We start from the raw sequence: 228,983 nt of genomic DNA on the forward strand, positions 1-228,983 counted from the left end.
CCCATTGGCTGGCCTCTTCGGCAGCCGCTTCCAGTGACAGCTGAGGGCTGGCGATCAGCTCGAACCTGGCCCGTTCCAGGCAGGCATCGCCCGGTTTTACCGTTTCAGATTCAGGGCTGTGTAACCACTCAGTGACTGAGTCGGGTACACTCACCTGATAGCGGTTCAATATGTCTAAAGCATCTTTACTGGTGGTGGGATCAGCCACCGTCGGACCGGAAGCAATCACTGTTGCCTCATCACCGGGTACGTCCGAAATAGCCAGTGTAATCAACTGTGCAGGTGCTACGGCCTTAGCCAGCCTTCCGCCTTTAATGGCAGACAGGTGCTTGCGTACACAGTTCATTTCATCAATGGCCGCTCCTGATTTCAGCAAAGCTTTATTAATTTGCTGCTTTTGCGAAAAGGTGATGCCGGGAGCAGGCAAACTCAGTAAGGCCGAACCGCCACCAGACAAAAGACAGATCACGAGATCGTTCTCGTTGAGCCCGGCAACCAGGTTCAGGATGCGTTCTGCCACTTCACGACCGGCATCATCCGGTACCGGGTGAGAGGCTTCGATCACTTCGATCTTCTGGCATTCTGCGGTGTGACCATAGCGAGTCACGACCAGACCTTCCAATTCACCTTCCCAGACACTTTCCAGTGCTCTGGCCATTGAGGCGGCGGCTTTACCCGCCCCTATTACCACCGCTTTACCTGTTCTGTCTTCAGGTAAATAGTGCTTCAGGGTTTCACCGGGCAGGGCCTGTTTTACTGCACGATTAAACAGTGCAGTCAAAAATGCATGCGTTTCCATTTGCATGTTGCGCTCCACGTCAAGTTAGCTCCCAGTTACGGCAAGCAACAGGGGAAAAAACCCGAAACCGTCACTGTCACCCACATTATTTATCGAACTGGTAGGGCCGGCTAAGCCACCTCTGACAAGCAGCCAGCCCTAATATCCAACCCGCGGTTTCGGGACCACATAACCAAAGGAGACTAAAAATTGTTATGTGACAATAATTATTCAGGATACAGCTGATTACCAGCTGTATACCTGGGGCGGCATCAATGATGCCGCCTGTTCATCAGATTACTGACGGATGCTGTGATTAGCCAGCTCTTCAATCGCACGAATCAATGCTGAGTGATCCCAGCCTTCGCCGCCCAGTTTCACACAGGCGTCAAACAGATTCTGAGCAGACTGGGTATTTGGCAGCGACATGCCCAGTGCTTCAGCGCCGGACAGCGCCAGATTCAGGTCTTTCTGATGCAGCTGAATGCGGAAACCCGGATCAAAGGTGCCTTTCACCATACGCTCACCGTGGACTTCCAGCACTTTAGAGTTGGCAAAGCCACCCATCAGCGCTTCACGAACACGGGCTGGATCGGCACCGGCTTTAGAGGCAAATACCAGGGCTTCAGCAACCGCTTCAATGTTCAGCGCGACGATGATCTGGTTAGCCACTTTACAGATCTGGCCTGCACCGTTATCGCCAACCAGGTTAATATTCTTACCCATGACTTCAAACAGTGGCAATGCTTTTGCGTAGGCTTCTTCACTACCGCCCACCATGATGGTCAGCGCAGCATTAATCGCACCCACTTCACCACCAGAGACAGGCGCATCCAGGTATTCCGCACCGGTTTCTTTCACGCGAGCTGCAATAGTTTTGGTCTCAATAGGCGAGATTGAGCTCATATCGATAACGGTTTGACCGGCCTTCAGCACTTCGGCCACACCATTGTCACTGAACAGGACATCTTCAACCTGAGGGGTATTTGGCACCATCAGGATGATGTATTCAGCCAGTTCCGCCGCGGCTTTTGCCGAGTGGACAACCTGAGCGCCGTTGGCAACCAAATCTGCCGGTGCTGGATTGTAATGGTCAGAAAAGATCAGTTGGTGTCCAGCTTTCTGCAGGTTCTCGGCCATTGGTTTACCCATGATGCCTGTACCGATAAATGCGATAGTCGTCATTATCCTCTCCTTAGATTTGATTAAATTCTTTCAGCCAGCCAAGGCCTTCTGCGGTGGTGGTCTGCGGTTTGTACTCACAGCCGACCCAGCCTTCATAGCCAATTTCATCCAGATGCCTGAACATGAAGTGGTAATTGATCTCACCGGTGCCCGGTTCGTGACGGCCTGGATTGTCAGCCAGCTGCACGTGGCGGATTTGGCCCAGTTCACGACTCAGGGTCGTTGCCAGATCACCTTCCATGATTTGCATGTGGTAGATGTCGTATTGCAGCTCCAGATTGTCACTGCCGACTTTCTCAATAATATCCAGACCTTGCTGAGTGGCATTGAGGAAGAACCCTGGAATATCACGGGTGTTGATCGCTTCGATGATCAGGTTAATACCCGCTTTTTTCAGCTCTGCCGCGGCAAAGCGCAAGTTATCAACAAATGTGGCTTCCGCCTGACCCGGGGTGACGCCGGCAGGTACAATCCCTGCCAGACAGTTCACTTGCGTACAGTTCAGCGCTTTGGCATAGCGGATGGCTTCCGGTACACCGGCACGAAACTCTTCAACACGCTTAGGGTCGACCGCGATACCGCGGTCGCCAGCATCCCAGTCGCCAGCAGGCAGATTGAACAGTACCTGAGTCAGACCATTCTCATCCAGCTTGGCTTTGATAGCATCGCTTTCAAAAGCATACGGGAATAAGTATTCCACCCCGCGAAAGCCCGCCTGTGCGGCGGCCTCAAAACGATCCATGAAAGGTACTTCCGTAAAGAGCATGGATAAGTTTGCTGCTAATTTCGGCATGTCACATTCCTTTTGCTATTCGTGGAATCTTACTGATTGAAGGTGATGGCCGTTGGCGCATCTGCCTGATCTTCTGTCAGTGCTTCAAACTCGTTGATGCCGTCAATTTCGACACCCATCGCGATGTTCGTTACGCGCTCCAGAATCACTTCAACCACAACGGGTACTTTGTGCTTGTTCATCAGAACCTGCGCTTCACGTAAGGCATCGGCGATCTTCTCAGGATCCGTTACGCGAATGGCTTTACAGCCCAGACCTTCAACCACAGCAACGTGGTCAACACCATAACCGTTCAGCTCCGGCGCATTCTGGTTCTCGAACGCCAGCTGTACACAGTAATCAATGTCAAACTGACGCTGTGCCTGACGGATCAGACCCAGGTAAGAGTTATTCACCAGTACGTGGATATACGGCAGGTTAAACTGCGCACCCGCAGCCAGCTCTTCAATCATGAACTGGAAGTCATAGTCACCAGACAGTGCCACAACCGGACGTTGCGGATCGGCTGCACGCACACCCAGCGCGGCCGGAATTGTCCAGCCCAGAGGACCGGCCTGACCACAGTTAATCCAGTGGTTTGGCTTGTACACATGCAGGAACTGAGCAGCGGCAATCTGAGACAGACCAATGGTGCTCACGTAGCAGGTCTCTTCGCCAAACACTTTGTTCATTTCTTCGTAAACACGCATTGGTTTCACTGGCGTTTCAGTGTAGTGCGTCTTACGCAGCATCGTGGCTTTACGCTGCTGACATTCAGAAACCCAGGCGCTGCGGTCGGCCAGCTTACCAGCGGCTTTCATGTCGCGGGCAACCTCAACAATCAGTTCCAGTGCGGCTTTTGCATCCGATACGATACCCAAATCCGGGCAGAATACGCGGCCAATCTGAGTCGGTTCGATATCAATGTGAACAAACTTACGGCCTTTGGTGTACACATCGACAGAACCTGTGTGGCGGTTTGCCCAGCGGTTACCCACACCGAACACGAAGTCGGAAGCCAGCATGTTGGCATTACCGTAACGGTGTGCTGTCTGCAGACCCACCATACCTACCATCAATTCGTGGTTGTCCGGAATTGAACCCCAGCCCATCAGCGTTGGAATCACTGGTACGCCGGTGATTTCAGCGAACTGCTGCAGCAAGTCAGACGCGCCGGCATTAATCACACCGCCACCGGCAACAATCAGTGGTTTCTCGGATTGGTTCAGCATGGTTAATGCTTTTTCAATCTGAGCACGGCTGGCTGTTGGCTTGTACGCTTCCAGAGGTTCATAGCTGTCGATATCGAATTCGATCTCAGCCAGCTGAACATCAATAGGCAGGTCAATCAATACCGGACCCGGACGGCCTGAGCGCATCAGATGGAAAGCCTGCTGGAATGCGCGTGGCACCTGAGCTGGCTCCAGTACTGTGGTTGCCCACTTAGCAACGGGTTTAGCGATACTCTCGATATCAACCGCCTGGAAATCTTCCTTGTGCAGACGAGCACGCGGGGCCTGGCCGGTGATACACAGAATTGGAATGGAGTCAGCTGCTGCTGAATACAATCCTGTGATCATATCTGTACCCGCCGGACCTGAAGTACCGATACAAACACCGATATTGCCGGTATTGGTACGCGTGTAACCTTCAGCCATGTGAGAAGCACCTTCCACATGTCGAGCCAGAATATGATCAATGCCACCCAGTTTTTTCAGTGCAGCATACATTGGGTTAATCGCTGCACCTGGTACACCAAATGCCTGAATAACGCCTTCTTTTTTCAAAACTTCAACGGCGGCTTCAATTGCCTTCATCTTCGCCATACTGCCTCCTGCATAATTGTATACAATGTTGTGTATGATTGTATTCTAGACATACATAATTGATCTTAGCAAGGGGGCTGTTACGATTTAAAACAAACTTAATGTGCCAGAAGCTCACTATCTACTTAAATAACAGTTATTTACCGTCAAAAATGGCGATACATAAAAACAACATCAGATTTACATAGTGATAAAAACCACTTTACCTGATACGCCCATATAGGTTATAGATAATAGGAAAATTATAAAATGTATACAAAACGATAGACCGTTTGTTCTAAGGAGACGCAATTGGATACCCAACCACATCAAGAGGCACAAGCCGATTCCCTACAGCTCGCCGTTGGTTCACTGTCACCCGACTATCAGGCTATCCTGAACGACGATGCCATGGCGTTTCTGACTGCACTTGTCAGTCAGTTTTCAGGCCGTCTGGACGATCTGCTTGCCCGCCGTGAAACACGTCAGCGTGAATTCGACAATGGCAAACTGCCTGGCTTCAGAGCCGACACAGCAGACATCAGAAATGATAAAAGCTGGCGAATTGCTGATATCCCTGCTCCGCTTCAGGATCGCCGGGTGGAAATTACGGGTCCGGTTGATCGCAAGATGGTAATCAATGCGCTGAACTCAGGCGCTAAAGTCTTTATGTGTTGTTTCGAGGATGCCACTGCGCCGAGCTGGGACAACATGGTACAAGGCCAGATCAATCTGCGTGATGCCAACCTGGGCGAGATGCGCTATTTCGACGACAACCGTCAGAAAGAATATGTCCTGAATGATAATCCGGCTCTGCTGATTGCACGTCCTCGTGGCCTGCATCTGCCTGAGCAGCACATTCAGTATCAGGGTAAATCTATCCCTGGCTGCCTGATGGATTTCGGTCTGTATTTCTTCCATAACTACCAGACCCGGGCTGACAAAGGCTTAGGTGTGTACTATTACCTGCCAAAGCTGGAGTCGATGGAAGAAGGCCAGTGGTGGGCCGATGTGTTCCGTTTCACCGAGAACTACTTCGGTACTCAGACAGGCACCATCAAAGCGACCGTGCTGATCGAAACCCTGCCCGCCGTTTTTGAAATGGATGAAATCCTGTACGCCATGCGCGATTACATCGTTGCCATGAACTGCGGCCGCTGGGATTACATCTTCAGTTACATCAAAACTCTCAAGCAGCATAAAGACCGCATTCTGCCTGACCGTCACGATGTGACCATGGCGCAGCCGTTCCTGACGGCATACAGCCAGCTGCTGATTGCTACCTGCCACCAGCGTGGCGCGCTGGCAATGGGCGGTATGTCTGCCTTTATTCCAAGTAAAGATCCTGAAGAAATGAAGCAGGTTCTGGAAAAAGTCATCGAAGACAAAGAGCGCGAGTCCAGCAATGGTCACGACGGTACCTGGGTAGCCCACCCTGGTCTGGTTGATACCGCAATGACAGTGTTTAACCAGCGCCTCGGCGGTAAGCCAAACCAGCTTGATTATCTGCCATCGGCCGCCAACGACATCACAGCCGCCGATCTGCTGGCACCTTGTGAAGGTCACCGTAATGAAGCCGGTGTTCGCAAGAATGTGCGTATCGCTTTGCTGTATATCGAAGCCTGGATCCGCGGGCTTGGCTGCGTGCCAATCCATGGTCTGATGGAAGATGCGGCAACCGCTGAAATCTCGCGCGCCAATATCTGGCAGTGGATACATCACGGTGTGACGCTGGACGATGGTCAGTTATTTACCGCAGAGCTGTTCCGCCACTGGCTGCAACAGGAAGTAGACAGCCTCAAGCTTGAACAGACGGACAACAGCCAGAATCGTCGTTTTGACGATGCGGCCAAACTGTTTGATGAACTGTCGACATCAGACGAATTTGCACCATTCCTGACATTACCAAGCTACCCGCTGTTGGTAGGCTGATTGTCTGCTCAGGGGGATTTCCCAGAGCGGTAGAGACGTTTACTCCCGGTCATCATGTATGAATGACATTTTCGGAGTAAAGCCGCTCACCGAGCATGGATTGGTGGCACATAAACAACATACCCGGCAGTCGGTAAACGGCTGCCGCTCAAAAAGTTAGTCAATTAATTCTTGATCGGAGGGATCACTATGAGCTTAACACTGGACGATGCACTGGTAATTACCAAGGGCGCATTCAGCACTGCCCTGACCAAAGGTGCTGCACCTCTCACTGTGGCTGTTCTCGACAGCGGCGGTAAACTTATTTCTCTGCAACGTCAGGACGGCTCCAGTATGCTCCGCCCTGAAATTGCCATCGCCAAAGCCTGGGGAGCCCTGGCACTGGGCTGCTCTTCCCGTAAACTCGCCATTGATGCCCAGCAGCGTCCGGCGTTCATGTCGGCAGTCAATGTACTGGCCGAAGGCAACCTGCTGCCGGTACCGGGTGGCGTCCTGATCCGCGGCAGCAACAACTGCCTGCTGGGCGCGGTTGGCATCAGCGGTGATTTATCCGAACTCGATGAGCTGTGTGCCATCGCCGGTATCAAAGCGGCAAACCTGGTAGCGGACGAAGTGGAAGTCGTGGAGTAATCATCGATACCCCGTTCACTATGCAAAGGGCCATCATTGATGGCCCTTTTACTGTTCAGGACGGGTCGTACCCGTTACTGATGGCTGCTGTTACTCGTCACTCTTCTTAGTGCATGCCTGTGTTTCAGCTGAAGCGTCGATAAAAGAATCAGGGCCGCGCTCAATGCGGGCTACCCGCCGTGCTGCCCGAAATGGCCGGGATCCCACACGGTACAACACCAGAGACGACAAAATCAGCGCACATCCCAGCGCTTTATTCAAAGTGAATACTTCGTCATACCACAGCACGCTGAGCGTTGCTGTCCACACAGGCTCCAGCAACATGATCAATGCCGCATTCGATGCCGTGATCTGTTTTTGCCCTACCGTTTGCAACACGTAACGTAAACTGGTGGCCAGCAGGGTACTGAGTGCGAACCAGCCCCAGACAGACGCCGGCACTTGCGCAGGTATCTGCTCAACGGTCAATGACATAATCAACGACAGCAAGCCGGTGACAAATAACTGAATGCAGGCCAGTAACAGTATCGGTATCTGCTGGGCGAACCGGCTGTTCACGTTAAAGTGTATCGCCAGCATAAAGGCACAGGCGGCAAACCAGATCTGGCTGTCAGATTGCTGCCAGCCGCCGGACAGCGATAACAGCGCCATGCCAGCCACAGCGACTGGCATAGAAATCCAAAATGACCGCGGCGGTTTCTGCCTGAAGAGCACCCAGGCGACAACCGGCACAAACAGCATCGACAGGCTGGCAATAAATGCCCCTTCCGCTAAGGCTTCCGTATTGGACATGGCATGAATCCAGCACATCATGGCCCCCCCCAGCAGCACGCCCACCAAGGCAGCAAAACTGATTGTCTTGAGCGTTGTGCGCCTTAACGCCGCATAACAAAACGGCAGCAGACACAGTGAAGCGAGCAGAAATCGCATGCCAATAAACAGAAAAGGCGGCAAGCCCTGCAGCGTTTCCTTAGAGAAAATCCACCCGATGGCCGCGAGCATAGTCGTCAGCACCAGAATAGCGCTTGCTTTATAGTTCGGATTCAACAGAAACGCTCCTTTTTAGTGCCACAACAGACAATTACACTCGTGTTGGACACACGGTGACAACCATATCAACACTAAACCGCCATTCAGGCAATGCTTTCTATGGGGAGCTGGCGGGAATGTTTCTTCATGCTGGTGAAACGGAGAGATTGAGCGTCAGGCATAAAAATGGCCATCAGTGTCAGTGATGGCCATTCTTGCAAAAACGAACAATTACCCTACCCGGTGAGCACGTATCCAGGTATGTGCACAATCCCCTTCTTTGTCGTAGCCGATATTCACGGGTTTACCGGTTGCATAGGCTGTCAGACAAAATGCTCAGTTACTGTGGAGTGACCGTAATTGCCTTAGTATCACCGTCAAACGTTATTGTGTAAGTGGCAAAATCAGTAACCTGATAATCGGCCGACGGGTAGGACTCAGACCAGTTGCCGTCGTCAATTTTAAAGCGGGCGGGTGATTCTTCGCCGTTGAAGCTTTGCATGCTTGTATACAGGCCAGTCTGCGGATCAAACTGCATCTCAGTTAAGCTCCAGCCATTCGATGTGCCGCGGAAATACCAGGTTTCACCGCCACCAGATGCGACAGACAGGCAGTCTGAAATATCACGCCAAACACCGTTCTGATAGCAGAGATTTGGATTGGTAGCGTTGAGATCAGCTGTCTGGTTGTTTCCCTGATCACTGAAGATAATATTGAGTGCGCTCAGATTGACGCCAAAATCATGACAGTAGCTGCCTCCTTCCTGCGCCATCAATGCTCCAGGCCAAGTTGCATCGGCGACAGGTTCTGACGCAGACACATTCCAGTAATATAGTGTCGGCTGGCTGAAGTTCTGTGGGTTATCGAAACATACCTTAGTGACAACCGTCTCACCACAATCAGAGGTACATCCCTGTCCCAGTTTCGCACCGACATGAATGGCTGCGGCATCATGTGAAGCGACATCAAAGTGCGCATACCCCAGACTGTCGACCTGAATCGTCGAACCACTACAACTGCCTGACTGGGCATCAAAGTTACCCGCGATAATATTACAGTACTCACCTGGCGGCATGCCCGTCATGAAGCTTTGGCTGATCACTTTAGAATCGTCGCGGTTGATGGCCACAAAGCCTAAGCCACCCCGACCAAAAGCAATCTGGTTATTGCCATCGTCCCACCAGTTGGTGACATGGAATTCGGACGCAGTATGGTTTCGGAAAGCGACCATGTTTGCGATACCACGCCATTTGTGTTCACACACCCAGTCGCCGCCATCAAATCCACAGGCATTGCCGGAATGAACGCCGGTGGAAGGCGGACCTGCGTCAAAGCTATCAAAGTAATATCCCGACATGATTTTGGGATAACCGTAGGGATACGCCAGCGTAAACACATTGCCGAGGAAATACAGATTACCGAAGTCCTGATGGCTGAGCACCTGCTGCGGATTATGACGTTCTTCATCATGGTTTGTGGTAAAAGTGACAGCACTTTCACTGGGCAGCCAGCCACTCCAGGAGCCAATCCCATTCAGATCTTTGATACCACCGTGTTTAAATTTAGGGCCGATAGTGCGTGCAAAATTAAACTCAGTGACATCGCCAATATAAGTGTATTCGCTGGTCTGTACCGGTTCGCCGGCAGCACCAATAACTTCCTGAAAGAGGTATGGATTACCATTGAGCTTATTCTTAATGGCGGCAATGTCAGCAGCCGGAATATGTTTAGCTGCATCAATCCGGAAACCGGCCACCCCCATGCTTATTGCATCATTCATATAATCAGCAATTTTCTGGCGTACATACTCAGACTCAGTCTTCAGATCGTTCAAACCCACCAGGTCACAATTTTGAATTGACCATCGATCGCTGTAATTAATATCGTCTGTACATGTATGAAAATCGTCTGCGCTATAAGGCACTTCGGGAAAATATCTGTCCTGCGCGGCCATATGGTTAATCACAGCATCAACATAAATATCCACACCAGCCGCCTGACAGCGTTGCACCATATCGGCAAACTCGGCGCGGCTGCCACTTCGCCCCTCAAACACGTAGCTCATGGGTTGATAACGCGCCCACCAGGCTGAATTGCTGACACTTTTCTGTGGTGGCGATACCTGAACAGCCGCAAACCCTTTTGGTCCGAGGAAGGTTTCACATTCTGTCGCAATATCATTCCAGCGCCACTCAAATAAATGAACAAAAGCCGTTTTCGGCACTTCCTGCGCCATCGCAGGTGTCGCACTGAGCAGACTACAACTCAGAATAATCGCAGCAGGGATAGGTTTTTTAAATATCATTGTCTTTCCTTCGTATTTGGAGTAGGTACAGTTTCGTTTTCACACACATCACGAAAAAGCTTCAAATACTGTAGAAAAACTGATTACTTTCGCGTTAAAAAATTAATGGTATTGTGAATAGTCTCTATTTTGGTGCAGAGACACTCCGTAACAGCAGTATTTAGATCACAAGATGTATCTCTCGTCTTGTAGATAGCAATAAAACATAAAACCACCCAATGTAAACAGATGAATTAAAATGGAATTTTCAAATTCCAACCCGTACAAAGCGTGATTTAAATCATGGTTTATTTTACATTAATAAAAACACTCACGACTCCCAACTTCCTGACTATATACCAGCAACCGGAAAACTCTCACCAGAGTACCTCCTGAGTACCATTCCAAAATATTTTATTATTCTATCGCCATCCAATACGACATATAAGTTACCAATTATATTTTCCCGTATTACGCCAAAACATCACATAGCTTATTTACCCTCGAAATGTCATGCCGGATAATTAATTTTTCTTATATTTACTAAACCAATTTATTGAACACCCCGCAAAACTAACGGCCACTCACAAGAGGCGTCCAGTTTTCAGCCCAGGTGTGATTCGTGCTTTCCCCCATAGACGCCAAAGATGCAGTCATAAATTCAATAAACACTCTGACTCTGGTGGGTAAATATTCGCGCTTAGGGTAGATGGCAAACACACCATTATCAGGTTGTGGCGGCCTGAAATACGGATACAGGGATACTAAGGTGCCGTTGTTCAAGCCCTGTTTTGCAAGAAAGTGAGGTAATTGAGCAAAGCCCAGACCATCGGCACACATACAGGCCATTGCTTCGCCATCATCAGTGATATGCGTCCGTTCTAATTCATAAGGAACATATTCACCCTGCTCATTCAGCAAAAAGATGGGCTGCAGTTGTTGTGTCTCTTTGATACGAAAACCAATCCAGCTGTGCTGGTGAAAGTCATCGGCACATTGGGGTGTACCCTGGGCCGCTAAATAGTGTGGTGAGGCACAGACGAGAAAGTCCATTGGGCTCAGGCGCCGGGCCACCAGCCGACTGTCCTTTACGTAACCCGTACGCAGCGCGATATCAATATCGTTTTCAATGATATCGGCGTGTAAATCATTAATTTCCAGATCTAGCTTGATGGCTGGGTAACGCTGACAGAATGCCTGCAGCAAGGGACGAAGATAGAGATGGCCGTAACAGACGGCCGAACTGATGCGCAGAGTACCGCTGGGCGAATCATTCAAATGCTTGAGCTCATCTTCGCAGACGGTGAGATCCTGAATCATCTTGCGCACTGTATCGGCATAGCGCTGACCCGCGGCGGTAATTCGCAATTGTCGGGTAGAGCGCTGAAAAAGCGTCAGTCCTAACTGCGCTTCCAGCCGGCTGATTGCCTTACTGACCGTGGATGGATCAGTGCTACAGGCTCGTGCCGCTGCCACAAAACTCTCGCCATCACAGGTGGCTAAGAATATTTCTAATGACCTGAGTTTATCCATTTACTGAGCATCATGAGTTTATCCGTTGGCTGACTATAACAATAAAGATTCATGAATAGTATTCACGACTCAATGGAATTTTGGCCTATTTTTCTTCCCTTTGCTGAATCTTAACATTCAGGCTCCAACAACAAACCCTGTTACGTCAATGAGGCATTATGTTCAGAAAACTATCCGCCAATCATCCACTGGTCTATTTTTTCCTGGCATTTATCACTATGGCCGGACTTTCCTATATTAATTTTCTGCCGGGTGTGGTGAATGCTCTCGCAGGCAGTATTGGTTTTAGCGATGCACAGGCCGGACAGATTGTTGCACTCAATGGCTACGGTGGCCTTTTGGGCAGCACTGTGGCTATTTTCCTGGTGCGCCGAATTTATTGGCAGTCTGCCATATATACGTTTTTAGTAGTGTTAGCTGTTACTGACATAGGGACTCTATGGATTGAAACCTACAGTGTCATGCTTGGCTGGCGCTTTTTAGCCGGTTTTTTCGGTGGGCTTTGTGTCGGTATCGGTTTTTCTGTACTGGCCAGGTTAAGCAATGCAGATCGTGCTTTTGGTACCTTGCTACTGATACAGTTCAGCCTTGGTTCTTTGGTAATTTACCTGCTGCCGGCACTCGAAACACTGCTGAGCGCTTATGCGGTGTTTTATGTCATGGCAGGCTTTGCCCTGTTAAGCCTGATGATGATGCTGTTTCTGCCTTCTCTTGCCAGTGAGCGTACGCCAGCCAAACAATCGGGGCTGTTGTCAGAACTGAATGGAAACGCGGTGTTATTGATGCTGGCTATCACCGCCTTTCAGATTGCCGCCAGCGCCATCTGGACTTATGTCGGGCGCATCGGCCTCGGGGCGGGCATTAGCGCGGATAATGTCAGTCTGTATATCGCAATAACCGGATTACTGGGCTTATTGGGGGCAATGTTACCAGTGATAAGCGGCAATCGTTTTGGTCGTTTGCCTTGGATTGTCGCTGGTGTTGCTTTGTCGAGTATTTCTGCGCTCTTGCTCAGCGTCTCGCCACTCACCCCGCTTCTTTATGCCACTTCAATGACGCTGCTGTTTTTTTCCTGGCCCGCGGTTCAGTCCTATTTGCTAGCGGTAACAGCTGACATGGACAGCACGGGACGTCTTTCAGCACTGGCGGCTGTTGTTTCTTCTGTCGGTTTAGCGACAGGCCCGCTGCTTGCTTCCGGCTTATTAGATAACGGTAACTTTTCGATCATGCTCTATGCCTGCGCTCTGGTCTTTCTCTCATGTCTCTTTCTGTTATTCAAGCCAGTTCAGGCACAGGAAAGAGCAAAAGCCGATGTACTGCCATCTCATTATCAGCCAAACACTAAGGATCCAATATGATTCGCTATCTGTTCAGCAAAATGCTTCTGGCATTCAAAAACCGTTACGATTACGACATTCGTTATCAGCAGGATATTCTGAAAACCGACCTCGGGGCTTTCCTGAAGTTTATGGGATTTCAGACCATGTCTTCTCATTCGGGGAATTTGCCCGCGGGGCCACTGTATGCCGCCAGAATACGCGCCATTATCTGGGACGATTGCGGCCCATGCACACAATTGGCGGTAAATATGGCCCTGGAGGCCAAAATAAGCCCGGATATTGTACAAGCCATTATTAATAAAGACTTCAACAATCTGCCTGACGATATTGCCCTGGTGGTGAAGTTTACTGAATCTGTATTGGCTCATCACCCTGAAGCGGATGACTATCGTGAGAAAATACTGGCTTTGTGGGGCCCTAAAGGGCTGATTACGATTGGTTTTGCCATCAGCACTTATCGGGTTTACCCGGCTCTGAAATACACTTTGGGCTATGGGAAAACCTGTCAGCGAATTCGGATCAACGCATCATCCATCACACCTGAGCGGGACGCGGCATTAACCGGGGAGGTTGAGAATGCAGAGTAAATGGAGCATCAGAATAGCTGTGCTGCTCGGATTGGCAGCATTGAGTAACGGCGTATTGATGACGATCGCCCCTGAACCCTGGTATTGGATGGTGCCGGGGGTGCCGGACCGGGGACCGTTCAATCAGCATTTTCTGCGCGATATTGGCATGAATTACAGCCTGATCGGTGCCGCTTTTATTTGGGGAGCGATTGACACCAGGCATAGCTTGACACTTTGGTTGATGCCAACGGCCTGGTTAGCCGGCCATGCCATTTTCCATGTGTGGGAAGTGCTTGCTGGCATTTGCGGGCCTGAATTTCTGATCATTGATTTCGGCGGTGTTACCCTGCCCGCATTGCTGGCGCTGTGGCTGATTTATACCGGTTATAAGAAACAGGCGCATGAATAGTACAAAGCGTGTTTTTCTCTTACTTAGTCTGAGTATCGCCTTAGGGGCAACACTGGCTATCGTAGCCCTCGAACTCAACGCACAACAACCCAAGACACAACAAGCCATTGAATGGCTGGACAACCCGCGCAGTCTGGCAAGTTTTAGCCTTGAATCTGCGGCCGGTGAGTTTACTAACCAATCGTTAATGGGGCATTGGACCATCGTATTATTTGGCTTTCTCCATTGCCCTGACATCTGCCCAACCAGTCTGGCACAGCTATCCCGGCTCTCTGCTGCCCTGACAGAAAACTCTGGCAAACATGATGTTACTTTTGTTTTTGTGTCTGTTGATCCCGGGCGGGATTCAGTTGCCGAACTCAGCCAATATTTGCAGTACTTTGATACTTCGATTCTTGGTGTAACGGGTAACGAGGTGCAGTTAACGCGTTTTGCAAACAGCCTTGGTGTTCGGTTTGAAGTCTCAGCAAATAAGGAAGACTACAGCGTTGCACATTCCATCAAATTTTCGATTATCGATCCGGCAGGTCTCTTCCGAGGGCGGTTCAGCCCTGAATTCGATACTTCCGGCTTAGCTCGTGACTTGATAGCCAATCTTGAATAGATGTGGGTAATACCAGCCACGCTTACTCACCTTTCATTAGTCAATGTGTCTATATCGACGTCACAATGACCAGCACCGTCGATCAATGTGCATGGCTTTTTATAACATCGAATTTATATACGGTTAGATTGAATAAGGGACTGACCATTCTTAGGCTTATAAAAATAGAATCCTTGCATCAAATCCACACCGGCCTCTTTCACCAGTTCAGCCTGAGCAATGTCTTCAATCCCTTCTGCAACTACAGAGGTTCCTTTTTCATTGCACATGTTCACCAGAAATTTAACATAAGCCCGCACTGAGCTATTCTCTTCCATTTTTTTTATAATGGCTCTGTCCAGCTTAATCTGAGTGAAAGGGATGGAAAAAAAGGTATTGAAAGAAGTATAACCGGAGCCAAAATCATCCAGAGAAATAGTGAAACCGGCCTGATTCATTGCCAGCAGTTGTTGTACTGCAAAAGGGTTCGATTCAAGAACAATAGATTCTGTCACCTCTATCGTCAGGTATTCTGGTTGTAATTCATAATGGCGAACAATATCCAGGAAATGAGCAACAAAGTCTGGCTGCATCAATTGAATAACCGATACATTCACCGACGCCTTAATGACGCTGGTGTGGGCCTCTCTGTATTGATTTAAAAACTCACATGCCAGCACAAGTACATGGTAACCCAGCTCGACAATATCCCCGTTTTCTTCTGCAATACTGATAAATTCAGTTGGCATGATCTCGCCATAACGAACGCTGTTCCAGCGAACCAGAGATTCCACACTCACTATTTTACCTGTAAAAGCACAGACAATAGGCTGAAATAACAAATAAAACTCTTTGTCTGTAATTGCTTTTTTTATCCCGGTTTCTAAAAAAAGATGGCGTTCAATCGATCGTTTCTCATCATCGGCATAAAATGAAATACAGGCATCTTTTTCTGATCCGTGCCGCATGATTAACGTTGATTTATATAACAGTGATTCAGCATCTTCACAAAGGGCATTATCTTCTTTTAACAGATAAACCCCTACATTCAATGCGTGTAATGTCGACTGATGAAAGGAGCGAAAGCGTTGTTCAAACTCAGTAAGCACTGAACCAATTTGTAGTTTCAATACGTTCTCAGAGTACACCCCCTTCTGTAACACTACAAATTCATCGGGCTGAGTTCTGTATACGTTTTGCGAACCAAAGGCTTCTTTCAGACATTCGGCACACAATAAAATGATACTGTTACCCGCCTGGTATCCAAGAACATCCATCATCTGGTTTAACTTGTTTAACCCAAATGTCATGATGGCAGCCTGACTCTTAGCTTCCAACTGCTCTGTCAGGGTTTCAACTAATTTACGCCGATTGTTAAAACCCGTCAGTGAATCGCAATAAGCCAGTTGGTACAGCTTGTCCTCATATTGCTTTTTCTCTGTGATATCTTTATGAGCCCCTACCATATACAGAATATTACCGCTGTCATCGGCATGAATGACACCGACTGCTTCAATCCAGTGGTACTCACCCTGTCGGTTACGCACCCGGTACTGACTGATAAAACGGGTTATTTTCTCTGTGACCTGGGTATTAAGGTTTTGAATAAACTGACTTTTATCCTCAGGATGCATAATGGCAATCCACTCATCCAGTGGCGAGCCATGCAAAGACACAGCGAAATTTTCATAAAAGTGGCTATTGTAAAAATTCACCACATTATCTGGTGTCATTTCCCACAAGCCTTCACTGCCAGCATCAAATATTTCCAACCACCTATGCTGATTATTAACCACTTTGCTGCCGATAATGTCAGATTTCACGATAAACCCAGTAGATTGCCTGTAGAAAAATGAAGCGCGTAATATACCATAAAAGGATAAGTGATTAACACATCAACAATAATGAATAGTTACTCTATACAGAAGAATAGTTGAACCAACCAGCCACTGGTTTAAACTCAGTGTAATCCACTGAAATATTTAACTAAATCAGTATTACAAAGCAAAGTATAACGACACGGGTACTCGGTTTACTCTTAATCATGCTTCTGATCATTCAGAGCATATTCCAATATGCTCTGTGGTAAAACTGCCGTGTTCAGCGACGTTTAATCGGGACTGATTTCCAGCTCGAGCAACTTCTGTCCTACCATGGGCCGATAAAAGTAATAGCCTTGCATTAAATCAACACCTGCTTCTCTGACTAATTCGGCATGAGCACTGTCTTCTATACCTTCCGCGACGACAGAAATTCCTTTTTCACGGCACAGAACAACCAGAAATTTGACATAAGAGTATACGGATGAATCATCAGCCATTTTTTTGACGATGCATCTGTCAAGCTTGAGCTGTGTAAAAGGGATAGAAAAGAAAGTGTTAAATGAGGAATACCCAGAACCGAAATCATCCAGTGAAATTGAAAATCCTAAATCATTAAGTATCAGCAACTGCTCCACAGCAAATGCATTGGTTTCTAATACAGCGGATTCAGTAACTTCAACCGTCAGATAGCTCGGGGATAACTGATACTGATTGACAATTGCCAAAAATCTGCGAACAAAGTCTGCCTGCATCAGTTGGATAACAGAAATATTGACCGATAATTTAAAATCATGCTGGTGCTGTCTGCGATACTCCGCAACATATGAGCACGCTAAATGCAGCACATGATATCCCAATGGAATAATGTCCTGATTAGCTTCCGCAATCCCGATAAACTCACCCGGATTAATTTCACCATAAATGACACTGTGCCAACGGAGCAATGATTCGACACTCTTTATCTTCCCTGTCGTTGCGCAGACTATTGGCTGGAACATTAAATAGAATTCATCATCCTGAATAGATTTCTCTATACCGGTTTCCAGAAAAAGATGCCGCTCAATAGCTCGCTGCTCATCGTCCGCATAAAACGCAATGCGTGAATCATGTTCTTTCCCGTGGCGCATGACCAGCATGGATTTATATAAAATCGATTCCTCATCTTCAGTCGCTGCGGAACCACCGGGCAACTGATAAACCCCGGCATTTAATTTTTGAATAGTGGTATCGTGAATGGCGCGAAATCGCTGATCAAACAATGTGATCGCTTTATTAATAGTGCTGCATAACATCGATTTTTCAGGGCAGTCTTTGAGCATGACGACAAATTCGTCGGAATACGACCGGAAGATCAGATCTGTGTCAGTAAAGACTTCACTGATCGCCTCAGCACACAGCTTTATCAACTGATTGCCAGCCTCAAAACCAAAAACTTCGACAAACTGACTAAACTTCGTCAGCCCAAAAGTAATAATAATGCCCGAGACACCATCGGCCTGAATGACTTTAAGTTGCTCAACCAACCGCCGCCGGTTCCACAAACCAGTCAGAGAATCCCGGTAAGCTAATTGGAATAATTTTTCATCATGCAATTTTTTTTCGGTGATATCTTTATGTGAACCAACCAGATATTGCAATTCGCCATGCTCGTCGGTATTCAGTACACCAACCGCTTCAATCCAGCGGTAATCATTCTGCCGATTCCGAATCCGGTATTGGCTGGTAAAATAGCTGATTTTCTCCGTCACCTGTTGATTCACATTATTTTGGAATTGTTCAATATCATCAGGATGCATAATGGCGATCCACTCATGCATCGGAGAACCATTCAAAGTCACGTCAAAATTTTCATAAAAACGCGTGTTATAAAATTTCACCACATTCCCTGGCGTCAGTTCCCACAGGCCCTCACTGCCCGCATCAAAGACTTCTAACAACCGGTTCCGGTTTACAGCTAAATTGATGTTGATAATGCCTGATTTCACGCCTTGCCCAACTCACTTACCAGATCAAATAATGAGCGCGCAATATACCATATGAGGATATGCTAAAGTACAACGGCAAAGCGAATATGTGCCCCACCTGCCAACATCGAGAAAAAGCACCGCTAAAGACTGACTTTGCTATAGAAGTCAAAATGATAACGTTGTTGATGCACCATTTTACGGAAGGTATGACTTGTCGCACGTTTTCAGAAATGAAACCCGGTGCCTACCTCAATGAAGCTGTTCATTTTTATTTACAGCCCGAAATCGTTTGGCTTTCTTGGCCAATGGTTGCCATCAAAATACTGTGCCAGGTGATCGATCAGCCCCCGCACCGCCGGCAATAAATATTCTCGTGCCGGATAAAGTGCATATACCGACATTGATTTGGGTACCCAATCCGCTAACACCACGGCTAACCTGCCCGCTTGAATATCGTCATTAACCAGATACGTGGGTTGCACAGCAATTCCTGCTCCTTCTATCGCCGCGGCTTTCAATACAGTGGCTTCGTTTGAAATGAACCGGCACGTCACTTCTACCGACTCAGTAACGTTATTTTTCGTCAGGTGCCACACATGCTGCTCGAAACTACGATTGCCAAGACACTGATGATGGCTGAGATCCGCCGGTGTTCGTATGTCAGGCCACTGTGCAAGATAGGAAGGTGACGCCACGATAACAGAGTCGCAACCTGCTATCGGTTTACCGATTAATGACGGATCCGGCGCCATAGCAATACGTATGGCTAAATCAAATCTTTCTGCAATCAGGTCAGTTACCTGATCGCGGACATCAATTTCAACAGAGACCTCAGGGTTGAGCGCTAAAAATGGCTGTATCGCCTTAGCAAGCTGCGCATGAGCGAAAGACATACTGGTCGTTAACCTGATATGGCCGCTGAGCCGATCTGCAGGCTGCAATGTCACCGCAATGTGCTCGGCCTGCTCGACCCAGAGCTTGATTTCTTTCAGGCACTGCTGGCCCGCGGTTGTTAATGCCACTTTGCGGGTTGTGCGCTGTAGCAACCGGGTCTTCATCCATTCCTCCATGGTGGCGATATAGCGGGTCACCATAGAGCGGGACATCTCCAGCCGATCGGCTGTCGTGGTGAAACTTTCAGTTGTTGCGACATCAATAAACACTTTTGCTGCCGTGAGTCTGTCCATTCATTTGTCCGATTTAAGAAACAATGTTGTTGATAATTGATTCTATATCCAATCAAATGAAATCACTATGATGCATGCCATTCCCAATGACATTCGCTGGAGCGAACACATGAAAAAGACATTCTTAATGGCAGCCTCTCTTGTGGCACTTTCTACCGCTACTCTGGCCGAAGCGGCACCGCTTTCAACCCAGGTTTACAACGCTGATGGTAACAGCTTCCATGTTAATGCCACTCTGGTCTATGGCGAGCATGACGCCATGCTGGTCGATACCGGTTTTACCCGTGCCGATGCCATGCGAATCGCCGCTATGGTGCTGGACAGTGGCAAGACACTGAAAACCATTTTTATCAGCCAGGCCGATCCGGATTACTACTTTGGCGCACAAGTGCTCAAAGAGCAGTTTCCTGAAGCGCGCCTGATCACCACGCCTGCAGTGCGTGCGGTGATCAAAGACAAAATGGCGGGCAAACTGGCATTCTGGACCCCAAAAATGGGCGATAACGCACCAGTGAAAACCTTGCTTCCTGACGCGTATGAGCAAACCACTTTAACGGTTGACGGTGAGACTATTGAAATCCGTGACACCAGTGGCGAGCTGGCGCACCGCCCTTACCTGTGGATCCCGTCCAGTAAAACGGTGCTGGGCAATGTTGCCGTATACGGTAACGTTCACCTGTGGATGGCTGACGCACAGACACCTGCTGAACAAACCGCCTGGACACAGCAGCTGGAAGCCATGCAGGCACTGAAGCCGCAAACTGTCATTCCGGGCCACATGAAAGCAGGCACGCCAATGACGGCTGAAAACATCACGTTTGCACTGAACTACCTGAAGGCATTTCAGCAAACCGTCAAAGCCAGTGACAACAGCCAGCAAGTCATCGACACCATGGAGAAGCGCTACCCGGATGCTGGCCTGCCGATGGCCCTGAGTATTGGTGCAAAAGTTCACATGGGAGAGATGAAATGGTAAATACTGGCGTGACAGTCCATTACTTTTACGATCCACTTTGCGGCTGGTGCTTCGGTGCCGGCCCGCTGATTGAACACCTGGCTGAGCGCGATGATATTGAGCTCATACTGCATCCCGGAGGCTTGTTTGACAGCAGAGCACTCGACAAAGCGAGCCGCCAGCACTTTCTCGACAGTGATCAGCGTATCCACGCCCTGAGTGGCGTCATCTTTGGCGATGCCTATCAGACAAAGATGCGACATGCAGAACATGTGGTTCTTGATTCCATAGTGCCGATACGCGCCATTCTGGCAGCCGGACAATGCGGAAAATCAGCGTTAGCGATGCTCAAACGGATCCAGCTCGCCCATTATCAGCAAGGCGAGACAGTGCATGATGAAAAAGTATTAACCGGGCTGGCAGCCGAGATGGGTATTCCGGCTGAGATCTGGCATCAAGCGCTCATCACGGCGGATGAAGGTGCCGTTATTGCCCGCACAGCCAACCTGATGATGCAACATCAGCTGAGAGGCTATCCGTCAATGACGGTTGAGCAGGACGGGCAATTGAAACATATCGCAGTACAGTCATATTTTGGCAAGCCAGCAGAATGGGCGGCCTACTGGGATTCACTGTCCGGCTAACAAGGTGACAACTTTTTGAAGGCACAAAAAAGCCAGCTGAAATGCTGGCTTTTGTCTGTCTTGCACAACCAGGCTGAATACCTCAGCTTGGTGAAATATGGAGGCGCGTCCCGGAGTCGAACCGAGGTACACGGATTTGCAATCCGCTGCATAGCCACTCTGCCAACGCGCCATTTTGTGATACCGCTTCATGTGTTGCGGTGCGGGTGCTAATTTACTGATTTTAAAATTTGAGTCAAACACTAATTGATATTTTGGGTTTAATTGTTCAAATTTTCTCTCAACCAGTTAAAAACTGCACCAAAGTGTTTATGTCACCGATAAAACAAAGGCCGGTCAGTGACCGGCCTTTCATTTTTCGCTTGGCTGGATCTTAATTCACCGACCACTGCGACAGCGAGCGCTTGAAGTCTTCATAGCCGAATTCATTCAGCTTCTGCACGTCGCCATTCGCACGCTGGCAGTAAATCGACGGCATTTTCAGGCCGTTGAACCAGTTCAGTTTCACCATGGTGTAACCGGCACTGTCCAGGATGTGCAGGCGCTGGCCAATTTCCAGCGGCTGATCAAACTGGGTGACACAGAACTGATCACCGGCCAGACACGAGCAACTGCCAATCACGTAACGGTGATCACCACTCTCGCTTGCGCCACGGACCGAAGCAGGTTCGTTATAGATCAAGGTATCCAGACGGTGCGCTTCTGTCGCACTGTCAACGATGGCTGTTTTGAGCTCGTTTTCAACGATATCGACTACAGTCACCACCAGATCGGTGGTTTGAGTAATGATGGCTTCGCCCGGCTCCAGATACAGCTGAACGCCGTGTTTATCAGAAAACGCTTTCAGTGCTGCGGCCAGTTTCTCTACATCGTAGCCCGGCCAGGTGAAGAAGACGCCGCCACCCAGACTCACCCATTTCAGCTGGTCCAGATACGTGCCGAACTGCTCAGAAATGTCATCCAGCAAACGAATAAAGGCATCCACATCTTTGTTTTCACAATTCATGTGGAACATCACACCATCGATAGTGCTGAAAACTTCCGGGTTGATGTGATTGATCTGAACACCCAGGCGAGAGAATTGACGTGCCGGATCGGCCAGATCCTGACCCGCATAACTGACACCAGGGTTAAGGCGCAGGCCCAGTTCAGCCTTGCCTTCCACCAGATGACGGTGCGCTGCCAGTTGATTTTGCGAGTTAAAAATCATTTTATCGCAGATATCCGCGACTTCTTTGACGTCATCTTCGCTGTAACCCACGCTGTAGGCATGCGTTTCGCCACCAAAGGTGTCATAACCCAGCTTCACTTCAAACGGGCCGCTGCTGGTGGTGCCGTCCAGGTACGGTTTGATGATGTCAAACACACCCCAGGTAGAGAAACACTTCAGGGCCAGAACCAGTTTAACGCCGGACAGTTCTTTCAGTTTCTTGGCAATTTCAAGATTGCGGATCAGTTTGCTCTCATCAATCATGAAATACGGGGTTTTTAATTCAGGATGCTGCATATTCTAAGCTTCTATCTAAAGAAGCCGGTGTCGTTTTCAACACCGGCTTGAATATGGTTAACTCAACAGTCGGTGACTTACTTGAGAATATTAATCAGTGGCTGGCGAGGTTCCAGCTCCTGAACATGCCAGTCCAGGCCAATTTTCGGCATAGTTGCCAGGAATGGATCCGGATCCAGCTGCTCCATATTGAACACGCCGGCATCAGCCCATTTACCAGCAAAGAACTGCAATGCCGCAGTAATCGCGGGTACACCTGTGGTGTAAGCAATCGCCTGATGCTCAACATCTTTGTATGCCACTTCATGATCAGCGTTGTTGTAGATAAACACGCTGCGAGACTCGCCACCTTTGGTGCCCTGCACCCAGGTACCGATACAGGTTTTACCTGTGTAACCCGGTGCCAGTGTGGTTGGGTCAGGCAGCAAAGCTTTCAGCACTTTCAGTGGTTCAACAACCGTACCGTCACCCAGAGTGACAGGTTCAGGATTCAACAAACCGATGTCACGCATGCAGTTGAAATAGTTCAGGTAACTGTCACCAAAGCCCATCCAGAATTCGATACGTTTCGCCGGGATGAATTCTTTCATTGAACGCACTTCGTCGTGCGCCATGGAGTACACTTTTTGTGAGCCGACCAGCGGGAAATCAAATTCCATCATGCGGGTGTGACAGCCAACCTGCTTCCACTCGCCGTCTTCCCAGTAGAAAGAGTCGCCCTGAATTTCCAGCATATTGGTTTCAGGATCGAAGTTGGTCGCAAATTTCTTACCGTGATCGCCGGCGTTGACGTCCATCACGTCGATAGAATCAATCTCATCGAACAGGTGCTTCACTGCATAGGCAGCAAAAACGCTGACGACGCCCGGATCAAATCCCGCACCCAGAATACCTGTGATGCCAGCTTGTGCAAATTTGTCACGGAAAGCCCACTGAGGGTCATAGGCTTCTGGCACTTGCTGGCCTTCGCTACAAAGGTCAACCGCCACTGATGTATCCAGATAGGACACTTTCGCCTGATAACAGGCTTCCATGATTGCAACGTTAACCCAAGGAGGACCAGCGTTAATAACAAGATCTGGCTGAACCTCTTTGATCAGTGCCACCAGGGCATCGACATCGTCAGCATCCACGGCACGAGCCTCAAGCTTCTTGCCTGGATCTTTCATATTGTTGCGACCCTTGATGGATTCAATGATCTGTTCGCACTTGTTCACAGTACGCGAAGCGATAGTAATATCACCTAACACATCATTGTTTTGAGCAGCTTTATGGGCAATAACCCAGCCAACACCCCCAGCACCGATTTGTAAAATTGCCATTTAATTCATTCCGTCTTCTTCAGATAAAACATTGGCTTGCTCCAGCCCCACTGGAGCAAGCCACGTCATTCAGTCAACCAGTGAACAAGCAAGCTGGTTAACTTCATTTAGCAGGTTCTCAAAATCTGCCATGGTCAGACATGGGTTGAGAATCGTAAGCTTGAGGGCAATTTTGCCATCAACTACGGTTTCACCCAATACTGCAACACCTTTCACCAGGGCCTCAAAACGCAATTTTTTGTTCAATTGGTCTAAATCAGCCTCGGTATTTCCGACATAACGGAACAGTACTGTCGACAAAGCAGGATCAGCCAGCAGTTCAAATTCTTCTGACTGGTTAATCATGTCTGCAACCTGTTGTGTCTGACCCAGCAGGTGATCATACATGGCACCCAGTGAATGTGTGCCGACAGCTTGCATTGTCATCAGTACTTTCAGTGCATCAAAACGCTTAGTCGTCGCGATAGACTTATCAACCAGGTTAGGCACGACATCGTCTTCGCGGTTCAGGTAATCTGCATGGTGCAGCAGATACTTGAAGTTACTCTTGTCTTTGATGATCACCGCACCACAGCTGATTGGTTGATAAAACAGCTTGTGGAAGTCCACGCTGATCGAATCCGCACGCTCTATGCCATGCAGGCGCGTTTTGTGACGGCTGAGGATAAGCGCACCACCGTAAGCACCGTCGACATGCAGCCACATCTTGTTCTGAGCGGCGATATCAGCCAGACCATCCAGATCATCAATCGCACCGTGGTCGGTTGTACCCGCCGTGCCCACTACCGCAAACGGCAGCAAACCATCACGCTTGAGTTCATCAATACGGGTAACCAGCGATGCCAGTTTGATGGTGCCGTCCGGATGCGTATCCACGGTCTCAACCGCGTGCTCACCCAGGCCCATCAGCGAAGCGGACTTCTGTACAGTGAAGTGCGATTTCTTCGAGCACAGAATGCGCATCTTGCCGGCATACTCAGGCAGACCTTGCTTCTGAATGTTATGACCCGACTGGATATCTGCAAACCGGTCACGTGCCAGCAACAGACCCATCAGGTTACTCTGCGTACCACCGCTGGTGAATACACCATCCGCCTGCTTGTCGTAACCATAGACACCGCACAGCCAGTCGACCACTTTCTGCTCAACAAAGGTGGCAGCCGTTGACTGATCCCATGAATCCATGGATTGATTCAGGGCAGCAATGAATGCTTCAGCCGCTACAGCCGGCACCAGAGGTGGCGTGTGCAGGTGCGCAATGCAGTTAGGGTGCTGAACAATGATTGAGTTTTTGGCAATCAGCTCGCCAGCCTGATCAATCACGGCATCCAACGGCAGTTGCTGATCATTCAATTCAATATTGTTGATCAGGTTTTTCAGCACCTGAGGCTCCATACCTGAGTATGGCGCAGTGGTACTTTCAAATACTTGTTTCAGTACTTTGGTTGTCTGGTTCAGCGCAGCTTCGAACTGATCAGCACCACCTTCACCGGTTTGGATGAAGAAAGAGCGCCATTTGTCGGCATCGCTGGCCGCTGACTTTTCAACCACTTTCGCTGGACCGGCAGTAGCGATAATCGCTTTACTCAGTGCATCCAGCGCAAAATCAATTTGCTCCAGGCTGATGATCAAAGGTGGCAGGAAGCGCAGTACAGAGCCCTGACGACCGCCTTTTTCGATGATCAAACCGCGTTCCAGCGCAGCACGCTGAATTTGCATTGTCAGTTGAGGATCCGCTTCCGGCTCACCGAATTTGTTTTTCTTGCCGCCTTTGACGATCTCAACACCCAACATCAGGCCTTTGCCACGCACTTCGCCGATGCAGTCAACGTAAGTCGCAATGCGCTCCAGACCTTCGCGCAGGTACTGACCCGCCACGCGGGCATGCTCAACCAAGTTGTCACGACGGATAATTTCCAGTGCTTTCGCACCGGTTGCCATCGCCAGCTGATTACCGCGGAAAGTACCTGTGTGTTCACCCGGACGCCAGGTATCAACCGACTTGTCGAAAATCAGCACAGACATAGGCAAACCGCCACCCACAGCTTTCGACAAGCACAGGATGTCTGGGGTAATGCCTGATTCTTCGAACGCGAAATTGAAACCGGTTTTACCGATACCACACTGAATTTCATCAAAAATCAGCAGGATGCCGTGTTCTTTGGTAATACGGCGCAGTTCACGCAGCCAGAATGCCGGGGCAGGAATCACACCGCCCTCACCCTGTACGGGTTCAACAATGATCGCAGCCGGCTTTTGTACGCCACTCTCATCGTCGTTCAGCATACGCTCGAGGTAACGCAGCGTTTGTTTCGCCCCTTCATCACCGCCGATACCAAACGGGCAGCGCAGGCTGTAAGGGAACGGCATGAAGTGGACATCAGCCATCAGACCCTGGCGGCGTGCCTTGGTGTTCAGGTTGCCCATCATGGCCATAGTACCGTTGGTCATACCGTGGTACGCGCCATGGAAGGCCATCATCACGTTGCGGCCAGTGGTTTGCTTGGCCAGCTTGATAGCCGCTTCTACAGCGTCTGCTCCAGACGGGCCACAGAATTGAATGCGGGCATTGGCAGCAAACTCATCCGGCAGGAAGTTCATAACTTCACGGATAAATTTATCTTTTACAGGTGTCGTCATGTCCAGCGTCTGATACGGGATACCCGCATTCAGCTGGTCAATGATTGCTTGGTTAATCTCAGGATGGTTGTAACCCAGGGCCAGAGTACCTGCGCCTGCCAGGCAGTCCAGAAAGACCTGGCCACGACTGTCTTCAACCAATACACCTGTCGCCTTCATAATCGCCAGCGGCAAACGACGCGGATAAGAGCGAACTTCGGACTCATAATGCTCCTGACTGAGCAGTAACTCATCTGGGGTCAGGTCATACAGGTCATGAACTACAGGAACATTGGACGCATGCTTGACATCGTCAAAATCAAACACATTACTCATTGGTTTTTAATCCAAAATAGTGAAGCCCACCAAAGGTGGTACTTTTGAGTATAAAAGACATTGATAAGTCAGTAACTTATCGGTAAAGCGCACTCAGCACACAACTAACAGCCCCAGCGATAAACATCACTGTAGTTTGATAGATAGTCAGCTGAAGACATGGTGATCGGACGATCAAGGCTCAGTAATAATACTGCAATGGGGTAAGACAAAGCTGATTTGGGTTAGAGACGTTAAAGTATTCACAGTTGGGTTCCCTCAATGATGCCCTTGCTTCATTACGCAAGACTGCACTATTAATGCCCTTCTACTGACAGCGCCATCGCTAGCAGTACCTACGGATCGTCAACATGCAATCAGCCTGAGTTCATGATGACGGATGTGTCTCAGATATGTTGCCCCCTGAGATTGCGCGAAAAATAACATATTGCGCTTTTCATTGCCAAGCAGAATTTGCGATTGAATAAAAAAATTCATCTACTTTGTTTCAACACACTGGTTACAAGAGAAAAAGAAAAGCGGCCAGAGCCGCTTTCTATAAAAAGCCAGGTGATTGTTCTGTCACATATTATCGGGATGGAGTAAATCACCCTTTGCGGCTTTCAGATACAGATACATTGACCAGTAAGTCAAAATTGTTGCAATGTAGAGGGCAACAAAACCCACAGTTTCCAACAGCTCGTTGGGATGCCACATCAGCATCACCAGAGCAAACATCTGCGCGGCCGTTTTCACCTTACCCACCCAGGAAACAGAAATGCTGGAACGCTTGCCCAGCTCTGCCATCCACTCGCGCAATGCTGAAATAATGATCTCTCTGCCTATCATGGTAATCGCCGGTATGGTTACCCAGACCGAATGATAATGTTCTGTCACCAGCACCAGCGCCGTTGCTACCATGACTTTATCGGCAACCGGGTCAATAAAAGCACCGAATCTTGAGGTCTGGTTGAGCTTACGGGCCAGGTATCCGTCAAACCAATCTGTGATACCTGCTATGGTGAAGATAAGAGCGGTGGCAAACGGTGACCATTCGTAGGGTAAGTAGAAGGTAATCACGAAGAATGGAATGAGCACCAGCCTGATGAAACTCAGGATATTTGGAATTGTTAAGCGCATATTGTTCGTTCTTATGTTTAACGTATTGTGCCTGCCAACGAAAGCCTTTCCGCTGTAAACAGACCTTAAGGGTGCCGCAAAGCTAGCCGTGTTGCAATGCGTCGTATATTTTTTCGGCCAGAGATCGGCTTATGCCCGGCACTTTTTCGATTTCTTCCCTGCTTGCGCGTTTCAGTTCCTGCAATCCCCCCATGTACTTCAACAATGCCTGTCTGCGTTTCGGCCCAATACCTTCCACATCTTCCAGCGTACTGCGTTTGCGAACTTTTCCACGCTGTGCCCTGTGGCCACTGATAGCATGATCATGACTTTCATCACGAATGTGCTGAATTAAGTGCAGCGCCGGTGAATCGCCAGGCAATGAAAATTCTTCCCCGGTGATCAGCAGCAAAGTTTCCAGCCCGGGTTTCCGGGTCGTGCCCTTCGCCACCCCCACCAGCAGCGGCCTTTTAGGCCAGTCACTGCACAAGGGGTTCACCACCTCATGGGCGCGGGAAAGCTGCCCTTTGCCCCCGTCGATGAAAATAATATCGGGGATCTTATCAGGATCAATCTGTTTACTATACCGACGGTGCAACACTTGTCCCATCGCAGCATAATCATCGCCGCCAGTAATGCCGGTGATGTTAAACCGTCGATATTCAGCCCTGACCGGCCCTTCCTGATTAAACACAACACACGAAGCTACCGTTTTCTCGCCCATCGTATGGCTGATGTCAAAACATTCCATACGGGAAAGTGAATCTAGTCCCAGCAATTCACGCAGTTCTGTCACACGCTGATGAACTGTCATTTTATGGTTGAGTTTACTGGTTAATGCTGTCAGGGCATTGGTTTGCGCCAGTTTCAGGTAGCGGGCACGATAACCCCGGGCCTGTGAACGCAGTTCAACTTTACGGCCGGCGACTTCAGTCAGCGCGGCGGACAGAGCCGTCTGTTCATCGCCCAATGACGCACTGACAAGAATGACGGAAGGAATGGTCCGCCCTTCGGCCTGATTGAAATAGAACTGACTGATAAAGCTGGTGATCACCTCGTTCATATCCGTATCAGCCGGCATACGCGGAAAATAACTGCGGCTGCCCAGCACCTTACCCTGACGGATGAAGAGAGCATGAATACACGCCATGCCTTTATCATGAGCGATACCTATGACATCCAGATCATCGTCGCTGTCCTGACTGACAAATTGCTGCTCCTGAATGCGGCGCAACGCCTGAATCTGATCCCGGTAGCGCGCGGCCTTCTCAAACGCGAGTTGCTGACTGGCCACTTCCATTTTGTCCACCAGCGAAGTGATCACCTGGCGGTCTTTACCCTGTAAGAAAAGACGCACAAAATTGACCTGCTCGGCATACTCTTCATCGCTGACAAGTCCCTTGACACAAGGGCCGAGGCAGCGACCAATCTGATACATCAGACAGGGGCGGCTGCGATTGGCATAGACCGAATCTTCACATTGCCGGATAGGAAAGATTTTCTGAAGCAGGTGCAGGCTCTGACGAACCGCGCCTGAATCCGGATACGGGCCGAAATATTCGCCTTTGCGTTTCTTCGCCCCCCGGTGAACCGCCAGTTTCGGATGCTGCTGGCCGCTCAGAAAAATATAGGGGTAAGATTTATCATCACGCAGCAGCACATTGTATTTGGGCAGGTACTGCTTAATGTAATTATGCTCGAGGATCAGGGCTTCTGTTTCGGTATGCGTAACAGTGACATCGATTTTGCAGATGTTGCGAACCAGCGCCCGGGTCTTTTCACTCGACACCTGAACACGGAAGTAACTCGCCAGCCGTTTTTTCAGATCTTTGGCTTTACCGACATAAATAACGTCACCAGCCTGGTCATACATTCGGTATACACCAGGCTGGTTTGTAACTGATTTCAGGAAACTTTTTGCATCGAAGGTCTCTGACACTACAAGGTCTCTGTGTCTAACATGCCGTGACGAATTGCGAGGTGGGTCAGTTCAACATCCCCATTGATATCCAGTTTATTGAACAAGCGATAACGGTAGCTGTTCACCGTTTTCGGGCTTAAGTTCAATTGCTCAGAAATCTCGGTCACTTTCTGACCTTTGGTAATCATCATCATGATTTGTAATTCACGCTCAGATAAATCCTTAAACGGGTTCTCTGAGTTGGATGCAAACTGGCTCAGCGCCATTTGTTGTGCAATTTCCGGCGAAATATAACGCTGACCACTATTCACCGTTCGAATAGCGTTAACCATTTCATCGGCACCGGCACCTTTTGTCAGGTAGCCACAAGCACCGGCTTGCATCACTTTAGTCGGGAACGGGTTTTCCGTATGGACGGTCAGAACGATAATCTTCACATCCGGATTGAAGCGAAGGATCTTTCGTGTCGCTTCCAGCCCACCAATGCCTGGCATATTCATATCCATCAGGATTATGTCGGCATGCTCGTTTCGACACCACTTGACGGCGTCCTCACCACTGATGGCTTCCCCTACCACTTTAATACCACGGACATCTTCAAGAAGACGTCGGATCCCTGTGCGAACCAGTTCGTGATCATCTACAAGGAATACATTGATCAAGCTGTATCTCCAATATGATTTGGCTCTGCACCCTGCCGGAATTGGCGGGATAACTTTTGCTGATAGTACCCAATTTTGCCTGAACTTGGAATGTTCTCACAGACTGTTTATGTGTAAAAGCACACCATTTAGTCATAGTAAGAAGCCACATTAACGGATGAAAACATCCTGTTTCAGCCTGTTAAGTCAAAAATATACAGGGACAGTAGCCTATGAAGCAGTGCAGAATAATATTCAGTATTACCGGGCTGTTATAATCCACAAAATAAAAAAATGCTACTCCCATATTCATTCATCACATTTATACTCATGCTCTGATTTATCTGTTTCAGCCTCTTTGATGACGAAGGCTATCTTTTCACAGGCTAGTAACATCCGTCCCACTGCAACGACGAAAAAACACACCGCCCGGCAAAGCGGGAACTCTGCACAGTCTAGTCCCTCGCCACAGCTCTGCCTTCACTTCAGTTTAGTTCAGCCCGCTTGTTGGATACGGCATACCACCGTAAAAAAGCTTGTCAGATCACAGAGTCCCTACATTAAAGGCCAATAGCCAGAAAATCATTCTATATTCATACATATCAATAAGTTAATCACATCAACCACGAACAAATCCACGCCTTTCACTCAGCATATTCCACCAATAAATACTAAAATTTACAGATGAAGATCCCGTTTTATTGATGACAGTTATATCAAAACCATGACTTGTAACCTAAATCACAACATTTAGAAACAAATTTGACACAGATGGCATGACCCAACAGTACAAAAATGAAGCAAGATATTGATTAAAAAGAGTTAACTGTATTTTTTCACCCAAACAGGTCTGTCACACAGCGTTAACACAAAAGTTGACTACTGGGTCAAGTATATCCAGAATTGACTTATAGGTCAGATCATGAGCCTGTGAGGAGGTCACTTGATTACTTTTTTGTTAAACCAGGACATTCGGGAAGAAGAGCATGTTTCCCCGAATATGACGGTACTGAACTACCTGCGTACCCATGTAAAGAAAACAGGCACCAAGGAAGGTTGTGGCTCTGGTGACTGCGGTGCCTGCACCGTAGTGCTGGGTGAACTTGTCGATGGAAAGCTGCAATACCGCTCAGTCAATTCTTGCCTGACGTTTGTGTCTTCTCTGCATGGCAAGCAGCTGATTACAGTTGAAGATCTGCAAAATGCCAACAAGCAGCTCCACCCTGTTCAGCAAGCCATGGTCGAGTACCACGGTTCACAGTGTGGTTACTGCACACCTGGCTTTATTATGTCGATGTTTGCGCTGAGCAAAAACAAGCCAGCGGCAGATAAAGAAGATGTGATGGAAGCATTAGCGGGTAACTTATGCCGTTGTACCGGTTACCGCCCTATCGTTGATGCGGCCCTGTCACTGAGCCAGGAAGAACAACTGATGGACCAGTTCGCTGAACTGGAACGCCAGACGGTTGCCAAGCTGTCGAAAATCAATCTGAATAATGCAACGCTGAAATATGAAGGCCAGTACGGCTTCTCACCGACCTCTGGCGATGAACTGGCCAATCTGCTGCTGACGCACCCGGATGCCCGTATGGTTGCCGGTGGTACGGATCTGGCTTTGGAAGTCACTCAGTTCCACCGCCCGATCGATAAGCTGATCAATGTGGGCCTGGTCAGCGATATGAAGATCCTGACCGAGACTGAAAGCAGCATTGAAATTGGTGCAAACCTGCCGATTTCCGACTGTTATGCCACACTGAAAAAGTACTATCCGGATTTCGGGGAACTGCTGCACCGCTTTGCTTCTCTGCAGGTGCGTAACCAGGGCACCATCGGCGGTAACGTCGCGAATGCCTCGCCAATCGGTGACAGTCCGCCACTGCTGATTGCCTTGAATGCACAGATCGTGCTGCGTCGTGGTAACGACCGCCGCACCATGCCGCTGGAAGACTACTTCATCAGTTATAAAGTCACGGCTCAGCAGCCTTCCGAGTTCATCGAGAAGATCATTGTGCCTAAGCCTGTGATTGGCAGCCAGTTCCGTGCGTACAAACTGTCTAAGCGTCTGGACGATGATATTTCCGCCGTCTGTGGTGCATTCACGATTGCGTTGAGCGATGACGGAAAAGTGGCTGATGCCCGTATTGCCTTCGGTGGTATGGCGGCTGTGCCAAAGCGTGCCGCCAACTGCGAAGCCGCACTGGTTGGTCAGAAGTGGAATCTGGAGACGGTCAAGGCCGCAATGGCTGCGCTGTCTGACGATTTTGAGCCGCTGTCTGATTTCCGGGCCAGCAAGGAATATCGTGCATTAACGGCCGCAAACATGCTGCACCGTTTCTATCTCGAACAACAGTCCAACGGCCAAATTGAAACAAGGGTAACTGCTTATGTCTAATCATCACCATAACACATTGAGTCACGATGAAATGGTGGCGAAATTCGCGCAGGATCTGACTTCCGGCGTGGGTAAAAGCGTAAAGCATGACAGCGCTGCCAAACAGGTGACTGGCGAAGCCGTTTACATTGATGACCGGCTGGAATTTCCAAACCAATTGCACGTGTATGCACGTACCAGTACCTACGCGCACGCCAAAATTACCAAGCTGGATGTCAGCCCGTGTTACGCCTTTGAAGGCGTCGCCATCGCCATCACCAGCAAAGATGTACCGGGACAACTGGACATAGGTGCGGTATTGCCGGGCGATCCCCTGCTGGCAGACGGCATTGTTGAATTCTATGGTCAGCCAGTTATTGCGGTTGCCGCCAATGATATGGAAACTGCCCGCAAAGCCGCTCAGGCGGCCATCATCGAATACGAACCACTGGAAGCCGTATTGGATGTTGAAGAGGCTCTGGCCAAGAAACACTTCGTCTCAGGCAGTCACCAGCACAAGCGCGGCGATTCCGAAGGCGCACTGGCGAGTGCGAAGCATGTGCTGGAAGGCGATCTGCATATCGGCGGTCAGGAACACTTCTATCTGGAAACCCAGGTCAGCTCTGTGATGCCAACCGAAGACGGCGGCATGATAGTGTACACCTCTACCCAGAACCCTACTGAAGTGCAAAAACTGGTCGCTGAAGTGCTGGGCGTCCCTATGCACAAAGTGGTGATCGACATGCGCCGCATGGGTGGCGGTTTCGGTGGTAAAGAAACGCAGGCGGCAAGCCCGGCGTGTCTGGCTGCTGTGATTGCGCACCTGACCGGCCGCCCGACCAAAATGCGTCTGCCACGTATGGAAGACATGATCATGACGGGTAAACGCCACCCGTTCTACAACCAGTACAAAGTCGGTTTTGACGATGACGGCCGGATTCACGGCATTGATATCACGGTATCAGGTAACTGTGGTTATTCCCCGGATCTGTCTAACTCTATCGTGGACCGTGCCATGTTCCACTCTGACAACGCCTACTATCTGGGCGATGCCACAGTGACAGGCCACCGTTGTAAAACCAATACAGCGTCGAATACCGCTTACCGTGGTTTCGGTGGTCCGCAGGGCATGATGACCATTGAACACATTATGGATGAAATCGCCCAGCATCTGGGTAAAGATCCGCTGGATGTGCGCAAGGTGAACTATTACGGTCATGAAGATCGCAATGTCACCCACTACTACCAGAAAGTGGAAGACAACTTCATTCATGACATCACCGAGCAGCTGGAAGCCAGCAGTGAGTATAAAGCGCGCCGTAAAGCCATTGCCGAGTACAACAAAACCAGCCCGATTCTGAAGAAAGGTCTGGCACTGACGCCAGTGAAGTTCGGTATTTCCTTTACCGCAACATTCCTGAACCAGGCTGGTGCACTGATTCATATCTACACCGATGGCAGTATTCATCTCAACCACGGTGGTACCGAGATGGGTCAGGGCCTGAATATCAAAGTGGCTCAGGTAGTGGCTGAAGTGTTCCAGGTGGATATCGACCGAATCCAGATCACGGCAACCAATACCGACAAAGTGCCGAATACCTCGCCAACGGCAGCATCATCTGGTGCGGACCTTAACGGTAAAGCGGCGCAGAACGCAGCGTTGACCATCAAACAGCGCCTGATCGACTTTGCCTGCAGCCACTTTAAAGTCACCCCGGAAGAAGTGATCTTTAAAAACGGCCTGGTGCAAATCCGTGAAGAGCTGAAAACTTTTGAAGAAATCATTCAGATGGCTTACTTCAATCAGGTTTCGCTGTCGAGCACAGGGTTCTACCGCACACCTAAGATTTACTACGATCACGAGAAAGCCCGCGGTCGCCCATTCTACTACTACGCCTACGGTGCAGCCTGTGCCGAAGTGGTACTGGATACCCTGACCGGCGAATACAAGATCCTGCGTGCTGACATACTGCATGATGTAGGGGCATCTCTGAACCCGGCGATTGATATCGGCCAGGTTGAAGGTGGCTTTATTCAGGGTGTGGGCTGGCTGACGACAGAAGAGCTGGTGTGGAACGATCAGGGTCGCCTGATGACCAGCGGTCCGGCAAGCTACAAGATCCCGGCGATTGCCGATATGCCGATTGATTTCCGCACTCAGCTGCTGGAAAACCGCAGCAACCCTGAAGACACAGTCTTCAACTCAAAAGCCGTGGGTGAGCCTCCGTTCATGCTGGGTATGTCGGTCTGGAGCGCGATTAAAGATGCCATCCGTTCAGTTGCCGAGCCCGGTACTCTGGTCAAACTGGATACCCCTGCAACACCAGAGCGCGTACTCTGGGCGATCAACGAAGTGCAACCGTCTTCGTCTCAACCTTTCCTGAGTCGCAGGAAGAAAGAAGAGGCCGAGACAGCAACCAGTGAACAAGCCCAGTAAAACAGCCAAAAGTAGTATATGGCGGGCCTTCGGGCTCGCCTGATGAGGAAAGCGCGATGTTTAAAGACAACTGGATTCATGCCCTGGCTGAACTGGATCAACGTGGTGAACCTTGTGTTATGGTCACTGTGCTGGCTGATCGGGGCTCAGTGCCCCGCGATGCCGGTACCAAAATGCTGGTGACCCGTAACGAGATCATCGCCACCATTGGCGGCGGTCACCTGGAGCACAAAGCGATCAAACTGGCACGGGAAATGCTGCTGACCGGAGACAGACACCCGCGGGTTGAGCATTTCAATTTAGGTGCCAGACTCGGTCAGTGCTGCGGTGGCATGGCCACCCTGAGCCTGGAGCCAATTGGCCAGCAACAACACCATCTGGTGCTTTTTGGTGCGGGCCATGTCGCGAAAGCTTTAATCCATATTGTCAGCACATTGCCTTTTCGCGTGACCTGGATCGATCAGCGGGAAAGTGAGTTCCCCGCCGAGCTGCCACTCGGTGTGACCAAGCTGGTGTCTGATGATCCGGTTGGCGATATCCGCGATATGCCTGCCAACAGTTATTATCTGGTGATGACCCATAATCATCAGCTGGATTTTGAACTGGCAAGGGAAATCCTCAACAGAAATGATACTGCATATTTTGGCATGATAGGGTCGCTGACCAAGAGGAAGAAGTTTGATTATCGACTGTCACAACGCGGCTACGATGATGAAACCATACGGCGTATGGTCTGCCCGATTGGCATTGATGCCGTCAAGGGTAAGCATCCGGCAGAAATTGCGGTTTCGGTTGCGGGCGAGCTGATTGCCCACTACCAGGGCGAAACCCTGGCCGATAAACGCGAAGACTCTGCTGCCACAGAGTCCGATGACAGCACCGACAATCAAGTCGCCTGACAGCGATTAACGAAGGATAAATACATGACATTACAACGCACGGCTTATCGCTCAGCGATTTTACACAGCATTGCCGACCCCCAGGAAGTCGGTCTTGATAACAGCTTTGAATTTTTTGAAGACGGTGTTCTGGTGGTTGAGAACGGCCACATTGTGGATGTGGGCCCGGCCGACGAGGTGCTGGCCCGCCACCCGTCCGGTATGACCGTCACACAGTATGAGCACAAGCTGATCACTGCCGGTTTTATTGATACCCATATTCACTATCCGCAAACCGGCATGATCGCCTCTTACGGCGAGCAGTTGCTGGACTGGCTGGAAAACTACACTTTCCCGGAAGAACTGAAGTTCAAAAACCCGGTGTATGCACGCCAGGTCGCCAACATTTTCTTTGATGAGCTGGCCAGCAACGGGACAACCACCGCCCTGGTTTTCGGTACAGTGCATAAAGAATCTGTCGATGTGTTTTTCGAAGAAGCTGAAAAACGCAAACTGCGCATGATTGCCGGTAAAGTCCTGATGGATCGCAACGCGCCGGATTACCTGACAGACACCCCGGAATCCGGTTATCAGGACTCAAAAGCGCTGATCGAAAAATGGCACAACAAAGACCGTTTGCTGTATGCCGTGACACCGCGTTTCGCGCCAACCAGCACACCCGAGCAACTGGCGACTGTCGGTAAACTGCTGGAAGAGTATCCGGATGTGTATATGCACACTCATCTTTCTGAAAACAAGAAAGAAATTGAGTGGGTGCTGGAACTCTTCCCTGAGCGCAACAGTTACTTAGATGTGTACGACCATTACAAACTGCTGAAAAACCGGGCTGTTTTTGCCCACGGTGTACACCTGACCGACTGTGAATGTAAACGTCTGTCTGAAACCGGCTCAGCGATTGCTTTCTGTCCGACCTCTAACCTGTTCCTTGGCTCTGGCTTATTCAACCTGCCGAAAATGGAGCAGCACGGTATTCGTGTTGGTATGGGAACCGATGTTGGTGCCGGCACCAGTTTCTCACTGCTCCAGACCATGAGCGAAGCCTATAAGATTCTACAGTTACAGCAGCAGAAACTGCATCCATTGAAATCCCTGTATCTGTCGACTCTGGGCGGCGCCAAAGCGCTGTACCTGGACGATAAGATCGGTAACCTGAAACCGGGTAAAGAAGCGGATTTCGTGGTACTGGATCTGCACGCTACACCGTTAATGTCTTTCCGCATGCAGCAAGCAAAAACGCTGGAAGAGCAACTCTTTGTGCTGATGAGTCTGGGTGATGACCGCACCGTCAGCAAAACCTTCGTCTATGGCGAAAAAGCCTACGATGCCGAAGGCACAACCGAACCAGAAATGGTAACTAAGAAAAAAGCGAGCTAAAAACTCGCGTCTCCACAATGCGTCTATCCTTGCCCGTCCCGGTATTCACGTCTCTAACACCGCCGCGGACGGGCGTTTTTTTATCTTGCCTGCTTCTGTCTGAATCTAACTCACAGCACCTTATGCGGTCCGAAGCACTCGTAGTGCATCTGCGATTCGCTCACGCCTTTCTCTTTCAGCTGCTTGGCCACATGCTGCATGAAACCTACAGGCCCGCAGAAATAGAAAGTGGTGTTTTGCCAGTCAACAGCCGTATCCAGCTTGCTCAGATCCATGAAACCTTCAAAGTCCGCGGTGACACCCTGTGGCTCGCGATACCAGACATGGCTGCTGACACCCTGTACTGTACTTGCAATTTCTTTTACCTGGCAGCCAAACGCATGCTGACGGTGGTTTTCGGCGGCATGCAACCAGTGAACCGGCGCCTGGTGGCTGTCTTTGATGCTTTCCAGCATCGCCAGCATAGGTGTCAGACCAACGCCTGCCGAAATCAGAGCGACAGGCTGAGTGGCGTCAGAACGGAAGAAAAAGTCACCGGATGGTGCTGCCAGCTGGACTTTATCACCCACCTTCAGGTGTTGGTGAAGATAAGATGACACAGTCCCCAGCGCTTCACGCTTGACCGAAATTCGGTAGGTCTCGCCATTAGGGGCACCGGAAAGGCTGTACTGGCGTATCTCCTGATTGTCAAAACCATCAGGCTTCAGATAAATACCAATGTACTGCCCCGGTTGATACGTTGCGACAGGCTGGTCATCTGTCGGCATAAACACAAAACTGGTAATCACATCGCTTTCGGGTGTTTTTGCCACCAGTTCAAATTCCCGGGTGCCGCGCCAGCCACCGGTTTTTGCCTCATTTTCCTGGTAAATCGCCTCTTCACGGTCAATAAACACAGTAGACAACAAGCCGTATGCTTCAGCCCACGCATCCAGCACCGCCTGGCCCGGTGCGAACAATTCATCAATGGTACCAAGCAAGTGCTCACCCACAATCGCGTACTGCTCAGCCGTGATGTTGAAGCTGGCATGTTTCTGAGCAATTTTCTCCACCACAGGCAACAGCACTTCCAGATTATCGATATTCGCAGCATAGCCGTACACCGCATTGAACAAGGCTTCACGCTGACGGCCGCTGTCCTGGTGCGTCAGATTAAAAATATCTTTCAGCTCAGGGTGATGACGGAACATACGATCATAAAAATGTGCGGTGAGTTTGGGGCCGGTTTCGGCTAAAAGCGGTGCTGTGGATTTAACGATATCAATGGTGTTCTGACTCAGCATAGCAGCTTCCTTTAAAGATGTATTTATAATGCATGTTTTAAAGTTGTATCTTAAATATATCTTTCAGTCAATAAAGGAATTACACTTGCCGCTAGTGTTGAAAGAGGAAAAAATGTGCAACTGACCAACTTTACTGACTACGGATTAAGAGCTTTGATCCTGCTGGGAGCCTTGCCAGACGGGGAACTCACCAGTATCAGCCACGTCAGTGACACGTTCGCTGTGTCCAGAAACCATATGGTGAAAATCATCAACAAACTGGGTCAGCTGGGCTATGTAAAAACCGTTCGCGGAAAAAATGGCGGGATATGCCTGGCGATGCCAGCAAGTGACATCATTGTGGGTCAGGTGGTTCGGGATCTGGAACCGCTGCAAGTGGTGAACTGCGCACCAGAATTCTGCCATATCACCCCAGCCTGCCGTCTGAAATCCTATCTGGCGAAAGCCAAAGACGCCTTTCTGGCAGAATTAGATCAGTGCACAATCACCGATCTGCTGGCAGATAACGATGCGTTATTGATTTTGCTGACCAGGCCGGAATGAAAATTCTGCCCCACGTCGAACAAGTGTGGGGCATCCACATTTTTGGTAAACACTGCTGGCAAATAACAACACTTCCAGCGTTAAGACGCTGAAGGCTCGATCTGAACATATCTGTCAGCGACGGATAGCAACACGTCAGTATGATTAAAAATATCATCAACCCGGTTAATGGGATAACGTGTTTCTTTCCTGTCCTCGTCTAACACGCCCAGATACTTTTGTTTGGCATTAAAATGCAGCCGACAGAGTGGTTTTCTATTATTGTCATCCAATAACACACCGAAATAACTTTGGGTATCACGTGAATGAATACGGGCGACATCTAACTTTTGTCTTAATATTGCTTTAACAACATTAAACCCTTCAATTTCTTCATCTGTTGTAATGATCTTTGGTGTACCCTCACTCTCAAATTCGTCCTCATCTTCATAAGATAAAGTCTCTGCTTGAGATACTTTTGAGTCTGAGCCAATTGCTGACTGTAAACGGGCGTTGATACTGTCGTTGAGGAACTGTTTTAATGCTTTTTGTGTTAATTCCAGAAACTGTGCTTTGACTTTAGACGTTTGTACTCCATCGTAGACTTTCGAGGTGAAAAATTTAACAAAATCTTCTTCCGGTAAGGAAAACTGCTCACCAAGCACTTTCTTAATCTGGCTGAGGTACTTTAATTCTCCCGCCGCATCAACCACAGAATCCACATCAAAAGACGATTTAGTCAGCTTCTTCACTTCAGGGACAATATGCTCATCCAGGTTCTCTAAATCTAAGGTGAGGAAAGGTTTTTCATCCATTTTGTTCGGTGCATCGAGATCGGTAAAGAACTGATATTTAGCACCATTTGTCAAAATGGCAATTCTGGCATTGGTGACTGAAAAATAACGAAAAAGTTGGCCAGCATGTTTAGTCGATAATGTTTCGCCGAATTTTTTACACTCAATAAGAATTTGAACTTCATCTTCTTTCATCAGTGCATAATCGACTTTCTCGCCTTTTTTTGTTGCTGTATCTGCCGTAAACTCGGGAATAACTTCCTGAGGGTTGAACACATCGTACCCTAACACCGAATGCAAAAAAGGCATCACAAGTGCATTTTTTGTCGCCTCTTCAGTTGCCAGTGTTTCTGAAAATTGTTCGACTTTCTTTGCCAGTGTTTGTAACCGTTCAATGAAATCCATGAGCAACTCCTTTTTATAGCTCTTCCGTTCGAACCATAGATGTCACAGACGCACAGCACATAGAAAACTAGCTGAAAAAGTGATCCTGTTATCAGAATGTAGCCTGCTGGTATTTACTCTTTTTTCAATCTCGTCATCTCGATCGTCTGACTAATGGCTAAGTCATGACTTCTGCTGATACAAAAAAAAGCCCCGATACAAAACGTATGGGGCTGGTCACATATTATGGATTGATATGTAAAGGAGATTATCTGCCCTTCTTACCCAGGTTTCAGACTGAGCCACACAACACGCTTGTCCTATCAGATTGCCATCTAGTTTTTGGACTTCGCCTGCTTGTTGCCAAACTGTAACACCGGGTATGTCTGGGCTAACGGACTATAAAGTGGGGGCTTTCGCCCCCGAGGGGATTAAAGATGCGCGCCCTGCTCAACCCAGGTACCGATCAGCTTACGCTCATCATCGGTCATCTGAGTCAGGTTACCCAGCGGCATCACTTTCGTTTGTACCGACTGCGCAACAATGCGGGGTGCATTCACTTTAATTTCTTCCGGTGTATCCAGTATCACACCCGCTGGTGCTGTCGAGAACGCAGCATGAGTCGGTTGCGCTGAATGACACACTGAACAACGCTCCTGAATGACTTCATTCACCTGAGCAAAACTCACTCCGCTGCTGGCAGGCTGAGCCGCTGCTGCTGAGCCGGTTTCCGCCTGAGCTGTCGTTGACTCTGCTTTGGCTTCTGCGGCAGGTGCCGACGCAGCAGGGACAGAGCTCTCACCCATCCGGCTTGCGTAAGGCGAGGTCACAAATGCCAGCGCAATCATGCCCAGCGCGGCTACCGGCACTGTCCAGGCAAACTTCTGGCTGCCATGGCGGGTGTTGAAGTAATGGCGTACCAGGATGCTGAAGACAGCCAGGCCAGCCAGGATCAACCAGTTATATTCTGAGCCATAGGTGCTCGGGAAATGGTTACTGATCATGATGAACAGCACTGGCAACGTCAGGTAGTTGTTATGACGTGAACGCAGCAGACCTTTTGCCGGCAGTACAGGATCCGGTTCGCGGTTCTCTTCAATGGCTTTTACCAGGCCACGCTGAGCCGGCATGATAACGAAGAATACGTTACCGACCATGATAGTACCGATGATCGCGCCGACATGGATGTAAGCACCACGCCCGCTGAACACCTGGCTCAGGCCATAGGCTGCAGCCACTAAGCCGAAGAACAGGATAATACCCAGCAGCATTGGCTTCTTGCCCAGTGCTGAATCACACAGCAGACTGTAAATAATCCAGCCAGCAGCCAGAGAGCCCACACCCAGTGCCACTGAAGCCGTGGCACTCAGACCGGAACCCGGCGCGACCAGATAAATATCCGCATTGAGGTAATACACCACACCCAGCAGCAGTACACCTGTGATCCAAGTGAAATAAGCTTCCCACTTAAACCAGTGCAGGTTTTCAGGCATGCTTGGTGGCGCCAGTTTGTATTTTTCCAGGTGGTAAATACCACCGCCGTGAATGGCCCAGAGGTCACCAGACAAGCCAGTTTTCGGATTGACACGGTTCAGGTTGTTTTCCAACCAGACAAAGTAAAATGAGGCACCAATCCAGGCGATACCTACAATCATGTGAACCCAGCGAATTGCCAGATTCAGCCATTCCGTCATATGTGGATCCATAACGAACTCCTGTTATGTTATGCGAACTTTAATTGCCTTGGGCTTATCAAAGTGCGACGGTTAATGCTTCCTGCTCCAGACTGCTCAGTGATAATTCGATACGAACATCGTCAGAAAAGTACACTTCATCGCAGTTGTTGCCAGGCCCGGCACGATCGACAACCAGAAATTGATCGTCCTTGCGCAGAGCCAGAACCGGGTGGTGCCAGACCCCTTTACCATAATTCACGCCCTGACGTCCGTTACTGTAAAACGCCTTAAGCTGAGCGGGGTCCGGTGTATCCCCTGCCGGGGCCACCAGGATCAGGTACGGATTTCCAAGTAAAGGAATAAAGGCCTGAGATCCCAGAGGATGCCTCTCCATCATGGCTATCTGTAAAGGATAACTCAAAGGCTGGGCTTCAAAGATACTGATGATGGCTGAACCACCTTCTTCCTGCACATCCACATTTGCCATGGCATGGTAACGTCGGGTTGACCCGTTATTGATCATAAAGTAGTCACTTACTTCTTTATCAATAACATCACCAAAAGGGGTAAATGCTTCGCGGGTAAGTGGCTCAATCGTCAGTTGTCTCACTGGTGTACTCATGGTGACTATTCCTGTCCTGATTACATTGTCTGCAGGCGGAATAAAGCGATCTTATTGATCTCTTCCAACGCCTTATCGAACTCAGCCTCAATTTCATTGCCTAATCGCGCCTCGAACGATTCGAGGATTTGATAACGATTGGCCCCTTTCACTGCCATGATGAAGGGAAACTGAAAACGTGCTTTGTAGCTATCGTTATAACGATTGAACTTTTCGAATTCTTCCGGTGAACACTGGCTAATTCCTGCGCCAGCCTGCTCGGCGGTGGACGCTTCGGTCAGTTCACCGTTCACTGCGGCTTTTCCGGCTAAATCCGGGTGCGCATTAATCAGGGCTAACTGTTCTTCTTTGCTGGCTGAAAGCAAAGTGTCTGCCATACGCGCATGCAGGGTGCTGATGTCATCATCAGCCTCATTGATACCATTGTCGTAGACTTTTTCCGCCACCCAGGGGCTGTGCTCATACACATCTGCAAATTGAGAGACAAACTCTTCCCTGCTCATTTGGCTCGGTTGGCAAGACGTAAAACGTGCCATCATTAATACTCCTTCATACTTGGGTGCGGGTGATGTTCGTGCCAGTGCTTGGCAATATCAATTCGGCGGCACAACCAGACCTTCTCATGCTGGCTCACATAATCCAGGAAACGGCGCAGTGCAGCGATGCGTCCGGGACGACCTATCAGGCGACAATGCAAACCCACTGACATCATCTTGGGTGCTGTGGCACCTTCTTCATACAGGGTGTCAAAGGTGTCTTTTAAATAATTGAAGAATTGATCACCTGCATTAAAGCCCTGCACTGTGGCAAAACGCATATCATTGGTATCCAGAGTGTACGGGATCACCAGCTGCGGTTTCGGGCCCTCTTCGTGCCAGTAAGGCAGGTCGTCATCGTAGGCATCAGAGTCGTACATAAAACCGCCCTCTTCCGCGACAATGCGACGGGTATTCGGGCCTGTGCGACCTGTGTACCAACCGTACGGGCGCTCGCCAGTCAGATTTTTGATAATCTCAATTGCTTTCATCATGTGATCGCGTTCTTCAGACTCATCAATGTTCTGATAATCAATCCAGCGATAACCATGACTGCAGATCTCGTGGCCGGCTTCGACAAACGCTTTCGCCACATCCGGATGACGCTCCAGTGCCATGGCGACACCGAACACAGTCAGCGGCACATCGTATTCTTTAAACAAGCGCAGGATGCGCCATACGCCAGCACGGCTGCCGTACTCATAAATCGATTCCATGCTGATATGACGCTGACCCGGAAATGGCTGTGCCGCTGGGATCTCAGACAAAAATGCTTCCGACTCGCTATCACCATGAAGAATGCAACGTTCCCCACCTTCTTCGTAGTTGAGAACAAAAGAGACAGCGACGCGAGCGTCATTTGGCCAACGTGGGTGCGGGGGTACTGCACCATAGCCGATCAGATTGCGTGGATACTCATTACTCACACATGACTCCTTTAATCCTAATTGGTCAACACACTGACCATCTGATAATCAATTTATAACAGTGATTGTATACAATATCCAGATTTTTTGTAAATAAAATGTGCGCAACATTTTTTGTGATTCATCAAAAAAAGTTAACCGCTTGTTATCTCTATATAGCTTACTTTAATATCAATATGTTAGACAACAAGCAGGTACAACAAAGGGTTACATGACTTAACTTCCGGGTTAACATTTCGGTTACACAAGCCTTTACAATCGAAAAAGTTGTGTACATAGTTAAATACAATGTGGCGAACTGATTACGGATCACACATCAGAAGGCATACAATAGGAATGCAAGAAGTAATCCATTTTCTGTACAACTTAAGGAGCGCAACGCGCGAGGTTATCCATGGGAAAACTGACAACTCACGTGCTTGACACAGCCTCAGGCTTACCTGGAGCGGAAATTAAAGTGTCGCTTTACCGTCAAGAAGGCACAAACTTCGTTCTGGTTAAAACCACGCATACCAATTCTGATGGCAGAACTGACCAGCCTTTGCTGGAAGGAAACGAGTTCCAGAGCGGTAAATATGAGCTGGTATTCGAGACTGCCCATTACTTCCGCCAGAGAGGCGTTGAACTGTCTTCAGTTCCCTTTCTGGACGATGTAGTCATCCGTTTCGGTATTGCAGATACAGGCAGCCACTATCATGTGCCACTGCTGGTGTCACCTTACAGCTTCTCCACATACCGGGGCAGCTGATCCACAACGGAACACAAGTAGAACATGAGGGTTCCCTGGCCTGAGGTCAGATGCAGGTCAGGGAACCGCGCAAGAGAGTTTGAAGATTGTATACAATGAGAGCAGGCTAAGTCGTTATCACTTCAAAAAACCACGCAGTCTCCGGCCGTTACCCGGCCGGCAGGGTTTTCAGTAAGTGACGGCCTGGAACATAGAGGGAAGCCCTGTCTGACAGGTGAAGTTGGAAACACTAAAAAACAACCAGCACACATCGTCATTCAGGCAAAAAAAGGAAGCGTCGTCATGAACAACTCTAAAACAGAAACGCTCGGTCGTTCTGAAGCTGGTTCAGCTTCACTGTTAGAGCGTCTGTTTAAACTCAGAGCTCACGGCACCAGCGTGAAAAATGAGATCGTAGGTGGGATTACAACTTTTGCCACCATGGCTTATATCATTTTCGTTAACCCACAGATCATGTCGGCCTCAGGCATGGATGCCGAAGCAGTTTTTGTTGCTACCTGTATTGGTGCTGCAATAGGTACTTTGCTGATGGGCCTGTTTGCGAACTGGCCTGTCGGTCTGGCTCCGGGCATGGGACTGAACGCCTTTTTCTCTTTCACTGTGGTGGGAGAAATGGGCTACAGCTGGCAAGTTGCCTTAGGGGCGGTTTTCATTTCCGGTATCCTTTTCGTTGCGATGAGTTTTTATAAAGTCCGCGAATGGATCATCGAAAGTATCCCTGAAAGCCTGCGTTTTTCCATGACTGCCGGTGTGGGTCTGTTTCTGGGTCTCATTGGCCTGAAAACCGCCGGTATCGTGGTAGACAGCCCAGCGACGCTGGTCAGTCTGGGTGATTTCACCCAGCCTCAGGCGCTTTTAGCTGCAATCTGCTTCCTGATCATTGCCGTACTGAGTGAGCGTAAAGTCTTCGGTGCTGTGCTGATCGGTATGTTCAGTGTCACCCTGATCGGTATTCTGCTGGGTCTGGTGCAATACAACGGCGTGATTTCTACTCCACCGAGCCTGGCTCCGACCCTGTTTGCCATGGACATTGCCGGCGCCCTGAACATCTCAATGATCAGCGTGATCCTGGCTTTCCTGTTTGTGAATATGTTTGATACTGCCGGTACCCTGATGGGTGTGGCCGAGCGGGCAAACCTGAGAAACAAAGAAACCGGGAAAATCGAAGGTCTGAGCAAGGCCCTGAAAGCCGACAGTATTGCCAGCGTAGCCGGTGCTTGTGTGGGCTGTCCGCCTGTCACCAGTTATGTAGAAAGTGCAGCCGGTGTCGCAGCAGGTGGCCGTACCGGACTGTCTGCCATAGTGATCGGTCTGCTGTTTGTCGCGGCAATCTTCTTCTCGCCACTGGCCGGTATGATCCCTGCCTACGCCACTGCCGGTGCGCTGATTTACGTCGCCTTCGTCATGATGAGCAGTATGCAGCATGTCAAATGGAATGATTTTACTGACGCTGCACCTGCCGCCATCACAGCGCTGATGATGCCGCTGACTTTCTCCATCGCCAACGGTATCGCACTGGGTTTCATTACCTACACAGTGCTCAAAGTCGCCACAGGCAAAACCAAAGATGTCTCAATCAGCATGTACATACTGACTGCGATTTTTGTCGCCAAACTGGTGTACCTCTGATCACAAACAGACACATGCAACACCCATAAAAACGAATTATCAAAACAGCGATACTTTAATGCACACCTACCTCTGTCACTATGACAGAGGCAGGTCAATGCATACTTAATGAAATCCAAATTTAATAAAAACATACGTAGTAAAAACATACGTATAAAACCATAGACGCGAACACAACCTATAACCCTACGCAGCCAATTCATCGGATGAATTGTGGAGAACTAACGATGAAACTTCTCTATACGCTAAACCAGAGACCACCACACAGTATCACCCTGCTCTTAGCTATCCAGCATATGCTGGCTTCCATCGGCGGCATCGTCGCTGTGCCATTAATTGTCGGCACCTCTATTGGCCTGCCGACTGAAGAAGTTGTCACCCTGATCAATGCCGCCCTGCTCGCTTCCGGTATTGTCACCATTGCTCAGTGTCTTGGTTTTGGCCCTGTCGGTATCCGTCTCCCCGTTGTCATGGGATCGAGTTTCGGTTTTCTGGGTGTCGCCATCAGCATAGGTAACGCTGACGGTGTCGGCGGTATCATGGGGGCAGCACTTGTCGGCTCTTTCGTGGTCGTGGCAGCCAGCTTCTTCATGGATAAAATCCGCAAACTGTTTCCCAATGTGGTCAGCGGTGTGGTGGTAACCCTTATCGGCCTGACCATTCTGCCCGTTGCCATGAACTGGGTGGGCGATGCGCCTAATACCAGTGAACAGTTCGCCACCATGCCAAAGCTGTTTTTAGCATTTATCTCGCTGGCAATCGTTATCGTAGTGTCTATTTACTGTCGTGGCGCCGTCGCTGCCTCTGCCATTGTTATCGGCCTGGCCGGTGGTTATCTGGTTGCCCTGTCAATGGGTATGGTTGACCTGGAGCAGATCGCTCGCGCAGAGTGGGTGGGCAGCCCGGCCATCATGGAATACGGCATGAGCTTCAGCCTGTCGGCTATCGTCAGCATGAGTCTGGTATACATAGTGGTGATTGCAGAAGCGACAGGGGATTTCATGGCCCTGGCGAACAACTGTAAAGTCAAACTGTCTGGTAACGATCTGAAACGCGGTCTGCTGGGTGATGGCCTGGGCAGCACACTGGCGGCCTTCCTGACCGCAATGCCTCTGGCCTCTTTCAGTCAGAACGTCGGTATCGTGGGTATCACAGGTGTTGCCAGCCGCTACGTCGTGGCAACAACCGGTGCTCTGCTGATCCTGGGTGGCCTGTTCCCTAAACTGGCTGCACTGGCAGTAACCATTCCCAAACCAGTATTAGGCGGTGTCGGCTTCATCATGTTCGGTATGATCGCCTATGCCGGTATCCGCATGCTGATCAAAGCGGCAGACACCAAACGTAATGCACTGGTGATCTGCGTTGGCCTGGCGTCCGGTCTGGCTGTGACTATCGAACCGCGCCTGGTTCAGCACCTGCCACACGATCTGGCGAACCTGTTCCACTCAGGTATTACAACCGGCACCATCGTTACTGTACTGCTGAACCAGATCCTGCCTGAGAACGCCGTCAGCGACAGCATCGAGGAAACCGCAGACGAGGCAGAGAGTGAACTCCCGGTTCAAACCTCTGAAACTGCGGAAAAGAAGCAACACATTGAAACAGCAAAACAATCCTGAACAGAGAGATAAATAACACACTCATATTAACCCGGGGATCTTCATGATCCCCACCCCATAAGACCTTCTCCTCGGCAACGGCAGAGAAGGCTAAGGAAAACAAAATGGTAACCATCTGGCTGAAAAACCCTTTAGCCATTTACACAGGCTCAAGCACAGAATCGGATGCCCGCGGCGGTGTCGTGATTCAAGGCAGTAAAGTGATTGAGCTGGTTCCACTTGGTGCTCAACCAGCCAACAGACCCGATCAGGTGATTGATGCCAGTGAACATGTCATCACCCCCGGTCTGGTCAATGCCCATCACCATTTCTATCAGACGCTTACCCGCGCCTATCCGGATGCACTGAACAAAGAGCTGTTTCACTGGCTCAAAACCTTGTATCCGGTCTGGGCCGGTCTTGATGAAGAAATGATGCAGGTCGCCACTGAGCTGGCATTGGTTGAGCTGATGATGTCCGGCTGTACCACCGCCTCGGATCACCATTATCTGATCCCCCGCGGACTGGAACATGCCATTGATATCCAGGTAGAGACCGCACAAAAACTGGGTATCCGTTCTATTTTTACCCGTGGTTCGATGAGCCTGGGCGAAGACGAAGGCGGCCTGCCGCCCCGTCATACCATCCAGAAAGAAGACACCATACTCGATGACAGCATGCGTCTGATCCGTCAGTACCACCAGCGCGGTGATGGCGCGATGACGCAGATTGCTCTGGCGCCCTGTTCGCCTTTCTCTGTCACCACCGATCTGATGAAAGAAACCGCCCGCCTGGCAGAACGTGAAAATGTCATGGTACACACCCATTTGTGTGAAACCATTGATGAAGAAAACTTCTGTCTGGAGCGTTTCGGTTTGCGCCCGGTTGATTATCTGGAAGAAACCGGCTGGCTGAACCACCGCACCTGGCTGGCACACGGCATTCACTTCAACGAAGAAGAAATTCGCCGTTTAGGGAAAGCCGAAGTCGGCATATGCCACTGCCCGTCATCAAACATGATGCTGGCTTCCGGTATCTGCCGCAACAAAGAGCTGGAAGCGGCAGGCGTGAAAGTGGGCCTGGGCGTTGACGGTTCAGCGTCGAACGATGGCTCTAACCTGGTCAACGAAGTGCGGATGGGCCTGTACATTCAGCGCCTGCGCTACGGTTCGGCTGCCGTCACCCATTTTGATGCTCTGCGCTGGGCAACATCAGGGTCAGCACGCGCGATGGGCCGTGACGATTTCGGCACGCTGGCGGTGGGTAAACAGGCAGACATCGCCATGTTCCGACTGGATGATATCCGCTTCTCAGGTGCACACGACCCACTGGCCGCTCTGGTGCTCTGTGGTGCGCATCAGGCAGACAGAGTCATGGTGGCAGGGCAATGGCGCGTCCATGATGGCAGGGTGATCGGTGTGGATTTACCGGCACTGCTGAGCCGTCATCAGCTGGCCGCAAAACGTCTGGTCGAGCGATTCCAGCAGCGCCGGTAACGAAATCACTCACAACGTCTTTGTTCAGGATAAATAACACCCAAGCGCTTTCGCTCTTTACCTCGTTGGGCGAAAGCGCTTTTTTATTGATTTAAAATCTCTCTGCGACTTGAGGTTTACCGGCTTCAGGCTGATTTTATCTGACAGCCGCGAATCACCAGTTGCGTCAGAAATTCTGCGGCATCGGCAAAATCCTGATCATCCAGCGCTTCTTTTTCCAGTACGTTGCAAATCTGCCAGCTGAAATCGGCATAGGTCTGGGTCGATGCCCAGATAGTAAACATCAGATGCTGCGGCGACACGCGCGCCATCACCCCTTTTTCAATCCAGCGTTCCAGCTTGGCAATGATCATTCTTGACTGCGCCAGCAGCTCGTCGCCGATATCTGACGGCAGATACGGCGCGCCCGACATCACTTCATTGGCAAACACTTTGGAGGCGAAGGGATGATCACGGGAAATGCGCAGTTTGGTCTGAATATAAGAGGTGAGCGCCTGAACCGGATCATCCAGTTGCTCAATCGGGCTGGAGGCTTCCAGCAATGGCTGAGTCACGCTTTCCAGCACCGCACGATAGAGGTTTTCTTTGGTCTTGAAGTAATAATACACGTTCGGCTTAGGGACGTCGGCCAGCTTGGCGATGTCGGCCACTTTGGTTGCCGCAAAACCCTGCTCCGCAAACAGGCGGCCGGCAAACTTGATAATAACTTCCTGATTTTTTTCTCGAATACGTGACATAACCTGATTTCACCCTCCAACCGATGCAACGCCTCATACTAGTCGAACTGACCCGCGAATCAAAGTCTGGCAAAGGTATTTGCCTGATATCTCCGGTGATTTCTCTTTTTTCTGCAGCACCGCAAAATTTTTGCATCCGTTTGCCGCCCCCAATCGTTTACTCAATGAGCACCAACAACAAACAAGGACCAATCATGAATACCAAACTCGTTGTCAGTGTCATTGCGATGAGCCTATCCGGCATCGCCTCTGCATCCAGCCACCGGGAAGCCCCGAACATCACCCGGCTTCCCACTCTGGACTCCACCGACTTTTATGCCTTCAACAGCTATGAAAGCGGCCGGGAGGATTACGTCACCCTTATCGCCAACTACATACCGTTACAAGATGCTTATGGCGGCCCGAATTACTTCGCCATGGATCCTGCCGCCGTTTACAGCATCCACATTGATAACGACGGCGATGCGGTGGAAGATCTGACTTTTCAGTTCAATTTTAAAAATGCACTGCCGAACAACAACATGGGTGTCGCTCTGACTATTGGCAACAGCGGAGAAACCCAATCTGTGGCGGTGCCGTTAAAAGTTGTCGGCAGTATCAGTGATGCCGATCAGAGTGCGGCAAATTTTAGTGAAAGCTACACGCTCAGTCTGGTCAGCGGCCCGCAGCAAAATGGCCAGGCAACCAAGCTGACCAATGTATCAACAGGCCAGACTGAATTTCACAAGCCGCTGGATTTCATCGGTACCAAAACCTTTGGCAGCGAAAGTGGCTATATCAATTACGCCAACCAGTTCATCTATGAGTTTACGATGCCCGGCTGCGCCGCAACAGGTAAAGTCTTTGCCGGTCAGCGCAAAGATCCCTTTGTGGTCAACCTGGGTAAAACTTTCGACCTGGTCAACTATGTGCCTGTTGAAGGCGACAGTGCGCCCGGTGCCGACGATGGCGGCGGCTTTCCTGGCGGGATTACCCAGTCAGCCGACAATGACGATCTGAGGCTCAAAAATGTCACCGAACTGGCTGTTGAAGTCCCCAAAGCCTGCATTACCGGAGATGGCAACGGCACCATAGGCACCTGGACCACCGCCAGTTTGCCACAGGCCAGAATCCTGAATCCGAATGCCACCTTCACCCGGCCGGAAGTCAACGGCGGCGCGCTGACACAGGTATCAAGACTGGGCAACCCGCTGGTCAATGAGCTGGTTATCGGTCTGAAAGACAAAGATACCTTCTCTGCAGCCAAACCTGCCGATGACGCGCAGTTTGCCACCTATGTGACACACCCGAGCCTGCCGGAGCTGCTGAACATTCTGTTTAAAGACGCCGTCAACTCGACTCTGGGCGCCAACCTAGCCACACTGGCCCCCACCCACTTTCCCCGTACCGATCTGGTCACAGCATTCCTGACCGGCTTTCCCGGGGTAAATCAGCTAAAAATGGTCACACCTTCAGAAATGTTACGCCTGAACACGGCCATTCCAGCCAAACCTGTGGCCCAGCAATCGTCTTTCGGTGTTGCGGGTGACGATCTGGCGGGTTTTCCTAACGGCCGCAGACCCGGAGATGACGTGGTAGATATTGCACTGCGTGTTGTCATGGGCCGTTTGTGTTACCCCATCCCGGTTAACGGAACGGATACAGATCTTGGCCTGTGCCAACCCGCAGATGCCAATGTCGGTAACGTCCCCTTTACTGATGGCGCACCGGTCAATGCCACCATGATGGATGACAGTTTCCCCTATCTGGCACCGCCTCTCTCCGGTTCTGGTACTGATATGGTTTCTGAGTAAGGAGCAGCACTATGACTAAGTCTATTCGCACTTCCTTGCTGCTGTCCGCGCTGATACTGGCGGGCTGTAACGGCAGTTCAGATTCCGGTCAGGATTCGTCCGGAGGAACAAATGCGGCACCGGTGGCAATGACGCTGAGCCTGACAACACAAACCGAGACCCCGGTCACCGGCTCGCTGAAGGCCACAGACAAGGATGGTGACGTCCTTAGCTTTGCACTCGGCAATGCGCCGGCCCTGGGTTCAGTCGTCATCACACCCGATGGCACCGTCACCTACACCCCGGCCAGCGGGGTCACAGGTAATGACCAGTTTAGCTACACGGTCAGCGACGGAAACAATCAGCCTGTCAGTGCCCAGGTCTCCGTCACTATTGAGGTCCTTCAGGTCAGTTTTGCCTCGTTCAGCCGAGAGGTCTTCAACGCCCCGGCAAACAGTACGCCGAAAAGCCTGCGCGGACGGGCTGTCAACAATGACGTCAGCAGTGCCAGTTTTTATGACGATCTGCTGATGGAATAACGCGTACCTGCTGTGGCCTGCTCCAGAGGCCACATTTGTGCTGTGTTCGATCGGCCAGGGATGGCCACTTTTTAAGGAAATTGTCCCATGAATACACACTCTTTCCCCGCACTGGTGATCAGCATTGCCGTATTTTGCAGTGTCTCAGTGCTTGCAAAACCTTACCTGCCTGACAATCAGGATGCCGCTTTGCTGGTAGTGCCGGAGCTGGCCGTCAAGTCAGCGACGCTGGAAGACATTCGCACATTAATTGACGAGGCGCAGCGTCCGTCCGGCACTATTGATGGTTTCAGCCTGGCCGATGCCCTGATACAACCGCATCTGACGGCGGCCTCCGCTCCGGAGGCGCTCTACCTCTGGGCCAGGATTCAGCAGCACCAACATGATTTCAGAGGCGCAGAGCTGACGTTAAGGCGTTTACTGGAACAGCAGCCCGATGATGCCAGTGCATTATTGCTGCTGGCCAGCGTGCAAACCATCCAGGGTAAATTCGGCCAAGCCAGACAATCGTGCCTGCAGCTTATTGGCCGCTCTTCGATGCTCGCAGCGGCTGCCTGCGCACTGGACAACAGTTTCCAGCAAGCCAAAACCCGGGAGAACCGCGTCCAGATCTACAGTGAGCTGCAGGACATCGCCGCTCGTTACCCATCGCAACAGCAGGAAGAATCCGTCTGGATCATGCAGATTCTGGCCGGCATGGCACTGGCGCTAGACCGTCCGGAAGAAGCACTCGCTCACCTCAGCCTGCCCGCCGACAGTCAGCGCCCCATCAGCTATCTGAGTTTATGGGCGGATGCTCAACTGGCTCAGGATAACCCTCAGGCTGTACTCACAACACTGGCAGACATTGTCTCCCGTTCAGGAGCAACTGATGACAACCTGCTGCTGAAACTGGCCCTCGCAGAGCAGATGACAGGGGCATTTCAGCACTGGCAGGTTCGCTGCCTGAACCGGATTACCCTGCGCGAGCAACGGCAGGATACCAGCCATGCCGGATTACTGGCGCGCTATTACCTGCTGCTCGGTGATCGTCCTGACAGAGCGCTTTTCTGGGCAAAAATCAACTGGCAGCAAAACCGCCTGTTATCAGACCGGCAATTACTGTTACACGCTGAGCAGGCTTTTAATCAGCAGGCATAACGCTATCAAGGAAGGGCTACCATGCGAACTCTCGTTATCATTTTTGCACTGCTTACAACAGCGTTCTCTGCGCAAGCACACCAGCTAAGCACAGCGTATCTGACTCTGGAGCAAGATAACAACGCCACGCTAAGCGGAAACTGGCAACTCCAACTGTCTGATCTGTACCCTTTGATGGCCGATAAGGGGATCGTTCTGGACACCAATCAGGACGGCAACCTGACCTGGCGTGAAATCACAAACCAGCAGGCCGCTATACAAGCACAATTACTGAACCAACTGACCTTCGAGCAGGGCGGACGCCGTTGCAACATGACAGTCGCTGGCAACATGATGCTGGAATCACACGCTAACCTGCCCTACCTGTGGCTGCCGTTGGCGGTCAATTGCCCGTCGGCTGCCGGACTGAGCCTGTCCTATCAGGCGATGTTCGACATCAACACCGGCCATAAGCTGATTGTAAATATTTCTCAGTCTGAGCAAAGCATCAACAGAATACTGGATACCAGTAACCGCTCACTGGCAGTCAACATGCAATCCTCTGCCATGGGCGAAACGGCCCGTGAATATCTGTATCAGGGAATAGTCCATATCCTGATCGGTACCGACCATATCCTGTTTCTGCTGGCCCTACTCCTGACCTGTGTGCTGTATCGCGATAAACAGCAGTGGAAAGGTATCGACAGCCCTAAATCTATACTGCTCAGCACCACCTGGATTATCACAGCCTTTACCCTCGCGCACTCTATCACGCTGACAGCCACCGCCCTCAACTGGCTGCCGTCGAGTCGCTGGGTGGAGTTCATTATTGCTCTGTCTGTGCTTTTTGCCGCGCTGAACAATATCTTCCCGCTGATCACTAAACTGGGCTGGGTGACCTTCGGCTTTGGTTTACTGCACGGTATGGGATTCGCCTCTGTGCTGGGCGAGCTGGGGCTGCCATCCAGTCATACTTTGCTGGCGGTCGTGGCGTTCAATCTAGGGGTAGAACTCGGACAGTTATCAATACTGCTGATTGCTTTACCTGTGTTAATGCTTGTCAGACATCAATGGCGCTATCAGCGCTGGTTTATGCCCTTAGGCTCAGCCTGCATCGCACTGGTAGCATTGCAATGGTCCATTGAACGCTTTTGATTTTGTGGTGTATATACCAAACCGACATTGTCACACTGGCGAATGTCATTACGGGTGCTAACGTTGAAACAAGCTGATAAATCAGTTTCTTAACGTATTTCTTCATCACAGTACAAGGGCAGATATGGATCAGGACGATCACCTCAAACTCATCAGCGCCACGGCACTGGGCGACAGGCAGGCCTTTGCCAGGCTGTATCAGCAAACCAGCGGCAAATTGCTGGCTGTATGCCTGAAAATGCTGGGTAACCGGGCGCTGGCCGAAGAAGCGATACAAGATGCTTATGTGAAAATCTGGCATAACGCGGCAGATTATCAGCACCACAAAGGCAGTGTCCTGACCTGGATGGTCAGCATTGCCAGATACAGGGCCCTCGACATACTGCGCTACCAAAAAGTCAGGAAAGAAGACGCTTTGACTGGCGAGTCTGCGCCACTGGAAGAAAGCGATGACAGGTTTGCCGATCTTGATGCCGGACATAAGTTAAGCCAGTGTATTAATGAGCTGCCCCAGGAGCACCAACAGGCGATTCATCTGGCTTACTTTAACGGGCTGAGTCATCAGGAAGTGGTGCATTATCTGGATAAACCGCTGGGAACCATCAAAAGCTGGATTCGCCGCGGGTTACAACAACTACAAAGGTGTCTGACGCCATGAACTATAACAACCAGACATTGATCGATATGCTGGCCGCTGAATACGTTCTGGGCACATTACGCGGTCCGGCCCGGCAACGCTTTCAGACCCTGATGATGCAATCAACCCGTATTCGGGAAGCGACCTGGCAGTGGGAACAGCATCTCAACGAGATCAACCAGCAGATTGCTCCCGTCGAGCCCAATGATGCAGTCTGGCAAACGATCAGCCAGCGACTCGGTTTTGATGACAACACAGCCAAAGACACCGGCCGCCATGTGATCAAAAGCAGGCTGTCCCGTTTGTGGCCTGGGCTGACGGGTGTTGCCACCGCGGCATCGCTCTTGCTTGCCGTTCTGCTCTGGCGGGAAAGCCAGATCCCCGAGGCACCCGGACCTGTCCAGCATGTAGCTGTCGTTAAAGGGGAAGATGCCTCGTCATACTGGCTGATAGAAGTACACCCGCGCGATATCACTGTCCGGGCCGGATCGTCGTTCCGGGGACTTGCCGATAAAGATTACGAGCTGTGGGCGGTGGCCGCCAATGAACCGAACCCGGTTTCTCTTGGCCTGTTGCCGAAACAAGGCGAACTGGTGCTGGCGAAAAATACCCGCTTTGACCAGCTGGACATTCAGATGCTGGCGGTTAGTGAAGAACCTCTGGGCGGCTCACCGTCAGGGTTGCCAACCAAGGTACTTTATACCGCCGAATTGGATCGGCTATAGATAGTCGCCACAAGTGACCGTGTCACCTTATGATTTGCTGCACAATATTTGTTGCAAGGCTTGCTGGCCCTGCGCCATGAATCCCGCTTTTGAGCCGATGAAAAGCGGGATCAGGCACTCCTTCAGCGCCTCAAGCCGTTTAGCATGAGGTCCAGCGATTGTTTCGCTTCATTCAATGCCATCACACTGTCTTCACTGCCTGCGATATAACGTGCTGTGTCGAGCAATGCCCCGTTGATCAGCCTGGCAAGCATAACCGGTAGGGCGTGCCTGTGGCGGCCAGTTTTGTTCTGTCGGCCTACGCCGCGGGTTCCTGTATTTCTGGCCTGGCCTTTGGCGCACTGCGCCTGAACCTCACTTTGCCGAAACAGTTGTTACTGGCTTCCATCGCCACTGCGACAGCCACACTCCTGCTGCTGGTGGTGTACGATGTGCTGACGCTATCAGCTTCCGTTTTCGTCGCGGGCATTTTCTTCGCACCCACCATGATTGTGACTATGGGCCTTGTGGAAAAGATTGTGCCTGAGTCAAAGCTTACAGAAGGGTTTACCTGGATGATCACTGGCCTGGGGATAGGCATTGCCGCCGGTGCAGCATTAACTGGCTGGGTGATTGATGAAATGGGGATTCGCGCCGGATTCGCCGTCACTATTGTGGCTGGCGGCGGGGTGCTGCTGGCAAGCGTGTATTGCTACCGTTTACTGCAGCAACGTATGGCGCTGCAAACGGCCTGATCTGTGACATACTCGGGGATATATATCGGGAAAACAGAACAGGCTCATGACCTGAGCCTGTTGTTTTTCCTCTGGCTTTATGACCGGCGTTTGGCCAGGGCGGTATCCAGAAAGCTGACAATCCAGGATACCACCCGCTTGTCGTCCACCGGTTGCGATAACGAGTCGATGCCTTTTTCATAGGCTTCTGCGGCGTAAAGCTGCCGACGGGCTGTCATCAGATCTTTCACATAAGCTTTCGTGAATTCAGGATGTCCCTGTATACCCAGAAAGCAGGTCTTTATCTGGATCATGGCAAAAGGACAAAAATCACTGCCTGCCAGCACTCTGGCCTCAGAAGGTAACTGACTGATCTGATCCTGATGGCTGACCACCAGAGAGACGTTTGACCCGGCACCTTTCATCCAGCCGGCTTTTTTCTTCACCGCATAGCTGTTGACACCGATGCCCCAGCCTCTGCCGGATGTCACCACTTCGCCACCCAGCGCCTTTGCCATCAGCTGATGACCAAAACAGATACCCACCAAAGGCTTGTTCTCTTCATACAGCCTTTCAATGAACGCCATTAAATGTCCGATCCAGACAAAACCGTCATTGGCGCCGAATTGACTGCCCGAAGTGATATATGCATCGCACTCTTCAACATCTTTGGGGTATTCACCGTCAATCACACGGTAGAACACCAGGGTGATTTGTTTTGAATAATCATGAAACAGAGCGGAAAACATGTCCCGATAGTTACCGTGAGCGGCCTGTAGCTCAGGCGCCACATCGTCACACAAGAGCACGCCTAATCGCATTATTGTCTCTCCCTCTCTGTAGCATCGCGAATTAAATGATTTCGAAATACCGGGCAAGCTCCCAGTCCGTGACCTGCTTTCTGAATTCGCGCTCTTCCCACTCGCGTGTCGCGGCAAAATGCTCAACAAATTCCTCTCCCAGCAGGGAGCGGGCTGCGTCTGAGGCTCTGAAACGCTGCGCGGCTTCCCACAAAGTGGCCGGCAGCACCAGTTCGGCAGGTTGCGGCTGCTCATAGGCATTACCTGCCACCGCTTCCAATGGCTGCCATTGATGCATGATGCCGTACAGCCCTGACGCCACAGCCGCCGCCAGTGCCAGGTAGGGGTTGGCATCTGCTGCGCCCAGCCGGTATTCGATACGCTGGGATGTCTCATTCCCCGGTATCACCCTCAGCGCCGACGCATGCCCCATGTCGCATGCGTCGGCGCCCAGAAACCGGGCACCATGCGGGTATAACTGTTGATCGTTGGGGCAATCATGCACAAAAATTCGGGCATCAAACGTTGCTGGCCCGCCAGAAACTGCCGTTGAATTGTGCTCATGCCATGTGTTTGGCTGGCATCAAAAAAAGCGGATTGACCGTTTTTATGCCGGAGGGAAACATGGATGTGACCGCTTTGGCCGGGATAGTCCATTGACCATTTCGCCATGAAGGTCGCCAGCAAATCCCGACGCTGCGCCAGCACTTTCATGTAGGTTTTAAACAGCGCGGCTTTGTCTGCTGCCGCTTCTGCCTGATCAACGGCAATCGCCGCTTCGATCACACCCGGCCCGGTTTCGGAATGAATTCCTTCGATGGGGAAATCCATAGTCTGGCCCATCGCCAGAATGTCGTGATACAGCTCGCTGTAGACCGAGTTGCGGATCATGGAATAGCCAAACCAGTCAGGCGTGACGGTTTGCAGATTGCGAAAGCCTTTTTCCCGCGCAGAATGCGGTGTTTCGCGAAATAAAAAGAATTCATATTCCAACGCGGCCTGAACCTCGAATCCCATCGCCTCCGCTTTTGCCAGCACTCGTCGTAACACCCCGCGCGGGCACACAGCTTCAGCCGTGCCGGTAAATTCAGCAATAAAGAGCAGCATGCCCTCTTCGTCCAGCACATCACGGCAAGTATGCGGCAAGATACGCACGGGGGCATCCGGATACCCGGTGTGCCAGCCGGTGTACCGGGTATTGTCATAGAGCTGATCGCTCACATCCCAGCCCAGCACCACGTCGCAAAAAGAAAACCCCTTCTCCAGCGATGCAAAAAACTTGGCTTTGGACATGTATTTGCCGCGCATGATGCCGTCATTATCAAACAGGCCGACCTTGACATGGGTCAGGCCACGCTCTTCGACAATCGCTTTTGCATCGGCCACAGATTTTACTGCTCGCGCTTCCATCATCAGCCTCACCCCCTTTGCTCAACCCCCAGAGCAGCGCCGTACAACAACTACGGTTCGGCTCTTACATTAAGCTTAGATGCGATTTTGCAACATACTGAGTTTCAGGCAGTTTTGAGAGGATAATCTGAATCAATCCCGGCACCTCGCGCGCTGTCGTCAGGCAGTATTCCGCAGTGCCTCAGCCCAGCCCGATACCTTTCGCCATCAGCACCGCCAGCAAGGGAATCGCAAGCAGCAGTAATAACTCCAGACGGATAAGAATAACAATGACAGGCGGTACCGGAATGGTTTCACGGGTTGTGCGTCTGTGCCGGTAAAAGAAAACGGTCGGAAACACCGATAAGGCGGCGACTATCAGAAACAAGGTCACTTTGGCATGAAAGACCGGATTCGCAGTATAAAAAGCGGCAGGTTTGCCCACCAGAAACCACATTGCCAGCCCGGCCAAAAGCACAACAACGGCTGAAATGCCATAGAGAGCATCCAGCCTTGCCAGACGGTGCATTTCCTCGGCTGTCAGACGGCGCTTGATCAGCATATGCTCGACCACCAGCACGGAGAAGAGTGCAAAAATGCCGATAAAGTGGAAATAGCGAATCACGATTTCGAACATACTGGGTCCTTATTGTGGCAAAGTGCGAAAAGTAAGCTGTGCATTTATGTGGTTAAAAAGTCAGCGATTTTCTGATAAGTAGCGCCACACTGGCCCGGCACTAACGATTCAAGATTAAGGTACGCGTGGATCATGTCATCAAGATGAAAATGTTCGGTATCAACGCCCAGCGCAGACAGTTGCTGCACATAAGCCACGCCTTCATCCCGTAACGGGCAAAATTCAGCTGTGATCATCAGCGTTCGGGGCATGCGGCCACTCTTAGCCATAAACAAAGGGGAAGCGGCCTGCCTGTCCTCGCCATGCTGAAAATACTGATCAAAATACCACTGCATTTTATCCTGCTGGAGAAACAGCCCTTTGCCGTTTGCGGCGACCGAAGGCTGGCTCATGGTGTAATCCAGACTGGGATAAATCAGCACCTGATTGTCTATGCTAACGTCGGGATGATCCTGATAGTCAGCACTCAGAGTGGCCGCCATCGCGCCGCCCCCTGAATCGCCGATCAGTGTCAGTGTCGGTAAATACGCTAACTTCTGCTGCTCAAGCAAAGGCCAGATTTGCTCAATCACAATGCTGGCATCCGATAATCCGTTGGGATAGGGCCACTCAGGTGCCAAACGGTAATCAACCGACACCACAATGTGTTGCGTGGTTTTGGATAGCTTGCGGCAGATAGGATCGTACACAGCCACACTGCCTGCCATGTGGCCGCCGCCGTGCAAAAAAACAATGACAGGCAACGGCCTGTCAGGTGCGGGATGATAAATACGGACAGGAACAGCCTGTGTGTGCTCAGCGACGCAGGTGTCGAGCACTCTGGCGATGTGGGGCGAGTCAGTCACACAAGTCGCCGTCAGGTTCGACAGCCCGTCCCGTATGGCTTCAACAGTGGCAACATAGCCAGATTGCATCAGTTGCGTTAGCCCCTGATGGTAGGCATCCAGCCAGATTTTCAATCCATTATCCAGTTTTACCATGACTTAGCGACTGACTCCTTGTCGTTCAGATTGAGCTGCGGTTGATTAACTTAAGGTATCCAGATACACAGGTTCTGCGTTGCAAAATGCATATCTTGCGTTGCCATTCGCTTTGGCCTGACAAAGTGCCTGGCCGGCTCTGGCTACCATGGCATCGATCATCTGCGCGGGTTTGACAAACTGCGACAGTGCGTTTTCAGCAACCGGCCGGGTTTGCAGATGGCAGATACCGATGCTGGCGGTCAGTTTTTCATCGACCAGTGCAAGATTATCCAGCCCGCTCATTAAGCGGTCGCACACCACCTCAATACCCGCTCTGTCTGTATCGACCAGCCAAATAACAAATTCCTCACCGCCATACCTGGCCACAACATCATAGCTTCTCAGGTTAGCAGTGATCACTTTTGCAAATTCAACCAGCACTTTGTCACCCAGCAAGTGGCCGTAGGTATCGTTCAATCCCTTAAAAGAATCAATATCAATTAACAGTAACGCGGCTTCCTGCTGCTTGCTGCGGCGAAAATGATCGACATACCGTGATAATTTGTCGATAAAAGCATGCCGGTTCATCAGCTGGGTCAGCGGATCAATCGAAGCCATTTCCTTCAGTTTTACATTCAGTTCCCGTAATTGGTTTTCCTGCATTCGCCGTACCAGCTCGACCTCTATCCAGCTCGCCATCAGTTGCAGAGAATCGATATCGATGGCTTTGAATGCGCGGGGATAAGGAGCAGGGCTGGAAAAATTCAGCGTCCCCCAGGTCACTCCGCCCACATGAATAGGAATAGCAATATAGGATTCAAGCCCAAAGTGCCGGTAGGCTGGATGGCTACCCAATATATCGCTGTTACCGACGTGCTCAATAGCAACAACACCGTTTGATTCGCAAGTAACAGCGCAGTACGTCATACCAAATTCAAATGCATTGCCAGGCATAAGAGGCATGTATTCCGGGCAAATACAATGACGTATGGTGTAAGTATCACCTTCCACCTGCGCCAGAATACCGATGTCCAGGTTGAATCGCTCCAGTCCCAGCTGAATGAGCGCATGCATCTGGAAATCAAAGCCTTTATCGTACGACTGCGTAATTTCATGTAAGCGGCGAATCACGTTTTCGCTTTCAGAATATTCAGTGTGCATACATTCCCTTGTTCTGTTCGCTGCATCAGACACAGTGGCTATGGCTCATAACTGGTGACTGATGACTGATAACTAAAGACCAAACCGCACTCAGTCAGAAGATCATATTGTCTGTATAGAAACAGGCGGCCTGCATAAAGACAGATAAGCAATTAATCACACATCAAACATTAATACACCAACGCTGAGCATTTTCTATCAGCCGCATCAGGGTTCATTGTCACTGATATCGTCAAGAATAGCCTTTGCTGACCATTCTGCATGAAGATGTATCGATTTTTAGACCCAGGACATGGAATCCACAAGCCTATGAATACGCTGCCTATACTGAGGAAATAAGGGAGTATAGACACAACAGGCAGGAGGCATTCGTTATTTAATATACAGCCCTTAGATATGGAGTATTCGACAATGCATCGCACAGTCTCTTTTATGCTGTCAGGGTCATCCTTACTGCTCTCCTCTCTGATGTTAGTGGCGTCCGGCGCTTATGCCGCCGATGCTTCATTTTCAGCCGGCAAAAAGCTGGCACTGCTCAGCACCCAGCAACCCATCTACTCGCCACAGGTGAGCATCGAAAAGCGCACAGGGCGCATCACCAGAGAAGAATTAAAAAATGGTGTGATGGACAGCCGCCACTATGTTGACATCGACGACTATCTGGCCAGACAGAACAAAAGCAATGCTGCTGTCCCCCCGGATCGTCATTATGTGGTTAACAGTATTCGGGTTACCCGGCCTTACGGCAGCTGGTATGCTGGCTACGGACAATACCGAACGAATCAGGAAGCCATTAACTGGCTCGGGTTCACCGCCATTCACTTCGAACTGCTAAACCAGCTCGATGAACACCAGCAACGGCGTCATGAACAGGCACAGATAACGGCCACTACATCGCCGGTCGGCCGTGCCGTACAATGGCAGGATGGCACCGCTTCTGGCTCGGTAAAAGCAATGCGGGAAGGCACAACCACCAGTGGCCGCTATTGCAGAGAGTTTCAGCAAATGGTCACAGTGAACGAGACAACAGAAACCGCTGTCGGCACCGCCTGCAAACTGCCGGACGGTACATGGGAAGTGGTCTCTACCGGCTAGCTTAGTGCCATTTTTAATGCGGCTCCGGTGCTGAGCCCGGATAAACGGCCGATACCGCTACTCCAGCATCAGAGCCGCATAATAGGCCAGACAAGCCAGAATACTCATGGCAGATCTGACCGCGTGTAACCTCCCCCAATGCTCCAGCAGCATGTACGTTGAACTGGACTGTTTTTTCAGTGCCGGTGACTGAAGCCGTTTATTCAGCGGCATGATCATCAGATACGTAAAAGGGATCACCGCAGCTATCAGTGCTCCGCCCAACAGCCACAACATTGAACTGCCCAGAGCCGCTGCGGTCACCGCAGACAATGCCGAGCATAAAGCAAGGCTGAGCTGCATTCTGGCGGCACGGCGATAGCTGGGACTGAATTCAGTCGCCGCCAGTTCCGCACCGCACTCCAGTCTGGCGGGGTGCTCGACAAGACTGATATAGCAAGCCGCGCCGCAAAACAGACTGGCACTGAATGCCGCCAGTACGCCAAAGAGTTCCGCGCCGGTCACCGCCAAAGACATCATGGCTTGCGCTATTTTTTCAGCTTAAAGGCAACAATATAGTCCCCAAGCGTTGTACCGATTGAACCATGTCCTCCGGCCACAATCACCACCATCTGCTCGCCCTGACTATTGAGGTAAGTCATAGGTGTTGCTTGTCCACCTGCGGGCAGGCGGGCTTTCCAGATTTCTTCACCGTCGCTGAGATCATATGCACGCAGATAGTTATCGACAGCAGCAGCCATAAAGACAACGCCGCCTTTGGTAATGATCGGCCCGCCTATGCCGGGAACGCCCATTTCGATGGGCAGTGGCAAGGGGGTCAGATCACGGATTGTCCCGTTTCTGTGCTTGTAGACGACTTTACCCTGACTCAGATCAGCACCGGCCACATAGCCCCAGGGAGGTTGCTGACAAGGTACACCCAGCGGCGACAGGAAAGGTTTAAGACTCACGGCGTAGTCGGCGCCTTCGTTGGCATTCACACCGTGTTCACCCACGTTGACCTCACCCAGCGATGCACTGCTGTCTTTCTTAATTAAGGTGGAAGTAAAAGCCAGATAGAGCGGCATACCAAACATTACCTGCCGCTCCGGATCCACGGCTATTCCTCCCCAGTTAAAGACACCAAAATTACCGGGAAAGACGATGGTTCCCTGCTCTGATGGCGGGGTATAGCGGCCTTCATAGCGCAACTGGCGAAACTGAATACGGCAGTAGAGCTGATCAATCAGCGTTGCGCCCCACATGTCTTTCTCTTCCAGCAGCGGCGGATTAAAGTTCAGAGCCGACTCAGGCTGGGTCGGAGAGGCAAAGTCACCATCAATCGTTCCCTGAGGTGCTGCCACTTCGGTAATCGGATGGATGGGCTCGCCGGTCTGCCGGTTCAGTACATAGACATCGCCCTGTTTTGTCGGAACAACCAGTCCGGGCACCAGACCGCTGTCGGTCTGAATATCTAACAGACTGGGTTGGGCGGGGGTATCCATATCCCACAGATCATGATGCACAAACTGCTGTACCCAGGCGGGCTGACCATTATCCAGGCGCAATGCCACAACTGAAGAGGCGTACTTCTCTTCCTCTGGGGTGCGGTACATACCCAGCTGATCCGGAGTGCGGTTGCCCATAGGGATATAAATCAAGCCCAGCGCTTCGTCCGCACTGGCGACAGACCAACTGTTCGGCGAACTGGTCGCATACAGTTTGTCTTTGGCAATCGGCTGGGTATCGGTTGGATTGGCCGAATCCCAGTTCCACTTCAACGCCCCGGTTTTAACATCGTAGGCACGGATAACCCCGGATGGTGAGTTGATGTCATAGTTATCATTGACTGAACCGGCCACAACCACGACCCCTTTTGCCACCACAGGCGGAGACGTGGAATAGTAATAGCCGGATTTGGGGAAAGGCATATTGTGCAGTAAGTCCAGCACCCCGTCCTCAGCAAAGTTTTTACAGCGTGCGCCGGTGGCCGGGTCCAGCGCTATCAGCCTGGCATTTGAGGTTGGTAAAAAGATCTGCGCATCGCAGTCAATACTGGCTAATGTTTCCGCTGCACCGGAGCCGGGCTGCGAAATCATGGCCGGTTCACCCGCCTGAGGCGCGAGATAAGACACCCCGCGACAGGTTTGGTGCTGGCGCTGATTGTCCTCACCGACTTTCGCGTTATACACCCAACGCTGCTGGCCGCTGTCGGCATCCAGAGCCACCAGCCAATTGTGAGGGGTACACAAATACAAGGTATTGCCGATTTTCAGCGGCGTGGCCTCATAAGTAAACTCGCCGATATCCCCTTTTCTTTTCACATCACCGGTTTGGTACTGCCAGGCTTGCTCTAACTGACCCACATTCTGCGGGGTGATAGCCTCCAGCGGCGAGTAACGCTGTCCCAGATTGCTGCGGCCGTAGCTGTACCAATCCCCTTCAGGTACCTGCCCCAGTTTCGGTGTCTGGACAATAGTGGAGGCGTTGAGCTGGCCTTCCAGCTTGTGCGTATCGTTAAACATACTGCCCAGCGTCACCAGTGCGACTAACCACCAGTACGCGGTCAGACGGCTGATTCTGGTACGCCCCATCAGACGGAAAGAAAACAGCAGCGGTATGCCCAATACCAGCAGTAATCCCATCCGGCTGGCCAGTGGCCACCAGTCATAACCTGACTCCCACAATGACCAGATCAGCGATGCCAGCAAAAACAAACCGTACAGGATCTGTGCATTTCCGCGCTTGGTTCTGACTTTGGCAGCAACCAGCAAAAACACCACGCCTGCAATAGCAAAGTACCAGCTGCCGCCCAGAGAGATCAGCCACAGGCCACCCCCAAACAGCACCAGCCCGATAAGGAGATACAGAAATGCGATGAATCCCATGTGCCTCTTCCTTCTTAGTGTTATTCGGCAAATTCAGACGGTGAGCAAAACGGGTCACTGACACGCTGACCGTACCTAAAAAAGCGTAGACTATGTGGAAAAGAAGTACTGAAATTCAATCAGATGTGACCAAGAAAATAGCGGTCAATACTGTCATGCAAAAGCGGTAGCATTCCCGGCCATCACTCTTTATTGAGCTGCAGCCACTCTTGTTGCGTAATTCGGTACAGGCAATGCTCCGCCAGTGCGTGATCACGCGGCAATTTAGGATGCATAAAATTTTGCTGGCAATCAGACATGCCCAGCTTTTGCATCACGCGTCGGGAAGGCTGGTTGGCTAACGTGGTAAACGCATAGACAGCAGGAGCCTGTAACTGCTCAAAAGCATATTTCAAGGCACATTCTGCCGCTTCGGGTGCAAACCCTTTTCCCCAGTGATCAGCAGCCAGTCGCCAGCCAATCTCAATAAACGGAGTGTTTGGTATATCGAGATCCTGGTAATGTAAACCGACAAAGCCAATAAACTGGCCGGTGTCCTTGCGCTCTGCTGCCCAAAATCCCCAGCCATTATCCTCAATCAATGCAGTCGCTTTCTGTGCAAGCTGGGCACTTTCGGCTTCACTCAGGGTCGCAGGAAAATACCGCATTACCTGCGGGTCAGCACACATGGCGGCAAGCGGCACGCTATCACCCTCTTCCCATTGCCGCAGGATGAGCCTTTGAGTCTGCAACTGACAAATGTCTCTCTTTAATTTTTCAATCATCGGGCACCTACCTGTGTTGTGTGGCGATCACAGCCATGTGATCACTTCAGTGAATTCGCGTTCAGCAATTTAGCCATATAAATTTCATCAATATACTTACCATCCACCCGCATGGCGTCTCGCTTGATCCCTTCTTCGTCAAACCCGGCCGCCTTGTACAGATGACGAGCGGGGGCATTGTGCGCCATCACCGTCAGCTCCATCCGGTGAAAAGCATGATGACATGCCCACGTTTCTAAAGATGCCATCAGTTGCCGGCCGACACCCTTACCCTGAGCGCTTTTTCGAATGCCAATGGCGCAGTAAAGAGAGTGCCTGATGCGGTTCATTTTACCGCCCACGCCGACGATAAAGCCGATCACTTCACCAGCCTCGTTTTCAGCAACGAACATCGTTTGCTGACTTGAATCCACGAATTCCGACAACTGCTTTCTTTGCTGCTCTATTGTCAGTTGGCGCTCCCCGGGTTCAAACAGCATGAAAGCCGTCTCTGTATCCAGTAAATGAAACAGTGCCACTAGTCCTTCAGCATCATGCAGCGCAACCTTTCTGATTAGCATGCTTACCCCTGTAATCTATCTTTCGACTGCCCTACTTCAACTGCCTTACTTCAGCCGTTTTTCATCAGCCTGCTATCTTACTACCGCTCTCATTAAACACCAATGCACAGAGCCTGGTTGCATTTAAAATATTCAATATCGCAATACACTCTTTCAATACATGACCTGTTTCAGTTAATGCCATGATCTTTAAGAATTTACTCGTCAATCGATAAGTAATGAGAATCAAACTTTGTGCAGAAGATTAAATTTTTGTCATTTCGACCTGCTTATTTTTTATCCTGAATTAGACTTGTGAGAGCTCGGTCAAAAATCAAACGAAACGTTACATTCATTTTCTCTAAAACAGTGGTATGGATTGCAGTTCTCAGGGAGGAGCAATGAGAAATCAGTTTCTCAAGCTTTTTGTATTATTGGCTGGATTTGCACCGGTAATCGCGAGTGCTTCCCATCAGGATCCATTGATACAACCCTCTGCAGATCATGAATCCTGGCCGACTTCTTCACGGAAAGTGTATTACTGTTTTAATCCTGCCTGGCGTCCGTATGATTACCAAGAGCAAGAGCAGCACAGAGGCATTTTTGCTGATTATCTGCATCTTATTGAGCGTTATCTGGATGTCACTTTCCATCCCTATTTCACGAGCAGTTGGAGTGAGGCCTTAACGGCCCTTCAACTCGGCCACTGCGATTTCATTCCGGCTATCAGCCGAACCCCGGAACGGGAAAAGTACCTGTCGTTTACCTCGCCCTATTACATGATTCACAATGTACTGGTCGCCAAACCCGATAAACCTATGCTGACATCTTTAGATGAATTAGCCGGAGAAGCTATTGCCGGGCCGAAGCACACCGCCGTTATGACCAGATTGCAGGAGACTCACCCGGACATTCAGCAAGTCTATGCTGCTACCCCTTTGCAAGCCATGCAGTTATTAAATACCGACAAAGTATACGCCTTTGTTGCACCTTTAGATTCCCTGATAGAGGAACTGCAAGAAGAAGTATTTCGTAAAAAGATCATTGCCAAACTCGACTTCTCTTTACCTGTTGCTGTAGGAGTCAGGCTGGATAGGCCAGAGTTGCTCACCCTGATGAATCTGGCTGTGCAATCTATTACCCCTGAAGAACATCGTGAGATTTCCAGAAAATGGACGCAGTTCACCCTGATAGAGAGTCATGATTTCACGGATATTTATCGCTGGTCTGCCGTTGCACTGATGGTTATTCTGGTGCTTGGCTTCTGGATAGCCCGATTACGCGGCGAGCTAAAAAAACGCAACCAGACTGAAGCACGACTGAGGCACATGGCCAACCATGATGCGCTGACCAATCTGCCCACCCTTCGCTACGCCCAGGAAAAAATTGACAGCGCCATTCTGCGTTGCCAGCGCAACAATACCAATATGGCTTTAATGTTTGTCGATCTGGACGGATTTAAAGACGTGAATGACACTTTCGGTCATGATGCCGGAGACAAACTGCTGAAAGCCGTATCAATCAGGTTGGTGAACTCACTGAGAGAAACCGATACTGTGGCCAGAATCGGTGGCGATGAGTTTATACTGATACTGGAAAATATCGCGACGACAGATACAGCCACAATGCTGGCAGACAAAATACTCGCCATGTTCAGCCGTCCTTTTATGCTGGCAGGCAACCCGCTCCATCTCAGCGTCAGCATAGGCGTGTCAATGTATCCTTCGCACGGTTCGACGCGCGAGGCACTATTGAAACACGCGGACCAGGCCATGTACTGCGCGAAGAAAAACGGCAAAAATCAGTGCCAGTTAGCATTAGCGCAACAACCGGTTTCCGCGGAAAAAATCTGACCATACTTTGCATCTTCCGCAAGGCTCACAGTAGAAACACCTCATTTATTGATGTAAATCAATGAACCAACAGAATGTAAATGTGATGTGTGTTTAAAAGATAATCATAATGCTATAAAATTCGCGCCGCCGTATTAATGAAACTCATAATAAGTGCGACAAACATAACAATCACAGAGTGACCACCTTTACTTTTCCTTTATTAGTATTCACATGACATTAACCTGTAAAAACTGGTTCCTTATTCGTTTTGTCACTTGTTATAAACATTTTCTGCTGGCCATGTTACTGGGGCTTAGTGTCCTGACGCTTGGCCTGGGCGGCATTTACCTGCATGGCAGAAGCAATCTGGAAGACCTTGTAAAAGAAAAAGCCACCATTGCGAATGCGCTTTTCCAAAACACCATTGATGAAGCCCATGTTGCTATTAATAAAGCCACTCCACTGCTTGGCGCCGCCTGTACACCCGCAACCGCGGCTGAGTTAAAGCGCATTTCAGTGCTCAGCCCTAACATTCGCACCGTCAATTTAGTGAAGGATGATTACATTTACTGCTCATCGCTGTTCAGTAAAGCATTAAAAAGAAATGCGAACACCCGTATTGCTGGCGACTCTCATCTGTTTCTGGCTACGCACAACTATTTCAATCCAAATGAAAAAATTCTGTTCCTCAGTTCAGCAGTCGGTGAAACGTATGTCATTGCGAGTATTGATGTCCAATATATAAAGAAAACACTCAAGACCATTGGACAGAAAATTCCGTTAACAATCACGTTAAATAACCAGCAGCGCGTCACCTACGCCACTTCGTACTCTGAGACAGAAGACGGCACATTAATCGCCCTGAACTCCCGGGATGATGAGTTCACCATTTCATCTCGGATAAGCCAGACAATGTATCTGGATTACATGCTGTCGCATTTGTACATTTCTATGTCTCTGTGTGTCATTATTGCTATTGTCATCAGCATCAATGGCTACCGTCAGCTCAAACGCCCGCGCTCACTGCAGGAGGAATTACGGCGAGCCGTAAAAGAAAACGAGTTTCTGCCTTACCTGCAACCTATTGTCAACCATCAGGGCAGGGTTTGCGGCGCGGAGATATTAATGCGTTGGCACCACCCGAATCAGGGTTTCATCATGCCAGACTTGTTTATCCCTCTGGCGGAGGACACCGGCCTGATTAATGTCATGACCACTCAGGTACTGACCAGCGTGAAATCTTATTTACTTCAGAATCATCAATATCTGCCTGACGGCTTTCACCTGGCCATTAATATCAGCCCCTGTCAGTGTAATGATCTGCTTTTCTATAAAGACTGTCTGAGTTTCATGTCCGCCTTTCCGGAGGGAAAGGTAAAACTGGTCGCTGAACTGACAGAACGAGAGTTCATCAAAGACACAGGGCATGCCGCTCTCCTGTTCGAGAAGCTGCATAATCTGGGGGTTCAGATTGCGCTGGATGATTTTGGCACAGGTCATTCATCGCTGGCCTATATCAACCAGTTCAACATCGACATCATTAAAATTGATAAGAGCTTTACTCACCTGATTGGTTCGGTAGACATGCCGAGCCATATCGTAGATAACGTGGTTGATCTGGCAAACAGACTGAACATTGATGTGGTTGCAGAAGGGGTGGAAAACGCGACACAGGAAACCTACCTCAAACAGCACAACATTCAGTTCTTCCAGGGCTACCTTTACGATAAGCCACTCCCCCCGGCGATCTTCATGCAAAAGATGAAGGAGCAAAGCCACGGCCAGAAACGCTTACAAGCTGCCCCTTCATTTGAAGGCTAGTCGTTCAAACAGGGAGTCTGCTCCCTGTTATCTAGCATCCGGCGAACACATTACACCTTAAAATAGGCCAGGTGCTGGTTAAGTAATTCCGACACTTGCGCCATTGCCTGACTTTCCTGAGCAAGATTCATCGACGATTCTTTCATCACGTTAGCAGACAGATGAATGCTGCTGACATTTTCATTCATTTCATTAGCGACAATCCCTTGCTGTTCCGCCGCGGCCGCTATCAGCACCACTCTGTCGGTAGTCTGATTCAGATCAGACACCATATTTTCGAAGGTGCTCCGGGTTTCCAGTGCAACATCAACACAGCTTGCCGCCTGAAAATGACTCGATTGCATGGTTTTACTTGATTGCTCAGCAATACTGGTCAGTCTGTCGATACTGGCCTTGACCTCTGAGGTAGACTGCTGAGTACGGCTGGCAAGATTTCTGACTTCATCGGCAACCACGGCAAACCCGCGTCCCATCTCACCGGCTCTGGCCGCTTCAATGGCGGCATTCAATGCCAACAGATTGGTCTGCTCCGAGACATCCTGAATCACGTTCACCACAGCATGAATATCTTTAACCCCCTGTAACAACTCATTGACGAAGCTGTCTGCATGGGTGATGTTTTCAGCCACCGACTGAATATTATCGCTGGTGGCTTTCATACTGACACTGCTTTGCTGAGCCTGTTCGGCAACGTGAACTGTGGCCTCAGAGGTACTTTCTGCATTTTGGGCGACATCGTTAATGGTTGCCGACATTTCATTCATCGCCGCCGACAGTTGCTCAAGCTGTACATGCTGAGATTCAACGCTGGTTGCCGTTTCCTCACTGGCACTGGCAATCCGGCCGGCCATTTCACGCGATTGCTCCGCTGACTGACTGGCCACTTTGAGTGCCGCCTGCAGTTTATCCAGCATGCGATCGACTTCGCGCCCCATTTCGCCAATTTCATCCTTACGCTTTTTATTCAGCCTGACTTTCAGATCGCCGTCTGCGATAACATGAATTTTTTCGACCAGCGCAGTGAGCGGTGTGACAATATCATGCGCCAGCAAGTATCCGATCAATGCCAGAATGATCACTGCAACGGCCGCAAAAACCGATGCCTTCATCAGGTTGCTGTAGAAAACATCGTCGATATCCGATACCAGTACGCCCGAGCCGACTATCCAGTCCCACTCAGGAAAATACATCACATAGGATATTTTTTCGTGCAGCCGGCCATCCGGTGCCCGCCAGGTATAATCCAGAAACCCCTGGCCTGTTGCAGAGGCGATATTCGCCATTTCACGCCAGTGATACTTACCAGAGCCATCGCGGATCGTAGAAGCATCAGCACCGTTCAATTCCGGCTTTAACGGGTGGATAATGACTTGTTGCCTTGGATTGGTAATCCAGAAATAGTTATCACCATCATACCTGAGCTGTTCAATGGCCTTCAGAGCCATACTTTTCGCCCGCTCTGCGCCTAAATCCGGTGTCTGAGCGGCAAAAAACGCAATGATACCTTGTGCAGTTTCGACCTGTGCACGCAGTTTATCCTCACGCTCGCTGAATGAAGCGCTGTGCTGCTGCGCCAGATTGTAAATACAGACAGATACAATAATCCCGGCCGCCATTAGCACCAGCAACTGCAGCTTTATTCTTATTGATATATTCCCAAGTTTCACGTGATGTCCCTGCCAAAATAAGCAACAAAGCACGTATTTTGCCGCAGGGAATCCGGGGAAGAGTTATCTGAAATCAAAGAAAGTTGAAACTCTATACCTGACAGAGATTTAACACCATGATATGTGACACACATCATATACAAATCACTCAATGTCCTGTCACTGGCTCAGCAGAAGTCTGTCGAAGAACATAAAGAAGACGGCAGACACAATGACCTCTGTGCCTGCCGGTATCACCCAAGGCAGCGCAAACCCCGGCTACTGAGCCGGGCTGAAACGGGTCGCCTCAAAGCTGTTCAGTAAACGGTGGATCAGGTATGTCACCAGTAAGGTGGCAACTATCGCGAAGAAGATACTGCTGACACGGTAAAGTGCACTGAACACCAGATCATTCCCCGGGGTCAGGTATTGCCCGTACAATATGCCAAGCGTTGTCAGTCCGCCAAAGCCGGCGCCTGAGCCGCTGGATTCCTTGACATGCATATAGCTGAACAACATAGCGCCTATCCACAGCAATGGAATGATCAATACCAGCATCCCGGACCAGTCATACAATAACAACTGCCCTGCCATACCAAAGGCGACCCCCATGATAGTGCCCATCGCCCGTTTACGGGCATAACCCAAAGCGCCGTTCCAGTGCATAGGAAAAAGCAGTAACAAGGTGGTGGCCTGCGCTGACATCGAATCATTGAGATCAAAGATCTGAAAAACCAGAAACGACAGTGTTGCGATACTGGCACCCATCAGCGCTTCATGGCGCATCCGGTGAGAACCTTTCGGCTCACTGGGACGCGCAGGTGGCTGACGAGGTTCTGCGTCGGGGATCAAAAACGTCATCAGGTAAGCAATCACTACCGACAGCACATTGGCCAGCAGGTTGCTGAAGATCAGATCATTCAAATCTGAACTCGGGTAACTGGCAAAGTGCAGCATAATGCTCAGGCTGAGCACGCTGTTCGCCCCGAACAGGAAGAGCGTCCCTTTGGACATACAGGCAAATTTGTACAGAAAAAGCACGAAAGCAATCATGGTCATCATGCCCGGATGCCCGCCGAAGAATCCGCCTAAGATCCCCACTTCCAGTCCGCACACTATCGCTGCAGCCAGCAACTGACGCGCGGCGTGCGCACTCATCACCGGCACCATACCCAGCAGCAACATGGGAGTGACAGTAAAAAAGACCCCGTAGTTCCAACCGAAGATTTTACTGATCGTAAAGCCGAGCGTGGCACCGGTTGCGATTCGCAGGCACTGGCGGAAATCGTTTTCCGACATCGGATGATCCCATAACTTCATGGCACCTCCCGCTTAATAAATGTAATGAAGAGTGCTCAGGAATTTAATCTGAGCGCGAGCCATCCAGGCAAACAGGCCGCTGTCCGGAACCAGCTGTACCGTGGCACGCGCACCGGCGGGTAACTGTTGCGGCGCTTCCCCTTCAATGTTCAGATGAAGGCGCATTCGCTGGGCATCCCGCACCCATCGGTTAGACTCTGTAGGCGTGGCAAGACGGCCATTCGCATCAAACTGGCCGGCACTGACACCCGCATCCAAACTGCTGATGCGTGCGCTAAAGACCTGACCGGGCTGACTGTCGAAAGCAACCAGCGCCTGACTGTCGTTACTGAAATGTCGCAGGCTCTTTTCCCGGAAGTCGGCAATGATATCGACATCCGTTGATACCAGTGCCACCAGCGGATTACCGGCTGCCGCGTAAGCGCCTTGCTCCAGCTGGAGGTTGGTAATCACGCCGTCACGCCTGGCTTCTACACGGGTATAAGACAGATTCAGTTCTGCCTGCTGCAGCTGATTTTTCGCCACACGGATGCTCAGATTTTTATCGCTGATTTCGCCCCGGCTGACTTCCAGCTCTTTTAAGCGCGCTTTCGAGGCAGACAAATTCGCTTTGGCGGCGATGGCAGCACTCTGGGCATCATCGCGCAGCTGCTGTGAGGTCCCGTTGCGATGAAACAGTGTGCTCAGTCGCTGCGCTTCGCGCGTTTTCTGTTGCAAAATAGCTTCATTCGCCGCGACTTCTGCCTTTGCGGCCAGAATAGAGGCATCCAGCTGGCTGTTGTTCTGGATCACTTTTTCCAGATTCAGACGCGCTTGTTCGACGGCCAGCTTATAAGGGGCCGGATCGATAACAAACAGCACATCGCCCTGATGGACAGCCTGATTATTGTGCACATGTATTTCGGTGATCGGGCCGCTCACTCTGGGAGCGACTTTGGTAACAACCCGGGTCGCCATCGCTTGTGGGGTCAGAGGCATGGCCAAGTCGGCCATTAAAAAATAAGCAAATACCAACACAAATGCGAAACAGGCGTATTTAATCCAGCGGGCAAATTTTTGATCAGGTGTCATAGAAGTTTATTTCTCCTTATTCATCGTTATTGTGTTCTGTGCTCAGAGAATCCAGCGCATTGTGGGCAATCTGCTCCAGAATCAGACCCAGTTTCTGTAGTTCCTGGTCGTTAATGTGCGACAGCAGCTGTTTACGCACCTGCATGATGCGCGCTTCCATCTGGGTGAGCAGTTGTCGTCCTTCTTCCGTCAGGCTGACAATCCGGGCGCGTTTATCGCTGTCGCAGCAACGGCGCGTGATCAGCGATTGCGCTTCAAGCTGCTTTAAGGTGCGCATCAGCGAAGCCAGTTCGATTTCCAGCGCTTCTGCCAATGTTTTCTGACTGACGTGATCGCCCAATCGCTGCAGTTTCCACAACGCCGTCCAGCGCGGATGCGTGAGGCCCAACGGGGCCAGTTCGCGGTCTGCCACCATCTTCCATAAGCGGGAAACCCGGCTGAGTTGCTCAGCTAACGGCAGATCGCGAAGAATGTTGATATCTTGAATCATGGTGCCTCACCAAATTACTTAGCCTGCTAAGCAATATAATATAGTTAGCAGGCTAAGTAAATAGTTTGTGAGTTCAATCACACATTTTCTGTACGAGCATTTAGACGCAGCATAAATAGCTGACGCGAAGGCGGGATAATCTCAACAAGCAGCAAGCTAACCATCAGCAATGGTCTGGCTTCAGCCTCAAACTGCCTTGAATAAGGCGCCCGGGGTACCTAATCTAACCAATAACAGTGGCCGTTTGACGAAGAGCAACACCATCGCACAAAGCCCAATCCCATCAACATGCTCCCTTGCCAATAAAGCCATAGTCGAATGTTTTCAATCGCTCAAACAGATGAAAACGAGGGAAAGATCTGATGAAAATTACTTTTCTTGGTGGTACTGAAACGGTGACGGGATCCAAGTTCCTGCTGGAGGCAGGGCGCACCAGTGTGCTGGTCGATTGTGGTCTGTTCCAGGGCTATAAGTGGCTGCGTGAGCGTAACTGGCAGACATTGCCAATGGACACAGAAAAGCTCGACGCGGTTCTGTTAACCCATGCTCATCTCGACCACTCTGGTTATCTGCCTGTGCTGTACAAACACGGCTTCCGCGGACCGGTATTTACGCATCACGCGACCAAAGATCTGTGCCGGATTCTGCTGGCAGACAGCGGCCATATCCACGAGGAGGACGCCAGATATTACAGCAACCACAAACTGGGAAAGCATGAACACCCGGAACCGCTCTACGACAGACAAACCGCTGAAGACTGTATGGCGCTCTTTCAGTCGGTGGATTTTGACGAACCGGTCGACGTCGGGGATATCCGTTTTTATCTGCAACCGGCGGGACATATTCTCGGCGCTGCCAGCATTATTGTCGAAGCAGAAGGAAAGCGCGTGGGTTTCTCCGGCGATGTCGGGCGTTATCACGATGTGCTGATGATGCCTCCCCGGCCGCTGCCTGCACTTGATCTTCTCTTGATGGAGTCCACTTACGGTAATCGCCGGCACGATCCACAGGACCCGTTTGAAGAGCTGGCAGAGATAGTCAACCAGACAGTGATGCATGGCGGCGTATTACTGATTCCTGCATTTGCTGTGGGACGGGCGCAGGCTTTACAACATATGCTGGCCACTTTGATGCAAAAAGAAAAAATCCCCAGAATTCCCGTCTATCTTGATAGCCCGATGGCCATTAAAGTATCGGATATTTTTTGTCAGTACAGTGAACAGCACCGGCTCAATTCAGAGGAATGTCATCGAATGTGTAATGACATCATCTATATCCGGACCGTGGATGAATCGAAGGCGATAGAAAAGCAAGCTTTCCCTCACATCATCATTGCCGGTAGCGGGATGGCAACGGGGGGACGCATTCTGCACCATTTTAAACGCTTGCTCGGCAGCCCCAAAACCACTGTCCTGTTTACCGGTTATCAGGTCGGTGGTACCCGGGGCGCAAAAATGCTGGCAGGCGTTGAGACGGTAAAAATTCATGGCGAATGGATACCGTTGCGTGCCTCGATAAAAATGCTTTCCAGCCTGTCCGGTCATGCGGATTACCTTGAACTGACCCAGTGGTTACAGCAGTCGGCACTGGCAAAAAAAACACCCATTCAGCTCATTCACGGCGACCCCGAAGCCCTCGAAGGACTGCGCGTGCATTTACAGGAACAGACAACATTTACCGTTCATGTGGCAGGTTACTGGAGTATTTTACGCCTGTAGCCGCAAGGTGAGTCCGATGGATAAAAGCCCAGACGAAAAAGCCTCGTCATAACGAGGCTTTCAGAAAACAATGATTGGCAGGTTACTCAGAATGTCAGATTATTGATAATGTCATCGTCAACCTGGTTTGCTAACGTCACTTTTAGCTTAGGCGTTCTTGCCATTTCGCGTTGGATGGCGAAGTTCGCTTCTTTGTTACGCGCCCAGCTGCGACGTGCAATGCCGTTGTTAACATCGAACAGCAACATAGACTTCAGCCTGCGCTCGGCACTTTCACTGCCGTCAAGCAACATGCCGAACCCGCCGTTGATCACTTCACCCCAGCCTACACCGCCACCGTTATGGATAGAGACCCAGGTTGCGCCGCGGAAGCCATCGCCGATCACGTTGTGAATGGCCATGTCTGCTGTAAAGCGGCTGCCATCATAGATGTTCGACGTTTCACGGAATGGTGAATCCGTACCGCTGACGTCGTGGTGGTCGCGGCCCAGTACAACAGGACCAATTTCACCGCGATGGATCGCATCGTTAAACGCTTTGGCAATTTCCATACGGCCTTGTGAATCAGCATACAGAATACGCGCTTGTGAACCGACCACCAGCTTGTTTTGCTTGGCATCTTTGATCCAAGTGATGTTGTCTTGCATCTGCTGCTGAATTTCTTCCGGCGACTCGGCCATAATCTTGCTCAGCACCTCAGCGGCAATCGCATCGGTTCTGTCCAGATCTTCCGGCTTACCTGAAGTACAGACCCAACGGAACGGGCCAAAACCGTAGTCAAAACACATCGGACCCAGAATGTCCTGTACGTAGGACGGGTATTTAAAGTCGATGCCGTTTTCAGCCATCACATCACCACCCGCACGCGACGCTTCAAGCAGGAAAGCATTACCGTAGTCAAAGAAGTAAGTGCCGCGGGCTGTGTGTTTGTTTACCGCATCCGCATGACGCTTCAGTGTGTCTTGTACTTTTACCTTGAACAGCTCTGGCTCTTCACGGATAAGACGGTTCGATTCGTCATAGCTGATGTCAACCGGGTAGTAACCGCCTGACCAAGGGTTGTGCAGCGATGTCTGATCCGAACCCAGGTGGATAAAAATGTCCTTCTCGTAGAAGGTTTCCCACACATCCACCACGTTGCCGATAAAGGCAATCGAGACCACTTCGTCGTTGGCTTGTGCTTCACGAACACGTTCGACTAACGCATCCATATTGTCGATCAGCTCATCCACCCAGCCTTGTTCGTGACGTTTGATCGCCGCTTTCGGGTTCACTTCGGCACATACTGTAATACAGTTAGCGATATTACCGGCTTTGGGTTGTGCGCCGCTCATGCCGCCAAGCCCCGCTGTCAGGAAGATCTTTCCTTTCGGGCTTTGACCTTTTTCAAGCACTTTGCGGAAGGCGTTCATAACAGTAATGGTGGTGCCGTGTACGATGCCCTGCGGACCAATATACATGAACGAACCCGCTGTCATCTGGCCGTATTGCGTCACGCCTAATGCGTTGAACTTTTCCCAGTCATCCGGCTTTGAGTAGTTCGGGATCATCATACCGTTGGTCACCACAACGCGCGGTGCCTCTTCCGACGATGGGAACAGACCCATAGGATGCCCTGAGTACAAATGGAGCGTCTGATCGCTTTCCATCTCACTTAGGTATTTCATGGTCAGCAGGTATTGGGCCCAGTTCTGGAATACCGCACCGTTACCACCGTAAGTGATGAGCTCTTCAGGGTGCTGCGCCACAGCCGGATCCAGGTTGTTGTCGATCATCAGCATGATGGCGGCGGCCTGCTCGCATTTCGCCGGATAGTCTGAAATAGAGCGTGCTTTCAGATCGTAGTTCGGCTTGAAGCGGTACATGTAAATGCGGCCAAAATCTTTCAGTTCCTGAGCAAATTCGGCAGCCAGTTCCTGATGCCATTCTTTCGGGAAGTAACGCAAGGCATTACGAATGGCCAATTGCTTTTCTTCCGGCGTCAGGATGTCTTTGCGTTTGGGCGCACGGTTAACACCGGCCGGATACGGTTTAGCCTCCGGCAATACGCTGGGGATCCCTTGTCGAATTTGTTCTTGAAAATTGAATACAGTGTCCATTCTTACAGGCTCCCTTTAGTTCACTTTAAACGCTTGTGTTTTCACTAATCCGATCATGGCATCGATGTCTGGCTTCAGCAGGCGGTCTTCTTCCAGCTTGGCCACTTTCTCACGAATAATTCGGTAGTTTTCTTCAATCACATCTGAACAGCGATTCGGACGTCTGAATTCAATCGCTTGTGCCGCATACATCAGTTCGATAGCTAAAATCTTTTCCAGGTTACCCAAAATCTGATTCAGCTTTCTGCCCGAGATACTGCCCATAGACACGTGATCTTCCTGACCCATAGAAGTCGGCACGCTGTCAGCAGACGGTGGAAAACAGAGTGATTTGTTTTCCGTGACCAGAGCCGCTGTCACGTATTGCGGGATCATCATGCCCGAGTTCAGGCCACCGGATGCCGTCAACAGACGCGGCAAACCGTGCAAGCCTTCAAGCAGCAGGTAGCAGCGACGGTCTGCAATATTACCCAGTTCCGCGGCAGCAATAGAGGCATAATCCAGCACCATGGCCAGCGGTTGCCCATGGAAACTACCGCCGGAAATGGCTTCTTCGGAGCTGATAACAATCGGGTTATCAGTCACTGAGTTCATTTCAATTTCAGCCAGTTCTTTCAGGTGATTGTAGGCATTGCGCGAAGCACCATGCACCTGCGGAATACAGCGCAGGGAATATGGGTCTTGTACGCGAACACAATCAGCATGCGAGGCCATGTTTTGTGAGTCTTTGAAGAAACGTCTCATCCGGGCGGCGACTTCAATGTTACCGGCAAAGGCACGCGTCAGGTGCAGCTCTTCTCTGAATGGTGAACCACTGCCCTGCATCCCCTCAATACTCATCGCACCGGCAAGATCTGCCAAATCAAGCAGATAGCGCATTTTCGTGAGTGCGGTAATGGCATGAGACAGAATAAACTGTGTGCCGTTGATCAGCGCCAGACCTTCTTTTGCGTGCAGCTCAAGCGGCGCTAAGCCTTTTTCTCGCAGCGCTTGTGCGGCTGGCACTGTGTTGTCGCCCTGCCAGAATTCACCTTCGCCAATGAGGGGTAAGAACAGGTGAGAAAGCGGTGCCAGGTCGCCCGATGCGCCAACAGAGCCTTGCTCCGGCACAACAGGGATCAGATCGTGTTCGAGAAACGCCAGCATACGCTGAACAACTTCCAGACGAATACCTGAGTAACCCTGACTTAAGGCATGTATCTTGGTGATCAGCATCAGTTTTGAGATGGATTTCGCAATCGGCTCACCCACACCAACCGCGTGGGTAATCAGGAGATTTTTTTGTAACAGATGCGTTTCTTCCGGTGAAATTTGGGTATCACACAGCGGGCCGAATCCAGTATTGATGCCGTACACCGCCTTGTCGGAAGCGGCAATGATGTCCACATTACGACGGCTTGCATTGATTTTGTCGAGCGCTTCTTCACAGAGTTCCGCTTTGATACTGCCATCCGCTATGCCGTTGACAATATCCAGATTGAGTTGATCAACACCATATCTAAACATCTTGTTTGTTCTCCTGACTGACTGATATCTCTGTATCAGATTGCTTCTATAAAATAATGTTAGCTTGCCCTGTATGTTTTATAAAAGCATAATGTTCGTAGTTTATTCCGGTTTTATCGAACTAATAACTCACGCTGACAGAGAGCCGCTATGCAGATTCAAGATGTTGATTTACGTATGCTGAGAATATTCGTTGCTATCGTTGAGTGCGGCGGTCTGTCGGCGGCAGAATCGCGCTTAAACATAGGCCGCTCCACCATCAGCTCTCACTTATCCGACCTGGAAGTGCGCCTTGGGATTACGCTTTGCAAACGCGGCCGAAGCGGCTTTGAGGTCACAGAGGCCGGGCGCGTGACCTATCAAGCCTCGCTGGAGTTACTCCAGCAGTGCGAAGCCTTTGCCGCCACAGTGGCGAGTTCTAAAAACGAACTGTCCGGTCGGGTCACGATTGCCATGATCGACACCTTAGTCAACGATCCGCGCTGCCGGGTGGCCCAGGTGATTGCCGGGTTAAAAAGCAGAAGTAATAACTTACAGTTCGACATCAATGTATGCGAAGCGCGCGAAGTAGAAACATCCGTTGTGAATGGGCGCTCGCTGGTGGGAATCGGCGTTAGTCGTCACCCGCTAAGGGGGCTCGACTATTTCCCCCTGCATAATGAAACGAACTATCTGTATTGCGGCAAAGGCCACCCGCTGTTCGACTGCCACCCTTCGGAGATCAACACGCTGTTGCAACAAGCAGAAGTGATCACCAGTAACTATATGCGGGATAAAGAAACCCGCAACGACGCACTGAATTACCAGAACACGGCCATCGCCTATCACGATGAGGGGATTGCTCATTTGATTTTATCCGGTGCATTTATCGGCTACCTGCCCGAGCACTACGCCAACAGCTGGGTCAGCAAGGGACTGATTAAACCTATCTTACCCGAGAAATATACCTACCAAATCCCGGTCATGCTGATCACGTTAAAAAATAATTCAGCGTCGCCCCTGGCCAAAGCACTGATTAAAGAGATTAAGCGTTGTCATAGCCTTGAACCGTCATCCAGTGCCAGTGTTGCCAAGGTTCAGACGAAAAAAAACCGCTGATAGTTCAGCGGTTTCTTCGAATGTGGAGCCAGAACAAGGTATAGAGGGATTTTCAAATCCCGGACAACGCACACTAAAGCTCAATAAAAAAAGCCCCGTCTTTCGACGAGGCTTTCGAATGTGGCGGAGAGATAGGGATTTATCGCTCGCAAGCTCGCGCCCCTTCGGGCGTTGCCTGAAGGCAACGTGGTCTCGCTTCGCTCGGCTGAACCCTTCTAGGCTTCTTCACCCTATCTCATCTTGCCAAGGTTCAGGCGAAAAAAAAACCGCTGATAGTTCAGCGGTTTTTTTGAATGTGGCGGAGAGATAGGGATTTGAACCCTAGATACGCTATTAACGTATGCCGGTTTTCAAGACCGGTGCTTTCAACCACTCAGCCATCTCTCCGTAAGTGGTGCGCATGATACCCAGCCGATCCCATGTTGTAAATACCCCAAAGAATCAAATGCACACTTGATCGCCAATCTGACACATTCCTTTTCGCTTTGGCTGATTTTTCAGCCCTTTAGCTTTCCTGTTGCACAGAAGCCAGTGACTTTTCCTGCGTTTGCACCGTCTTGGGTTTTCGCATCACCAGATAAACCGCCATGGCAGCCAGCATAAAACCGACGGCACTCATCGCATCGAAGGTTTCATTGAATGCCAGCCAGGCTTGCAGCGCTGTCACCGGCGGCACCAGATAAAAGGTTGAGGCAACTTTCGAGGCTTCACCGTGTCTCACCATGTAAAGCAGCAGCCATACGGCTGTCACAGACACCCCGAGTACCAGCCAGGCCAGGGTCAGCGTGAATGTCAGGTTCCATTCCACCTGCATGGTTTCCATCGTCATCATCACAGGTGCGAACAAGAGCGCCGCCATCAGGTATTGGTAAACCGAGCCACCGACCAAATCAACCTGCTGGCAGAAACGCTTTTGATACAGTGTACCGAGCGTAATACCGAGCAAGGCAGTAGCGGCGCACAAATAGGCAGCCACTTTATGATCTTCCTGCTGCCAGCTCATATTGCCCTGCAGCACCAAAGTAATGCCCATCAGCCCCACCAGCAGGCCCAGCCACTGTGAGAATGCCAGCCGCTCCTGCCCCATCCCAACCAACAAGAGTGCCGTCAGTACAGGTTGTAATCCAACCAGTAAGGCGCACAGGCCCGCTGGCATGCCAAGATAAATGCCGTAATAGGTGCCGCCCAGATAGAAACCATGAATCAGCACACCCGCGACCATGCTGTGCAGCCGCGCACGACCTGTCGGAAGCTGCCCGTTAAGTAGGTACAGCAACACCATAAATATCAGAATATTTAATGCCATGCGTATAAAGAGAAACGTTGCAGGTTCCGCATACGGCAGGCCAAAACGGGCGCCAATGAAACCCGTGCTCCACAGCATCACAAATATGAAAGGAATAAACCGAGCCACTGAGACGTCCTTCTGGTGATTATCATGATTTTCCACTACTGTAGAGGGGTACAAAAAAAGTAAAAAGTGACAGTTTTGTGATTTTCATAGGGTACAGATGCCGCAAACACAACACCAAGCACAAACCAGCGAGGCCAAATACCGGCAAGTGATCCGGGAACTGACACTGCGTATGGAGCGCGGTGTGTATCAGCCTGGTGATAAGCTTCCTTCGATTCGCCAGTTAAGTGAACAGCTCACGGTAAGCAAAAACACTGTCATACGTGCTTATCAGGAGCTTGAAGCGACTCAGAAAATTGAAGCGCATCCCCGCTCTGGCTACCGGGTCATCACTGCCGGGCGGACTGCTTCTCTGACGATGCAGGCCCCCGGCTTTGTCGATTTACTGACATTAAGCCGAACCATATTGCAACAGTCCCCGTCATCGTCTTTGCTTCCAACCGGCAGCGCGCACCCGAATACGCAATTTCCCGCCATTACCTCGCTGTATGCTGAAATTGGCCGCCACAGCCGTTACCAGACCCATCTGCCAAGCCATTATTTGCTCCCGCCAGGCGATGAGCAACTAAGAAAGCAACTGGTAACTGTCAATCAGTGGCTGGACATTTCGACCTCGCCCGATGAGATTCTGATCACCCACGGCGCGCAACAGGGGATCAGCATGGCGTTGCAGGTGCTGACCCAATCCGGCGATACCGTCATCGTTGATTCCCCCTGCTATTTCGGCAATCTGCTGTTGCTGGAATCACTGGGCCTGAAAGTGGTCGAGATCCCCTCTCACCCGCAGACCGGGATGGATTTAACGCATCTGTCACTCGCCCTGGCACAGTGGCCCGTCGCGGCGATTCTGATCAACCCGAGCTTCAATAACCCAACCGGCGCTGTGATGCCGCGCCGTGAGCGCGAGCGCTTTCTCAGCATCACCGCGGGTATCCCTGTGATTGAAGATGATGTGTTCGGTGATCTGGGCTACGGCAAACGCCCGCCCGCGCTTTACAGTCTGGATAGCGATAACAGGGTAATTTATTGCAATTCGTTATCTAAAACGCTGGATTCTCGCTTGCGTATTGGCTGGATGCTGGCCGGGCAGTATCAGCCGCTGATTGAAAAACGCCTGCTCGCAAACAACATGGGCAGCCTGAATCTGATGCAGTCAGCGGTGGCTGAGTTTTTAAAGACCGGCAAATACCGCACTCACCTCAATAAAGTCAGGCGCTATTACCAGCGTAATCAACGCGCATTCAGTCAGCGTCTTTGCTCTGCGCTCGACAGCTATCCCTGGATGGCTGGCCGGTATCATTTACACCTGCCCGATGGCAGCTTTCTCTGCTGGCTGACGCTGCCCGAGCAGGCCGACAGTTATCAGCTTTATCAGCAGGCACTGGAGGCTGGGATCAGCCTGTTACCCGGCAATATGTTTTGCACTCAGGATCAGTACCGCCATTGTCTCCGGCTCAGCTATGCTGCATTCGAAGATAATTCGCACTGGAACTCAGGCGTGAAAAAGCTGGCGCAACTCATTGCCGAACATATCAGACCACTGATTGATAACACAGAGTGAGCATCGACTAGGCTTACTGAAAAGATCATTTTATTAAGGAAGATACCATGAGATTCCGACACCTTGCCTTCATCGGTGTGTTGTTAAGCACATTGTCTTTCTCAGTAACATCAGCGCCCGGCATTGTCAGTACCGGCTCCAGTGAAGGCATGGCTTATCAGCTTGAAAAAGTGGCTGACGGCCTGTCAGTGCCGTGGGGAATGACCTTTGTTAACCCAACAACACTGCTCATCACCCTGCGTCAGGGAAAGGCGGTCCTGGTCGATACCCGCTCAGGACAGCAAAGTACCCTGAGTGGCCTGCCAGATATTTATACCCGGGGCCAGGGTGGTTTACTGGATGTCATGCTATCCCCCGATCCCCTGGCAAATGGCTGGATCTATTTTACCTACAGCAAACCGGTCAAAGGCGGCAGCGCCACCACGCTGGCAAGAGCCAAGTTATCCGGCCAGACGCTCACCGACTGGCAGGATTTGCTGGTTTCCCGTCCACACAGTGAGGCCAGCAAACACTATGGCAGCCGGATAGCGTTTGATATGAAAGGCCATGTGTTTTTTTCTGTCGGTGACAGAGGCAATCGCCCGAACGGGCAGGATCTGAGCAATCATGCCGCCTCGATACTACGTTTAAATCTCAATGGCACAGTGCCGAAAGACAATCCCTTTTATGATAAGTCCGGCGCATTGGCAGAGATCTGGAGCTATGGTCACCGCAACCCGCAAGGCATGGCGTTTGATACAAAGACGGACAGGTTATGGGAGATTGAACATGGCCCGCGCGGTGGGGATGAAATCAACCAGATCCTGCCGGGGCGCAATTACGGCTGGCCAGTTACCTCACACGGTAAAGAGTACTGGGGGCCGCTGGATGTCGGTGAATCCAAAGAAAAAGCCGGTATTGAGTCGCCGAAAAAAGTGTATGTCCCCTCCATTGCACCCGGCAGCCTGATGATTTATCAGGGCAGCGCTTTTCCGGCCTGGCAGGGTAATCTGTTTACCGGCGCACTGGTGTTACAGCACCTCAATCGTGTCGCCCTTAATGCGCAGGGAAATCCTGTAAAAGAAGAAAGGCTGTTTGAAGACTTGAATGAAAGAGTTCGCTCACTGGCGCAAAGTGCAGAAGGGATTATCTATTTCGCTACTGACAACGGCAACCTGTACCGCATTGTGCCCAAATGAAACAGCCCCCGCATGATGCGGGGGCTGTCGTTAGTCTGAGTGGATTACAGGTGCTCACCACGACGCAACGCATCAATACGTTTTTCCAGCGGCGGGTGTGTCATGAAAAGTTCAGACAGGGTTTTCTTGCCGTTGATGCCAAACGCCATCATTGAACCTTCCAGGTGAGATTCCTGGCTGACTTTCAGGCGCTCCAGCGCAGCAATCATCTTCTCTTTACCAACCAGATGTGCAGAACCTGCATCAGCTTTGAATTCACGGTGACGGCTGTACCACATGGTAATGATGCTGGCCAGGAAGCCGAACAACAATTCCATGATAGTGGAGACGATGAAGTAGGTGACAAAACTGCCCCCCTCGCCTTCTTCACTGTTGTTGCTGACCCCACTGACAGCACCCGCAATAATACGGGAGACAAAAATCACAAAGGTGTTCACCACCCCCTGCAGCAAGGTCATGGTCACCATATCACCATTGGCAATATGGCTGACTTCGTGTGCCAGCACAGCCTCAGCTTCATCGCGGGTCATGTTGTGTAACAACCCGGTAGACACTGCCACCAAAGAGTCATCACGCTTGGCACCTGTTGCGAACGCATTGATATCGGGTGAATCATACACAGCCACAGTCGGCATACCGATACCGGACTGCTTCGCCTGACGTGCAACGGTTTCCATCAGCCAGTGTTCTGTTTCATTACGCGGGTGTTCAATCACCATACCGCCCACAGACCTGAGTGCCATGGACTTAGACATGAAAAGGGAAATCAAAGAACCGCCAAAACCAAACAGCAACGCCATCACCAGCAGGCCGTTCAAGCTGCCTGGCTGTAAATCAGTCACGGCATAGATAATATTGAGCACAATGCTGAATACCAGCATTACGGCAAGGTTGGTTGCCAGGAACAAGCCAATTCGCTTCATACCTTTCTTTCTCCAACAAAGGTCTGGGTGTCAAATGCTTATGCGCCTTCCTAATGGCAGGCGCATCAATAAGATGGTACTTATAGTATGGTCGTTCAATCTAAAAACAAGCGGAAGCAGTAAATTGTTACTTTTGGTAAGAGATATCCGCTTCTGAGACAAAAATCATGGTTTGCCCGATCATCGGGTCTTAGACTTTGGTCGTATTGTATAAGATGTCGCCATTCTCTATTGTCGTTGCGTATTCGAATTCACAGTATCTAACAAGGAGGCAAGATGGCTGACCAAGAAAACTACCAAGTCGCAATTGATATCCTGCGTTGCCATCTTGGCATGACGGCTGAAGAAGCCTGCGCAGAGCTGGGGATTGACCCAATCGCCACACAGTCAACTGAAGTCATTGAGCAGATGCCTTTACTCAGCGATAACTGATTTCCTTGTAACAAATGCTAGACCCAAAGCCTCCTTTCCGGAGGCTTTGTCATTTCTGCGTCATAATGTCTTTACGACAGTTCTCATTCAGAATGATTATGTGATACTAATCCCAAAAATTATTCTGAACACTGTACAGGTAAATTATGAAAAAGCTCTATTCACCCACTATGGATAGCGCCGCTTCGCGCGAAGGCGTGCGCACTCTGCTCATTCCCGTTGCTATGTTTTTGGCTGTTGCTGTTATCACTGCAATTGCCGCATTCATCATACAAATCGAAGTGCTGCAACTGAGTGGCAGCCTCAGCGAAAATTCCCTGGTCGAGTATACTCAGGAACTCTTTTTACTATTAACCAGCATACTCTTTTCTGCTGTTGCAGTGACAAGAAGCACTCTGAGGGGCTTTGCACTGTTAGCGTCAGCCTTTTTTATGGTGCTGCTGATCCGGGAACTGGACGGGCTGCTTGATCTTATCTGGCACGGCTTCTGGAAGTTCCCGGCAGCTATCGTAGCAGTAACGGGAATGTTCTATGCTTATAAACACCCACAAACGACACAGCCCGCCTTAAGCCGATACAGCCAGCACGCCAGTTTCGGTCTGATGCTGGGCGGTTTAGCCACACTGCTGGTGTTCTCACGCCTGTTTGGCATGGGGGAGATCTGGCAAGCCGCGATGCAGGATAACTATGTACGTGAAATCAAAAACCTGGCTGAAGAAGGCGTTGAACTGCTGGGTTACAGTTTAATTCTGGCCGCGGCAATCTGGTATTGCTTACCTTACTTAGTCAACAAAAAACAGCGTTATTAATATCATGGATATACGACAACGCCGCCTTGCTGGCGGCATTGTCGTGTTATGGGGTCGTGTTATAAAGAAGGGAAGAGATTTAAGTCAAAAGCTCTATATTCAGGTAACCCGTTAAGTCTTGCCTGGCAATACCGGGCAAATAGGGAATTTCACCTAACTTGGGTGCGGGCAAGTAAGCTTCAAGATACCTCAGGTTATCCTCGTAACAATGAATATCCGGATCAACAAGGTTTGCCACCCAGCCCGCCAATATCAGACCATCATTTTGAATCGCTTCCGCGGTCAGCATCGCATGGTTCAGGCAGCCCAGTTTCACGCCCACCACTAATATGACTGCCATTTCTTCCTGCTTGACCCAGTCAGACAGCTTCATTGTGTCGGAAAGAGGAACCCGCCATCCACCGGCACCTTCAACAAACACCACATCATTCTTGCTCTTAAGCTGTGATAAGCCTTCAGACAGCCTGGCAGGATCGATGCTAATGCCTGCCTGCTTGGCAGCAATGTGCGGCGCGATGGGCGGCTCAAACGTATAAGGATTGACTTCTTCATACTGCAATGCCGGCTGCGAAGCAGCTTGCAGAAACAGTGCATCAGAATTGCGCATACCATAAGCGGTCAGCGTACTGCCTGACGCAACCGGTTTAAACCCTGCCGCTCTTTGCCCGGCGCGGACACTGGATTCAATTAAAGTACGGGTAACGACCGTTTTTCCTGCATCGGTATCCGTTCCTGTGACAAAAAATGTATTAGACATTGGTAAATACTCCAAAACCAACCTGATACGTAGCGGGTAACTGACCCGTACTGTCGCGAAAATGCGCATAGGCATTTTCGAGCCGGTTCAGCGTCGTCCGGCCGAACATCCCTTGCCGGCGCTGCTCCGACAAATGCGTCGCACCTATTCCCTTAAGATCCTTCATTAAGCCCAGCGCACTCTCATAATGCATCACCACCGGCATAACCGAGAACTCTGCCGCATTCAGCCCGGCATCGGCCACGGCCTGTGAAAGCCGGGTGACAGAGTCAAACTGATTGACATGTTGCTGTGTATCAACCGATAGCCAGGCGTGCTCAAGTTCAAATAATGTCCCCTCTGCCAGGGTGGTGATCCCAATCACCCCGCCCGGTTTCACTACTCGCTGCAACTCGCGCAACGGAACGGCCAGATCCGAGCACCATTGCAGAGCAAGGCTGGAAAAGGCTGCATCAAAGTGGTTGTCCGGAAATGGCAGCGATTCGGCATCAGCGACACAAAACACGCCTGTGCCATCACAGCGATCTTTGGCCTGCGCCAGCATGGGTTCGGACAGATCAATGGCTGTGGTCTGGTAGCCCATGGCCTGCAGCTGACGGGTGAAATACCCGGTTCCGCACCCGATATCCAGCCAGTGGCTGCCTTGTGGCAGACAGGGTAATGTATCCAGCAATTGGTGCCCCACCTGCCGCTGGAAAGCCGCCGATTGATCATAATGTTTGGCGGCTTTGCCAAAACTGGCGGCAATCGCCTGCTTGTCTGAACCAGACAAGCTCTGATTCTGTGGTCTAACAGCCACTGTCGGACTGATTTCCTGCATCCTGTACCTCTTCAAAAGACGCATTCAACGATGTTGCCAACGCTTTGACTTGTTGCTCTGTATGACTGGCAGACAGGGTAATACGTAATCTGGCCTGATTGACCGGCACGGTCGGCGGGCGGATGGCCGACACCCAGATACCTTTTTCAGCCAGAGCCGCAGACAGGTTGATTGCCAGTTCACTGCTGCCCAGCAATACCGGTTTGATCGGCGTTTCTGTCGCAACCAGACCCACTTCCGGCAGAAGTTCGTCAGCCAGAATATGCCCTAATACCGCCAGTTTCTCCCTGCGCCAGTCTCCGCTCTGGACCAGATCGCAGGCGGTACACAGTGCATGAGCCTGTGCCGGTGGCATCGCCGTCGAGTAGATATAATGCCGCGCAAACTGAATCAGATATTCTGCGACCTCATCGCTGCACAACACCGCCGCGCCCTGCATGCCGAAGGCTTTGCCAAAAGTGACAATGCTGATCTCAGGTGTAATGCCTGCCTGCGCCGCACTGCCCCGGCCGCATTCCCCCAGCACCCCGCAACCATGGGCATCGTCAACCATCAGCCAGCTGTCCGTCTCCCGGCACAGGGCTGAAATCGCCGCTAGCGGCGCCTGATCCCCATCCATGCTGAACACGCCTTCCGTGACCACCAGCGTAGCGGCACAATCGTCAGACCCGGCTTTCAATAATGCATCCAGGGCATTGAGATCGTTGTGCGCAAAGCGGCGCATTGTCGCCGGAGACAAGAGGCCCGCTTCCATCAAAGAGGCATGATTCAGCTTGTCCTGGATCAGCCGGTCTGATTTGCCGAGTAAGGCAAAAAGCACCGCCTGATTGGCACTGAATCCGGTACTGAATAGCAAGGCTCTGTCGTACCCCAGCCAATCCGCCAGCCGGTGCTCCAGCTCTGCATGCGGTGCATGATGCCCGGTCACCAGAGGTGAACCGCCACTGCCTGCGCCATAAACAGACAGCCCCTGCTGCCAGGCCGCAATTAATTCCGGGCACTGAGCCAGTCCCAGATAATCGTTACTGGAGAAATTGATATGCGCTTGCAGTTTGCCAGCAAACTGCACGCAGGATGGCTGCCTGTTGAGTGGCTTTCGCTGACGATACAGTCCCTGAGTCTGTCGCTGACTCAGGGACTGTGATATCCGGGAATTAAACAGAGGCATCGTAGAACAAGTCATCCGCTGCCGGGCGGGCAGCCACACGCTGTGCTACCTGACCAAGCAGTTCATGTTCCTGAACCTCATCCGGCTTAGCGGCTTTTTCCTGGCGGTTAATACCCAGCTTGTTAAACAGCTGCATGTCTTTGTCTTCTTCCGGATTAGGCGTGGTCAGCAGCTTACATCCGTAGAACACAGAGTTAGCACCCGCCATAAAGCACAGTGTCTGAGTTTCTTCACTCATACCCTCACGGCCAGCCGACAGACGAACAGCGGAAGCCGGCATCATAATGCGGGCAACCGCAATAATACGGACAAAGTCCAGCGGATCGACATCATCCACGCTATCGAGCGGGGTCCCTTTGACTTTCACCAGCATATTGATAGGTACGCTTTCCGGGTGTACTGGCAGGTTCGCCAGCTCAACAAGCAGGCCGGCCCGGTCCCGGGCACTTTCGCCCATGCCGATAATGCCGCCGGAGCAAATCTTCATACCGGCATCACGCACATGTGACAGCGTATCCAGGCGATCCTGATAAGTGCGGGTGGTAATGATATTGCCGTAATACTCAGGCGAGGTATCCAGATTGTGGTTATAGTAATCCAGCCCGGCATCGGCCAGCGTGTTGGCCTGATCGCCGGTTATCATGCCCAGCGTCATACAGGTTTCCAGCCCCATAGACTTCACACCGCGTACCATTTCCAGCAGGTACGGCATGTCGCGCTCTTTGGGGTTTTTCCATGCCGCACCCATACAGAAACGTGTCGCACCCGAGCTTTTGGCTTTTTCTGCCGCATCCAGCACCCGCTCAACTTCCATCAGGCGTTCGCGGTCAACGTCGGTGCGGTAATGGGCGCTCTGCGGACAGTACTTACAGTCTTCCGGGCAGGCGCCGGTTTTGATCGACAGCAGGGTACTGACCTGAACCTTGTTGGGTTCATGATACTGACGGTGGACTTGCTGGGCTTCAAACACCAGATCCATGAAGGGTTTTTCAAACAGCGCCTGAACTTCTGCAACGCTCCAATCGTGTCTCACTTCCACGTGTAAACCTCTTTAATTGTTCTTATTACCCGCAACTTGCTCACGATAACCGTAACAATTCCACGGGTTTGAATACTTGCAAGTCTACTTTCAGCAAGTACACTGTCAACCACAAAGAAAATACAGGGTTTACATCTGTGCAAAATATCACCAACAAAACGAACTCCTCCAACCACTTCACGGCTTCACAGGTGGATTTGGACTACGATCGTCAGCATGTCTGGCACCCGTACACCTCCACCATCAACCCGCTTCCCTGCTACCCGGTGACTCATGCTGATGGCGTGACCCTGTATCTGGAAGATGGCCGGGAACTGGTTGACGGTATGTCTTCCTGGTGGTCGGCCATTCACGGTTACAATCACCCGGTACTGAATCAGGCCGCACACGATCAGCTGGGCAGGATGTCGCATGTCATGTTCGGCGGCCTTACCCACCAGCCTGCGGTTGAATTGTGCCGCAAACTGATTGCCATGACGCCTGAGCCTCTGCAGCAGGTCTTCCTGGCAGATTCCGGTTCAGTGTCGGTGGAAGTGGCGTTGAAAATGGCACTTCAGTACTGGCACGCCAAAGGTGAACCGCGGGCGAAATTCCTGACGCTGCGACATGGTTATCATGGTGATACCTTTGCCGCGATGTCGGTCACCGATCCCGACAACTCCATGCACAGCCTGTATAAAGGTTTTCTGCCAGAGCATCTTTTTGCAGATTCACCTGAACTCGGTTTTCATGACACGTGGGATGAGCGTGACATTGCTGACTTCGCCGCCAAACTCAAGAGCAACCATCAGGATATTGCCGCTGTCATCCTGGAACCTGTCGTTCAGGGCGCCGGAGGGATGCGCATCTACCATCCCACCTATCTGCGCCGTGTGCGCGAATTGTGCGACGTCTATGGCGTGCTGCTGATCGTCGATGAGATTGCAACCGGGTTTGGCCGGACAGGCAAACTGTTTGCCTGTGAACATGCCGGTATCAGCCCGGATATCATGTGTGTCGGCAAAGCACTGACCGGCGGTTATATGACCTTAGCGGCCACCCTGACCACCAAGCAGCTGGCCGATACCGTGTGCAGCGGTGCCGCAGGCTGTTTCATGCACGGCCCGACCTTTATGGGCAACCCGCTGGCCTGCGCCGTCGCCAATGCCAGCCTGTCTTTGCTGGAAACGGGAGAATGGCAGCATCAGGTCAGCCGGATCGAAGCACAGCTGGCTGAATTACTGCCCGCGGTGGCGCAATCAGACAAAGTGAAAGCCGTTCGATGGCTCGGGGCGATTGGTGTGGTGGAGTTGTATGAACCTGTGGACATGGTCAAGATACAGCAAAGTTTTGTAGACAATGGTGTCTGGATTCGTCCATTCGGTCGACTTATCTACATCATGCCGCCATTTATTATTAGTAATCAGGAGCTTAATAAACTGGTTTTCGCCATTTTACAATCATTGCACTAATATCGAAAAACAGACAGATCCTCATGTTTGACCAGATATACTCTATGTAAGAGTCATTGTAAGGCCGTCATATACCCCGCACCATTTAGCGGCCTTTTACAAACATGCTGTCAGAAGGCTAAGTATGATGCAGTTACCCCTTTTCCCGCTCAGACTCTATGTGTTGCCGGGAGGCGTCAGCAAACTGAGAATTTTTGAGCCCCGCTATACCCGCCTGGTGACACTGGCGATGTCATCAGGCACTGGTTTTGGCCTGTGTATGAAAGATGGTGATTCGCTGTGTCATTTCGGCACCCGGGTCGAAATCACAGATTTTGAACAATTACCTGACGGATTACTGGGCATCACCATACGGGGTGTAGAAAAATTCGTCATCAACAATCACTGGCAGGAAAAAGACGGGCTGAGATTTGGCGAAGTCAGTACGATAAAAAACTGGACACCCAGCTCCACCCGCTTCATCGACAAGCCCATCGCCAATAGCCTGGAAGCCTTATTTGATGAATATCCCGACTACGCGGCGAATTATCCGGATCCCGATTTTACCGACATGGCCTGGGTCTGCCAGCGCTGGCTGGAAATTCTGCCTTTAGAGACCAACCAAAAACAATGGTTTATGAGCCGGAATGACCATAGGGCCGCGCTGTCTTTCCTGCACAATGTGATAGATGAAGAGCTCAGGCACGACGGTATATAACGCCGCCGTTTAACCCCGCCCCTCACGGGCTAACCGCTGATCGACCATACGGCGATAGACAGCAGACAACACCTGCCTGATACCGGGTAGTCCCATCAACCAGGCCACAGGCCGCAGCCACCAGATTTGTCTGAGCAACAGAATATAAGCATCCATTTCCTTGTGAACCGCCCCGTCGCTGTCCTGAACGTGCAGCTCTCTCAGTGCCTTAGCTGGCACAATGCCCATCGCGGCTAACTCTGCATCTTTGCCGGTAATGTCGTACCATTCCACCAGATGCGGATGCTTACCCAGCCAGGATTCATACCATTTCCGGTCGCGGACACAGGTCGGGCAGGCTCCGTCATAAAACACAGTAATTTTGCTCGTTTTCATGAAGACTCTCCTTTATTGCCGCGGCGCTTACTTTAAGTCTGGCTGAATCGCAGGTCACACACATAAAAAACGCAGCGAACGAGTAGTTTGCTGCGTTTTACCAAAGTTGCATCTGAAAGCGGCTAGCCTTCCTCAATCAGTTTCACCAGCAGGTGACCGTCATACATAGCCTGCTTTACCAGCGCAGCGGCAGGCATGGTCGCCTGAGTATAAAAGCTGGTTTCTTCAATACGCAGGTCCTGATTGTACACAGGTAAAGACTGGCTCTTCACACACTCAAGAATGGCAGGATACAACACCGATTTAGCCTGATTAAACTCCCCGCCAATCAGCACCTTCTCAGGGTTGAACAAATTAACCATAATGGCAATCGCCCGGCCTAAGTGGAAGCCCAGCTCAGTGATCACCTGAAAAGCCAGCGGATCGCCCTGTACCGCGGCCTCGCAAATGGTCTCGATAGTCAGTTCTTTGCCGTACAAAGAAGAGGCTTCACCCAGGGCCAGGCGGGATTTCACCTGCTGCCTGACGGCCTGCAAACTGGCTACCGTTTCCAAACACCCTTTATTACCGCAATAACAGGGAAGCCCATCAGGTTGGATCTGAATATGGCCCAGTTCGCCGATGTTGCCGATCCGGCCCTGCAACACCTTGTTGTCCAGAATGATACCGGCACCCACCCCGTGATGAATGGAGATCAGGATAGAATTCGCCACATCTTTGGCATTGCCGAACAATTGCTCGGCCAGCGCCCAGGAACGGGTATCGTTGCCGATAAATACCGGCAGGCCCGTTGCTTCATGAATGGCCGGTCCCAAAGGTAAATCTTTCACATCATAGTGCGGCATTTGCAGCACCATGCCTTTGTCGGAATTCACCAGACCCGGTAAGGAAACCGCAATGGCGGTAATACGATCCAATTGTTTGGCATGGCGGGCAAAAAAGGATTCAATCTCATCGAGCAGCTTTTGCAACACATCATGTTGCGCCAGCTCTTCGATATCCTGGCGCTCCTCGAACAGGATATCGCCACCCTGCTCATGCAAGGCGATAGTCAGGTAACCACGGCCAAGACGAATGCCTAAAAATTGCCAGCCATCATTATCAGGCACTAAGCCAATAGCCGGACGGCCGCGATTGCCTGATTCCTGAATTTCAGCTTCTTTGATCAGATGCCCGTCAAACAGCTCACGGGTGATTTTGGTAATACTGGCTGGCGCTAACTGGCTCTTTTTCGACAGCTCGATACGGGAAATAGGCCCATACTGATCGATAAGTTTGTAGACGCTTCCGGCATTGTTTCTTTTGATATGATCGATATGACCGGGTTGAGCGACATACATGCTCTGGATCCTCAAAGGTTAACGAATACGCAAGAAGTTGAATTTTTTTACTTTGCGAAGTAATTGTGAAGCCCCTTGTGCCAGGGACGTGAACCCAGTCACGACCAGCCTGTCCCTTTTGGTCTTCGCGTTACCGGGCCGGGCAAACAAGCAGCATGATTGAAAGATATGTGGCTCTAGAGACAATGACGCAGGCTTCTGACATAATACGCGCCCTTTGAGGTTCAGGGTACAAAAACCCCCTTTTCGCGTTAACTTGATTGATTGTTTTGAGGTCAGCCGTGTACAAAATCAATGAAATCTTTGAAACCATCCAGGGTGAAGGTGTTTTCACAGGCGTGCCGGCTATCTTTGTCCGTCTGCAAGTCTGCCCTGTCGGTTGTGCCTGGTGTGACACCAAACAAACCTGGAGCGCTGAGCCTCAGGACGAAGTTAACGTCAGCGCTATGCTTGCCAAACAGGGCGACTCGCCAAGCTGGACGTCCCTGGATGCCGGCGGCATTGTCAACTTATTGATTGAGCAGGGATACACCGCACGTCATGTCGTGATTACCGGTGGCGAACCTTGTCTGTATGACTTACGCCCGCTGACTGAACAGCTGGAAGCCAACGGTTTCCGTTGCCAGATTGAAACCAGTGGCACTTACGAGGTGCTGGCCACAGACAATACCTGGGTGACTGTCTCGCCGAAAATTAACATGAAAGGCAAGCTGCCGGTTCTGCCCGGCGCACTGTCTCGCGCCAATGAAATCAAGCACCCTGTCGGGACGCAAAAGGATATCGACCAGCTAGATGCGTTGTTAGCCGGTGTGCCGCTACAGAGCAATGTCACCATCGCCCTGCAGCCCATCAGCCAGAAAGCCCGAGCCACCGAGCTTTGTATTCAAACCTGCATTGCCCGCAACTGGCGTCTGTCTATCCAGACGCACAAATACCTGTCGATTGCCTGATTAAGCTGACACCTCCGCCTTACCCTGTTTTCGGTCGTCTCAATTCTTAGATGCCGTCTCAACAGTTGAGACGACCGGTCGGGTTTTACATTTCCCTCCCTGCCGCTTACCTATACTCAGCCCAAACACCGAAACCAATCCAGCCGCCAATGTTCGGCCATGAGATTGGTACAACACGTGCTGCATTGAGTATTCAGGGGAAATGTTATGCGCACCTATCTGAGACTTGGTCTGAGCCTGTTTCTGGCTGGCCTGCTTTCTGCGTGCGGTGGCGGCGGAGATGAGGCAGGTATCCAACCTGCTGAGCTGCCACCTGTCAAAACCAAATTTACCGTCACTGTCGACTTGCCTGCCGGGTTGATGACAGCACAGCAAAGAGTAAGCTGGCGTCCTGTCAGCCAGGCTTACGCGGCCACACCGGATCTGTATCAGGACAACTTTGCTGTACTGTTTATCAATCAGCAGGGCAAAGTGATGGGTCAGGGTGACATCACCAGTTTTGCGATGACAGACGGTAACTACAGTATTGAAGCTCAGGTGCCACTGCTGCTGCATGGCGTACTGGTACTGGATCTCAATGACGTGCCGCAATTTGCCATCGGCGATGACTTGCCGACCGATCTCTTCATGACACCGTTAACAGACACCGAGATCGCCCTGTCCCTGAAAACCACCCTCGCCTACCGTGCATTGATAAAACGCGTCGCCACAGACGGTCATTGGGGCATATTCAGTGAAACTGTCAGTGATCCCAGTAATATTGATGTCCGGGATGCCGGCGATTTCATCAATGAGCTGGCTGATGAGCTGAGTGTCACCCTGATCCCCAAACTGGGCCTCAACGGCGTCAGCCTGAGTAATCTGATGTCGCTCACCATAGTCAACGACATCCTTGAAGGCATCATGACCCGCAAATACACTGAGCTGACGGCACAAAAAGACGAGATCGCCACCATCTTCAACTCAGGTTTCTGGCGACTGGCCAGCCACAGCTCAAACACCGGCAGCACCCTTAAAGCTGACATGATGGACTATAACAGCCCGGATACCGCCTCCAATGAAACCCGCCAGATCGACTGGCGCTGGACCAAAAACGGCGACAGCGATATTTCACTGACCGAAGATTTCACCTATCTCAGCGAGCAGGGATTGGTGCAGTTCGACAGCAAAGAAGACGCGATTAAAGGGCAGATCCTGACCGCCAACGGCTGGAAAGATCTGTACGAATATTTCAAGGTACTGATTTCATCCAGCAGCACCGCCAGCATGACGGATGCCGGACTGGAAGAAGCCGATGGCCGCAACATTACTATGCGGGTCAACAGCTATTCGCTGGCCGGCCTGAAAATGCATGACTTTCTTACTACCAAAGAAAACCATTTCATGACCCGCTACGTGCCCGCCGACACCACCTTTGGCGAGGCCGCCAAAGGCTACTATTTCACCTGGAATCCGGTGGCAACCCGTATGCTGCTGTGTAACACACAGGTCGGTGGCGACGAGTGTACTGTGGCGCCCAGAGACAACCCGACCGTTCCTTACACATCCCTTGAAGATATGGTGTCGGTAGCAGGCGCTGGCAGTATTGAGCAGGTTAACGGTTATCACCTGACCGATAACGTGGTGGTGGAATTGGTGCTCAATAACACCCATCAGGCCAACTACTGGGTCAATGTCGGCGGCGATGACTGGATGGTGGTTGAAACCGGTATCTGGGGCGCGGTGTCGACTCTGGGCAAAGAGATGTTCCAGTTCACCGTACCCGATGTCATCAAACAACTGGCCAACCATTACCCCTTTGACACGCCTTATCTGTTTTTGGTCGTCGAACAAGGGGCGGTGCATCAGGGCGAGGCGATTCTGAAAGACACCGACTACCACTTTGCCGGCTTTAATCACGCCGCCAAAGAAGAGATCTATGCGGTGACTTCCCGTGACAATCTGCCTGCTTTTGGTGACTGCAACTTTGGCAATACCTCCCCGGCCACTGAAGATCAGTTCCTCAATTCAGTGACAGAATGTGGCGGCGATGAGCGTTTCGTCACAGACAGCGTCAACAGCCTGGTTGATCAGCATCTGGTGCAAATCTCCACAGACCCGGGCTCACTGGGCGAGCTGGAAACCCTGATCCTGAAAAGCGACAACACCTGGGAGTATTACCTCAATACCGTCTTGCAACCGGGCAGCAGCAACCGCAGCTGGCAGTTAAATGACAACGGCTTTCTGCGCCTGACTGAAAACAGCAATGACACTTTCAGCGATTACCAGTTATGGGCGCTCACCCACAAGAAATACCAGGACCGTCCGATTCTGGCCGTCAAGTATTACAGTCAGACCGACATAGGCGGGGCCAATAACAGCGTGATTGATAACCTGATGACCAAGCAATACGTCCCTGACACTCTGGTTGCCTGCACGGCCAATGATTCTGGCTGGAACAGCGGCAGCCAAATGCCGGTAACGGCACAAACCAAAGCGGCCTTCACCAGCCAGGCAGCCAGTTGTACCGTCAGCTGGGAAGGCAGAACACCGCGTTTCACCCAGAGCATGCTGGCAGGTAAAGCCCTGACGTTCAGCGATGCCTCGCGTCATTTGGTCTTAAATGCGCAGGCCGACAGTCAGAGCGGCTTTAATACCGGTCGTTACAGAGACAGTGACGGCTGTGGTTTTGACATCCCGATCCGCTGGAAACTGGAAGCGGACGGCACTCTGTATTACGAAAATGCCATGTCTCAGGCGCAGATTGATGAAACCTTCAGCAATGGCGCGAAAAAATTCCCGACCGGCAATTTCAAAGAGTGGATAAAAGTCTCGGATACCGACGGCCTGGTATTTACAGTGAAAGGTTTCAATCACTTCACCCGCTGGCAGAGTGCGACACCGGCTCTGGGCGCTGACGACGGCGAGATGTGGAGCGATGTGGTTGCACTGATCCCGGCAGCGAATGTACCAACCTTTACGGTACAGACCCCCACAGAAGCCCCGCTTCCTGACAGCCCGTTCCCCGGCACCATCTTAAGGGACGGACAAACGTGCGATCTAACACCGCCGGCGCCACCCGCGCCTTAGGTTAACAATCACGCTGGCGGCCTGAAAACGGCCGCCAGAATTGCCTCAGCGATTATTTAATCAACACAAAACACGACACAATGTGATTATTTCCCATCAGGTAACGCATCAAGGCTTGATGCTTGTGTCAAGACAGGTAATATTGCTGTTTTGGACAGTAAATTAAGCACAGCACTCAGTCGTGCCTAAACGGAGAATAATGACATCATGACTTACGCGCCTGTTTCAGACGTACTGAGCGGTAAGATTGCGGTAGACAGTGAAATCACTGTACGCGGTTGGATCCGTTCACGTCGGGATTCCAAAGCCGGAATCTCTTTCCTTGCCATCTATGACGGCTCTTGTTTCGACCCGATTCAGGCCGTGGTCCCGAATGCACTGAATAATTACCAGGAAGAAGTCCTGAAGCTGACAACTGGCTGTTCAGTGGAAGTAACGGGTAAAGTGGTTGAATCTCCGGCGCAAGGTCAGGACTTCGAACTGGCAGCGACTGACGTTAAAGTGGTTGGCTGGGTAGATGACCCGGACACCTACCCAATGGCAAAAACACGTCACTCTATTGAATACCTGCGTGAAGTGGCACACCTGCGCCCGCGTACCAACGTGATTGGCGCGGTAGCCCGTGTGCGTAACTGCCTGTCTCAGGCAATCCACCGCTTCTATCACGAGCAGGGTTACTTTTGGGTATCTGCACCGCTGATCACAGCGGCTGACGCCGAAGGTGCCGGTGAAATGTTCCGCGTGTCCACACTGGATCTGGAAAACCTGCCACGCACCGAGCAAGGCCAGGTTGATTTCAACGAAGACTTCTTCGGTAAAGAGACTTTCCTGACCGTTTCCGGCCAGCTGAACGCCGAAGCCTACGCCTGCGCCCTGAGCAAAGTGTACACCTTCGGCCCGACCTTCCGTGCTGAAAACTCCAACACCAGCCGCCACCTGGCTGAGTTCTGGATGGTTGAGCCTGAAGTGGCATTCGCAGATCTGAACGACGTCGCCAAACTGGCGGAAGACATGCTGAAGTATGTCTTCAAAGCCGTGCTGGCAGAGCGCCGCGATGATCTGGAATTCTTCGCACAGCGCATCAACAAAGAGGCAATCACCCGTCTGGAGCAATTTGTTGAGTCTGATTTTGCTCAGGTTGACTACACAGATGCGATTGAAATCCTGAAGGCGTCCAGCCGTCAGTTCGAGTTCGACGTTGAGTGGGGCATCGACCTGTCTTCTGAGCACGAGCGCTATCTGGCAGAAGAGCACTTTAACGCGCCTGTTATCGTGAAGAACTACCCGAAAGACATCAAAGCCTTCTACATGCGTATGAATGATGATGGCAAAACGGTCGCGGCCATGGATGTTCTGGCACCAGGCATTGGTGAAATCATCGGCGGTGCCCAGCGTGAAGAGCGTCTGGAGATTCTCGATCAGCGCATGCGTGCAATGAACATCGACCCGGAAGATATGAACTGGTACCGCGATCTGCGCCGTTACGGCACAGTACCGCATGCTGGTTTCGGCCTGGGCTTTGAGCGTCTGGTTTCTTACGTAACCGGTGTGGCTAACGTCCGCGACGTGATCCCATTCCCACGTACACCGCGTTCCGCGAACTTCTAATCAGTCATTTATTCGGCTGATAGTTCAAACCCTGCCTGCTTTCGCTCGCAGGGTTTTTTCTTGCCTGAACGACCAGACCTTCGCCACTTAAGACAAAATTCACACAAACGCTGGCTGTTATAGCGTGATGATCAACTTTCAATTAAATGTTTATCCAGAATTGACGCACTCCTTATATGGAATTATGTCATCCGATCCATCTGGCTTATCAAGTGCAAATATACTCTGTGGACATAGATAATAATCGCTGATTTCAGCTTTGCTTACTTTTTCTGCCACTAAATTTGCTTTTTTTGAGGAATTTCAAATCTCCGGCATTTGCCCTGTGCAGTTAAATACCCCTCATCTAGAGTTGAGTCAGACGTGTCACATAATTAAAAGAACTGCTAACAGTTCAACAACGCTTGCCATCTATTGCGTTACGAAGAGGGACAATTCATGCGTAAAAATCGCCAGGTCAATGACCGGGAAGTGGTGCTTGATCCTAATGCTCAATTAGTGACAACAACGGATTTACAAGGTGTTATTACCTATGCCAATGACGAATTTGTCGAAGTCAGTGGCTACAGTTTTGACGAGCTCGTCGGACAGCATCACAATATTATTCGCCACCCGGACATGCCCAGAGCGGCCTTTGGTGACTTATGGAGCCACCTGAAAGCAGAAAAACCCTGGCGGGGCATTGTCAAAAACCGCTGCAAAGACGGCAGTTATTACTGGGTAGATGCTTACGTCACCCCGCTGTACCAAAACAATCGGGTTTCTGGCTATCAGTCGGTACGCCGCAAGCCGACTCAGGACATGATCAATACCGCCACCCATATCTATCAACAACTGAACAATGACAAAAATCCTTATGGGTTCCGTCTGTCCAGTTGGGCCAAGCTGGGTCTGTCTGCCCTGCTCACCGTGCTGTGCGTGGCCTTGACGCACTTTTATATCCCTCAGTACGAATTCCTATCCGCTGCTGTTCCATTGATCTTCATTGCGATCCTTTGTCGGGGTGAACTATTTGCTGTACCCCGTTTTTTTCAGCAGTTGTCGAATAACTATGATGCCCTCACCCGCATTGTCTACAGTGGTGATGACCTGATTTCCATTGCCGATTTCCATCTGAAATTACACGATGCCCGGCTGAAAACCGTGCTGGGCCGGGTCGATGATGCGGCGCTGACCATTCGTGAAGTCACTGATGAACTCACCAATGTCACCCTATCCACCCGCGACTCTATCTCCAATCAGGACAAAGATACCCAGCATATCGCCACGTCCATTACCCAAATGTCTGCTGTTGCCACGGAAATTGCGCAAAATACTCAGCTGACGACAGACAAAGTGCTCACCGCGCAACAAAAATGCGCCAACACCACCAAAGTGCTGCAGCTCACGCAAAACAATATCAATGATCTGGCCAAAGACACCGAAAATGCGGCGCAAACCGCCCAGTCACTGGTAAAGGTGTCGGAACAGATTGAAACCATGATGATGGAAATTCAGGGCATTGCAGAGCAAACCAATCTGCTGGCACTGAACGCCGCGATTGAAGCGGCCCGTGCCGGTGAACAAGGGCGGGGTTTTGCGGTCGTGGCCGATGAAGTACGTGCCTTGTCTCAGCGTACCCACGGCGCGACAGAAAATATTCAAACCAGCATTGTTAACATCAATGCCACCCTGAACCAGTGGCAGGCCACCTCTTCCGAGAGTATTGAAAAGACCCGGCAATGTGTCGCCCATACCAATGATACGGCAGCCAGCATTCTGGAAGTGGTGTCCATGGTGGATGAAATTGCTGAAATTTCAACGCAAATTGCCGCAGCAGCAGAGGAACAAGGCACTGTGGCGCAGGAGATCAGTCACAACGTCCATCAGATTTCCACCTCCTCGTCTGAAAACCTTGTGATGATGTCGCGCATGGAACAGGCCGCAAGCCAGATGCGCGAGAAAGTAACGTTTCTGGAAGGCTTGAGTAAATCCTTCGGTTAACCCTTTCCACCTGAAAAAGCAGTGGCATACCCGGCCACTGCCGTGAAACCCCAAGGCCGCGATGCGGCCTTTTTCATTGTTACTATTAAAATGAGCAATATTGTCCAAGCAATCAGTACACGTTTTGTTTAACCTGTCTTTATGCCATAACTCAGGAGGACAGGGATGAAATCGGACAATTGCTTTCAATTTATTACCAGTTCTCATTTAGAGGGCGTTACCCTGCTTCATGCCACAATGAGTGACTTTTCCTATGACAAACACGCTCACGAAGAATATGCCATTGGTGTGACCCTCAAAGGGCGGCAGGATTTCTTTTGCCAGCGGGCTTTTCATAGCAGTCCGCCTGGCGGGGTGCTGATATTTAATCCGGAAGATGTCCATGACGGCTGTTCCGGCGATACTCAGGAACTTGAGTACCGGATGTTATACATACATCCAGAGGTATTTATTCCTCAGTTCAGAGCCTTAGGTGTACGTCAGGGGCAGCTTCCCAGAATCGGCGGCACCTTACTTGACGACATGATTTTGCGTCAGCAGACGCTGATGCTCTCTGCGCTGATGGAAAATCCGGCCACCACCAACATAGAACTGGAATCAGGACTATTTCAGCTTTCACATTCGCTGGTACGCCGAGGCGGGCAGCTGAATGAGCAGCCACCCACGAACCGTACCGACACACTGTTACTGCGGGCGAAAGAGTATATACATGCGCATCTGAACCAGAACATTTCCATCGACGATATTGCCAGCGCGGCCACTATGTCGAAGTACCATTTTATACGGCTGTTTCGCTCTCAGTTTGGGATTACACCCCATCAGTACGTAATTAATTGCCGGATTAACAATGCACGAAAAGCACTGGAGACGGGCGAGTCCGTGATTGATGTCGCAACAGATTGCGGATTTTCTGATATCAGCCATTTAAACCGCCGATTCAAACGCAGTTACGGCATGACACCCAAACAATATCAATTACAAATAACACGCTAACAACTTTCAACTGGATAAAAATATGCTTGAGATCTGGCTATATGCATTTTCAATAATGTATTCACCTGGTCCTGTGAATCTGCTCAGCTTTAATACAGGACTGAATAATAAAACAAATAAGAATACAGGTTTTTTCATGGGCGTGAGTTTCGCCATGTTAATTCTTTTCCTTTCATTGAGCTTTCTCAGTCACTCGGTTGTTCATGAAACCATCATTCCATATATCAGTATTCTGGGCTGTACTTATATGCTTTTTCTGTCCTGGAAATTGTTTACATCAGGACGACAACTGGAAAATACATCCGTTGCCTTGTCGGATCTGAAATTTCGGGATGGGCTGATGCTTCAGTTACTGAACCCGAAAGGTTTTATTGCCTGTTTACCCATTGTAACCATTCAGTTTCCGGCTCAGAATATTTCCGGATTACAAGCGTTGATTTTTTCCATCGCATTATCTGTATTTGCTTTTGGCGCCCCCTTGAGTTATTCACTGACCGGCAGGCTAATAGGTCAACGAGTGAACAGCTCTGCATTTTTCAAAAAGTTCCAACTTTTCATGGCAATATTATTAGCCTATGTAGCGATGAAAATCGCCTACACCCATATTTACATTGATTTATTCAAGCAGTTATAAGTTTACTCACCTTTAAACTACGAACCGGAAAAATAATGAAATTTTACACTAAACTAGCCGTTGTTGTTGCCGAGTTCTTCTGCAAAATTGAAAAGGTCAGTTCTGTGTTTAATGATTGAATTGCAACTATGATACATGAGAGTTATCTCTTTTTTCTTTGATTACGGATTCAGCACCTTTAATCAAAGTGGGTAACTCTCTCCATTTAAAATTGAAGTGTCAGATCTAGTCAGAACTAATACAACTTATGCTTTAGACCAAATACGTGTATTTAAATCCAAAGCATCTATCAGCCCCACTAATAGCTTTAACTCAGAGAAGATATCTTTTACAGTATTAAAATCAGTTGCCGAATCAGATAGCTTAGGTTCAAAATATTTCATATCGCCGTCAGAAACTGAGATAAATAACTTTCCTTCAACAAAAGACAGTGCCAAGTACTTGCCTGTATTTTCACGAAATGCCACAACCCGTTGCATGAAAGCCGGTGTCAGCAGATATCTTGCTTCAACCTGATTGGTGCTATGGACATCGAAATATCGCTCAAACTCTGGATCTTCCAGCCGAACCAAATTGTGGGGCGTACCCACAAAACCCTGTTTGATATTCTCAAGAAACGAATCATCTTTACCTTTGTCAATTGAGACAAAAGTCTGACTATTAAAATGCTTATTACAATCTGCGATGATGACCATGCCTCGGAATCTAGTCTGCATGTATGTTTTTGTTTTTCCACCGGCAGTTCTCCTTTTGACTTTATATTTGGTGTGAATTTCCGACATTTCTATTGCAGTCTGCCCTATTTTCCCACTGATAAAGTCTTCGCCCTCAAACTGACTATATTCACCTGGAGAAAGACCACTTCTGTCATAAACCTCCCGTTCAATACTGCCTGTCGGGTTATACTCAAGCGAATCATCAATACTTTGAATGATACTGGAAATTACTTTCTGCTTATAAACAACGCGATACTCATTCCACTTCATTTGATAAATTAAGCCCAATACAGCCAGGATGATACCAACACACACCATGATGATATTCGGGTCAATATAGGTTCCATAAAGTACAATGGTACCAATGATCACAGCTAATACGCCGAAAAAGACACACATATCCCGTGTGACAACCACATCACAACGCTCTTGTTCAATCACTGCGAGCTGTGGTTGTAAATCCTTTTCAAAGACACTTTTCAGATCATCAATATTCATCGGGCATCCTTATTTGCACGATTCTCAAATAATTCAGCTATATCCGGGAGTTGTGTCTGTGCTTCTGGAATATCAAAAAGAATTCTTTGCGTAAGCCCCATTCTGCGAGCAAAGAGATTAGACGGAAACATTTCAATACCGTTATTCAGATCAGTCACCGCAGCATTGTAAGCACGCCGCGCTGCAGCGATCTGCTCTTCAGTCTCGTTAATGCTTCGTTGTAGTTGGCTGAAATTGTTGCTGGCTTTCAAGTCCGGGTAGGCTTCCACCATGATGTTAAAGCGAGAAAACACCTGATTCAGACGCCGGTCGAATTCAGTTTTTTTTTTCTCCAGTTGCCATATCGCTCTGAAACCTGGTCCGAAGTTCTGTCAGTTCGTTCAGTACTTCTCTTTCATGAGACATGTAAGCTTTGACCGTTTCCACCATATTCGGAAGCAAATCAAAGCGCTTCTTTAACATCACATCAATTGTCGAATCAGCATTATCAACCTGATTCTTACGAGCAATCAGGCCATTGTAAATAGCCACTCCAAGAAAGAGCACAACCACAATGAATCCAACAGCAAACCACATTCCCATCATTATCTTCTCCTAAAATCATGATCAACTGGACAGTTTTTCAGAGTCCCCGACTGGAAAAACGGTTGAGGCCTTGAGGCACAGGAGGGTACAACATGACCGAATGACATTGGCACTGACAAAATGCCTGAAATCACAGTAAAAATGACGGTTTTATTGTCACTGGGCACTAAGTCACAATCCCGCTATCTGTACCCACTGCAACGTTAGGGCGTGCCAGCGTGACTGGCTCTCGTTTCGGTAATCGCTTTTTTCCTTTGCGCCTCATATTGAGCTTGAGTGAGCAGTAAACACGGTAAACTCGCTTGTGGTTCCATAGATATCCCCAGCGTCTGAGAACTTTAAATAACTTGCCAAAACCATAAGCAGGATATCGCTCTACGGCTTCTTGCAGCTTGGCGATGACCTTATCATTTCGGTGAGGGTCTGGTTGATATCGATAGACAGAATCACTGATGCCAACTGCGCGGCAGGCCATTCTGAGGCTGACCCGAAATTGCTGACGAACATACTCCACTAGTTCGCGTTTAACCGCTGGCTTTACAGCTTTTTTTCCAGAATATCTTTCACAATACGGTGCTCCTCAAGGCTGAGGTCAGCGAACATCTGCTTGAGTCGGCGATTTTCATCTTCAAGCTCTTTCAGCCGCTTCACATCGGACGCTTCCATACCACCATATTTCGATTTCCAGTTGTAATAGGTAGCGTCAGAGATACCGTATTCACGACATACTTCGTTGACCTTACGGCTAGCCTCCACTTCCTTCAGGATCTTAACGATCTGTGTTTCTGTGTAGCGTGATTTTTTCATCATGCGCTCTCCGTTTATTTCAGTGTAAACGGAAAAGCTCTAATTACTAGCGACATGTTTTTCGGGGAGGGTTTCATACTGTTATCTCAAAGACGAGGTTAGTCAAGAAATGTTACTAGCGAAGACATTAATTGCTCTAGTAACGAGCAATCAACTAAGTCCTGATAAAAAAGAAAAATTTCAAAATTTTGATGTTTGTCACGGAAGGAGAAATCCTGCCTTTTCCTATCTAACAACTACATTAAAAACAGAGTCTTATGCTACAATTTGATGCGAGATAGTAACGACCTAATTTTGAGGGACATTGTGAAAATACAAATATTAGATGAAAAAAAAGAAGGCAATGCTACTTGTTATTTATGCAAAGCTGAACTTAAAGAATATATTGAATCACTTCCTGAAGATTATAAAGACTGGGATATTCAGCGTGGAATTATAAGTAATTCCTATTTAGACAAAATGATTGACACTGTTCTAGAAGATAAACACATACCTCCAATCGTCTTAATCTCCGACAATTTAAATCTAACAGAACTAACAATTGAAGATTTTAATATATTAGATGGACTTCAAAGAACATATCGATTAAAGGTTATCTTTGACAGTATTTTATTTTTAAAATCAAAATTAGAAGAAGACGATAATTTTATTAACATCCCTCCACTATCTTTATCTCGAAATCATTCGGATGAGATTCAACGCTCAGGTGCATCAGCAAGTGTTATCAGAAGATTAATATCTGAAGTTAAATCTGGCAACACAAGTCTTGATGATATTTTTAAATCATTCCAATGGTTTGAAGTTTGGGTTAACTTAACCAAACCAGAACAAGTTGAAAAGATGATTATATTAAACGCAGGGCATAAGAACGTAAGTATAAAGCATCAAGCTGAAATTATATTTAGTATATTATATCCAGAGTTAAGAAGTGCAACATCAGGAAATTTAGAAATAATTAGAGAAAGAGACATCAATCTTGTCACATTCAGTAAAAAAAGATCCGTAGGCCAATTCCATTTGTCACACTTGGTGTCATCTTTAGCTTCATTGGAACTTTCTAAGCCTGTTACTTTAAATTCCAACTTTATTCAAAAACTACAAAATGACGATATTACTCTTAAAAGCTCTTACATTGAGATAAAGGAGTTATGTAAATTCCTTGCTGATTTTGACATTAAAGTTCAAGAACAATTTGGTGACGAGTCATTGAGATGGCTTGGAAAGGACGTTGTTCTTTCAGGCATTTTTGGTGCTATTGGCAAGCGCGCATCAGAACTTAACCATTCATTAACTGATGAAATGGGATTATCTAGAAAAATTATATTTGATAACATTAAGAACTTAAATATAACCGATTTTGAATCAACACGAAACAATGTTGATTTATCTAAAGTAAATATCGGAGACATCAACAAAAAAGCTGTTTATACCGCTATTTATGATTTCCTTAACACCCCTAAAAATGTAATAAATTGGGGTAAATACTTCAAAGAAGGTTTTAATAATGACTAATTTAGAAACCCTCTACGATCTGACATTAAATTATATCTCGAGCCTAGTTAATGGTGAACATTTTGATACATTAACTAAATCTATCGAAGACGAATCTCGCATAGAAAGTATAATGAAATTTGTTGAAGATCTAAAAACAATAGAAAGCAATCTAACTAAATCTAAGAATGACAATGTAGTTAACCGGAATACATTAGATTATGCAAGAATTATAGCCCACAATAAGGGATACCTTCCTGACGCGACTGAGTATAGTAAAATTATCGCAATTTTAAAGCTTCAATCTCTTTTTTCTCCAGAGATTGAATTTGTTGATGATAATGAAAACATCATTAATTATCATGATTTTGACAGCATTACTGAAATAGATAACATTATATCACTAAACAATTATTACTATTCAGTAGAAAACCAAAGCTTAGACAATGCGCTCATTTTCATTAATTTAAGTGATAAAGAAAAAATACTTGACATTGTTAATAGTGAAAAGCTAACAAATAAATTATTATTTCTAATAATTAACTCAATAACAAATTCAGACTTTGGGAACTTAGAACGAATTATTATATATAAAAAAACGGGTACCCATAATAAAAACAACGTCATCTCAGCATTGAAATTACACATTGTTTCTTCTGGCCAAGCATATCACAATATTAAACGAGCTCCATCTGGTGTTAATGAACAAATCCTCGAAAAAATAACTATTAACAAACCTTATCAACAGTTCAATGACACTTTACTTATCTTAAGCGAATACAATAGTAGAGAAGAGCTGCTAAATAAATATTTAAGTCTATATCATGTCATTGAAAATTTTATGTACAAACTGCCACTTGTAAAACTCAGCCAATTTAAACAGGGAGAAATGTTTTCAATAAGAGACTTCCGAGACATGTATAGCTCTATTGAAGATAAAGAATTACCTTCCCTTACGAATCTGCTCTCTGTAATCTTCCCATATCATAAAGAAAGTGAAAATCTAGAGCTATTAAATTTAAAGGAAAGCCTTAGAAATTTAGTAGAAAGTGGAGATTTAAATGAGGACGAATTTAATAAATCACTAGTTAAACTAGGCATAAAGACCAAAAAGACTCAATATACATATGAAAGCTTGATGGACATGAACGGTGGCGCTCTGACTAGTTTTTTAGAAGTGTATTCAAAAATTGTGTACTCAGTAAGAAACTCAATCGTGCACAATAAAGAGACAGAGTTTCATTTATCCAATGAAAATTTAACACATAGCATGGAGCTTATCATTTCAAAGTTCATCATAAATAACATTGAACCCATGCTGTATAATCTTATATCAGAGCAAAATGAACATGTCTGGTATTCCCATTCTGAAATAAAGCTCTATGCATGAGAAAGTAAGGCGGCTTAACACCGCCTTATCTTTATTCCCAACTAATTGAATATTATCTCCTCCCCATGATCCTTCAAAAGTGGGCTGATTAATACCTACGCCACCTCAGCCTCACGTTCTTCCCGTTCTACCCTACTTTGTAGTGCCAGCATGGCGGCAGTGCGTTGTCCGGTGAGCCAGTCGACCAGTTTCTGCAACACTGTCTGATAGCGTTTGAACCGAGAATAAGTGATCGGCATTGTTTGGCAGAAAACGGCGAAGCGGGTTTCGCAGGTCCAGGCGATACGGCCTTCGTTGCAGGCCGGGCACTTGCGGGTGACTTGCTGCTTGTTGGTCACCTTACTGCTTCCGTTGCACTCCGGGCAAATCTGGCCGAACTGCTGGGTGGCTTCGGCCATTGCAGCCAGGCTCAGCGCATGAATGGCTTTTAGCGAATACACCCCGCGCCACTGTTCCATGGCTTGGGCGGCTTTCTGCCTGGTGATTTGATACAGAGACTTAGCCGACTCCCGATCTGCCATGCGTGCCACAAATATAACATGAAACCCGGCCGGGGATTCATGCCAGCTGATCCCTACAATCGCCAGTTGTTCTTCTACCGTCAGCAGCGCCCTGCCTCCGGTACTGGGGGCATAGTTAATGCCTTTCAGGCCAAACTTGCCTAATAGCTTTTCAATTCTCATGCTGCTGCCTCCAGCTTTTCCCGAAAGTTGATCGTTAAGTCTTCCGCTATCCCGCGCTTAAACCGAATCCGCTGGGTTGTGGGGAAATAGCCAGGCGTGAACAGTACAAACACACTGCCGAAGTTCACGCCTTTCTTTTGGGTTATGCCATCTGTTTTCAGGAAGTTGTAACGCCCGTCTGGCTCGTACACAGCAGCCGCCACACCTTCAATGCCCTGTTGCCACCATCCGGTTAATGGCTCATAGGGCAACAACATCATGCCCGGGTTTCCGGCTCTGGCCTCAGCTGCTGCTTTAGAAACGAACTGCATCTTCATATCAAACGGCGGGTTACACCACCAGTGCGGCTCCCATGCTTGCTGCAAGGCATCGAACCCTACAATTTTGGCGTGCGGGTTAAAGAAGGTATTTCCAAAACCTGTCCCGCGTTTGAAGTAGTTCCCGGCCTTTTCTTCAAGCCATTCCAGCGATGTATAGAACCTGTTAACCTTGGCGGTTTCCGGTTCCGCGCACACATCAAGGTTGAACTCACGGCCATACAGGGCTTTGGCATCCCAAAAGCATTTCCACTGCGTGCCCCAGCGGTTTTTATCGTCCACGGTAGTACGGGACCGAATCAGAATTGCCATTACGCTGCCCTCGCCTGTTCTTCCTGTGCCGCTTCCACACGCAGCCAGATATCCGATTCGCGTACTCGTGGCCGCAGCTGATGGCGTGCCCATGGTGAATACCGGTTCAACAGTTCCAACAACAGATCAACCTTGTCTGATGGCACACCAAAATTCCGCCACTTCACCACATCCAATGACAGCACATTACAGTGCTCGGCTATCAGCTTAATGGCCGGACGGTATTCAATGCCTTCAAACATAGCCACATGCCGAATGGCGGCACGAACGGCCAGCCCACGAAGTGCCAGTAACATTGCTTCTTGCTGCTCGTTCATGCTGCTTTCTCCATGTGTTTGTTGCGGCGGTAGCTGGACCAGTTGAAGCTCAGCCACGCGCCGCCGTCTTCCATAGGACGATCAACGGCTATTGATTGGTCTGAAGGAACTAAAGGAAGACAAACACCCCCACTCTCACAGTCGGAATATGAGCGCATCATTAGTGCATGCTTAAACGAGCAAGACAAGAACTTTTGGCAACTAGCCGTTTACACAGGCATGAGGCATGGCGAGTTGCTGGCACTGGCCTGGGAAGATGTAGACTTAAAAGCTGGCGTCATTCATGTTCGCCGAAACCTGACACTTGAGGGCCGGTTCAAATTACCTAAGACAGTCTCAGGTGAACGTACAATCAACCTGTTAGCGCCAGCAGTTGAAGCGCTGAAAAGGCAACAGGCATTGACCCTGATGTATCCATCAATAGAAATTGATGTATTACAGCGGGAACATGGTAAAATCATCCGCTTTTTTATACGCCCTGTATTTTCACCGCGAGTAACGGCAACAAGAGAGACGAAGGCATACTACTTCCATACCAGTATCCACGATAAATGGACTGGCGTGTGCAGGCGCTCAAAAGTACCGTATCGCAAACCGTATCAAACACGCCATACTTATGCGTGCTGGATGCTATCTGCAGGGGCAAATCCGACATTTATTGCTAAGCAAATGGGGCATTCTAGTGCTAAGGAAATTTATCAAACATATGGCGATTGGGTGAGTGACCACACTGCTGATCAGCTGCAGCTGCTGAACAACACTTACGGCAAGAATGCCCCCTATATGCCCCCAAACAAGAAAGAGCAACAGTAAGCACATGAATTTAAAGAAGATTAACGAATACCCGAAATACTGGGCCGAGTGCTATGGAACAGCGCCGTTTCTGCCGACTACGCGTGAAGAAATGGACGCGTTAGGCTGGGATAGCTGTGACATTATCATTGTGACCGGTGATGCGTATGTCGATCACCCGAGCTTTGGCATGGCGGTGATCGGTCGGGTACTGGAAGCTCAGGGGTTCCGTGTCGGGATTATCGCTCAGCCCGAGTGGAACAATAAAGATGCCTTTATGGCGCTGGGTCAGCCGAACCTGTATTTCGGGATTACAGCCGGCAACATGGACTCGATGATCAACCGTTATACGGCGGATCGCAAGCTGCGCCATGATGATGCCTATACCCCGGACAATGTAGGCGGCAAGCGTCCTGACCGCGCGGTGCTGGTGTATTCGCAGCGTTGCCGTGAAGCCTATAAAGACACCCCGATTGTGCTGGGTGGCATTGAAGCCAGCCTGCGCCGTCTGGCGCATTATGATTACTGGTCTGATAAAGTGCGCCGTTCCGTGCTGTTTGATGCCAAAGCAGACATTCTGCTATTCGGTAATGCCGAGCGGGCACTGGTTGAAGTGTCGCACCGCATTGCCAGCGGCGAAGACATCAGCACCATGACAGATATCGCGGGTACGGCGGTGATCCTGAAAGAAGCGCCTGCCCATTATAAAATTATCGATTCAACGCGCATCGATAAGCCCGGCAAATCTATGGTGATGCCTAATCCGTACGCCACGGAAGAAGTCTGCGAGACCAATAAGTCCAAAGCTGAGGCTGAACCAGTGAAAGCTCAGACGGTGCAGATTCAGCCGTCGCGTCACGACGCCTTTACCAGCGCCGTGCGTTTGCCTTCTTTTGAGAAACTGCGCAACGACCGCATTTTGTACGCCCATGCCAGCCGCGTGATGCACCTGGAAGCGAACCCTTATTCTGCCCGTGCGCTGATCCAGCTGCACGGAGACCGTGAATTATGGGTCAATAAGCCGCCTATCCCGCTCACCACCGAAGAAATGGATTTTGTGTTTGGCCTGTCGTACGCGCGGGTGCCGCACCCTTCTTATGGTAAAGCCAAGATTCCGGCTTATGACATGATCAAGACCAGTGTCAACATCATGCGAGGCTGTTTCGGTGGCTGTTCTTTCTGTTCGATTACCGAGCACGAAGGCCGGATTATTCAGAACCGCTCTCACGAGTCGATTTTGCAGGAGCTGGAAGACATCCGCGACAAAGTGCCCGGCTTTACCGGCACCATTTCCGATTTGGGTGGCCCGACGGCGAACATGTACCGCCTGGGTTGTTCTGATCCGCGTGCCGAGAAGAACTGCCGTCGTCCGTCGTGCATCTTCCCGAAAATCTGTGAGAAGCTGGATACCGACCACAAACACACCATAGATCTGTACCGCAAAGCCCGGGAAGTGAAAGGGATCAAGAAAGTGATGATCGCCTCAGGTGTGCGTTACGATCTGGCTATCGAATCACCGGAATACATTAAAGAGCTGGTGACCCACCATGTGGGTGGTTATCTGAAAATCGCGCCTGAGCATACCGAAAAAGGCACGCTGGATCTGATGATGAAACCGGGAATGGGCACCTATGACCGCTTCAAAGAGCTGTTTGAAAAATACAGCGCTGAAGCCGGCAAGAAGCAATATCTGATCCCGTACTTTATTTCGGCCCATCCGGGTTCAACCGATGACGACATGCTGCATCTGGCATTGTGGCTCAAGAAAAATGATTACCAGTGCGATCAGGTACAGAACTTCTACCCGTCGCCGATGTGTAATGCCACGGCCATGTATCACTCGGAAACGAACCCGCTGAAGCGCGTGAAGTACAAGCAGCGGGAAGATCTGTTTGTGGCCAAAGGCGAGCGTCAGCGTCGTCTGCATAAAGCCTTGCTACGTTACCATGATCCGGCTAACTGGCCTCTGATCCGTGAAGCCTTGATCAGCATGGGTAAAAAACACCTGATCGGCGACCGCGCCGACTGTCTGGTGCCCGCTGAAGGCAGCGACGCAGCCCTGACACCTGCAACCCGTCGCGGTTCAAGCCGTCACGGTGCCAAGCGTTTCGCCACCAAGCACCCGAATCAGCCGGATATCCGTAAAGACGGAACGACACAACGCAAGGGTCCAGGTAAACCGAAAACCCAGGCTGGCAGCAGCGCTCAGGGTAGCGGCAAACCACAAGGCGCTGGCAAACGCCCGTCATCGCCGGGTAAGCCTCAGTCTCGCGGCAAGCCGTCAGCCAAACGTGGCGCACGGGCCTGATACCGAGCCCGAGCCCAGCTGCTTTAAAAAAGATAAAAAAAGGCAAGAGCGATGCTCTTGCCTTTTTCATTTCAGGGGGGAAATAGATGTTATTTAATGCTAGGCAACGACTTTCTCTGCCGTTGCAGCAGTTGATCTATCACTCATGAAGCTCTCATGCAGCGCACAAATTGCGCCGTGATAGTCACTGTCTTTCACCACAAACTGCACGTCAACGTTACGCAGGGAAGCGTGAGCAGCTTTCGGGCTGATATCTTTATCCAGCAGGGTCAATACACCCTGACTCATGGTTTTATTGGTATCGATAGCCGACCCAATCACCGAAATCAGCGCCACCATTTTTCCGGTGATCTTCGCCTTCGGATAACGCTTCTCTGCTTTGGCCAGCACCTTGTTCTGGCTTGATGTACTGCCGTCCAGATAATAAGTCACAGAGTTGGCGTTCATCTCTTTACTGATCAGCTGGACGTTCTCTTCGCGGATGATTTCCATCAGCTCATAGCTGACGTCTTCCACCTGACCGACCATCGCCTGGTCAAACAAATGCAGCGCAAAGACCTTATCCCGGCCGGCAATAATCTCGGCTTTACCCGTATTAGGCTGGTAATGCTGAGAAATTAAGGTGCCCGGATGTTCTGGCTCAAAGGTATTTTTCACCGCCAGCTCAATACCGGCACGACGAAGTCCTGAAGCGGCGTTAGGGTGAATCGCTTCCATGCCCAGGTTGGCCAGCTGGTCAGCAACGTCATAGTTACTTTTTCCAATCGGGCGGACATGCTCAGGGCCAACGATACGGGGGTCGGCGCTGCTCAGGTGATACTCTTTGTGGATCACCGCGCGGCTTGCCTTGCTCAATACCGCCAGACGACTGAATGTCATCTCACTGTAACCGCGATCATAAGTCTTCATCAGACCTTCATCGCAGTAAACATAGCCGGTAACGATTGGCAGTTCTTTGCTCAGATCGATATCTTTGATCGCATCCAGAATCACCGCATCCAGATCGCCCTGGACATTGTTCTCAGCGCCCCAGCCCGACAAATCAACAAAGCGAGAGTTAATACCCACGTTATTCAGCATCAGCGTGGTATTAAAGGCAGAATGCGCTTCACCAATGGAAGACAGAAACTCGCGGATTTGCGGCAGATAACTGGTCAGAGAAAACTGTCCGTACTGACAGGTTTCCAGAATATTCTCGATACAGGTAATAGCGTTAGCAATACGCTCTTTGACAAAATTATCGGCACGGTTACGACAGAACAACTCGGGAAACATAGTGTCGTTAATCAGCAGCATACGCTGCTCCAGTGCTTTCAATTTCTCGCGCCACACATCATTGCGTTCTGCAATGTAGCGGAAGATGCCCGGTTCACCGGTTCGCTTGCATTCCAACAGTGCGTCAGTGATACCGCCATAGGCCGAAACAACAAACATACGTTGATAAGGATTGTCTGGATAGAGCAGGATATTGTCCATTACCGCATCGAACGCAGACATGGAAGTACCGCCAATCTTTTCAACGGTATGAGTCATGGTAACTCCTTTTATTTTCATCAGCTAAGCGGGAGCGCTTAGCCTGATGGTTTTGAAAGGCGGTTTGCACCGCCTTCCGGTAACCCTCAGGTTGATATCGCAAGGAGGGTTAATCACTTGCGTCAATACAGCTGTGATTATTCTGCTGCTGGGTATACACCGTCTTTGTCGTGGACTTCCATGCCCGTCAATGGCGGGTTGAACACACAAGCCATCACCATATCGACACCTTTATTGGCGCGCAGCTGATGTTCATCATGCTTATCCAGGACATACAGGGTGCCTGGCTTGATCTCGTAAGTCTTGCCATCGGCTGTGGTCTGGATTTCCCCTTCACCCGACACGCAATACACAGATTCCAGATGGTTCTTGTAATGAATGTGTGTATCGGTATTGGCAAAGATAGTGGTGATGTGGAACGAAAAGCCCATGTTGTCATCACGCAGCAGCATGCGGACACTTTCCCAGTTACCGTTTTCAGCCACTACCCGGCGTTCGCTGTTCTGGCACTCTTCAAGGGTGCGTACAATCATTCTTATTCTCCTTAAGACGCTTTCTTCATGCTGGATTTTGCAAACTCGGCCACCGCTTTTTCAAAGATGTGCAGGCCTTTTTCCAGTTCCGCTTCACTGATTGTCAGCGGGCAGAAGAACTTCAGCACTTCATCGTTCGGACCGGCGGTTTCGATAATCATGCCGTTTTCAAAACACAGCTTACCGATTGCACCTGCAAATTCACCATCGTGACAGGCAATACCCTGCATCAGACCGCGGCCTTTGATTTTTTCAAATACTGCCGGGTACTGCTTAAGTACTTTTTGTAATGTAACGTTCAGCTGGGCAGCGCGTGCGTTGATGTGCTGCTCAAACTCGTCATTGTGCCAGTAGGCTTCAATAGCAACAGCGGCTGTCACGAACGCGTGATTGTTACCACGGAACGTACCGTTGTGCTCGCCCGGCAACCACTTGTCCAGTTCCGGCTTCAGCAGTACCACTGCCATTGGCAGACCGTAACCACCGATAGATTTAGACAGGGTCACCATATCCGGTTTGATACCGGACGGCTCAAAGCTGAAGAATGTACCGGTACGGCCACAACCTGCCTGAATGTCGTCGACAATCAGCAGAATGTCGTGACGTTTACAGATAGCGCTCAGGCGCTGTAACCATTCGTTGGAAGCCACGTTCAGACCACCCTCACCTTGTACGGTTTCGAGGATGACAGCAGCCGGTTTATCCAGGCCGCTGGAGTTATCAGTCAGCATAGCTTCAAACAGTGCCAGACCGTCCAGGTCAGCGTAACCTTCGTATGGCAGGCGGGTAACGCCGCTCAGTGCCATACCGGCACCACCACGGTGATGCTGGTTACCGGTAGCCGCCAGTGCACCGTAAGACACACCGTGGAAGCCGTTCGTGAAGGCAACGATGTTCTGGCGTCCTTTTACTTTACGCGCCAGTTTCAGTGCCGCTTCAACGGCGTTAGTACCGGTTGGGCCAGTAAACTGTACTTTGTAGTCCAGACCGCGAGGGGTCAGGATGTAATTCTTCAGGTTTTCAAGAAATGTCGCTTTTGCTTCGGAATGCATATCCAAACCGTGCGTCAGGCCATCTTGATCGATGTAATCCATCAGTGCTTTTTTCAGCACCGGGTTATTATGGCCATAGTTCAACGCACCAGCGCCTGCCAGGAAATCCAGGTAACGCTCACCTTCGCTGGTGTTCAACCAGCAACCCTTTGCGGATGAGAACACCACCGGGAAGTTTTTGGCGTAACATTGAACATTTGATTCCTGCGCATTAAAGATATTCATGACTTATCCTGTTTTGTCGTGATTTATTGTTTAAGTGGAATGCGATAGAGATATTCCGAGTCGTGTTCACCGTCGAAATGCTTCTCTTCGTCAAGGAACAGCGAGACTTCACCTAAGTTACCGTTCGCCTGATCCACCTTCTTAAACAACGCCCAAGAGGCTTTATTGAGGCGGGTGATGGTCGTTTCGATACAGCGAATATCGCTGAGATCATCACGCGCCAGCAGTTGTTGAATCATCTTGAAAGCGAGCCCTTTACCACGCGCCTTCTCGCCGACAGCAACCTGCCATATAAACAGAGTGTTTTCCTTTTCAGGGACTCTGTAAGCCGAGACAAACCCTGCCATCTCACCGTCTGATTCAGCAACAATACATGTGTCTTTGAAGTGAGTGGTCTGCAGGAAATTGCAGTAAGAGGAGTTGGTGTCTAATGGGGGACAAGATTCGATCAGTGAATGCACTCGATTACCATCTGTTCGTTCCGGTTTTCGAAAAACAAACTCTTCCTGAGTCTTAGTCGATGTTTCTGGGGCTAATGCCCATGGTGCCATTGTAATCATTGGTCGCCACATTGTTTAGTGCTCTAATGAATTCAAGAACAATTATAGGGACTGAAACGATAAGATCAACCCCAATATTTTTATCAAGCCTCTGATTTTATCGATAAGCCATTGATATATATCTGGTTAATACCTAAAAATGATTACAAATCGAATAATTACAGAACTAATCATATTACTGTCATTAAAGCGACATCAAGCCGCGATAAGTGAGATCTGCTGACCAGAAATGCTCAAATCAGCCGCAGGGGAATGAGAGAATGGCGTTGCAAGCCGCGCTGTCGCCAGACTCAAGCGACTTGACGTTGAAGACATAAAGAAGGAAAAAAACACCGAATCCGTTAATTGCCAGCCATTACCTGGCCAGCTCTGTTGCCATAAAAACTGCAATAGCAATAACAGCACAGATCAGCATGCCAATGTACAGCTTTTTCTGATGGCGCTCGTCTAAAAATCGAGCCATGACTACCGCCGCTGCAATCAGCAGGATTATCACTACAAATTTAAGCATGCCTCCCCCTGTGGGTGTTTGTTAATCGCCTGATTGTTATATCAAGGATATGTCCGTCTCTGAAATTCACGGCCGACTCTTCAACTTAGCACCAATTACAGAATCAGGCTGTTACCGCGGCCGTTTCTGTACCTACTGAACACATTTCCGCGCTGAGCACTTGGTTCTTGCCCTGCGATTTCGCCTGGTACAGTGCCCGGTCTGCAGACGAGATGGTCGATTCCATGCCCTTGCGTAAAGGGGCAAAACCAATGCTGACGGTAATAGCGCAGGATGTGCCTTCATTAACCTCAATGCGGCTGGCTTCTACCTTTGCACGGAAATCATCCAATATCTTCAGGGCTGTTTCTGTGTCTGGTGCTTCCATTAGCACCGCAAACTCTTCACCGCCGTAGCGACACAATACAGCTTGTGCCGGAAAGCTGTGCTTCATCTGGCTCGCAATGTTCAGAATCACTTCGTCGCCAAGCAAATGGCCGTAGGTATCATTAACCGACTTAAAGTCGTCTACATCAATCATGGCCAGAAAGTAGCCAGTGGTACTGTCCGCCAGTTTCTGATCCATATGCTGACGGAGACTGTTCTTATTTTTCAGCCCTGTCATCTGATCTTCGCTGCGGATGTGCTGAGTCAAAAGTATCTGATTCAGCGCACTGAGCGTGTAGTTGGCAATCATTTTGGCAAAGAATGGGTAAGCCAGACCGGGCTGGCATATATACAGCACGCCGATCAGCTGACTGGCCGTATGCGGATTTTCATGCTGCCTTGCACTGTTGACTAAAGGCAGCCGTATACAGGGCTCGCTGGGCGCAATACGGCGGACAATATCATCCTGTTCTGGCTTGCAAAACCGGCCCAGCTGCTGACAACCGGCAATACGGCACAGTAAATCTGCCGGCACATTGGCCCGTAAGTTATGATAGGCCTCTTCCAGTACCCCTTCATTGGCATTCATCACGAAAAGATAGACCCTGCTACTGCCCATAGTATCGTTTAGTAACGCTGACAACTGCTCGTGCAGTTCATCGAATTCCTGCGCCTCAATTAACTGGCCACCTACCTGATGAACGCGGGTATGCAGATAACCTGCCAGTAAAATGAAAAAGACGACAGCCAGCAAGGTGCCGCCCACAGCGCCCATTTTCAAGGCATTGGACGCAATTTCACTATTATTGGTACCAGACAGTAACACCCAGTTAAAACGGTTATTGGTATCGTAAACGCTGAATTTATACTGTCCATCGTATTGGTAAGAGGGAATATTACCGTGACCATCACCGGCCATGATGGTTGTCAGTAACTCAGAATTGATACTGACAGAGTCTACGCCTAAACGCTCTTTATCAGGATGAATAACCACCCTTTTCGTCTTCGGCTCAATAGCATAAACATAGCCCTTCTTCATTGTTTTCAGACCGGAAAGGTCATCGGACATCGCTCCGGCATCAAGCTCAATAATGATCCTGACGTTATTTTTCCCGGGTAGCGCCAGCTTTGTCACCAAGGCTACACACCACTTTTGAGTACTATTACTGCGATAGAAATCAGACAGAAAAATATCACCGGTTTTCTGATCGTCAGAATACCAGGGCCGGTGTTTTACCCGCTCGTCAATCCCCGACAGGTGAAATCCGTCTGTAGCGTAATAATCTGAATCGACCAGTAATCCGACTTCCAGAAATTTATTCTGGTTTTTAACCACATAGTTAGCCGCATCAAGAAAGGCGGGTATTTTATCCGGGCCTTTCAGGATTTCAGATAATAAAAATAATTGATTCGTTGCCGCAATGTAATTCTGATCTAAATACCCTTTCGCCACATTCAAATTAGCCCGCGCCTGCGAGTATGCACTTTCCCGGATGGAACGATAATCTGAATATCCTAAATACACCAGTGCTGACACCAGCAGAACGAGCAATGGCAGAACCATTTTAATCAAATACTTAGGCTTAAAATCCATTTAAAATATCTATTAAATAAAACAACGGTCAAAATATGAGTGTCCGCGATTATATCTTAATCGCCGGATACCTGTCGCAGCCTAATTGTCAGATAGCCGTATGTCGTAACATTTTACGGTCGTTTCATTGCAATGAAGGAGTCACCGATACGACACCCGAATGTCATATTAGAAAATTAGTCTTATTTCTGACACTGAGACCTTGATATAAGGGTTAAATCGACTATGGGAAAACACACCTACCGTACACTCTGGTTATCAGACATACACTTAGGGAACAGAGATTGTAAAGTCGACTATCTGTTAGATTTTTTATCCCGCTATCAGGCCGATACCCTGATACTGGTTGGTGACATCGTTGACCTCTGGTCGCTGAAATCGCGGTTTCACTGGCCGGAAAGCCACACCAAAGCTGTCCGCCTGTTACTGGAACGAGCCGATCAGGGATGCCGGATCATCTATATTCCGGGTAACCACGACGAAGCCATCCGCAAATTTATTCAGTTTAATCTTGGCAATGTTGAACTGGCACACAACTACATCCACACCAGCGCAAACGGCAACCGCATTCTGGCTCTTCATGGCGATGAATTCGACAGCATGGTTTGCCACAGCAAACTGACCTCCTTACTGGGCGATGCCGGGTACGATTTCCTGTTATTCTTAAATCGCTGGTTAAACCACTACCGCCGCTTAACCCGGCAACCATACTGGTCTCTGGCCAGTTACCTCAAGAGCAAAGTCGAAAAAGCCAACCTGGCGATTGCCAGGTTTCGCCATGCCGCTGTCACTATGGCCAAACACAAAGACGTCGATGCCATTGTCTGCGGCCACATACACCATCCGGAAATTACCGAACAGGACGGCATCGTATACCTGAATGACGGGGATTGGATTGAAAACTGCACCTTTCTGGCCGAGCACCATGACGGCGTGATCGAACTGATTCAATGGACGGAACAGGCCAAATGCCTCGACAGCACGGAACGGTTTAAGATCAATCCTCAGATCACCAGCCTGTTTGACAAAGAGAAAGCGAAAGAGAAACAAAAAGAGAAGCAGAAAGAAAAAGTGGCCTGAAAAAACGGCGGAGGCCTGAGCACTCCGCCGTAACAGCGTTTATTGCAGACAGCCTGCTATCAGGCTGTACTCACCAAACGTAATAACACCTGAACCGGGTGTTTCATTTTAATGTGCTCAAAACGCTTTACCTGGCTTCGGCACGAATAGCCCGTTGCCATACAGCGGTCGCCATCCAACTGCGCCAGATTCGGCTGCCAGCTGAGATTGAACACCCCTTTTGACGTCTCCAGCTTATCCTTCTCGTGACCAAAAGTCCCCGCCATGCCGCAACAACCGACAGAAACGGCTTTCATGCTGGCACCGAAGTGACGGAAAATTGCCGCCCACTCTTTCTCAGCATTTGGCATCTTGGTTTTCTCGGTACAGTGGGCAAACAAGTACCACTCACTGTCAGTACGGGGCTCCAACGCGGCTATTTCACTCAGTAATGGCGTCAGCCATTCATGGGCTGTCAATACTTTGAAATCACCGCGCTTATCACCCAGCATTTCATTGTATTCATCGCGATAACAGAGCACCAAGGCCGGATCGACACCGACCATAGGCATGCCCAGCTCATCCAGCTGATTGAGGAAGTCGGCGGTGTTTTTCGCTGTTTTGGCAAACTGACGCAGGAAACCTTTAACATGCTGCGCCTTGCCGTTGGGTTTAAACGGCACCAGCATAGGTTTCTTGCCGAGCTTTTCAATCAGATGGACAAAGTCGCGCACCACTTCCGCATCGTAGTAGCTGGTGAACGGGTCCTGCACAATCAGCACATACTGCTGCCGCTCTTCTTGAGACAAAGCCTGCAGCCACTGCAGATCAAACCGGGTTGCATGGCTGCCCGCCAGTCCCTGCATCAGCGTCGGCACTGACAGTTCAGGCATATCCACATAGCCGAGCACTTTCGCCGTCAAAGATTTTGACCAGCCGGGCCGCATTACGGCATTGACCAGTGACGGGGCTTTGGCCATCACCGGCAGATAGCTTTCTACATAGCCAACCAGATAGTCTTTGGCGGGACGCTGATAACGGCTGTAGTACATGTTAATGAAACGCGAACGGAAACTCGGCACATCCACTTTGATCGGACACTGACTGGCACAGGCTTTACACGCCAGACAGCCGTTCATGGCTTCCATCACTTCGTGCGAATAATCGTACGCTTTACGCTGAGGTCCGAAGGTATTGCGGAAGCGATCGATGATTTGCTTCACCGTCGGCGACTTTTCCATCAAATCCTGCTCCAGCCTGACCGGGTCGATCCCCTGATCGGCCAGCAAACGCAGCCATTCGCGAACCAGTCCGGCCCGGCCTTTCGGCGAGTGACGGCGATCGGCACTGACTTTCATCGACGGGCACATAGGGGAGCTGGTGTCGTAATTAAAACACAAGCCGTTGCCGTTACATTCCATCGCCTGCTTGAAGCTGTCTCTGACTTTGACCGGGATCTGGCGGTCAAAATAACCACGTTTCAGGCCATCGACTTTCACCAGTTCGGCATCACTGTCTAATGGCGTACAGATCTTACCCGGATTCAGTCTGTTGTGCGGATCAAAGGCCGCTTTGATGCGGCGCAGTTCAGTAAACAGCTCTTCACCGAAAAACTCAGGGCCGTATTCCGAACGGTAGCCTTTACCGTGCTCACCCCACATCAGGCCACCGTATTTGGCGACCAGCGCCACCACCTGATCGGAGATTTCCTTCATCATTTTTTCTTGCGCCGGATCGCACATGTCCAGTGCAGGACGCACATGCAGTACCCCGGCATCCACATGACCAAACATGCCGTAATGCAGCTGTTTCTCATCCAGCAACTGGCGGAACTCAACAATGAAATCAGCCAGGTTTTCCGGTGGGACACAGGTATCTTCGGCAAAAGGAATTGGTTTCTGCCAGCCTTTGGCAGCCCCTAACAAGCCCACTGCTTTTTTGCGCATGTTGTAGATCTTGTTGATGCTGTCCAGATCGTCACAGACCTGAAAACCGATAATCCCCTGCTGACCGATTAAATTTTCCAGGCGCTCGCTCAGCTGCTGCACCTGCTGTTTAATCAATTCGACATCATTACCGGCAAACTCAACAATATTGATACCCTGCATGTCCTTACCCGGCACATCGGTGATCAAATCGCTGACGGTATGCCAGACAATATCCTGCCGGGCCAGATTAAGGACTTTTGAATCCACGGTTTCGACGGACAGTGCCTGGGCTTCCACCATGACAGGCGCATTACGCAGCGCCGCATCAAAGCTGTCGTACTTAATATTTACCAGTGCCCGGGCTTTAGGGATAGGGGTAATATTGAGTTTGGCTTCGGCAATGAAGGCCAGCGAACCCTCGGCGCCACACAGCAGACGCGCCGGGTCAAAATGAGTCAGCGCGTCGTTGAACACATTTTTCAGATCATAACCGGTCAGAAAACGGTTCAGCGGCGGGAACTTGTCCAGAATTTGCTGACGCTTTTCACGGCACACTTTCGCTGCCACACCGACAGCTTCAGCGACCTGGCCTTGTTGCTGTGCGATCCGGGCCAGCCCGTCTTGCGTCAAAGGTTCGGTATCCAGCACTGAGCCATCAACCAGTACCGCTTTCAGTGCCAGTACGTGATCTGAGGTTTTACCGTATTGCAGTGATCCCTGGCCGGACGCATCCGTATTGACCATGCCGCCAATAGTCGCCCGGTTACTGGTGGACAAATCGGGGGAGAAAAAATAACCATGAGGACGAAGTGCGTCGTTGAGCTGATCTTTGACCACCCCGGTCTGCACTCTGACCCAGCCTTCCTGCGGGTTGATCTCAAGAATCTGGTTCATGTGACGCGAAAGATCAACAACGATACCCGGTGTCAGCGACTGACCGTTAGTCCCGGTACCGCCTCCACGCGGAGAAAAACTGACCTGCTGAAAAGCGGGCTGCTGGCCCACTTTTCCGACCAGCACCAAATCATCCACAGATTTAGGAAAAACGACAGCCTGAGGTAATTGCTGATAAATACTATTATCGGTTGCGACAGCCAGACGGCTGGCATAGGTGCGTTCAACATCGCCGGAAAATCCTGCGTTTTCCAGCGCATCCAGATACGACAGTACGATGTCATCGATACTGTTCTCAAACGTCAGTGCGGGTAACATTGCTCTCCTTGTCCAGTTTTAGGCTATCCTGCTTTCACTGGCTCCATATTAATCCAGACAATTATGCCTGTTTGATATAATCGTTTGCGCTCACTTTACCGCACTCAAGTCATGAAACAAAGTACCAGACACTGCTTACTGACAGGTTTCTGTTTGCTTTACCCGCGAGCATAGCGGGACGGCTTCACTACGCCGTTTCCGGGGCAGCCAGTAACTTCAGCATCAATGATGAACCCGCCACCAGCCATACCGCCAGTAAAAATGCACCGGCTGCATGCATTCCCAGAATAATAAGGCTGACCGTAGAGGCATTGGCCATCACAGCAAAGGAGTAAACGATCGCACCGGATCCTGCCAACAGTACCAGAGCCACTACAATATGCCGGGGCACAGACAGCGTCAGACTTTCTTTGGGTAAGGCATCCAGACTGAGGAACACCCCCAGTGAGATGGCAAACAGATAGGTGTGAGCAGGCAGCAAGGTTAAACCGGCCGCCACACCGGTGAGGACAGCAATACCCAGCCAGATCGCCTTCCCCCTTATGGCGGTCGGTGTGAACAGCCTGGTGAACAGGATCAGCAACAGAATGCCAATGACGATTGCCGCTACGGTATCTGAAATAAAATGTACACCAAACCAAACACGGGCCAACGCCTGCCCCAGGATCAGGACAGCAACCGCCAACAAGCCCGACCCGGCGCGAAGCCGTGATTTTCCTGCGCACAGTTTGATCCAGAACATTCCCCAGATCACAGTGGCTAACAAGGTATGCCCGCTCGGAAAACTGAATCCATAGGCATCGCCGTTTTGCAATCCCGGCACCAGATAAAATGGACGCGGTAAATAGAAAACCTGTTTCAGGCACGTTGAGACCAGGATGGTAATCACAGTAGCGGCAAGTAACGGCAACATCGTCCCCGGCCCGGCGACCGAAGCAATAACAGCAATAAGCAAGAACACAAACCAGTATTCACCGGAAAGATTCAGCAGCCACATCAGGCTGTCCAGCACGGATTTTGCAGCATCCGGCAGGGCATTACCCCAGTTCTTGAAAGCCGTGATCACCACCAGTTCTGCCTGATGTAATACACTTGCCCGGTCACTGATGTCGGTAAAAAAAACCACCTCGCTTTCTGGCGTTTCCATCATCCACTGATATAACAAGGCCGTATCTTCAGGATAGCGATACTCAGCAGACACCAAAGACAGGGGTGATATCAGGTACACAGCTTTCACTTCCCGGCTGAAATCCGCCGCGTGCCAGGATGCAATCTGCTGACGCTGAGCGCTTTCCTTTTGCTCAGCAACCAGAATCGGTTGTGTCGCCACACAAGCAAATATGGCGGCTCTGTCCCTGTACTGCAAAAGCTTAACCACTTCTACGTGTATTCCCGTTTCTTCCAGTGCCTCTCTTCTGGCTGCCTCACTGGCAGTATCCTGGTTGTCAATATAACCGCCCGGAATGGAAAACTTCCGAGTAATGACTTCAGACGTCATAACCATCTGCTTGCCATGCCTGATAACACAGGCTGCCCCAACAAGATTGGCCGGCTGTTCGTCATGCGGTTTAACAGAAACAACGCGCTGGCTGTTCGCTTCTCCGGCATGCGCATGCCGCGAGTGAACAGCAAAAAGAGAAGTGAACACGCTAAGCGCGAGCATGATAAAAGCAGACGGAAAAAGACCACACTGTCTGATCACTGAAAACCTTTCATTTTTAAACTATTACCTGTGGTAAGTTTATTAATATGCAGTATATGCGACCATTAAAAACCCATAAATGATGACGTTATGTTAATTTCATTCTACTGCTTCCGGTATCTGAGCTTTACGGCAATGTGAGACATTCCCACAATACATCACATACAATAAGCTATTAAGACAATGATGACTCAAAATACACCACCAGTGCTGGCACCGGATTATTACCGCCACAACTTTGATCTCCTGCTGCGCAGCGTCCGGCAGCAATATCATGACTTATTGAGCCACAGCGAGCACTGGTGGCTGAATACTTACTTCCGGCTTACGCCCGATGCCAGACAGTTGTATATCCGAATGTTGTCCCGCAAGGGCAGATATTTTCGCGTCAGTAAACTCAGCTACCCTGAAATCCGGCATAGAGAAAGTGCCATTGAGGAGCTTCTGAGCAACACATTTGTTACCTGCAATGAAGCAAGCTGGCCGGTGGATGAAATACTGGATGTATTCACCAAACCGGAACTGCTTAAGATCTTCAGCAATGAGCGCTATCCTGCAGTGTACACCTCCGCCAGGCCAGTAAAGCAGGCCAGAAAAGCGGATCTCATCACAGCCATACTCGCCACGTCACCGGACATATCGGTATTCAACGAATCCATCGTCCATGTTGAACATCAGGCGCATCTGACGACCTTCTTACTGTTGTTTTTCGGCAACCAGTATCAGGATTTAAGCCAGTTTGTACTGACTGATTTAGGTCTGCATCTCTTTGAAAATTATCAGATAGATGAGACAACCCGTCTGTTTCAGCAGCGACAGCACATACTGGAGTGGCTGTCCCTTGAAGCCTTAGCGGCCGAATACGAACAGCTATCGCTAAGCAAAGATGCCCAGACAGTGCGGCAGTTTGTCCGTCGCTTGCCCGGCCCCTGTGCATGGCCGCCGCTGGAACGGCGTCGACAGCGATTATTCAACCGGATTGCCCGGGATCTTGAGCGCCTTGGCGAATATGATCTGGCGCTGTATCTGTTTAATCACAGTGCGCTGCCGCCCAGCCGGGAACGCCGGGTACGGATACTGGAAAGACTGCAGCGCCACCCAACCGCTTTGGCCATCAGCCAGCAAATGTTGTCAACGCCCTTTAATGAAGAAGAAGCCGAAGTCGGACAACGTTTGGCGTATAAACTCAGCCGTACCCTGAACCTGCCGGTGACACAGGCAACCAAAGACAATTTTACGCTGGAGACACTCACACTGGAGGTCAGTGGAGAACGTGTCGAGTTAGCCGTTGCTAACCATTACCGGCAAGCAGGATGGCGTGTTCATTACACCGAAAATGCCCTGATATGCGGGTTATTTGGCCTGGCATTCTGGGACATTATTTATGCCCCTGTTGCCGGGGCCTTTCTCAACCCTTTTCAGCGAGCGCCCCGCGATATGTACCACAGTGAATTTTCTGAGCGCCGGCGAGACATGCTCACAGCCCGGCTCAATGCTATCCGCACAGAAAGCTGGCACAACTGGCTGGCTGTTTTTCAGCAAAAGCAAGGGATCACTAACGACTGGGTGAACTGGGCCATTCTGACGCCAGCGCTGGTTGAGGAGACTGTGTCTTGCTTAAACGGTGAACAACTGTATGCCATGTTGTCGCGCCTGTTGTTCGATCCACGCCATAATCGCAGCGGCCAGCCTGACTTAGTAATGTTCAGGAACGGGCATATTCAATGGGTCGAAGTGAAAGGGCCGGGTGATACCCTGCAGGCCAATCAGAAGCGCTGGCTGCGACTGTTTCAGCAACTGGGACTGGAGGCCAGAGTGAGCCATGTTGTCTGGCAAATGTGAACTGAATCAAGGATGGTAAAAATGACGTCAATTTTTAGAAAACAAAAGGGTTCAAATAGTCGTTTACTGTCAGTATAAGCTAAGCTCTAATCACAAGAAGTACAGAAAAGTGGGTGGCGATCATGCAAGCGACGAGAATAATTAATAAAGTCCGCTACGGTCGGAAATCCGGGCCCATGACTGCTTATATTTACCGCGATAACCTTGCTGAACTTAATCCTTTTGTGCTCTGGGATCATTTTGACGCCAATGGCATCAAACAGGAAACCGGGCTCGACTATCACGGCCATTCCGGCATTGAAGCGTTCAGCTACCCGGTAACGGGCACCCTGCATCATATCGACTCCTGCGGCTGCACAGTGACCATGCAAACGGGCGATCTTCAGATCATGACATCCGGCAACGGCGTCGTTCACAAAGATACCATGCAGCCTCTCGGCGGTCGTGCTGAATCCTTCGCGCTCTGGACTGCCTTGCCTGCCGGGGAGCAGGAAATGGCCGATGCCTCCAGCCAGTATGTGTGCACCCGGAACCTGCCACTGGTAGAAGAAACGGATGCGACAACCAAGGTGCTTATCGGTCGGTACAAAGAGGCCACCAGCCCCATAGCGTCCAGCATACCTGTGACTTACCTGGATATTATGATTTCACCTTACGGCGACTGGTACTGGGAGCCGGATGAAGAGCTGGTCGCCGGTTTTGTCTATCTGCGCTCAGGGTCGGTCTACATAGGGGCAAACCAGCTCTATCCGCAGCAAATGGGGCTTCTGAAACCGTCCACTTTACCAATTCGTATCAAAACCAGCCAAAAAGGGGCCCGCTTATTTCTGGTGTTAGGCCAGCCGCTCAAACAACCTTTGCTCAGCTCCGGGGCTTCGGTACATTCCAACCAGGAAAATATGCATCTGGCCTGTGACAAGATCACTAAACTGATGGTCGGCAAAGTAGGTTCTGAAATCAGTTCCTGAACAGGCCGCCAATGTTCGCTGTTTGTAACACTGGTACAGCCCGCCCACTTTTTGATTGATGTATTTTTCTCTGTGCGTTGTTATCTAAGCGCTTCTGTGGCCTATCTTGCAGGTACCGTTGGAGTGGAACCACACTGCCTGGGTTTTCTTTCTGGCAATCAGTAAGGGGCCGTCATCAAAAAACAGGAAGTTTTTCCAGTTACGCTTAAACACCCCCCAACTTGTCTCAATCAGGTTATATTTTTCATAACAAAAATAGACAGGAGTATTGTCTTCCCAGTCAAGGAAGTCCGCTAACGCTTCTGGTAATGCCGGTTCATCGTCATCCCACGCGGCTTGCCACTCGACAGTCTCTGTCCAGTTTTTATCCTCGCCGGCCCAGTCACCCTTGCCGAAGTGATCCGAATCCGGGCTCTGGCTGCTGATGTGCTCGCGCCATAACGTGGCCGATCTGGCCTGGGACAAAGGCTTAATCTGTACCAGATCCTCAGCCGGGACCGGCATAGAAGCGTGCGTGAAAATCCATTTACGGGGATAAGTGTTGATGTCGATGTAATGCATTATCTGATTCAGAATAAAGTGAGACCGGGAAATGTACCGCAGATAAGGCTATGATGCCAGAACCCGGCTATCAATGAGAAATATTATCGGTGAACATCGCCGGGCTGCTCCCGGAGCCGACAAGGGTCAGATCCAGCAGGCCTGACCCGGTCACGTCACTCACTCCGGTTATTTAGCGTTCCAGAAATTGCTGACCCAGCCACCCGCCTGGTCATCATAGTGATTACCACTGAACAGGTGTGTCTCTTCGCTGTGGGAATCCGGCGATCTGGATTCCAGTAACTGGTGGATATGGTTTGCCATTGGATCACTGCTGCCTTCAAGCTGCTTTCTTATCGCGACCTCCTTTATTATTTGCAGCCGATAGACACCATTTGCCTTTTTCATCCTGTCCTCCTGTTCATGGATTGAACCTTAACAATGCTCTCTTTATGCCAAGCTATGTACCTCAAGGGCCCATAAAACATAGGTTCCCATCCGCAAAGCGTCAAATTTCCGACATCAAGATGTCACACTGTTTTGCTATGACAGATGAAATGACTTACCAGAAATCAACCAATTATGCAGCCGTACCGGCTGTTGTCTTGCCAGCTACACTTAACATATACGCTAATCCACTGAATTTACTGACTGAGAAATGACATAAAAACTTCATAAATCAGATATGCTGCAAAGACACTTTATCAGGCATGCTTTACCGGAAAACCAGCCACTTACCGTGCACCGGTAGCAGTCATCCGTGCAACCGGTTAAAAATAAGTGTCTCATCTATGGATTGCCTGCACAGTTCAATTAACATAACCAGACATATTGGTTACGCTTAAATAGGCCTTTTTATCTGGCTATGTACCATTGGGGAGGTTTCGTGAAACGACTTACTCTGTCTGCATTGCTGCCGCTTTGTCTGGCATCTTCTAATCTTATGGCTTCCCCACCCGCTGAGTGGCATCAGTGCGTCAAAACGCTGACCTACGATCTCTTCTACGGTAACCATAAAATCGGCTATTTCGAACGCAAGTTAAGCTGGCAAGACAATCAACGCGTTGATATCCAGTCCACCAGCCGTCTGTCGGCCATAGTGGCGAAAACCCATTATCAGCAGCAAACCCGTGTAGTCTGGTCCGACATTAAAAACTCGTTTCTCACGCAATCTTTTCACAGAAATATCACAGGACTACTTGATGGTGAAACCCGTGGCAGCTTCAATCAGGACGGCACCCGCTCTGACATAACCACTGATGGTGAGAAATTCAGCTTCGACAGTAATGACCTGCCGCTGCTGGATGCAGAAGCCGTTGCCAGCCAGATGCGGCTGAACCTGATTCAGGGAAAACAGACCTTTGATTTCAAGATGCAGGAATCAGACGAAGTGAATCACTACTTTTTCAGAGTCGCAGGTAAAGAAAAGCTGCAAACCAATTACGGCAATGTCGATACCATACGGGTTGAGCAAATTAAAAAGCCCGACCGGGAAGTCAAACTCTGGTTCTCACCTGAACTTGACTATCAACTGGTTCGCGGCACTTATAAACGTAAGATTTTAGATCTGAAAGCCGTACTGCGCACGAAACGGGAAATCTGCCCGCAAAGTTATTTCAGCAATAATCCTGATGGGATAACAGTCAACACCGCCGCCGGCCAGCAATAGCCGGGGCGTGCCGCGTATCAGGGTATCGCGGGCAAACACTTGCTCACAATTCGGGCATTGGCAGGGCAAATGCGTAAAATCTTTCACAATTCTTTCTTTGAAGCACTTCACCAACGCCCCTTTTCCCCCTTTGCGGTACTTAAACAGACGCGTGCGGCACTGGCTGCAGACAATCTCAACTGTGGTGTCCGGTCCTTTCTTACCGGGTTTAGCCATGAATCCGGGCCGGAGATATCAAACGGTCAATCACAGGAATATGCACATCTTCCACCCCGGCCAGATTGCCGTATTTCGGTGACCCGCGGTCATTTTCCAGCGGATGATGCCAGCCGAACGTGGTTTCAACAAACGTCTTTGCAAACGCATCGGAAATGCTCAGGCACCCCGCCAGCACTGTGTCCACGTAAGTCTGCATGATAGGTTGATTGGCGCAGGGAGGCGCCGGATTGGCTTTCACATACACCCAGACAGGCGCATCAAATTGCAGGATGCCATTGTGAGTGATCTGTGACGGATCCACTTCCACACGAGAATAACCCCGCTCCCGGCGATCGAAATGCGCCAGTGTGTTATCTTCCACTTTCAGCAGCACGCCGTTACAACGGCCTTCGCCCAGCGACGCGACCAAAGGCGAGATAGCATAACTGCCATCGACTTTGCCCCAATGGCGCTGCAAGCCTTCTACTACAGCCGGGACGGCCTGTCCTGTCTGCCCGGTCAGCTGGCGTGACGCGCGATTGATTAAGCTACCGTAGCCGAAGATAAACATGGTTTCCTCCCTCGAAATTTACCGGATTAACGGCCTGGCCGCTCTGGGTTGCCTAATATGGCAACCCGAAAAAGTGCGAGAAACGCTGCCAGGCTTTTCGCAATGATACCAAATCGCCACGAATAAATCGGATGTCTTTTCCGGGTCGTGCCTGCGCCAGCCGGGGAAGATCGATTCTGGCAACACAGCCTAGCTTAGGGTAACCACCTAACGTCTGCCGGTCGTTGAGCAGCACAATCGGCTGACCATTGGGCGGGATCTGCACCGCCCCCAGCGCAATCCCTTCAGAGATAATACCCGGCGGGCCACCGAGTATGGCATTGCCTTCCAGACGGCATCCCATCCGGTCGCTCTCCGGCTTTACATGGTAATGGTTATCGAAAAACTGGTTCCGGGCCTCTGGTGAAAAATAATCCCACTGAGACGAGGCCAGCAGATGAAGTTCAATCGGCTTGTCATAATCGGGAATGAAACGAGGCGGTACATAACGCGGACTATGGCGCACTAAGCTGGCCAGAATCGGTAACTTGTCGCCTTTTTGCAAAGGCCGCCCTTCCACGCCGCCTATCTGATTTCGCACAACGGTTGATCGGCTGCCGAGCACGCTGGGCGTGTGAATACCGCCCTGAACAGCCAGATATGCGCGCAGCCCTGAACGGGCATAGCCAAGCTGCAGCGTCTGCCCTTTTCGCATCATAAAGGTCTTCCAGGTATAAACCGGCTCGCCATCCAGACTGGCCTGCATGTCCGCCCCCGTCAGAGCACATTCAATATCGGCGTGCGCTTTAAAGCTGGCCTGGCCCAGAGTGATCTCCAGTTGCGCGCAGTCCATCGGATTGCCCAGCAGGTAATTGGCCCAGCAGTATGCATGCATGTCCGCAGCACCTCCCTGGCTCAGGCCTTGACTGGCAACGCCCAGACGCCCCGTATCCTGAACCAGTGTCAGCGTACCTGGCCGTATTACTTCCAGTGTGGCCATATTTTACCTCCCAGCGACTTAAAGGTTGAGCGATCCACGGGCTGAAAGCGTACCTGATCGCCGACAGTGAAAGGCGTCATCGGCTCCCGTTCAGGGTTGAATAATGGCTTGGGGCAGTTACCTACGATTTGCCAGCCGCCGGGTGACTGCGCCGGATAGACGGCCGTCTGACGATCGGCTATCCCGACACTGCCCGGCGCAAGGCTTAATCTGGGCTCGGCATGACGCGGCATGGCAATAGCTTCATCAACACTGGCGAGAAAGGCAAATCCCGGCGCAAAACCTATGGCACACACGGTATAGGTTTGCTGGCTGTGCCGCGCAATCACCTCTTCCACGCTCAGCCCTTTGGCTTCTGCCAGAGCAATGAGATCCGGCCCGACCTCGGGATGATAATAAACCGGCAGTTCGATCACCTTCCCCACCGCCGACACAGGCTTATCCTGCCACTGGCTGTGGCAGAGGCTGATACGCTCCCTGAGCAACCGCTCGGTAATCTGATCCGGGTGAAAATGGATCAGGATAGAAGTGTAAGAAGGTACAACCTCAATCAGCTGGTGCAGAAAATCAGCCTGGAGCTGGCTGACCAGCCTTCCTATCAAGGGGGTAAGGCTCAGATCTATCTCATCAGCCAGATGGACCATCAGGCAGGTTTCGGACACGGAATCAAAACGGATCATAATGCCATCGCCTTTCTGATGTCAGCGATGGTAGCAATCGATTCCGGGTTGTCTCCGTGTACGCACAGGGTGTCGGCATGCAGAGCAAGGATCGTCCCGCTGTGTGTGGTCACTGTGCCTGAAGCCAGCTCCATGGCCTGCTGCTTAATTCTGGCCGGATCATGATGCACGGCCCCCGGCTGGCTGCGCGCGACCAGATTGCCTGCCTGATCGTATGCCCGGTCGGCAAAGGCTTCGAACAGCAAGGGCACACCGAATACCTGCGCAGCGGTTTCGGTCTCGCGGTTATCAGCCCTGGCCAGCACCATCAGACTCAGCGGTGATGACCGCAGGCGGTTCATGGCGGCGAGCGCCTGCAGAATGGCGTTCAACACCTCAGGTTTGGCCATCATGTCATGATAAAGCGCGCCGTGCGGTTTGACATAAGACACGCTGGTGCCATGCAACTGGCAGACAGCGTCAAGGGCGCCGGTCTGGTAGGCCACCAGATGGGTGATGGCCGCCGGACTGTGCGGAATACTGCGCCGGCCAAACCCCGGCTTATCGTCGTAACCCGGGTGCGCACCTACCGCCACCTGATGCGCCACCGCACAGGCCACGGTATCAGACATTATATCCGGATCAGAAGCATGGAAGCCGCAGGCAATGTTTGCCATATCCACCCAGGGCATGACCGCCTTGTCATCACCCATTTGCCAGCTTCCGTAACTTTCACCCATATCACAGTTCAGTTTCATGCGAATCCTTAGCACTCGTTCATGTCATCATCCTACCTGATTAAATTATAACGAGTTTGTCAAAGATTCACCGCCATTCACCCATTTGTTCTGTGACCCGGCAACCGATCAGGCACACGACTGACATCTGCGCCTGAACTGACTTCGAACCTGTCCGCCATCTGGCGCAACCGGGAAATGGCATTCTGAACCAGCACGGTACGGCGACTGAGCTGTTGTGATGAGCGGGTCAGCAGCTCAGTAGAATGCTGAGCGGCCTGTGCCGTGTCGTGATGGCGCTCGCTGTTGCCTGCCAGCTGGTTGATCACCTCAAACATGGCTTCAACCGCCTGCCGCATCTGCTGGTTGCGCGCTCCGGCATCAATCACGACTGTGCTCTGCTCCACATCCCGGATACCCTGCTCCATCGATTGCACGGCCACAGCCGATTCAAGGCGCAGTTTCTCCATTAACGAACCGATATGGTTGGCCGCCTCTGAGGTGCGGCTTGCCAACTGGCGCACTTCATCCGCCACCACAGAAAAGCCCCGGCCATGATCGCCGGCCCTCGCCGCTTCAATCGCCGCATTCAGAGCCAGCAGATTGGTCTGCGCCGTGATATCGGTGATCAGTTTTACGATATCGCCAATCTGGCTCATTTCATTGTTCACCCCATTCACACTCTGTGCTGAACGCTCGACAACGCCTTTGATATTGTTGGTATTGGCTAACGCCTGCTGGTACTCCTGCTCCGCTTCCACCACCACCAGGTGCATGACATCCTGCATCTGATGCGCCGACACAGATGCAGAGCTGATATCGCTCTGCTGGCTACCGGCAAGATTCAACATCGCTGCAATCGCGCTTGAGGTGTCATTCGCCGCGCCGTCCATCCGCTCACAACGGCGAAGCATGGACTCACTCACTTCCCGGACTTCGTTTGCCGCGTGTATCATTTCACTGATCACCCCGTCCAGATTGTCGATGAAGCTGTTGATCCAGCGCCCCATCTCACCGGTTTCATCGGGTTTAAAGCGCTCGGCATTCAATCGCTGCTGAAGATTTCCGTCGCCTTCCGCAAGCGCCTGAATCACTGACGTCATTTCCTGCATTTGCTTCACCAGCGGGCCAGAAGCCGTCAGGCGAAATACCAGTAAACTCAGCAAGGCGGTCAGTGCGCCCAGACCCGCCTGAGCAAAGGGGCCCAGCCCCTGAGTCACGCTCATCAGCATAGGGAAGAAAATCGCGGCCGCGCTGCACATCAAAAAGGTTTTGCTGAGACGGTAATGCAAAGACCGGTGACGATACACTTCCTCCAGGTCCGCTTCGCACATCATACCCCAGCGATCCGGCGAGCCCGGCAGCTGAAAGGTCACCCCTTTGCCAATCACAGGAATGTGGCGATAGTCTGAATAACCGGGATAGGACACGAACAGGTTTTGCCCGTGCCGGATGGTTTCCCTGACCCCCGGATGCAGCTCTCCGGTGGCCGGATCGGTAAAGCGGATCTCAAACTCAGTATGGCGGTTGACCTTAACCGTGCCGTACTGGGTATGAATACCGGATTTCAGGTTTTCGCCGTGGGAAAAGGTATCGTCTTCAAAACGTGAGCGTGACAGCGCCGTGCCCGGCAGCAATTGCGGATCAAACGCAGAGTTCACCATAAAAATATAGTTATCACCCGATTCAGGATAGATGTGCCCGGCTTCGCGCTGAATTAAATCACTGATGACATCATTGGGCAGCCTGGCGCATAAACACTCCTGAACCTCAGTGCTGCCGTCTGCCAGCGTGACAGTTACCGGCTGATAGAACATCAGGGTCACCGCATCATGAAATGAGGAGGTGGTGCGGCCCAGCCGCTCTGTGACCGGATCAACATAAGGGCCGTGCAGAAAACGCGCCCTGAGCCCGTTCTGCAGTGCTTTCTGCACCACCAGCGTTTTCCCTTTGTGGCTCTGATGGGTCGAGGTGCTGACAAGGCCATGGCTGTCAGTGATAAACAACTCAGAGAAGTGCGCCGCCCGTCCTCTGAGCCTGCGCAACGCGTCATCACGTTCTTCCTCGGGTTTAGTGGCCAGGTACAAGGCCGCATCCTGCAAGAACAGCCATTGGTTCTCCACCCAGGTTTCTAAAATTCTCACCCGTGTCAGTGCCACACTGGTGAAGGTTTGTTGCAAATCATCCTGCCGCTTGCGATTGAGCCAGCAAGCCCGTCGCATTGCCAGTTTTCCCGTACGCCCCCAAACGGGTAACCAATGTTTTTCCTGAGCGGACAAATCCATTGTGCAAACTCCCTGCATCTCGCATTTTATGTGTCGTGTGTGTCGTCACTTATTGTTTTATATCGACTTACTGCAATTTCAGTGCCACTGAAATCGATTGTCACAGACGGGAAATGCTCAATATTCCCACAACTCACGCACCAATAAGGTTCAACAAGGAAAAACCTGCATCTTTAGGGTGCAATACCATGATTTTATGGTGGAACCAAAAAGATTGTAGAAATAGAAAGGCAGACTCACTGAGTCTGCCTCTGGTCTTACACAGGTTAAGAGAAATGTGTGCCTGCTAGAGAATTTTTGACAGGAACTGGGCCAGCCGGGGGTGCTTGGGCGCATCAAAAAAATTCTCGGGCGAATCACTGACCAGCAACTCACCGTCTTCCATAAACAGCACCCGATCGGCCACTTCACGGGCAAAGCCCATTTCGTGTGTCACCACCACCATGGTCATGCCTTCTGCAGCCAGATCTTTCATCACATCCAACACCTCACCAACCATTTCGGGGTCGAGCGCGGAGGTGGGTTCGTCGAACAGCATCACATCCGGCTGCATAGCCAGAGCCCGGGCAATGGCAACCCGCTGCTGCTGGCCGCCGGATAACTGCGACGGATAGACATTCATTTTATCCGCCAGGCCGACCCGCCTGAGCAGTTTTTCGGCTTCCGGTTCGATATCCGCTTTCGTGCGTCCCCTGACTTTCTGCGGTGCCAGCATCACATTGCCTTTCACCGTTTTATGGGGAAACAGGTTAAACGACTGAAAGACCATGCCAACGTTGGCACGCAATTCGTTGATATTGGTGCTTTTGGCATACATGTCCATGCCATCAATCTGAATCTGCCCTGAGGTGATCACTTCCAGCTGGTTCAGCGTGCGCAGAAACGTGGATTTACCCGAGCCAGACGGCCCGATGATGACCACGACCTCACCACGTTTCACCGTTGCACTGACATCTTTCAGTGCATGGCACAGATTGGGGTAAATTTTATTGACCTTGTCGGCGACTATCATGTCGTCGCCCTGATATGTATTAGTCACTGCTCGCCAACCTCTTCTCAATTCGCTGTACGGCCCACGACAGGCTGGTCGTCAGGAGCAGATACAGCCCTGCCACCACAAACCACACCTCGAACGTGGCGAAACTGCCGCTGATGACCTCGCGGCCGGCCTTGGTCAAATCGGTAATAGAGATCACCGATACCAGAGAGGAGTCTTTGATCAGCGTAATCAGCTGGCCCGCCATCGGCGGCAGCGTGCGTTTAAAAGCCTGTGGCAGGATGACATACATCATCGCCTTGGGGTAACTCATGCCCAGTGAACGGGCCGCTTCCATCTGCCCTGGCGGGATCGACTGAATACCGGCGCGGATAATTTCCGCAATGTAAGCGCCGGTGAAAATGGACAGTGCCACCACACCCGCGGTAAAACGCTCCAGATCGAAAATCGTGCCCAGGAAAAAGTACACGATGAAAATTTGTACCAGTAACGGTGTGCCACGGATAATTTCGACGTACAGGAAAGCCAGATTTTTGGTTACAGGGTTATGCGATATCCGCATCAATCCGGCCATCAGGCCCAGAATAATGGCGAAGAACAGTGAGAGCACCGAGATTTTCAGGGTCACCCACAAGCCCAGCGTGACCGGACCGATCGTCCACTGATCGCTGCTTGCCACCACATCGCCTTCAAAAACCAGATCGCCCTGCTGCACCCGGCGGGTATCATAAGCGGGGATCTGCTGAGGCACATTACTGTAGTCAAGGTTGATGGTAATTGAGTTGTCAGCGTTAATCTGCACCGTACCATCACCCTGCGCCCTGAACTCTTTAGGGGTGGTATCCACAATAAATGGCAAGACACGGTGCCATTGCCAGTTGTAATTGATGCTTTGCGAAGCCTGGTACAGCCCCGTCATCAGCAGCGCCAGGATGACAACAAAGACAGTTTGCCAGAGCCACCGGTTAGACGTCCTAATCATATACTTCTTCCTTAGGCGTGTCGGAATGAGAAAACAGCGGGAACGCACGGCTGGCTCAGCGGCCAGCCGTTATCAGGGTTTATTGCACCTGGCTCAGCCAGCTGTTGTCTTTAAACCATTTGTCGTAGATTCGCTCGTAGGTTCCGTCGCCTTTGATCTGGCGCAGGAAGTTATTGAGGAAGTTCAGCATATCCATATCGCCCTGGGCGACCGCCCAGCCTAATGGCTCATAGGTGAATGGCTGCTCAAGGTGAACCACTTTGCCTGTGTTCTGCGAGGCATAAATGGCGTTAAACGGCATGTCGTAAATAAAAGCATCCGCTTTGCCGTTTGCCACTTCCAGCACGGCATCAGACTGGGTTTCAAACACATTGAGCTTCGCTTTGCTGATCATGCGCTTGATCGCTTGCTCACCTGTGGTGCCAAGCTTAGTCGCAATGGTGTATTTGCTGTCGTTCAGATCTTTGTAGCTTTTGATCTTACCTTCAAGCTCAGGATTGAGCAGAATAGTCTGACCCACAATGATGTAAGGTTCTGCGAAGTTTACCCGCATATTACGTTGCGCGTTGATGGTCATACCCGCATTGATGATGTGACACTTACCGGTCAGAAGAGTAGGAATAATACCGTCCCAGGCTGTGTTGACCGGCACATATTTCACCCCCATCTGGCGGGCCATCATTTTACCGATATCAATATCAAAACCAACAAAAGAGCCGTTTTTGCTTTTCATTTCAAACGGCATATAACCTGCGTCAAAACACACACGAAGTTCGCCGGTTTTAACAATATCATCCATTACCGGGCCAGCGGTGGCAGACACTGACGTGCCTAACAATGCACAGGCTGCCACAACACGGCTTACGAATTTACGCATAGACATCCTTGTATCCTTATCGTTATCAAAATGCTGATGTATCGAACTGATACGAGGATGGTTATAGCAAATTAAATCTTGCAAACTCAATTGAGATTGAACAGAAAACAATCAGGATAAAATTCAGCCTTAAGTCGATTGACGGCATAAATAAACACTATCTACGCATTAATCAGCACTAAATTAAGGTCAGCGCCTTAGTAAGCAGCACAGATTGCGGAAGTCACAGCCAATTACAATGGATGATATTTTAGTCGATTATTTGACAGTGGGCTCATTATTAACAAATTTAACACCACAGATAACAGGAGAACCTACCGATATAACAGACAGATAAGCAAAAAAATTATAAATCCAGATATGTGACACACAGTTCATTAATATCAATGCTGTCAGGCATTTCATTCAGTGTTTTAGCCACTGCCCTGTCCTGTATGCCTTCAATAACACGCAGGCCTGAACCTTCGTCCGCCCGCAGCGCATTCACGCTGTCATCACTTAAAAACAGCAGCCATAAAATCCCGTAGAATGTGTGAATACGACTGACATCTTCTCTGGCATACACCTCTTTACCTTTAGCTTCGATCGTGACTTTACTGTTCACTTCAGACAACCAGTAGGTCGGAAATAATCCTAAGGTGTAAGTCGAAATAATACCGGAAATGTTTTCATCCGCGTAGTCATTCACCGCATCGGTATATACTTTCATTTCATAATAGGCTGGCGTATACCGGCATTGATCAAGATAGGTATCAACAACGACATCTTCCAGATCGCCTCCCACATATCCGGCACAACCCTGAAGCATAAACAAAGTAATGAGGCTGGACAGTGCCTTTTTCATATTCACTCTTCCGAAACAGAAGCCGGGTCAGCAGATAAAAGTGTGTTGCATAGCTTAACGATAGTTAAGAGCAGTGCAAATTGAAGCAAATATACTGGGAGGCCGCTCAAAAAAAGCCGCATAACAAAAATGTCCGACATTCGGGACGCACATCTTGCTGCGGCTTTTTTCCAACAATGCAGAGAAACTTACTTCTCTACACGGTTCATATATTTGTGTTCCAGTGTATTCACACGAATGCGATCACCGGTAGCAATATATTCTGGCACCTGTACCGATAAACCTGTGCTCAGCACAGCAGGTTTTGTGCGGGCGCTGGCAGAGGCTCCTTTGATTGAAGGATCAGTTTCTACAATTTCCAGATCAACTGTAGACGGCAATTCCAGCGCAACCGGCGCACCATTAACCACCAGCACATGCAGTCCCTGAATATCTTCAGTAATGAACAGCAACTCTTCTTCAATCACATCTTTGTGGAAGTGATACGGGGTGTAATCCTCATTGTCCATGAAGATATACTCTTCACCGTCAATGTAAGAGAAAGAGGCGGCATGGCGACTAAAGTCTGCCAGTGTGATGATGTCATCGGCTTTGAAGCTCACATCCGCTTTCGCGTTGGTTGCCACATCATACATACGCATGCGGTAAAGGCTGTTACCGGCGCGGCCACTTGGTGTTAGCTTGTTGATTTCTTTAACAAAATACACCTTACCTTCGTGTTCAATCGCTGCAGACTTTTTAATATCACTTGCCTTAGGCATAGTCATAAACTCCAGATAGACATTTGTCGCGAGAAAATAGCACGAAACGGCATGAAGACAAGTAGGCAACGCAGAAAAAAGAGCGGCTTTTCAAAGAAAAATAGCCGCTTTGCCTGAGGAGAAAGCAAAGCGGCCGGTTAACCCGGTTATAACTGGGCGCTTACGCCAGATTCATCACAATCCGGCCTGTAATTTCCCCTTTGATCATCTCATCGAAAATCTCGTTAATGTCTTCCAGCGCTTTCACTTCAGTAATGGCTTTCACCTTGCCTTCCGCGGCAAATTGCAGGCATTCCTGTAAGTCCTGACGCGTACCGACAATCGAGCCAATCACTTTAATACCGTTCAGTACGGTATCAAAGATAGGTATCGGCATGTCTTCCGGCGGCAAGCCCACCAGCACACAGCTGCCACCACGCCGCACCGAGCGGTAAGTCTCTTCAAACGCAGGCTTGGACACTGCCGTACACACGACACCATGCGCGCCACCCACCAGCCGGTGAATCGCTTCTGACGGTTTTTCTTGCATGAAATCGATACAGTGCACAGCGCCCAGTTCTTTCGCCAGGGCCATTTTCTCGGCGCCGGTATCCACCGCGATGACGTTCATTCCCATGGCTTTGGCATACTGCACCGCCAAATGGCCCAAACCACCTACACCGATAATGGCGACCCACTGGCCCGGTTTGACCTCTGTCACTTTCAGCGCTTTGTAGGTAGTCACCCCCGCGCAGAACAAAGGCGCGGCATCAACATAAGACAGCCCGTCCGGAATTTTCACCACATACTCACCATGAGCCAGGCAGTACTCGGCATAGCCGCCATCGACAGAATAACCGGCATTTTGCTGATCCAGGCATAAGGTTTCGCGGCCGGACAAACAATACTCACAATGACCGCACGCCGAATACAGCCAGGGCACACCCACCCGGTCACCTATCTTGAGATGATGGATTTCGCTGCCCACCTGGACAATTTCGCCGACCCCTTCATGGCCAGGCACCAGAGGCATTTTGGGTTTCACCGGCCAGTCGCCGTGACAAGCATGTAAATCGGTATGACACACCCCACAGGCATGAATTTTCACCAGTATGTCCCGGGGTTTGACAGCAGGCAGGGGAATATCTTTGATTTCCAGTTTCCCTTTGAATTCATTCACAACAGCGGCTTTCATGACTGCGACTCCTTACGAGTGATTGAACAACCATTGTTGGTGAAAAATTCAACCTGTTTATAGATCTGGATCAATATCCATCCAATTGAATAATGTTTTGTTGTCCGGACAGACAAAAGTGTGAGTGCAGACACCAGCCGATGGGCCCTGATACGCGTTTTACTTTCTTCCGCCTGATGACAGAAACGTGTTCCTGCGAGATACCGCAACATCATCAGGCATTTGGCCTGTTTATCAGAACAAAACCCAAGCTTGCCGAGTGGATTTCATCCCGTACCACAGACCCGCTGATAGCCTGTTTTAGTCATTACGTTGTAAATTTACAACAAACATGATGATGCAGATCACAGCTGGCAACTAATATTGCCAGTTATTTGTTTAACTTTCGGGTCAAAATTTCTTGTCTTGAGGGTCAGGTTTTGGTTAAATGCTCTGGTTTTCGAGTTAATCTTAGTCATAGAGAAGTTGAATGTTGTCATTGAACCAAATTTCACATCTGAAGTTATTTTTCTTCACTGTGCTGATTAGCCTGTCATTCCCGATTGGCAGCTATATTATGGCTTCCATGGATCCGCTCGTAGTGACCTGGGTACGTTATCTGCTGGCCAGCCTGCTGTTTGTCGGGGTTCTGGTTGCTAAAAGACAGTTCCGTATCCCCTCTGCGAAAGATTTGGGCCGATACACGCTGATCAGCTTGCCGGCACTGGGCTATTTTGTTGCCATGTTTATTGCGCTGCGCGACACCAGCCCGCTGGACGCCAGTGCCCTGTACACCACTGTGCCGTTAATGAGTGCCATTCTGGCTGCGTTCGTGTTCAAGCGCAGTACCTCAATGTCTGTCACGCTGGCTTTGCTGGGCGGTATGCTGGGTGCCGGTCTGATTATTTTCCGAGGTGATCTGAGCGCTGCCGGTTCTATCGCAATGACAGCCTCTAACAAAATTTATCTGCTGGGCTGTCTGGGGATGGCGCTCAATCCGATCATTGTCAAAAAGTGCTATCGGGGCGAATCTTTCATCCACCTGACCTGCTGGACACTGATCTGTGCAACAGGCTTGCTGACTGTTGCCATTGCACCACAACTGGTGCAAGTGCAATGGACGCAAATTCCGGCTGATATCTGGCTGGGTATCGGGTATCTGGCGGTGTTCGCCACAGCTATCAGTTTCTTCCTGTTCCAGCAGGGCAGTGTCGCGCTGGCTCCTGAACAGGTATCGGCCTATACCTATCTGATCCCTGTGCTGGTACTGCTGGTTAACCGGTTCACCGGCAATCTGGTTCCCTGGGAAGAAGTCAGCTATGGCGTAGTCACCGTCTTGTTATCGATGACAGTGATGATCCGCCGCGGCTCACCCGGCACAAATGCCGTTGTTGCCAAACCAGAACAAGAAGCACTGGCAAAATAATCTCAAGTAATCAAAAAATACCGCCTGAATTATTCGGGCGGTATTTTTATATCAAATAAAACAAACTGATATCCTGGCTGCCAGGTGTTTTTCACAAACACGCTGCTGCTCCGTCTCAGCACAGCAAAATGCAACCGGCATCGGCTTATTGAGCACAAACCTGTCCCCTCAGCTAGATTTCTTTTCATCATCAACAATACTGGTAATGGTATAGCCACCAATCCAGAAGATGCTTATGACAACCCGACGCGAGTTCCTGTGCCAACAAATCCAGCTTATTGACGGCGTAGTCCCTAACGCCGCTATTGCGCTCAACAAACACCAGAAAATGGCCTGGAGCCCGTTCCAGTTCTTCCGCGGCACTGCACAACTGTTTTATGCTGATCTGGCTCAGGGAGTATTGGTACTGCCCGACTTGTTGCTGGCCAAACCGGGTCAGACTTTCATCATGGGTGACTGCCACCTGACTAACTTTGGCTTTCTGACTGAAGAAGGATCACAAGGTGATCAGGTTATCTTCTCTCCTAACGATTTTGATGATGCCTGTGTCGGATACGGTGTCTGGGATCTGGCCCGCTACCTGACCAGTCTGGCACTGGCCAGCGATTTCGGCTGCGGGTTACTCGAAGGGCGCTATCTCACAGAAGAGCTGGCTATCGACGACGATTTAAACGCCGTTAATAAAGACGACATCCATCAAGCCTGTGAAGCATTTCTGTCGGCATACTTAAAAACATTGCAGCATGTCATTGAAGACAACGATGCCAGATACAATGTCCTGAAAAAATTCGATGATGATCATGTGCTTGATAAATATTGCCGCAAAGCCACTAAGCGCGCCGCTGGCGGAAAAGATTTTCTGAGTAAAAGCCAGCTAGCCAAATCCACCACGTTTGAAGATGGCAGGCTTCGCTTTGCTGACAAACCGTTAAAATACCAGCGTATTGATGCTGCTGAGTATGAGGAGGCGGAGACAAGATTCCGGCCGTATCTGGATGATGATGTACTCGATATAGTGATCCGTCTTGATGCCGGAACTGGCTCGAACAATGTCGGGCGTTATTATTTTCTGGTTGGCCCGAACGACGTCAGGAGTATCGATGACTTACCCTTGTGTCATATTGTTGAAGTGAAACAACAGCGTCAGGCTGCCCCCATATACGCGTTCCCTGATATCAGTCCCGTCAACTCGCTCAATCCGGCGCATCTGACCGCTGACTGCCAGCGGTTTATGCAGCGTCGGCCTGATCTCTTACTGGACGAGGTTATCTGGCGGGATAAACACTGGCTGGTTCGCTCACGGCACCATGCGCGTTTGTCGGTCAAACCCGAAGATCTGGTCTTAAATGACAAAGATCCCTGCACCGCCTTTTGCCAGTATGCCTCCGCCTGTGGCGAGGCCTTAGCGCTGGCCCATTCTCGCGGCGACAGGCGCTCAGTGCGTTTCGAACAGTTCATGCTCGAAAGCCCGCCCGGTAACGAGGACGCATTAATTACCGCCTGCCAGCAATACAGTGAGCAGGTTATTGAGGATTATAAAATCCATTGTGCGTTACTCGAAAAATAAAGGTTCGTCTCTCTCCCTCAGCAGCCCGTTCTGTCTCTCAAGCAGTCAGGCGAGACATGATCACAAACAACAGGTGCAGGAAAGAGGTTATGGATATCCTGATTACAGGCGGAACCGGCGGCATTGGTCATGCGATGGTGGATATACTCAGCCAGCTTGACTCTGTGAATGTCAATGCCCTTTGGCATCTCACCCCGCCACCTGAAAATACTTGCCGCGTTCAGTGGCACCGTGCTGACGTCACTGACGAAAAAGACGTCACCGAACTGGCCCGCAAGTTAGCACGAATAGACTGGATCATTAATACGACAGGCAAATTACACTCGGATAACCTAAAGCCAGAAAAGAACCTGCAACAATTTGAAGCCGCAGCATTTGCAGAGATGATCCGCATCAACACGCTACCGACACTATTACTGGCGAAGCATTTCACCCACGCACTCAAACGCAGCCCTTCTCCACGTCTGGCTGTCTTATCTGCCCGGGTTGGCAGTATCAGTGATAACCGGCTGGGTGGCTGGTACAGCTACCGTTGTGCCAAAGCCGCACTCAATATGGCAGTGAAATCTATCAGTATTGAGTGGCAACGCACGATACCCAAAAGCTGTGTCGTGGCACTCCATCCCGGCACGACGGACACACCACTGTCCAAGCCGTTTCAGCACAATGTGCCTGCGGGTAAACTGTTTCCTCCTCACCGTGTTGCCAGCGACCTGATAAAAATCATTGAATCGCTGACACCGGCTCAGACCGGCCAATTTCTGGCTTACGACGGCACTGTTATTGATTGGTAATCTTTTGTCTGTGTTTATTGCGACGACAGCGCTCAGAACAATATTTCACATCTTGCCAGCAATTTGCCCATTTCTTGCGCCAGGTAAAGGGCCTGTGACAGTGAAAACACATTTTTACAGGTAAATGGCAACCTGCCATAACCTCCCCTCCAACATGCCGGATCACCTGAACAGGATTCACTATGTCCCTACAGAATATGCCGGCTTAGTTAATTTAACTGTTATTGCGGAAGCTGGCTGCGCTTTGGGATAGCTGAGCTGCAAGATCGTGCCGTTAAATCCACATTAAGCCATCCGTCGATTCTTCCCGCAGAAAGGAGAATACCTGAAACAACCCCAGCACTTCACCTCCCCGGCGGTATTTCAGCAACAGACCTCTGTCTCCCATTGACATCGCACCATCAATATAAACCCGGTTGCCACTGACCTTAGCTTTCAGCCCTGATACTATGTTATGCCCCATCAGCACCGCATCAATGTGGGATACGACACTATGTTCATCATGGGTAAAAACAGTCCGGTCCCAGACTGCATAATATTGATCTTCCTTGCTCAGAGTACGGTCATTACAGCACTGGGTAAACTGTTGCCAGTCACAGGGTGCCGGCACGGCAGCGTGCACAAGACCAATTCGGTGGCCGTTGATCTGCAGGGTATAGCAAAGTGGTAAGTTTGCCGCGAAATCCAGCATTTTTCTGACATCAGCAATAGCAACATCTTCATGCCAGCGACCGCCATTCATGATCCATAGGGATCTGTCGGCATTATCTTTCATGGCACTGCACGCCATTTGCTCATGGTTTCCCTGAATGGCATAAATCGCCGGGCAATCCTGCACGGCTTTCAATATCGCCATAGAATCCGGGCCACGATCTATCATATCGCCCAGAATGAACAGCCGGTCCCGGATTTCACCATCCAGCGGATAACGGAACCCCACCTCCTTCAGTACATCCTGCAGCAGAGCGTACTGTCCGTGCGGATCAGACAGAAAATAAATGTCGTAATGGGGGTCGAGCTGAAGGTATTCGTGCATGGAACCGCCCGGAATCATTGCCTGTTCTTAACTTAAGTTTAGCAAGGGGCAATGCTGCCGGGCATAGTGCTTGCTTTGTCTTTTCTTTACTCCACTGTCAAATCGTTACTTTTCCGCCATTCCGGCCAGGTATTGCTTGGCTTTTAAACCGACAAAGCGGCGGCCCGGGTTTGCTCCGGCAACCCACTCATCAGAACTAAAGAGATCAAACAATCCGACTTTTATCAACGTAGGGATTGCCAGCTCCAGCTCTTTCTCGATCATTCCCCGCTGACCCGCATTATAAAGCTCAATGTTATGCAGCATGGTCGCGACGGTTCCCGTCTGTACTTTGCTGCCATCTTTGAGTGTCACCGCAGGCAGATTTTCCCCATCTGCGACGACTTTCTGATTAATAGCGCCGAGCTGCTCTGTGTGTTCCAAAATAGGTGCTGACATCATCTTCTCCGATAGCGATTGGTATCGCGATGATTGTATATCAAAGCAACTGATTTCATAAAGAGCCCGTTAACGCCACATGCGCGCCAGTACATCCTCATGGTTTTTGCGGATTCGATGCCAGAACGTCATCACAATGTGGCCAAGAGTAAAGGCCAGCAGCAGTCAGGCCAGCTCTCCGTGCAGCAGGTTACCCAGTCCAACCATCCATTCAATTTTTGCACTGTCAAACCCGTCCATTAACGGAATCCCGAAAGGTGAAAAAGCACGGCCAGAGCCATACTGTCGAATCAGTGCCAGCGCAGGAATGACTAGCATCAGTGCATATAAGGCTTTATGGCCCAGAGCAGCGATACGGCTGATTGAGGCCGGACGGCGCGACACATTCAGCACCGCCCACACAAGGCGTAACGCAATGATCATCAGCAGCAGAAAACCCAGTGGCTTATGCGTTGCCCACATCAGTTCATCCAGCCACGAATCTTCAAGCAATGCGTGCGTTGCTGCCGACAAAAACTGCCAAAGCAGTAGCAGTGCCACCCCCCAATGTAAAAACCGACTTATCACACCATAGCGCTGAGCATTATCCAGAACTGACATAACATTATCCTTATTGCTTCCTGATAAGCACTTTAGACGCTGATCTGCAGAAAAATCTCCCGTGAAAGTGGCACATTTACATTTACTTACGTAAACGAGGCAGTTACGTAAACAAGGCTGAAGGGATTACCGGCAGACAATGAAAAAAACCAGGCTGAAAACGCGCCATGATGTTCAATAAACACTCTGCAGGCCTGATTCGCGTCTCCACGCAGATTTCAGATCACTGACTTGCCAAAACGCTATCGAATGTATATACATTGTATATGTGTGTGTCATAGTGAGCCGGTATGGTCAGTCGCAAGAAATCAAAAGCAATGAAGAAAGACAGCCAGTTAATCATCAGAATTAATGGTGAAGAACGTGACGCATTTGTTGTTTTATGCGAAGAAATGGATACCAGCGCCGCACGTGAAGTGCGTCGGTTTATCCGTCAGTTTGTGAAAGAAAACTCACAACCTCAGTGACCAGCAGCCTGCACATGCATGTGGCCAGATCGGCCAGGTTGATAGGTTAGGTGAAAGCTGTTCCTTTCATGTCAGCCATTTTTCCTCAAACGTTGAACCAACCGGAGAATGAAAATGGCAAAAGTGTCTAAAAAAGCAAAAAAACTGCAAAAAGAAATCAAAGTGCGTAAAGCGAAAGTCGCCAAGCACGAAGGTAAACTTAAAAAACTGAAGAAAAAACTGAAAAAATCCTGATTTTTCAACAGTTGCAATCCGGTGGTGTCTGCCATCGGATTGTTGTTCACGTGAAGCCATGCGGTGCAATCTCTTGTTACCCCGGTCAAATAACTTCCTGATACCGTTTTCTGCCGCTGTTTCACCTATAGTTACCCTTGGGGTAGCAATCAATACACCTTTACTGATCTCACTCAAATTAAAACCACCTCATTGGCATAACATCTTGGTGTCGCTGTCTTGTCACAGACGCTATTTACCCTTTTCCCTTACAGAGAGCGAACTTCGGTTCCTTACAACTATTGAAAAAACCGATTGTTGTCATTGATAAAAACGTCTTTATCCGATTGCCAGTCGGTCTATATTCAAGTGTGTAACTGAGATACACCACACCCTACACTAATTCTCAAGGAGCAATGTATGAGCAACGGCAAAGGTACCACTACGGGTGGATGCCCAGTAATGCATGGCAGCAATACCAACCTTCGCGGCGCGGGGACAAGGAATGAAGATTGGTGGCCGAATCAGTTAAACCTTAAAATCCTCCATCAGAACGATAAAAAGTCAAACCCTCTGGATGAAGACTTCAACTACGCAGAAGAATTCAAAAAACTCGACCTGAAAGCCGTTAAGCAAGATATTGAGAACGTGCTGACCGACTCGCAGGACTGGTGGCCGGCAGACTACGGTCACTATGGCCCGCTTATGATACGTATGGCCTGGCACGCAGCAGGCACCTACCGTACCGGCGACGGCCGTGGCGGTGCATCAACCGGTAATCAGCGCTTCGCGCCATTGAACAGCTGGCCGGATAACGGCAACCTGGATAAAGCCCGCCGCTTGCTGTGGCCGGTCAAACAAAAATACGGCAATAAACTCTCCTGGGCAGATCTCTTTATTCTTACCGGCAACGTTGCCCTTGAATCCATGGGGTTCAAAACCTTTGGCTTTGGTGGCGGACGGGCTGATATCTGGGAGCCGGAAGAAGATATCTACTGGGGCGCTGAAGACGTCTGGCTGGATAACAAACGTTATAGCGGCGAACGTGATTTAGAAAACCCGCTGGCCGCGGTGCAAATGGGCCTGATTTACGTGAACCCGGAAGGACCGGACGGCAACCCTGACCCGCTGGGATCCGGCCGTGATGTCCGCGAAACCTTCGCCCGTATGGCGATGAACGATTATGAAACCGTTGCACTGACGGCCGGTGGACACACCTTTGGTAAATGCCATGGTGCCGGTGATGCGGCGCTGGTTGGCCCTGATCCGGAAGCCGCACCCATTGAGCAGATGGGTCTCGGCTGGAAAAATGCTCACGGAAAAGGTAAAGGTCGTGATGCCATTACCAGTGGTCTGGAAGGTGCCTGGACACCGACCCCGACCAAATGGGACAACACCTATTTCGAGATGCTGCTGGGTAATGAGTGGGAACTGACAAAAAGCCCGGCCGGTGCCAACCAATGGAAAGTGAAAAACGTCACTGATAAAAACCAGGCACCCGATCCGGAAGATGCTTCACAACGCGTCAACATCATGATGACAACAGCGGATATGTCGATGCGTGAAGATCCTGAATATCGCAAGATTTCAGAACACTTCCGTGCCAATCCTGAGGAATTTGCCGATGCCTTTGCCCGGGCCTGGTTCAAACTGACTCACCGCGATATGGGTCCTAAGTCACGCTATCTTGGCCCTGAAGTACCGGCAGAAGATCTGATCTGGCAAGACCCGGTACCCGCCGTCGATCACGATCTGATCAATGACAGTGATATTGCTGCACTGAAGCAAACCATTCTCAACTCGGGCTTAAGCGTGACCGAGCTGGTGTACACTGCCTGGTCGTCAGCCGCGACGTTCCGTGGTTCTGACTGCCGCGGTGGGGCAAATGGCGCGCGTATCCGCCTGGCACCACAGAATAACTGGGAAGTGAACCAACCCGGACAACTGAAGAAAGTGCTGAGCACCTTTGAAGGAATTCAAAAAGACTTCAACTCAGCACAATCAGGCAACAAGGCCGTGTCACTGGCTGATCTGATTGTTCTTGGTGGTGTGGCAGCTGTTGAGAAAGCCGCAAAAGACGCAGGTTTCAGCGTGAATGTGCCTTTTTCACCGGGCCGTACCGACGCCACCGATGATCAGACGGATGCAGAATCGTTCGATGTGCTCGAGCCTGTCGCTGATGGTTTCCGTAACTACATGAAAACCAAATACACAGTTTCTGCCGAAGAAATGCTGCTGGACCGAGCCCAGCTGCTCACCCTGACGGCACCGGAAATGACAGTGCTGCTCGGGGGGATGCGTGCGCTGAATGCCAACTTCGGTGGTTCGAAACACGGTGTATTCACCGACAAACCGGGCGTGCTGACGAACGACTTCTTTGTCAATCTGCTGGATATGAACACCGAATGGCAACCGACCTCAGACGCCGCCGATGAATTCGAAGGGCGTGACCGGAAAACAGGTCAGGTGAAATGGACCGCAACCCGTGTCGATCTGGTCTTTGGTGCCAACTCGCAACTGCGTGCCATTTCGGAAGTGTATGGCGGCAGCGATGGCAAAGAGAAGTTCGTTAACGACTTCGTCAGCGCCTGGACGAAAGTCATGAACGCCGATCGGTTTGATCTGAAATAACCCCTGCCTACCCCCTCCCGATCCTGGGAGGGGGATATATTATATCTTCAAAGGCTTAGCATCATACTCTGATAAAGGCCTTCTCTTTTCAGACACTTTCTCAGGCATTCTCCTGCAAACGTTACAATTGCAAATCAGTTGCAATACCAGCAGGCAAATACCGACAGCATTTCCTGCCTGCTTTACCGTTGGGCAGAAAGTCAGAAATTCAGATGAAGCTGTCATATACTCAGAGAATAAAATTTAAAAACCTCAAGCTGACCATAGGGTTAATGCTTTGACGCATGCATTTTCTGTGATTAAAACGATAGAAGAGGCTTATGATGATTGTAGGATATGCGAAATTTTCGAAAAGACACCCTTACTTTCATTTATTTCTCATTGCATCTCTCACTCTGATCTTTTTAATCTCTGCTTTTATACTGATTGAATATGAAACCATTGAACTGGCTGGGGTGATTATTTTAATTGGCAGTACCCTGCCCTTTTTTGCCAAAGCGTCTAAATACAAACAGCAATATTTATCTGATTAACCAAAATGCCTTATACAATAATTCGCCGGGCTCTGTTACTGAGAGCCCGGTGAAAGGTTGATTTAGCGGAAATCATCCATTAATCATAGCCAATCATTAATGATAGGCGTCCCCAACCTGAACTTTTCCCCGGAACACATGGTACCCCCACAGGGTGTACATCAGGATCACAGGCAAAATAAACAAAGTCCCTATCAGTGCAAACAACTGACTGGTGGTGGGTGACGCCGCCTGCCATAAATCAACCGACGGCGGTACAATATTCGGCCAGATACTGATCACCAGCCCGGCGTAGCCCAGAAAAACCAGTCCGAGTGTGGCCACAAAAGGTTTATGGGAATGACGCAGGCGAAGGCTTCTTTGTAAGCCATACAAGGCAATTACCGCCAGCACCACGACAGCACAGGTCAGCATCCAGTGTGAACCGTGCAGCCAGCGCTGTGCAATGTCCTGTTGCAGATAAGCCGTCCAGCCACATGTAATGACAATCACCCACGCCAGCAGGTATGCCAGTGGACGGCTGTAGTGGCGCATTCTGGACTCCAGCATGCCTTCGGTTTTTATCAGCAGCCAGGTGCTGCCTAACAGCGCATATGTCAGCAGCAGACCAATACCGCAGAACAACGGGAAAGGTGCCAACCAGTCAAAGGCGCCGCCCGCAAACTGGCGGTCAACCACAGGAATACCGGACACATAAGTGCCGAGCGCCACGCCCTGGAAAAAGGTCGCCAGCACAGAGCCGCCGATAAAAGCTTTATCCCAGATATGACGTTTCTCTGCCGTCGCCTTAAAGCGGAATTCAAATGCGACGCCCCTTAAAATCAAGCCGGCCAGCACAAAAATCAGCGGCAGATAGAGCGCTTCAAAAATCAGCGAATATGCCAGCGGGAAAGCGCCATACATGGCAGCCGCGCCAAAAACAATCCAGGTTTCATTACCATCCCAGACCGGCGCAACCGTGTTCATCATGACATCACGCTCCTGTGCGTCTGAGATAAACGGAAACAAGATCCCCAATCCTAAGTCGAAACCATCTAAAATCACATACATCATGATGCCAAACGCAATGATGATGCTCCAGATGATCGACAAATCAATACCTTGTATCTCCATCATGCTGTCTCCTTACTCTGTGACTGTTTGGGGTTTCAGGGTCTGATCCCCCTGGTCGTTCTGAAGTCCGTACAAGCCTTTCGGGCCTTTACTGACCAGGCGCATCATGTAGCCGATACCGACGGTAAAGACGGAGAAATACACCACCACAAAAATCGCCAGTGAGATGCTCATCTGCACCACATTATGATTAGACACCACCTCACTGGTTCGCATCATGCCGTACACCACCCAGGGCTGGCGGCCCATTTCGGTCGTAAACCAGCCAGCCAGCAGCGCAATCAGACCGGACGGCCCCATCATCAGCATAAAGCGCAGGAACATTTTACTCTGATACAAACGGCCCTTACGGCGCAGGTAGAGTGCCGCCAGTCCGGACAACAGCATCAGCATGCCCAGGCCAGCCATCACACGGAAACTCCAGAACACGACCGTGGCATTGGGTCTGTCTGCTTTCGGAAAGCTTTTCAGCGCCGGGATCTGCTGATCCAGACTGTGTGTCAGGATCAGACTCCCCAGGTAGGGAATCTCAACCTTGTAACGGGTTTCTTCTGCTTCCATATCCGGAATACCGAACAGAATCAGCGGCGTTGCTTCACCCGGTTCGTTCTCCCAGTGACCCTCAATGGCAGCAATTTTGGCCGGCTGGTGTTGCAGCGTATTCAGGCCATGGGCATCACCCACAAACGCCTGAATCGGCGCTACCAGCAGGATCATCCACATGGCCATCGACAGCATTTTTCTGATTTCCGCGGTATTACGGCCATGCAGCAGGTGCCATGCCGCTGACGCTGCGACGAAAAAGGCCGTCGACAGAAAAGCAGCCAGCGCCATATGCACCAGGCGATACGGGAAAGAAGGGTTAAACACTATCCTGAACCAGTCGACCGGCACCACCCGTCCATTCACAATCTCAATGCCTTGCGGTGTCTGCATCCAGCTATTGGAAGACAGAATCCAGAAGGTCGAAATCAGCGTACCGACGGCCACCATCACAGTGGCGAAGAAGTGCATACGGCGGCTGACCCGTTCCCAGCCAAACAGCATCACGCCCAGAAATCCCGCTTCGAGAAAAAAGGCGGTCAGCACCTCGTAGGTCAGTAACGGCCCGGTCACACTGCCGGCAAAGTCGGAGAAACGGGCCCAGTTAGTGCCGAATTCGTAGGACATCACCAGCCCTGACACCACGCCCATCCCAAAGTTAACCGCAAAAATTTTCGACCAGAAGTGGTAGAGATTTTTATAAACCTGATTACCGGTTTTCAGCCATCGCCATTCAAGCACTGCCAGATAACTGGCCAGCCCAATGGTAATTGCCGGAAAAATAATGTGAAAGGAGACCGTAAACGCGAACTGGATCCGCGCCAGGTCCAATGCTTCAAAATGAAACATATTGCTATCCTTATAGACTGACTGCTTGTCTGATAACGGCAGCCATGTCCGGCTGCCGCAGGCATATAAAAGAGAATTTAACCGCTCAGACTCAGACGGCTGACGCCGGAATCCGGTTGCCGTTCTGTGCTTTTTCCAGCTTTATCGCGATAAATTTCGACGTTGGAGTGAAGGTGCGATCGCCGTAGCTTTCCAGTGGCACCAGCGGGTTGGTTTCCGGGTAATACGCCGCCACCTGGCCGGACGGCATGTCATACGCCACCAGCACAAAACCAGACACCCGGCGCGTTTTACCGTCTTCCCACAAGGAAACCAGATCCACTTTCTCGCCCGGTTCAAACCCGAGACGGCGGATATCATCTTCATTGGCAAACACCACCTCACGGATGCCAAATACCCCACGGTATCGGTCGTCCAGGCCGTACAATGTGGTGTTGTACTGATCGTGGGAACGCATGGTCTGCAATATCAGATCCGGCTTATCACCACGCGCCAGCACGGTTGCATTAACCAGCTGTTCCGGCAGAGCACAGGGCGCGAACTGCGCTTTGCCACTCGGCGTATTCCACTGCCGTTTCGCCGCAGTGTTACCAAGATAGAATCCCCCCGGATGGTTCAGTTTCTCGTTAAAGTTTTCGAAACCCGGAATGGTATCGGCAATCAGATCGCGGATACGGCGGTAATCGGCCACGGTCCAGTCCCAGTCAATCGGATGATCACCCAGGGTGGCTTTCGCTATGCCTGCAATAATCGCGGGTTCAGAGCGCAACTGAGCAGAGCGGGGTTTTAACTGACCGTAGGAGATGTGCACCATGCTGAAAGTATCTTCGACCGTTACCCCTTGCGGGCCTTCAGCCTGGATGTCGATTTCAGTGCGTCCCAGACAAGGCAGGATCAGCGCATCCCGGCCTGTCACCAGATGGCCGCGATTGAGTTTGGTCGAAATCTGCACCGTCAGATCGCAGTTTCTCAGGGCGGCATGGGTTCGCACCGTGTCCGGGGTAGCCTGCGCAAAGTTGCCACCTAGCCCGATAAAGACTTTCGAGCGCTGCGCTTCCATCGCCTGAATCGCCTGCACTGCATTGTGCCCCTGCATGCGCGGCACCCTGAATTTGAAACGATCTTCCAAGGCATCAAGAAACGCATCATGCGGCTGCTCATCGATCCCCATAGTACGGTCGCCCTGCACGTTACTGTGCCCGCGCACCGGAGACAGACCGGCTCCGGGTTTTCCCACATTGCCTCTGAGCAGCTGCAGATTAACCACTTCCTGAATCGTCGGCACCGAATGCCTGTGCTGGGTCAGCCCCATCGCCCAGCACATCACCACCCTCTCGGCGCGGCGGTACATACGGGCCGCCATTTCGATATCAGCCAGGCTCAGGCCCGACTGTTCAACAATGTGCGTCCAGCTGGTTGCGTCCACTTCAGCCAGATACTGCTCCAGCCCGGTGGTGTGACTGTTGATGAAGTCATGGTCAAAGACAGCCGGCTCACCTTTCTCCAGCGCCTCACGCTCCCAGTTCAGCAAAAACTTAGCAATACCACGCATCGCTGCCATATCGCCGCCTAATGCTGGACGAAAGTAGGCGGTGTTGGTCGGTTCCGAGCCATTACTAAGCATTTCAAACGGGTGCTGCGGGTGCTGAAAGCGTTCCAGTCCGCGTTCTTTCAGAGGGTTAAAGCAGACCACCTGTGCGCCACGTTTCACCGCTTCACGCAGCGGCTCCAGCATACGGGGATGGTTGGTACCCGGATTCTGGCCTATCACAAAAATAGCGTCCGCCAGCTCCAGATCCTCGAACACCACAGTGCCTTTGCCGACCCCTATGGTGTCCATCATGCCGATCCCGCTGGCCTCATGACACATGTTCGAACAATCCGGAAAGTTATTGGTGCCGAAAGCACGCACAAACAGCTGATAGAGATAAGCCGCTTCGTTGCTGGCACGGCCAGAGGTATAGAACTCGGCCTGATCCGGTGAATCAAGACGGTTTAAGTGTGTTGCGATCAGGGCGAATGCATCATCCCAGCTGATTGCCTCATAATGATCACTTTCCGCGTTGTAGCGCATCGGATGAGACAAGCGGCCCTGATATTCCAGCCAGTAATCGCTCTGTTTCAGCAGCTCAGAGACACTGTATCGGGCGAAGAAACTGGGATCCACCAGACGGCCGGTCGCTTCCCAGTTCACCGCTTTGGCGCCGTTTTCACAAAACTTCACCAAACCGTCTTCGGGTGATTCTCCCCAGGCGCATCCCGGACAATCGAAACCACCGTTCTGATTGGTTTTCAGCATGGCTCTGAGATTACGGAATGCATTCTCGCTGCCAAGCCAGCTTTTGGTGACACTTTTTAAGGCCCCCCAGCCTGCTGCCGGGCCCTGATAATCTCTGATATTTTCCTTGTGGCTCATGAAAGTACTCCTCAGATAGGAATAACAACGAAAAGACATGCCAACAGCACCGACACCTGCGCGACAACCTTTCAGTGTTCGCCGGAATAATCCATCACTGCCTGAAACTGGCATTTGTTCATTGCGTTTGAGATGCAATTAATGCGAAGTCTGTTCTAGGGACTGCAATTAAAATGATCTTAATCAAAGATTATGGCGATAGCGGTGCGGCGTCTAATTGATATTATTGAAGGAGTGATAAGCGGAATCTATCAGCAAAGAAAAATACCAGAAACGATTTCAGCATCCTGTTATTTTAAAATGAAAAGCCTATTATTCAGATACATTAATATCTGCGTTATCAATGTCATCTATGACTTTATCGAGAAAATCAATTTGGCAATAAATAAAACAATACATACGATTTTATTACGACAAAAAATATTATCACATTACTTCGACAGATATTTGAATTCCCGCCTGCGTGGGAATCTATTTCAGAACCCATAGGGTTCACATTTTCCGACACTGACAGGTACACCATGATAGTCCACCCCAAACCCACCCTGGCCGTGATTCTCTTTTCATTAAAAGGGTCCATTGCAAAACGTATTGCCCTGCGCAGTTTGATGGTGACCGCTCTGGCGTCACTCATTGTACTGATAGAGGTGCTGTATCCGGCGTCTTTTTCCCGCGTCAATGCCACCCCGTTTACGCTGCTGGGTATTTCACTCTCCATCTTTATGAGTTTTCGTAACAGCGCCTGTTACGGCCGATGGTGGGAAGGGCGTCAGGCCTGGGGGAAAGTGATTATTGAAATACGCTCGTTCGCACGCGCCAGCGTGGCCATTCAGGACAACGTACAGCGTGAAGCCATACTCAGAGCGCTTTGCGGTTATGCTCATGCGTTAAATGCCCGCCTGCGCGGCGAAAACGAATTACAAGCTGCCGGGAAATGGCTGCCGGCCATTCCCGGCCTCTTGGGCAGCAATATCAGCGATGGCATACTCAGGCACATCAGCCAGCAATGTTCTGCATTAGCAGATAATCGCAGCATCAGCGAATGGCGCTATGTCACGCTGGAAAAAAGCCTGCACGGACTGTCTGACGCCCAGGGCGTTTGCGAACGCATTAAAGGCACCCCATTGCCGTTTCCGTATACCCTGCTGCTGCACCGCACCATTTATATTTTCTGCCTGTTGCTGCCGTTTGCGATGGCGGAACCTTTGGGATGGCTGGCCCCCTTGTTTACCACCATCGTCAGCTATACCTTCTTCGGGCTGGATGCCATAGGCGACGAGCTGGAAGACCCGTTTGGCCGCGACGAAAACGACCTGCCCACCGATGCCATGGTCCGCACCATTGAACGCGACCTGTTAGATTCGCTGGGCTACACAGCTTTACCGCCGCCATTGGCGCCACGGGAATTCGTACTACACTGAAAATGAGCCTCTCGTGACACCTCAGTAAAACGGGCTGCCAGTCATTCACGACGGCAGCCCGCCTGATAAACCCTGTCTATCAATTCATCAGTCTGCTTTATTGGACTGACACGCAGAAACGTTATATTTTTTAAGGGCATATTTTACCAGGCTGTTATCACCATGAAACTCACTCCGCCTTGCTTTTCCGTACTCCTTCTTGCCGGCGGGCAGGGTTCCCGAATGGGAGGCAAAGACAAAGGACTGGTTTCCTTTCGCGGCAGGCCGTTAATTGCCAGCCTGTTTGACGTTGTCAGACCGCTGACAGATGACCTGCTGATCTCCTGCAACCGCAATACCGAACAGTACGCCACTTACTGTGACCATATACTGACCGACGATGTCAGCGGCTTTCCCGGCCCATTAACTGGCATTCTGAAAGGACTGACTGCAGCAAAACACGACTGGCTGCTGCTGTTTCCCTGCGATGCGCCCCTGATAGACCAATCCCTCGTCCGTCAGTTGCTGGATGCCGCCTCGGCCGATACACCGCGGCCCGTCATGGTTCGGCAGGGCAATCAGTGGCAGCCCATGTTCAGCCTGATCCCCAAACATCTGCTCCCCGTATTGCAACTGGCCTGGCAGTCGGGCGAGCGCAGCCTGATGGCGATCCTGACCCGCCATGATGTCGTGGCAGTAGACTGCGCGCTGAACGATCCCCGGCTGCAAAACATCAATACCCCACAACAATTACTCGATTTACACCATTATTAATAGATACCGTTTTTTATTTCAGACACACGCATTTTCCCAAATAACACTACCCTAAGGGTATTTCATGGATATCAAACAACTTAAGTACCTGATCGCGCTGGATCAAACCAAGCATTTCGGTCAGGCAGCAGCGCTGTGCCATATCACTCAGCCCACGCTTTCAATGCGGATCCGCAATCTGGAAGACGAGCTGGATCTGGTGCTGATCACCCGCGGACAACGCTTTGAAGGTTTTACCGAAGAAGGCGAACGAATTCTGGCCTGGGCCCGAACCCTGCTGGCAGCGCATGACGGCTTACAGGCAGAAGCCGCGAGCTGTCGCGGGCAACTGGTCGGCAGTCTGCGCCTGGGCATGGTGCCCCTTGCCAGCCTGAACCCGATGCAACTGCTGGAGCCGCTGTCGCAGCGTTATCCTGAATTGCATTTCCAGCTCAGCTCCATGACCTCAGAGCAAATTGTCGACAGCCTGAACCGCAATCAGCTCGACCTCGGCTTCTGTTACCTGGATCAGATTGATACCCAGTTTTTTGACGTCATCCGGCTGACTGCCACCCGCATGGGCTTGCTGCATGATGTCCGGCATTTTACCTTTGCAGCCTCTGAACTGAGCTGGGAAGCCCTCGGCAAACTACCGCTGGGACTGCTGACCAAAGGCATGCATTACCGCCAGTCGATCGACCTGAGTTTTCGCAGTCACGACATCGATCCGCACACCATTTTAGAGAGCGATTCCACCTTTCAGCTCATTCAATCGGTCAACGCCGGGATCTGCTGCGCCATCATGCCCCTGAGAAGCGGTATCGAAGAAATGAACGAACACCTGAAGATAATCCCCATCACAGATGCGGTGATTCACTCTCCGCTCGGACTGGTCATGCGCCGCAGCGAACCGCGCTCTGCGCTGGCGGATAAATGTTTTTCCGAAGCCAGAGAGATTTTCAAATCAGCCAGAGACAAACAATAACAGGCAATAGACAGGCCTTATCAGTCCATCAAAACAAGCCATTGGACTTCCGCCGGGCTGTTGAGTAGCCTGTCTGTATCAGGGTTTAAACCGACGTCAGGCAATAAGATGAATGAAATTGATAACAAACAATCTGTAATCGCAGATGTGAATGCGGCACCGCCTGCGCCTGATACATTCCGTTATGTTGAGCTGCACGATGACATTGCGCCTGACAACCCAATCGCACACAGTGCCGTGTTAGCCAGTGAAACTGCACTGTCTATCAGTTACAACGGTATCAGTCAGGCCGTGATGATGGTGACACCGGGCAATATTGAAGATTTCGTCAAAGGCTTCAGCCTGAGTAACGATATTGTTCGCTCGGTGAGCGAAATCTACGACATCACCCTCACCGCCGGCTGCGATGCCCACCATGCCGAAGTCAAGATTTCAAACCGCGCTTTCTGGTCACTGAAAAATCACCGCCGCCAGCTGGCAGGCACCAGCGGCTGTGGCATTTGTGGTGTGGAAGCCATCGAACAGGCACTGCCGCCCTTAACCCCGCTGACGCCGGTTCCGCCCCCGCAAGCCAGCCTGCTGCACAACCTGCGAGAACGTATCACCGAGGCACAGGAAGTGGCCCGCAGCAGCGGCGCCCTGCACGCCGCGCTGTATGTCGATGCCGGGGGGAATATTCAGCTGTGCCGGGAAGATATCGGCCGCCACAACGCGCTGGACAAGCTGATCGGCGCCATGGCCACAGCCCGCATCGACCCGCAGTCCGGCTTCGCCGTGATGACCAGCCGCTGCAGCCTGGAACTGATTCAAAAAGCGGTCCGGGCCAAGATCAGTACTCTGGTGACCCTGTCCGCGCCCACCGCCATGACAGTGCGCTGGGCGCGGCACAATAACCTGAATTTAATCCATGTGCCGCACCGCAGTGCGCCGAGGTTGTATAGTGGTGGGACATTTTAGGTTGATTGGGTAAATGGGCTGGAGGTAAGTTTGGGAGCGAAGATATATCTGAGTCTGAGGTATGTCGCGCTTGGATTCGGTGTATATTTCAGCTGAGTTTGATTGTATGTCGCGCTTAAGTCCGGTGTTTTACTTGGCATGAACTGATGCGCGCCAGACACTCTTTGCTGGCTCAAAGAGTGCCCAGAAAAGCCTTTGATTTCGCTGGTGTTATCCGGGCCGGTTGTAGGCGCTCCCGGCGCCGACAACCTGAAAATTCGTCCTGAATTTTTCCCTGTGGGAGTGGAATACTCTAATGCTAACTCGTCAGTTTCAGATTAATATTTCTATGAGTTAACGCCACCAACAGCGGCCGAGCGTAGCGAGGTTCAGCGCACGTAGTGCGCGATGCTGCTTGGCTTTGTTATGCATATCGATTTAGTCACATTCTCGAATTGCAATGCCGAAATCATGTTGTTTCGGCTTAGAAGCGACACCCAAAACGGTATAATTGCAACGAAGAGTAACAAATGGCTTTTTCTCAAGACGGTCTCGTGAAAGTAGATTGATATCTATTCGGATACGAGCAAATTCATTCGCCAGTAGACGAATAGGCTTGAAAGCCATGGGACGGTCTTCAACATCTTCTTGGGTAGAACGCCCTTGCCCAAGTTGCGAAATATCCATGGTTTCTTGGTCACGTTTCACGATCTGTATGCGAAAATTTGTTCCGTCCGGGTCACGAATTTCAAATGACTCAAGGTACACAGAGTGCGCACCAAAGTTTGCGATGGTAGCCATAACCCTATGATTAGAATCGCTCGTTACACTGTCCTCTATAGTCACAACTAGTGGTTTGTCTGGCTTTAAGGCTACGTATGTATCTTTGGATGCGTCATATGCAAATTTCCCCAAGGATACAAGCGCGCTGGCAGTAATAGATTCAAGCAATGCTTTGGGAGACGTCGGAGCGTCGTTCTGTATATCATCAGAACGTTGATTCTTTTTGTTCATTCACAGTTTCCCCCCAGCACGGATAAGAATGCATAACGCCTATGTAAGAGGCATTTTTTCGTCGCTCGTTTTGTGCTATTTAAGCACAAAGCGAGCGACGGGAAAACGTCCTTCTTGACATATTTGTTATGTGCTTTACGAACCAAGTTCAATGTTAAATTCACGAAGAATCTCAACTCTCGCATCACTTATCGCTTGTTCATCAATCCTGTAGTACTCATCAGGATTGGCCACCATCGTAGATAAGCTCATATTTATAATTTGATTTTCACTTGAAATAAATTTTGGTGTTTTAGGAATGCAGCTTCGAAGCGCAACTATCTCACCGAGGGCAAGTTTATGTGAGGGAAATCTAGTATCTCTTTCATCTTCTTGCCTTACCCATTTCCTTAACCGTTCCAGCGTCTCTCCGTTTAAATAGTTTTTTGTGAGGTATCCATCACAAATGCACAAAATAAGTGTTAATGAGCCTATCTTGAGCAAAATACTACTTGGGTCAACTAGAGTTACGAGGTCTGTATTAGTATTGCTTGTTTTGAAAACATATAGGCTCGATGGCAATTGAAAACCATGGCCATTTTTATACGACGTTCGAACATACTCGAAGTTTTTCCCCGAAACAACGAATGAACAGATATCCCTCCATTCCTCATCTTGAGTTGAAATCAAATCATAGTAGAAGAGCCCGTAATATATTTTAGATAACCATGTAGTAATTATTTCGGATACCGATTGACCTGGCCCATACATCATAAGGATTCCTGGCTCTTCTGATTTTATAGCCTCATAGAGAGCGTCAAGATCATCAAGGAGCTCAAGCACTTTGTTTTCATACTCACTGCCAAATTCGCTATTGCAGCTCGAGTGTGCAGGAACCTTTATCCGACTATATTGACTTTCCTTACGTCCAGTAATAGTCTCTTCTTTAATTCTGAGCCTCCCAAGAAGGCTGTTTGGAATGATATGTTCTAACGTCTTTTTCTCTTCAATTTCTTTATTGCAAAAGAAGCAGACCCTTCTTAGATCGTTCATTGTTCTACTATCCCTGAATATTCATCAGCACATAACGCCGTGCTCACCGGTAAATTAGGAGCGTAGCGAGTAATTTATCCGTGTGCAGCACTTTGTTAACTGCCGATTAGTGCAGGAGGATTCAGCATCCACACAATTACAAACACAGCTATGGCACCTGTTGCCCTTATAGAAAACTTTTGAAATCTAGATTCCACCGTTAATAGTCCAGGAATGATAGCTGCGATAGCAGCCAATGAAATTGCAAATACTCCTCGAAAAATAAAGAACTGCGTTGTTGTAGGGCTAGGAATAAATACCGCAAGAAGGATTATTATTAAAGCGAACAGTACTCCGACAATAAGGCCAGCTATAAGCTGCCATTTAGGTGTTTCTTTCAAGTCATTTGCTCCAGAGTATTCAAACCCTTTCGTTGGTAGGTTGTTCTCATTAAACAGGCTTTTTAGTTTCTGCCACTGTTCCTTTTGAAGATATTCTTTCGTCATTCTCTGCATATTTGCGTATGTAGAGTCGCCGGGGTGTTCTAGAGCACCGACAAGAATCTCAGAGTAGCTACGAAGAAAATTAACATGAACTACAAACGCTTTTAAGACGCTGTGGCATGTCTCTGCGAAGCCTGTAATCCATTTCCCATTTGCATGGGCCCCTAATAGCCCACTATTTCCAACAAAGTTTTCAATATAATTAAAATAGCTCGCACCTAATTTTTGGCATTCTAATAAATCCTGAAGAGACGGTTCTTCTGCCTTTTCATGGATTTTAATTACGATCGGATTTAGGTGCGCCATGTAGGCTTGTTTAAGCTTTTCGATTTCAGCCTCAGCGTGAATGACTGCCTGCTCATTAGTCATAATTTATTTTGTCGTTTTCGTTGCTAAAAGAAGCAAAGTAGTCAGGTCAGTATTGTCAACACCTTCCAATGCCATGCATTCATATGAACCAACTACATCATAAACTATCTTTTCAATATCAGTCTTTGAGGCTGAGCGACCTAATTTTTTAATTCGGTTGCCAATTTCACGAAGTTCATCTTCAGTTGGAGACCAATCAGTAATCAGAAGTGCTGCTTCTAGTTCTCTTTTTAAATTTGTTATGCTCATATCAGTTATCCTACTTCTTTGTTGCTAATTGCATTAGGGTAATAAGATCAGAAGTATCTGCACCTTTGTAAAGGTAAGTGCCAGCACCAGGGCAATGCTTTCGAACAATATCTGCCCAGTCTTGTTCTGAAGGGGTAATACCCTTTGCTACGAGAGCTTGTATATCTTGCTTTATTCGCTCTAGTTGATGAGGGGTTGGATCATTTGGTGCAGTACCAAACTTAATTTTTATTCTATGAGCTAAGTCTTGATCACTATTCATAAGAGTTCCTTGTGTAGTTCAATTTAAGGTAGTTAACATTTTATTAGCGCGCATGCGCGTTTTGCTCGTTAGACCAGTGAAAACGCGCACAGTTAACTATCTGTATGTTAAGAACTTATCAGCTTTCTACCAAATACACCATCTGGAAAACGCGCAAAAATTTTTCACTATTTTCCTTGATATCCGGCAATCTTAAATAATACTGTATAAAAAAACAGCATCTTAAGGTGGGGGTTATCATGAGTGTAAAAAGCCCATTTCTAAGCGGTCTTCAAGAAGAAATGCGTATGCGTGGTTACAGTATTAGAACGGAAAAAACCTATCTGTATTGGATCAAGGCATTCATTAACTTTCACGACAAACGTCACCCTGAAACAATGGGAACGAAAGAAATTGCACAATTTTTAACCTTTCTTGCCAATCGACGAAATGTGGCTATCAACACACAAAAAATTGCACTGAACGCATTAGCCTATCTGTATCAGAAGCATTTGCACCATGAGCTTGGGGATTTAGGTTTTTGCTATGCCACTAAACAGCGACATTTACCGACAGTGTTATCTCCATTGGAGATCTCATCGATATTAAATCAACTTCATGGCCGAGACAGGCTAATCATTGAGATGCTCTATGGTAGTGGACTGAGAGTTTCAGAATGTCTCCGGTTACGCGTCCAAGACATTGATATTGATAGAGCTTCGCTGACTGTTAGAGACGGTAAAGGACATAAAGATAGACAAACCATCCTCAGCCATAGATGCGCAGAAAAGCTCACTACATATATTAAAAAAGCTATTAAGATTCAACAGGATGAAAACCAACAAGGGATAGGCCCATCTCTGCCAAATGCATTAGAACGTAAGTACCCCAATGCGCGACATACCCTCCAAACCCCAAATTACACTTGCTATTAGCGTTAGCACATATGCTGGTAAGTACCAACCCAGGGAAAAATTCAGGACGAATTTTTAGGTTGTCGGCGCCGGGAGCGCCTACAACCGCCCCGGACCACACCAAAGAACAAAAGGGCTTTCTGCTGGGCACTCTTTGGCCCGACAAAGAGTGTCTGGCGCGCAGCATACCATGCCAAAAGAAATACTAAACTCAAGCGCGACATACCTTCATATCTTACTTGAAGCACTTACCCTCAACACCCCAAAAACGCCAAAGAAACCCACTCCCCAAGGGAAAAATACATGGACGAATTTTTAGGTTGTCGGCGCCGGGAGCGCCTACAACCGCCCCGGACCACGCCAAAGAACAAAAAGGGCTTTCTGGGCACTCTTTGGCACTACAAAGAGTGTCTGGCGCGCGTCACACCATGCCGAAAGAACCACCGAACTCAAGCGCGACATACCTCAGCCGTACCAGAATCCCCAGCCACAACACCCAAAAACGCCAAAGAAACCCACTCCCCCAGGGAAAAATTCAGGACGAATTTTTAGGTTGTCGGCGCCGGGAGCGCCTACAACCGACCCGGACCACACCAAAGAACAAAAAGGGCTTTCTGGGCACTCTTTGGCACTACAAAGAGTGTCTGGCGCGCATCACACCATGCCAAGAAAACCACCTGATTCAAGCGCGACATACCTCAGCCGTACCAAAATCCGCAGCCACAACACCCAAAAACACCAAAGAAACCCACTCCCCGAGGGAAAAATTCATGGACGAATTTTCAGGTTGTCGGCGCCGGGAGCGCCTGCAACCGCCCCGGATCACGCCAAAACACAAAAAGGGCTTTCCGGACACTCTTCGGCTCGACAAAGAGTGTCTGGCGCACATCAAACCATACTGAGAGAAACACCAAACACAAGCGCGACATGCAGAACCACCAAACCACAAAGTAAACGGGTACAGACATAAAAAACCGGCGCCAGACAGTGCAAGTAAGGCGCCGGGAAAACGTAGTGCGTATTTTCCTGCAAAAGTGAGAGAAAGCGAATTCAGGGCATCCAGCGTTTTACTGCCTGGTGATCGCTGTCGCGTGCGTCCAGCCAGCGCTCCCCATCCGGGGTGGATTCGCGCTTCCAGAACGGGGCCTGGGTTTTCAGAATATCCATCATAAACTCAGCGGCGGCGAAGGCGTTGTTGCGGTGGGCGCTGCTGACACCGACCATGACGATGTCTTCACCAGCGCCCAGTTCACCGACCCGGTGAATGATGGTCACACGGTTTAATGTCCAACGCTGGCGAGCCTGTTCAATAATATCCCGCAGGGCTTTTTCAGTCATACCCGGATAATGTTCCAGCGCCAGCTTGCTGACATCGTCACCCAGATTGTAATGACGGACTTTGCCGTGAAAAGTGACCACAGCCCCGTCCTGATCATCACCGGCCAGCCAGTTATATTCAGCCTGGGTGTCAAACGGCTTTGGACCAACAACTATTCTGCTATTCATCTTATCCCCCGGTGACCGGCGGGAATAAGGCCACTTCATCGCCGGCTTTTAATGGAAAGGTCAGCGGCACCATAGTCTGATTGACCGCCGCCAGCAATTTGCCGGGCTCCAGTGCCAGCGACCAGCGCTCACCTCTCTGCGACAGCTCTGCCCTGAGTTGTTCAACACTGTCGTAGTGGCCCTCCAGCTGCAATACATCGCAACCGGTCAGTTCCCGGACCTGAGCAAAAAACAATACTTTAATCATGTTCAGCCACCTGATAATCACCCGACTTACCGCCGCTTTTGCTCAGCAGGCGAACCCGTTCAATCGACATGTCTTTCTGCACCGCTTTACACATGTCATACATAGTCAGCGCGGCCACAGAGACCGCCGTCAGCGCTTCCATTTCAACGCCGGTTTTACCGCTCAGCCGGCACAGGCTGGTAATCCGTACCCGGCTGTTTGGCCTGTCCGCTCTGATATCCACCGTCACTTTACTGAGCATCAGCGGATGACAAAGCGGGATCAGCTGCCAGGTGCATTTAGCCGCCTGAATACCGGCAATCCGGGCCGTCGCGAAGACATCGCCTTTATGGTGCCTGCCGTCGATGATCATGCTCAGGGTATCCGGATGCATTACAACTACCGCCTCTGCACTCGCTTCGCGCACTGTGTCATTTTTTTCTGATACATCAACCATATGGGCTTCGCCACAACCATTGATGTGCGTAAGGGCGGGTCTGTTATTCGACTCCGTCATGAAATTGCTCCTGTCAGCCGCCGATATAAGACAAATTCTGGGTGATGCCTGTCTGTCCCTGATGCAGAAAATGCGTTTGCTTTTTCTGGCCCAGACTTGCAGCTATTCTGGTCTGCAGTTCCGGTAATTGTTCATCGGAAGCCAGCAAATCGCGCAACGGCACACCGTCTTCGCCAAATAAACACAAGTGTAATTTGCCGGCCGATGACACCCGCAGACGATTGCAGTTGGCACAGAAATGGGTGTCGTACGGCATGATAAGACCAATCTCGCCGACATAGTCCGGATGTGAAAAAACCTGTGCCGGGCCATCGCTCCGGCCTCTGGTCTGCAGTTGCCAGCCCATATCAGTCAGTTGGTTACGGATCACCTGGCCGGACACGTGATGCCGCTGGAAGATGTCTCTGCCGTCGCCGGTTTCCATCAGTTCGATAAACCGCAGTTGCAGCGGACGGTGACGAATCCAGTCGAGAAAAGTGCTCAGGCTGTGATGATTAATGTCACGCATGAGCACGGTATTCACTTTGACCTTTTCAAAGCCAGCCTCAAAAGCCGCATCAATTCCCGCCATCACCTGATGAAACTTGTCCTGGCCGGTGATCGCGTGAAACTGCCTGGCATCAAGACTGTCGATGCTGACATTTATTGCCGTCAGTCCGGCTTCGCGCCAGGCTGCAACATCCCTTGCCATCCGGTAACCGTTGGTGGTCATTGCCAACTGGCGAATGGTCGGGTTTTCCCGGACGGCGGCAATAATGTCGACAAAGTCACGGCGTAACGAAGGCTCTCCGCCGGTTAAACGGACTTTCTCTGTCCCCGCCAGCGCAAAAGCGCGGGTCACACGCCGGATTTCATCCAGGTTCAGAAAGCTTTTATTGTTTCCGCCATGCGGCCGGTAACCATTTGGCAGGCAATAGGTACAGCGAAAATTACACACATCCGTCACAGACAAACGCAGGTAATAAAACTTACGGTGCCAGCTATCTTCAAATTGCGACACAGGTATAGTGTTATCCAGTGTCTGTATTAAATCAGGAGCAGTCATGGCCCCTCCTTTTTCTTTTTTCATCTGACATAAAAAAAGAAACATGAAATTCGTAATAAACAATTGAATTCAATTAAAAGTGAATTCATTTAACAGAAACACAATGAATCCGTATTGAAAACCCGAATACCGATAATATCCTTATGCTTAAAACAGTATCGGTATTCTGATTGCAACAGACATACTTAAATAACCCAATGCAGTATCAATGCATTTTCATACCGGCCGCCATCATGAAAATCCGGATCAGACTGGCGATCAAGGTCAGTGCCAGTACGCTGCCAGCCCAGAGATAAGCCATCCACAACCAGTGTTTCCAGCCACTTTGTACTGAAGGCGCCTCAGGTTTCATATTGCCTGATTCTTCCGGCCGAACAACAGAAAGCTTCATATCCGCGACTCCTTAAATAAAAACCTGATGAAAGATTGATGTAAAACAAATTAAACTCTTATCGATTTGTTTATTATTTTAGAGCTGTGAGTCATAGCGTCAAATCACTTTCCTATATCAAGTGATAGAGGGAATTGATGAAAGTCCTGCTGCGATATATATTATCCGCGACGTTATACATGAAAATGTTACTGGTACTTCCTCTGGCACAAACCTTTCTTTTTATATCAATCAATACCTGGCTGAGTGCTGTTGGCCGCCACCTTCCGATCTCCTCCCGACACGAAAAGACACCTTTGAAAATACCACTCACTGACATATAACTATCAGTCTGTGTACAAGATTCCCCCGCCACGTCGGTCAAAAGGAAGCAACATGACGGAATATCTCATCTATGCCTTTATTTATCTGATCGCGGCCGTGATTGCTGTGCCGCTGGCGCAGCGCTTTGGCCTCGGCTCCGTGCTTGGCTATCTAATTGCCGGGGTGGTTATCGGGCCGGTCATCGGCTTAGTGGGCGAAGAGACCACTTCTATTCAGCACTTTGCCGAATTTGGTGTGGTCATCATGCTGTTTCTGGTCGGCCTCGAACTGGAGCCAAAATCACTGTGGGCCATGCGGCACCGGCTCATCGGACTGGGCGGGTTACAAATCGGTCTGACTGCCCTTGCTTTTACCGGCGCGGGACTGCTTTTCGAATTGCCCTGGACGCTGGCACTGGCAATTGGCCTGATTCTGGCGATGTCCTCCACAGCCATTGTGCTGCAAACCTTCAACGAAAAAGGGCTCGGCCGGACCGAAGGCGGTAAAAATGCATTTTCTGTGTTGCTGTTTCAGGACATAGCCGTCATCCCCATGCTGGCGCTGCTACCGCTGCTTGCATTGCCCGAGTTGATTGCGCAGGCACAATCAGTGACAGCGGCGGCGGCGGAACACCATGAAGAACTCAGCCTGGTAGCGGGATTGCCCGGTTGGGCTTATGGTCTGGTGATCACCGCCTCCATTGCCTTTGTGGTGGTTGGCGGCCACTACCTCAGCCGCCCTTTGTTCCGCTTTGTCGCCGCTTCAGGTCTGCGGGAAATTTTTACCGCCACCGCCCTGATGCTGGTGCTGGGTGTCTCTATCCTGATGAGTCTGGTGGGTTTATCGCCGGCGCTGGGCACTTTTCTTGCCGGTGTAGTGCTGGCAAACAGTGAATTTCGCCATGAACTGGAATCCAACATCGATCCCTTTAAAGGCCTGCTGCTGGGCCTGTTCTTTATCACGGTTGGTGCCGGGATCAATTTCAACATTCTGTTCAGCGAGTTCTTCACCGTGATTGGTCTGACACTGGGCATCATGCTGGTAAAAGCACTGGTGCTATTCTTGCTGGCGTTGATTTTCCGGATCCGCAACAGTAACCGCTGGCTGTTTGCCCTGAGTCTGGCCCAGGCCGGTGAGTTCGGGTTCGTCCTTATCAGTTTCACTGTCCAGAATCATGTGCTGCCCCCAGAGCTGGCGCAAACCTTGTCTTTGGTAGTTGCGCTGTCGATGATGTTCACCCCCGGACTGTTCATTTTCTACGACAAAGTCATTCTGCCGCGCTTCGAGCATTCCTCCAATGAACGCGAAGCCGATACCATTGATGAACAGGGCACAGTGATCATTGCCGGAATCGGTCGCTTCGGGCAAATCGTTAACCGCCTGCTGATCGCCAACGGCATCAAAACTGTGGTGCTGGATCACCAGTCGACCATCATAGATACCATGCGAAGAATCAACACCAAGGCCTATTTTGGCGATGCCACCCGCCCGGACCTGCTGCACACTGCAGGGATAGAACATGCCGCCATGGTGGTGGTTGCGATGGACAATCAAGAAAGCAGCATCATGCTGGTCAAACATATCAAGCACACTTACCCGAACGTCAAAATCCTGGCTCGGGCCTTCGACCGCGGCCACAGTTACCGGCTCCGTCAGGCCGGCGCTGATGTGATTGAGTCTGAAACCTACCATTCGGCGCTGGAAATCGGCGCCGCCGCCCTGCGTGAACTGGGTCTACCGCCTCGTCTGGCCCAGCAACAGAAATCCGCGTACAAACGGGTGGATGACGAACTGTCTGCCGGTCTCTATCAGGCCTGGCTGGGCGAGTCGAACGAAGGCGAACGGTTTGATAATAACTACCTCAAACTCTTCAGGCAGTTTGAAGACAGAATCCACGAAGAAATGGCCTTTGAGCGCTCGAATCATGATACTGAAGAAAACCACAAAGCATGAGTCGCGCTTGATCTAAAAAACACCATAAATTGACAGGTTGTTTCATGATGCTTGGTATGACAAGGGTCGTGATTCAGCCTCATCCTTTACTGACAATTTTGATAAAAATGTATTCAGTGATCTCAGTCGAAAAAATACTTTAAAATAAGATATCTCATTCTCCAATTTATTTCTTCGGGACTATAGTCAGACTAAATCCAGATATTAATGAGATTAACAAGCCGTATTAATGGAATTATTGGAGTTATAGTTAGTTTTGTTTTTATTCACAAAAACATCACCGAACTTTAAGACAAATAATGATGATCCAATGAAAAGGAGAATATAATGACTCAAGCACTAACCAACTTAACTATCCAGTCTGTCGACACTCGTGGACCATTATATGAGCGCGGTTGGGAGTTTTACTCTGTCGATTTAAATTCAGGTGTTGGCGGAAATTATATTTATGTTGGTTTTCAGAAAGAAGAACAGCCAAGCGATCCAATCACTTCCGTCACCTTCAAAGCTTATGATACAAAACAAGATAACAGCATGCCGGGCTGGGAGTGGTCTGCAGATGATTTGAATGCCGGTGCAGGTGGTAAATATATTTACATGTACTGGAAAAAAGGTGAACCAAATAAACAGCCTATTACTAGCCTGATGTTTATGGTTCTTGAAGAAAGTACACCACCAACAATGGGTGGCTGGGAAGTCATTCATCAAGATTTGAATGAAGGTTCAGGTGGCCCTTATATCTGGCCATATTATTCAAATGAATTCTCTGGCAACCAAATGAAATTAAAAGTAAATAAAAACAAACCAGAATAATAGATTGATAATTATTACTTGAAAATTTGTTTTTATGACAGGTGCAAAATATAGCTTATTTTGCACCTTTTCTGATCATGTAAAAGCATCACTCCAGACCTTATTTATTGATTTTTAATGTTTGATGTGAACGATCCATTCGAAGCAATATTCTGTCTGTTTACCAGACTGCAATAAACAGGCATAGTCAGGCAATCGTTCATTGTTGATATGAAAGAAGGGTCCATGACGCTACCGCCTCGCTCAATATTAGATCTAGCCCCTGTTGCTGAAGGGGCTGATTTCTCGTCCACTTATGCGCGTTCTGTATCTCTGGCGCAACACGCTGAAAAATGGGGTTACAAGCGGTTCTGGCTGGCTGAACACCACAACATGCCCGATATTGCCAGTGCCGCTACCTCTGTGCTGCTCAGCCATATCGGTGCACATACCAATTCCATCCGGCTGGGTTCGGGCGGGGTGATGCTGCCCAATCATGCGCCCTTGGTGATTGCCGAGCAGTTCGGCACCCTGGAAGCGCTGTATCCCAACCGTATCGATCTCGGTCTGGGCCGTGCGCCGGGCACCGACTACCCCACAATGCATGCGCTGCGCCGCGATCCGGATCGCATGGATCCCAACTTTGATGAGCTGCTGGAAGAATTGCAGTTTTTCATGGGGCCGGTGTCACCCAACCAGCCGGTCAAAGCGTACCCAGGCTCGGACTCTTCCGTCCCCATCTGGCTGTTAGGCTCCAGCACTTACAGTGCCCGATTAGCCGGTATTAAAGGCCTGCCGTTTGCTTTTGCCTCTCACTTCGCGCCGGATGCCATGATGAACGCGATACAGATCTACCGTGAGCATTTCCAGCCTTCAGAACAGCTGGATAAGCCGTATGTGATGATAGGCGTGAACATCATAGTGGCGGACACTAATGACGAAGCGCAGTATCTGGGCACCACGGAAAAGCAGAAGTTTCTTAATATGATCCGCGGAGTCCAGGGCAAAATCCCGCCACCGGTCTGGAGCATGGAATCGGTGTGGCTGCCCCATGAAAAGTACCAGATCGAAAAACAACTGCGGGAATCCATTCACGGTGATCAGGACACTGTCCGGGCCCGATTGATCGAATTGACAGAACGTACACAGGCCGATGAAATCATGGCCAATGCCCTGATCTTCGACCATGAGAAAAAACTGCGTTCCTATGAGTTGCTGGCAGGGCTGTAATAATGGCCGGGAGTGGTGACACTCCCGACCATTGCTGACGACATGTGTTTATACCGCCTGCGTCGCTTTCCTGAATACCGGCAGCCTTGGCAACAGTAACCCCAGAATCACAATCGCAATCCCGACCAGTTGCAGCAGCGTCACGGCCTGCCCCATCAGGTACGCGGTGAGCACCGCAAACACAGGGACAAAATTAAAGAACAGCGCGGCGGTTGGCGAGCCCAGCTCCCGGACACCGTGCAGCCACAGCAGATAACCCGCCACTGTTCCAAACAAGCCGATGTACGCCACTTCAAGCAGCCCGACGGACGAGCTGCCCGACAACTCGGCAAAGGGTTTGACCTCCGGTGTGGCCAGACACATCAGGCCAATCACCACTGCCCCGCTGACCATGCCGACAAAAGTATAAGGGATCACAGGTATCCAGCGGCTGATCCCCTGACTGCAGTAAGTGTAAAAACTCCACGCCAGCATGCCGGAGAAAATCATCTTATCGCCCTGATTAAACGCCATGTTCAGTAGCGTCTCCAGATGACCGTTAGTGATCACCATCAGCACGCCAGACAAGCTGACCACCAGACTGAGGCATTGCGGTAAGGTGGGTAAAGTCCGCATCGCAACACAGGCGATCAGCGCCGTCATCAGAGGGCTGAGGGCCATAATTAGCGAACCGTTGGTGGCCTCAGTGTGCTCCAGCCCGGTGAACAGGCCCAGGTTCAGGCCACCGACCCCCACAGCACTGACCCCAATCACCCAGCACCATTGCTTCGCCGATAACACAAAGCGCTCTGAGCCAATCAGCTTCAGACAGAGCGCAAGGCAGATTGCCGCGATAACAAAGCGCCAGAACACCAGCGTGAGTGCATGCACTTCGTTAAGTGCATGTTTACCAATCGGAAAGCAGCTGCCCCAAAAGAAGGTACAGATAATGAGCAGAACAACGGCTTTCGTTGTTGATGAAGCATTCATAGTCACTCCAGATGACTTGTCACATGATAACCGCTAGTCTATTGGTTTCATGATCTGAATAAACAGGCATTATCAGCACGGTAAATCCCAAATATGAAATCTAACTATTCTCTCGACGATCTGCGCTGTTTTTGTACCGTTGCCCGGCTGGGCAGCTTTAAAACAGCCGCTGAACATTTAAGTATGCCACTGTCGACACTCAGTCGGCGGATTCGTCAGTTAGAAACAGATCTGCAATTGCGATTGCTGAACCGGGATGCCCACAGGGTGTCACTCACCCATACCGGTCAGCAATATTTTGAACGCTCCAGCACACTGTTTGATGAGCTGAGTGACATCGGGGAAGATCTGCACAGAGACAAGCATGAGCCGAAAGGTAAAATTCGTATCAGTGCGCCTATCAATGCAGGCTCCCAGTTTCTGCGTGATATCTTTTTTGATTTTTTGCTGCAATATCCTGACATTCAGCTAGATCTGCAGTTTTCCAACACTCTGATTGATATTGAAGCCCAGGCGATGGATGTGGTATTTCGTGTCGGCACGCCTGTGGTAGAAAACTGGATAGCCCGTCCGCTCAAAGACATTCACTTCATTGTCTGTGCTCATCAAGACTATCCGGTGCAGTCCATCACTCACCCGGAAATGCTGAGCGACCATCCGTCGATCCTCTGTCATCCCATGTCGCCCTGGCAACTGGTTCATACAGAAACAGGAATGGAATATGATCACCAACCGGTGAAAGGCCTGCGTCTGGAAGTCGATGAAATCCGCATGCTGACCCATGCCATCCAGTCTGGCCTGGGCATAGGTTATATTCCTGACTATTTTGCCCTGCCTATGATCGCAAATGGCGAACTCAGCAGAGTCCTGCCGGACTGGTGCAGCAAACCCCGCACCCTGTTTATGCTCTATCGCGACCGCGATCATCTGCCAATGCGGGTGCGGCTGTTTGTTGAGTTCGTGATGGCGCGGTTTGAGGCGATGGCATGAGTCGTTACCTGTTCTCGCACCACCTTACCTGCTTGCACAATCAATCATCAGCGCCTGAGAATCTGTTCAGCCACAGACGCGGCTTTTCCTGACAGGCTCAGCAAAACCATCAGAGCGGCAATGATGATCTGATAACCGCTGAACTCTGCTGTGATGCCTGCGACCGACAAGCCCACGCCGATTAGCAGGTAGTACAGCAGCCCAAACAAGGCTCCCGCTGACCCGGCCTGTGCCTGATACGCCTGCAAAGACTGGCTCAGGATGTTCGGAATGCCCATGCCATATCCCACCACAATCAGCAGCATGGGCAACAAAAACCACAGGCTGTGCTGCAAGATAACGACACCGGCAGCGCCTGCCAGAGCGAACCCCGAGGCAACCTGAATCAACACACTCTGAGAGCGCCCTTTGTGCAACCATTGCTTGTTGAGAAAACTGCCGGTGATGGTTCCGGCTGCCAGAACAAGGCCGCTGTAACCAAACACCTGCGGACTGTATCCCAACCGCGCAAACACAAAGGGCCCCTGCAGGTAATAAGAAAACAACAACACATTGAATCCCGCCACCAGCATCGCATGCCGCCAGAGATGCGTATCAACAACCATTCGTTTGCCCAGCACCAGCAGTGAAAATCTGGCGACATCCTGCGGTCTGGTCTCAGGTAAACCCAGCAGACAGAGCAGCCATAAAGCGCCCGCCAGCAGACTCAGCGCGGCAAAAACAGCCGGGTATCCGCCATACTCAGTCAGCACCCCACCCGCCAGCATGCCAATCACAGGGCTGACTGACACACCAATACCAATATAAGAAAACGCGTTGGCAAGCGCGGCGCGGTCACAACTGTCCCTGAGCATGGTTTGTGTTACCACAGAGCCAACGGCTGCCCCAAAAGCCGTCAGCACCCGACACAGCAACAATGCTTCAAACTGTTGCGCCTGCATCGCGGCCAGTGCTGCAACACCGTAAACCGTCAGCCCGGCCAGCATGGCTTTGCGCCGGCCAATCCAGTCTGACATGACCCCCCAGAACACAACACCTGCCGCAAACGCAGTGAAATAGACAGACAATGTCTGGCTGGCAACAGGTACCGACACACCAAAACCGGACGCAATATCCGGTAACGCCGGGCTGTAAATGGTCTCGACAATCTGGGGGAACATGATCAAAACCACCATCAGCCACAAAGAAGGAGATGGATTCATTATTGTGCGCTCATCTGAATAAAAGATGCGCACAGTCTACTCAACCCTGTTATTGTCCCAATAACATCACTAAGACAAAAAACATCAAGATAAAGACACATGGCTTTGATTGAGCAATCTACCTACTTTGACGCCGATGATTTCGAAACCGACGTGATTGGCATTGCCGCCCGGCTGGGAAAACATGACTCTGGGTTGCACCGGCACCAGAAAGCACAACTGCTCTATGCCCCGCAGGGATGCATGAACATTACCCTGAACGGGATGCGCTGTGTGCTGCCGCCGACCCGTGCGGCATGGATTCCGGCCGGTACACTGCATTGTGCGGAAATGTATCAGGTGGTGGAGTACCGTTCGCTCTATTTTGATCCCAGGCTCACCACCCACCTTGAAGATAAGGTGAAAATTATTGAGGTCAATCCACTGCTGCAGGCCCTGATCGAGCGAATGGCTTTCTGGCCGTGGGACAAGCCCGCTGACAGCATGCAACTGACACACGGGCTATTTTTTGAGGAACTGCATCATGCGCGTGAAGCCTGTTTATCCCTGCCTCTGCCATCAGACAGACGTCTTTCTGCATGGCTCAATGCACTGCACCTGGATCAGCAAAATGCCCCGACACTCAAGATGTTAAGTGAACAGATTGGCGCCAGCAGTAAAACCATCAGCCGGCTGTTTATACGGGAAACCGGGATGCCTTATCAGGACTGGCGCAAGCAATGGCGGTTACTGAAAGCCATCGAGCTGTTATCTGCCGGGCTTCAGGTTAATGACGTGGCGTACCGGCTTGAATTTTCCAGCGACAGTGCCTTTATCGCGTTTTTCAAGCAGCAAACCGGCCAAACCCCGCTGCACTATATTCGGGGCGGTCACTGAGCCTTCAGTAAGAAAGTCAGAGTTCAGACGGCTCGATCTGCCAGATGATCTGGCCGTCTTGCTCTCCCCGGCAAAGGTCCATAATCACAGTCTCTGTCGATCCGGCCGTCTGCTCAGGCAAGCTGGTCAAAGCGGCCGGATTCAGCAGATACTGCCAGGCCTCGCCATCGTATTGCGAAGCCTCCCGAGGGGCCTGAAACAGCCTCTCGGGTGACAGTGAGCGGTCAAGCACCGGAGAGAAGCTGACGGCACTGTACAGCAGTATGCCGACACATGTGTCCTGCCAGATATCACTCATGATGCCTCTTGAACGCTTTCCAACACGGGTGGTTCTGTTGTCGCCGGTGCTTTCTGCTGTCCGCGTTTTGCCAGCAGGTAATAAAACAGCGGTGTCAGCAACAGACCAAACACAGTCACACCTATCATGCCCGAGAAGACCGCCACGCCCATGGCCTGACGCATCTCGGCGCCCGCGCCGGTGGAATACACCAGCGGTGCCACACCCATAATAAATGCAATAGACGTCATCAGGATCGGACGCAACCGCAGCCGGCTGGCTTCCAAAATTGCGTCTTTCACTGAATAGCCCCGATCCTGCAGCTCTTTGGCGAACTCCACGATCAGAATCGCATTCTTGGTGGCCAGCCCGACCAGTACGATAAAGCCGATCTGGGTCAGGATATTGTTATCACCGCCGTAGAGCACCACACCACTGAGCGCAGACAGCAAGGTGAGCGGAATAATCAGAATGATCGCCAGCGGCAGGCGGACACTTTCATACTGCGCCGCCAGTACCATGAACACCAGCAGGATCACCAAGGGATACACGTACAGGTTAGAGTCCCCGGTGATCATCTGCTGATAGGTCAGTTCAGTCCACTCGTAACTCATGCCCCGCGGCAGAGTGTCAGCCAGTATTTTCTCAATGGCCGCCTGCGCTTCCCCGGAGCTGTAACCGGGAGCCGGTCCGCCATTGATTTCAGCCGTCATAAAGCCGTTGTAATGCATCACGCGATCCGGTCCGGCGCTGTCTTTCACATTGATGAAAGAATCAATCGGCACCATATCGCCCTGCGCATTGCGGACTTTGATCTGGCCTACCTGCGCGGCATCCTGACGATATGCCTGATCGGCCTGCATATTGACCTGATACGTGCGGCCAAACAGGTTCAGATCATTGACGTACGTTGAGCTGAGATACCCTTGCAGGGTCTGGAAAAGCACATCCAGGTTCACGCCCTGCTGCATGGCCTTGGTGCGGTCGACCTCGATATCCAGCTGCGGCACGTTGACCTGATAGCCGGAAAAGACCCCGGCCAGCTCAGGGGTCGCGGCTGCCTTTTGCATCACCGTCATGGTTGCCTGATGCAAGGCCTCAAAACCCAGCCCGTTTCTGTCTTCAATCTGCAGCCGGAATCCGCCGATAGTGCCAAGGCCCATCACAGGTGGCGGCGGGAAGACAGCAACGAACGCCTCTTCAATGCCGGCATACTGCTGATTGAGCCGGGCAGCAATCGCGCTGGCACTGGCCGCCGGATCCTGACGTTTGTCGAAATCATCCAGCGTCACAAACACGATGCCGCTGTTGGACGCATTGGTAAAACCGTTGATGCTCAGTCCGGGGAAACCCAGAGTCTTGGTGACGCCGGTCTGCGCCTGCGCCAGATCGGACATCTTTTCCAGCACCGCATCGGTGCGATCCAGCGACGCGGCATTCGGCAATTGCGCAAAGGCAATCAGATACTGCTTGTCCTGCGCCGGAATATAGCCGGTTGGCGTGGTGGCAAACTGATAGCCAGTGAAACCCAGCAAGGCAACATAAGCCACCGAAGCAATGGCACCGGCCCGGATGACTTTGCGCACTACCACGCCATAGCCGCCCGACAAGGCACTGAAAAAACGGTTAAACGGATTGAACAGCCAGCGGCCGAACAGCCGGTCCATGCCTCGGGTCAGCCAGTCTTTCGGCGCATCATGGCCTTTGAGCAACAGCGCTGATAACGCCGGGCTCAGGGTCAGCGAATTGATCGCTGAGATAAAAGTAGAAATGGTGATGGTCAGCGCAAACTGCTTGTAAAACTGGCCGGTCAGTCCGGTCATAAAGGCGGTGGGAATAAACACTGCCGCCAGCACCAGTGTGGTGGCCACAATCGGCCCGGTGACTTCGCGCATGGCTTTCACCGTGGCATCGACCGGAGACAGGCCTTCACTGATGTTCCGCTCAACATTTTCCACCACCACAATGGCATCATCGACCACAATCCCGATCGCCAGCACCAGGCCAAAGAGCGACAGCGCATTGAGGGAGAACCCCATCAGCAGCATAAAGGCGAAAGTGCCGATCAGCGACACAGGCACCGCCACCAGCGGAATGATCGACGCCCGCCAGGTTTGCAGGAACAGCACCACCACGGCGACCACCAGCAACACGGCTTCCAGCAGGGTCTGAATCACGGCTTCAATTGAGCCGCGCACAAAGACAGTCGGGTCATAAGCGATCTCGTAAGACACCCCTTCCGGGAAATCTTGCGCCAGACGCGCCATGGTCGCGCGCACATCATTGGAGATCTGAATCGCATTCGAACCCGCCGCCTGAAAAATACCGATGGCGGCGGCATCCTGATTATCCAGGGTGGAGCGCAGCGCGTAGGAATCGGCACCCAGCTCAATCCGCGCCACATCTTTCAGGCGGCTGATTTCACCCTGCTCCCCGACACGGATGATGATGTTTTCAAATTCCTCAACCGTCGACAGACGCCCTTTGACATTGATCAGTAACTGATAATCCGAATGGCTTGCCGGCTGGGTACCCAGACTGCCTGCCACAGCCTGCTGGTTCTGCTGGCGGATCGCCTCGGCAATATCGGACGGCGTGAGGTTCAGCGCGGCGACCTGATTGGGATCCAGCCAGACCCGCATGCTGAAATTACCGGCGCCAAAGGCTCGCACCGAGCCGACACCGCTGACTTTCGCCAGTTCATCTTTGACCTTGAGATTGGCAAAGTTGGACAGATACAGCATGTCATAGCGATCGTCAGGCGAGAACAGATGCACCACCATGGTCAGGTTGGGCGAGGATTTTTCCGTCACCACGCCCAGCCGCTGCACCTGCTGTGGCAGACGCGGCAGCGCCCGATCGACCCGGCTTTGCACCTGCGAGACGGCGAGATCAACATCTGTGCCGATAGCAAAAGTGATGGTCAGCGTCATCATGCCGTCTGCGGTGGACTGCGAAGACATGTACAGCATGTTCTCCACACCATTGATTTCCTGCTCCAGCGGCGAGGCCACTGTCTGGGCAATCACCCCCGGATTGGCGCCGGGATACTTGGCCGTGACCACCACTGTCGGCGGCACCACTTCCGGATATTCAGTCACCGGCAACTGCCAGACCGCGATGCTGCCGACAATGACAAACAGCAGCGACAACACAGAAGCAAATACCGGTCTGCGGATAAAAAATTGTGAAAACATAGTCTGTCCTGATTACTGTGCGTCGGTTGATTGGCGGGCGGTCACCGCACTGCTGTCTTCTGTGTGCCACTGCTGATAGCGGTGAATATCGGCCAGTTGTTCTGTGGTGGCCATTTCCACGACTTTCGGCGCAACCTGCATACTCGGCCGGATCTTCTGCAGCCCGCTGACCACAATTCTGTCCTCTGTCGTCAGGCCGGATTGCACCACACGCAAACCGGCGACTTTCTCACCCAGGGTCACTGGCTGGTAAGTCACCACATTGGCGTCATCGAGCTTGAGGACATACTTTCGGTTGAGATCGGTACCGACGGCTTTTTCATCGATCAGAATCGCGTCATACGGTTTGCTGGCGATCAGCCGTAAACGGGCAAACAGGCCGGGCATCAGCATCTGGGCGTCGTTCTCAAAGGTGGCCCGCATCCGAATCGAGCCGGTCTGCTGATTGACACTGTTATTGATAAAATCGATATGGCCCTGATATGCATAACCGGCGTCGCCGGACAGTGCCATCATCACCGGACTGGAATCACGGGTTGCCGATACACGCACCAGATGGTTGCGGACATAATTGAGATAGGTTTGCTCATCGACATCAAACCAGGCGTACATCTGTTCGGTCGACACTATGGTCGTCAGCTCGCTCTGGCCACTGGTGACATAATTGCCCTGCGTGACCTGCGCGTGTGAGACTCTGCCGTCAATCGGCGACACCACCTGGGTGAATGACAACTGCAAGCGCGCGTGCTTGAGCGAAGCTTTCAGCGCATCCAGCTCGGCCCTGGCCTGCTGTAATGCCGCCTGACGGTTGTCATAGACATCGGCAGAAATGGCTTTGGTAGCGTTCAGTCGTTTGGCGCGGACAAACTCACTCTCGGCCAGTTTTAACTGACTCTGCAAACTGGCCTGCTGCGCCTCCAAGCGTTCAACTTCGGCGCGAAACAGACGATCGTCAATACTGAACAGCACATCACCCTGATGAACCAGATCGCCTTCACGGTAAGCCACTTCAGTCACATAACCGGAAACGCGGGGTTTGAGCACCACTGTCTCGGGGGCCTGCAAGCGGCCTGTGTATTCATCCCACTCAGTGATACGTTCACTGAGCACCGTCGCCACACTAATGGCAGGCAGCGGCGGGGATGCCGGAGATTCATTGCCAAACGCTGTCCCGGAGGCGGACACCAGAAAGACAGACATGCCACCAAGAAGCTGTTTCCTGAACACGTTTCTGAATGGGGTGAATAGGGTCATCAGGCAATCCTCTCTGACTTTGATACGCGGAAATCAATAAATGCAATGTCTTATCCGAACCACCAAAGAGGGATCGGATTTCACCTTGTCATTCTATGTCCCATTCAGCGTATTGATATTGTCGAAAGCTCGGAGAAGATTGCCTATTTCTACAAACCGGTCAGTTCAGCAAGTAATAACACCAGTACCGGTAAAGATTACAGACTCTTGAGCCTGTAAAATACAGCAACGCGCCATGCCTGACATCTTGCCTTTTTCTACACAATCCTTGCCTAATCCTCTAATTGTCATTATGAGATAAAACAGTGGCAGTGAGCTTGCCTTATACTCTATAGTCGCATGTGGATGAGAAAATGGTGAGTGACACAATGACGGCTATCCAACAAGAATTAATCAACCTGGTGAATCGGCATATTGACGGACCGGGACTGACCGAAACGGCGCTGCCGGACATTAAGCTGGTGCACAGCACGGAAAATACCTCCTGCTCACCCACCATCTACAGCCCGATGCTGTGTTTGCTGCTGCAGGGTGAAAAGCGTATTACGGCCGGGGCGCGTGAATTGTTACTGAAGGAAGGCGATTTATTACTGGTGCCTGTGATGATGCCTGTTGTCGGCGAGATCCTTCGCGCTTCAGCAGAGCAGCCTTATATCGGCATCAGTATTGCGCTGGATCTCAAGGAACTGACCGATTTACTGATCACCATGAACGAACCGCCCGAAGCCATCACCAAGTGCCCTTACTGCATCAGAACCGTAACATCTGATGACGATATACTGTCGGTGTTCAAACGTTTTCTGGCCTTACTCGACCATCCTGAAGATGTCCCCGTCATGTTGCCACTGCTTAAACGGGAACTCATGTTCAGGCTGCTGAAAAGCCCGGTAGGGGTTCAGCTTCGCCAGTTTTTGTTACGGGATACCCAGGCCAACCGCATCAGTAAAGTCGTCGAGCTGATCCAGCAGCGATTCAAAGAGCCGATCCGGGTGCAGGAGCTGGCCGATATGGTTCATATGAGTCAGTCTTCGCTGTTCAACGCCTTCAAAGCCGTGACATCCATGACACCGCTGCAGTTCCAGAAACAACTCCGGCTCAATGAAGCGCGCCGAATCATGTTACAGGACGGCATAGACGCCTCTGCCGCCAGCTACAGAGTCGGTTACGAAAGCCCGTCCCATTTCAACCGCGAATACAGCCGGCTGTTTGGTATTCCACCGATGACAGACATCAGCCGCCTGCGAGGTCACAAACCAACGACCGATGACAGGATTCAGATGTGATGCGGGGCGTTACCAACCACTGAGTAAAAGCGCGGTAATGCGATTGCGGCGATCCTTTGAAATAATCACCACCGCCATAGACGGTGGTGTAAGGGTGACAACAGCAAGTGGCAGACGACGCTGCCACTTCGAAGCCTGTTGCTTAAGAGCAACTTCTGAAAAATGAAGACTGACTGAATCAGGGCTTCAGTTTCAGTACCGCGTCAATATCTGCAGCGCTGTGTCGCTCAGGTAGTATTTCCCATTCTTCACCGGACGTTCTGTTCACAATACGGCCGCGCTGTACCGCCGGACGTTCAAGGATCGCTTTCGCCCACCGCTGCACATGCTGATAACTGCCGGCATCGAGAAACTCTGCCGCATCATAGGCATAGCCCAGCACCAGATTGCCGTACCAGGGCCAGATCGCCATATCAGCAATGCTGTATTCTTCACCGGCAATAAAAGTGTTGTTTGCCAGCTGCTTATCCAGCACATCCAGCTGGCGTTTGGTTTCCATGGTGAAACGATTAATCGGGTATTCAAACTTCTCCGGCGCATACGCATAAAAGTGCCCGAAGCCGCCGCCCAGATAAGGCGCAGAGCCTTGCAACCAGAACAACCAGTTCAGTACCCGGGTACGCTCGGCGATATCGACCGGTAAAAAGTAGCCGAATTTTTCCGCCAGATAGACCAGAATCGAGCCCGACTCAAACACATTGACAGGTGCGGGGCCGGATTGATCCACCAGCGCCGGAATTTTTGAATTCGGATTGACCGCCACAAAGCCCGAGGAGAACTGATCGCCATCGCCTATGTTAATCAGGTGCGCATCATACTCGGCATCGGTAACCCCCAGCGCCAGCAGCTCTTCAAGCATAATGGTAATCTTCTGGCCATTTGGCGTGGCCAGAGAATAAAGCTGTAATGGATGGACACCCACAGGCAATGCCTGCTGATACCTGGCGCCGGAATCGGGACGGTTGATACTCGCCCACTCACCGCCGTTTTCAGCATCCATAGTCCAGACTTTCGGTGGTACGTATTCATTTGCCATGCTGTTACCTCGTTGAATAAATTCGACCCTGACTGATACATATTGGGCCATTCTCTGCCAAATCACGGTCTCAAACGCCTTTGAGTTAGAACCCTTTACTATTAACAAGTTTCACAAAGTATATAGGCCTGAGTGACAAGGCGATCGGGAGGCGCTTTTGCCAATCCCGCCAGAACAATACACACCCGACTGCATATATCAGTCCGCCCAGGCGCTCTGAGTCTTTCATAAGCTCTTGTATTGGCACTTGCGCTGGCTTTACATTGACAGAGACAGACCGATACACAGACAGAATATTGCAAAGCCTGGGGAACGGTCAGGGGGCATTCTTCATTATTTGACCTTTTCAGATGTATTTCTGAATTAAGCTACAAAAATACACAGACTTTTACTTATCATCAGGCACCATCTTATAAATAAACCGCTTTACTGATCACGCCTATTTCCTGCTGTCACTACTCCGGACTTTGCTTTATCCTTTGTGAATAATAAACCAAAGTGTAAAAGCCCCAGCGGCTTAAAATCATCACAGAATTATAAAAAACCACAACAACAACCCGTAAGAAACATTGAAATAATAACACCTTACCATTCCACACTTTCAGATGCGCAAATTAATTTAATTAATCATTCAATTAAAAACAAACCATTATTATCAGTCATAAAAAACCTAATAAAAACAATGTCAACCTCTTTATGGTTATTATTTATCACATTAAATATCCTGATAAATAATCGTGACACAAGTCACACCAGAAGACATTCTATCGACGAATTACTTTAATAAAAACAATAATATTGTCAGGGTATTAAAGGACTGAAACTGAAAATTGCCACTATTCAACCGGATAAAAACCACAATTAACCGTATGTTAAACCGTCACGGATTGATTATTTTTGTCTGAAATGGCTTTAACGCATTCCAAAAGGAGGGACGTGATGTTTATTCACCGTCATATCAAGCAAATTGCTGCAATGTCTTGTGTTGCTGCAACGTTAGGATTTTCCACTCTGGCTAATGCAGATACCTGGCGTTACGCTCACGAAGAATATGAAGGCGATGTGCAAGACGTTTATGCCCACAAATTTAAAGATTATATTGAAGAGCACTCTGACCATAATCTGAAAATATACCGCTTTGGTGAGCTGGGTGAATCCGACGATATTATGGAGCAAACCCAGGCCGGTATTCTGCAGTTTGTTAACCAGTCACCCGGTTTTACCGGCTCGCTCATTCCTGAGGCACAAATTTTCTTCATCCCTTACCTGATGCCAACAGACATGAAAGCCGTGATCAATTTCTTCAAAACCAGTAAAGCGGTGAACAACAACTTCCCTGCACTGTATGAAGAACAAGGCTTAGAGCTGCTGAAGATGTACCCTGAAGGCGAAATGGTGCTAACGGTTGATGAACCTGTTACCTCTCCGGAAGAGCTCAAAGGTAAAAAAATCCGTGTCATGACCAACCCTCTGCTGTCCTCCACCTATGAAGCTTTTGGCGCTACCCCGACCCCACTGCCCTGGGGTGAAGTCTACGGTGCCCTGCAGACCAATATGATTCAGGGTCAGGAAAACCCGATCTTCTGGATTGAGTCCGGCGGTTTGTACGAAGTCTCGCCAAACCTGATCTTTACGCACCACGGCTGGTTTACCACAGCTTCAATGGCTAACAAGAAATTCTTTGATGGCCTGTCGGACGAAGACCAGCAAATGGTCAGGCAAGCGGCGGAATACGCATTCAGCGAGACCATGAAACACATTACGGGCCTGGCTGAAAAATCCCTCGCTAAAATCGAGCAATCCAGTGACGATGTCACGGTAACGCGCTTATCTGCCGAGCAGATTGCCAAATTCAAAGAACGTGCACCTCAGGTAGAAAAAACCTTTATTGAAATGACAGGGTCGGACGGTCAGGAACTGCTGGACCAGTTCAAAGCTGACTTAAAAGCTGCTCAACAATAATAAAGTCGTACGAGGTACCGTCTGACAGGCGGTACCTTACTGTTTGAGGAAGTTGTTATGTCCGATTCCGAATCATTGGAATACCACTCGGAATTGCCCGGTGTGCTCGGCAAAGTCGATACACTGATCAGTAAAATTGAATCCTTCATGCTTGCCACAGGCGTGCTGCTCATGGCCCTGAACACCTGCGTTAACGTAGTGGCGCGGTTCGGCTTTGGCCAGGGCCTGTTCTTCTCCGGCGAAATCAATCGCATACTCATCATTCTGATTACTTTTGCCGGCATTGGTTATGCTGCCCGTCATGGCCGCCACATCCGCATGTCTGCGGTGTATGACATGCTGCCTTTCAAAGGCCGGAAAATCGTCATGATCCTGATTTCAGTTATCACCGCCGCGATCATGTTCCTGCTGGCTTATTTTTCCTATCAGTATGTGCTGTCTGTTTTTGAGCGTGGCCGTATTTTACCGGCATTAGGTTTTGAGATTTGGTGGATATATATCTGGGTTCCCCTGGGATTTGCCGTCACGGGTGTGCAGTACCTGCTCACCGCCTATAAAAATGCGACCAGCCCGGAAATCTACCTGTCCACCGGTGTGCTTGACGAGTACACAGATACCAAAAATAAAGCATAAAAAATGAAGTACAAAAGGTATTCACCATGGCAATGACCTTAATGCTGATCATGATAGTGATGCTGTTGATCGGCTTCCCTATGATGATCCCACTGATTACCGCCGCCCTGACCGGCTTCTACATGATGTTTGGCGGTATGGGCCAAATGGATACCTTTATCCAGCAAGTGCTGGGCGGGATCCGGCCGGCCTCTCTGATCGCCGTCCCTATGTTTATTCTGGCCGCTGATATTATGACCCGTGGCCATTCAGCCAACCGCCTGATTGATATGGTGATGACCTTTATCGGCCATATCCGGGGTGGCCTTGCCATCAGTACCGCGGCTTCCTGCACCCTGTTTGGCGCGGTTTCGGGCTCTACTCAGGCTACCGTGGTCGCTGTGGGTTCAACACTGCGCCCCAAGCTGCTCAAAGCCGGCTACAGCGATTCTTTTTCACTGGCCCTGATCATCAACTCCAGCGATATAGCCTTCCTGATCCCACCCAGTATCGGGATGATCATTTACGGTGTCATTTCAGAAACCTCTATTGCTGAGCTTTTCATTGCAGGCGTCGGCCCCGGCCTGATGATTCTGATGTTCTTTTCTCTGTATTGTCTGGCTTACGCCACTATCAATAAGGTACCGACAGAAGAACGCGCCAACTGGTCTGAGCGCTTTGATGCCGCTAAAAGCGCCATCTGGCCGCTGATGTTTCCGGTGATCATAGTTGGCGGAATTTACGGCGGAATTTTCAGCCCGACCGAAGCTGCAGCCGTGTGTGTGCTTTACGCTGTGTTTCTGGAGTTCATTGTTTTTCGCTCGCTGGGCAGCAAAGATATTTACGCCATCGCCAAATCCACCGGTTTGATCACCGCGGTCGTTTTCATTCTGGTCGGTGTGGGGAATGGCTTTTCCTGGATCATATCCTTCGCGCAGATTCCGCAAATGATCCTGGAAGCGGTCGGTATTGATGAAATGGGTCCGCTCGGCGTGCTGGCATCTATCTCGGTGGCCTTCTTCATTGCCTGTATGTTCGTCGACCCGATTGTGGTGATTCTGGTGCTGACGCCAATTTTTGCCCCGGCCATCGAAGCGACTAATCTCGATCCGGTTCATGTCGGGATCATTATTACCTTGCAAGTGGCGATCGGCTCCGCCACACCGCCGTTCGGCTGTGACATCTTTACTGCCATTGCGATATTTAAAAAACCCTATTGGGAAGTGGTGCGAGGCACTGGCCCCTTTATTGCCATCTTGCTGCTTTCCGCTGCCCTGCTGGTGGTCTTTCCTGAGATTGCTTTATTCCTGAGGGACATCGCCTTCGCAGAATAGCCTCCACAGCAGCTTAACGTCTGTGCTCTGCTCAGGCAGTCTGTCAGCTAATCAATTAACCCTTTCTGACAGACTGCCTGCCCGGTAAAACCTTCTCTCCAGCGCTTCCCCCAAAGCCATTTGCTAACCCGCAAGCGCAATGCTTTCTCTATCACGGAAAAAAGAAACCGGTTACAGAAACCGGTTACATTTTGAGATTGAATGATCTACACTTCGCTCAGGATCCAATATTGTTCTTGAGATCGTTTTGCCAACACAAGGGGGTTACAGATGTCACAACAAGGCTTTCCAACTGATTTTCTCTGGGGCGGCGCAGTGGCTGCCCATCAGGTTGAAGGGGGCTGGGATCAGGGAGGCAAAGGCGTCAGCGTGGTGGATGTGCTGACCAAAGGCGCCCATGAAGTGCCGCGAGTGATCACCGAGTCGGTAGAAGCGGATCACTTCTATCCCAACCATGAAGCGGTTGATTTCTATCACAGGTACAAAGAAGACATCGCGCTGTTTGCCGAAATGGGCTTCAAATGTTTCCGGACTTCCATTGCCTGGACACGCATTTTTCCCAATGGCGATGAAAAAGAACCCAATGAAGCCGGGCTGCAATTCTATGACGATATGTTTGATGAGTTGCTCAAACACGGGATCGAGCCTGTGATCACCCTGTCTCACTTTGAGATGCCGAACCATCTGGTGAAACAGTACGGCAGCTGGCTGAACCGTGAGGTTGTGGACTTCTTCGTGACCTTCAGCCAGGTCGTGATGGAGCGTTATAAACACAAGGTGAAATACTGGATCACCTTCAACGAAATCAATAACCAGCGCAACTGGAAACTGCCTATCTGGGGTTACTGCAACTCAGGCATGATCTACAGCGATCATGACAATCCGGAACAGGTGATGTATCAGGTGTTGCACCATCAGTTTCTGGCCAGTGCAAAAGTGGTGAAGCTGGGCCATGCCATCAACCCGGATTTCAAAATCGGCAGCATGATTCACATGATGCCGCTCTATCCGGCCACCTGCCACCCTGATGACGTGCTGCTGGCGCAAGAGCTGATGCGTCAGAAATACCTGTTCAGTGATGTTCAGGTACGGGGCTATTATCCCAGCTATCTGCGCAAAGAGTGGGAACGCAAAGGCATCACGGTTGAGATGCAGGCAGGCGATGAGGCGATTTTGCGCGAAGGCTGCGCCGATTATCTGGCCATCAGCTATTACATGACCAACATAGTGTCGGCGAAAAAAGACCCAGACGGCGAAACCACTTCCCTGTTTGAAGACAGTAAGCTGAACCCTTACCTTCCGGCCTCTGACTGGGGCTGGCAAATTGATCCCGATGGCCTGCGCGTCGCGCTGTCTGATCTGTACGAACGCTACCAGAAACCTATCTTCATCGTCGAAAACGGTTTTGGTGCCATTGACCAGGTCGAAGATGATGGTTCGATCAATGACGACTACCGGATTGACTACCTGAGTGCGCATATCCGGGCCGTTAAAGAAGCCATATCGATTGAGGGCGTTGATGTCATGGGATACACCCCGTGGGGCTGCATCGACTGCGTGTCTTTCACTACCGGAGAATACCGGAAACGCTACGGCTTTATTTATGTCGATAAGCATGATGACGGCAGTGGCACCATGGCACGGTCGAAGAAAAAGAGTTTCTTCTGGTATCAGAACGTCATCGCCACCAACGGTGAAAGCCTGTAACGGCGGATAAAGCATTCTAACAACAGCTAAAGTTCGCTACACTCGCCATCCGGCCGCGGCTTACTGCCCGTGGCCGGATGATAAAGAGGACAGGCAATGGCAACCATAAACGATGTGTGTAAAGCAACAGGCTATTCCAAAGCCACAGTGTCACGTGTTTTAAACGGCACCGGGCAGGTAAAAGCCGCCACCCGCGACGCTGTGCTTTCTGCCATGCAAGCTCTCGGCTATCAGCCCAACGCAATGGCGCAGGCGCTGGCAACCAATACCTCCAATACCATCGGCCTTATCCTGCCCCACTTTCAGAGCAGCTATTTTGGCAGCATTCTGCACCATGCCGAGCAAAGCACTCAGCAGGCCAATAAGAAGCTGTTGGTGGTCAACAGCCGCAACACCACCAGCGGTGAGCGGGAAGCCGTTGCCACCTTAGCCAATCAGCGCTGCGACGCGATATTGCTCTACAGCCGCCATTTAAGCATTGCAGATCTGGTTGCTCTGCAGCAGAGCGTACTGCCACCTTTGATCATCCTGAACCGCCAGTTTGAAGATAACACCCTGCACAGTTTCGGTTTGGATCAGCGCCAACTGGCAGAGATTGCGATGCAACATTTGCTGTCTCTCGGCCATCGCCACATTGCCTGCATTACTTCCCCACTGGCAAGCGAAACCGGTCAGATCCGCTATGCGGTGTATCAGCAAATGCTGGAGCAGCACCAGATAGCCATGCAGCCCGGCTGGGTCTACGAAGGGAAAAATACTCTGGCGAGCGGTTATCAGGCTGTGGAACACTTTCTCAGCAACCAGCAGAGCGTCAGCGCCATTTTTGCCTGTAACGATGACATGGCAATCGGCGCCATTCGTGCCTTGTTCGATCACGGTCTGCGCGTGCCGCAGGATGTCTCAGTGATGGGCATTGATAACGAACCTGCCGCCGCTTATGCAATTCCCAGCCTGACCACCGTCTCCTTGCCTATTGTCCGGCTCACTCAGGATGCCATGACACTGGCGATAGCCTTAGCCAATAAACAGCACACCCCAACACAGCACCAGACCTATAACGGGGAGCTGGTATTGCGTGAATCAACGCAAGCCCTGACATAGAGCCACTCCCCCAGCTCAGGCTGAGCAGTGAGTGCAGAGTACCGCATCGCTTCCCTTTCACTGAACGTCCCCTTTACTGCACATCCTTTTCACTGACAAAGCAGGGCAAATGCCCTGCTTGCCAAGATCCAGTATGTCGCTAAGGCTGGATGTTAAACGCGGAAATCACTGGCAGATACATGGCATTGGCGATGTATTTATGGGTTGCTGTAGTTGGGTGTGTTACACCCCAGAACACATACTTATCCGAACCATGATACGCACATTCATCGGTAAAGCTGTGGCTGTACAGATAGTCCGCTGCGGAATTGCGATTGATATCCAGACAGGCATCTTTGGCATTGGCAAAACCGTGTGATGCAGGATTTGAAGTGATCTGGTCGAACAGTTGGTGCGCATCAAACAACACCACCTTTACGCCTTGGTCCTGATAACGTTTTGCCTCGGCCTTTATGAAAGCGTTGAAGGCCAGAATCTTCGCCTGTACCTTGTCGATCTCTTCCTGCGTCGCGTACTTAAACTGCGGCGCACGGGTGGCATCCGGTAAGGTCATCAGCAGAATGTTTTTGGCGCCCGATTCGGTTAAGCGCTTCATGGCCGTGCTGTAATCTGCTTTGGCCTCTTCCACCGTGCGGTCGTAATTCATGAAATCATTCAGCCCGAATTCCAGCGTAAACAGGGTATTGGCCGGATGGTAATTCTGAGCCAGTTGCATGTACTCAAGATACGAGCTCACCTGCTCAGTCACCCCTGTCAGAGCGACATACTGATTGGAACCGGCTGCACCGCCCACTGCCCAGTTATACAGCGGAAGATTCAGGCTTTCTGCCAGATATTCCGTCCAGACAAAGCCGTTAGAAAAATGGCCGAGGAACCAGGAATTGCGGTTCGGGAACACCCACTGCGATGCGTTGAACAGGTTGCCGGTATCCGACAAGCTGTCACCAAAGGCGACCACTTTATTGATGCCCATTGAGGCAGCCAGATCGTTGGTCCAGATGGAATGGTTGTAAGACAGGCTGTTATCAGCTGCAAAATAGGTCATGTCAGCCGTTTCATGACTGACCCCCAGGGTTTCAGCACAGCGCGCTTTGATCTCTGACTGCGGCGTATGGGTATAGAACATGTTCTTAAACGACCAGGATGACCACCAGTAACCATTCAGCTGGTAATAGTCGCCCTTTTCATCCAGTGCCCATTCCCAGGTGGTGGCAGGATCATCGTGCGTCTGCGCCGGACGATACCAGCACCGGACATAGGTGTAAGTGTTGCTGCCCTGCACCTGCTCAATCTGCGCCGCCGACAATGGCTGAGTTATGGGCTGAGACATGGGTTGAAACATGGATTGAGACATAGCTTGAGCAAAAGGATGCTGTGAAGCAGACGCATCTCCACTTTGCGCAGCAGCAGTAAAAGGTAACAGCATGAAGAGTAATAATTTTTTCATAATGAGCCATACGTTATTGGTAAGAGGTATGACCTATAGATGATGGTAACGGAAGGTGTCAAAGTTGCACTGAAACTACGAGCAATAAAATGGAACCCAGTTCAAACCGGGGTGAATTTGTAAACGATTAAAACGGTGCGAATCTGGCAGCCATACATAACTCTGCCCATATTATCGTCAGTCCTACACAGGTACACGAAATCCGCCTTCCCGGTTGATATTTTTCTCACTTCAGAATTGGCGGATGCTAAATAAGATTCATTGGCTCTATGTTCTTACTTTAATGGCTCAATCTCAGGAACCGCATCAAGAATATCAATTTATTATGTTTTTGAATTTAATAGCAATCTCGAGTCAAAGCTTCAAGTTTTCAGTTTGGTGCAGGTATATACTGAACCCCAACCGCACTGTTTTCAAATTCAATTTCTGGTATTAAAACCTGTGTGATATAAAGGCTGAACAGCAGTCTAATATTTTGAAAATTATGCGTTTGTGGAAACTATATTTCTGGTTCAGTATTTATAATCTCATCATGGCGATTCGTCTTACCTATCAGGATGCGCTGACGCTTCTGAGTATTATCGACTGTGTTGTTTTATTATTCGCTGTGATTGGTTTACAGGGCTATGTATACCGTATTCAATATTTTTCAGCACAATTTTGGCGGTATTTCTCACCTTTCTTCATGGTATGGCCCTGTCTCGTTACCTTAATGATTATTGATCTGGAAGCGATAGAGACAGTGGCAATGGCGTTGTTCTCGTTTCTCATCATGACCTATATTCCGATGAATGTGGCTCTATATCGTTATAAATCACTCCATCCAACACTGAGTAAAATACAGCAACCTGAAAGTCATCAGGAAACACAACCATAAAAAAACGGCAGTTTTCACTGCCGTTCTGATTAATGTCCGCCTATGATGCAGCTCAACAGCATCATTCAAGCGTTTGCTGCAAGGCCACTTTCAGCTCTTGCTCGGCTTTCGCAATGACTTTTTCGGCCTGTTCGCGTTGCTGACGACCTTCTTTGACGCGGGATAGCGTGTTGTTCAGCGTTTCAATCGTCAATTGATTTACCGCCTGCAGGGAGTCGAGATCCAGAATGCCGCGCTGGTAGTTTTCAGCAATTTGCTCTTCCAGCACTTTCAGGTGTTCTGCGTTTTTCACGTACTGTTTGTTGGTGTAATCCTTCACCGTCCGGGTGACTCTCAACGCCTTTTCTTTCTCGTAGTTGGAAATCGCAATCAGGAACTGACGTTTCCACAGCGGGAAAGTGTTGTGGATGATATCCTGAATATCTTCCATCAGCATCTTATTGCCTTCCTGCGACAAACGGATCTGCGGTGCGGTTTGCACCGCGGCAAGCCGGGTGAGCTCCAGATTGTGAACCCGTTTTTCCAGCCGCGCGACTGCCTGACTGGCATCACGGTATTTCTGTGCTTCCAGCGCATCGCCGGATTGAACAGAGGCCGCGTGCAAGGCCGGTAATACATCCGTGTTCAACTGACTGAGTTTGTATTTACCCGCGGCAATGAAGTGCTCCAGGCCTTTGAGCAACTCGAGGTTGTTATCGTACAGGCCATCCAATTGCGTGATATCGTGCGCCAGTTTCACTTCCTGCGCTTCCAACTGCTGCGACAACTGCTCAAGCTGTTGCTTGACCGAATCAAAGCTGCGGGAGAACTTCCTGAAGGAATCAAACAGCTCGCCAATCAGCGGCAGGTTCGCCAGAAAGCTATTGCCTTTGAGGCGGTCAAACGCGGCGCTGTCCATCGACTCCACCATAGATTGCAGGATTTCTCCGGCATCCCCGGTATCACGGACCCGAACCTGCTCCAGCACGTTATCGGAAAACGCAGTGATTTTTTCCAGCGCCTCTTTACCAAAAGTGATGGTTGCCACAGCGTCGAAAGGATCAAAACTGTCAGACAAGGCAACGATTTCGGGTGTCACGTCCAACTCCGACAAGTCTGCCGGACTGGCTGAGCGGACAGGTTGCGGCTCAGGGTTCACAATGTCATTCATCTGGGCTCTCCTTAACTCGGCTGATGACAAGGAAAACGCTGCCACAGATCTTCGAACTGCTGCTCGAACGCTGTCAGAAAACGGCGGTCATCCGTCAGCGTAATGTCTTCCTGATTGTATCTGGACGCACTGCGTGTCCAGTTGAAACTGCCGTTGATAAGCCGGGTGCCATCAAATACGGCAAACTTATGATGCATATGATAAGCCGTGGTATCAATTTTCACGGCGACGCCTTTACGGGCCAGATAATCAATGTCACTGCCAGCATCATTGAGTTTGTCGTTATCGGTGATCACCCGCACTTGCACGCCGCGTTCATGGGCCGCCAGAATGTGTTTGGTCAGCTCATCATCCGCAATCGTAAAGACACAAATATCCACTTTACTGCGCACCTGTCGCAGTTGCTCAATGATGCCGCCCGCACAGTCACGCCCCGGTGAAAACCAACTGGTTGCGACTTCTGCAATGGCAGCGCTGCGGGTGTTATCAAGCACTTTCACTACCCGTTCCAGCCAGCGAAGTACAGCAAGGGACTCAGTCCCTTGCTGTATGGCTTGTTGTGCCAGTTTGAAGCTCTGGTTGCGCAAAAAAGCACGATCATCATCCGATAAACCGGCTTCGACCAGCGATGCCTGTAAATCTCGGCGCTCGCTGTCGTCCAGCCGGCCATCGTCAAGCGACGCTTTCAGCCAGTCGAGCCACTGTTGCTGATTCATTGCAAATCCTCCGGTTTTACAGGCTGAGTGAACCGCGCAACATGCTGATTCAGCATCGCTAATTGCTGAACAACTTGTCCGGCACGGTCACTTTCATCACCCATCATTTGCTTGCGCTGATAGGCTTGTTTAATGTCTTCCCAGCGGGCTTTCTGTTCAGCGCTCATGTTGCCGCGCAGCTCTGCCAGCTTGAGCAGGTTTTCTTCTGTGCCATTGGCCAGCGTTTGCGCTTCACCCTGATAGTGATCCTGAAGCAGCGTATTGAGTTCATCATCCGTCATCACCGAAGCGATTTTCTCAGCCAGCTTGTTCATGTTCCGGTAAGAACCCTGCAGCTTAAACGGCGGCTCAACGCGATAGTCATCAGCCGTGGCCGCCGACAGAATGTACTGCTGATTCACCTTCAGAACCGTCTGCTGAACCAGCATCAGTTTTTGCAGCGTCGCCACAATTTCGTTGGCTTCGGTTGATGAATACGAGTGCGACATATCGCTCAGCGCAACGCCATCCCCTTGTGCCATTTTGACAAACCGGTACAGATCATTCAGATCGCGGGTTGCCAGTGGCGCCAGAACCGGATTAGAGGTGAGTGAGTTCTCAATGAAGCTCAGCTCAAACGCATATTGCTGATCCGACAGCATGTCACCCAGGTTATAAATATCGGCCCGGTTGGCCAGCATGTCCGGAATCCGGAACGCTTCACCGGTTTCGGTATACGGGTTCCCGGCCATAACCACAGCGAACTTCTTGCCGCGCATATCATAGGTTTTGGTTTTCCCCTGCCAGGTTCCTTCAATCCGTCGGGTACCGTCACAGAGCGAGATGAATTTCTGCAGCAGTTCCGGGCTGGTGTGCTGAATATCATCCAGATACAGCAACACGTTGTTGCCCATTTCAAAGGCCAGATTGATCTTCTCAATTTCACGCGCAGAGTTCTGATCCGGCGCATCGGCCGGATCCAGCGAGGTGACCTGATGGCCAATTGACGGGCCGTTGACCTTCATAAAGACCAGTCCCAGCTTATGCGCCACGTATTCGATCAGGGTGGTTTTACCGTAGCCAGGCGGAGAAATCAGCAGCAGCATCCCCATCAGATCTGTCCGCTTCTTGTCGCCGACTGTGCCCATCTGCTTGGCAAAATTGTCACCAATCAGATGCAGGTAGCTGTCGCTGATCAGCTTGTTGCGGACGAAAGAGGTCAGCGGCCGCGGTTTGAACTCGTTCAGCCTGAATTGATCTTTTGCCTGATTCAGCAATGCCGTCCGCTGACTCAGATAAGCTTCAAACTGAGGAACCACTTCGCTGCGGTGGTGTTCACAGCGCTGGATGAAATCATCCAGTACCAGTGTTAATGTGCCACCTTCAACCCGATCGTGCTCGCCCAGCAGTCCCTGCACAGGACAAGCCAGAGAGAAGTCCACCGGGCTCAGCAAGCGGTCTGAATGAGTTTTGCATACCGCAATCGCAGCGGCTTCTACTACAAACGCCTCACCGTATTGCTTCTGAGCGGTGTAAGCACTCAACCATTGCTGATGATCGGCAAAGGCGACATCCAGCGCCTGTTGCTCGCCGTTCCAGCCCAGACTGCGACGAAATTGCAGGTAATCTTCACTCAGTTCAAAGCCATCCTGACTGACTTCAATCCGCACATCCGTTCCTGCCAGTAACCGAATCAGATAATCGCTGCTTTCCATAGCAGCCTGCCCTTGCACCGACTCGGCCAGCGTGTGCTGCAGCGACAAGAATGCATCCGCGGAATTCAGGTGCTCTTTCAGCAACTGTGCATTTTTCGCTTTTTCCTGCCAGCGATGCAGTTCCGTTTCCTCCTGCATCATCAGCCACAACAGCGCATTGGCCCGCGCACGCTGGCTGAATCGCAGCAATCCGGCCTGTTCAAAGGTCGGCAGCACATCCTGCAATATCAGAGCGGCATCGTGATCGTGGATCCCTTTGACATACCCTTCTTTGTAACGCGGCGCTGCAAAGCGCTGAACCAGCGGCAACAAGGCTTTGTCACGGCCAGCCTGATAAAGCTGAGCAAGCGACAGATCATCGGCCTTATTCATCGCACTGTGCAGCATCAGGTATGCCAGGTATTCACCGCGATAAACCGCCTCACTTTCAGACGACACATCAAGGCGCGCGATCTGCTGCAGCGACAGGAAGGTTTCATCTTCAATGGGCTGATAAAAATCGGTACCGGAAATATGGGTGCAAAGCTGTTTGTTATGCTCCACCAGACTCAGATCAAGCCCCTGCTGGTTGACGCTGAACTTGTGACGGCCCAACCGCAGTACTTTGCCGCCATCTTCGAAGATATCCTGATTATCTCGCAGCGAGCGCAGCGACTGGTCTTGCAGCGATTTGAGCTTAGCATCCAGACTGTCCGCCTTGACGCTGTCGCCCAGATCACGAATCGACTGCGACAGCTGATGCAGTTTGAGCACCATGGCGTCGGTGGCGAAATAACTGTTCAGCGCTTTCACATCATCAAAACGGGACACCCGTTTTTCGACGCTGCCCATGGTGACATTGGCAGCCTGCATCAGGTTCTGTACCCGGCGCTGCTGCGCTGCAATCAGCTGTTGTTTGTGATTGTCCAGCGTCGACTGAATCTCATCGCGCTTGGCGTAAATCTCCACCAGAAACTGGTCGAAATCGGCAAAGCGGGACTCGAGTTTGTCCAGCTGACCAACCAGTTTCGCCAGTTGTGTATCACACTCATCCGGCGTGGTCGCCTGCTCCATCGCACTGCTGACCGACTGCCCCAGCAGTTTGAACTGGGCACTGAACTCGGCCTGAGCCTCGTTACTTTGCAGGCTCTGTGATTTGTTTCTCAGTCTGGCCGACACCGCATTCAGTAACGACGAGACTTCGGTGGTGAGATCCAGAATCCGGGTCGACTGGGTCGGATCATCGGTTTCAATGTCCGTGACTTCTTCCGACACCAGCTGCAAGTCTGCACGCAGCGTGTCAACCTGCTGCTGAAGCGCCTGAATGTCTGCGGTCTTGCTGACATCCGCCAGCACAGAGTCTATGTCGTGAATCTGTTGCTTAAACGGCTGATACGCCTTTTCTTCCTGTAACAACGCCAGCAACTGCTGGTTCAACTGCTCGCGGTGCTGCTGCAGATTGTCAAGTAAGGCATCAACACTGTCGCTATCCATATAATGCTGCTGACGCAGCGCCATGGTGGCCCCCACTTGCGCTTTCAGCTCGGACAGCAGGGACAACAGGACATTTGCCTGCTCTTTGGGTGCCAGTTTGATCTTCGCAATCAGGTTGGTTACGACCTGCTGATGCTCAACCAGGGCCTCTTCAGCGTGACGCTGCATCTGAAGAACTTTGGCAAACTCATCGATGATCTTGTTTGCCGTGTCCATCAGACTGTTGATCACCTCACCCATGCCCAGCGCATAGTGATGATTCAGCCAGTGATAGTGATCCAGCGTGGTCTGACACTCTTTCAGCAGCACTTCAAAAGCTGCCTGAGTGACTTCTTCTGTCTGAGCCAGCTGGCAGATAGACAGCACGGATGACAGTGCACGAACCAGTTCGGCATTGCCCAGATTAAACAGCGGGCTGGTGTTGTCAGCATTGGCATTCTGCGCGGCATAGTGTTCCGGGGTAGAAAACGGCGTATCCCAGATTCGCAGCGGGTGAATGGTTGACGCTTCCGCATTTTCAGACAGCTGGAATACCAGCATCCGGCCGTCGGGATAGAGGCTGAATCCGTGGCTCTCCAGAGGCGCCGCAAATTTCTTCTCAATCATGTTATAGGTAAAGCCAACATAATGGCCTTCGAGCATGTTGAAGAAGAAATACAGGATATCTTCACCGTTGGGGGAGGCAATTTTCTGGAAGAACTTCAGGTGCTGCCAGGGCATGTCAAACTGCTTGCTTTCACCGTTTGCCAGCACAAAACCGTGGGAATACAACACACCATGATCTTCCGGCAGCGCTTTGGCGCTCAGCCCTAACGCATCAGCCCGGGTAACTGACTGGTTGATCGGGTTATAAATAAAATAGCGCGAGTGCTTTTCACGGTGCGGTTTGATTTTTAATGTGATCAGCTCACCAATGAAGGCGTATTCAATGAAAGCATCGGCAACACTCTGGTGCGGGTCGTCGACCGATTCGCTGTAGATCCCTTTACCATCATCCGTGTTGTCTTCCACCTTGATGGTCAGATCGCCGCCAATGCATTCGACAAACAGCTTGTCGCGGATCGACACGTGCGGATGAGTACCGGCTACATGATCGTCACGGGTTGTGGCAATCCAGTCAAAGTCATGCTGCTGAACGTTTTCCAGCTGTTTGTTACCCAGCGAGTCAATATATTCAATTGAGTTTGCATTGAGCTGGAAACGGAAGACTTTGCGGTCTTCGGGACGCATCCCGATCTGGAAGGCAATGTACAAAATGCTTTCCTGACGCGAGATCTGTGTCAGGCGGGCATCGCTGTAGTAAGTAAAAAGTTCGGTGAATTCGTGCAGAAAACGGGCATCCGTCAGAAAACTGTTTTCCAGCGGCAAAGGTTCAATGCGGAACGTGCCGTCCTGCTCGTGTAATTGATATAAACCAAAGACATCCTGTAGGGACGGAGCGGATTTCAGGCCGACATGAACCTGATAACCGAACAGAAGCTGCTGATTGACCTGCGCCATATCAATGGGAATGGAGCGGGCTTGTGTCTGGACATTCGCTTTACCGACCAGTTGGCTTTCTTGGCCACCAAAGATTGTCTGACGATTCTGATTAAAGGTTTGAGACAGGGACTTGAGCTGTTTACCTTGCTGAAATAGACGGGATTTCAGTATTTCGTACGCCCCACCCTCGCTCACCGCTTGTTGAGTTGTTTCGGACATGCAATTACCTAATAAATCCCGCCTCATAAGAGGCGGGAAGCGTGGGATGATAGACGTAAATTACAGTTTGTCTTCTGAGTGAGTGCTCAGGGTACTTTGAATTTTCTTCAGCAATTCTGATGCACCGCCCTGTGAATTCAGCAGACCGGCCAGCGCGACATTACTCAGGTCGCTGCTTTTCAGATCTGTGTTTTCCAGGATGTCTTTAATGTCCTGAGGCATGCTGCGCAGGCCTTCAACATATTCAGAAACCAGTGGATTCAGTACTTTAGATTCGGCAAACTTCGCATCCATTGAAGCAGCATCCATAATGGTACGACGGATTTGCTCCATGCCTTCACCACCGAACAGCTTGATGTCCGCCTGAGACAGAGCCTGAGCCAGCGCTTTCGCGTTCTCGCCCACCACAGATTTCTGCGCGTCGATACGGGCGATTTCCAGCTCTTTATCCTGTTGCAGCTGCATCACCCACTTATCATGCTCGCGTGTGTGCTCATCGTACTGCTGAGCCGCTTCGAAACGAGCAGTTTGCGCTTCGGCTTCGGCCAGACCTTTCGCACGCAATGCCTGCGCTTCCGCTTCACCCGCACTCTGCAGTGCGAAAGCTTCCGCTTCACCCACTTCACGGATCGCCAGTGCACGCTCACGTTCCACTTCAATTTCGGCCAGCCCCGTTGAGCTGATCACTTCTTTCTCAGCTTTCGCCATGCGCTCTTTCGCTGCAGCTTCACGCTCTTTCGCGATAAATTCCGCTTCAGCACGCTTGGTCGCTACGATCTGGTCAGCTTCTGCTTCACGGGTCTTCACAGCCAGTGCGTTTTCAGCATCACGGGTCTTAACCTTCAGCGCAGCGTCATTTTCAATCAGCAGACGTTCCGCTTTCTCGCGGGCAGCGTCTTTCTCTGCACGGGCAGCAACCAGCAGTTCCAGCTGTTTCGCTTCTGCAATCGCTTCGGCTTCAGTCAGAGTGACACGTTTCTGACGGTTCACTTGTTCGTGAACACGCAGGTTCTCTGTCTCTTCCTCTTCGCGTGCAATCTTACGTTCAATTTCAACACGTTGAGAACGCGTTTCCGCCACAGCTTTGAGCGATTCTTCCACTGTGGTCTCTTTGTGCATTTCTTTCTCTGCCACTTCCGTTGCAGTACGGACCTTCTCCGTTTCAACAGCGCGTGTCAGTTCTTCCTGCTGGATTGCCACCTGACGCTGATTGGTAATACGCGTCATTTCGACTTCCATCTGAACGCTTTCGCGTTTCTTGGCTACTTCTTCTTCGGTCTCCAGTTTCGCCAACTGCGTCACGCGTTCATATTCTTCACGCTTCTCGGAAGACAAAGCTTCTTCCTGCGCTTTGATAATATCAATTTCACGTTTCGCACGCGCAATGCTTTCCTGCTCCTGCTTATCCAGTTGCAAACGGTTGGCTTCCGCTTCAACATTTTTCTTCTTGATGGTGGTGCGCTCGTCCTGACGAATCGCATTGGTTTCGGTATTCTTTTGCGCAGTGATCATGGAAATCTTGCGAATACCTTCAACGTCCAGAATATTGTCCGGGCTGTGTGCGTCCAATGAAGTCTGGTCAATTTTATCGATCACAACGTCATAGATTTTGAAGCCATCCATTTCGCTGCCGATCACTTCAACTACAGCATCACGGAAAGTCCGGCGATTAGTCAGCAGTTCTTCAAATTCAAACTGTTTGACGGCCGTTTTCAGTGCTTCAGAAAACTTCGGCTGGAAATGTTCTTTCAGACGTTCAATATTCGATGCTTCATGGGCGGTAAACAGCTTGGCAACACGAACAATATCTTCTTCTTCGTGGTTCACACCGATATAGAAATCCACTTTCAGGTCGGCACGAATATTATCGCGGCAGTGCAGACCTTCGTACTCTTCACCTTCCTGATCTTTACGACCGCTGCGAATCACAGATATCTTCTTACGCGTGATATCCATATATTCGTGCTGGTTAATGACCGGCCAGACGAAGGTACCGGTCAGAGACGCACGGGTGGCATGCAGACCATTGACGATCAGTGCATCACCTTCCCCTCGAACCTTTTTATATCTGGATGTGAGAAAAATTAAAATCAGTAAAAATATACCGACTCCAGCACTAATAAAGATAACGCTTGGAGAGATTTGCATAGCCAACTCCTTATACTTAGCTATTTTTCGCTACTATATAATGTTTTGTTGTTTTATTTTGAGAAACGATGATCACTTCATCGCCATATTCCATTGACATCTCCGGCTCAATCACCCGGACATCAAGTAAGAATTCGCTGCCGTTATGCTGCACGACAACTTCACCCCGGTTCTGGTTCACCAAACTGCTGTGAACCCGGCCTTTCAGGCCAATAAAGTCAACCTTGGCAAAGCTTTTCTTTTTATCAAACAATGGTGCCAAAGGTTTGAGCAACCAGGCGGCAATGAAAAGAGCCAGATAAGCCGTAAATGGAATCGACACGACTTCGGCAATCATCATCCAACCGGCTTCTGAGACAGCATTCAGCGCTTGTGCCAGATAAAAAGAGACAATGGTTCCGGCAAAGAAGCTGACGCACAAGGCCACCATTAACGGCACTTTCGACAGAATCGGCGGCAGAATCAAACCCGCACCCGGGATATTCTCCGCATCAAACAGATCAACATCCGGTGCGACACTTTCAACAATGTTGAATACCAGATCCACCAGCATGATGACCAAAAAGATCACAAAAGGAACGAAAAAAACATTCGTTGGAAAAGAGAGCAATATCGAGATCATTTCTTGAATGGTCATGCACACCAACTAATTTATAGAATTATCAATTTCAATTTATTTCAGGAAACCAGTCACATCTTGCGACCGTATATAAGGAAACGTTAAACAAGGTTTCTGGAATTTATCATCCCCATTCTTTGCCGACAATGACTTTTCCCCACATGAATAAATTGAAACATGACGTCGTGAGTCTGCTTAATTCGAAACGCCATCGGTCACTGTCAGATAAAAGGCTTATTTCTTACTTTTTTTGCTGTTATTTTCACTTTATAGACAGTGATTCTGACAGGCCGGTTACTCCTTCAGATCCGTATCAAACTTTGCCTGTTGGAACCCGAATCTGAAATTCACTTTTCCGTCAGAAAAAATATCTTTCCTCAAATCTCGTTGCTGCCAAACTGCGCAGGAACTGGAGGTGTAATTTAAAACTGAGGGGTATATATGAAAATCATGAAACTGATAAATTTGTTATTTTCTTGATGTTCCGGTCCTGATTATATCGGACCGGACTTAAGGTAACAGGACGGAAAGGCGGTCATTTCAGCAATAAGCCGAAAGCTGAAGTCAGCAAACTAATCAATCGCCGGAAAAGTTCGATACCCATCGACGATGCCATCTTTGATGAAAAAAACGAGTAAGTACCCTTCACCATACTGGCTTTGAACATTTCCGCCAATGAAATAAGCCAGATCATGATCGTACTCATGATACCCGGTTGGCTCACCAAGCAAATCAATCAAGGTCTCGCTTTTCATTCCGATAACACTATGTTCTTTAAGAAAGGAATAAACCATCGCACCTCTGACTGATTCATCTGCTTCGCTCCAGGCACTCTGACTGAACGCTTGATCACCTAAGGTTAAAAACGCTTCATTACTTTGCGGCTCAGAGCATGCTGAAAGTGTCAGTGCTGCCGATAAAATACATGCGCATTGCAAGTTTTCTGTCGTTCTGAATTTTGTCATTTCAATTTCAAAATTCCCTTGGCTATCATTTCTTAACTCTGATTAGCCCGATGTCTAGCTCTAATTATGTTCACGCCTTCAATACAGAATGAACAAAAAATGTATTTTACATCATGAGTTTGGCGCTAACGTACTGACAAAACAACTACACTGGCAGTGAAAGTGTTGGTGAACCCGAATATGGGTAGGAAATCACAGTAGGCGACGAATAATCGGTAAGCGATGAGGTACTAATAGCGATTCCGAAGGCAGGAAAAGAAAAACGGCTTACAAGCGTTAGCCTGTCAGCCGTTGATTTTGATGGTGCCCCGGGCCGGACTTGAACCGGCACAACGCGAACGTCGAGGGATTTTAAATCCCTTGTGTCTACCAATTTCACCACCAGGGCACGCAATTCTGGATTGCGATGGGTCAACACCATCTTTCACACCGAAAGTTATCGTTGTGATTTAAAATCTGTAGCGACTCGACTGGATTCAGGCACGAGCTTGCTCGTGTTCAATCAAATCGCTATAAAATCTGGAGCGACACACGAGGTTCGAACTCGTGACCTCAACCTTGGCAAGGTTGCGCTCTACCAACTGAGCTAGTGTCGCATCATTTTTCATCGTCAGGTACGATGACAACCGCTTTTGCAAGCTGAGAATTTGGAGCGACACACGAGGTTCGAACTCGTGACCTCAACCTTGGCAAGGTTGCGCTCTACCAACTGAGCTAGTGTCGCAAATGGAGGCGCGTCCCGGAGTCGAACCGAGGTACACGGATTTGCAATCCGCTGCATAGCCACTCTGCCAACGCGCCTTAAACTGATGAACCGATTCGGTTATCGTTTATTACCATGACCGCTTCGTCGTTAGCCTCCGTTGCGGTACGGGATGCATTCTACGCAATGGAGAGATCGAGTCAACTGCAAAATTCATCATTTTGAACTGAGTGATTATTTTGCGTTCAAAACCTGTCTTTCTTCTCGTTTTTTGCCCGATGGCGTATGGCCTCAGGCTGAGTTTTCAGCGCTACAAGAGGGAGTTAGCCTCTTTTACAGGTAAAAGCAGTCGTCTGTTTTTTTGCTAATTCAGCGATTTTTCTGCCACCTGTTCTTACACCATGTCACCTGGCCTCTTGTCATTTCCTTGCAAAAAGCAGAAAATAGCGACCCAGATCACGTTCCGATATTGTTATGCGCCGTTTCATCCTTTGCCTTTTTCTTCTGATGGGTTCCTTGCTGGCAGGCTGCACGCCCAGCCTGCAGGATAGTGCTCATCTGCAGGTTCGCTTTCTGACTCAGTTGCCGCCTTCGCCAAGTCAGGCTGATCTTGATCATGTTACCCTGCCAAGCCGTGATGGCATCACCTTTTATTCCGCGCAAAATCCGAATGTGGAACATCAGCCGTTTTCCTATATCACAGCCATTACTTCAGAGGTACGGGAATACAAAGATTCGGTGAATCTGCTGCCGCAGGCAAATTATCCGGTACTGGCGAGCAATATTGATTTTGGGCTGAAGCAGAGTGAGACAGGCGTTTATGCCTATAACCGTTATAAAGGCCGGGCGGACGCGCTGATTCGCTGGTATGGCAATACGCAGGTGGCTTATCTGGCGTTAATTAATCCGTATCATGATCAAACGAATAGCTTACAAGAGCAGGATCTTGAGTTACTGCGCAACAGTGTCGACCGTCTGCAAATCAAAGGTATCAAAAACATCGTGTTATTAAGCCAGTATCCGGCCAGTGCTTCACCAGCCTTACTGCAAGCCATTCAGGGCGTGGATGTGGTCATCAGTACCGGCGAAAAGAGTCAGACACAATTGGCCAAAAACACTTGTATGGCACAGTTCTCCCAGAGCCGGACAGATAACTTAGCCCTGGTGTTTGATCCCAAAGGACATCTGACACAGTGCCGTTTCGATTCATCAGGTTCGGCAACGTAACAAAAAAGCCACCCCGTTCACGGAGTGGCACACAACTCAAACAAGAATGAAAGTCATGACTTAGTCGCGAACCAGCTCGACGGCTTCGCGCACCAGACGACCGATCTCATCCCAGTCGCCATTGTCGATCAGTGCCGGTGACACCATCCAGGTTCCGCCGCAACAAAGCACACGATCAACAGCCAGATAATCGCGAACGTTCGCTTTGCTGATCCCGCCGGTTGGCATCAGGCTGACATCAACATAAGGTGCCAGCAGGGATTTCACCATGTTGATGCCACCTGACGCTTCTGCCGGGAAGAATTTCAGAAAATTCAGCCCCAGCTCCAGCGCCTGTTCAATCTGGCTTGGGTTATTCACGCCCGGCACCACAGCAATGCCTTTCTCCTGACAATAGCTAACCGTGTTCGGGTTCAGACCCGGTGCCACAATAAACTCTGCACCAGCTTCCTGCGCGCGATCAACCTGCTCGGCATTCAACACAGTGCCGGCACCAATACACAGCGACGGATACGCTTGATGCATCAGACGGATCGCTTCCGCCGCAGCGTCGGTACGGAAAGTCACTTCCGCCACAGGCAGGCCATTTTCTACCAGGGTTTTCGCCAGCGGCACTGCCTGCTCAACACTGTTGATCTGGATAACAGGAATGACTTTAAATTGTTTCAGTTTTTCAATCAGGGATTGAGACATTAACTTCTAGCTCCTTACATAATGTCTGTCATAGCGTCAGGCGGGATAATGGCGCCTGGGTGTTGAATAACGATTGCGGCCAGTTGATGGCCCAGTTCGGCAGCAACACTGGCCGTTTGCCCACTTAAGCGTCCCGCCAGGTATCCGGCAGCGAATGAATCGCCGGCAGCACAGGTATCCACCACGTTGTCGACCGGATTGGCCGCCACTTCACAGGCTTCGGGCTGTTGACTCTGCAAACCGGTCACCACCACGCAGGGTGCAGCGCCGCGTTTGATGACCACCTCGTGGCAGCCCAGATCGCGGCACCGTTCGATCACGTCACTCTGGCCCCACACTTTGTGGTCATCATCTTCTGTGATCAGGGCAATATCGACAAATGGCAGCACCTGCTTGTACCAGTACTGCGCCTGTTTCGCCGTCCACAGCTGCGGACGGAAATTATTATCGAAGACGACTTTGCCGCCGTTGGCTTTGTGCTTTTCCAGTAAGGTGATCAGAATGGCTTTGGCTTCTTCAGCCAGAATGGCCAGACTGATACCACTGATATAAAATACATCAAACTCTTTGTTCACAATTGACTTTTCCAATGGCGTGACGTCTGAGGCGAAATAAAACTTCGCCGCACTGTCGTTGCGCCAGTAATGAAAATGACGCTCGCCATTAGGTTCGGTTTCAACCAGATACAAACCGGGTAACTTATCTTCCAGACGTCGCACCAGCCGCGTATCGATATATTCTTCCTGCCAGGCAGACAACATATCCTGACTGATATTGTCTTTTCCGAGCGCAGTCGCATAGCTGACATCCAGTCGGCGGGAACGCCCTAAACGCGACAGATACAGCGCCGTATTTAAGGTGTCTCCCCCAAACGTACGACGCAGTGGCTGGCCGCTTAACTCGACCATACATTCACCAAAAAATGCGATTTTCACACTGGTACCCTTCAATGAGATTGAACACTAGAGCCGGCAAACCTTTTGCGTTGAGTACGGCTTAACGACACCAACAGCAAAGGTTAACCGCTTCTAATTAAAGCCTAATTCATGATGCAGGCCTTGGTTCATCACAAAGACCTGCATTTTTACAAGTTTCAGCGAATTATTTCGCACAAGCAGCTTGAGTACCGATGTCCTTCTGAACAGTGTTTTCCATCGCTTCACGCTCTGCATCCAGAATGGCTTTCGCCTGAGCAGGCGTGACCTTGTTGGCAGGTGTGACCAGGCTGACGGCAACACCGGCGGCCAGCGCTGTGATCACAGAAGGGATACACGGATTGCCCCAGTAAGCACCCCACTCGGCATTCAGGATAATGGCAAAGGAGGCTGCCGATGCACCAGCCAGTGTCGCCAGCGCGCCCTGCCAGGTGTAACGTTGCCAGAAGCGTCCCAGCATGCCGCAGACAAACATGCCTGACATCACGGTGGAAATCATTTTGGTGATATAGCCGATAATGTCATTGGAGGTCAGGGCAAACAGCAACGCCATGCCAATCACGATCACCAGCGACAGGCGGGAGTACAACACCATTTTGTCTTTGGATGGCACTTTGCCGGTGAACAGGATTAAGACATCGCGCAGCAAAATAGACACCCCGGCAATGGCATCCGAACTGGCGCTGGACATAGTGGCTGACAGACCGGCAATCAGCACGACCATGCCAATACCCACCGGTAATACCGTTGCCGCAATGTACGGAAAAGCATAATTGGCGTTATTCAGCTCGGGATTGATCGCATGGGCTGACATACCAATGATGGCCGGAATGATAGAGAAAAACAGATACAGCACACCGGACATCACGAAAGAGCGCCGGATGGTAGACACATTTTTGCCGGAGTAAATACGCTGGCGGAAAGACGGTGTGGCTAAGATACCCACACCCACCACAGTGGCCAGAGACAGCGCTGGCAGACCGCCCAGTTTATCAATACCCAACAGGCTGACAGCGGCAGGGTCCATGGCTGCGTAGAGGTTTTCCAGCCCGCCGATCTGATTGACTGACAGCACTGCCATCAGGATAAAACCGGCAAACAGAATGACGGCCTGGATAGTATCCGTCCACACCACAGCGGTATATCCACCTATCACCACATAAATCGTAAAAGCAGCGGCGATAATGATTTTAGCGGTATTCAGGTCAATATCGGCAATCCAGGCCAGATACAGACCGCCACCCAGAATATGGGCGCCAAGCCAGCCGATACACGCGATAAAGATCAGCAATCCGACCACGTTTTTGACCGCTTTGTTAGCGCCCACGTAGTAAGCCAGTTCTTCGCTCATGGTCATGAAGTTCAGCTTGCGCACCGGCGCAAACCACCAGGCGAGCAGCAGGATACCCAACGCACCGCCGATACCGTAAAGCGCACCGGCCCAACCATTGTTATAGCCGAAACCCACGGCCCCCATACTGGAGCCGGTACCGACCATAGTCGCCACTGTTGTCCCTAACATCAGGAATAATGGGAGACCGCGTCCGCCCAGCAGGAAATCTTCACCCGATTTCTGCGAACGGGACACAAACCATCCCAGCCAGATCATAAACACTACATATGCACCGAATCCGGTGAGAAAGAGTGTACTGTTCATTCCATACCTCTTATAATCCGTCATTGCTTTTATTTGCTTGGGGATAAACCTGCTTGGTTATCCCATGTATTACTGAATTGAGCTTTCATTTCAGTAATTTGCTTTTTATGGGCTGGTGCATTGCCAGCCCTTTTTCTGTGTCTCCGTCTGATATATTCCAGCTCAGAGTGATTGTTCTTGCGCTATTTCAGGCTTCAGCGTTTCCGATAAAGCTCAGCCAATTAACGGCGATCTTCACGGTAACAAGTGACATCCACTTCGACTTTCACATCGACCACCAGATCGCACACCATGCAGATACGCGCCGGCGGATGCTCACCAAAAAACTCTTTGAAAACTTTATTGAAAGACTGGAAATAGCGTGAATCGGTCAGCACCACTTTCACATGCACCACATCTTCCAGGCCGTAACCGGCTTCTGTCATGATATCGACACAGTTCTGAATCGCCAGACGCGACTGATCAACAATGCCGCCTTCAACCACTTCGCCGTCTGTCATCGGCGTCTGCCCGGACACATACAAAAATCCGCCCGCCTGGGTTGCACGTGCAAATGGCAAATGCTGACCGCCGGTTCCTGTTCCGCCTTCTACGCCATAACGAATGATCGTCATATTTGTTCTCCACTAATGTTCACTGCTAAAAATTCGGTGTAAGAGTCAGGATTGTTGTCTGGTCAGAAAGCGGCCATGACGTTGCGGGCTGACCCGGCCCTGCCGGTAACTTATCTGTCCGTTCACCATCACCAGCTCAATGCCTTCTGCGGCGGCAATCGGGTTTTCGAAACTGGCTGCATCTTTAATGGTGTTCGGGTTAAACAGCACCAGATCAGCATGAGCGCCTTGCGCAATCACGCCGCGGTCTTGCAGGCCGAAACGCTTCGCTGACATGCCTGTCATTTTGTGGACCGCCTGCTCAAGCGAGAACAGCTTGCGCTCCCGGCTGTAATAACCCAGCACGCGGGGGAATGCGCCCCACAAGCGCGGATGCGGGTGCGGATCATTGGGCAGACCGTCTGAACCCACCATGGTCAGGCGATATTTCAGTACACGCTCAACATCGGCTTCATCCATACAGTGATACACGGCACCGGCAGGTTGCAGGGCGTTGGCCGCCTCTATCAGCGGCAGGCCCATGTCACTGGCAATGTCTTTGAGCATGGTGCCAGCGTATTGCGGGTGCTTTTCTGACCAGGTAATAAAGATGTCGAACTCATCCGTGACCTGATTCAGATCCAGGGTTGATGAACTGGCGGAATACGGATAGCAATCGCAGGCAACGTCCTGACGCTGAGCGGCCGATTCCATTCGCTCCAGCACTTCGACCGTCCGGCCCCAGTTACCGGCACCGGCACATTTCAGATGCGAAATCACCACTGGCACTTTGGCGTGCTGGCCGGTACGGAACGCTTCATCCATGGCATCAAGGATCTGCTCAAACTCAGTGCGCATGTGGGTGGTATAAATACCACCGAATGCCGCCAGTTCTTCCGCCAGTGCCATGACTTCTTCCGTCGGTGCCTGCTTGGCCGAGGCATAAGCCAGACCAGAGCTCAGCCCTAACGCACCGTCTGCCATCGCCTGCTTTAACTGTGCTTTCATTGCCGAAATTTCCTGCTTGCTGGCAGCGCGGTACAAATCATCCATCACGTTATTACGCAATGTGGTATGGCCGACCAGCGCCGCCACATTCACGGCCGGCTGCGCCTGACGAACAGCGTCTGCGTAAGCGGCAAATGTCGGGTACTTAAAGTCCTGCTGTTTGCCCAGCAGGTTCATGGGATCGGGCGGATCCCCGGCCAGAATCGCAGGCGAAGCACTGATGCCGCAGTTACCGACAATCACAGTGGTAACACCCTGGCTGATCTTCGGCTGACAATCGGGAAAACGAATGACATTGGTGTCGTCATGGGTATGGACATCAATGAAACCCGGAGACAGGGCCAGATGCTGACCATCAATGATCTGCGCCGCTTCACTGCCAGCCAGATCACCTATGGCGGCAATACGGCCATCCTTGACGGCCAGATCAGCCAGATACGCCTTGGCACCTGTGCCATCAACGATGGTGACATGGCGGAATACGGTCTCAAAATGCATGCGTTTTCCTTCTCTTTGTATGCTTGGATACCGCCATGCCGGGATACATCAGGCTAGCGGGTTAATCTCCCAACGGCTGGCGATCATCGCCGCCCCTGTGGCTGTCTAACGCCAGTTTCAGCCGGCGCAGCCTGTCGCGGGAACGACGCTTCTGGCTCAGTGCCAGTTCAGTCGACAGCACATCAATCAGTGCCATCATGGCGTACCGCGAGGCCGAGGGCTTATAAATGAAGTCGGTTTCATCCGTGACCAGCGGCAGCACCACATCACTGACCTTTGCCAGCGGTGAATCCGGTGCGGTTATCGCGATCACCTTCAGCCCGTATTGCTTGGCAATCGATGCCGGTTCAACCACTTCAGCCGTATAACCTGTGACTGACAGCGCAACCATCACATCTTTGCTGTCGGCCGTTGAGGCCACCATCCGGGCTAACAGACCATCGTTGTAAGCACTGACGGCAAAGCCAATACGGAACAAGCGAAACTGCAGCTCCTGCGACATGATGGTAGAGCCGCCCCCCATCCCGATGGACAAAACCTGGCGCGCATTCAGCAGCATCTCAACGGCTTGGGCGACATCTGCCTCGTTCACGATTTTGCGGTTGATGTTGATGACGTTCTTAATCGACTCGTACACCCCCTGGATCCCCGACTCATCCGGACTTTCATGGATGAATCTTTGTCCTACCGCCAGTGACTGGGCCAGCTTCATTTTCAGGTCGCGCACATTTTTACAGCCCACCGCTTTGGCAAAGCGGGTGATCGTGGCTTCACTGACGCCGGCTTCTTGAGCCAGCTCTGTGATGCTGGCTGACGCTGCACCACTTAAATCGTCCATCACCAGGCGGGCGACTTTTTTTTCTGCTTCTCTTAATTGAGGGAAGCATTCTGTAATTCTGGACACTATGTCCACTTCAATGGTCACGGCTGCCTTTCCTCTATGGGGTGAATACTAGTAAGACGGGCGGCAACAAACAGTGAGAAACCGCACAATTCATCTCGTATTGTTTGATAGTTTCTAACACCAGGAATACTATCAACGTGCCACAAGTCATACATGGCAAGGCCTAAAGGCTATGTTAGGAGAATAACCAATGCCTCAAGCAAACAAAAAGCATGTTAGTAAATACCAAGAATTCGATCACAAAAACTTTCCTGCAGGCACCAAAGGTGTGTGGGTAGACGAAAAAAGTGACGGTCTGTACAGCCTGATTAACGAGGAGATCTGCCTGCCTGCTGCCGTGATCCGCAAATCGGCTATCAACAATAACCTGAACTGGATGCAGCAGTTCGCCAATCATCATCAGGTGAAATTGTCGCCGCACGGTAAAACCACAATGACACCGGCGCTGTTTTCAGAGCAGCTGGAAGCCGGTGCCTGGGGAATCACTGTGGCCACTCCCGCGCAGGCCGAGACAGCGGCAGTGGCGGGCGCCAGACACATTCTGATGGCCAATCAGCTGGTCGGCAAAGCCAACATGGCACTGATTGCCCGGCTGATGCGCCAGCACGGCGCACAATTCTATTGCTGTGTTGACTCCTGTGAAAACGCCGCTCAGCTGAGCCACTTCTTTTCAGAAGCGTCGCTCACGCTGAATGTGCTGATTGAATACGGTGTACCTGGCGGGCGATGCGGGTGCCGTAATCACGAAGAAGTCGAGACACTGGCCGGCTTCATTCAGGCCGCCAAAGGCCTGACTTTGCACGGGCTGGAGGTTTACGAAGGTGTGATCCACGGTGCGGATGCTGAAGATAAGATCCGGTTATTTCTGCGCGATGCCGTAATGCTGGTCGAGCAACTGGCCGAGAAAAAACTGCTCACAGTCGACAGCCCGATTGTCACAGGGGCAGGCTCTGCCTGGTACGACATAGTGGCTGATGAGTTTTCATCCCATCCGCACTTAAATGCCATCATACGTCCGGGTTGCTATCTGATCCACGACACAGGTATTTATCAGGATGCTCAACAACAGGTGATGTCCCGGGCGAAACACAATCAGGGCTATGCCTGTGAACTGGGCGGCGATCTGGAGTCTGCCCTTGAACTGTGGGCCTATGTATTGTCTGTGCCTGAAGCCTGCAAAGCCGTGATCGGTATGGGGAAACGGGATGTGGCTTTTGATGCCGGGCTGCCTCTGGTTGAACGCGGATTCCGCGACGGCCAGCCGCTGAATGTGCAGGGACTGGAAGCCACCGCGATCATGGATCAGCATACCTTTGTCAATGTGCCGGCCGGTTGTGATCTCAAAGTCGGGGATATCCTGGTGTTCTCGACCTCACACCCCTGCCTGACCTTCGACAAATGGCGCTACATCTGTGTCGCCGATGATGCAGATACGGTGACGCATTTCGTGGATACCCGCTTCTGATACCTGCTCCTTATGCCTGTCTCAGGTTATGACGCCGCAGCCATCCTCAGGGTGGCTGTTTTTACGTCACGCCTGCGCCGATGCCATGCCTGTGTCGATGCCATGTCTGTGTCGAGAATAGAAGACGCATCTGCAAGCACTCAGCGACCTAATTTACCCACAATATAATCAGCAAACAGGCTCACTTTGGCCGGAATATGGCGCGTTGCCGGGTACAGCATCCACAAATCACCTGTGTAGGCGGTTTCAAATTCCCAATCCGGCAAGACCTGTATGATGCTGCCATTGGCGATGCCCGCTTCTGCCACAAACACCGGCAGACTGGCTATGCCTATGCCCTGCTCCGCCGCTTCGAGCCGCACACGGGAATGGTTGGCGCGGTAACGACCGGTCACAGGCACAGTCAGCCGGCTTTCGCCCTGCCTGAAGCGCCATTTTGAATCTGCATCGTTTTCGCCCAGCGAAATACAGCTGTGCTGCGTCAGCGCTTTGGGGTGGGTCGGCGTCCCTCTGCGACTGAGATAATCCGGTGACGCGCAAAGCACATGATCGATCGGCATCAGGCTGCGCCCTATCAGTCCTTGCGGCGGCTGGCGGGTAATTCTGAACAGGATGTCTATCTCCTGCTCAATCAGATCCAGCGCCTGATCATCCAGCACCAGGTGCACATCAATGTCCGGATACAAACTGAGAAACTCCGCCACATAAGGATGAATCAGCGAATGCGCAACGGCTTTGGGCGCGGCGACTTTCACCACACCACGGGCTGAGCTGTCCTGGCTTTCGCAAAGTGCTAACACCTCTCTTGCGGTGTCATCCAGCTGCAGGCAACGCTCGTACACTGTCCGGCCGGTTTCACTCAACCGCAGTTTGCGCGTGGTACGCTGCAACAAGCACACCCCCAGTTGCTGCTCAAGCTGCTTGATGGCGCGACTGACCGCAGAAGGCGACACACCCAATAACCTGGCAGATTCGGAAAAACTGCCGGTTTTCACCACAGACACAAAAATCGCCATGTCCTGCATTAAGCCAATGTGTTTATTACTGCTCATGCCGCCTCTGATTAATGCACTCTGCGCAAAAGTTATTTGAATTGATGATGGATTATCATGTAGTGCAGCCACTATTACAATGGATAACAAACAAGCGGACAGGGAAGCACAAGATGACAACACAAGCCTTATACCTGGATTCACATGCCCTTCACTGTGAAGCCGAGTTACTCGCCTGCTATCAGGAAGGCGAGCATTGGATTGCCGTGCTGGACAAAACCGTCTTTCATCCGCAAGGCGGTGGCCAGCCCGGCGACACAGGCCGCATTACCACCCATTGCGGTGAACGGGCGCAGGTACTGCACACCAAAAAAGCGGGTGACATTATCCAGCATGTGATCAGCCAGCCGTTACCGACCGGCATAGTGACCATTGCTATGGATAAAGAACCCAGAAATACCCACAGCATACTGCACAGTCTGGGTCATCTGATTGGCAATATCGGGCAGCAGAATGGCTGGCAACCCGAGAAAGCACACCACTGGCCTAACGAGTGCCGGGTCGAATTCTCGCCCCGTGATCATGTTGTCGAGCTGGACGAACACACTATATTACAGCACCTGACCCGACTGATTGCGGCCGATCTGCCCATGCGCTCGCACACAGAAGCAGATGGCACACGCTGGGTTGGCTTCGGTGATCTGGCGGCCTGGCCCTGCGGCGGCACCCATGTCGCGACCACCGGCGAGATCCCGGCCAATGTACAGGTTTCAACCAAACTGAAAAAAGGTAAGCTTCAGGTTCGCTATCAGATTGCTGATAGGGGCTGAGTCCAACAAGCATAAGGATATTGCTGATGTTAAGTGAATACTGGCCTGAATTTATTTCTCTGGCGCTGATCCATTTTATGGCCGTTGTCGCCCCCGGCCCCGATTTTGTCATGACGGTCCGCCAGAGCCTCAGGTTTGGCCGCCGACACGGTATAATGACCGCCTTCGGCATCGGCGCGGGACTGTCGGTGCACGTGCTCTATACCTTGCTGGGCGTCAGCGCCATTATGCACACCTCAGAGTGGCTATTGATCGCCGCCAAACTGCTGGGCGCCGCGTACCTTGTGTATCTCGGTGTGCAATTATGCCGCAGCAAACCGGCCGCCAGTGATGCCCCGGCAGTCGATGCAACACCGGAATCAGGCCATCAGACCCTGCGTCGCGCGTTTGGCACAGGTTTTCTGACCAATGCCACCAACCCGAAAGCCACGCTGTTTTTTCTGGCCATTATCACCAATGTGGTCAGCCTGGATACACCACTGACGATTCAGATGTTCTATGGTGTCTGGATGTGCATCGTTACCGCCTTGTGGTTTGTCCTGGTCAGCCTGCTGTTTTCCGCCGAAAAAGCCCGGCTGTGGTTTCACCGTCAGATGCACATCATTGAGCGTACTTTAGGCGTGGTCCTGATTGCCTTCGCGGCAAGACTGGCTTTCGTGTGACAAGCGGCAGACAAACAATCCCTTCGTCTTTACAGCTTTGTCACCCCTGATTACATCCTCCGGGATTACACTCGCGGTCAGAAGGTGTATCATTCGCCCCGAAATAACGACCAATCCGGGTAATATTCCGGTTGGTATTAGACGTGCAGTTCGTCCGTTACTGGCTGTCAGCCGGGAAGGCCAACAACAAGCATGCATACACCTTGGACTCATAAAAGAGGATTGATATGGCGTTTATTGATTTCGTCCAGGCAGGTCTGTTCAGTCTGGGCGTGCTGGCCGTTGCTCTGGCGGGAGGCTGCTTGTTCAGCATGCTGACCGTTCAAAAAGAAGAAGTAGATTGTATCGTTGAAAAGCGCGTCGAATACGGCGTTTTTGGCGGGGCTTGTATTATTTTTGCCAGCCTGATTGGCTACGCCCTGTCGTAATCATCTGCAAACTGCGTGACAAGACAACGGGCTACCTGCGTAGCCCGTGCTTAATGACTGAAAACGCCCCTTCATTCGCCTTGATACAACTCCAGCGGCAAACCATCCGGATCACTGAAAAACGTAAAGGCTTTTCCTGTCAGTTCGTCAATACGAACCGCTTCAGTCGCAATGCCCTGCTCATTGAGCCATAGTGCCGCGGCCTCTACCGATTCAACGGCAAACGCAAGGTGCCTGAGCCCCTGAGCTTCAGGATAACTTGGCCTCGGCGGGGCGTCGGGAAAAGAGAACAGCTCAATCTGACTGCCGTCCGGCAGGGCTAAGTCGAGCTTCCAGGATTGCCGGGCTTCACGGTAATGTTCAGAGACAATATCCAGCCCGAGCAGATCGACATAAAACGCTTTCGATCTGGCATAATCGGAACAGATGATCGCCGTATGGTGGATCCCTTTCAACATCAGCCCGCTCCGTTGAGGCGGAAATGCCAGTTTTCGAGCTCACCGGTATTCAGGCGTTTCTCAACCGTGTTGCGCCAGCTGACCGACAGCGCCTCACACTCTTGCAGCATGCGCAGCTTGTCCAGATTCATCGGGTCATTGAAATACCAATCCAGCACGCGTTTCACCGTGAACCTGTCTTCTCCTTGCTTGATCAGCACCAAAGGTTCATCGCTGCTGACATATCCCGGTGTAATCACCCGGTACAGCCAGCCGCAACGCCCTGTCTGCTGCATAACTTCAGAGAAGTCCGGCAGTTCCCAGCGTCGGCTGAGCTTAAAGCAAGGAGAACGGGGCTGGCTGATTTCTATCACCGCCTCGCCCCACTGGTAGCGATCACCCAGCCGCACATTCTCTTCTGTCATTCCCTGGGTACTGATGTTCTCTCCCACCCCGGGTGTCGGCCAGTCACGGTCCGGGAACTGCTGCTGCCAGAACGCATAATGTTCCAGCGGATACTGATGCAACGCCCTTTCTGTACCGCCATGAAATTTAGGCTCGGCGCATTCATCGCCATCCAGTCCGGTTACTGAGAGGTACAGTTTGCCGCTGACCGCCTGCTTGGCCATTGCGGTTCTGATGCCGTATCTTTGCGCCACTTTACCGCTGTACAGGCCTGCCAGTGCTATGGCCGTATCGAGCTGAATCAATGACTGAACTCCTTTCCATTCAGCCGGACTGTGGTATTCAGGCTGTTGGCAATAAAACAGTTGTCGTGCGCTTTGTGATGCATTTTTTCCAGCACTTCAGGTGATACCTCTACACCGTCGACAAAAGTGATGACAGGGTTGAGATCGATAGCGGCCACTTTGGTTTTTCCGGCGTCGTTCTTACCCAGTTCAGCCGTGACATTGTCCTGATAGCTGGCAACCGGCAATCGTTTGAGGTGAGCAATGGCCAGGAAAGTCAGCATGTGGCAGGAAGACAGAGCCGCCATCAGGCCTTCTTCCGGGTTGACTTTATCGGCACTGCCTTTGAAATCCGGCGCTGACGAAGCATTGAGAGATTGCCCGCTGCCAAACTGGATCTGATGATCCCGGCTGAATTCTTCACCCGGCTGACTGTTACCCTGCCAGGCGACTTTGACGTTAAAACTCATACCGACCTCCTACTGAATGGTTAATCAATAAAGAAAAGGCTCCCAACGGGAGCCTTGCTTATCACAATTCGAAATCACCAAGCGCATCGGCTTCAACCTGCCGCTCTAAAAAAGCGACCAGATCATCGTGACCCCCGATATATTTACCGTCCAGGATGATTTGCGGCACAGTGCGTACTGTGGTATTTGCCACTTGCTCGATAAATGCAACCATCTCGGTTTTTTCTAACTGCTGACCCAGTACCAGCGTTGTATAGTCAGTACCGCGATCATCCAGGATAGCTTTTGCTCTCACACAGTAAGGGCAGTTTGGTTGGGTAATGACCAGGTTCTGAAACTGGTGTAATTCTTCAATAGTCATACGGGACGTTCTCTGTTTGGTACCGGGAAAAACGGTAAGATAATGCAAAGCGGCACAGGAGTAAAATCTCAGTGCCCGGCTTGCTGGTTTTATCCGCTTTCAGGCACGAATTTGGATTGGGATCCTTCTGCGACCAAAGCTGCCCTGGTAAGCCGTAAACCGTCCTGCCAGATGAAAACCGCAATGTTTACAGCAGCCGTTCTCCGTCAGGGAGTAATCGCCCAGTGCATACCAGTTGCGTGAAATCACCCGCTGTCCACAACCCGGGCAATAAGTGCTGTCGCCAGCCTGATCGAACATATTACCGACATAGACATAATGCAGACCGGCCTCCAGCGCAATCCGTCTGGCCTGCAGGACAGTGGCAGGCGGTGTCGGCGGCGTATCCATCATTTTAAAATCAGGATGGAAGGCACTGAAGTGTAAAGGCACATCCGGGCCAAGGTTGTCCATCAGCCAGCGGGACATTGCTGCGATTTCGGCCGGGCTGTCATTCTCACCCGGGATCAGCAAAGTGGTGATTTCAAACCACACACAGGTTTCGTGGCGAAGGTATAACAGCGTATCGAGCACAGGGGCCAGATGGCCGCTGCAGATTTTATGATAAAAGTGCTCAGTGAAGGCTTTCAGATCGATATTCGCAGCATCCATCTGGCGGTAGAACGCCTGCCGGGGCGCATCGCAAATATAGCCCGCACTCACCGCCACGCTGTGGATACCATGAGCATGGCAGGCTTGCGCACAATCCATGGCGTACTCCATGAAAATGACCGGATCGTTGTAAGTGAAGGCAATAGAATCACAGCCGTACGCCTTGGCCGCCCGGGCAATCTGCTCCGGCATGGCCGTTGCGCCTAAGGTATCGATTTCACGCGATTTGCTGATGCTCCAGTTCTGACAAAATTTACAGCCCAGGTTGCAGCCCGCCGTACCGAATGACAACACTGAGCTGCCGGGATAGAAATGATTCAGCGGTTTTTTCTCAATAGGATCAATACAAAAACCGCTCGAACGCCCATAGCTGGTCAGCACTATCTGGCCATGCTCCGCCATGCGTACAAAGCAGGCGCCGCGCTTACCCTCGCGCAACCGGCAGTGCCGCGGGCAAACGTCACACACCACCCGGCCGTCGTCCAGCTGGTGCCAGAACTCGGTAGGCCAGCTTTCAGCTGAGCCGTTTCCTTTTGCAATCTGCACTGTCGGTGCCGGGGTTCGTTGTGCCATGGCGGTGATTTCTGTCCGGTTGGGTTGCTGGCAATGGTTCCGGTCGCTGTTCTGGTAACAGCCCGGTCATTATTCCTTCCTATACTTAACTATAGTTGGTGGCGCTCTGTTCTTGCCTGCAAGCGGTGCGTTACCTTGTTGCAGTAATAACGAAGACAAAGGCCAGACAATGACCATTCGCGCTCCCGCCGTGGCTGGACGGTTTTATCAGGCTTCACCGCTCGGGCTGAGAAAACAGATTCAGCAATGGTTTGCTGAACCCTGTGACGCTGAGCTGATGCCAAGGGCGCTGATCGTGCCGCACGCGGGATATATGTTCTCCGGCGAAGTAGCTGCCAAGGCTTTTCGCTGGCTGAAAAAAGCGCACAGTCAGTATCGCAAAGTGATTTTGATTGGACCCAGCCATCATTATGTGTTTGACGGTTGCGCCCTGCCTGCTGACCAGTATTTCGCCACACCGTTAGGTGACGTCAAAATCGACTTACAAGGTGTTGAAAAGCTGTCGCATTTGAATGATATTGAGTTATCAGATCATATACACGAGCTGGAGCATTGCCTGGAAGTACAGTTACCTTTCCTGCAAAGCTGCCTTTCTGCGTTTACCCTGCTGCCTGTTCTGACCAGCCGCATTGCACCATCCCGGCTGGCAGAGATTATCGATCCCCTGTGGCAGGACGATACCCTGCTGGTGATCAGCAGTGATCTGAGCCATTACCACCCCTATGCAGATGCACAGGATATCGATCACCGTACACTGACAGTGATCGAAACGTTCGACCCCAGTCTGACACCGCAGCAAGCCTGCGGATCAACCGGGATCAACACCTTGTTATTACTGGCGAAGCAAAGAGGCTATTTCTTAACACAAATAGAATACAAAAATTCCGGCGACACAGAAGCCGGAGATAAGGAGAGAGTCGTTGGATATGTCAGTTACCTCGTGTCCGCCACCACCCAAACCGGCCCTGAATAAAGGGGAAATGACCCAACTGCTGGATATTGCCAGAGAGGCCATTCGCAGCCATTTCTCTGAAGCACTGCCGCGACCACCACAACTGGATCTATACAACCGTAAGTTGCTCGCCAACGGCGCATGTTTTGTGACTCTGGAAGTTGACGGCGAACTGCAGGGCTGCCTGGGAACAGTGACCGCCAATGAGCCTCTGGTACTTGAAGTGCACAATAAAGCCAGAGACAGCGCCTATCAGGACAGACGCTTCATGCCGCTGACCGAAGAGCAGCTCAGCAGCCTGACCATAGAGGTGTCTGTGCTTTCTGATCCTAAACTGTTGCAGGTCGATTCCGAAGAAGCGCTTCTCGCCTATCTTGAAGAGCACAAAGTGGGAGTGATTCTGACCGAGCACCATTCGCAGGCGGTCTTTTTACCTCAGGTTTGGGATAAACTGACCTCACCGGCTGCCTTTATCAAAGCGCTGAAGCAAAAAGCCGGCTGGCCGATCAATCACTGGTCACCCAATGTCAGAGTGAAAACCTTCACCACGACGCAAATCAAAGGGAAGTATTTTTCCCAGTTTGTATAAGCAGCTATTGCCAAACGAATACCGCACCCGATGCTGACACATGCCGGCATCGGGTTTACCTGGCTATGATTTCCGGCTACGGGCTACTGCCCAAACTGGTAACTCAGCGTCAATGTGACCTGGCTGACATCGTTGATATCAATGAAATAACGATTGAATTTCCCACCGACCCGCCATGCCGGTGTGATGCGATAATCCAGCCCGGCTGTCAGATACGGATCGACCCCCCAGTCGGATGAACTGAGTGTCTGTCCCTGAAACGTACTGCTGTAATCCGCTTCCCAGCGGTAAACGCCGCCACCGACTAAAAAGCGGAAATCATTATCAGACACCACAGGATAGCGCACGTCCAGTGCCACCCCCGAGGTCAGCACAGGTGTGGCCTTGACCACACTCTGATGATAGTCATCAGACACAGCGCTAGTTGGTTTGAGTGTGGCCTTGCCGTCCCCCTGATCCAAATAGCGGGCCGTCAGTATCCAGTGATGATCGGTTTCATAGCCCACCCCCAGTGACACAGCCGTGTCAGTGTCATCTTGTGAGACAAGGGTATCCGCCGGCTGAGTATGTCGCTCGCTGGCTTCACTCACGCCCAGTTCGGCATCGACAAACCAGGCTGCCTGGCTGTTAAAGCTGATCAGCGCCAATACCAGCGCCAGCAGCCGTCCGCCCCAGCGGCGCATGACTCCCAAACCGCCGAGTAATACCAGCATCAGGGCAGTGACAGCCCCTCCTGCCCGGTTTTTCACCACCATACCTTCGCTGAGTGTGGTGGTCACACGTGCCTGAGCGCTGGCCTCCAGACCGGTCGCATCCTGAATGTGATAGGTAATGATACTCTCTCCTTCATAACCGGCTTCGGGCATAAATGTCAGGCTCTGATCTGTGTTTATCGTCACCGAGCCTCGGTTTGCCACTGCAGACACCACTGTCAGACTGTCGCCGTCAGCATCTGTGTCATTGCCCAGCACGGCAATGACCACGGCCGTTTTATCATCAGTCTGAATAATATCGTCCACCGCAACCGGGTAATCGCTATTCAGCACTGTCACTTTCGCTTGCGCATTCGCAGTGCCGCCTGTCCCGTCTGAAATGCTGTAACTGATGGTCGCAACACCATAGAAACCATCAGGAGCGGCATAGTGGATCTGATTAGACATCAGATTGACGACGCCGAAATCCACCGATGCCGCCAACACAGACAAGGGATCATTGTTGGCATCCGTATCATTGGCCAGCACATCTATCGTTGTGTTCCCGTTCCGGTTGAGCAATACGGCGTCATCCACAGCAGATGGCGACAGATTGGCACTCAGCGGTACACCAACACCGCCCGGGTCCAGTACACTGCCATTGGCCAGGCCGTCATCATCATTCGGGCCACCATCTTGTATGGTTAACTGTACACACCAGTGTCCTTCCTGTAATCCGGCCTGCCACTGACTATCGCCCGGGGGCGGACAGTAACCCGCTTCACCCTGAGCAGAAGACACAAGGTTTTGTGCATCAGTGACAAAATTTTTCCAGCCCTGACTTTCTGTGAATTTACGATAAACCGCGTTTGCCGGTATGGGTAAGCGTTGCGGCAATACCACCTGATAACTCTGACCGGCTGTCGGCAAACCATGAGCAATAAAGTCAAAGACACCACCGGTGTTTTTGACCTCGGCATCGGGCGGAATTTCACTGGCCAGCAGCTGTACGCCTCCCATCTGATTACCTGCAACCGTCACACCTTTGCGCAGGCACACACCCGGGTCGCCTTCCAGCAGATAGCGGCCAGATACCACGGCCTGCTCTTGTATGACGTTACAGTCTGTCGTCACATCCAGATAATCCGGGATGCCATCGTCATCAGAGTCAATGAAGCCTTCCTGGTTGTCAGGCAGCAGATCGCCATCACTGTCCTCACCACCTAACTGAGGCAACTGAGCAATAGCCTCCAGATAAATATGTTTCACCACAGACTGAACAGGCGTACCGTTATCCGTGACGGTCAGTTTTAGGCTGTACACACCCTGCGACAGCGCACCCGGCGCAAAGATAAAGTGTTCATCCCCGGAGCTGAGATTAGCTAGCGCACTGTCGCTGGCTTCCCACAGATAGCTATGGCTGTCTGCACTGTTCACATCTGTAACGTGTGCACTCACAGTAACCTGGCCGCCAGAGATATCCACAATGTGCCGGGAATCGCCATCCTGAGTAATCTCTGTACTCACCCTTGGTGCCAAGTTCTCCTCTGAGATAGTCAGTGTGTAATCTGACTTACTGCCAAGATTCAGCGTGGAAGGTAAAGTGACTTCCAGTGTCTCCGGCCCTTCCGATATCCCATCGTTCAGCACATCAAACTCAATCGCAGCGCTTGTGCCTTGCTCAATCTCAAGCACGCCATCCAGCAGGGTATGATCATTCGCATCACTGCTTCCTGACACGGTATAAGGAATGGTCACCGGGTAATCAGGCGCAGGGCCATTGAGATGAACGCTGATGCTGTGCGTTGTCCCTTCCGTGGTGTGGTCATCTTTAGAGAGTGTGATTAATGGATGCAGAACAACCTGCTGGCTGGCCTGGGACTCATTACCCTGCGCATCCACCGCCCGCCAGTAAACCGTATGCCTGCCCGGCTTGAAGACAGGTGTCTGATCCACCAAAGAGACAGCCAATGGCTTGCCTTGACTGTCGGTGGCTTTAGCAACGCCCAGATTCACTCTGGTAAACAAACCGGTTGCATTCAGCTCAACATCAGCCGGCGGCTGAATCGTGGGAGGCCGGCTAACTGCCGATTCAATAACCACTGTTACCTGACCAGTTTGCTGCTCTCCCTTACCATCACTGGCACCATATTTCAGCGAAAATGTTCCTTGCTGTGTGGTGGTCAGAACTGCCTGACCATTTTGTATGGTGGCTGTTCCTTTCACCGCCGTCACCCACATCAGACTCAGCAGATCCTGATCGATATCCGTGTCGTTACTCAGCACATCCAGAACATAACGACCCGATGTGTTGGCTTTAAAGTGATACGAGTCCGAAACAATCACGGGCGGATCATTCACCGGCGTCACATCAATCGACACGGTATAAATACCTGATACCGCCTCGCCGTCAGTGACCTGATAATTGAAGCTATCCGCACCGTTAAAGTCGGCAGAAGGTGTATACAGCCAACTGCTGCCCTGGGCGGTTAAACTACCGTGTAATGGTGCGTCAGTTACCAGCAGACTCAGTGCTGTGCTGTCGACATCGGTCATCGCCGGGGCAATACTCAGGCTGGTATCTTCGGCCAGAGTAAGCGTCAGGTTTTCTCCTTGCGGTGCATCATTAACGTTATTCACGCTGATACTGAATGCTGCCAGAGAGGCCGATTCACTGCCATCACTCACACTGATAACAATGCCGCTGCTAGTGCCGACATGGCTGTTATCCGGCGTACCGGACAACTCACCTGTCTGCGTATTAAAGCTGGCCCAAACTGGCTTGTTCTCAATGCTGAAGGTCAGCGTATCCGCATCGATGTCGGATGCCTGAGGAGTAAAGCTGTACTGAGTGTCTTCAGACACCTGATCCTGAGGCTGTCCGCTGATAACAGGCGCATCGTTAACATTGTTGACTGTCAGGGTGAACGGCGGCAGCGATGTGGTTTTATCACCATCAGTAACACTGATCACTATGTTGCTGACGCTGCCTACAGCATCATTATCCGGCACGCCATACAAACGACCGGTCTGCGCATCGAAACTCGCCCAGTCGGGCAGATTAGTAATACTGAAGGTCAGGCCATCGCTTTCGACATCCGCAGCCACCGGCTGGAACTCGTAGCTCTGGTCCTGATCGACGCTAAGCACGGGCGTGCCGCTGATGGTCGGTGCATCATTGACCGTCTCGATCGTCACTGAAACCGTGGCTGTATTGGAAACGTCGGCCTCGTTATCAGAAATGGTGTAGGTAAAACTGTCAGTACCGGACTGCTCCGCATCCGGGGTATAGCGCAAACTGCCGTTACCCAGATCCAGCAACTGACCCAGCTGAGGCGGCGTCAGCACCTGAATGGAGTTCAGATCGAGTGTACCGTCCAGATCACTGTCATTGCTGATCAGATCAATATCAACCGGGGTGTCTTCCTGAGTCGTTACCTGATCGGCATTGGCAACCGGCGCATCATTCACGGCCTGTACCGTCATGGTCACAGTCGCAATACCGGATTCAGCACCCAGATCATCACTCACTTTATAAGTGAACTGATCCTCACCACTGAAATTCAGCGCCGGGGTATAGGCTACTGTGCCATTGCTGTCCACGCTGACACTGCCCTGTTCCGGCTGGGTCACTATCGTCAATGTATTTGCGGCTATCGTGCCGTCAATATCCTGATCATTACCCAGTACATTCACTGTGTGCGGCGTATCTTCCAGCAAAGTAGCGGTGTCATTCACGACCACTGGTGCATCGTTGACACTGGTCACAGTCACAGTAACCGTGGCTGGCTGGGAGGTCGCGCCCAAATCGTCCTGCACGACATAGGTGAAACTGTCATTACCAAAGAAGTTAGCCGCTGGGGTATAAGTCACCTTGCCGTCTGCCGCAACGCTGGTCTGTCCCTTCTGTGGTTGAGTGATCACCTGGACGCTGGCTGGTGCCAGAGTGCCGTCAAGGTCGCTGTCATTGGCCAGCACCTCAATAACACCGCTCTCATCTTCGTTGACTGACAAGGTATCAGCCACAGTAACAGGGGCGTCATTCACACCGGCGACGTTGATGGTCACAGTCGCCGTGTTGGATACCCGTCCTGTGCTGTCCTCTACGGTATAGGTCAGGGTATCCGTGCCTTCGTAGTTTGCTTCTGGCTGATAATGAATCTTACCGTTTTCAACAGTGGCCGAGCCGTGTGAAGGCTGAGTGACGATTGCCAGTGTGGCCGGTTGCAGAAGATCGCCTGAATCGACATCGCTGTCATTGACCAGCACATCAAGAATCACCAGTGTGTCTTCGTCTGTACTGCCGACATCCGCCGTTGCCACCGGCTCATCAGCCACAGGAGTAACAGTGACAGTCACTGTGGCCGGTGAAGATGCAGCGCCGTAGACATCCTGAACCTGATAGGTGAAGGTGTCTGTCCCGGCGAAATTCGCATCCGGCGTATAAGTAATAGTGCCTGTCCCGGTATTGATACTGGTACTGCCATGCGAAGGCGCAGTCAGAACGGTGACACTGGCTGCATTAAGCTGACTGTCAGTATCGCTGTCGTTGTCGAGCACACTGATAGCAATCAGGTTATCTTCCGCGACTGTCACCGCATCACCGGCCGCAACCGGTGCAGCGTTGGCGATGGTAAAGTTAAACACTGTCTCGCTACTGAAACCGGTAAATGGGTTGCCGGCAACATCCGTCAGCGCATCATTAGTCATAGTGACGTAATACGTATGCGTGGGGGTAAAGGTCTGTCCGGGCGACACAGTCAGGGTATGACCCGAAATACTGACCTCTGCAGCGTCCATGTTATACGTCGCCAGCGTGGAGGCGGCAGTTGCATCATGGATACTCAGGCTGCCACTTCCGGCCTGAATCGCTTCGCTGAAAGTCATCGCCAGATTGCTGTTGTAGCTGACATCCGTGGCATCATCCTGCGGGCTTAGCGCTGTGATGTAAGGCAAGGTACCGTCATATGACAGGACTAACGATATCGCCGCCTCATTTGCGTTGCCATTGGGATCAGTAAAGCGGCCACTGGCAACATCCAGAGTGACATCGCCGTCGGTATTTGGTGACAGAGTGGCTGTGTAAGTCGTGCCACTGCCGGTGAAGTTCGACAAACTGCCGCCCGTCACTGCTACATCACCGATAGCGAAATCGCTGCTGCTCTCACTGAGGGTGAAAGTAATGGTGGCGGTCTCGCCCTGTTTCAACGCGGGTTTATCACTGCTGATGGTCACTGTCGGCAGCACGGTATCCACTGTAATCGCTGTCTGCGTGGCCGCGGTGTTG

Annotated in this window: 196 protein-coding genes, 6 tRNA genes, 1 other RNA gene and 3 pseudogenes (1 of these 206 only partly in view); 79 read left to right on the plus strand and 127 right to left on the minus strand. The window is 50.6% G+C overall.

The features are described 5' to 3' along the window. From H511_RS0111450 to gcl, 4 genes are all read right to left on the minus strand, one after another. Positions 1 to 805, minus strand: partial view of a glycerate kinase type-2 family protein gene (locus H511_RS0111450; RefSeq protein WP_027252420.1) — the 5' portion only. It extends 479 nt beyond the left edge of the window; 805 of the gene's 1,284 nt are visible here — the first part of the coding sequence; it begins with the start codon at positions 803 to 805; its stop codon lies off the left edge, out of view. A gap of 270 nt (positions 806 to 1,075) precedes the next feature. After that, positions 1,076 to 1,963, minus strand: a complete 888-nt coding sequence (locus H511_RS0111460) for a 2-hydroxy-3-oxopropionate reductase (RefSeq protein WP_027252421.1) — start codon at positions 1,961 to 1,963, stop codon at positions 1,076 to 1,078. A gap of 10 nt (positions 1,964 to 1,973) precedes the next feature. Then, positions 1,974 to 2,756: a hydroxypyruvate isomerase gene (gene hyi / locus H511_RS0111465; protein WP_027252422.1), complete on the minus strand. Its 783-nt coding sequence runs from the start codon at positions 2,754 to 2,756 to the stop codon at positions 1,974 to 1,976. Between the two features lie 29 nt (positions 2,757 to 2,785). Then, a complete protein-coding gene (gene gcl, locus H511_RS0111470) occupies positions 2,786 to 4,561 on the minus strand; it encodes a glyoxylate carboligase (RefSeq protein WP_027252423.1) in 1,776 nt (591 codons plus the stop codon). 390 nt (positions 4,562 to 4,951) lie between these two features. Here gcl and aceB point away from each other — a divergent pair, with 390 nt between their 5' ends. Then, a complete protein-coding gene (gene aceB / locus H511_RS0111475) occupies positions 4,952 to 6,472 on the plus strand; it encodes a malate synthase A (RefSeq protein WP_237582740.1) in 1,521 nt (506 codons plus the stop codon). 189 nt (positions 6,473 to 6,661) lie between these two features. Next, positions 6,662 to 7,102 (plus strand): GlcG/HbpS family heme-binding protein, encoded by a 441-nt coding sequence (locus tag H511_RS0111480; RefSeq protein WP_027252425.1) that lies wholly within the window; start codon positions 6,662 to 6,664, stop codon positions 7,100 to 7,102. 90 nt (positions 7,103 to 7,192) lie between these two features. Here H511_RS0111480 and H511_RS23210 read toward each other — a convergent pair whose 3' ends face one another. The 3 genes from H511_RS23210 to H511_RS0111495 form a co-directional block, all read right to left on the minus strand. Beyond that, positions 7,193 to 8,152 (minus strand): DMT family transporter, encoded by a 960-nt coding sequence (locus H511_RS23210; RefSeq protein WP_081669260.1) that lies wholly within the window; start codon positions 8,150 to 8,152, stop codon positions 7,193 to 7,195. 319 nt (positions 8,153 to 8,471) lie between these two features. Then, entirely contained in the window at positions 8,472 to 10,436 is a 1,965-nt protein-coding gene (locus H511_RS23215; RefSeq protein WP_027252426.1) for a starch-binding protein, read from the minus strand. A 552-nt stretch (positions 10,437 to 10,988) separates the two neighbouring features. Then, positions 10,989 to 11,948 (minus strand): LysR family transcriptional regulator, encoded by a 960-nt coding sequence (locus H511_RS0111495; protein ID WP_027252427.1) that lies wholly within the window; start codon positions 11,946 to 11,948, stop codon positions 10,989 to 10,991. A 158-nt stretch (positions 11,949 to 12,106) separates the two neighbouring features. On the opposite strand from H511_RS0111495, the gene H511_RS0111500 reads away from it, so the two are divergent. The 4 genes from H511_RS0111500 to H511_RS23220 are packed head-to-tail and all read left to right on the plus strand — an operon-like array spanning position 12,107 to position 14,870. Then, on the plus strand, positions 12,107 to 13,306 hold the full coding sequence (locus tag H511_RS0111500; protein WP_027252428.1) for an MFS transporter: 1,200 nt from the start codon (positions 12,107 to 12,109) through the stop codon (positions 13,304 to 13,306). Next, entirely contained in the window at positions 13,303 to 13,875 is a 573-nt protein-coding gene (locus H511_RS0111505; RefSeq protein ID WP_027252429.1) for a hypothetical protein, read from the plus strand. The genes H511_RS0111500 and H511_RS0111505 overlap by 4 nt, the downstream gene beginning before the upstream one ends. Further along, positions 13,865 to 14,266 carry a hypothetical protein gene (locus H511_RS0111510; protein WP_027252430.1) on the plus strand — a complete coding sequence of 134 codons (402 nt, stop codon included), beginning with the start codon at positions 13,865 to 13,867 and terminating at the stop codon, positions 14,264 to 14,266. The genes H511_RS0111505 and H511_RS0111510 overlap by 11 nt, the downstream gene beginning before the upstream one ends. Further along, positions 14,259 to 14,870: an SCO family protein gene (locus H511_RS23220; RefSeq protein ID WP_051288094.1), complete on the plus strand. Its 612-nt coding sequence runs from the start codon at positions 14,259 to 14,261 to the stop codon at positions 14,868 to 14,870. The genes H511_RS0111510 and H511_RS23220 overlap by 8 nt, the downstream gene beginning before the upstream one ends. Before the next feature lie 113 nt (positions 14,871 to 14,983). On the opposite strand, the gene H511_RS0111520 is transcribed toward H511_RS23220, so the two are convergent. The 3 genes from H511_RS0111520 to H511_RS0111530 all read right to left on the minus strand — a co-directional run bounded on the left by H511_RS0111520 (position 14,984) and on the right by H511_RS0111530 (position 19,826). After that, positions 14,984 to 16,672, minus strand: a complete 1,689-nt coding sequence (locus H511_RS0111520; RefSeq protein ID WP_027252431.1) for a putative bifunctional diguanylate cyclase/phosphodiesterase — start codon at positions 16,670 to 16,672, stop codon at positions 14,984 to 14,986. Positions 16,673 to 16,959: 287 nt separating this feature from the next. Further along, positions 16,960 to 18,657, minus strand: a complete 1,698-nt coding sequence (locus H511_RS0111525; protein WP_027252432.1) for a bifunctional diguanylate cyclase/phosphodiesterase — start codon at positions 18,655 to 18,657, stop codon at positions 16,960 to 16,962. Between the two features lie 254 nt (positions 18,658 to 18,911). After that, positions 18,912 to 19,826: a LysR family transcriptional regulator gene (locus H511_RS0111530; protein WP_027252433.1), complete on the minus strand. Its 915-nt coding sequence runs from the start codon at positions 19,824 to 19,826 to the stop codon at positions 18,912 to 18,914. Positions 19,827 to 19,935: 109 nt separating this feature from the next. Between H511_RS0111530 and H511_RS0111535 the strand changes: the two genes are divergently transcribed. Further along, a complete protein-coding gene (locus tag H511_RS0111535; protein WP_027252434.1) occupies positions 19,936 to 20,802 on the plus strand; it encodes an MBL fold metallo-hydrolase in 867 nt (288 codons plus the stop codon). Beyond that, positions 20,796 to 21,425: a DsbA family protein gene (locus tag H511_RS0111540; RefSeq protein WP_027252435.1), complete on the plus strand. Its 630-nt coding sequence runs from the start codon at positions 20,796 to 20,798 to the stop codon at positions 21,423 to 21,425. Before H511_RS0111535 ends, H511_RS0111540 begins: the two co-directional genes overlap by 7 nt. A gap of 98 nt (positions 21,426 to 21,523) precedes the next feature. Here the strand turns inward: H511_RS0111540 and H511_RS0111545 are convergent. The 7 genes from H511_RS0111545 to uvrY all read right to left on the minus strand — a co-directional run bounded on the left by H511_RS0111545 (position 21,524) and on the right by uvrY (position 30,890). After that, a tRNA-Cys gene (locus tag H511_RS0111545) sits at positions 21,524 to 21,597 on the minus strand. A gap of 201 nt (positions 21,598 to 21,798) precedes the next feature. Next, entirely contained in the window at positions 21,799 to 22,932 is a 1,134-nt protein-coding gene (gene nspC, locus H511_RS0111550) for a carboxynorspermidine decarboxylase (RefSeq protein ID WP_027252436.1), read from the minus strand. A gap of 77 nt (positions 22,933 to 23,009) precedes the next feature. Beyond that, positions 23,010 to 24,254 carry a carboxynorspermidine synthase gene (locus H511_RS0111555; protein WP_027252437.1) on the minus strand — a complete coding sequence of 415 codons (1,245 nt, stop codon included), beginning with the start codon at positions 24,252 to 24,254 and terminating at the stop codon, positions 23,010 to 23,012. Between the two features lie 69 nt (positions 24,255 to 24,323). After that, on the minus strand, positions 24,324 to 27,209 hold the full coding sequence (locus H511_RS0111560; RefSeq protein ID WP_027252438.1) for a pyridoxal phosphate-dependent class III aminotransferase: 2,886 nt from the start codon (positions 27,207 to 27,209) through the stop codon (positions 24,324 to 24,326). A 561-nt stretch (positions 27,210 to 27,770) separates the two neighbouring features. Then, a complete protein-coding gene (pgsA, locus tag H511_RS0111565; protein ID WP_027252439.1) occupies positions 27,771 to 28,328 on the minus strand; it encodes a CDP-diacylglycerol--glycerol-3-phosphate 3-phosphatidyltransferase in 558 nt (185 codons plus the stop codon). 82 nt (positions 28,329 to 28,410) lie between these two features. Next, a complete protein-coding gene (gene uvrC / locus H511_RS0111570; protein ID WP_027252440.1) occupies positions 28,411 to 30,246 on the minus strand; it encodes an excinuclease ABC subunit UvrC in 1,836 nt (611 codons plus the stop codon). Continuing rightward, positions 30,246 to 30,890 (minus strand): UvrY/SirA/GacA family response regulator transcription factor, encoded by a 645-nt coding sequence (gene uvrY / locus H511_RS0111575; RefSeq protein ID WP_027252441.1) that lies wholly within the window; start codon positions 30,888 to 30,890, stop codon positions 30,246 to 30,248. The genes uvrC and uvrY overlap by 1 nt, the downstream gene beginning before the upstream one ends. A gap of 922 nt (positions 30,891 to 31,812) precedes the next feature. Here uvrY and xdhA point away from each other — a divergent pair. From xdhA to guaD, 4 genes are read left to right on the plus strand one after another with little or no spacing between them, the layout of a single operon-like run. Then, positions 31,813 to 33,261 (plus strand): xanthine dehydrogenase small subunit, encoded by a 1,449-nt coding sequence (xdhA, locus tag H511_RS0111580; protein WP_036759489.1) that lies wholly within the window; start codon positions 31,813 to 31,815, stop codon positions 33,259 to 33,261. Next, a complete protein-coding gene (gene xdhB / locus H511_RS0111585; RefSeq protein ID WP_027252443.1) occupies positions 33,254 to 35,677 on the plus strand; it encodes a xanthine dehydrogenase molybdopterin binding subunit in 2,424 nt (807 codons plus the stop codon). Before xdhA ends, xdhB begins: the two co-directional genes overlap by 8 nt. A gap of 56 nt (positions 35,678 to 35,733) precedes the next feature. Beyond that, a complete protein-coding gene (xdhC, locus tag H511_RS0111590) occupies positions 35,734 to 36,576 on the plus strand; it encodes a xanthine dehydrogenase accessory protein XdhC (protein WP_027252444.1) in 843 nt (280 codons plus the stop codon). Between the two features lie 24 nt (positions 36,577 to 36,600). Beyond that, entirely contained in the window at positions 36,601 to 37,950 is a 1,350-nt protein-coding gene (gene guaD, locus H511_RS0111595) for a guanine deaminase (RefSeq protein WP_027252445.1), read from the plus strand. Between the two features lie 110 nt (positions 37,951 to 38,060). On the opposite strand, the gene hmpA is transcribed toward guaD, so the two are convergent. After that, positions 38,061 to 39,233: an NO-inducible flavohemoprotein gene (gene hmpA, locus H511_RS0111600; RefSeq protein WP_027252446.1), complete on the minus strand. Its 1,173-nt coding sequence runs from the start codon at positions 39,231 to 39,233 to the stop codon at positions 38,061 to 38,063. A 114-nt stretch (positions 39,234 to 39,347) separates the two neighbouring features. On the opposite strand from hmpA, the gene nsrR reads away from it, so the two are divergent. Next, on the plus strand, positions 39,348 to 39,776 hold the full coding sequence (gene nsrR, locus H511_RS0111605) for a nitric oxide-sensing transcriptional repressor NsrR (RefSeq protein ID WP_027252447.1): 429 nt from the start codon (positions 39,348 to 39,350) through the stop codon (positions 39,774 to 39,776). 80 nt (positions 39,777 to 39,856) lie between these two features. Here nsrR and H511_RS0111610 read toward each other — a convergent pair whose 3' ends face one another. The 5 genes from H511_RS0111610 to puuE form a co-directional block, all read right to left on the minus strand. Continuing rightward, entirely contained in the window at positions 39,857 to 40,954 is a 1,098-nt protein-coding gene (locus H511_RS0111610) for a type I restriction enzyme HsdR N-terminal domain-containing protein (RefSeq protein ID WP_027252448.1), read from the minus strand. Between the two features lie 410 nt (positions 40,955 to 41,364). Continuing rightward, the gene (locus H511_RS0111615) at positions 41,365 to 42,639 is read right to left on the minus strand and encodes a urate hydroxylase PuuD (protein ID WP_027252449.1); all 1,275 of its coding nucleotides are present in this window, start codon (positions 42,637 to 42,639) and stop codon (positions 41,365 to 41,367) included. A 46-nt stretch (positions 42,640 to 42,685) separates the two neighbouring features. Next, positions 42,686 to 43,231 (minus strand): ureidoglycolate lyase, encoded by a 546-nt coding sequence (locus H511_RS0111620; protein ID WP_027252450.1) that lies wholly within the window; start codon positions 43,229 to 43,231, stop codon positions 42,686 to 42,688. Between the two features lie 20 nt (positions 43,232 to 43,251). Continuing rightward, positions 43,252 to 43,767: a 2-oxo-4-hydroxy-4-carboxy-5-ureidoimidazoline decarboxylase gene (gene uraD, locus H511_RS0111625; RefSeq protein WP_027252451.1), complete on the minus strand. Its 516-nt coding sequence runs from the start codon at positions 43,765 to 43,767 to the stop codon at positions 43,252 to 43,254. 2 nt (positions 43,768 to 43,769) lie between these two features. Next, entirely contained in the window at positions 43,770 to 44,693 is a 924-nt protein-coding gene (gene puuE / locus H511_RS0111630) for an allantoinase PuuE (protein WP_027252452.1), read from the minus strand. Positions 44,694 to 45,087: 394 nt separating this feature from the next. Between puuE and uraH the strand changes: the two genes are divergently transcribed. The 4 genes from uraH to H511_RS0111650 all read left to right on the plus strand — a co-directional run bounded on the left by uraH (position 45,088) and on the right by H511_RS0111650 (position 50,164). Beyond that, on the plus strand, positions 45,088 to 45,441 hold the full coding sequence (uraH, locus tag H511_RS0111635) for a hydroxyisourate hydrolase (protein WP_027252453.1): 354 nt from the start codon (positions 45,088 to 45,090) through the stop codon (positions 45,439 to 45,441). 282 nt (positions 45,442 to 45,723) lie between these two features. Next, a complete protein-coding gene (locus H511_RS0111640; protein ID WP_027252454.1) occupies positions 45,724 to 47,070 on the plus strand; it encodes an NCS2 family permease in 1,347 nt (448 codons plus the stop codon). Positions 47,071 to 47,297: 227 nt separating this feature from the next. Then, complete coding sequence (locus H511_RS0111645) at positions 47,298 to 48,689, plus strand: nucleobase:cation symporter-2 family protein (RefSeq protein ID WP_027252455.1); 1,392 nt, start codon at positions 47,298 to 47,300, stop codon at positions 48,687 to 48,689. Positions 48,690 to 48,793: 104 nt separating this feature from the next. Then, positions 48,794 to 50,164, plus strand: coding sequence for an 8-oxoguanine deaminase (locus tag H511_RS0111650; RefSeq protein WP_027252456.1), 1,371 nt, complete (start codon positions 48,794 to 48,796; stop codon positions 50,162 to 50,164). A gap of 125 nt (positions 50,165 to 50,289) precedes the next feature. Here the strand turns inward: H511_RS0111650 and H511_RS0111655 are convergent, their stop codons facing one another. After that, positions 50,290 to 50,901 (minus strand): TetR/AcrR family transcriptional regulator, encoded by a 612-nt coding sequence (locus tag H511_RS0111655; protein WP_027252457.1) that lies wholly within the window; start codon positions 50,899 to 50,901, stop codon positions 50,290 to 50,292. Between the two features lie 194 nt (positions 50,902 to 51,095). Between H511_RS0111655 and H511_RS0111660 the strand changes: the two genes are divergently transcribed. The 6 genes from H511_RS0111660 (at position 51,096) to H511_RS0111685 (ending at position 56,848) form a co-directional block, all read left to right on the plus strand. After that, complete coding sequence (locus H511_RS0111660) at positions 51,096 to 52,694, plus strand: DUF4331 domain-containing protein (RefSeq protein ID WP_027252458.1); 1,599 nt, start codon at positions 51,096 to 51,098, stop codon at positions 52,692 to 52,694. An 11-nt stretch (positions 52,695 to 52,705) separates the two neighbouring features. Then, positions 52,706 to 53,212 (plus strand): Ig-like domain-containing protein, encoded by a 507-nt coding sequence (locus H511_RS0111665; RefSeq protein WP_027252459.1) that lies wholly within the window; start codon positions 52,706 to 52,708, stop codon positions 53,210 to 53,212. 87 nt (positions 53,213 to 53,299) lie between these two features. Then, a complete protein-coding gene (locus H511_RS23225) occupies positions 53,300 to 54,352 on the plus strand; it encodes a tetratricopeptide repeat protein (protein ID WP_051288096.1) in 1,053 nt (350 codons plus the stop codon). Positions 54,353 to 54,373: 21 nt separating this feature from the next. Beyond that, complete coding sequence (locus H511_RS0111675; protein ID WP_027252460.1) at positions 54,374 to 55,486, plus strand: HupE/UreJ family protein; 1,113 nt, start codon at positions 54,374 to 54,376, stop codon at positions 55,484 to 55,486. Between the two features lie 124 nt (positions 55,487 to 55,610). Further along, entirely contained in the window at positions 55,611 to 56,144 is a 534-nt protein-coding gene (locus tag H511_RS0111680; RefSeq protein ID WP_027252461.1) for a sigma-70 family RNA polymerase sigma factor, read from the plus strand. Next, entirely contained in the window at positions 56,141 to 56,848 is a 708-nt protein-coding gene (locus tag H511_RS0111685; protein ID WP_027252462.1) for an anti-sigma factor, read from the plus strand. The genes H511_RS0111680 and H511_RS0111685 overlap by 4 nt, the downstream gene beginning before the upstream one ends. A 122-nt stretch (positions 56,849 to 56,970) precedes the next feature. On the opposite strand, the gene H511_RS25220 is transcribed toward H511_RS0111685, so the two are convergent. Next, on the minus strand, positions 56,971 to 57,102 hold the full coding sequence (locus H511_RS25220; RefSeq protein ID WP_420835033.1) for a hypothetical protein: 132 nt from the start codon (positions 57,100 to 57,102) through the stop codon (positions 56,971 to 56,973). 18 nt (positions 57,103 to 57,120) lie between these two features. On the opposite strand from H511_RS25220, the gene H511_RS23230 reads away from it, so the two are divergent. Next, positions 57,121 to 57,582 (plus strand): MFS transporter, encoded by a 462-nt coding sequence (locus H511_RS23230; RefSeq protein WP_211225200.1) that lies wholly within the window; start codon positions 57,121 to 57,123, stop codon positions 57,580 to 57,582. A 77-nt stretch (positions 57,583 to 57,659) separates the two neighbouring features. Here the strand turns inward: H511_RS23230 and H511_RS0111695 are convergent, their stop codons facing one another. The 5 genes and pseudogenes from H511_RS0111695 to H511_RS0111715 all read right to left on the minus strand — a co-directional run bounded on the left by H511_RS0111695 (position 57,660) and on the right by H511_RS0111715 (position 62,510). Then, positions 57,660 to 58,382 (minus strand): glutamine amidotransferase-related protein, encoded by a 723-nt coding sequence (locus tag H511_RS0111695; protein WP_027252463.1) that lies wholly within the window; start codon positions 58,380 to 58,382, stop codon positions 57,660 to 57,662. Positions 58,383 to 58,413: 31 nt separating this feature from the next. Continuing rightward, a pseudogene (locus tag H511_RS23235) lies at positions 58,414 to 59,774 on the minus strand (glutamine synthetase family protein). 178 nt (positions 59,775 to 59,952) lie between these two features. Continuing rightward, on the minus strand, positions 59,953 to 60,387 hold the full coding sequence (locus tag H511_RS0111705) for a DUF2214 family protein (RefSeq protein WP_027252464.1): 435 nt from the start codon (positions 60,385 to 60,387) through the stop codon (positions 59,953 to 59,955). A gap of 44 nt (positions 60,388 to 60,431) precedes the next feature. Further along, positions 60,432 to 61,367 (minus strand): alpha/beta hydrolase, encoded by a 936-nt coding sequence (locus tag H511_RS0111710; protein ID WP_027252465.1) that lies wholly within the window; start codon positions 61,365 to 61,367, stop codon positions 60,432 to 60,434. A 45-nt stretch (positions 61,368 to 61,412) separates the two neighbouring features. Continuing rightward, positions 61,413 to 62,510 carry a sensor domain-containing diguanylate cyclase gene (locus tag H511_RS0111715; RefSeq protein ID WP_027252466.1) on the minus strand — a complete coding sequence of 366 codons (1,098 nt, stop codon included), beginning with the start codon at positions 62,508 to 62,510 and terminating at the stop codon, positions 61,413 to 61,415. A 411-nt stretch (positions 62,511 to 62,921) separates the two neighbouring features. Between H511_RS0111715 and H511_RS23240 the strand changes: the two genes are divergently transcribed. After that, a complete protein-coding gene (locus H511_RS23240; protein WP_051288100.1) occupies positions 62,922 to 63,605 on the plus strand; it encodes an RT0821/Lpp0805 family surface protein in 684 nt (227 codons plus the stop codon). A 57-nt stretch (positions 63,606 to 63,662) separates the two neighbouring features. On the opposite strand, the gene H511_RS0111725 is transcribed toward H511_RS23240, so the two are convergent. The 4 genes from H511_RS0111725 to H511_RS0111740 form a co-directional block, all read right to left on the minus strand. Further along, positions 63,663 to 64,124: an anthrone oxygenase family protein gene (locus tag H511_RS0111725; protein WP_051288102.1), complete on the minus strand. Its 462-nt coding sequence runs from the start codon at positions 64,122 to 64,124 to the stop codon at positions 63,663 to 63,665. An 8-nt stretch (positions 64,125 to 64,132) separates the two neighbouring features. Continuing rightward, on the minus strand, positions 64,133 to 66,472 hold the full coding sequence (locus tag H511_RS0111730; protein WP_027252468.1) for a membrane-bound PQQ-dependent dehydrogenase, glucose/quinate/shikimate family: 2,340 nt from the start codon (positions 66,470 to 66,472) through the stop codon (positions 64,133 to 64,135). A gap of 182 nt (positions 66,473 to 66,654) precedes the next feature. Continuing rightward, the gene (locus tag H511_RS0111735; protein ID WP_211225201.1) at positions 66,655 to 67,236 is read right to left on the minus strand and encodes a GNAT family N-acetyltransferase; all 582 of its coding nucleotides are present in this window, start codon (positions 67,234 to 67,236) and stop codon (positions 66,655 to 66,657) included. A 41-nt stretch (positions 67,237 to 67,277) separates the two neighbouring features. Continuing rightward, positions 67,278 to 67,796, minus strand: a complete 519-nt coding sequence (locus tag H511_RS0111740) for a GNAT family N-acetyltransferase (protein WP_027252470.1) — start codon at positions 67,794 to 67,796, stop codon at positions 67,278 to 67,280. 380 nt (positions 67,797 to 68,176) lie between these two features. Here H511_RS0111740 and H511_RS0111745 point away from each other — a divergent pair, with 380 nt between their 5' ends. Both H511_RS0111745 and H511_RS0111750 read left to right on the plus strand, forming a co-directional pair. Continuing rightward, complete coding sequence (locus H511_RS0111745) at positions 68,177 to 69,628, plus strand: diguanylate cyclase domain-containing protein (protein ID WP_027252471.1); 1,452 nt, start codon at positions 68,177 to 68,179, stop codon at positions 69,626 to 69,628. Between the two features lie 213 nt (positions 69,629 to 69,841). Then, positions 69,842 to 71,431, plus strand: coding sequence for an EAL domain-containing protein (locus H511_RS0111750; protein WP_027252472.1), 1,590 nt, complete (start codon positions 69,842 to 69,844; stop codon positions 71,429 to 71,431). A gap of 50 nt (positions 71,432 to 71,481) precedes the next feature. Here H511_RS0111750 and H511_RS0111755 read toward each other — a convergent pair whose 3' ends face one another. The 4 genes from H511_RS0111755 to slyA all read right to left on the minus strand — a co-directional run bounded on the left by H511_RS0111755 (position 71,482) and on the right by slyA (position 75,958). Beyond that, complete coding sequence (locus H511_RS0111755) at positions 71,482 to 73,098, minus strand: methyl-accepting chemotaxis protein (protein ID WP_027252473.1); 1,617 nt, start codon at positions 73,096 to 73,098, stop codon at positions 71,482 to 71,484. A 258-nt stretch (positions 73,099 to 73,356) separates the two neighbouring features. Then, positions 73,357 to 74,397: a DUF2955 domain-containing protein gene (locus H511_RS0111760; protein WP_027252474.1), complete on the minus strand. Its 1,041-nt coding sequence runs from the start codon at positions 74,395 to 74,397 to the stop codon at positions 73,357 to 73,359. A 12-nt stretch (positions 74,398 to 74,409) separates the two neighbouring features. After that, positions 74,410 to 75,468, minus strand: coding sequence for an HlyD family secretion protein (locus tag H511_RS0111765; RefSeq protein WP_027252475.1), 1,059 nt, complete (start codon positions 75,466 to 75,468; stop codon positions 74,410 to 74,412). A gap of 16 nt (positions 75,469 to 75,484) precedes the next feature. Then, positions 75,485 to 75,958: a transcriptional regulator SlyA gene (slyA, locus tag H511_RS0111770; protein WP_027252476.1), complete on the minus strand. Its 474-nt coding sequence runs from the start codon at positions 75,956 to 75,958 to the stop codon at positions 75,485 to 75,487. Between the two features lie 362 nt (positions 75,959 to 76,320). On the opposite strand from slyA, the gene H511_RS0111775 reads away from it, so the two are divergent. Next, positions 76,321 to 77,676, plus strand: coding sequence for an MBL fold metallo-hydrolase RNA specificity domain-containing protein (locus tag H511_RS0111775; protein WP_027252477.1), 1,356 nt, complete (start codon positions 76,321 to 76,323; stop codon positions 77,674 to 77,676). Between the two features lie 86 nt (positions 77,677 to 77,762). Here H511_RS0111775 and H511_RS0111780 read toward each other — a convergent pair whose 3' ends face one another. Together H511_RS0111780 and hutH are read right to left on the minus strand one after the other, a co-directional pair. Beyond that, positions 77,763 to 79,775 (minus strand): urocanate hydratase, encoded by a 2,013-nt coding sequence (locus H511_RS0111780; protein WP_027252478.1) that lies wholly within the window; start codon positions 79,773 to 79,775, stop codon positions 77,763 to 77,765. A 15-nt stretch (positions 79,776 to 79,790) separates the two neighbouring features. Beyond that, positions 79,791 to 81,281 carry a histidine ammonia-lyase gene (gene hutH / locus H511_RS0111785; protein ID WP_027252479.1) on the minus strand — a complete coding sequence of 497 codons (1,491 nt, stop codon included), beginning with the start codon at positions 81,279 to 81,281 and terminating at the stop codon, positions 79,791 to 79,793. Positions 81,282 to 81,431: 150 nt separating this feature from the next. On the opposite strand from hutH, the gene H511_RS23245 reads away from it, so the two are divergent. Further along, positions 81,432 to 82,379, plus strand: a complete 948-nt coding sequence (locus H511_RS23245; protein ID WP_051288104.1) for a LysR family transcriptional regulator — start codon at positions 81,432 to 81,434, stop codon at positions 82,377 to 82,379. A 121-nt stretch (positions 82,380 to 82,500) separates the two neighbouring features. On the opposite strand, the gene H511_RS24425 is transcribed toward H511_RS23245, so the two are convergent. From H511_RS24425 to H511_RS0111800, 3 genes are all read right to left on the minus strand, one after another. Further along, positions 82,501 to 82,628, minus strand: a non-coding RNA gene (locus H511_RS24425) — RtT sRNA. Positions 82,629 to 82,675: 47 nt separating this feature from the next. Beyond that, positions 82,676 to 82,766 (minus strand) — tRNA-Ser (locus tag H511_RS0111795). Positions 82,767 to 82,884: 118 nt separating this feature from the next. Then, positions 82,885 to 83,763 carry a DMT family transporter gene (locus tag H511_RS0111800; RefSeq protein ID WP_036759585.1) on the minus strand — a complete coding sequence of 293 codons (879 nt, stop codon included), beginning with the start codon at positions 83,761 to 83,763 and terminating at the stop codon, positions 82,885 to 82,887. A 127-nt stretch (positions 83,764 to 83,890) separates the two neighbouring features. Here H511_RS0111800 and H511_RS0111805 point away from each other — a divergent pair, with 127 nt between their 5' ends. Both H511_RS0111805 and H511_RS0111810 read left to right on the plus strand, forming a co-directional pair. Further along, positions 83,891 to 85,354, plus strand: a complete 1,464-nt coding sequence (locus H511_RS0111805; protein WP_027252481.1) for an aminotransferase-like domain-containing protein — start codon at positions 83,891 to 83,893, stop codon at positions 85,352 to 85,354. 47 nt (positions 85,355 to 85,401) lie between these two features. Further along, a complete protein-coding gene (locus tag H511_RS0111810; RefSeq protein ID WP_051288105.1) occupies positions 85,402 to 86,532 on the plus strand; it encodes a PQQ-dependent sugar dehydrogenase in 1,131 nt (376 codons plus the stop codon). 44 nt (positions 86,533 to 86,576) lie between these two features. Here H511_RS0111810 and htpX read toward each other — a convergent pair whose 3' ends face one another. Further along, positions 86,577 to 87,455 carry a protease HtpX gene (gene htpX, locus H511_RS0111815; RefSeq protein WP_027252483.1) on the minus strand — a complete coding sequence of 293 codons (879 nt, stop codon included), beginning with the start codon at positions 87,453 to 87,455 and terminating at the stop codon, positions 86,577 to 86,579. A gap of 276 nt (positions 87,456 to 87,731) precedes the next feature. On the opposite strand from htpX, the gene H511_RS24870 reads away from it, so the two are divergent. Next, on the plus strand, positions 87,732 to 87,887 hold the full coding sequence (locus H511_RS24870; protein ID WP_027252484.1) for a hypothetical protein: 156 nt from the start codon (positions 87,732 to 87,734) through the stop codon (positions 87,885 to 87,887). A gap of 146 nt (positions 87,888 to 88,033) precedes the next feature. Beyond that, a complete protein-coding gene (locus tag H511_RS0111825) occupies positions 88,034 to 88,696 on the plus strand; it encodes a hypothetical protein (RefSeq protein WP_051288107.1) in 663 nt (220 codons plus the stop codon). A gap of 79 nt (positions 88,697 to 88,775) precedes the next feature. On the opposite strand, the gene bioD is transcribed toward H511_RS0111825, so the two are convergent. Genes bioD through bioB form a run of 4 tightly spaced genes read right to left on the minus strand, consistent with a single transcriptional unit; the run spans position 88,776 to position 92,480 of the window. Continuing rightward, positions 88,776 to 89,453 carry a dethiobiotin synthase gene (bioD, locus tag H511_RS0111830; protein WP_027252486.1) on the minus strand — a complete coding sequence of 226 codons (678 nt, stop codon included), beginning with the start codon at positions 89,451 to 89,453 and terminating at the stop codon, positions 88,776 to 88,778. Further along, positions 89,446 to 90,273, minus strand: coding sequence for a malonyl-ACP O-methyltransferase BioC (gene bioC, locus H511_RS0111835; protein ID WP_027252487.1), 828 nt, complete (start codon positions 90,271 to 90,273; stop codon positions 89,446 to 89,448). Before bioC ends, bioD begins: the two co-directional genes overlap by 8 nt. Beyond that, entirely contained in the window at positions 90,242 to 91,441 is a 1,200-nt protein-coding gene (bioF, locus tag H511_RS0111840) for an 8-amino-7-oxononanoate synthase (protein WP_027252488.1), read from the minus strand. The genes bioC and bioF overlap by 32 nt, the downstream gene beginning before the upstream one ends. Then, positions 91,428 to 92,480, minus strand: a complete 1,053-nt coding sequence (gene bioB, locus H511_RS0111845) for a biotin synthase BioB (protein WP_027252489.1) — start codon at positions 92,478 to 92,480, stop codon at positions 91,428 to 91,430. Before bioB ends, bioF begins: the two co-directional genes overlap by 14 nt. 191 nt (positions 92,481 to 92,671) lie before the next feature. On the opposite strand from bioB, the gene bioA reads away from it, so the two are divergent. Then, positions 92,672 to 93,931, plus strand: coding sequence for an adenosylmethionine--8-amino-7-oxononanoate transaminase (gene bioA / locus H511_RS0111850; protein ID WP_027252490.1), 1,260 nt, complete (start codon positions 92,672 to 92,674; stop codon positions 93,929 to 93,931). A gap of 127 nt (positions 93,932 to 94,058) precedes the next feature. Further along, on the plus strand, positions 94,059 to 94,628 hold the full coding sequence (locus H511_RS0111855; RefSeq protein ID WP_027252491.1) for an LON peptidase substrate-binding domain-containing protein: 570 nt from the start codon (positions 94,059 to 94,061) through the stop codon (positions 94,626 to 94,628). Between the two features lie 9 nt (positions 94,629 to 94,637). Here the strand turns inward: H511_RS0111855 and H511_RS0111860 are convergent, their stop codons facing one another. After that, complete coding sequence (locus tag H511_RS0111860; RefSeq protein ID WP_027252492.1) at positions 94,638 to 95,003, minus strand: thiol-disulfide oxidoreductase DCC family protein; 366 nt, start codon at positions 95,001 to 95,003, stop codon at positions 94,638 to 94,640. Positions 95,004 to 95,125: 122 nt separating this feature from the next. Beyond that, positions 95,126 to 96,343: a sugar metabolism global transcriptional regulator Mlc gene (mlc, locus tag H511_RS0111865; RefSeq protein ID WP_027252493.1), complete on the minus strand. Its 1,218-nt coding sequence runs from the start codon at positions 96,341 to 96,343 to the stop codon at positions 95,126 to 95,128. Between the two features lie 281 nt (positions 96,344 to 96,624). On the opposite strand from mlc, the gene queE reads away from it, so the two are divergent. The 6 genes from queE to H511_RS0111900 all read left to right on the plus strand — a co-directional run bounded on the left by queE (position 96,625) and on the right by H511_RS0111900 (position 105,580). Next, positions 96,625 to 97,293 carry a 7-carboxy-7-deazaguanine synthase QueE gene (queE, locus tag H511_RS0111870; RefSeq protein WP_027252494.1) on the plus strand — a complete coding sequence of 223 codons (669 nt, stop codon included), beginning with the start codon at positions 96,625 to 96,627 and terminating at the stop codon, positions 97,291 to 97,293. Between the two features lie 207 nt (positions 97,294 to 97,500). Beyond that, complete coding sequence (locus tag H511_RS0111875; protein WP_027252495.1) at positions 97,501 to 100,362, plus strand: hypothetical protein; 2,862 nt, start codon at positions 97,501 to 97,503, stop codon at positions 100,360 to 100,362. A gap of 207 nt (positions 100,363 to 100,569) precedes the next feature. Continuing rightward, complete coding sequence (gene asnS / locus H511_RS0111880) at positions 100,570 to 101,970, plus strand: asparagine--tRNA ligase (protein WP_027252496.1); 1,401 nt, start codon at positions 100,570 to 100,572, stop codon at positions 101,968 to 101,970. 438 nt (positions 101,971 to 102,408) lie between these two features. Continuing rightward, positions 102,409 to 103,953: a methyl-accepting chemotaxis protein gene (locus H511_RS0111885; protein WP_027252497.1), complete on the plus strand. Its 1,545-nt coding sequence runs from the start codon at positions 102,409 to 102,411 to the stop codon at positions 103,951 to 103,953. 165 nt (positions 103,954 to 104,118) lie between these two features. Next, a complete protein-coding gene (locus H511_RS0111895; protein WP_027252498.1) occupies positions 104,119 to 104,946 on the plus strand; it encodes an AraC family transcriptional regulator in 828 nt (275 codons plus the stop codon). A 22-nt stretch (positions 104,947 to 104,968) separates the two neighbouring features. Then, positions 104,969 to 105,580: a LysE family translocator gene (locus H511_RS0111900; protein ID WP_027252499.1), complete on the plus strand. Its 612-nt coding sequence runs from the start codon at positions 104,969 to 104,971 to the stop codon at positions 105,578 to 105,580. Positions 105,581 to 105,825: 245 nt separating this feature from the next. On the opposite strand, the gene H511_RS24125 is transcribed toward H511_RS0111900, so the two are convergent. The 4 genes and pseudogenes from H511_RS24125 to H511_RS24430 form a co-directional block, all read right to left on the minus strand. Beyond that, positions 105,826 to 106,794 (minus strand): DUF3137 domain-containing protein, encoded by a 969-nt coding sequence (locus H511_RS24125; protein WP_027252500.1) that lies wholly within the window; start codon positions 106,792 to 106,794, stop codon positions 105,826 to 105,828. Then, complete coding sequence (locus tag H511_RS25035; protein WP_248616587.1) at positions 106,791 to 107,066, minus strand: LemA family protein; 276 nt, start codon at positions 107,064 to 107,066, stop codon at positions 106,791 to 106,793. Before H511_RS25035 ends, H511_RS24125 begins: the two co-directional genes overlap by 4 nt. Positions 107,067 to 107,109: 43 nt before the next feature. Continuing rightward, complete coding sequence (locus H511_RS25040) at positions 107,110 to 107,379, minus strand: LemA family protein (protein ID WP_248616588.1); 270 nt, start codon at positions 107,377 to 107,379, stop codon at positions 107,110 to 107,112. Between the two features lie 205 nt (positions 107,380 to 107,584). Next, positions 107,585 to 108,186: pseudogene (locus tag H511_RS24430) on the minus strand (transposase); the annotation flags it as partial. Positions 108,187 to 108,492: 306 nt separating this feature from the next. Between H511_RS24430 and H511_RS0111925 the strand changes: the two are divergent. After that, complete coding sequence (locus tag H511_RS0111925) at positions 108,493 to 109,698, plus strand: hypothetical protein (protein WP_155804859.1); 1,206 nt, start codon at positions 108,493 to 108,495, stop codon at positions 109,696 to 109,698. Next, positions 109,691 to 111,067 (plus strand): hypothetical protein, encoded by a 1,377-nt coding sequence (locus tag H511_RS0111930; protein ID WP_027252503.1) that lies wholly within the window; start codon positions 109,691 to 109,693, stop codon positions 111,065 to 111,067. Before H511_RS0111925 ends, H511_RS0111930 begins: the two co-directional genes overlap by 8 nt. Before the next feature lie 95 nt (positions 111,068 to 111,162). Here H511_RS0111930 and H511_RS0111935 read toward each other — a convergent pair whose 3' ends face one another. The 3 genes from H511_RS0111935 to H511_RS0111945 are packed head-to-tail and all read right to left on the minus strand — an operon-like array spanning position 111,163 to position 112,696. Further along, on the minus strand, positions 111,163 to 111,750 hold the full coding sequence (locus tag H511_RS0111935) for a hypothetical protein (protein ID WP_027252504.1): 588 nt from the start codon (positions 111,748 to 111,750) through the stop codon (positions 111,163 to 111,165). After that, a complete protein-coding gene (locus H511_RS0111940; RefSeq protein ID WP_027252505.1) occupies positions 111,747 to 112,379 on the minus strand; it encodes a DNA N-6-adenine-methyltransferase in 633 nt (210 codons plus the stop codon). The genes H511_RS0111935 and H511_RS0111940 overlap by 4 nt, the downstream gene beginning before the upstream one ends. After that, a complete protein-coding gene (locus H511_RS0111945; RefSeq protein WP_027252506.1) occupies positions 112,379 to 112,696 on the minus strand; it encodes a hypothetical protein in 318 nt (105 codons plus the stop codon). Before H511_RS0111945 ends, H511_RS0111940 begins: the two co-directional genes overlap by 1 nt. 42 nt (positions 112,697 to 112,738) lie before the next feature. Here H511_RS0111945 and H511_RS23260 point away from each other — a divergent pair, with 42 nt between their 5' ends. Both H511_RS23260 and H511_RS0111955 read left to right on the plus strand, forming a co-directional pair. Further along, positions 112,739 to 113,509, plus strand: coding sequence for a site-specific integrase (locus tag H511_RS23260; RefSeq protein WP_248616589.1), 771 nt, complete (start codon positions 112,739 to 112,741; stop codon positions 113,507 to 113,509). Between the two features lie 4 nt (positions 113,510 to 113,513). Next, positions 113,514 to 115,796: a YgiQ family radical SAM protein gene (locus H511_RS0111955; protein WP_027252507.1), complete on the plus strand. Its 2,283-nt coding sequence runs from the start codon at positions 113,514 to 113,516 to the stop codon at positions 115,794 to 115,796. 99 nt (positions 115,797 to 115,895) lie between these two features. Here H511_RS0111955 and H511_RS0111960 read toward each other — a convergent pair whose 3' ends face one another. The 6 genes from H511_RS0111960 to H511_RS0111985 all read right to left on the minus strand — a co-directional run bounded on the left by H511_RS0111960 (position 115,896) and on the right by H511_RS0111985 (position 122,170). Continuing rightward, complete coding sequence (locus H511_RS0111960) at positions 115,896 to 117,329, minus strand: aspartate kinase (RefSeq protein WP_027252508.1); 1,434 nt, start codon at positions 117,327 to 117,329, stop codon at positions 115,896 to 115,898. A 137-nt stretch (positions 117,330 to 117,466) separates the two neighbouring features. Beyond that, positions 117,467 to 117,862: an ectoine synthase gene (locus H511_RS0111965; RefSeq protein WP_027252509.1), complete on the minus strand. Its 396-nt coding sequence runs from the start codon at positions 117,860 to 117,862 to the stop codon at positions 117,467 to 117,469. A gap of 11 nt (positions 117,863 to 117,873) precedes the next feature. Continuing rightward, the gene (gene ectB / locus H511_RS0111970; protein WP_027252510.1) at positions 117,874 to 119,139 is read right to left on the minus strand and encodes a diaminobutyrate--2-oxoglutarate transaminase; all 1,266 of its coding nucleotides are present in this window, start codon (positions 119,137 to 119,139) and stop codon (positions 117,874 to 117,876) included. A gap of 23 nt (positions 119,140 to 119,162) precedes the next feature. Then, positions 119,163 to 119,699: a diaminobutyrate acetyltransferase gene (gene ectA, locus H511_RS0111975; protein ID WP_027252511.1), complete on the minus strand. Its 537-nt coding sequence runs from the start codon at positions 119,697 to 119,699 to the stop codon at positions 119,163 to 119,165. Between the two features lie 355 nt (positions 119,700 to 120,054). Beyond that, entirely contained in the window at positions 120,055 to 120,210 is a 156-nt protein-coding gene (locus H511_RS24660; protein WP_155804860.1) for a hypothetical protein, read from the minus strand. Between the two features lie 103 nt (positions 120,211 to 120,313). Continuing rightward, a complete protein-coding gene (locus H511_RS0111985; RefSeq protein WP_027252512.1) occupies positions 120,314 to 122,170 on the minus strand; it encodes a diguanylate cyclase in 1,857 nt (618 codons plus the stop codon). A 225-nt stretch (positions 122,171 to 122,395) separates the two neighbouring features. On the opposite strand from H511_RS0111985, the gene H511_RS0111990 reads away from it, so the two are divergent. Continuing rightward, positions 122,396 to 123,250 (plus strand): UDP-2,3-diacylglucosamine diphosphatase, encoded by an 855-nt coding sequence (locus tag H511_RS0111990; RefSeq protein ID WP_027252513.1) that lies wholly within the window; start codon positions 122,396 to 122,398, stop codon positions 123,248 to 123,250. Positions 123,251 to 123,309: 59 nt separating this feature from the next. On the opposite strand, the gene ydiJ is transcribed toward H511_RS0111990, so the two are convergent. Then, a complete protein-coding gene (ydiJ, locus tag H511_RS0111995) occupies positions 123,310 to 126,369 on the minus strand; it encodes a D-2-hydroxyglutarate dehydrogenase YdiJ (protein ID WP_027252514.1) in 3,060 nt (1,019 codons plus the stop codon). A gap of 187 nt (positions 126,370 to 126,556) precedes the next feature. Continuing rightward, the gene (locus H511_RS23265; RefSeq protein WP_051288109.1) at positions 126,557 to 128,032 is read right to left on the minus strand and encodes a bifunctional NUDIX hydrolase/phosphatase PAP2 family protein; all 1,476 of its coding nucleotides are present in this window, start codon (positions 128,030 to 128,032) and stop codon (positions 126,557 to 126,559) included. A 222-nt stretch (positions 128,033 to 128,254) separates the two neighbouring features. Between H511_RS23265 and H511_RS0112005 the strand changes: the two genes are divergently transcribed. Both H511_RS0112005 and H511_RS0112010 read left to right on the plus strand, forming a co-directional pair. Further along, positions 128,255 to 129,913, plus strand: coding sequence for a VRR-NUC domain-containing protein (locus tag H511_RS0112005; protein ID WP_036759492.1), 1,659 nt, complete (start codon positions 128,255 to 128,257; stop codon positions 129,911 to 129,913). A gap of 176 nt (positions 129,914 to 130,089) precedes the next feature. Then, the gene (locus tag H511_RS0112010; protein WP_036759594.1) at positions 130,090 to 130,881 is read left to right on the plus strand and encodes a pirin family protein; all 792 of its coding nucleotides are present in this window, start codon (positions 130,090 to 130,092) and stop codon (positions 130,879 to 130,881) included. Between the two features lie 84 nt (positions 130,882 to 130,965). Here H511_RS0112010 and H511_RS0112015 read toward each other — a convergent pair whose 3' ends face one another. Further along, complete coding sequence (locus H511_RS0112015) at positions 130,966 to 131,442, minus strand: DUF2947 domain-containing protein (protein WP_027252517.1); 477 nt, start codon at positions 131,440 to 131,442, stop codon at positions 130,966 to 130,968. A gap of 168 nt (positions 131,443 to 131,610) precedes the next feature. Then, positions 131,611 to 131,829 carry a hypothetical protein gene (locus H511_RS0112025; protein ID WP_027252518.1) on the minus strand — a complete coding sequence of 73 codons (219 nt, stop codon included), beginning with the start codon at positions 131,827 to 131,829 and terminating at the stop codon, positions 131,611 to 131,613. Positions 131,830 to 132,364: 535 nt separating this feature from the next. Between H511_RS0112025 and H511_RS23270 the strand changes: the two genes are divergently transcribed. Further along, positions 132,365 to 133,090 (plus strand): DUF3108 domain-containing protein, encoded by a 726-nt coding sequence (locus H511_RS23270; protein WP_051288111.1) that lies wholly within the window; start codon positions 132,365 to 132,367, stop codon positions 133,088 to 133,090. Here H511_RS23270 and H511_RS24435 read toward each other — a convergent pair. From H511_RS24435 to adhP, 12 genes and pseudogenes are all read right to left on the minus strand, one after another. After that, positions 133,067 to 133,306 (minus strand): annotated as a pseudogene (locus H511_RS24435) (hypothetical protein); the annotation flags it as partial. The gene H511_RS23270 and the pseudogene H511_RS24435 overlap by 24 nt on opposite strands. Further along, the gene (locus tag H511_RS0112035; RefSeq protein WP_027252519.1) at positions 133,299 to 133,859 is read right to left on the minus strand and encodes a gamma-glutamylcyclotransferase family protein; all 561 of its coding nucleotides are present in this window, start codon (positions 133,857 to 133,859) and stop codon (positions 133,299 to 133,301) included. The gene H511_RS0112035 and the pseudogene H511_RS24435, both read right to left, overlap by 8 nt. A gap of 52 nt (positions 133,860 to 133,911) precedes the next feature. Then, positions 133,912 to 134,838, minus strand: coding sequence for a 5-oxoprolinase subunit C family protein (locus H511_RS0112040; protein WP_027252520.1), 927 nt, complete (start codon positions 134,836 to 134,838; stop codon positions 133,912 to 133,914). Next, positions 134,820 to 135,518, minus strand: a complete 699-nt coding sequence (pxpB, locus tag H511_RS0112045) for a 5-oxoprolinase subunit PxpB (protein WP_027252521.1) — start codon at positions 135,516 to 135,518, stop codon at positions 134,820 to 134,822. Before pxpB ends, H511_RS0112040 begins: the two co-directional genes overlap by 19 nt. Continuing rightward, positions 135,515 to 136,255 carry a 5-oxoprolinase subunit PxpA gene (locus tag H511_RS0112050; RefSeq protein WP_027252522.1) on the minus strand — a complete coding sequence of 247 codons (741 nt, stop codon included), beginning with the start codon at positions 136,253 to 136,255 and terminating at the stop codon, positions 135,515 to 135,517. The genes pxpB and H511_RS0112050 overlap by 4 nt, the downstream gene beginning before the upstream one ends. A gap of 77 nt (positions 136,256 to 136,332) precedes the next feature. Beyond that, a complete protein-coding gene (locus H511_RS23275) occupies positions 136,333 to 138,519 on the minus strand; it encodes a methyl-accepting chemotaxis protein (RefSeq protein ID WP_051288112.1) in 2,187 nt (728 codons plus the stop codon). Positions 138,520 to 138,805: 286 nt separating this feature from the next. Then, positions 138,806 to 139,531 carry an amino acid ABC transporter ATP-binding protein gene (locus H511_RS0112060; protein ID WP_027252523.1) on the minus strand — a complete coding sequence of 242 codons (726 nt, stop codon included), beginning with the start codon at positions 139,529 to 139,531 and terminating at the stop codon, positions 138,806 to 138,808. 19 nt (positions 139,532 to 139,550) lie between these two features. After that, positions 139,551 to 140,498, minus strand: a complete 948-nt coding sequence (locus H511_RS0112065) for an amino acid ABC transporter permease (RefSeq protein ID WP_027252524.1) — start codon at positions 140,496 to 140,498, stop codon at positions 139,551 to 139,553. A gap of 79 nt (positions 140,499 to 140,577) precedes the next feature. Next, entirely contained in the window at positions 140,578 to 141,375 is a 798-nt protein-coding gene (locus tag H511_RS0112070) for a transporter substrate-binding domain-containing protein (RefSeq protein WP_027252525.1), read from the minus strand. 346 nt (positions 141,376 to 141,721) lie between these two features. Then, a complete protein-coding gene (locus tag H511_RS0112075; RefSeq protein ID WP_027252526.1) occupies positions 141,722 to 142,219 on the minus strand; it encodes a hypothetical protein in 498 nt (165 codons plus the stop codon). Between the two features lie 188 nt (positions 142,220 to 142,407). Beyond that, entirely contained in the window at positions 142,408 to 142,980 is a 573-nt protein-coding gene (efpL, locus tag H511_RS0112080) for an elongation factor P-like protein EfpL (protein WP_027252527.1), read from the minus strand. Between the two features lie 160 nt (positions 142,981 to 143,140). Beyond that, the gene (gene adhP, locus H511_RS0112085) at positions 143,141 to 144,154 is read right to left on the minus strand and encodes an alcohol dehydrogenase AdhP (protein ID WP_027252528.1); all 1,014 of its coding nucleotides are present in this window, start codon (positions 144,152 to 144,154) and stop codon (positions 143,141 to 143,143) included. A gap of 469 nt (positions 144,155 to 144,623) precedes the next feature. Between adhP and H511_RS23280 the strand changes: the two genes are divergently transcribed. From H511_RS23280 to H511_RS0112100, 3 genes are all read left to right on the plus strand, one after another. Further along, positions 144,624 to 145,559 carry a DMT family transporter gene (locus tag H511_RS23280; RefSeq protein WP_051288113.1) on the plus strand — a complete coding sequence of 312 codons (936 nt, stop codon included), beginning with the start codon at positions 144,624 to 144,626 and terminating at the stop codon, positions 145,557 to 145,559. Positions 145,560 to 145,794: 235 nt separating this feature from the next. Next, the gene (locus H511_RS0112095) at positions 145,795 to 147,126 is read left to right on the plus strand and encodes a DUF2252 family protein (protein WP_051288115.1); all 1,332 of its coding nucleotides are present in this window, start codon (positions 145,795 to 145,797) and stop codon (positions 147,124 to 147,126) included. 89 nt (positions 147,127 to 147,215) lie between these two features. Beyond that, the gene (locus H511_RS0112100; RefSeq protein ID WP_036759493.1) at positions 147,216 to 147,920 is read left to right on the plus strand and encodes an SDR family NAD(P)-dependent oxidoreductase; all 705 of its coding nucleotides are present in this window, start codon (positions 147,216 to 147,218) and stop codon (positions 147,918 to 147,920) included. On the opposite strand, the gene H511_RS24440 is transcribed toward H511_RS0112100, so the two are convergent. The 4 genes from H511_RS24440 to H511_RS23285 form a co-directional block, all read right to left on the minus strand. Further along, positions 147,907 to 148,059 carry a DUF2256 domain-containing protein gene (locus H511_RS24440; protein WP_081669265.1) on the minus strand — a complete coding sequence of 51 codons (153 nt, stop codon included), beginning with the start codon at positions 148,057 to 148,059 and terminating at the stop codon, positions 147,907 to 147,909. The genes H511_RS0112100 and H511_RS24440 overlap by 14 nt on opposite strands. 135 nt (positions 148,060 to 148,194) lie before the next feature. After that, complete coding sequence (locus H511_RS0112105) at positions 148,195 to 148,956, minus strand: metallophosphoesterase (RefSeq protein WP_161446744.1); 762 nt, start codon at positions 148,954 to 148,956, stop codon at positions 148,195 to 148,197. 105 nt (positions 148,957 to 149,061) lie between these two features. Beyond that, positions 149,062 to 149,394 carry a DUF7709 family protein gene (locus H511_RS0112110; protein ID WP_027252532.1) on the minus strand — a complete coding sequence of 111 codons (333 nt, stop codon included), beginning with the start codon at positions 149,392 to 149,394 and terminating at the stop codon, positions 149,062 to 149,064. Positions 149,395 to 149,559: 165 nt separating this feature from the next. After that, complete coding sequence (locus H511_RS23285) at positions 149,560 to 149,994, minus strand: cytochrome b (protein WP_211225202.1); 435 nt, start codon at positions 149,992 to 149,994, stop codon at positions 149,560 to 149,562. A gap of 290 nt (positions 149,995 to 150,284) precedes the next feature. Here H511_RS23285 and H511_RS24875 point away from each other — a divergent pair, with 290 nt between their 5' ends. Further along, positions 150,285 to 150,461, plus strand: a complete 177-nt coding sequence (locus H511_RS24875; RefSeq protein ID WP_169449968.1) for a hypothetical protein — start codon at positions 150,285 to 150,287, stop codon at positions 150,459 to 150,461. 66 nt (positions 150,462 to 150,527) lie between these two features. On the opposite strand, the gene H511_RS24820 is transcribed toward H511_RS24875, so the two are convergent. After that, a complete protein-coding gene (locus tag H511_RS24820; protein WP_162144608.1) occupies positions 150,528 to 150,872 on the minus strand; it encodes a hypothetical protein in 345 nt (114 codons plus the stop codon). A 222-nt stretch (positions 150,873 to 151,094) separates the two neighbouring features. Here H511_RS24820 and katG point away from each other — a divergent pair, with 222 nt between their 5' ends. Together katG and H511_RS0112135 are read left to right on the plus strand one after the other, a co-directional pair. Beyond that, entirely contained in the window at positions 151,095 to 153,305 is a 2,211-nt protein-coding gene (katG, locus tag H511_RS0112130) for a catalase/peroxidase HPI (protein ID WP_027252533.1), read from the plus strand. 320 nt (positions 153,306 to 153,625) lie between these two features. Continuing rightward, positions 153,626 to 153,838, plus strand: coding sequence for a hypothetical protein (locus H511_RS0112135; protein ID WP_027252534.1), 213 nt, complete (start codon positions 153,626 to 153,628; stop codon positions 153,836 to 153,838). 96 nt (positions 153,839 to 153,934) lie between these two features. Here H511_RS0112135 and cydB read toward each other — a convergent pair whose 3' ends face one another. The 3 genes from cydB to H511_RS0112150 form a co-directional block, all read right to left on the minus strand. Further along, a complete protein-coding gene (gene cydB / locus H511_RS0112140; protein ID WP_276324926.1) occupies positions 153,935 to 154,954 on the minus strand; it encodes a cytochrome d ubiquinol oxidase subunit II in 1,020 nt (339 codons plus the stop codon). Positions 154,955 to 154,963: 9 nt separating this feature from the next. Further along, positions 154,964 to 156,343, minus strand: coding sequence for a cytochrome ubiquinol oxidase subunit I (locus H511_RS23290; RefSeq protein ID WP_081669266.1), 1,380 nt, complete (start codon positions 156,341 to 156,343; stop codon positions 154,964 to 154,966). Positions 156,344 to 156,434: 91 nt separating this feature from the next. Continuing rightward, a complete protein-coding gene (locus H511_RS0112150; RefSeq protein ID WP_027252536.1) occupies positions 156,435 to 158,759 on the minus strand; it encodes an FdhF/YdeP family oxidoreductase in 2,325 nt (774 codons plus the stop codon). Positions 158,760 to 159,280: 521 nt separating this feature from the next. Between H511_RS0112150 and H511_RS0112160 the strand changes: the two genes are divergently transcribed. From H511_RS0112160 to fdhD, 4 genes are all read left to right on the plus strand, one after another. Continuing rightward, complete coding sequence (locus H511_RS0112160) at positions 159,281 to 160,180, plus strand: bestrophin family protein (protein WP_027252538.1); 900 nt, start codon at positions 159,281 to 159,283, stop codon at positions 160,178 to 160,180. Between the two features lie 162 nt (positions 160,181 to 160,342). Continuing rightward, on the plus strand, positions 160,343 to 160,933 hold the full coding sequence (gene mobA, locus H511_RS0112165; protein WP_027252539.1) for a molybdenum cofactor guanylyltransferase MobA: 591 nt from the start codon (positions 160,343 to 160,345) through the stop codon (positions 160,931 to 160,933). Between the two features lie 64 nt (positions 160,934 to 160,997). Beyond that, on the plus strand, positions 160,998 to 161,897 hold the full coding sequence (locus H511_RS0112170; protein WP_027252540.1) for a LysR family transcriptional regulator: 900 nt from the start codon (positions 160,998 to 161,000) through the stop codon (positions 161,895 to 161,897). Positions 161,898 to 162,005: 108 nt separating this feature from the next. Then, the gene (fdhD, locus tag H511_RS0112175; RefSeq protein WP_027252541.1) at positions 162,006 to 162,854 is read left to right on the plus strand and encodes a formate dehydrogenase accessory sulfurtransferase FdhD; all 849 of its coding nucleotides are present in this window, start codon (positions 162,006 to 162,008) and stop codon (positions 162,852 to 162,854) included. Positions 162,855 to 163,271: 417 nt separating this feature from the next. Here the strand turns inward: fdhD and H511_RS0112180 are convergent, their stop codons facing one another. The 5 genes from H511_RS0112180 to H511_RS0112200 form a co-directional block, all read right to left on the minus strand. Beyond that, positions 163,272 to 163,847: a hypothetical protein gene (locus tag H511_RS0112180; RefSeq protein WP_027252542.1), complete on the minus strand. Its 576-nt coding sequence runs from the start codon at positions 163,845 to 163,847 to the stop codon at positions 163,272 to 163,274. Between the two features lie 135 nt (positions 163,848 to 163,982). After that, positions 163,983 to 164,879: a hypothetical protein gene (locus H511_RS0112185; RefSeq protein ID WP_027252543.1), complete on the minus strand. Its 897-nt coding sequence runs from the start codon at positions 164,877 to 164,879 to the stop codon at positions 163,983 to 163,985. 95 nt (positions 164,880 to 164,974) lie between these two features. After that, a complete protein-coding gene (locus H511_RS0112190; RefSeq protein WP_027252544.1) occupies positions 164,975 to 165,730 on the minus strand; it encodes a hypothetical protein in 756 nt (251 codons plus the stop codon). 3 nt (positions 165,731 to 165,733) lie between these two features. Next, positions 165,734 to 165,979 carry a hypothetical protein gene (locus tag H511_RS0112195; RefSeq protein WP_027252545.1) on the minus strand — a complete coding sequence of 82 codons (246 nt, stop codon included), beginning with the start codon at positions 165,977 to 165,979 and terminating at the stop codon, positions 165,734 to 165,736. A gap of 10 nt (positions 165,980 to 165,989) precedes the next feature. Next, positions 165,990 to 166,241, minus strand: a complete 252-nt coding sequence (locus H511_RS0112200; RefSeq protein ID WP_027252546.1) for a hypothetical protein — start codon at positions 166,239 to 166,241, stop codon at positions 165,990 to 165,992. Positions 166,242 to 166,480: 239 nt separating this feature from the next. Here H511_RS0112200 and H511_RS23295 point away from each other — a divergent pair, with 239 nt between their 5' ends. Beyond that, entirely contained in the window at positions 166,481 to 167,155 is a 675-nt protein-coding gene (locus H511_RS23295; protein ID WP_211225203.1) for a phage integrase N-terminal SAM-like domain-containing protein, read from the plus strand. A 1,029-nt stretch (positions 167,156 to 168,184) separates the two neighbouring features. Here H511_RS23295 and moaE read toward each other — a convergent pair. The 5 genes from moaE to H511_RS23300 form a co-directional block, all read right to left on the minus strand. Next, a complete protein-coding gene (gene moaE, locus H511_RS0112210) occupies positions 168,185 to 168,640 on the minus strand; it encodes a molybdopterin synthase catalytic subunit MoaE (RefSeq protein WP_027252547.1) in 456 nt (151 codons plus the stop codon). 1 nt (position 168,641) lies between these two features. Beyond that, positions 168,642 to 168,887 (minus strand): molybdopterin synthase sulfur carrier subunit, encoded by a 246-nt coding sequence (gene moaD, locus H511_RS0112215; protein ID WP_027252548.1) that lies wholly within the window; start codon positions 168,885 to 168,887, stop codon positions 168,642 to 168,644. After that, positions 168,880 to 169,383, minus strand: a complete 504-nt coding sequence (gene moaC / locus H511_RS0112220; RefSeq protein ID WP_027252549.1) for a cyclic pyranopterin monophosphate synthase MoaC — start codon at positions 169,381 to 169,383, stop codon at positions 168,880 to 168,882. The genes moaD and moaC overlap by 8 nt, the downstream gene beginning before the upstream one ends. 13 nt (positions 169,384 to 169,396) lie before the next feature. After that, the gene (gene moaA / locus H511_RS0112225) at positions 169,397 to 170,428 is read right to left on the minus strand and encodes a GTP 3',8-cyclase MoaA (protein WP_211225204.1); all 1,032 of its coding nucleotides are present in this window, start codon (positions 170,426 to 170,428) and stop codon (positions 169,397 to 169,399) included. Positions 170,429 to 170,633: 205 nt separating this feature from the next. Next, positions 170,634 to 170,819, minus strand: a complete 186-nt coding sequence (locus H511_RS23300) for a DUF2474 domain-containing protein (RefSeq protein ID WP_036759499.1) — start codon at positions 170,817 to 170,819, stop codon at positions 170,634 to 170,636. Between the two features lie 375 nt (positions 170,820 to 171,194). On the opposite strand from H511_RS23300, the gene H511_RS23305 reads away from it, so the two are divergent. The 3 genes from H511_RS23305 (at position 171,195) to H511_RS0112245 (ending at position 175,097) form a co-directional block, all read left to right on the plus strand. Further along, the gene (locus H511_RS23305) at positions 171,195 to 173,075 is read left to right on the plus strand and encodes a monovalent cation:proton antiporter-2 (CPA2) family protein (RefSeq protein ID WP_051288116.1); all 1,881 of its coding nucleotides are present in this window, start codon (positions 171,195 to 171,197) and stop codon (positions 173,073 to 173,075) included. A gap of 327 nt (positions 173,076 to 173,402) precedes the next feature. Further along, entirely contained in the window at positions 173,403 to 173,888 is a 486-nt protein-coding gene (locus tag H511_RS24130; RefSeq protein ID WP_051288119.1) for a hypothetical protein, read from the plus strand. A gap of 225 nt (positions 173,889 to 174,113) precedes the next feature. After that, positions 174,114 to 175,097, plus strand: coding sequence for an LLM class flavin-dependent oxidoreductase (locus tag H511_RS0112245; RefSeq protein WP_027252551.1), 984 nt, complete (start codon positions 174,114 to 174,116; stop codon positions 175,095 to 175,097). Between the two features lie 48 nt (positions 175,098 to 175,145). Here H511_RS0112245 and H511_RS0112250 read toward each other — a convergent pair whose 3' ends face one another. After that, positions 175,146 to 176,066, minus strand: coding sequence for a DMT family transporter (locus H511_RS0112250; protein ID WP_027252552.1), 921 nt, complete (start codon positions 176,064 to 176,066; stop codon positions 175,146 to 175,148). Between the two features lie 93 nt (positions 176,067 to 176,159). Here H511_RS0112250 and H511_RS0112255 point away from each other — a divergent pair, with 93 nt between their 5' ends. Further along, positions 176,160 to 177,056 carry a LysR family transcriptional regulator gene (locus H511_RS0112255; RefSeq protein WP_027252553.1) on the plus strand — a complete coding sequence of 299 codons (897 nt, stop codon included), beginning with the start codon at positions 176,160 to 176,162 and terminating at the stop codon, positions 177,054 to 177,056. Between the two features lie 47 nt (positions 177,057 to 177,103). On the opposite strand, the gene H511_RS0112260 is transcribed toward H511_RS0112255, so the two are convergent. Beyond that, the gene (locus H511_RS0112260) at positions 177,104 to 178,258 is read right to left on the minus strand and encodes a multidrug effflux MFS transporter (RefSeq protein WP_027252554.1); all 1,155 of its coding nucleotides are present in this window, start codon (positions 178,256 to 178,258) and stop codon (positions 177,104 to 177,106) included. Between the two features lie 99 nt (positions 178,259 to 178,357). Between H511_RS0112260 and H511_RS0112265 the strand changes: the two genes are divergently transcribed. Continuing rightward, positions 178,358 to 179,134, plus strand: coding sequence for an AraC family transcriptional regulator (locus H511_RS0112265; protein ID WP_027252555.1), 777 nt, complete (start codon positions 178,358 to 178,360; stop codon positions 179,132 to 179,134). A 16-nt stretch (positions 179,135 to 179,150) separates the two neighbouring features. On the opposite strand, the gene H511_RS0112270 is transcribed toward H511_RS0112265, so the two are convergent. From H511_RS0112270 to H511_RS0112280, 3 genes are read right to left on the minus strand one after another with little or no spacing between them, the layout of a single operon-like run. Beyond that, entirely contained in the window at positions 179,151 to 179,432 is a 282-nt protein-coding gene (locus tag H511_RS0112270; RefSeq protein ID WP_027252556.1) for a hypothetical protein, read from the minus strand. Further along, on the minus strand, positions 179,429 to 182,608 hold the full coding sequence (locus tag H511_RS23315; protein WP_051288121.1) for an efflux RND transporter permease subunit: 3,180 nt from the start codon (positions 182,606 to 182,608) through the stop codon (positions 179,429 to 179,431). Before H511_RS23315 ends, H511_RS0112270 begins: the two co-directional genes overlap by 4 nt. 12 nt (positions 182,609 to 182,620) lie before the next feature. Then, positions 182,621 to 183,862: an efflux RND transporter periplasmic adaptor subunit gene (locus H511_RS0112280; protein ID WP_051288123.1), complete on the minus strand. Its 1,242-nt coding sequence runs from the start codon at positions 183,860 to 183,862 to the stop codon at positions 182,621 to 182,623. A gap of 353 nt (positions 183,863 to 184,215) precedes the next feature. On the opposite strand from H511_RS0112280, the gene H511_RS23320 reads away from it, so the two are divergent. Continuing rightward, on the plus strand, positions 184,216 to 185,145 hold the full coding sequence (locus H511_RS23320) for an AraC family transcriptional regulator (protein ID WP_036759501.1): 930 nt from the start codon (positions 184,216 to 184,218) through the stop codon (positions 185,143 to 185,145). A gap of 178 nt (positions 185,146 to 185,323) precedes the next feature. Here the strand turns inward: H511_RS23320 and yghU are convergent, their stop codons facing one another. Further along, a complete protein-coding gene (gene yghU, locus H511_RS0112290; RefSeq protein WP_027252558.1) occupies positions 185,324 to 186,181 on the minus strand; it encodes a glutathione-dependent disulfide-bond oxidoreductase in 858 nt (285 codons plus the stop codon). Positions 186,182 to 187,120: 939 nt separating this feature from the next. On the opposite strand from yghU, the gene H511_RS0112295 reads away from it, so the two are divergent. The 5 genes from H511_RS0112295 (at position 187,121) to H511_RS0112315 (ending at position 192,897) form a co-directional block, all read left to right on the plus strand. Further along, positions 187,121 to 188,143: a TRAP transporter substrate-binding protein gene (locus H511_RS0112295; RefSeq protein WP_027252559.1), complete on the plus strand. Its 1,023-nt coding sequence runs from the start codon at positions 187,121 to 187,123 to the stop codon at positions 188,141 to 188,143. A gap of 57 nt (positions 188,144 to 188,200) precedes the next feature. Further along, positions 188,201 to 188,776, plus strand: a complete 576-nt coding sequence (locus H511_RS0112300; protein ID WP_027252560.1) for a TRAP transporter small permease — start codon at positions 188,201 to 188,203, stop codon at positions 188,774 to 188,776. A gap of 26 nt (positions 188,777 to 188,802) precedes the next feature. Continuing rightward, entirely contained in the window at positions 188,803 to 190,089 is a 1,287-nt protein-coding gene (locus H511_RS0112305; protein WP_027252561.1) for a TRAP transporter large permease, read from the plus strand. Between the two features lie 270 nt (positions 190,090 to 190,359). Next, positions 190,360 to 191,796 (plus strand): 6-phospho-beta-glucosidase, encoded by a 1,437-nt coding sequence (locus H511_RS0112310; protein WP_027252562.1) that lies wholly within the window; start codon positions 190,360 to 190,362, stop codon positions 191,794 to 191,796. A 96-nt stretch (positions 191,797 to 191,892) separates the two neighbouring features. Continuing rightward, complete coding sequence (locus tag H511_RS0112315; RefSeq protein ID WP_027252563.1) at positions 191,893 to 192,897, plus strand: LacI family DNA-binding transcriptional regulator; 1,005 nt, start codon at positions 191,893 to 191,895, stop codon at positions 192,895 to 192,897. 139 nt (positions 192,898 to 193,036) lie between these two features. On the opposite strand, the gene H511_RS23325 is transcribed toward H511_RS0112315, so the two are convergent. Further along, positions 193,037 to 194,227 (minus strand): SGNH/GDSL hydrolase family protein, encoded by a 1,191-nt coding sequence (locus tag H511_RS23325; protein WP_276324927.1) that lies wholly within the window; start codon positions 194,225 to 194,227, stop codon positions 193,037 to 193,039. A gap of 649 nt (positions 194,228 to 194,876) precedes the next feature. On the opposite strand from H511_RS23325, the gene H511_RS0112330 reads away from it, so the two are divergent. Further along, the gene (locus tag H511_RS0112330) at positions 194,877 to 195,221 is read left to right on the plus strand and encodes a hypothetical protein (RefSeq protein ID WP_161445029.1); all 345 of its coding nucleotides are present in this window, start codon (positions 194,877 to 194,879) and stop codon (positions 195,219 to 195,221) included. A gap of 61 nt (positions 195,222 to 195,282) precedes the next feature. Here the strand turns inward: H511_RS0112330 and H511_RS0112335 are convergent, their stop codons facing one another. The 10 genes from H511_RS0112335 to H511_RS0112380 form a co-directional block, all read right to left on the minus strand. Next, entirely contained in the window at positions 195,283 to 196,371 is a 1,089-nt protein-coding gene (locus H511_RS0112335) for a toxic anion resistance protein (RefSeq protein WP_027252566.1), read from the minus strand. 11 nt (positions 196,372 to 196,382) lie between these two features. After that, complete coding sequence (locus H511_RS0112340) at positions 196,383 to 197,087, minus strand: phospholipase D-like domain-containing protein (RefSeq protein WP_027252567.1); 705 nt, start codon at positions 197,085 to 197,087, stop codon at positions 196,383 to 196,385. Then, a complete protein-coding gene (locus tag H511_RS0112345; RefSeq protein WP_027252568.1) occupies positions 197,084 to 201,955 on the minus strand; it encodes a DNA repair ATPase in 4,872 nt (1,623 codons plus the stop codon). The genes H511_RS0112340 and H511_RS0112345 overlap by 4 nt, the downstream gene beginning before the upstream one ends. Before the next feature lie 60 nt (positions 201,956 to 202,015). Beyond that, positions 202,016 to 204,103, minus strand: a complete 2,088-nt coding sequence (locus H511_RS0112350) for a flotillin family protein (RefSeq protein ID WP_027252569.1) — start codon at positions 204,101 to 204,103, stop codon at positions 202,016 to 202,018. 16 nt (positions 204,104 to 204,119) lie between these two features. Further along, entirely contained in the window at positions 204,120 to 204,740 is a 621-nt protein-coding gene (locus H511_RS0112355; protein ID WP_027252570.1) for a hypothetical protein, read from the minus strand. 554 nt (positions 204,741 to 205,294) lie between these two features. After that, positions 205,295 to 205,687 carry a hypothetical protein gene (locus tag H511_RS0112360; protein WP_027252571.1) on the minus strand — a complete coding sequence of 131 codons (393 nt, stop codon included), beginning with the start codon at positions 205,685 to 205,687 and terminating at the stop codon, positions 205,295 to 205,297. A 301-nt stretch (positions 205,688 to 205,988) separates the two neighbouring features. Next, positions 205,989 to 206,075: transfer RNA gene (locus H511_RS0112365), tRNA-Leu, on the minus strand. A gap of 132 nt (positions 206,076 to 206,207) precedes the next feature. Then, positions 206,208 to 206,283, minus strand: a tRNA-Gly gene (locus H511_RS0112370). 52 nt (positions 206,284 to 206,335) lie between these two features. Next, a tRNA-Gly gene (locus H511_RS0112375) sits at positions 206,336 to 206,411 on the minus strand. 3 nt (positions 206,412 to 206,414) lie between these two features. After that, positions 206,415 to 206,488: transfer RNA gene (locus tag H511_RS0112380), tRNA-Cys, on the minus strand. Positions 206,489 to 206,864: 376 nt separating this feature from the next. On the opposite strand from H511_RS0112380, the gene H511_RS0112385 reads away from it, so the two are divergent. Then, complete coding sequence (locus tag H511_RS0112385) at positions 206,865 to 207,617, plus strand: bifunctional UDP-sugar hydrolase/5'-nucleotidase (RefSeq protein WP_027252572.1); 753 nt, start codon at positions 206,865 to 206,867, stop codon at positions 207,615 to 207,617. Positions 207,618 to 207,677: 60 nt separating this feature from the next. On the opposite strand, the gene H511_RS0112390 is transcribed toward H511_RS0112385, so the two are convergent. From H511_RS0112390 to H511_RS0112415, 6 genes are all read right to left on the minus strand, one after another. Further along, positions 207,678 to 208,310 (minus strand): bifunctional 4-hydroxy-2-oxoglutarate aldolase/2-dehydro-3-deoxy-phosphogluconate aldolase, encoded by a 633-nt coding sequence (locus H511_RS0112390; protein ID WP_027252573.1) that lies wholly within the window; start codon positions 208,308 to 208,310, stop codon positions 207,678 to 207,680. Positions 208,311 to 208,324: 14 nt separating this feature from the next. Next, positions 208,325 to 209,218, minus strand: coding sequence for a sugar kinase (locus H511_RS0112395; protein WP_248616598.1), 894 nt, complete (start codon positions 209,216 to 209,218; stop codon positions 208,325 to 208,327). A gap of 193 nt (positions 209,219 to 209,411) precedes the next feature. Beyond that, positions 209,412 to 210,902 carry a sodium:solute symporter family protein gene (locus tag H511_RS0112400; RefSeq protein WP_027252575.1) on the minus strand — a complete coding sequence of 497 codons (1,491 nt, stop codon included), beginning with the start codon at positions 210,900 to 210,902 and terminating at the stop codon, positions 209,412 to 209,414. 221 nt (positions 210,903 to 211,123) lie between these two features. Continuing rightward, on the minus strand, positions 211,124 to 211,516 hold the full coding sequence (locus tag H511_RS0112405; protein ID WP_027252576.1) for a RidA family protein: 393 nt from the start codon (positions 211,514 to 211,516) through the stop codon (positions 211,124 to 211,126). A gap of 45 nt (positions 211,517 to 211,561) precedes the next feature. Beyond that, the gene (locus H511_RS0112410; protein ID WP_027252577.1) at positions 211,562 to 213,001 is read right to left on the minus strand and encodes an N-acyl-D-amino-acid deacylase family protein; all 1,440 of its coding nucleotides are present in this window, start codon (positions 212,999 to 213,001) and stop codon (positions 211,562 to 211,564) included. 61 nt (positions 213,002 to 213,062) lie between these two features. Further along, positions 213,063 to 213,926, minus strand: coding sequence for a MurR/RpiR family transcriptional regulator (locus H511_RS0112415; RefSeq protein WP_027252578.1), 864 nt, complete (start codon positions 213,924 to 213,926; stop codon positions 213,063 to 213,065). A gap of 169 nt (positions 213,927 to 214,095) precedes the next feature. On the opposite strand from H511_RS0112415, the gene H511_RS0112420 reads away from it, so the two are divergent. Next, positions 214,096 to 215,370, plus strand: a complete 1,275-nt coding sequence (locus H511_RS0112420) for an amino acid deaminase (RefSeq protein WP_027252579.1) — start codon at positions 214,096 to 214,098, stop codon at positions 215,368 to 215,370. Between the two features lie 140 nt (positions 215,371 to 215,510). Here H511_RS0112420 and H511_RS0112425 read toward each other — a convergent pair whose 3' ends face one another. Next, positions 215,511 to 216,422: a LysR family transcriptional regulator gene (locus H511_RS0112425; RefSeq protein ID WP_027252580.1), complete on the minus strand. Its 912-nt coding sequence runs from the start codon at positions 216,420 to 216,422 to the stop codon at positions 215,511 to 215,513. Positions 216,423 to 216,535: 113 nt separating this feature from the next. On the opposite strand from H511_RS0112425, the gene H511_RS0112430 reads away from it, so the two are divergent. From H511_RS0112430 to H511_RS0112440, 3 genes are all read left to right on the plus strand, one after another. Then, positions 216,536 to 217,192 (plus strand): alanine--tRNA ligase-related protein, encoded by a 657-nt coding sequence (locus tag H511_RS0112430; protein WP_036759504.1) that lies wholly within the window; start codon positions 216,536 to 216,538, stop codon positions 217,190 to 217,192. Positions 217,193 to 217,218: 26 nt separating this feature from the next. Then, entirely contained in the window at positions 217,219 to 217,854 is a 636-nt protein-coding gene (locus H511_RS0112435) for a LysE family translocator (RefSeq protein ID WP_027252582.1), read from the plus strand. Between the two features lie 227 nt (positions 217,855 to 218,081). Continuing rightward, entirely contained in the window at positions 218,082 to 218,282 is a 201-nt protein-coding gene (locus tag H511_RS0112440) for a hypothetical protein (protein WP_027252583.1), read from the plus strand. A 71-nt stretch (positions 218,283 to 218,353) separates the two neighbouring features. On the opposite strand, the gene gloA2 is transcribed toward H511_RS0112440, so the two are convergent. The 5 genes from gloA2 to amrS form a co-directional block, all read right to left on the minus strand. Next, the gene (gene gloA2, locus H511_RS0112445) at positions 218,354 to 218,740 is read right to left on the minus strand and encodes an SMU1112c/YaeR family gloxylase I-like metalloprotein (RefSeq protein WP_027252584.1); all 387 of its coding nucleotides are present in this window, start codon (positions 218,738 to 218,740) and stop codon (positions 218,354 to 218,356) included. After that, positions 218,740 to 219,429 (minus strand): MOSC domain-containing protein, encoded by a 690-nt coding sequence (locus tag H511_RS0112450; protein ID WP_248616591.1) that lies wholly within the window; start codon positions 219,427 to 219,429, stop codon positions 218,740 to 218,742. The genes gloA2 and H511_RS0112450 overlap by 1 nt, the downstream gene beginning before the upstream one ends. Then, positions 219,426 to 219,878, minus strand: coding sequence for an OsmC family protein (locus H511_RS0112455; RefSeq protein WP_027252586.1), 453 nt, complete (start codon positions 219,876 to 219,878; stop codon positions 219,426 to 219,428). Before H511_RS0112455 ends, H511_RS0112450 begins: the two co-directional genes overlap by 4 nt. 61 nt (positions 219,879 to 219,939) lie before the next feature. Beyond that, on the minus strand, positions 219,940 to 220,239 hold the full coding sequence (locus H511_RS0112460; protein WP_027252587.1) for a glutaredoxin domain-containing protein: 300 nt from the start codon (positions 220,237 to 220,239) through the stop codon (positions 219,940 to 219,942). A gap of 99 nt (positions 220,240 to 220,338) precedes the next feature. Beyond that, positions 220,339 to 221,463 (minus strand): AmmeMemoRadiSam system radical SAM enzyme, encoded by a 1,125-nt coding sequence (gene amrS, locus H511_RS0112465; RefSeq protein WP_081669268.1) that lies wholly within the window; start codon positions 221,461 to 221,463, stop codon positions 220,339 to 220,341. A 169-nt stretch (positions 221,464 to 221,632) separates the two neighbouring features. Between amrS and amrB the strand changes: the two genes are divergently transcribed. Together amrB and amrA are read left to right on the plus strand one after the other, a co-directional pair. After that, positions 221,633 to 222,436, plus strand: a complete 804-nt coding sequence (gene amrB / locus H511_RS0112470; protein ID WP_027252589.1) for an AmmeMemoRadiSam system protein B — start codon at positions 221,633 to 221,635, stop codon at positions 222,434 to 222,436. Then, positions 222,390 to 223,004, plus strand: coding sequence for an AmmeMemoRadiSam system protein A (amrA, locus tag H511_RS0112475; RefSeq protein ID WP_036759506.1), 615 nt, complete (start codon positions 222,390 to 222,392; stop codon positions 223,002 to 223,004). Before amrB ends, amrA begins: the two co-directional genes overlap by 47 nt. 83 nt (positions 223,005 to 223,087) lie before the next feature. Here amrA and H511_RS23330 read toward each other — a convergent pair whose 3' ends face one another. Next, positions 223,088 to 228,952, minus strand: coding sequence for a tandem-95 repeat protein (locus tag H511_RS23330; RefSeq protein ID WP_051288126.1), 5,865 nt, complete (start codon positions 228,950 to 228,952; stop codon positions 223,088 to 223,090). Positions 228,953 to 228,983 lie beyond the last annotated feature (31 nt).

The sequence above is a fragment of the Photobacterium halotolerans DSM 18316 genome (genome assembly GCF_000425165.1).
Classification (GTDB): Bacteria; Pseudomonadota; Gammaproteobacteria; order Enterobacterales; family Vibrionaceae; genus Photobacterium; species Photobacterium halotolerans.

Bases quoted from the DNA above. Each gene is read 5' to 3' on its own strand.
- H511_RS0111460 (WP_027252421.1), bottom strand. From the start codon at position 1,963: ATGACGACTATCGCATTTATCGGTACAGGCATCATGGGTAAACCAATG.
- hyi (WP_027252422.1), bottom strand. From the start codon at position 2,756: ATGCCGAAATTAGCAGCAAACTTATCCATGCTCTTTACGGAAGTACCT.
- gcl (WP_027252423.1), bottom strand. From the start codon at position 4,561: ATGGCGAAGATGAAGGCAATTGAAGCCGCCGTTGAAGTTTTGAAAAAA.
- aceB (WP_237582740.1), top strand. From the start codon at position 4,952: ATGGCGTTTCTGACTGCACTTGTCAGTCAGTTTTCAGGCCGTCTGGAC.
- H511_RS0111480 (WP_027252425.1), top strand. From the start codon at position 6,662: ATGAGCTTAACACTGGACGATGCACTGGTAATTACCAAGGGCGCATTC.
- H511_RS23215 (WP_027252426.1), bottom strand. From the start codon at position 10,436: ATGATATTTAAAAAACCTATCCCTGCTGCGATTATTCTGAGTTGTAGT.
- H511_RS0111495 (WP_027252427.1), bottom strand. From the start codon at position 11,948: ATGGATAAACTCAGGTCATTAGAAATATTCTTAGCCACCTGTGATGGC.
- H511_RS0111500 (WP_027252428.1), top strand. From the start codon at position 12,107: ATGTTCAGAAAACTATCCGCCAATCATCCACTGGTCTATTTTTTCCTG.
- H511_RS0111505 (WP_027252429.1), top strand. From the start codon at position 13,303: ATGATTCGCTATCTGTTCAGCAAAATGCTTCTGGCATTCAAAAACCGT.
- H511_RS0111510 (WP_027252430.1), top strand. From the start codon at position 13,865: ATGCAGAGTAAATGGAGCATCAGAATAGCTGTGCTGCTCGGATTGGCA.
- H511_RS23220 (WP_051288094.1), top strand. From the start codon at position 14,259: ATGAATAGTACAAAGCGTGTTTTTCTCTTACTTAGTCTGAGTATCGCC.
- H511_RS0111530 (WP_027252433.1), bottom strand. From the start codon at position 19,826: ATGGACAGACTCACGGCAGCAAAAGTGTTTATTGATGTCGCAACAACT.
- H511_RS0111535 (WP_027252434.1), top strand. From the start codon at position 19,936: ATGAAAAAGACATTCTTAATGGCAGCCTCTCTTGTGGCACTTTCTACC.
- H511_RS0111540 (WP_027252435.1), top strand. From the start codon at position 20,796: ATGGTAAATACTGGCGTGACAGTCCATTACTTTTACGATCCACTTTGC.
- nspC (WP_027252436.1), bottom strand. From the start codon at position 22,932: ATGCAGCATCCTGAATTAAAAACCCCGTATTTCATGATTGATGAGAGC.
- H511_RS0111555 (WP_027252437.1), bottom strand. From the start codon at position 24,254: ATGGCAATTTTACAAATCGGTGCTGGGGGTGTTGGCTGGGTTATTGCC.
- H511_RS0111560 (WP_027252438.1), bottom strand. From the start codon at position 27,209: ATGAGTAATGTGTTTGATTTTGACGATGTCAAGCATGCGTCCAATGTT.
- pgsA (WP_027252439.1), bottom strand. From the start codon at position 28,328: ATGCGCTTAACAATTCCAAATATCCTGAGTTTCATCAGGCTGGTGCTC.
- xdhB (WP_027252443.1), top strand. From the start codon at position 33,254: ATGTCTAATCATCACCATAACACATTGAGTCACGATGAAATGGTGGCG.
- xdhC (WP_027252444.1), top strand. From the start codon at position 35,734: ATGTTTAAAGACAACTGGATTCATGCCCTGGCTGAACTGGATCAACGT.
- guaD (WP_027252445.1), top strand. From the start codon at position 36,601: ATGACATTACAACGCACGGCTTATCGCTCAGCGATTTTACACAGCATT.
- hmpA (WP_027252446.1), bottom strand. From the start codon at position 39,233: ATGCTGAGTCAGAACACCATTGATATCGTTAAATCCACAGCACCGCTT.
- H511_RS0111610 (WP_027252448.1), bottom strand. From the start codon at position 40,954: ATGGATTTCATTGAACGGTTACAAACACTGGCAAAGAAAGTCGAACAA.
- H511_RS0111615 (WP_027252449.1), bottom strand. From the start codon at position 42,639: ATGGATCCACATATGACGGAATGGCTGAATCTGGCAATTCGCTGGGTT.
- H511_RS0111620 (WP_027252450.1), bottom strand. From the start codon at position 43,231: ATGAGTACACCAGTGAGACAACTGACGATTGAGCCACTTACCCGCGAA.
- uraD (WP_027252451.1), bottom strand. From the start codon at position 43,767: ATGGCACGTTTTACGTCTTGCCAACCGAGCCAAATGAGCAGGGAAGAG.
- uraH (WP_027252453.1), top strand. From the start codon at position 45,088: ATGGGAAAACTGACAACTCACGTGCTTGACACAGCCTCAGGCTTACCT.
- H511_RS0111640 (WP_027252454.1), top strand. From the start codon at position 45,724: ATGAACAACTCTAAAACAGAAACGCTCGGTCGTTCTGAAGCTGGTTCA.
- H511_RS0111645 (WP_027252455.1), top strand. From the start codon at position 47,298: ATGAAACTTCTCTATACGCTAAACCAGAGACCACCACACAGTATCACC.
- H511_RS0111650 (WP_027252456.1), top strand. From the start codon at position 48,794: ATGGTAACCATCTGGCTGAAAAACCCTTTAGCCATTTACACAGGCTCA.
- H511_RS0111655 (WP_027252457.1), bottom strand. From the start codon at position 50,901: ATGTCACGTATTCGAGAAAAAAATCAGGAAGTTATTATCAAGTTTGCC.
- H511_RS0111660 (WP_027252458.1), top strand. From the start codon at position 51,096: ATGAATACCAAACTCGTTGTCAGTGTCATTGCGATGAGCCTATCCGGC.
- H511_RS0111665 (WP_027252459.1), top strand. From the start codon at position 52,706: ATGACTAAGTCTATTCGCACTTCCTTGCTGCTGTCCGCGCTGATACTG.
- H511_RS23225 (WP_051288096.1), top strand. From the start codon at position 53,300: ATGAATACACACTCTTTCCCCGCACTGGTGATCAGCATTGCCGTATTT.
- H511_RS0111675 (WP_027252460.1), top strand. From the start codon at position 54,374: ATGCGAACTCTCGTTATCATTTTTGCACTGCTTACAACAGCGTTCTCT.
- H511_RS0111680 (WP_027252461.1), top strand. From the start codon at position 55,611: ATGGATCAGGACGATCACCTCAAACTCATCAGCGCCACGGCACTGGGC.
- H511_RS0111685 (WP_027252462.1), top strand. From the start codon at position 56,141: ATGAACTATAACAACCAGACATTGATCGATATGCTGGCCGCTGAATAC.
- H511_RS25220 (WP_420835033.1), bottom strand. From the start codon at position 57,102: ATGCTTGCCAGGCTGATCAACGGGGCATTGCTCGACACAGCACGTTAT.
- H511_RS0111695 (WP_027252463.1), bottom strand. From the start codon at position 58,382: ATGCGATTAGGCGTGCTCTTGTGTGACGATGTGGCGCCTGAGCTACAG.
- H511_RS0111705 (WP_027252464.1), bottom strand. From the start codon at position 60,387: ATGTTCGAAATCGTGATTCGCTATTTCCACTTTATCGGCATTTTTGCA.
- H511_RS0111710 (WP_027252465.1), bottom strand. From the start codon at position 61,367: ATGGTAAAACTGGATAATGGATTGAAAATCTGGCTGGATGCCTACCAT.
- H511_RS0111715 (WP_027252466.1), bottom strand. From the start codon at position 62,510: ATGCACACTGAATATTCTGAAAGCGAAAACGTGATTCGCCGCTTACAT.
- H511_RS23240 (WP_051288100.1), top strand. From the start codon at position 62,922: ATGCATCGCACAGTCTCTTTTATGCTGTCAGGGTCATCCTTACTGCTC.
- H511_RS0111725 (WP_051288102.1), bottom strand. From the start codon at position 64,124: ATGATGTCTTTGGCGGTGACCGGCGCGGAACTCTTTGGCGTACTGGCG.
- H511_RS0111730 (WP_027252468.1), bottom strand. From the start codon at position 66,472: ATGGGATTCATCGCATTTCTGTATCTCCTTATCGGGCTGGTGCTGTTT.
- H511_RS0111735 (WP_211225201.1), bottom strand. From the start codon at position 67,236: ATGATTGAAAAATTAAAGAGAGACATTTGTCAGTTGCAGACTCAAAGG.
- H511_RS0111740 (WP_027252470.1), bottom strand. From the start codon at position 67,796: ATGCTAATCAGAAAGGTTGCGCTGCATGATGCTGAAGGACTAGTGGCA.
- H511_RS0111745 (WP_027252471.1), top strand. From the start codon at position 68,177: ATGAGAAATCAGTTTCTCAAGCTTTTTGTATTATTGGCTGGATTTGCA.
- H511_RS0111750 (WP_027252472.1), top strand. From the start codon at position 69,842: ATGACATTAACCTGTAAAAACTGGTTCCTTATTCGTTTTGTCACTTGT.
- H511_RS0111760 (WP_027252474.1), bottom strand. From the start codon at position 74,397: ATGAAGTTATGGGATCATCCGATGTCGGAAAACGATTTCCGCCAGTGC.
- H511_RS0111765 (WP_027252475.1), bottom strand. From the start codon at position 75,468: ATGACACCTGATCAAAAATTTGCCCGCTGGATTAAATACGCCTGTTTC.
- slyA (WP_027252476.1), bottom strand. From the start codon at position 75,958: ATGATTCAAGATATCAACATTCTTCGCGATCTGCCGTTAGCTGAGCAA.
- H511_RS0111775 (WP_027252477.1), top strand. From the start codon at position 76,321: ATGAAAATTACTTTTCTTGGTGGTACTGAAACGGTGACGGGATCCAAG.
- H511_RS0111780 (WP_027252478.1), bottom strand. From the start codon at position 79,775: ATGGACACTGTATTCAATTTTCAAGAACAAATTCGACAAGGGATCCCC.
- hutH (WP_027252479.1), bottom strand. From the start codon at position 81,281: ATGTTTAGATATGGTGTTGATCAACTCAATCTGGATATTGTCAACGGC.
- H511_RS23245 (WP_051288104.1), top strand. From the start codon at position 81,432: ATGCAGATTCAAGATGTTGATTTACGTATGCTGAGAATATTCGTTGCT.
- H511_RS0111800 (WP_036759585.1), bottom strand. From the start codon at position 83,763: ATGCTGTGGAGCACGGGTTTCATTGGCGCCCGTTTTGGCCTGCCGTAT.
- H511_RS0111805 (WP_027252481.1), top strand. From the start codon at position 83,891: ATGCCGCAAACACAACACCAAGCACAAACCAGCGAGGCCAAATACCGG.
- H511_RS0111810 (WP_051288105.1), top strand. From the start codon at position 85,402: ATGAGATTCCGACACCTTGCCTTCATCGGTGTGTTGTTAAGCACATTG.
- htpX (WP_027252483.1), bottom strand. From the start codon at position 87,455: ATGAAGCGAATTGGCTTGTTCCTGGCAACCAACCTTGCCGTAATGCTG.
- H511_RS24870 (WP_027252484.1), top strand. From the start codon at position 87,732: ATGGCTGACCAAGAAAACTACCAAGTCGCAATTGATATCCTGCGTTGC.
- H511_RS0111825 (WP_051288107.1), top strand. From the start codon at position 88,034: ATGAAAAAGCTCTATTCACCCACTATGGATAGCGCCGCTTCGCGCGAA.
- bioD (WP_027252486.1), bottom strand. From the start codon at position 89,453: ATGTCTAATACATTTTTTGTCACAGGAACGGATACCGATGCAGGAAAA.
- bioC (WP_027252487.1), bottom strand. From the start codon at position 90,273: ATGCAGGAAATCAGTCCGACAGTGGCTGTTAGACCACAGAATCAGAGC.
- bioF (WP_027252488.1), bottom strand. From the start codon at position 91,441: ATGCCTCTGTTTAATTCCCGGATATCACAGTCCCTGAGTCAGCGACAG.
- H511_RS0111855 (WP_027252491.1), top strand. From the start codon at position 94,059: ATGCAGTTACCCCTTTTCCCGCTCAGACTCTATGTGTTGCCGGGAGGC.
- H511_RS0111860 (WP_027252492.1), bottom strand. From the start codon at position 95,003: ATGAAAACGAGCAAAATTACTGTGTTTTATGACGGAGCCTGCCCGACC.
- mlc (WP_027252493.1), bottom strand. From the start codon at position 96,343: ATGTATGTCGCTCAACCCGGTCATATCGATCATATCAAAAGAAACAAT.
- H511_RS0111875 (WP_027252495.1), top strand. From the start codon at position 97,501: ATGCGCACCTATCTGAGACTTGGTCTGAGCCTGTTTCTGGCTGGCCTG.
- asnS (WP_027252496.1), top strand. From the start codon at position 100,570: ATGACTTACGCGCCTGTTTCAGACGTACTGAGCGGTAAGATTGCGGTA.
- H511_RS0111885 (WP_027252497.1), top strand. From the start codon at position 102,409: ATGCGTAAAAATCGCCAGGTCAATGACCGGGAAGTGGTGCTTGATCCT.
- H511_RS0111895 (WP_027252498.1), top strand. From the start codon at position 104,119: ATGAAATCGGACAATTGCTTTCAATTTATTACCAGTTCTCATTTAGAG.
- H511_RS0111900 (WP_027252499.1), top strand. From the start codon at position 104,969: ATGCTTGAGATCTGGCTATATGCATTTTCAATAATGTATTCACCTGGT.
- H511_RS24125 (WP_027252500.1), bottom strand. From the start codon at position 106,794: ATGAATATTGATGATCTGAAAAGTGTCTTTGAAAAGGATTTACAACCA.
- H511_RS25035 (WP_248616587.1), bottom strand. From the start codon at position 107,066: ATGGTGGAAGCCTACCCGGACTTGAAAGCCAGCAACAATTTCAGCCAA.
- H511_RS25040 (WP_248616588.1), bottom strand. From the start codon at position 107,379: ATGATGGGAATGTGGTTTGCTGTTGGATTCATTGTGGTTGTGCTCTTT.
- H511_RS0111930 (WP_027252503.1), top strand. From the start codon at position 109,691: ATGACTAATTTAGAAACCCTCTACGATCTGACATTAAATTATATCTCG.
- H511_RS0111935 (WP_027252504.1), bottom strand. From the start codon at position 111,750: ATGAGAATTGAAAAGCTATTAGGCAAGTTTGGCCTGAAAGGCATTAAC.
- H511_RS0111940 (WP_027252505.1), bottom strand. From the start codon at position 112,379: ATGGCAATTCTGATTCGGTCCCGTACTACCGTGGACGATAAAAACCGC.
- H511_RS0111945 (WP_027252506.1), bottom strand. From the start codon at position 112,696: ATGAACGAGCAGCAAGAAGCAATGTTACTGGCACTTCGTGGGCTGGCC.
- H511_RS0111955 (WP_027252507.1), top strand. From the start codon at position 113,514: ATGAATTTAAAGAAGATTAACGAATACCCGAAATACTGGGCCGAGTGC.
- H511_RS0111960 (WP_027252508.1), bottom strand. From the start codon at position 117,329: ATGACTCATACCGTTGAAAAGATTGGCGGTACTTCCATGTCTGCGTTC.
- H511_RS0111965 (WP_027252509.1), bottom strand. From the start codon at position 117,862: ATGATTGTACGCACCCTTGAAGAGTGCCAGAACAGCGAACGCCGGGTA.
- ectB (WP_027252510.1), bottom strand. From the start codon at position 119,139: ATGAATATCTTTAATGCGCAGGAATCAAATGTTCAATGTTACGCCAAA.
- ectA (WP_027252511.1), bottom strand. From the start codon at position 119,699: ATGATTACAATGGCACCATGGGCATTAGCCCCAGAAACATCGACTAAG.
- H511_RS24660 (WP_155804860.1), bottom strand. From the start codon at position 120,210: ATGCTTAAATTTGTAGTGATAATCCTGCTGATTGCAGCGGCGGTAGTC.
- H511_RS0111985 (WP_027252512.1), bottom strand. From the start codon at position 122,170: ATGGATTTTAAGCCTAAGTATTTGATTAAAATGGTTCTGCCATTGCTC.
- H511_RS0111990 (WP_027252513.1), top strand. From the start codon at position 122,396: ATGGGAAAACACACCTACCGTACACTCTGGTTATCAGACATACACTTA.
- ydiJ (WP_027252514.1), bottom strand. From the start codon at position 126,369: ATGTTACCCGCACTGACGTTTGAGAACAGTATCGATGACATCGTACTG.
- H511_RS23265 (WP_051288109.1), bottom strand. From the start codon at position 128,032: ATGCTCGCGCTTAGCGTGTTCACTTCTCTTTTTGCTGTTCACTCGCGG.
- H511_RS0112005 (WP_036759492.1), top strand. From the start codon at position 128,255: ATGATGACTCAAAATACACCACCAGTGCTGGCACCGGATTATTACCGC.
- H511_RS0112010 (WP_036759594.1), top strand. From the start codon at position 130,090: ATGACTGCTTATATTTACCGCGATAACCTTGCTGAACTTAATCCTTTT.
- H511_RS0112015 (WP_027252517.1), bottom strand. From the start codon at position 131,442: ATGCATTACATCGACATCAACACTTATCCCCGTAAATGGATTTTCACG.
- H511_RS0112025 (WP_027252518.1), bottom strand. From the start codon at position 131,829: ATGAAAAAGGCAAATGGTGTCTATCGGCTGCAAATAATAAAGGAGGTC.
- H511_RS23270 (WP_051288111.1), top strand. From the start codon at position 132,365: ATGGCTTCCCCACCCGCTGAGTGGCATCAGTGCGTCAAAACGCTGACC.
- H511_RS0112035 (WP_027252519.1), bottom strand. From the start codon at position 133,859: ATGTTTATCTTCGGCTACGGTAGCTTAATCAATCGCGCGTCACGCCAG.
- H511_RS0112040 (WP_027252520.1), bottom strand. From the start codon at position 134,838: ATGGCCACACTGGAAGTAATACGGCCAGGTACGCTGACACTGGTTCAG.
- pxpB (WP_027252521.1), bottom strand. From the start codon at position 135,518: ATGATCCGTTTTGATTCCGTGTCCGAAACCTGCCTGATGGTCCATCTG.
- H511_RS0112050 (WP_027252522.1), bottom strand. From the start codon at position 136,255: ATGAAACTGAACTGTGATATGGGTGAAAGTTACGGAAGCTGGCAAATG.
- H511_RS23275 (WP_051288112.1), bottom strand. From the start codon at position 138,519: ATGGATTTGTCCGCTCAGGAAAAACATTGGTTACCCGTTTGGGGGCGT.
- H511_RS0112060 (WP_027252523.1), bottom strand. From the start codon at position 139,531: ATGATAGTCGCCGACAAGGTCAATAAAATTTACCCCAATCTGTGCCAT.
- H511_RS0112065 (WP_027252524.1), bottom strand. From the start codon at position 140,498: ATGATTAGGACGTCTAACCGGTGGCTCTGGCAAACTGTCTTTGTTGTC.
- H511_RS0112070 (WP_027252525.1), bottom strand. From the start codon at position 141,375: ATGCGTAAATTCGTAAGCCGTGTTGTGGCAGCCTGTGCATTGTTAGGC.
- H511_RS0112075 (WP_027252526.1), bottom strand. From the start codon at position 142,219: ATGAAAAAGGCACTGTCCAGCCTCATTACTTTGTTTATGCTTCAGGGT.
- efpL (WP_027252527.1), bottom strand. From the start codon at position 142,980: ATGCCTAAGGCAAGTGATATTAAAAAGTCTGCAGCGATTGAACACGAA.
- adhP (WP_027252528.1), bottom strand. From the start codon at position 144,154: ATGAAAGCCGCTGTTGTGAATGAATTCAAAGGGAAACTGGAAATCAAA.
- H511_RS23280 (WP_051288113.1), top strand. From the start codon at position 144,624: ATGTTGTCATTGAACCAAATTTCACATCTGAAGTTATTTTTCTTCACT.
- H511_RS0112095 (WP_051288115.1), top strand. From the start codon at position 145,795: ATGACAACCCGACGCGAGTTCCTGTGCCAACAAATCCAGCTTATTGAC.
- H511_RS0112100 (WP_036759493.1), top strand. From the start codon at position 147,216: ATGGATATCCTGATTACAGGCGGAACCGGCGGCATTGGTCATGCGATG.
- H511_RS24440 (WP_081669265.1), bottom strand. From the start codon at position 148,059: ATGGCAGGTTGCCATTTACCTGTAAAAATGTGTTTTCACTGTCACAGG.
- H511_RS0112105 (WP_161446744.1), bottom strand. From the start codon at position 148,956: ATGCACGAATACCTTCAGCTCGACCCCCATTACGACATTTATTTTCTG.
- H511_RS0112110 (WP_027252532.1), bottom strand. From the start codon at position 149,394: ATGTCAGCACCTATTTTGGAACACACAGAGCAGCTCGGCGCTATTAAT.
- H511_RS23285 (WP_211225202.1), bottom strand. From the start codon at position 149,994: ATGTCAGTTCTGGATAATGCTCAGCGCTATGGTGTGATAAGTCGGTTT.
- H511_RS24875 (WP_169449968.1), top strand. From the start codon at position 150,285: ATGGTCAGTCGCAAGAAATCAAAAGCAATGAAGAAAGACAGCCAGTTA.
- katG (WP_027252533.1), top strand. From the start codon at position 151,095: ATGAGCAACGGCAAAGGTACCACTACGGGTGGATGCCCAGTAATGCAT.
- H511_RS0112135 (WP_027252534.1), top strand. From the start codon at position 153,626: ATGATGATTGTAGGATATGCGAAATTTTCGAAAAGACACCCTTACTTT.
- cydB (WP_276324926.1), bottom strand. From the start codon at position 154,954: ATGATGGAGATACAAGGTATTGATTTGTCGATCATCTGGAGCATCATC.
- H511_RS23290 (WP_081669266.1), bottom strand. From the start codon at position 156,343: ATGTTTCATTTTGAAGCATTGGACCTGGCGCGGATCCAGTTCGCGTTT.
- H511_RS0112150 (WP_027252536.1), bottom strand. From the start codon at position 158,759: ATGAGCCACAAGGAAAATATCAGAGATTATCAGGGCCCGGCAGCAGGC.
- H511_RS0112160 (WP_027252538.1), top strand. From the start codon at position 159,281: ATGATAGTCCACCCCAAACCCACCCTGGCCGTGATTCTCTTTTCATTA.
- mobA (WP_027252539.1), top strand. From the start codon at position 160,343: ATGAAACTCACTCCGCCTTGCTTTTCCGTACTCCTTCTTGCCGGCGGG.
- H511_RS0112170 (WP_027252540.1), top strand. From the start codon at position 160,998: ATGGATATCAAACAACTTAAGTACCTGATCGCGCTGGATCAAACCAAG.
- fdhD (WP_027252541.1), top strand. From the start codon at position 162,006: ATGAATGAAATTGATAACAAACAATCTGTAATCGCAGATGTGAATGCG.
- H511_RS0112180 (WP_027252542.1), bottom strand. From the start codon at position 163,847: ATGAACAAAAAGAATCAACGTTCTGATGATATACAGAACGACGCTCCG.
- H511_RS0112185 (WP_027252543.1), bottom strand. From the start codon at position 164,879: ATGAACGATCTAAGAAGGGTCTGCTTCTTTTGCAATAAAGAAATTGAA.
- H511_RS0112190 (WP_027252544.1), bottom strand. From the start codon at position 165,730: ATGACTAATGAGCAGGCAGTCATTCACGCTGAGGCTGAAATCGAAAAG.
- H511_RS0112195 (WP_027252545.1), bottom strand. From the start codon at position 165,979: ATGAGCATAACAAATTTAAAAAGAGAACTAGAAGCAGCACTTCTGATT.
- H511_RS0112200 (WP_027252546.1), bottom strand. From the start codon at position 166,241: ATGAATAGTGATCAAGACTTAGCTCATAGAATAAAAATTAAGTTTGGT.
- H511_RS23295 (WP_211225203.1), top strand. From the start codon at position 166,481: ATGAGTGTAAAAAGCCCATTTCTAAGCGGTCTTCAAGAAGAAATGCGT.
- moaE (WP_027252547.1), bottom strand. From the start codon at position 168,640: ATGAATAGCAGAATAGTTGTTGGTCCAAAGCCGTTTGACACCCAGGCT.
- moaD (WP_027252548.1), bottom strand. From the start codon at position 168,887: ATGATTAAAGTATTGTTTTTTGCTCAGGTCCGGGAACTGACCGGTTGC.
- moaC (WP_027252549.1), bottom strand. From the start codon at position 169,383: ATGACGGAGTCGAATAACAGACCCGCCCTTACGCACATCAATGGTTGT.
- moaA (WP_211225204.1), bottom strand. From the start codon at position 170,428: ATGACTGCTCCTGATTTAATACAGACACTGGATAACACTATACCTGTG.
- H511_RS23300 (WP_036759499.1), bottom strand. From the start codon at position 170,819: ATGAAGCTTTCTGTTGTTCGGCCGGAAGAATCAGGCAATATGAAACCT.
- H511_RS23305 (WP_051288116.1), top strand. From the start codon at position 171,195: ATGACGGAATATCTCATCTATGCCTTTATTTATCTGATCGCGGCCGTG.
- H511_RS24130 (WP_051288119.1), top strand. From the start codon at position 173,403: ATGACTCAAGCACTAACCAACTTAACTATCCAGTCTGTCGACACTCGT.
- H511_RS0112245 (WP_027252551.1), top strand. From the start codon at position 174,114: ATGACGCTACCGCCTCGCTCAATATTAGATCTAGCCCCTGTTGCTGAA.
- H511_RS0112250 (WP_027252552.1), bottom strand. From the start codon at position 176,066: ATGAATGCTTCATCAACAACGAAAGCCGTTGTTCTGCTCATTATCTGT.
- H511_RS0112255 (WP_027252553.1), top strand. From the start codon at position 176,160: ATGAAATCTAACTATTCTCTCGACGATCTGCGCTGTTTTTGTACCGTT.
- H511_RS0112260 (WP_027252554.1), bottom strand. From the start codon at position 178,258: ATGAATCCATCTCCTTCTTTGTGGCTGATGGTGGTTTTGATCATGTTC.
- H511_RS0112265 (WP_027252555.1), top strand. From the start codon at position 178,358: ATGGCTTTGATTGAGCAATCTACCTACTTTGACGCCGATGATTTCGAA.
- H511_RS0112270 (WP_027252556.1), bottom strand. From the start codon at position 179,432: ATGAGTGATATCTGGCAGGACACATGTGTCGGCATACTGCTGTACAGT.
- H511_RS23315 (WP_051288121.1), bottom strand. From the start codon at position 182,608: ATGTTTTCACAATTTTTTATCCGCAGACCGGTATTTGCTTCTGTGTTG.
- H511_RS0112280 (WP_051288123.1), bottom strand. From the start codon at position 183,862: ATGACCCTATTCACCCCATTCAGAAACGTGTTCAGGAAACAGCTTCTT.
- H511_RS23320 (WP_036759501.1), top strand. From the start codon at position 184,216: ATGGTGAGTGACACAATGACGGCTATCCAACAAGAATTAATCAACCTG.
- yghU (WP_027252558.1), bottom strand. From the start codon at position 186,181: ATGGCAAATGAATACGTACCACCGAAAGTCTGGACTATGGATGCTGAA.
- H511_RS0112295 (WP_027252559.1), top strand. From the start codon at position 187,121: ATGTTTATTCACCGTCATATCAAGCAAATTGCTGCAATGTCTTGTGTT.
- H511_RS0112300 (WP_027252560.1), top strand. From the start codon at position 188,201: ATGTCCGATTCCGAATCATTGGAATACCACTCGGAATTGCCCGGTGTG.
- H511_RS0112305 (WP_027252561.1), top strand. From the start codon at position 188,803: ATGGCAATGACCTTAATGCTGATCATGATAGTGATGCTGTTGATCGGC.
- H511_RS0112310 (WP_027252562.1), top strand. From the start codon at position 190,360: ATGTCACAACAAGGCTTTCCAACTGATTTTCTCTGGGGCGGCGCAGTG.
- H511_RS0112315 (WP_027252563.1), top strand. From the start codon at position 191,893: ATGGCAACCATAAACGATGTGTGTAAAGCAACAGGCTATTCCAAAGCC.
- H511_RS23325 (WP_276324927.1), bottom strand. From the start codon at position 194,227: ATGTCTCAGCCCATAACTCAGCCATTGTCGGCGGCGCAGATTGAGCAG.
- H511_RS0112330 (WP_161445029.1), top strand. From the start codon at position 194,877: ATGGCGATTCGTCTTACCTATCAGGATGCGCTGACGCTTCTGAGTATT.
- H511_RS0112335 (WP_027252566.1), bottom strand. From the start codon at position 196,371: ATGAATGACATTGTGAACCCTGAGCCGCAACCTGTCCGCTCAGCCAGT.
- H511_RS0112340 (WP_027252567.1), bottom strand. From the start codon at position 197,087: ATGAATCAGCAACAGTGGCTCGACTGGCTGAAAGCGTCGCTTGACGAT.
- H511_RS0112345 (WP_027252568.1), bottom strand. From the start codon at position 201,955: ATGTCCGAAACAACTCAACAAGCGGTGAGCGAGGGTGGGGCGTACGAA.
- H511_RS0112350 (WP_027252569.1), bottom strand. From the start codon at position 204,103: ATGCAAATCTCTCCAAGCGTTATCTTTATTAGTGCTGGAGTCGGTATA.
- H511_RS0112355 (WP_027252570.1), bottom strand. From the start codon at position 204,740: ATGACCATTCAAGAAATGATCTCGATATTGCTCTCTTTTCCAACGAAT.
- H511_RS0112360 (WP_027252571.1), bottom strand. From the start codon at position 205,687: ATGACAAAATTCAGAACGACAGAAAACTTGCAATGCGCATGTATTTTA.
- H511_RS0112385 (WP_027252572.1), top strand. From the start codon at position 206,865: ATGCGCCGTTTCATCCTTTGCCTTTTTCTTCTGATGGGTTCCTTGCTG.
- H511_RS0112390 (WP_027252573.1), bottom strand. From the start codon at position 208,310: ATGTCTCAATCCCTGATTGAAAAACTGAAACAATTTAAAGTCATTCCT.
- H511_RS0112395 (WP_248616598.1), bottom strand. From the start codon at position 209,218: ATGGTCGAGTTAAGCGGCCAGCCACTGCGTCGTACGTTTGGGGGAGAC.
- H511_RS0112400 (WP_027252575.1), bottom strand. From the start codon at position 210,902: ATGAACAGTACACTCTTTCTCACCGGATTCGGTGCATATGTAGTGTTT.
- H511_RS0112405 (WP_027252576.1), bottom strand. From the start codon at position 211,516: ATGACGATCATTCGTTATGGCGTAGAAGGCGGAACAGGAACCGGCGGT.
- H511_RS0112410 (WP_027252577.1), bottom strand. From the start codon at position 213,001: ATGCATTTTGAGACCGTATTCCGCCATGTCACCATCGTTGATGGCACA.
- H511_RS0112420 (WP_027252579.1), top strand. From the start codon at position 214,096: ATGCCTCAAGCAAACAAAAAGCATGTTAGTAAATACCAAGAATTCGAT.
- H511_RS0112425 (WP_027252580.1), bottom strand. From the start codon at position 216,422: ATGAGCAGTAATAAACACATTGGCTTAATGCAGGACATGGCGATTTTT.
- H511_RS0112430 (WP_036759504.1), top strand. From the start codon at position 216,536: ATGACAACACAAGCCTTATACCTGGATTCACATGCCCTTCACTGTGAA.
- H511_RS0112435 (WP_027252582.1), top strand. From the start codon at position 217,219: ATGTTAAGTGAATACTGGCCTGAATTTATTTCTCTGGCGCTGATCCAT.
- H511_RS0112440 (WP_027252583.1), top strand. From the start codon at position 218,082: ATGGCGTTTATTGATTTCGTCCAGGCAGGTCTGTTCAGTCTGGGCGTG.
- gloA2 (WP_027252584.1), bottom strand. From the start codon at position 218,740: ATGTTGAAAGGGATCCACCATACGGCGATCATCTGTTCCGATTATGCC.
- H511_RS0112455 (WP_027252586.1), bottom strand. From the start codon at position 219,878: ATGAGTTTTAACGTCAAAGTCGCCTGGCAGGGTAACAGTCAGCCGGGT.
- H511_RS0112460 (WP_027252587.1), bottom strand. From the start codon at position 220,239: ATGACTATTGAAGAATTACACCAGTTTCAGAACCTGGTCATTACCCAA.
- amrS (WP_081669268.1), bottom strand. From the start codon at position 221,463: ATGGCACAACGAACCCCGGCACCGACAGTGCAGATTGCAAAAGGAAAC.
- amrB (WP_027252589.1), top strand. From the start codon at position 221,633: ATGACCATTCGCGCTCCCGCCGTGGCTGGACGGTTTTATCAGGCTTCA.
- amrA (WP_036759506.1), top strand. From the start codon at position 222,390: ATGTCAGTTACCTCGTGTCCGCCACCACCCAAACCGGCCCTGAATAAA.